Origin of the sequence: Nocardioides salarius, from assembly GCF_016907435.1 — a bacterium.
Lineage (GTDB): Bacteria > Actinomycetota > Actinomycetes > Propionibacteriales > Nocardioidaceae > Nocardioides > Nocardioides salarius.
This window is the reverse complement of record NZ_JAFBBZ010000001.1, coordinates 2,820,275-3,042,954: the sequence shown is the minus strand read 5'-3', so window position 1 is coordinate 3,042,954 and position 222,680 is coordinate 2,820,275. Positions and strand designations below refer to the sequence as shown.

The following is a 222,680-nucleotide window of genomic DNA, read 5'->3' as shown; positions in this document are numbered from 1 at the left end:
CCCGGCCGCGGGGGCGGCTGGCGCCGCCGTACGATCGCGCGCGATCTTGGTTTTCGGGCTCCGATCTGCTCCCCTGGGAGTCGTAGCACCGCACGATCTCCCACGACCTGCACGCCGATGCCGTGCCGGCCACCTTCGACGCAGCAGGAGGAAGCCATGACGGCGTCCGCGACCGAGTCCCGCTCCAGCAGCGAGCTGTTCCAGCGCAGCGAGGCCCGCACGGCCCGCAACTACAAGCCGCTGCCGGTCGTGGTCGAGCACGCCGAGGGCGCCTGGATGACCGACGTCGAGGGCAACCGCTTCCTCGACCTGCTGGCCGGCTACTCCGCGCTCAACTTCGGCCACAGCCACCCCGAGCTGCTGCGCGTCGCGCACGAGCAGCTCGACCGGCTCACGCTGACCAGCCGCGCGTTCGTGCACGACCAGTTCGCCGACTTCTGCGCCGAGCTCGGCGACCTGTGCGGCAAGGAGCTGGTGCTGCCGATGAACACCGGCGCCGAGGCCGTCGAGACGGCCATCAAGGTGATGCGCAAGTGGGGCTACGAGGTCAAGGGCGTCACCCCCGGGCAGGCCAAGATCATCGTGGCCACCGGCAACTTCCACGGCCGCACCAGCACCATCGTCGGCTTCTCCGACGACCCCGACGCCCGTGACGGCTTCGGCCCCTTCGCCCCCGGCTTCGAGATGGTGGCCTACGGCGACATCGCCGCCGTCGAGGCCGCGATCGACGAGAACACCGTCGGCGTGCTGATGGAGCCGATCCAGGGCGAGGGCGGCGTCGTGCTGCCCCCCGACGGCTTCCTGCGCGACCTGCGCGAGCTGTGCACCCGCACCGACGTGCTGATGGCCATGGACGAGATCCAGGCCGGCCTGGGCCGCACCGGCAAGACCTTCGCCTCCGACCACGAGGAGGTCGTGCCCGACCTCTACGTGCTCGGCAAGGCACTCGGCGGCGGCATCGTGCCGGTCTCGGCCGTCGTCGCCGACCGCGACGTGCTCGGCGTCCTGCAGCCCGGCCAGCACGGCTCCACCTTCGGCGGCAACCCGCTGGCCTGCGCCGTGGGCCTGGCCGTGGTGCGGATGCTGGCCACCGGCGAGCACCAGGCCCGCGCGGCCGAGCTCGGCACCATCCTGCGCGAGCGCCTCGAGGCCCTGGTGGGCCACGGCGTGCTGGCGGTGCGGGTGCGCGGGCTGTGGGCCGGCATCGACATCGACCCGACCGTCGGCACCGGGCGCGAGGTGTGCGAGGCCCTGATGGCCCGCGGCGTGCTCGCCAAGGACACCCACGGCTCGACCATCCGCCTGGCCCCGCCGCTGGTCATCTCCGCCGAGGACCTCGCCTGGGGCCTCGACCAGCTCGCCGAGGTCGTGCGCGGGGCCTGAGGGCCCGCGCCGGCCCGCTCCCGCGCCGGCCCTACTGCTGCTCGGGCAGCAGCTGGGCCAGCGCCGGCAGCGAGCCGGCGATCAGCGCCAGCAGCTCGTCGCGGGAGACCCCGTCGGGCTGCACCTTCCAGCGCAGCACCAGCTCCTCCACCATCGCCGCCCAGCCGCGCGCCAGCAGCCGGGCGGCGGGGGTGTCGGGCACCAGGTTGCCGTTCGGGTCCTCCTCGAAGATCCGGTCGGTCAGGGCCCGCCGGGCGTCCTCGTAGATCTCGCGCAGCGTCTCGTTGCCGCTGGCGGCGCCGCGCACCAGCGACAGGTAGCCCTCGTAGTTGGCGTCCACGTAGTCGACGTACGCCGTGACCGAGACCAGCAGCCGGTGCACCGGGTCACCCTCCACCGGAGGCGCGGTCTGGCTGACCAGGTCGTCGGCCGCACGGCGCACGACCGCCTCGTGGAAGGCGTGCTTGTTGCCGAAGTAGTGGTAGAGCAGGCCGCGCGAGATGCCCGCCTCCTCCGCGAGCAGGTCGATGCTCAGCTCGTCGACCGAGCGGGTGGCCAGCAGCCGCACGCCGAGGTCGAGCAGCTGGGAGCGGCGCTGCTCGGGGCTCAGCCGGGTGCGGGGTGCGGGCGTGTGGGGACTCACGAGCACCATTCTATTGACACTCATTCAATAGCCGCAATAGCGTGCACGCATGTCCACTGCTGCTCCCTCCCGCACCCGGACCGTCGACCACCTCGTCGTCGGCGCCGGCTTCGCCGGCCTGTGCGCCGCGATCAAGCTCGCCGAGGACGGCGAGCACGACCTGGTGGTCGTCGAGAAGGGCGGTGACGTGGGTGGCACCTGGCGCGACAACAGCTACCCCGGCGCCGCCTGCGACGTGCCCAGCCAGCTCTACTCCTTCTCCTTCGCGCCCAACCCCGACTGGTCGATGTCCTTCTCGCCCCAGCCGGAGATCCAGGCCTACCTGCAGCGGGTGGCGCGCGAGTCGGGGGTCCTCGACCGCGTCGAGCTGCACACCGCGTTCGTCGACGCGGCGTGGGACGACGCGACCCAGCGCTGGAGCGTCGTCACCCAGGGCCCCGAGGGCCGCACCACCTGGACCTCGCGCACCCTGCTGATGGGCGCCGGCAGCCTCTCCGAGCCGCGGCTGCCCGACATCGAGGGCATCGACGACTTCGCCGGCGAGGTCTTCCACTCCGCACGCTGGGACCACTCGGTCGACCTGCGCGGCAAGCGGGTGGCCGTCATCGGCACCGGTGCCTCGGCCATCCAGATCGTGCCCGAGCTGCAGGAGGTCGTCTCCCACCTCGACCTCTACCAGCGCACCGCGCCCTACGTGCTGCCGCGCCACGACCGGCGCTACACCGCCCTCGAGAAGGCCGCGCTGCGCCACGTGCCCGGCCTGCAGCGCGCCTACCGCTCGGCCATCTACTGGGGCCGCGAGACCTACGTGCCGGCCTTCACCGTCGACGCCAGGATCGCGCTGCCGGCCAAGAAGGCCGCGCTGGCCAACCTGCGCAAGGCCGTGGCCGACCCCGACCTGCGCGAGCGCCTCACCCCGCCCTTCGAGCTGGGCTGCAAGCGGGTGCTGATCTCCAACCGCTACTACCCCGCCGTGGCCTCCGACAACGTCGAGCTCGTCACCGACCCCATCGCCCGGGTCAGCGCCACCGGCGTCGTGAGCGCCGACGGCACCGAGCGCCCGGTCGACGTGCTGGTGGTGGCCACCGGCTTCACCGCCACCGACCTGCCCTTCGCCCACCACACCACCGGGCGCACCGGCCGCACGCTGGCGCAGCGGTGGGACGAGACCGGGATGGCCGCCTACAAGGGCACCACGGTGCCGGAGTTCCCCAACCTGTTCATGCTGGTGGGCCCCAACACCGGGCTGGGCCACTCCAGCATGGTCTTCATGATCGAGTCGCAGGTCGCCTACGTGCGCGACGCGATCGCCACCCTGCGCCGCGACCGCTACGCCAGCGTCGAGCCCACCGAGCAGGCCACCGCCGCCTTCAACGACGACCTGCAGCGCCGGATGCGCCGCACCGTGTGGTCCACCGGCGGCTGCTCGAGCTGGTACCTCGACGAGCACGGGCGCAACACCACGCTGTGGCCGCGCACCACCTTCACCTTCCGCCGGCTGCTGGCGCGCTTCGACGTGTCGGCGTACGCCGTCACCGCAGAGCCCGGCTCCCCCGGCTCGCCCACGACACCCCCGCACCCCAGCAGCACCGACCGAGAGGCAGTGACCGCATGAAGAACCTCCGCGACAAGGTCGTCGTGATCACCGGAGCCGCGTCCGGCATCGGCCGCGCGCTCGCGCTCGACCTGGCCGGCAAGGGCGCCCTCCTGGCCCTCAGCGACGTCGACGACGCCGGGCTGGCCGGCACCGTCGAGCTGGCCCGCGCCGCCGGCGCGCGCGAGGTCCGCGGCGACCGGCTCGACGTGGCCGACCGAGCCGCCTTCGAGGCCTACGCCGAGGCCGTGGTCGCGCACTTCGGGCGCGTCAACGTCGTGGTCAACAACGCCGGCGTCGCGCTGGCCGGCGACCTGCTCGACCTCGAGTACGACGACATCGACTGGATCATCGGCATCAACTTCTGGGGCGTCGTGCACGGCACCAAGGCGTTCCTGCCCCACCTGATCGCCTCGGGCGAGGGCCACGTCGTCAACATCTCCTCGCTCTTCGGGCTGATCTCGATGCCCGGCCAGAGCATGTACAACGCCGCCAAGTACGCCGTGCGCGGCATGACCGAGGCGCTGCGCGAGGAGATGCTGGTGGCCGGGCACCCCGTCGGGGTGACCTCGGTGCACCCCGGTGGCATCAAGACCGCCATCGCCCGCAACGCGCGGGTCTCCGCGCGCGAGGACAAGACCAAGACCGCCGAGCTGTTCGACAAGAAGCTGGCCCGGATGACCCCCGAGAAGGCCGCGCAGATCATCGTGCGCGGCATCACCCGCAACCAGGCGCGGGTGCTGGTCGGCATCGACGCGCACGCCCTGCACCACCTGGCCAAGCTCACCGGCTCGCGCTACCAGGACATCATCGCCAGGAGCGCCAAGAAGGTGCTGCCGCAGGACGCGACGGTCGTCTGAGCCGGCCGGTCCCACGGCTAGGGTCGGGCGGGTGAGCCTGCCCGACCCCCGCCCGGTCCGCGTCGAGATGAGCAAGTGGGGCGAGCGCCCGCACTGGTCCTTCGACGGGCTGCTGCTCGGCGAGGACGAGTGGGGCGACTGGATCGGGGTGCCCGCCGGTGTGCTGCACGAGCGACCCGGCGCGCGCTTCCACTCGGCCGTCGACACCGTGACCCTCGCCCCGCGCGAGGGCTGGTACGCCGCGACCTTCCACGCCCCGGGCATCTGGGCCTCGGTCTACGTCGACCTCGCCACGCCCCCGGTCTGGGACGGTGACGTGCTGCGCTCGGTCGACCTCGATCTCGACGTGGTGCGCACGTCGGAGGGGCGGGTCTACGTCGACGACGAGGACGAGTTCGAGGAGCACCGGGTCGCGTTCGGCTACCCGGACGAGGTCCAGGCAGCGGCCCGCGAGTGGTGCGGACGCGTGCACCGGCAGGTCGTGGCCGGCGCGACGCCGTACGACGGGCACGCCCAGCGGTGGCTGGACCACCTCGCGGCCACCACCGGTGCCGGCTGCCGGGACCGGGCCCGCTAGGAGCCGTCGGTCTCCTCGGCCTCGCGGGCGGCCTCGGCGCGCTTGCGGCGGCGTCGACGGGTGCTGCTCATGACGTGCACCGGGCCGACCAGGCGCGGGCCGGCCAGGCGGGCCTCGACGCGCTGCGCCTCGCGCTTGAGCGGCTGGGCGACGTACTCGCCGAGGATCACGCCGCTGGCCAGCGCGATCGCGACCGAGATCGCCGCGACCATGGCCAGCAGGCCCGGCGAGGTCGCGCTGCCACCCTCGCTGAGCAGGGTCAGGCCGCGGTAGATCGACAGGCCGGGCAGCATCGGCACGATCGCCGGCACCACCACGACCAGGGGCGGCACCCGCATCCGCCCCGAGACGGTGAAGCTGACCAGGCCCACGAAGAGGGCCGCGATCGCCACCGACCAGGCGCGCCCGACCTCGGCGAGCTCGATGACCCGGCTGATCGTGATGGCGGTGCCGGCGACCAGCGCGATCGGGACGAGGATGCGCCGCGGCGCGTAGGTCGAGTAGGCGAAGGCGGAGGCGGCGATGGCCGAGCCGAGCGCCAGCATGCCGGCCGACTGCAGGTTGGCCACGCCCGGCTCGAGCTGCGGGATGCGCACCCCCAGCGAGCTGGCCACGCTCAGGCCGCCCGTCACCCCGGCGATGATCCCGGCGGTGGCCAGGAACGCCTCGAGCAGGCGGGCCGAGGCGGTGACGTAGAAGCCGGTGAGGGCGTCCTGGAGCGCTCCCATGAAGCCGATGCCGGCCAGCAGCATGATGATGTTGGCGGTCACGACCAGCGAGACGTTGACCGAGAGCGGGGTGGCGCCCACGCCCAGCGCCAGCAGCGTGGCGACGCCGCCGCCCACGACCTGCTGGTAGAACGACGGCATCCGGCGCCGCTGCATCCGGTCCTGCACCTTGTCGATGAGGATCGCCGAGACCACCGCCAGCGCGATCACCAGCGGCCCGCCGCCCAGCTGGATCGCGACGCCGCCGCACATCAGGCCCCAGCCGCCGGTCACGGCCCAGCGCCGGCGGTCGTGGCCGGTGGAGACGATCTGGGCGAGCTCGCTGCGCGCCTCGTGCACGTCGACCAGGCCGTCGAGGACCCGGCGCACCAGGTGGTCCACCTGGGTCAGGTGGTCGTAGTCGATGGCGCGGCGGGTCACCTGGCGGGCCGACGCGAGCGCGGGCTCCTCCGGGTTGGCCTGGTAGGACATCGCCAGCGAGGTGAAGGTGATGTCGACGTCGGCGTTGCGCATGCCGAGCTCGCGCGCCACGCCCTGCATGGTCGCGGTGACGTCGGCCGCCCCGGCGCCCGAGGAGAGCAGCAGCTCACCGACCCGCAGGCACAGGTCGATGGTGAGGTTCGCCTCGCGCGCTTCGAGCATGCTGCGATGGTGGCAGGTCGCCGCACGCGACTCGAATCCCCCACGACGTGGAGTCGCTCACGTCGACCAGAGCCTCAGCCCGGCGGTGGCGGCAGCGTGTCGGTGGCCTCCAGCTGGCCCATCCCGGTGAGCATCAAGAGGTCGACCACGATGGAGCGCAGCTGGGCCAGCACCACGTCGCCGGTCATCTCCGGGGAGCGCTCGACGCGGCCCGAGTCGAGCCCGACGCGCACCAGGAACGAGCGCGCCGCGACCGGCACCCGGTCGGTCGCCAGCTCGGCCGCCACGACGTCGACGGCGTGCGCGAGGTCGCGGGCCAGCTCGGCGTACGACGACGGGACGGGGCGGCGGTGGTAGGCCGCCACCGCGACCTGGCGCATCAGCACCCGGGTGCTGCGGATCGCGCGGTCCATCGGCGAGACGACGTCGACCATCCGCCGGATCTCGGGCCGGTGCCGCACCCGGAACGGCGAGGACGCCACCACCGCCATGCCTTCGTCGGCCGCCGCCTTGAGCTCGCGCAGCAGCGGGTCGGTCGAGCGGGCCTCGGCGAGCAGCTCGAGGCCGCGCTCGGCGTCGCCGTCGACGATCACCTCGGCGGCGCCGCGCAGCAGGTCGGCCTGCTTGCGCAGCACCACCGCGGCCTGCTCGCGAGGTCGGCGCAGCGGGGCGGCCGGCACCACGGTCGCGGCCAGCAGGGCCACCGCGCCGCCCACCAGCGCGTCGCTCCACCGGGTCAGCGACTCGCCGGTGCCGGGCAGCAGCGCGACCACGAAGACCGACTGGATCGCGGCCTGGTTGACCAGCAGGGTGCCGCCGTCGAGGAGCACGGCCACGGTCATCGCCAGCCCGACGATCACGCCCAGCTGCCACCAGCCCGCCCCCAGCCAGGCGACCAGCAGGTCGGCCAGGCCGACGCCCACCGCCACGCCCACGGTGACCTCCGCGACGCGGCGCAGGCGCTGGCCGTAGGAGGTGCCGAGGCTGACCACCGCGGCGATCGGCGCGAAGACCGGCACGCTGTGCCCGAGCAGCTCGGAGGCCACCAGCCACGCCAGTGCGGCGGCCACCGCGCACTGGGCGATGTGCCAGCGCTTGGTCTTCCACCGGGCCACGCGGCCTCGGTAGGACGACCGCCCGCGCGCCAGACCGCGGTTCCAGAGCTCGTCGATCGGGGCCGCTGCCATGGCTCGATCCTGCCACCGCCGGGCGGCACGGGCTCAGCCGGCGCGACGGGCGTACTTGATCGCCTGCTTGAGGTCGGCGAGGTCGCGGTACCAGACCTTGACCTCCTTGCGGCAGCGCACCCGCCCGATCTTCTTGGGGTACTCCTGGCACTCGGCCATCGCCTCGCTCGTCGTGGGCGGGAACTGGGTCGAGCCGTCGTAGTGCTGGATGCCGAAGCCACCGTCGGCGTTGCCGGTCACGCGCACGATCGTGTCGGGCGCGGGAGCGCGGGTGTCGCGCGCGGACTCGGTGGCCTGCGCGGCGCCCACCACGAGGCCGGTGCAGACCGCGCCGGCGCCGAGGGCCACCACCAGTCGGCGCCCCGCGCCGGCTCGCGGGCCCGGGCGGGTCTGGTGGGCGGGACGGTGCTGGGTGGAGGTGGTCATGTCTGCTCCCGAGGGGTCCGGCACCGGCGGTTCCGGTGCTCGTCGGGAACGCTAGGAGCCGCTGCGCCCCGCCGTCGGTGGGCGACGGGCCCCTGGGGACGGCCCCGCCCCGGACCCGCCCTGTGCACGCTGACCGGCCAGTACGCCGGAGCTCAGCGCGCCAGGGTCACCGTGATGGTGGTGTCGCTGCAGCCGGAGGCCACCGACGACAGCGCCGACCGCTCGGCGGCGTCGACGCTCAGGCGCCAGCGGTGCTTGACCGCCACCCACTCGCGCACGTAGCGGCAGACCCGCTGGGCGGGCAACCAGTCCGCCGGGTCCTGGTCGCTCTTGGACTGGTTCACGTTGTCGGTCACGCCGACCAGGCTGCGGTAGTCGTCCAGGTCGTTGGCGAAGGCCTCGCGGGTGGTCGAGGACCATCCCGAGGCGCCCGAGTCCCAGGCCTCGGCGAGCGGCACCATGTGGTCGATGTCGACGTCCGAGGGGTCGGTCCACGAGACGCCGTCGTAGTAGGAGAACCAGCGCCCGCCGGTCAGCGAGCAGCCCGAGCCCACGGTGACCGGGTCGTCGGCCTCGGCGATCAGCACCTCGTTGCGGGTCGAGCAGCCGTCGCCGTCGGCGTCGGTCCAGTGCTTGAAGAGGGTCCGGCTGTAGCCGGTGCGCACCTCGGAGGCGCCCACCAGGTCGCCGATCGCCACGCTCAGCGGGGCGGAGTACTGCTTGGCGGCTGCGGCGGCAGGAGCGGCACCCACCGCGGGCAGCACCACCGCCGACCCGCTGGTGAGGAGGGTGAGGACCAGGGCGGTCACGAGTCGGCGCAGCACAAGAGCTCCCGGTGGGACGAGCACCGGCTCCCGAGCGAGCCGACGCGGTGCGCCCGATGCTGGCAGCACCGACGGGCGGCTGGGAAGGATCGCGATGAACTCGAGGCGGCGTGCCCGTGACTTCTCCGCCCGACATAGGTTCTCCTTGTGGCCCCCGTCACGTCACGGGGGCACGACGCCGTACGGCGCCCCGAGCGAAAGGCACATCGTGGTCTCAGCCATCGACCCCACCGCCACCGGCTTCCTGCTGGCGGAGAACCGCAACATGCCGATGCACGTGGGTGGGCTGCAGCTCTTCGAGAAGCCCGAGGGGGCCGGCCCGGAGTACATCCGAGAGATGTACGAGGCGATGCGCGACGTCGACGAGATCGCGCCGCTCTTCCTCAAGCACCCGCACCGCTCGGTGCGCACCGCGGGCCAGCTGGTCTGGAAGCCCGACCTGCAGTTCGACGCCCACCACCACGTGCGGCACAGCGCGCTGCCGGCCCCGGGGCGCTACCGCGAGCTCTTCGAGCTGTGCTCGCGGCTGCACTCCACCCGTCTGGCCTGGGAGCGCCCCCTGTGGGAGGCGCACGTGATCGAGGGCCTCGAGGACGGCCGCGTCGCGCTCTACACCAAGACCCACCACGCGCTGGTCGACGGCGTCTCGGCGATGCGGCTGCTGCAGAGCGTGCTCACCACCGACCCCGACCTGCGCGGCATGCCCGCGCCGTGGGCCGCCGGCCCGCCACGCAGCCGGTCGGGTCGGGGGGTCGAGGCGCCGTCGCTGCCGCAGATCCCGGTGGCCGCGCTGCGCAGCGCGCTCGCGCTGACCGCCGAGGCGGCGGCGATGCCGGCCGCGCTCGTGCGCACCCTCAGCAAGGGCGTGCGCAACGAGACCTCGGCGGTCTCCTTCCACGCCCCCCGCACCATCTTCAACCAGAGCATCACCGGGGCCCGCCGCTTCGCCGCCGAGGACTGGCCCATCGAGCGGCTGCGCGCCATCGGCAAGGCCACCGGCACCACCATCAACGACGTGGTGATGGCCATGTGCAGCGGCGCGATACGCTCCTACCTGCTCGAGCTCGACGCCCTGCCCGACACCCCGCTGGTGGCGATGGTGCCGGTGGGCCTCAACGCCAAGCAGTCGCAGATCGCCTCGGCCGAGGGTGGCAACGCGGTGGGCGCGGTGATGGTGCAGCTGGCCACCGAGCGCCCCGACCCCGCCGACCGGCTGCGCGCCATCCACGACTCGATGCAGGCCGGCAAGGAGGCCCTGTCGTCGATGACGCAGGTGCAGATCCTGGCGATGAGCGCGCTGGGCCAGGCCCCGATGATCCTGGCGCCGCTGCTGCGGATGCAGGGCATCGTGCGACCGCCGTACAACCTGATCATCAGCAACGTGCCCGGGCCGCGCACCACCCACTACTGGAACGGCGCGCGACTGGTCGGCACCTACCCGCTCTCGATCCCGATCAACGGGATGGCGCTCAACATCACCTGCACGTCGTACGACGGGCGCATCGCCTTCGGGCTGACCGGCTGCCGCCGCACGGTGCCGCACCTGCAGCGGCTGCTGGTGCACCTCGAGGACGAGGTCGCCGCGCTGGAGAAGGCGGCCGGGGTCGGTTGAGGCGGCGCCTCAGGCGGGAGGCACTTGCTGGGTGAGCTCGACCAGCCCGCCGCCGTGGCGCTCGGCGACCGCGCGCAGCCGCGCCCGGGTGATGTCGGCGACCGTGGCCAGGCCGGCCTGGGCGGCGTTGGAACCGGGCCGGGTGGGCTCGGCCCGGTTGACGCTGAGGCAGGTGCGGGTGCCGCCGTCCTCCTCGTTGAGCAGGGCGACGGCGTGGCCGGTGGTGCCGCTGCCGGCGAAGAAGTCGAGCACCGCGACGTCGTCGGGCATGGTCTGCAGGATCCGGCGCAGCAGCCCGGTCGGCTTGGGCGACTCGAAGACGTGGCCCACCAGCTCCTTCAGCTCGGCCACGGCGGTGTCGGTGGAGCCGACCTCCTCGGCGAGCCAGATGGTGGTCAGCTTCTTGCGCCGGCCCGGGTGCAGCCAGTCGCGCTGGAAGACGTCGACGCGCTCGCCGGTGCGCCCCCGCACGGTGCGGCAGACCAGGTCGTCGGCGCGCTGCTCGATGAGGGGGCGGCTCCACCGCCACACGGCGGGGCGGCCGTCGCCGAAGACGGGACTGACCTCGACGCCGCCCTCGAAGGGCAGCGTCGACACCCGACCGGTGCCCGGGTCGCCCCACACGCTGAAGTGCAGGGTGCGCGCGGTGACGGGGTTGAACTTCTTGTTGGTGTTGCGCAGCGGCAGCTCGCGGTAGCGCCGGCCGCTCTCCTCGTGCAGCAGCGCGAAGTCGCGCTCGTCGACGGTCTCCGCGCTGGTCGCGCTCAGCGCGCAGCGCGCCGGGTCGAGGGCGTAGACCAGCAGGTACTCGTGGCTGGTGGCGAAGCCGCGCCCGAGCTGGCGGCCCTTGGGGTTGAGGTTGACCACGACCTGCGCCACGAACGACGCCTCGCCGAAGACCTCGTCGAGGAGCAGCCGCAGGTGGGCGGCCTCGTGGTCGTCGATGCTCACGAAGAGCGCCGCCCTCGCCGACATCACACCGCGCGCCAGCTCCAGGCGCGGTCGCATCATCGCCACCCACGCCTGGTGCCGCGAGGCGCCGGCACCGCCGCGGATGTCGTCGCTGTAGGCGAAGTCGTTGCCGGTGTTGTAGGGCGGGTCGATGTAGACCAGGTCGAAGACCTGCTCCCGGGCGGCCAGGTCGGTGAGCACGTCGAGGTTGTCGCCCTCGACGAGGGTGTTCCAGGTGCCCACCAGCCGACCCTAGCCGCACTCCCCGCGCTCCGGCCGTCACCAGCGGTCGGGGACCATGGGCACCATGGGGTTCTGGCAACGACGGGCGCAGGCGCGGGCCCAGCGGCGGTGGGTGCGCGACATGGAGCGCCGGCTGGCCGAGCTCGACGGTCTCGACCCCTCCTTCTTCGACGACGCCCGGGGCCCCACGCACGGTGAGCTCTACCGCGCCGGCGGCCTCGGCTCGACCCCCGACCCGTCGCCGGGACGACGCGGGCGGCGCTCGCGCGGGCCGGTGCTGCCGGGCCTGCTGGTCGCCGCGGTGCTCGCCGGGCTGATCGTGGCCCGCGACCCCGGCGCCACCGGCACCCGGGTGCGCGAGCTGCTCGGCAGCAACGAGCGGCTCGGCGAGATCGTCGGCATCGGCGACGGGGACGGCGAGTACGCCTTCGTGCGCACCCAGCGCGGCAGCGACGAGCCGGTGACCTGGTCGCCCTGCGAGGAGATCCCCTACGTCGTGAACCCCGACGGCGCCCCGGTCGGCTGGGAGGAGCTGGTCGAGGAGTCGGTCGAGACCGTCGCCGGGGCTTCCGGCTTCGTCTTCGACGACGAGGGGCTCACTGACGACCGCGACTTCGACCGGCGCTCGGTGGCCGCCGGCTCGGCCAGCCCGGTGCTCATCGGCTGGGCCGACGAGGACGAGGTCCCGGGCCTGGAGGGCGAGGTCGCCGGCCTCGGCGGCAGCGCCTGGGAGACCCGTCAGATCGGGCCCGAGCGCTTCGTGACGGGCATGGTCGCCCTCGACACCGACACCTTCGACCGGCTCGCCGGCCAGCGCGGCGGCGAGCAGGCGATGCGCGCGATCCTCGTGCACGAGCTGGGCCACGTGCTGGGCCTGGCCCACGTCGACGACGACACCCAGCTCATGTACGGCGGCAACCTGGTGCGCACGGACCTCGGCGACGGCGACCTCGAGGGGCTTGCCCGCCTCGGTGCCGTCGGCTGCTGAGGCCGGCCGAGCAGTCAGTTTCGCACCACCGACCAGTCACTTTTGCACCATCGACCAGTCACTTGTGCACCGAAGAGATCATCTCGAAAAAAGTTTCGATCTGCCTGTGGAAAACGGCTTCTGACCTGGTGCTTTGTCGGTGGGCCCTGAGATACTTTACTCATGGCCACCACCGCGACGCACCCCATCGGAGGTGCTGTCGCGCGGGTGCACTCGGCCCTCGATGACGTGGCTGGTACGCCGGTGTGGTCGCTGAGCCAGGAGGCCACCGCGCAGACGTTGGTCGAGGTCTCTCGGGCCGAGGCCCGGTTGGTGGAGGTGCGCTCGCAGCTGTTGTCGCACGCTGAGACGGTGGCGGTGGCGGAGACGAACGCGTCGCCGTCGGTGGCGGTGTGGCACTCCAACGCGACACGGTCGACGAAGCGGGAGTCGTTCCGCCAGGTGCGTCTGGCGGCGGGTCTGGATCGGTACGAGCTGGTGCGGGAGGCACTGGGGCGTGGCGATGTCATCGCGGAGCAGGCGTCGGTGATCTGCACAGCGCTCGACGAGCTGCCTGACGACCTCGAGCCGTCGATCTTGGAGCAGGCGACCAAGGCGCTGGTTGCGTTCGCGGAGGTCCACGACGCGAAGGCGCTGCGGGTGCTGGGCCGTCGGATCCTCGAGGTCGTCGCGCCGGAGGTGGCTGAGGCCTGGGAGGCCGAGCAGCTGGACCGCGAGGAGCGGGAGGCGGAGAAGTCGGCGGTGTTCCGGATGCGTGAGGACGGGCACGGCCGGATCAAGGGCTCGTTCACGGTGCCGCAGCTGGTGGGTCAGATGTTGGAGCGGGCGCTGCTGGCGTTCGCCGCCCCGAAGCACCAGATCGCGAACCGCACCGCCGACGGTGCGGACGAGGAGGGCGAGCACGAGGAGCAGGCGCCGGTGCCGGTACGCCGCCCCACCGCGCAGCGGCTCGGTGCCGCGTTCGTCGAGCTCATCGAAAGGCTCGACCCCAAGGAACTACCCAAGGCAGGTGGCGTGAACGCCACCGTCGTGGTGACCATGACCCTCGACTCCCTCAAGGATGGCCTTGCGGCTGCCACCCTCGACACCGGTGACCGGATCAGCGCCGCCACCGCGAGGCGCCTGGCCTGCGAGGCCGGCGTCGTCCCTGTCGTGCTGGGCGGCAAGAGTCAGCCGCTCGACGTGGGCCGCGCGAAGCGGTACTTCACCCCGGCCCAGCGGGTCGCGATGGGTATCCGTGACGGAGGCTGCACCGCCCGGGGCTGTGATGCACCGCCGGCGATGTGTCACGCCCACCACGACGACCCGTGGTCGTGCCACGGCCACACCGACCTCGCCCGCGGGCGGCTGTTGTGTCCCTTCCACCACCGCCGGATCCATGACCCGGAGTACGAGAGCGACGTCGGGGCTGACAACCAGGTCACTTTCCACCGACGAACCTAGGAGCACTCCGCTCCCGGCGCCGTTGGTTGAGCAGCGAGGGCCGAAGGCTCGAGCGACGCCGAAACCCGGTGAGTCCATGGCGTACGGCGAACACGGTTGCGGTCTGCGAGTCACTCACGGGGTCTCGGCGTCGCTCGTCGCTAGCGCTCCTCCCTGCTCGACCAACGGTGCTGCGGTGCGCCGTTGGTTGAGCAGCGAGGGCCGAAAGCTCGAGCGACGCCGAAACCGGGTGAGCCCATTGTCGCGTGCCGGGTCTGATGGAGGCTCTCATTCCACGGAAGGATGAGAGTCATGGCAGCACCGAGGAAGTATCCCGAGGAGCTTCGGGAGCGTGCAATCAGGATGGCGGTCGATCTGCGGCGTGACCCGGCGACCAGGACCGGCGCACTGAAGCGGGTCGGCGATCAGCTGGGGATCAACGCTGAGACGTTGCGCAACTGGGTCTCCCAGGCCGAGGTCGACGAGGGCCACCGTCCCGGCGTCAGCAGCACCGAGGCGCAGCGCATCGCCGAGCTCGAGCGTGAGGTCAAGGAGCTACGGCGGGCCAACGAGATCTTGCGGACGGCCTCGGCTTTTTTCGCCGCGGCGGAGCTCGACCGCAAGCTGAAGTGACCACGGCGGTGCTGGTCGAGTACATCGACCAGCACCGGGCGAGGTTCGGGGTCGAGCCGATCTGCACCGTCCTACGCAAGGCAGGGATGCAGATCGCCCCGAGCACCTACTACGCCGCGAAGTCCCGGCCGCCCTCGGCACGCGCTGTCGCCGACGCGCAGCGCCTGGAGGTGATCCGGCAGGTCCACACCGACAACTACGGCGTCTACGGGGTCCGCAAGATGCACGCCGAGCTCAACCGGCGCGGTCACCGTATCGCCAGGTGCACCGTGCACCGGCTGATGCGCGCCGAGGGGCTGCGCGGGATCAGCAGAGCCAAAGGGCCGCGCACCACGATCCCCGGCACCGGCCCGGATGCCCGCCCGGACCTGCTGGACCGCGACTTCAGGGCACCTGCACCGAATCGTGTCTGGGTCGCGGACATCACCTACTGCCGCACCTTCGCCGGCTGGGTCTACGCCGCGTTCGTCATCGACGTCTACTCCCGCCGAGTGGTGGGCTGGCAGCTGTCGAAGAGCCTGCGCACCGACCTGGCGCTGGACGCTCTCGAGATGGGGCTGTGGACCCGCGAGCACGCCGGCCAGGACACCACCGGCGTCATAGCCCACAGCGATAAGGGCGTTCAATACCTCGCGGTTCGCTACACCCAGCGCCTGGCCGAGGCCGGCGCCGTCGCATCCGTCGGGTCGACGGGCGACTCGTATGACAACGCCCTGGCCGAGGCGTTCAACTCGCTGTTCAAGGCCGAGCTGATCCGCAACAAGGGCCCCTGGAAGAACATCGACGACCTCGAGATCGCCGTCGCCGAGTACATCGACTGGTTCAACCACCGACGCCTGCACGGCGAGATCGGACTCGTCCCACCCGTCGAGTTCGAGGAAGAGCACTACCGGCACAACCCCGCGCCGACTACCGTCGACGCGTCACTTCAGAGCCTCCACTGAACCCGGCACGCGACACATGGCGTACGGCGGGTGGTCGCGGTGGGCGGGCAGCTCATGGGGTCTCGGCGTCGCTCGTCGCTGGTGCTCCTCCCTGCTCGACCAACGGCGGCCCGCCGTTGGTTGAGGAGGTTGCGCAGCAACCGTCTCGAAACCCGGCGACCCCACGGCGTACGGCGGGTGGTTGCGGTGGGCCGGCCACTCACGGGGTCTCGGCGTCGCTCGTCGCTGGCGCTCCTTGCTGCTCGACCAACGGCGGCCCGCCGTTGGTTGAGGAGGTTGCGCAGCAACCGTCTCGAAACCCGGCGACCCCACGGCGTACGGCGGGTGGTTGCGGTGGGCCGGCCACTCACGGGGTCTCGGCGTCGCTCGTCGCTGGCGCTCCTCCCTGCTCGACCAACGGGGCAGGGCGGCGTACGCCGTGAACTGGCGCCGGGTCGCGTGACCCCGGGTCGGCGTGCTCGTTGTGTCGGTCGTCACCATCCACCCGGGAGCACACATGCGTCGAGTCACCGCCCTGGCCACCACGGCCGCCACCCTGGCCACCCTGGGACTCACCTCCCTGGGCCTCGGACCGGGCGGGACGGTCGCCCCATCGGCGTACGCCGCGCCGGCCGCGAAGCAGGTGCGGGTCAGCGACGGCTGTGTCAGCAGCGTGCCCGAGCCGGGCGAGAGCGACGCGGTCGACATCTGCTACTCGCTGTTCCGCCCGGCGGGCGCGAGCCGCAAGCGCCCGGTGCCGATGATCGTGCACAGCCACGGATGGGGCGGCTCGCGCACCACCGACCCGGCCGCGTTCGACACCTTCCTCGACGCGGGCTACGGCGTGCTCTCCTTCGACCAGCGCGGCTGGGGCGAGTCCGGCGGCCACGCGCACGTCGAGGACCCCGCCTTCGAGGGCCACGACGTACGCCGCCTGGTGCGGCTGGTCAGCCGGCTCCGGTGGGTGCAGCAGGACCGGCCCGGCGACCCGCGCCTGGGCGCGATCGGCGGGTCCTACGGCGGCGGCTACCAGCTCCTCGGCGCGTTCGAGTCGCTGCGCACCCAGGGCCGGCCCGTCTTCGACGCGCTCGCCCCGCAGATCACCTGGAACGACCTGTCCTCGAGCCTGGCTCCCGAGGGCGTGGTGCGCACCGAGTGGGCGCTGCTGCTGGCGGCCGCCTCGGTGCCTGACGACGCCCTGCCCCCGACCGTCTACAAGGCCCTCCTCGAGGGTGCCGCGCTCGGCCAGTGGCCCGACGGCTCGGTGCCCGGCACCGAGGACATGGTCGCGTTCATGGAGAAGAACGGGCCCGCCTGGCACGTCGCCAACGGCCGCCGCCTCGACATCCCGGTGCTGCTCGGCCAGGGCACCACCGACGGGCTCTTCCCCCTGCAGGAGGGCCTGGCGAACTGGCGCACGGCCCTGACGAAGCGAGCCCGCCGCGACAGCATCTTCGTCGGCTACAACGGCGGTCACGTGCTGCCGGCGGTGCTGCCGATGGGGGTCTCCATCACCTCCGACCCGTGCAGCGCCGAGCTGGCCGGCGGCGACTTCGAGCAGCTCTCGCTGCGCTTCTTCGACGAGCAGCTGCGCGGGCGCCGCACCGGCCTGCGCGGCTACGGCCGCCTGCACATCGCGACCCCGACCGACGAGTGCCTCACCACCCGCACCGAGCGCACCAACCACCGGGTCGACATCGGCACCGTGGCCACCTCGACCGCCGCGGGCGTCCCGCTCGGGACCCTCGTCGCCGAGGGCCCCATCGAGGTGGCCGGCTCGGCGTACCTCACCGCCGACGTCACCGCGGCCGGCGTCGAGAACCGCGCCTTCTACGGCCTGGCCGTGGGCACCAGCCCGCTCGACGCCCGCCTGGTGCAGAACAACGTGCTGCCGCTGCGCGAGCCGCTGCCCGTCGTCGGGGAACGCCGCCGCATCCAGCTGCCGGCCGTCGGCGTGCGCGTGCCCGCGGGCCAGAACCTCTACCTGCTGGCCAGCCCCTTCAGCGAGACGTTCGTGGGGATGAGCAGCCGCACCCCGGGCGTGATCGTGCTCGAGGACACGGTGCTGCACCTGCGCCGGACGGGCCCCGGGCGCGCTTAACCTTGGGCGGTGCTTCCCCGCTCTCGGACCACCGCCCTCGCGCTCGCCGTCGTGCTCGCGGGCCTCGGCGCGCCCGCGCTCGCCGACGGCTCCCCCACCGGCCCGACCGGCCCCACCGGTCGCGCCGGCCGCGTCGACCCGGGCCTGCCGGTGCACGCCGGCGTCGACGGCCCGCACAGCTCCGACGGGGTGCGCGGACGGGTCGCGCCGCGCGCCGCGGCGTACGACGACGAGCCGACCACGCGCGTCGTGCTCGAGCAGCGCCGCATCGCCCCCGGCGTGCGGTTCTCGTCGTGGAGCGAGACCGACGCGCGCGGGCCGGTGCGCTCCCACCTGCTCGCGGTCGACCTCGACGAGAGCAGCCTGCGCCTCGACTACGCCGCGCCGACGAAGGTGGCCGCCACCGACGACGTCATGTCGCTGGCCCGCGCCCGCCAGGCGATCGCCGCGGTCAACGGCGACTTCTTCGACATCGGCCGCACCGGCGCCCCGCTCGGCGTGGGCCGCTCGGTGACCCGGGGGCTCTTCAACGCCCGCGCGAGCGGCTGGAACGCCGCGTTCTACCTGACCCGCAAGGGCCGCCCGCAGGTCGGCGAGGTGACCCTGCGCGGCGCCATCAAGGAGCGCCCCCAGGCCAGCGTCACCAACTTCAACTCCCACTTCGTGGCCCCCGGCGGCATCGGTGTCTACACGCAGCGCTGGGGCACCTCGCCCGGCTACGCCGTCACCCAGGGCCAGGAGAAGAACGTGCGGATGGTCGAGGTCCGCGGCGGCAAGGTGGTCTCCAACCGGGCCAGGCTGCGCCCCGGCGCGAAGATCCGCGGGCTGGTGCTCGTCGGGCGCGGCGAGGGCGCACGCCAGCTGCGCAAGCTGCGCACCGGCAGCGCCACTGTGAACTGGTGGTTGGCCGGGCGGCCCTCCATGGTCGTCACCGGCAGCAAGGCGCTGATCGACGAGGGCGTGGTGCAGGTCGTCGACGACGCCGAGATGCACCCGCGCACCGCGGTCGGCATCGACCGCGACACCAACGAGGTGCTGCTGCTGGTCGTCGACGGCCGCTCCTCGACCAGCCGTGGGCAGACCCTCGTCGAGCTCGCACGCACCATGGTCGAGCTCGGCGCCGACGAGGCGCTGAACCTCGACGGCGGCGGCTCGAGCACCATGGTCGCCCGCGAGTCGGGGTCGCTGCAGGTGCAGAACTCACCCTCCGACGGGGCGCTGCGCCAGGTCGCCAACGGCCTGGTCGTCACCCAGCGCTGAGCCCGCCGGCCTCGAGCACCACGACCGCGACGGTGGTCATCGGCGCGAAGCACTGCCGCCCGGGGCTCGGCACCTGCGCGGCCTCGAGCACCACCGCACCCTCCGGCGTACGCCGCGCGCGCACGCTGGTCGGCTCGTCGCAGCCGACCGCCACCACCTGGGCCGCCAGCTCCTCGCCGCCCCCGGCCTCGAGCGCAGCGGCCGCCTCGGCCACCTCGCCCGCGAAACCGTCGCTGAGGTCGGCCGTGAACTCCGCCAGCGCCGCGTCGTCACCCACCGGCACGGCCACCTCGTCGGGCGCCTCCCCCGCGTCGGTGGCGGTCACCAGCCGCTCGCGCAGCACCACGGGCGTGCCTCCGGCGCCGCCACCCGTGCCGGCGCCGGCGTCGCCCTCGGCGCGCTCGTCGCCCGTCCCGCCGCCGCACGCCGCCAGGGTGGCGGTCAGCAACGCGGCGACAGGCAGGTGCAAGAGGGCTCCGAGAGGTCGCATGAGGGTGCGACGGTACCCACGCCGCCGCGGTTCCACGCCGAGCCGGCCGGTTCGAACGGGCCGGCTCGGCGCTGGGGCTGCGGGGCGTGGGAGGCTCGGGCCGTGGGTCGATCGTTCTCGCGCGCCGAGCTGGAGTCCTTCCGTGACGCGGAGGTGCCCGACCTGATCGGCCCCGACGTGCGGCTGCTCTTCGTGGGCATCAACCCCGGGCTGTGGACCGCCGCGACCGGCACGCACTTCGCCCACCCCGGCAACCGCTTCTACCCCGCGCTGCTGCGCGCGGGGGTGATCGAGGAGCCGATCGACCCGGCGGCCGGGATGAGCGAGGCGGAGCGCGACGTGCTGCGCCGGCGCGGCATCGCCATCACGAACCTGGCGCGCCGCGCCACCGCCAAGGCCTCCGAGCTCTCACGCGCCGAGCTGGTCGAGGGCGGCGAGCGCCTGCGCGCGCTGGTCGCCGAGGTGCGCCCGCGCGTGGTCGCGGTGGCCGGCGTGACGGCGTACCGCAGCGCGTTCGGCGTGCCCAGGGCCCAGGTCGGGCCCCAACCCGAGCCGATGGCCGGCAGCGCCCTGTGGGTGGTGCCCAACCCCTCGGGCCTCAACGCGCACGAGACCGTCGCCACCCTCGCCGAGGCGTACGCCGAGGTGGGGCGCGCCGCGGGCGTCCTGCCGCCCCTGCCGGGCTCAGGCACGATGCCTTCATGACCTCGATCGACATCGCCCGCGTCGACGAGCGCCACGCCTCCTGGGAACGGCCCGCATGGCGCTACCGCGTCTACGTCCAGGGCGGCGCCAGCGTGGGCGGCACGGAGGCGCCCGGCGGCACGACCGCGACCTACGACGTCACCGGGGCCGACGTCCTGCAGGTGCTCGACTGGGCACAGCGGCGGGCGGGGGCGTCGGCGACGTACTCGATCGCCCTGGTCGTCGACGAGCCCCACGACGGACGGGGGCTCGTGTGGCTCGTCGGGATGGACGGCAACGACTGGACCGACGAGCCGCACGACCGCCTGGTGCAGGAGCGGATGCTGGCACGGCGCACCGACCCCGTCGTTGTCCCGGAGGCCGATCGCATGCCCGTCGAGGTCCGGGTGCGTCCCTGGGCTGGCTGACGCCCGGCCCGCGGGCAGGAGACCTCAGCGCGGCAGCTGCTGGTCCTTGCCCATCACGGTCAGCCCGTCCTGCACGATCAGCCCGCGGGCCAGGTCCTCCTCGGGGTCGACGCCGATGCGCGCACCCGCGGGCACGACCACGTTCTTGTCGAGGATGGCGTCACGCACCACCGCGCCGGCCCCGATGATCACGCCGTTGAGCAGCACCGAGCCGCTCACGTCGGCGCCGCTGTCGACCCAGCAGGCCGGCGAGAGCACCGAGCGGCGTACCTGCCCGCCGGTCACCACCACCCCCGGCGAGAGCACCGCCTCGTCGGTCACGCCCGGGGTGCCGTCGGAGCCCTGCACGACCTTGACGGGCGGCTGGGGGCCGTAGGAGGTGTAGATCGGCCAGTCGAAGTTGTAGAGGTTGAAGACCGGCAGCGGTGAGACGACGTCCATGTGGGCGGCGTAGTAGGAGCCCAGGGTCCCGACGTCGCGCCAGTAGCCCTTGTCGCGGTCGGTGGCGCCGGGCACCACGTTGTCCTTGTAGTCGTAGACGCCCGCCTGCGAGCGGCGCACGAAGGCCGGCACGATGTCGCCGCCCATGTCGTGCTTGGAGCCGGTGGTCGTCGCGTCGCGGGTCACCGCGTCGACCAGGGCGTCGGCGTCGAAGACGTAGTTGCCCATCGAGGCCAGCACCTCGCCCGGGCTGTCGGGCAGGCCGACGGGGTCGGTCGGCTTCTCCAGGAAGTCGCGGATGCGCGAGGGCGCGTCGGGGTGCACGTCGATGACCCCGAACTGGTCGGCCATCTCGATCGGCTGCCGGATCGCCGCCACGGTGCAGGCCGCGCCGCTCTCGACGTGCTGGTCGACCATCTGCGCGAAGTCCATGCGGTAGACGTGGTCGGCGCCGACCACGACCACGATGTCGGGCTTCTCGTCCTTGATCAGGTTGAGCGACTGGAAGATCGCGTCGGCGCTGCCGAGGTACCAGTGCTTGCCCACCCGCTGCTGCGCCGGGACCGGGGTGACGTAGTTGCCCAGCAGCGTCGACATCCGCCAGGTCTGCGAGACGTGGCGGTCGAGGCTGTGCGACTTGTACTGCGTCAGCACGACCACCTTGAGGTAGCCGGAGTTCACGACGTTGCTCAGCGCGAAGTCGATGAGCCGGTAGATCCCGGCGAAGGGCACCGCCGGTTTGGCGCGGTCGGCGGTCAGCGGCATCAGCCGCTTGCCCTCCCCGCCGGCCAGCACGATCGCCAGGACCTTCTTGCGCGCCGAGGAGCTCATGGCGACACCGTACTGCCCGTGACGCCCGACACGCTTGGGCTGCACAGCACCGGCGCGGGACGAGTAGGTTCGTGGTGTGCGAGTCGATGTGCTGTCCAAGGAGTACCCGCCCGAGGTGTACGGCGGCGCCGGCGTTCACGTGGCCGAGCTGGTGCGCGCGCTGCGGGCGCGCGACGACCTCACCGCCCGGGTGCACGCCTTCGGCGCGCCGCGCGAGGAGCCGCTGACCTCCTCCTACGCCGATCTCCCCGATCTCGCGGACGCCAACGCCGCGCTGCGCACGATGGGCGTCGACCTGGCCATCGCGGCCGGCTGCGCCGGCACCGACCTGGTGCACTCCCACACCTGGTACGCCAACTTCGCCGGGCACCTGGCCGGCCTGCTGCACGACGTGCCGCACGTGGTCTCGGCGCACTCCCTGGAGCCGCTGCGGCCCTGGAAGGCCGAGCAGCTCGGCGGCGGCTACCGGCTCTCCTCGTGGGTCGAGCGGACGGCGTACGAGTCGGCGGCCGCGGTGATCGCGGTGTCGGCGGCGATGCGCGACGACGTGCTGCGCTCCTACCCCGCCGTCGACCCGGCCCGCGTGCACACGGTGCACAACGGCATCGACACCGCGCTGTGGACCCCCGTCGACGACCCCGAGCGCGTACGCCGCCTCGGCGTCGACCCCGACCGGCCCTCGGTGGTCTTCGTCGGACGGATCACCCGCCAGAAGGGACTGCCGCTCTTCCTGCGCGCCGTGGCCGCGCTGCCGCCCGACGTGCAGGTGGTGCTCTGCGCGGGGGCCCCGGACACCCCCGAGATCATGGCCGAGGTCGAGGCGCTGGTCGCCGAGCTGCGCTCTGGGCGCGACGGTGTCGTGTGGATCGCCGACATGCTGCCGCGCGCCGACGTGGTCGCCCTGCTCAGCGCCGCGACCGTCTTCGCCTGCCCGTCGGTCTACGAGCCGCTCGGCATCGTCAACCTCGAGGCGATGGCCTGCGAGACCGCCGTGGTGGCCACCGCCACCGGCGGCATCCCCGAGGTGGTCGTCGCACCCGGCGGCGCTGCGGAGCCCACCGGGCTGCTGGTGCCGATCGAGCAGGCCGACGACGGCAGCGGCACGCCACTCGACCCCGAGCGCTACGTCGCCGACTTCGCCGAGGCGCTGACCTCGCTGGTCACCGACCCCGACCGGGCCGCGACCATGGGCCGGGCCGGGCGGCAGCGCGCCGTGGAGTCCTTCGGGTGGCCGGCCATCGCGGAGCGGACCGTGGAGGTCTACCGCTCGGTGCTGTGAGGCCGCACTCCGGCGCCGCTGCGTCAAGCCCTGCCGTGCTCACCTGTGGACCGCCGACGGCCGCCGGCCGGCTGGCCCGGCACCCTGTGGAGAGCCGGTCGCGGGCGGCGGCGCGAAGGGGCAGCGTGCTCGCCATGGACACCACACCCGACCCCACGCCCCTCTCCCACGACCCCGCCCCCGTGCGCAGCCAGAGCGACCTGCTGCGGCTGTGGCAGGCGCTGATGGGCGAGCTCGGCTTCACCCGCACCTCCACCTGGGTGCTGCACATCGGCGACGACGACCGGCCCACCCGGCGCCTGCTCGAGATCGATGACTGCGCCGGCGAGCCGGTCCGCGACGACCTCGACTCGTTGACGACACTGCTGCTGCGCGTCGGCGGCACGCCGCCGGGCCGCTGGGTCTTCCTGCGCAGCCGGCCCGGGCGCCACGGCCCCGACGACATCGACCGGGCGTGGGCCCGCGAGCTGGGCCGGGCCTGCCGGCGCGCCGGGGTGGCCTCCGACGTGGTGCACCTGGCCACCGACCAGCGGCTGGTGCCCCTGCCGGCCGACGACCTGCCCGCGACGGGCCTGCCCGCCTCGGCCTGAGCCCGACCTGGGTACGGTCAGCACGTGCAGACATCCGACGTGCTGACCCTGCTCCGGACCGTGGGCGAGGAGGTCGTCGAGCCCCGCTTCCGCAGCCTCGGCGACGCCGAGGTCGAGGAGAAGAACCCCGGTGACCTCGTCACCGTCGCCGACCGCGAGGCCGAGGTCCGGCTCACCGAGGTGCTCCAGGACGCCTACCCGGGCGCGGTCGTCCTGGGCGAGGAGGCCGCCGAGGACGACGACTCCGTGCTCGCCCGCTTCGCCGACGCCGACCACGCGTTCACCATCGACCCGGTCGACGGCACCAAGAACTTCGTCAAGGGCTCCCCCGACCACGCGATGATGATCGCCGAGCTGCGCGGCGGCGAGGTCGAGCGCAGCTGGATCTGGCAGCCCCAGCACCGCACGGCGTACGTCGCCGAGCGCGGGCGGGGCGCCTGGCGCGACGGGCAGCGGATCACCCGGCCACCGGTCGGTGAGCGGCTGCGCGGCGTGACCTCGCGCCGCGGCTGGATCGGACGGGCGCTGGGCACGCTCGACGCACTGGAGCTGACCTGGGTCTGCTGCGGCGTCGACTACCCGCGCGTGGTCGAGGGCGGCGACGCCGGCGCAGACTACGCGCTCTACCGCAAGACCAAGCCGTGGGACCACGCGCCCGGGTCGCTGCTGCTCAGCGAGGCCGGTGGTGTGCTGGGGACCTTCGAGGGCGGGCCCTACCGTCCCCAGGACCCCGCCCCCGCGGGCCTGGTCGCGGCGGCCGACCGGGCGACGTACGACCTGGTGCGCGGGCTCGTGCACGCACTCCCCGGCGCCTGACGAGCCGCCCCTCTAGGCTCGCGGGCATGACCACCTGGCTGCCGCCCGGCACGACCAAGACCATGTTCGTGGTGCGCGCCGACCCGGCGCCGCTGGGCTCGGCCGGGCTGCGCGCGGGGCTGGCCGACGCCGGTGCGCTGCGGGTGCAGCTCAACGTCGACGACGAGCACGTCGCACCGGCGCTGCGGCTGGCCACCTCGGCCCCGGTGAGCGCGGTGCTCAGCGTCTGGGTCGACCCGGCCCGCGACCCGGCCGGCGTGAGCGCGCTCGTCACCGCCGCGGTCGGGGCGGCCTCGGGCTGGGTGGTCGACGAACGACGCCGCCTCGACCCCGCCGAGCGCTACGACGGCACCCAGGCCGAGGAGCTGGCCAACGTGGCGGTGCTGCGTCGTCCCGCCGAGCTCGACCGGGAGACCTGGCTGCACCGGTGGCTGGTGGAGCACACCGGCGTGGCGATCCGCACCCAGGCCACCTCCGGCTACGTGCAGAACATCTGCACCGCCCCGCTCGGCGCGCCGGACCCGGCCGACGAGCGCGTCGAGGCGCTGGTCGAGGAGCTGTTCCCCGCGGCCGCCGCGCACGACGTGCACGCGTTCTACGGCAGCGGCGGCGACGACGCCGAGCTCGGTCGGCGCCTCGAGCAGCTGATGACCAGCGTGGCCCGCATCGGCGCCGACCGCGACCTCGACCTGGTGCCGAGCAGCCGGCACCTGTGGGACCTCGCGGACCCCCCGGGGCTCAGCCGCGAGCGCCCAGCGACTGCCAGTAGTCGTTGATCGCGCCGTTGGTCTTGACGAACCAGATGATCGGGCCGACGAGGATGAACATGCCCGGGAAGTACCAGAGCCCGGTCGCGCCGCTCACCGTGCGCCGGCGCCCGGCCCGCTCCTGCATCGTGCCGACCTCGGCGGAGGTCAGGTAGGGCATCACGATGCCGACGAAGATCGCCAGCACCAGGGCGACCACGCCACCGATGCCCTGACCGGTGTGGCGCTTCATCTCCTCGTGCACCTTGAACCACCAGTACCACCCGTAGATGCCGAAGGTGACCACGAAGAGCAGCATCGCCACGCCGGTGCTGCGCACCTCGCCCACCGGGCCCGGCCCCTGTCCAGCGACCTGGGCCTGGCCGTAGGCCTGCGGCGCGTTGCCGTAGGCCTGCGGCGCGTTGCCGTAGGCCTGCGGCGGCTGGTGGCCCGCCACCGGCTCGCCCGAGGGCGGCGGAGGAGGCGGGAAGGGGTTCTGCTCGGACACGGGTGGCCTCCAGAGGTCGGGGTGGGATCAGGACGGGTGGGCCGACCCTACCGACCCTCGGCTGCGACCGACGTAGTCCGTTCGGGCCATGCCGCGCACCGGTCGGCCAGATCTCGGCGACGAGCGGCCGGATCGGGCCCGCAGACCTGCCGAGACGACGTCCGGCACCCCAGAGTGGACCCGCGTCGTCCCCCGGCGACGCCCCGCCGTCCCCTCACCCCCGCCGAGAAGAGGCCCGCCCGTGCCGTCGCCGTACGCACCCGGTCGCTACCGGAGCACCCCCACCCTCGGGGGCGGTGCCCGGCACCTGGCGCTGCGCTTCTCCTACGGGCTGACCCCCGAGCTCGTCAGCTCGGTCAAGCGCGCCGGTGGCGGGCTCGCCTGGTTCGACGCCCAGCTCGACCGTCCCTACGACGCCGCCGCCGACGCCCGGCTGTGCGACTGGTGGCCCGACCTGCACCTCGACGCCGCCACCATCTGGAAGCGCCAGGTCGACGGCGGGCGCGGCACCTGGGAGGTGATGGCCGACTACGCCCGGCGCCTGCTGGTGCGCCGGATGACCTCGAGCCACCAGGTGCACGAGGTGATGACCGACTTCTGGGAGTCCCACCTGCACGTCCCGGCCAACGGCGACGCCCAGGGCGTGTGGCGCTCGTCGTACGGCGACGTCGTGCGTCGCCACGCCCTCGGGCGCTTCGACGAGCTGCTCGTCGAGGCGATCACCCACCCGGCGATGCTGATCTTCCTCGACAACGCCACCTCGACGAAGGCGCACCCCAACGAGAACCTGGGCCGCGAGCTGCTCGAGCTGCACACCGTCGGCGTCGGCGCGTACACCGAGGACGACGTCAAGGCCTCGGCGCGCATCCTCACCGGCTGGCGCGTCGACCTGTGGCGCACCTGGGAGGCCTCCTACTCGCAGAAGGACCACTGGACCGGCCCGGTCGCGGTCGGCGACTTCCGCGACGCCAACGCCGACCCCGACGGTCGCGCCCTGACCCGCCGCTACCTGCGCCACCTGGCCCGGCACCCCGCCACCGCGCGACGCATCGCGCGCAAGCTGGCGGTCAAGTTCATCAGCGACACCCCCTCCGAGCAGGTCGTCGACGAGCTGGCCGAGGTCTACCTCGCGCACGACACCGCGGTGGTGCCGGTGCTGCGCGCACTCGTGCGCACCCAGGAGTTCCGCCAGGCCAAGGGCCAGAAGCTGCGCGACCCCGCCGAGGACGTCGTGGCCTCCTACCGCGCGCTCGGCGCCCGGGTGGTGGCCCCGAAGGGTGGCGACCACGCCGCCAACGCCGTGCTGTGGCAGAGCGACGCCGTCGGGATGCGCCCCGCTGCCTGGCCGCGCCCCGACGGCCCGCCCCTGCACGGCGACCCGTGGGCCTCGCCCAGCCGGGCCCTGGCCTCGATGGACGTGCACTGGTCGCTGGCCGGCGGCTGGTGGCCCAAGAAGGGCGTCACCTGGCAGTCCCCCCAGCAGTGGACCCCCGAGCTGCCCATCGAGTTCCGCGACCTCGTCGACCACCTCTCCCGCGCCGTGCACGGGCGCCGCTCCAGCCGGCAGCTGCTCCGCGCGGCCTGCGAGGCGGTCGAGGCCCGCCCCGGCGAGCGGATCACCCGCGACCACCGGCTGATCGCCTGGCAGTTCAACCGGCTGCTGGGCGTGCTGCTCGACCATCCACACCACTACCACCGCTGAGGTCCCCCGTGAGCACCCCCGAGCTCATCACCCCCGGCAGCCCCTCCCCCTGCGGCTGCCCCGAGTACGCCGCCCTGTCGCGGCGCGGCCTGCTGCGCGGTCTCGGCGCCGCCGGGCTGACCTGGAGCGTCGGCTCCGCCGTGGTCAGCGCCGCCGGCCCGGCCGCCGCGGGCGCGCCCACCGCGGCGGCGACGTCGACGGCCGGCGCCGGCTCGGTGCTGGTCGTGCTGTCCCTGCGGGGGGCGGCCGACGGGCTCTCCCTCGTCGTGCCCCACGGCGACCCGGCCTACTACGCGGCGCGCCCCCGGATCGCCGTACCGGCCGAGAAGCTGCTGGTGCCCGACGGCTTCTTCGGCCTGCACCCCTCGCTCGAGCCGCTGCTGCCGCTGTGGCGCTCGGGGCGGCTGGCCACGGTGCACGGCACCGGCCTGCCGGTGGTCAACCGGTCGCACTTCGCGGCGATGGAGGCCGTCGAGGACGCCGCGCCGGGCTCCACCGAGCGCGTCGGCTGGCTCAACCGGCTGCTCGGCGAGCTGCCCGGGTCGTCCCCGCTGCAGGGCCTTGCGGCGGGGCGGGCCGAGGTGCCCACCTCGCTCTTCGGCCCCGAGCCGGTGATGGGCTTCCGCTCCCTGGACAAGACCGGCATCGCCGGCGACGACCAGTGGGACCCCCACGGCACCCGGGTGCGCTCGCTGGAGCGGATGTGGAAGAAGTCGCCGACCCCGATGGGCCGGTCCTTCCGCTCGGCCATGCAGGCGGTGGGCGACCTCGAGCCGGCACGCGCGCAGGCCGACCGGAGCGCGGCGTACCCCGACGACGACCTGGGCCGGGCCCTGGCCTCGGTCTCACGCACGCTGCGCGGCGACGTCGGCGTCTCGCTGGTCACTGTCGACCACGGCGACTGGGACATGCACACCGACCTCGGCACCCTGGCCTGGGGCCGGATGCGCCGCGAGGGCGACTCCCTGGCCCGCGGCATCGCCGCCTTCTTCGCCGACCTGGGCCCGGTCGCCGAGCGGGTCACGCTGGTGACGGTCTCGGAGTTCGGGCGCCGGGTCGCCGAGAACGCCAACCACGGCCTCGACCACGGCTGGGGCACCGTGATGCTCCTGGCCGGCGCCGGGGTGCGCGGCGGCTACCACGGCTCCTGGACGCCGCTGGGCTCCGGCCTCGACGCCGACGTGCCCGTCACCACCGACTACCGCTCCGTGCTCGCCGAGGTCGTCGCCGCCCGCACCCCCGCCTCCCCCGCCGTCGTGTTCCCCGGCTTCCAGCGCCAGCGCGTCGGGGCGATGCTCGGCCAGTGAGCCCCACGTCGGTTGAGGAGGTTGCGCAGCAACGCCCCACGTTGGTTGAGGAGGTTGCGCAGCAACGCCCCACGTCGATTGAGGAGGTTGCGCAGCAACGCCCCACGTTGGTTGAGGAGGTTGCGCAGCAACCGTCTCGAAACCACCGTGACGTCACGTGCCCCTGCGCTGCTGCTGCGCCCACCAGCTCCGGCTCGCCAGCTCGGGCAACGCCGCGAAGTCCCCTCGGACGAGCGCCTCGCGCTTCTCGCGGCGCCACCCCTGGATGCGCTTCTCGTAGGCGAAGGCGTCGGCGATGGAGTCGAACTGCGCGTTCCAGACCAGACGGACGGGCCTGCGTCGCCTGGTGAACTCGGCGCCGGTCCCGGCGTTGTGCTCGGCGAGGCGACGATCGAGGTCCCAGGTGCTTCCGACGTAGTAGCGGCCATCGGAGCACTGGACCATGTAGGTGTAGGGCATGCCGGGGCTCCTGCCCGGGCCGGCGGCGTCGTACGCAGGACGACGCGGCGCCTGTGGACGACGGTGGTTTCGAGACGGTTGCTGCGCAACCTCCTCAACCAACGTCGACCGACGTCGAGGCGCTTGAGGGATCAGTCGACCTGACGGGGCTCCTGCGAAGAGGCCTCGGCGACCCGCTGGTGCAGGCGGGCCCGCACCTCGTCGGGGCTCAACCGCGCCCGCCGCCGCTGGTCGCGGGCGACCACCGCCCCGGTCGCGGCCACCCCGGCCAGCCCGGCCACGCCCAGCACCTTCCACACCCTGCTCGCCCTCATGCCCCAGACTCTCCCACCATGGAGCACCCACGACACCGCGGCCCGGGCCGGCACCGCGCGGGGGGACCGATCGGCCTCGACGAGGCCGTCGAGCTGACCCGCACCGGCGACCTGTGGCTCTTCCGCGGCCGTTCGGTCGCCGACCAGGCGATCCGGGTGCTGACCAACGCCCCGGTCAACCACGTCGGGATGGCCGTGGTCGTCGACGACCTGCCGCCGCTGATGTGGCACGCCGAGCTGGGCAAGGGCCTGGTCGACGTGTGGAGCGGCAAGCACCAGCGCGGGGTCCAGCTGCACGACCTGCGCGAGGCCGTGGGCCAGTGGACGGGGCGCTACGAGCAGCGGGCGTGGCTGCGCCAGCTCGAGGCCGAGGTCACGCCGGCGATGGAGGACGCGCTGCTGAGCAGCATCGCCCGCCTCGACGGCACCCCCTTCCCGAGCACGGCCGCTCTCGTGGGCCGCTGGGCCCGGGGTCGCGTACGCCGCGCGGCACCGGCCGAGCTGACCTACTGCGCCGAGGTGGTCGCCACGGCGTACGTCGCCATGGGGCTGCTGCCCGACGACCTGCCCAGCAACTACTACGACCCGGGCCGGTTCTGGTCGGGCGACGACCTCCAGCCGCGCCACGGGGCCCGCCTCGGCGAGGAGGTCGCGGTCGACGTGTGAGGCGCGGGACGGGTCTTTGGGCGCCGGCCACAACGCCGACTGGTCGGCCCGCCACGGGCTGCACGGCAGCAGCGGTGCGGGTGCACCACGCGTTGCCCGCAGGGGCCATGATGGACACGACCGCTCCTCGTCCCACGAGGCGCCACCCGATCCGAGAGAGGCCCGGATGCAGCTTGCCCTGTCCGCCGAGGACCAGAAGTTCCGCGAGGAGATGCGCACCTTCTTCACCACCGAGGTGTCCGAGGACATCCGGCGCGCGGTGATCGAGGGACGTGAGCTCACCAAGGAGCAGATCGTCGAGAGCCAGCAGACCCTCAACAAGGCCGGGCTCGCCGTGCCGCACTGGCCCACCGAGTGGGGCGGCCAGGACTGGAGCGACCTGCAGCGCCACATCTGGAACGAGGAGATGCAGCGCGCCGGTGTGCCCACGCCGCTGGCCTTCAACGCCAGCATGATCGGCCCGGTGATCGCCCAGTTCGGCAGCCAGGAGATCAAGGAGCGGTTCCTGCCCAAGACCGCCAACCTCGACATCTGGTGGAGCCAGGGCTTCTCCGAGCCCGACGCCGGCTCCGACCTCGCCAGCCTGCGCACCACCGCGGTCAAGGACGGCGACGACTGGATCGTCAACGGCCAGAAGACCTGGACCACGCTCGGCCAGCACGGCGACTGGATCTTCACGCTCGTGCGCACCGACCCCGACGTCAAGAAGCAGGCCGGCATCTCGATGCTGCTCATCGACATGACCAGCCCCGGCCTGACGGTGCGCCCCATCGAGCTGATCGACGGCGGCCACGAGGTCAACGAGGTCTGGTTCGAGGACGTGCGCGTGCCGGCCGACAACCTGGTCGGCGAGCTCAACAGCGGCTGGACGATCGCGAAGTTCCTGCTCGGCAACGAGCGGGTCGGCGTCGCGCCGGTCGGCACCACCAAGCGCATCCTGGCCCGGGCCAAGTCGCTGGCCGGCGAGCGGGCCTCCGAGCCGCTGCTCGCGGCGCGCATCGCCGAGCTCGAGAACGACCTGCTGGCCCTCGAGCTGACCGCGCTGCGCGTGGTCGCCCACTCCTCCGACGGCGAGCCGCACCCGGCCTCGTCGGTGCTCAAGCTGCGCGGCACCGAGCTGCAGCAGGCGGTCAGCGAGCTGATGGTCGACCTCGCGGGCCCCGCGAGCATCGCCTCCGGCGCGGGTGCCGACAGCGCGCTCGAGGAGTGGACGCACCACACCACGCCGACGTACCTCAACCTGCGCAAGGCCTCGATCTACGGCGGGTCCAACGAGATCCAGCGCCAGATCATCGCCCGCACGATCCTGGGACTCTGAGGAGCAGACATGGACTTCACCTACGACGACGAGCAGAACGCCCTCCGCGACGCGGTGCGCGGGCTGCTGACCAAGGCGTACGGCGACTTCGAGCAGCGTCGCCAGACCACCAAGGCCGACCCGGGCTTCTCCGAGAAGACCTGGACCCAGATGGCCGAGATGGGCCTGCTGGGCCTGCCGTTCTCGGAGGACGACGGCGGCGTGGGCGCCGGGCCGGTCGAGATCGCGATCGTGTGCCAGGAGCTGGGGCGCGTGGTCGCCCCCGAGCCCTACGTGACCGCGGTGGTGCTCGCCGGCGGCCTGGTGCAGGCCTGCGGCAGCGCCGAGCAGCGCAGCGAGCTCCTCGGCTCGCTGGCCGCCGGCGAGCGGCTGCTGGCCTTCGCCCACGACGAGCCGGGCTCGCGCTGGGCACCGACCGCCTCCGCGGTCACCGCCACCGACGACGGCGGCTCGTGGAGCCTGAGCGGCACCAAGGAACCGGTCGTCCAGGGCGCGCGGGCCGAGACCCTCGTGGTCAGCGCCCGGCTGCCCGACGGCGGCACCGGCCTCTTCGTCGTCGACGGCGAGGCGGCCACCCGCAGCGCCTACCCGACGTACGACGGGGGCCGCGCGGCCAAGGTCGTGCTCGACGCCACCCCGGCCACGCCGCTGGGCGAGCCGGGCCGCGACCTGACCGGCAGCATCGCCACCATCCTCGACCTGGGCCGGATCATGGCCGGCAATCAGGCGATCGGGGCGATGGAGGTCGCGCTCGTGCAGACCACGTCGTACCTCAAGAGCCGCAAGCAGTTCGGGGTGCCGCTCAGCACCTTCCAGGCGCTGACGTTCCGGGCCGCCGACATGTACGTCTCGCTCGAGCTGGCCACCAGCCTCGTGCAGTGGGCCACGATGGTCGTCGAGAGCGGCGACCCGGTCGCCGTGCGCGACGCGGCGGCCCGCGCCGGGCTGCAGGTCAGCCGGGCCGGGCGGCACGTGGGCCAGGAGGCCATCCAGCTGCACGGCGGCATCGGCATGACCGCGGAGTACGCCGTGGGCTCCTACATGTCGGTGCTGACGATGCTCGAGCACCTGCTCGGCGACGGCAGCCACCACCTCGGTGGGCTCGCGGAGCGCGTCACCGACCACGAGGACCTCGACCCGCTGGCGATCGCCTGACCCTGGTCCGACCTGGTCCGACCTGGTCCGACCTGGTCCGACCTGGTCCGACCCACCGACGGCCACGGCCGGGCGGCGCCTGCGGGCGCCGCCCGGCCGTTGTCGTGCCTAGGCTCCTGCCATGGCCTCGAGCCTCACCGGGACCGCGCCGGAGACGGTCGCGGCCCCGACCACCGGTCGCACCCGCCGGCTGCCCCGCGCGCTGGCGGTGGCGGCGTGGGCGACGGCGCTCGTGGCCTGGTCGAGCGCCCTGGGCATCCCCAACGACACCGTCCAGGTCTTCGTGTGGCTGTGGCTGGGCACCATCGCCTGGGACGTCGAGGCCCCGGCCCGCCACCACCTGCGCTTCCTGCGCGACTGGTCGCTGCCGATGCTCGGCCTGGTCGTCTACTTCTACAGCCGCGGCCTGACCGACGAGCTCGGCCTGCCGGTGCACTGGACGATGCCGATCCGGGTCGACGAGTGGCTCGGCGGCGGCACCACCCCGACCGAGCACCTGCAGGCCGCGTGGTGCGGGCGCCCGTGCCTGCGCGCCGCGTCGCCCTCCTGGTACGACGTCGTGCTGACCACCGTCTACGCCAGCCACTTCCTGGTGGGGCTGAGCCTGGCCGCGGTGCTGTGGGTACGCGACCGGGCGGCCTGGGCGCGGTGGATGCGGCGCTACCTGATGATCTGCTTCGGGGCCCTGGTCGTCTACGTCCTCTACCCGATGGCCCCGCCGTGGATGGCCTCGCGCGAGGGCCTGATGGGCGAGGTCACCCGGCTCACCGGCCGGGGCTGGGACGACCTGGGCATCGGCCGCCTCGACCTGGTGCTGCAGGGCGTGGGCAACCCCGTGGCCGCGATGCCCTCCCTGCACGCCGGGATCGCCTTCCTGGTCGCCGTGCACGCGGTGCAGCGGCTGGGCTCGCCCTGGCGGTGGCTGCTGCTGGGCTACCCGGCCCTGATGAGCCTGGCGCTGGTCTACTTCGCCGAGCACTACGTCGTCGACATCGTGGCCGGAGCCGTCCTCGCGCTGGCCGTGGTGGCCCTCGCCGCCATGTGGGAGCGGCGGCCAGGTGTGGGGCCCGAGCAGGTGGGTACCGTCCGGGAGTGAAGCCACGTCCGCGCACCGCACCCGCCTCCCTCGCCCTGCTCGCCGTCCTCGCTGCCGGCGGCCTGGCCGCCTGCGGGGGCGACGACGCCGGCACCGGCTCCGCCGCCGAGTCGACGTCGACCCCCTCCCAGGACAGCCCCGAGGACACCTCGGCCGACGACGGCACCCAGGAGGTCAGCACCGACCAGGTGCGCCTGCGCCTGCCGGAGGGCTGGGAGAGCCTCGAGGCCCAGGAGGCGCTGGCCGACGGCGAGGACGGCGCGCTCGCCTCGATCGCCGAGCGGCTCGGTGTGCCGCCCCCGCAGCTCGAGGCGACGCTGCAGGACGTCGACCTGGTCGCGGTCGCCGACGGCGGGGCCCAGGGCGGCGTGCTCACCAACGTCAACGTGCTGCACCAGCCCGGCGAGCTGCCCGCGGAGCAGCAGCTCGCCCAGCAGCTCGAGCAGTTCGCCGACACCACCGGCGACGTGGCCACCGTCGACTCCCCCGTCGGCGACGTGCTGCGCGCCGACTACCAGCTCGACATCAACGGCACCCCGGGCCAGTTCGAGGTGCTGCTGGCCCAGGTCGGTGCCGACGTCGTCACCATCACCGTCACCTCCGCCGACGCGGCCGACGCCGCGGAGGTGGCCGACATGGTCGTCTCCTCCCTCGAGGAGGCCTGAGCCACCCGCCTCTGTCGGTCGAGCAGTGAGGAGCGCCAGCGACGAACGACGCCGAGACCCGGTGACCGGCCCACCCGCCGTCCGCCGAGCCTCAGGCGCCGGCCATCCGCAGCGCCAGGTCGCGGTAGTGCGCGGCGACCTGCTCGGGGGTCCAGCCGGCGTCGTCGCGGTACCACCGCGCCACGTCGATGCCCAGCGACAGCAGCGCGGTCGCGGTCATCGCGGGATCGGCCGTGGCCAGCACCCCGGCCGCGACGCCGCGGTCGATGACGTCGCGGACGACGGCGTCGATGCGCCGGCGCAGGTCCATGATCTCGTCGAGGTGCTCGGGGCTCAACGCGGCCATCTCGTAGTTGATGATCCGCGCGGTGGTGTGGGTCAGGGCGTGGTGGCGCACGAACTCCTCGACCAGCCGCGTCAGCTGCCCGACCGGTCCCTCGCCCTCGGCGACGGCGGCCTCCACCAGCGCGAGCGTGCGCAGGTGCCCCTCCCGCGCGATCTGGTGCAGCAGCTCCTCCTTGGAGCGGTGGTGCACGTAGAGCGCGGCCGGGCTCATCCCCGCGCCGGCAGCGATGTCACGGGTCGTGGTGCCGTGGAAACCCCGGGCCGCGAACGAGGCCACCGCCGCCTCGAGCAGGCGCTCGCGCGCGTCGGTGGTGGAGGGTTGACGGGCGGCGGCCATGGCGTCAGAGTAAGCAAGCGCTTAGTCAGAGCGCAACGACCCACTCGAGAGGGAGCACCATGCAGGGACTCAAGGGCCGCACCGCCGTCGTCACCGGCGCCAGCCGCGGGATCGGCCTTGGCATCGCCCAGCGACTCGTCGACGAGGGCGCGCGCGTCGTGCTGACCGCCCGCAAGCCCGAGGCCCTCGAGGAGGCCGTGCGCACCCTGGGCGGTCCCGACGTGGCCCTGGCCGTCGCCGGGAAGGCCGACGACCCCGCGCACCGCGAGGAGGTCGTGACGCGTGCCGTCGAGACCTTCGGCAGCCTCGACCTGCTGGTCAACAACGCGGGCATCAACCCCGCCTACGGTCCCCTCGTCGACCTCGACCTCGACGCCGCCCGCAAGATCGTCGAGGTCAACGCGATCGGCGCACTGGCCTGGGTGCAGGCCGCGCACCGCGCCTGGATGGGCGAGCACGGCGGCTCGGTCGTCAACATCTCCTCGGTCAGCGGCGTCAAGCCCGCCCCGGGCATCTCGATGTACGGCGCCAGCAAGGCGATGATGATCTCGCTGACCGAGTCGCTGGCCGTCGAGCTCGGCCCGACCATCCGCGTCAACGCCGTCGCGCCCGCGGTGGTCAAGACCCAGTTCGCCTCGGCGCTCTACGAGGGCCGCGAGGAGGAGGTGTCCTCGCAGTACCCGCTCAAGCGCCTCGGCGTGCCCGAGGACGTCGCCGGCGCGGTCGCCTTCCTGCTCTCCGAGGACGCCGACTGGGTGACCGGCCAGACCCTGCTCATCGACGGCGGCGTCACCCTCACCGGCGGCGTGTGATGGCCGGCCACGAGGCGCTGGCCGGCCGCGGCGCGGTCGTCACCGGCGCCGCCGGCGGCATCGGCCGCGCGCTGGCCACCCGCCTGGTCGCCGAGGGCGCCCGGGTCGTGGTCAACGACCTCGACGCCGACGCCGTACGCCGCACGGCCGAGGAGATCGGCGCGGTCGCCGTGCCCGGCGACTGCTCCTCCGACGCGGGTGTGCGCGCCCTGGTCGAGGAGGCCACCGCCGAGCTCGGCCGCATCGACGTCTACCTGGCCAACGCCGGCATCGACGGTGCCGGCGGCCCCGACAGCCTGCAGACCCCCGACGACGTGTGGGAGCGGGTCGTCGACGTCAACGTGATGGCCCACGTGCGCGCCGCCCGGCTGCTGGTGCCCGAGTGGGTCGCCTCCGCCGAGGCCGGCGGCGAGGGCGGGCGGTTCGTGGTGACCGCCTCGGCCGCGGGCCTGCTGACGATGATCGGCAGCGCGCCGTACTCGGTGACCAAGCACGCCGCGGTCGGCTTCGCCGAGTGGCTCTCGGTGACCTACGGCCACCGCGGCGTCACCGTGCAGGCAATCTGCCCGCAGGGCGTGCGCACCCGGATGCTCGAGGAGGCCGGCCCGCTGCAGGACCTGCTCTCCCACGACGAGGCGCTCACCCCCGAGACCGTCGCCGGCTGCTGGGTCGACGCCCTGGCCGACGACCGCTTCCTGGTGCTGCCGCACCCCGAGGTCGCCGCCTACTACGCCGCCCGGGCCACCGACACCGACCGCTGGCTGGGCGGGATGCGCCGGCTGCAGTCCAAGCTCGACGACCACCTGGCGGGCCCCGCGTGAGCGGCGCGCTGCCCGGCCTCGACCTGGTCGCGGTCCAGCGCTGGTACGACGCGCAGCGTCCCGGCGAGATGCCCGCCGCCGACGCCCTCGAGGCGCGGCTGCTGACCGGCGGACGCTCCAACCTCACCTACGCGCTGCACGTGCGCGAGGAGCCCGCGCGCCGATGGGTGCTGCGCCGGCCCCCGCTGGGACACGTGCAGGCCACCGCCCACGACATGGGCCGCGAGTACCGGGTGATGGACGCCCTGGCCGACAGCGCGGTGCCGGTCCCGGCGATGCACGCGCACTGCGCCGACGACGCCGTGCTCGGCGCGCCGTTCTACCTGATGGAGGTCGTCGACGGGGTGGCGCTGCGCCGCGCCGAGGAGATCGAGCCGCTGGGGCCCGAACGCACCCGGGCACTGGTCGGGCGGATGGTCGAGGTGCTGGCCGACCTGCACGCCGTCGACCCCGACGCGGTCGGCCTGGGCGACCTCGGTCGCCCGGCCGGCTTCCTGGAGCGCCAGGTGCGCCGCTGGGGCCGCCAGCTCGAGGGCTCACGCAGCCGCGACCTGCCCGACGCCGACCTGCTGCTCGAGCGCCTGGCCGCCCACGTGCCGCCCGACGCCGCGCCCGCCGTGGTGCACGGCGACTACCGCCTCGACAACCTGCTCGTCGACCCCGACCACCCGCAGCCGGTGCGCGCGGTCGTCGACTGGGAGATGGCCACGCTCGGCGACCCGCTGACCGACCTGGCGCTGCTGGTCGTCTACGACCGGCTGGCGGGCCTGGTCGCCGGGTCCGGCGCCTCGGTGGCCGACGCCGGGCTGGCCGACGTCTCCACCGCCCCCGGCTACCCCTCGGCCGACGACCAGCTCGCGGCGTACGCCGCCGCCTCGGGGCGCGACCTGGGCCCGATGGACTTCCACCTGGGCCTGGCCCACCTCAAGCTCGCCGTCATTCTCGAGGGCATCCACTACCGCCACGCCCACGGCCAGACCGTGGGCGAGGGCTTCGATGCCATCGGCGAGGCGGTGCCGCCGCTGCTGGCGGCCGGGCTCGCCGCCACCTCGCACCTCTGACCCGACCCGACCCCCTGGAGGGACCCACCATGGACTTCGCCTTCGACGCCCGTACGCAGGAGCTGCGCGAGAGCCTGCTCGACTTCATGGACACCCACGTCCACCCCAACGAGAAGGTCTTCGCCGACCAGCTCGCCGGCCTCGACGACCGCTGGGCCTGGTCGACCGCGCCGGTGCTGCAGGAGCTGCGCGCCGAGGCCCGCAGCCGCGGGCTGTGGAACCTCTTCCTGCCGGTGGGCCACTACGGCGACCTGGGCGCCGGGCTGACCAACCTGCAGTACGCCCCGCTCGCCGAGATCACCGGCCGCGCCGGCCACCTGGCCCCGGCCGCCCTCAACTGCGCGGCGCCCGACACCGGCAACATGGAGGTGCTGGCGATGTTCGGCACCCCCGAGCAGCAGGAGCGCTGGCTGCGCCCGCTCATGGAGGGGCGGATCCGCTCGGCCTTCGCGATGACCGAGCCCGACGTGGCCTCCTCCGACGCCACCAACATCGAGACCTCGATCGTGCGCGACGGCGACGAGTACGTCATCAACGGGCGCAAGTGGTGGATCACCGGCGCGATGAACCCGCAGTGCGAGGTCTTCATCGTGATGGGCAAGACCGACCCGAGCGCCTCGCGGCACCGTCAGCAGAGCCAGATCCTGGTGCCGCGTGACACCCCGGGCCTGACCGTGGTGCGCCCGATGCACGTGATGGGCTACGACGACCACGAGCACGGCGGCCACGCCGAGCTGCGCTTCGAGGACGTGCGGGTGCCGGTCTCGAACCTGATCGGCGAGGAGGGCGGCGGCTTCGGCGTCGCCCAGGCCCGCCTGGGCCCCGGCCGCATCCACCACTGCATGCGCGCCATCGGCGTCGCCGAGAAGGCCATCGAGCTGATGTGCACCCGCGCCGACTCGCGGGTCGCCTTCGGCCGCGCCATCTCCGAGCAGGGCGTGGTGCGCGACTGGATCGCGGAGTCGCGGGTGCGCCTCGAGCAGCTGCGCCTGCTGGTGCTCAAGACCGCCTGGCTGATGGACGACGTGGGTGCCCGCGGCGCCCACACCGAGATCCAGGCGATCAAGATCGCCACGCCGAAGACGGTGCAGTGGATCCTCGACAAGGCCATCCAGGTGCACGGTGCCGGCGGCCTCTCCCAGGACTTCCCGCTGGCCAACGCCTACGCCTCGATCCGCACGCTGCGCTTCGCCGACGGCCCCGACGAGGTGCACAAGAACGCCCTGGCCAAGGCCGAGATCCGCAAGCAGACGCACGCGACCTCGTGAGCGAGCAGCACCGCAGCGACCTCGAGCAGCGCGTCACCGCCCTGCTCGAGGCCCACGACCCCGCCACCACCGACCGTGCCGAGTTCCTGCGCGCCCGGTGGGAGGCCGGCCTGGCCTGGGTGCACTTCCCCGCGGGCCTCGGCGGCCTCGGGCTCCCGCGCGACCTGCAGGCCCACGTCGACGACCTGCTCGCCGCGGCCGGGGCGCCCGACAACGCCCCCGAGCGCAACGGCATCGGGCTGGGCATGGCCGCGCCGACGATCCTGGCGCACGGCACCCCCGAGCAGCACGAGCGCTTCCTGCGCCCGCTGTGGCTGGGCGAGGAGATCTGGTGCCAGCTCTTCTCCGAGCCCGGCGCCGGCTCCGACCTGGCCGCCGTGGCGACCCGGGCGGTGCCCGACGAGTCCACCGGCGAGTGGGTGGTCAACGGGCAGAAGGTGTGGACCTCCTCGGCCCACCTGGCCGACTTCGCGATCCTGGTCGCGCGCACCGACCCCGACGTGCCCAAGCACGGCGGGCTGAGCTACTTCCTGCTCGGCATGCGCGAGCCGGGCGTCGAGGTGCGCCCGCTGCGGCAGCTGACCGGCGAGGCCGAGTTCAACGAGGTCTTCCTCACCGACGTGCGCGTGCCCGCGGCCCAGCTGCTGGGCGCGGTCGGCGAGGGCTGGCGCATCGCCAACACCACGCTCAACAGCGAGCGGGTCTCGATCGGCGGCCAGGCCGTCCCGCGCGAGGCCGGGATGGTCGGCAAGGTGGCGCAGACCTGGCGTGCGCACCCCGAGCGTCGTACGCACGGGGCGCACCGGCGCCTGCTCGACCTGTGGGTGCAGGCCGAGGCCGCCCGGATCACCGGCAGCCGGGTGCGCCAGCAGCTGGCCGTCGGCGCCCCCGGACCGGAGGGCTCGGCGACCAAGCTGGTCTTCGCCCGGCTCGCCCAGGAGCTCTCGGCCCTGGAGGTCGAGCTGCTCGGCGAGGACGGCCTGCGCTACGACGACTGGACCCTGAGCAGGCCCGAGAAGGTCGACTTCACCGGGCGCGACGCGGGCTACCGCTACCTGCGCGCCAAGGGGAACTCCATCGAGGGCGGCACCTCCGAGATCCTGCGCAACATCATCGCCGAGCGCGTGCTCGGCCTGCCCGGCGAGCCGCGCGTCGACAAGGACGTGGCGTGGAAGGACCTGCCCCGATGACCGCCCAGCCGATCCCCGCCGCCCCCGACCTCGACCTGCTGCCCAGCGACGTCGAGACCGACCTGCGCCGCTCGGTGCGCGCCGTGCTCGCCAAGACCTGCCCCACCGAGGCGCTGGTCGCCCTGGCCGACGGCAGCGACGACGTCTCGGGGCCCGCCTGGTCGGGGTTGGCCCACGACCTCGGCCTGGCCGCGCTGCTCGTGCCCGAGGAGCACGGCGGTGCCGGGGCCGGGCCCCGGGAGGCCGCGGTGGTCGCCGAGGAGTGCGGTCGCGCCTGCGCGCCCGTGCCCTTCCTGACCAGCGCCGTGCTGGCCACCAGCCTGCTCGTCCGCCTCGGCGCCGCCGAGTCGCTCGCCCGCCTGGCCGAGGGCGGCACCGCGGCTCTCGTCGTGCCGGCGGGCACCGCCTCGGCCGGCTCCTGGGCCCGGCGGACCGGCGTCGAGGTCTCCGGCGGCCGCCTGGCCGGCGAGGTGCGCGGTGTCGTCGGCCTCCCGGCCGACCTGCTGCTGGTGCCCGTCCACGGACCCGACGGACCGGCGCTGCACCTGGTGCCCGTCGACGCCGACGGGGTCGCGGTCTCCACGCACACCTCCCTCGACGCGACCCGCCCGGTCAGCGACGTCCGCCTCGACGTCGAGGCCGGCACGCCCCTGGCCACCGGAGACGAGGTCACCGCCGCCCTCGACCACGCGCTGGCCACCGCGGCCGGGGTGCTGGCGGCCGAGCAGGCCGGGCTGGCCGCCTGGTGCCTCGAGCAGACCGTCGCGCACCTCTCGGAGCGCCGCCAGTTCGGCCGCGTCGTCGGCGGCTTCCAGGCGCTCAAGCACCGCCTCGCCGACCTCTACGCCGAGGTCGGCCAGGCCTCCGCCGTCGCGGCGCACGCGGCCGCGGCGCTGGCCGGCGAGAGCGACGTACCGGTGTCGGTGGCCGTGGCGCAGGCCTTCTGCTCCGAGGTCGCCGTGCACGCCGCCGAGGAGGCCGTGCAGCTGCACGGGGGGCTCGGCATGACCTGGGAGAGCCCGGTGCACCTGCGGCTCAAGCGGGCCAAGGCCGACCACGTGCTCCTCGGCAGCCCCGACGCCCACCGCGACGCACTGGCGCGCCTGGTAGACCTGGCCGCCCCCACCCCCGAGGCAGGATGACCCCATGGACCTCTCCCTGAGCGACGAGCAGCAGGCCTTCCGCGCGCTGGCACGCGACTTCCTCGACCGCGAGGCGGTCCCCCACCGCGTCGAGTGGGACCGCGCCGAGTCCGTCGACCTGGCGATCGTGCCCAAGATGGCCGAGATCGGGTTCTTCGGCCTGACCATCCCCGAGGAGTACGGCGGCCTCGGCGGCGACTACGTCACCTACTCGCTGGCCATGGAGGAGCTCGGTCGCGCCGACTCGGCGCTGCGCGGCATCGTCTCGGTCTCCAGCGGCCTGGTCGGCAAGTCGATCCTCTTCCACGGCAGCGAGGAGCAGAAGCAGGAGTGGCTGCCCCAGCTGGCCGAGGCCACCAAGCTGGGCTGCTTCGGGCTCACCGAGCCCGACGTGGGCTCCGACGCGGGCAACCTGACGACCCGGGCGCGCCGTGACGGCGACGACTACGTGATCGACGGCCAGAAGCTCTACATCACCAACGGCACCTGGGCCGACGTCGCGCTGGTCTTCGCCCGCACCGGCGGCGACGGGCCGCGCGGCATCTCGGCGTTCCTGGTGCCGACCGACGCGCCCGGCTTCGAGGCCCGCGAGATCAAGGGCAAGCTCGGGCTGCGCGGCCAGGCCACCGCCGAGCTGTTCCTCGACGGGGTCCGGGTGCCGGCCTCGGCCATGCTCGGCGAGGAGGGCACCGGCTTCAAGATCGCGATGAGCACCCTCGACAAGGGCCGCCTCGCGGTGGCCTCCGGCTGCGTGGGGATCGTGCAGGGCTGCCTCGAGACGGCGGTCGAGTACGCCACCTCCCGCACCCAGTTCGGCCGTCCGCTGGCCGGCTTCCAGCTGGTGCAGGACATGATCGCCGACATCTCGCTCGACGCCGACGCCGCGCGACTGCTGGCCTGGCGCTGCGCCGACCTGATCGACCGCGGCGAGCCCTACGGCGTGGCGGCGTCGAAGGCCAAGCTCTTCGCCTCCGAGGCGGCGGTGCGCGCGGCCAACAACGCGCTGCAGGTGCACGGCGGGGCCGGGTACGTCGACGAGTACCCGCCGGCCAAGTACCTGCGCGACGCCCGCGTGATGACGCTCTACGAAGGCACCAGCCAGATCCAGAAGCTGCTCATCGGCCGCGACGAGACCGGCATCAGCGCCTTCGTCTGAGCCGAGCCCAGCGACGTACCCCCACCCCGACCGCACCACCACCAGGAGGACCACCCGTGCCGATCGACCCGCAGCTCGCCACCCTGCTCACCTTCCTCGAGCAGGCCGGCACCCCGCCGATGCACGAGGGCACGGCCGACGAGGCCCGCGCCGGGTTCCGCACCCTGGCCGTCGACCTGCGCGACCCCTCGGTGCTGCCCGAGATGGCCTCGGTCGAGGACGTCCACCTCCCCGGCGGCGCCGCGGCCCGCCCGGGCCGGGTCTACCGGCCCTCGAGCGACCTCGAGGCGCTGCCCACGGTCGTCTTCTTCCACGGTGGCGGCTTCGTGATCGGCGACCTCGACACCCACGACCTGACCTGCCGGCTGATCGCGTCGCGCTGCGAGGCCGTCGTGGTCTCGGTCGACTACCGCCTCGCCCCCGAGCACCCCTTCCCCGCCGGGCTGGAGGACGTGCTGGCCGCCACGCACTGGGTCAGCGACAACCTCGCCGACCTCGGCGGCTCCGAGGCGATGGGCGTGGCCGGCGACTCCGCCGGCGGCAACCTGGCCGCGGTCACCGCCCAGGTGCTGCGCGACGAGGGCCGCCCGCTGGCCGCCCAGCTGCTGATCTACCCCGTCACCGACTCGGCCGGCTCCTACCCCTCGCACTCCGAGAACGCCGAGGGCTACTTCCTCGACACCGCCACGATGGCCTGGTTCGGCGCCCAGTACGCCGGCGACGCGCCCGACCTCGACCCCGCCGACCCGCGGCTCTCGCCGCTGCACGGCCGCCTCGACGGCCTGGCCCCGGCCGTGGTCGTCACCGCCGAGCTGGACCCCCTGCGCGACGACGGCAACGCCTACGCCCGCGCCCTCGAGGAGGCCGGGGTCCCGGTGCAGCACCGGGTCTTCCCCGGCATGGTCCACGGCTTCGTCGACATGGGCCGCCACTCCGAGGCGGCCGACCGCGCCGTCGACGAGACCCTCGCCCTCTTCCGCCCCCTCCTGCACCCCTGAACGACCCCGTCGCTGGTTGAGCAGCGAGGGCCCGCCGTTGGTTGAGCAGCGAGGGCCGAAGGCTCGGGCGTCGCCGAAACCGGGCGACCCCATGGCGTACGGCGAGCACGGTTCTCACGCGGTCTCGACGACGCTCGTCGCTAGCGCTCCTCCCTGCTCGACCAACGACCCCGCTGGTTGAGCAGCGAGGGCCGAAGGCTCGAGCATCGCCGAAACCCAGCGACCCCATGGCGTACGGCGAGTCGTTGCGGCCCGCGTGTCCCTCACCGGGTCTCGACGACGCTCGTCGCTAGCGCTCCTCCCTGCTCGACCAACGACCCCGTTGGTCGAGCAGCGAGGGCCGAAGGCTCGAGCGTCGCCGAAACCGGGCGACCCCATGGCGTACGGCGAGCAGGCTCGGACGGCGCAGTGGTCACGAACGACACCTCCAGGGCGGCCTGGGTTGTCGGGAGTGACCACTCCGCGGTCGCCCGGCTCCACGACGTACGGCCGGCGCGGTTCTCACGGGGTCTCGGCGACGCTCGTCGCTGGCGCTCCTCCCTGCTCGACCAACGGCGAGCGGGTCAGCGGTCGCGGGCCATCAGGGCCAGCTCGAGCAGCAGCTTGTCGCGGGGGCTGGCCAGGGACCGCCCGGTGAGCTCCTCGATCTGCTTGAGCCGGTAGATCACGGTGTTGCGGTGGCAGTAGAGCTCCTCGGCGGCGTGCGTGGGCGAGCCGTCGTGGCGCAGCAGCGCGGCGAGCGTGTCGAGCAGGGTGCGCGACTGGGCCTCGGGCTGGGCCAGCAGCGGGCCGAGGGTCTCGCGCAGCAGCAGCGGCGCCACCTGCGGCGAACCGGCCAGCAGCACCTCGGGCAGGCGCTGCGAGACCGCCACGGCGCCCGTGGTGCCCCGGCCCATGGTCTCGGCCGCCCGGGTCGCCAGCTGGTACGCCGCCGCGAAGCCGGCCACCCCGTCGGGCGCCACGCAGACCCCGACCCGCGCCCGCACCTGCGGCCCGACCACGTCGACGAGGAGGTCCTCGGCGAGCGGCGACACCGTGGCACCGGTCGCGCCGGGCGACGAAGCGGCCACGAGCCCGAAGTAGGTGCCGCCGCGCACGTGCCAGCGCACGGTCAGCCCGAGCCGCTCGAGCCGGTCCTCGCTGGGCTCGAGGCCCGCGTCGACCTCGCCGTCGAGCAGCGCCACCAGGCAGCCGACCGGGGCGTCGGGGTCGATGCCGAGCGCGTCGCGCACCTCGGCGGCGTACTCGGGGTCGGCGCCGCGGCCCTCCACGAGGGCGTCGAGCACCGACTGCTGGCGCTGCAGGTCGACGCGGGTCAGGCGGGCGCTCTCGCGGCGGTAGGCGGAGATGAGCACCGCGGTCTGCACGTCGAGGTTCGACCACACGATCCGGGCCGCCAGCAGCAGCACCGGCTCGTCACCGCGGCCGTCCTTGCGCTGCGAGTGGGCCACCAGCGCCTCCCACAGCATCCGGGCGCCGACGGTGTAGGCGTTGAGCACCAGCTCAAGCGGGACGCCCTGCTGCGCGCGGCGGCGACCGGTCTCGCGCCACACCTGGGCCGCCGACGAGCCGCCGGCCGGGCGCCGGCCGGTGAGGACCTCGAGGCCGCGCCTGATGTGCACCCTGGTGCTCTCGCGGACGTCGGCGCGCAGGTCGGGCCCGACCTGGTCGTAGACGGCTGCGTCGCGCTCGAGCAGCGTCAGCGTGATGCTGTCGGCGATCTGGTCGGACTGCTCCACCAGCGGCAGCCAGGCGCGCTGGACGTCCTCCAGGGTGGCCCTCCCGGGACCGACGTCAACACGCATGAGCAGCACGTTCGCACCCAACGCACAAGGAACGCCAGCGTAAAGGAGGTGAAATAGCGCAGCAGCCAAGGAATGTTGTGCTCTCCGCCTAGTGCGCGATCTGTGCGCTGCGACCAAGGTGGTGCAGGTCACAACCGGACGAACGCGTCCGGCTGCCCGCTCCAGGAAGGACCACATGTCGTCCACACCGTCCGCAGAAGGCGGCCCCGCCCCGGCCCTGGAGCTCTCCGACGTCACCGTGCGCTTCGGCGGGATCACCGCCCTGAGCGAGGTGGGCCTGACGGTGCGCCCCGGCTCGGTGCACGGGGTCATCGGCCCCAACGGCGCCGGCAAGACCACGCTCTTCAACGTCGCCTGCGGCTTCGTCACCCCCGACACCGGCCGGATCGTGCGCGAGGGCACCGTGCTCGACAAGCTGGCCCCCCACCAGCTGGCCGGGCTCTCGATGGCCCGCACGCTGCAGGGCCTGGGCCTCTTCGACCGGATCACGGTGCTCGACAACGTCGTGGTCGGCGCCGACCGGCACGCCCGCTCGGGCTTCCTGGGCTCGCTGCTGGCGCTGCCCCGCGCCGGGCGCGAGGAGAAGGCGCTGCGCGAGCGCGCCCGGGCAGTGCTGGCCGAGCTGCACATCGAGCAGTACGCCGACCGCTACCCCACGAGTCTGCCCTACCCGGTGCGCAAGCGGGTCGCGCTGGCCCGCGCGCTGGCGGCCGAGCCGACCCTCCTGCTCCTCGACGAGCCGGCCAGCGGCCTGTCGTCGGCCGAGATGGACGAGCTCGGCGACCTCGTGACGTCGCTGGGCTCACGGATGTCGGTGATGCTCGTCGAGCACCACATGGACCTCGTGATGCGGGTCTGCGACGAGATCACCGTCCTCGACTTCGGCAGGGTGATCGCGCACGGCACGCCCGACGAGGTGCGCAACGACCCCGCCGTGCTGGCGGCCTACCTGGGCGACGAGGTGACCCACTGATGCTGACCCTCGACCGACTCACCGCCGGCTACGGCCCCATCACCGCGCTGCAGGACGTCTCGTTCTCCGCCGGCAAGGGCCAGATCACCGCCGTCCTCGGCGCCAACGGCGCCGGCAAGACCACGCTGCTGCGCACCGTCTCGGGGCTGCACCGCCCCGAGTCCGGCACCATCGCCCTCGACGGCCAGCCGCTGCGCAAGGTCAACGCCGAGCAGATGCCGGCGCTGGGCATGGTCCACGTGCCCGAGGGCCGCGGCGTGATCACCGAGCTGACCATCGAGGAGAACCTGCGCCTGGGCGGGTTGGCCAAGGGCGGCAAGCTGCGCTCCGAGGACCTCGAGCGCGTCTACGAGCTCTTCCCCGTCCTCGCCGACCGGCGTGCCGGCCTGGCGCACACGCTCTCGGGTGGCGAGCGCCAGATGCTGGTCATCGGCCGGGCCCTGATGTCGGAGCCCCGCCTGCTGCTGCTCGACGAGCCGTCGCTGGGCCTGGCGCCGCGCATCGTGGCGCAGATCTTCGACCTGCTGCGCGGCCTCGTCGACGACCAGGGCCTCAGCGTCCTGCTCGTCGAGCAGAACGCCCGCAGCGCCCTGTCGGTGGCCGACCACGGCGTCGTGCTCAACCTCGGCCGCGTCGTCGCCGACGAGAAGGCATCGGTCCTGGCCGCCGACGACCAGCTGCGCCATGCCTACCTCGGCTTCTGAGCCGCACCGCCCACCCCAAGAACGGAGATCGACGTGCAACAACTCGTGAACACCGCCCTCGGCGGGCTCACGCTCGGCGCCGTGTACGCCGCGTTCGCGCTGGCGCTGGTGCTGATCTTCCGCTCCACGCGGATCGTCAACTTCGCCCAGGCGCCGATGGCGATGGTGACCACCTTCATCGCGCTGACCCTGATCGACGCCGGCTACTCCTACTGGATCGGCTTCGCGGCCGCCCTGCTCTCGGGCCTGGTGCTCGGTGCGGTGATCGAGCGGGTCGTCATCCGCCCGGTGGAGGACAAGCCCGAGATCAACGCGGTCATCCTGACGCTGGGTCTCTTCATCACCCTGCACGCCCTGGCCGCGGTCATCTTCGGCAACCGCTTCCGCTCCTTCCCGGCGCCCTTCGGCCTGCGTGGCCTCGAGGTGGGCGGCACCACGATCCGGCTCACCACCTCGGGCATCTTCACGATCGTCGCGGTGGCCACCGTGATGGTGCTGCTCCTGCTGCTCTTCCGCTACACCGACGTGGGCCTGCGGATGCGGGCCTCGGCCTACAACCCCGAGGTGGCCCGGCTGCTGGGCGTGCGGGTCGGCCGGATGCTCACCCTCGGCTGGGCGCTGGCCGCGGTCGTCGGCTCGCTCTCGGGCCTGCTCATCGCCAGCGGCGGTCTCGTGCACCCCGGCTACATGGACTCGATCGTCGTCTACGGCTTCGTGGCCGCCGTGCTCGGCGGGCTCGAGAGCCCGGTCGGCGCGGTCGTGGGCGGCCTGACGCTCGGGCTGTCCCTCAGCTTCGTCAGCGGCTACCTCGGCTCCGAGCTGGTCGCGCTGGCAGCCCTGCTGATCCTGATGCTCGTGCTCACCCTGAAGCCCGGCGGCCTGTTCGCCGTGGCCTCGGCCAGGAGGGTCTGATGAACCGCTTCCTCGACGTGTGGCGCCACTCGGTGCTGGGCCGGCACCTGCTGACCGCGCTGGTCGGCCTGGCCGTGGTGGTCGTGGTCCTCGAGAGCGTCGGCGACTTCCGGGCCCTGCAGCTGGCCGCGATGGCCTACCTCGGCATCGCCGCCGGCGGCCTGACCGTGCTCACCGGCATCAACGGCCAGATCTCGCTGGGCCACGGCGCCCTGATGGCCTTCGGCGCCTACACGACCGCGCTGCTGCTCGACGACCCGACGTCCTCGATGCCGATCTCGCTGGTGGTGCTCGCCTCGACCGCCGTCGCGCTCGTGGTCGGCACCGCGGTGGGTGTCGCCGCGGCCCGCCTGCACGGCCCCTACCTGGCCGGCGCGACGCTCGCGCTGGCCATCGCCGTGCCCGGCATCGCGCTGTACTTCGGCAGCTTCCTGGGTGGTGAGCAGGGCCTGCGGGTCTCGCTGCCCGACGTGCCCGTGTGGGCGCTGGACCTGGAGTACCTGCTGACCGGCACCGAGATGTCACGCAGCCAGTACGTCGCCTACCTCGGCTGGATCACCCTCATCGTCACCTTCGTGCTGCTGGCCAACCTGGCCCGTGGCCGGGTCGGGCGCCGCTGGCGCGCGGTGCGCGACGACGAGGTCTCCGCCGAGCTGGCCGGCATCCGTCTGGGCCGGGCCCGGATCTCCGCCTTCATGGTCAGCGCCGCCGCGGCCGGTGCCGCCGGCTCGGTGCTGGCCATCACCGCACGACTGGCGGCACCCAGCGGCTTCACCATCGTGCTGAGCCTGACCCTGCTCACCGCGGTGGTCCTCGGGGGCCTGGGCTACCTGTCGGGCGCCCTGATCGGCGCCGGCCTGCTGACCTTCCTGCCCCCCTTCGTCACCCGCATCGGCGGCGACGCCGGTCTCTCCGACATCCGGTCCGCCGAGCTGGCGCCCCTGGTCTACGGCCTGGTCATGGTGCTGGTCATCCTCCTGGCCCCGGCCGGCCTCGTCGGGACCACGCGGATGTCGCTGGCCGGGCGACGCGCCCGGCGCCAGATGGCCGCCGCCGGCGCTGCCAGCAAGACCGGCTCACCCGCCACCACGACTCACCAGCACGACAGCTCCGACGAGCACGACCCCGGCACGCCCCAGGCGTCCGGACCCACCACCCCGAAGGGAAGTACACGATGAAGGCACGACTGCTGGCCCCTGTGGCCGGCCTGCTCACGGCCACCATGGTCCTGGCGGGCTGCGGCGCCGGAGGCGACCGCGAGAGTGACACCGGCGGCGAGGGAGGTGGCGCCTCCGACGTCGGCGTCACCGAGGACACCGTCACCGTGGGTGCCCACTTCCCCCTCACCGGCGTGGCCGCACCCGGCTACAGCGAGATCCCGACCGGCGCCCAGGCCTACTTCGACTTCGTCAACGAGGCCGGCGGCGTCAACGGTCGCCAGATCGAGTACATCGTCAAGGACGACGGCTACAACCCGACCAACACCAGCCAGGTCACCAACGAGCTGGTGCTGCAGGACGAGATCTTCGCGATGGTGGGCGGTCTGGGCACCCCCACCCACAGCGCGGTCGTCGACTTCTTGAACTCCGAGGGCGTGCCCGACCTCTTCGTCTCCTCCGGCTCGCTGCAGTGGGGCGACGACGTCGAGTCCAAGCCCTACACCTTCGGCTGGCAGCCCGACTACGAGATCGAGGGCAAGATCATCGGCCAGTACATCGCCGAGAACATGCCCAAGGCCAAGGTCGGGCTCTTCCTGCAGGACGACGACTTCGGCGAGGACGGCGAGAAGGGCGTGCGCCAGTACCTCGACAAGCAGATCGTCGGCGTCGAGCGCTACACCTCCGGCAACACCGACGTCGGTCCCCAGGTGGCGGGTCTCCAGGCCGCCGGCGCCGACCTCGTCATCTCCTTCAACACCCCCTCCTACACCGCGCTGACCCAGCTCACGTCGCTGGCCCTGGGCTACGAGCCGACCTGGTTCTACTCCAACGTCGGCTCCGACCCCCAGCTGGTCGGCTCGCTGCTCAACCGGTTCTCCGAGGGGGCCGTCGAGGGTGACAACAGCTCGCTCAACGGCGTGCTCACCACCGAGTACATCCCCGGTGTCGACGCGACCGACGACCCGTGGGTGCAGCTGTGGCAGGAGGTCTGGGACCAGGAGGGCGAGGGCGGCGACCTGACCAACTACCGCATCTACGGCATGTCGCAGGCCTACGCCTTCGTGCAGGCCCTGCAGGCGGCCGGCGAGGACCTGACCCGCGACGGGCTCGTGGAGGCCGTCGAGTCCTTCGAGGACATCGAGGGCCCGCAGCTCGCGCCGTTCCGCTTCAGCGCCGACAGCCACATGGGCATCTCCGGCATGCGCGTCGTGGAGCTCCAGGGCGGCAAGGCCGAGGAGCTCACCCCGGTGCTCGTCAGCGACATCGGTGACGCTCCGATCGAGGAGGACTCCTCCGACCAGGCGGGCGACGCCCCGCCCGAGGGCGGCGTGCCCGACGCCGGCTGATCCACGCCCAGCGTCTGCGCAGCACCACTGACGGCGGCGCCCGGTCCCTCGCGGACCGGGCGCCGTCGTCGTGCTTGGATGGCCCGGTGCCCCACGACTGGAACAGGTTCCTGCAGACCGCCACCGAGCGGATGGCCGCACTGGTCGACGAGGCCGACCCGGCCGCCCCGGTGCCGGGCTGCCCCGACTGGTGCGTCGCCGACCTGGTCGAGCACGTCGGCGGGGTCTACCAGTGGGCCGCCCACGTGGTGCGCACCGGCGATCCCGAGGCCCGTCCCGCCCCGGCGCCCACGGACCTCGGCGAGCTGCCCGGCTGGTTCCGCACGCACGCCGACGACCTGGTGCGGGTGCTGGTGGGCACCGACCCCGACCAGGAGACCTGGACCTTCGGGCGTGGCCGCGGCACCGCCGGGTGGTGGACGCGGCGCCAGACCCACGAGACCCACCTGCACACCTTCGACCTGCTCGACTCGCAGGGCCGCAGCGACGAGTGGGACGTCCCGGCGGCGCTGGCCTGGGACGCCGTCCGCGAGGTCGTCACGCTCTTCTACCCCCGTCAGCTGCGGATGGGTCGCATCGACCCGCTGCCGGGCACCCTGCTGCTCACCCCGACCGACCTCGACGCCGAGCCCGTGGCCGTCGGGGAGGGCCGCCCGGTGGTCGAGGTGAACGCCCCGGCGAGCGAGCTGGTGCTGCTGGCCTACCGCCGGCGCACCAGCGCCGACCCCGCCGCCGCCGAGCTGTTCGCCCACGGCCTCACCCCCTGACCCGGCCGTGCGCGGGCTCAGTCCTCGGCGCGCCGGGTCTCCAGCACCCGGAACCCCTTGGCGCTGGCCAGGCGCGTCGTGGGCCAGCCCTGCTCGCCGAGCCAGCGCTGCAGCGAGTCGGCCCCGAGGTTCTTGCCGACCACCAGCACCGCCCGGCCACCGGGTGCCAGCCGCGGCAGCCAGGTCAGCAGCAGCTCGTGGAGCGCCTGCTTGCCGATCCGGATCGGCGGGTTCGACCAGATCTCGTCGTACGTCGCGTCCGCCGGCACCTGGTCGGGCAGCAGCGCGCGGTAGCGCTCGGCCACTCCCAGGGCGCGGGCGTTGTCGCGAGCCAGCAGCAGCGCGCGCTCGTTGACGTCGACGGCGCACACCTGCGCCTCGGGCGCCGCCACCGCGGCCGCCAGCCCGATCACGCCGTAGCCGCAGCCCAGGTCGAGCAGCCGGCCGCCGCTCGGCGGCGGCGTCTCGCGGAACAGCACGGCGGTGCCGATGTCGAGGCGGCCCTGGGCGAAGACGCCCGAGCCGGTGACCAGGTCGAGGTCGTGGCCCCACACCGACACCGTGACCGGCACCCGCTTGAAGGGCACCGAGGGGTCGGCGGTGAAGTAGTGCTCGTCGCTCACGCGGTCTCCTCGGAGGTGTCGGACGGGGGCAGCTCGGCGCGACGGGCACGGGTCTGGTCGGCGCGCAGCGCGAGCTCGTGGTCGTCGGGGTAGGCGACCTCCTCGAGGGTCAGCCCGTGGGCGGGGGCGACCGCCGCCTGGGACGGGCGCTCGCGCGCGTGGAGCAGCTGTGCGGGCCACTCGGGCGGGCGGCGCCCCTCCCCCACCACGAGCAGGCAGCCCACCAGGGCGCGCACCATCGAGTGGCAGAACGCGTCGGCGCGCACCGTCGCCTCGACACCCCCGGCCGGGGCGCGCCGCCAGTCGAGGTCGAGCAGCGTGCGCACGGTGGTCGCGCCCTCCCGGCGCTTGCAGAAGGACGCGAAGTCGTGGTGGCCCACCAGGTGCGTGGAGGCGCTGCGCAGCAGGTCGACGTCGAGGGGTCGCGGCCAGGCCAGCACCTCGCGCCTGGTCAGCGGGTCGAGCGTCTCGGGCCGGTCGGCGACCCGGTAGACGTAGCGGCGCCAGGTCGCGGAGAACCGGGCGTCGAAGCCGTCGGGAGCCCGGACGACACGGCGTACGACGACGTCGGGCGGCAGGATGCCGTTGAGGCGCCGCACCAGCGCCTCGAGCGGCGGTGCGGGCGAGCGGCCCGCCGAGGCCAGCACCCGCTCCTCGTCGACGTCGGCGTGGACCACCTGGCCACGGGCGTGCACCCCGGCGTCGGTGCGACCGGCGCAGACCACCGGCACCCGCGCGCTGCCCGGCGGGTCGTCGTGACGCACACCGATGCGCAGCGCGACCGCCAGGGCGCTCTCCACGTGGTGCTGGACCGTGCGCAGGCCGGGCTGGGTGGCCCAGCCGCGGAAGTCGGTGCCGTCGTAGGCGAGGTCGATCCGCAGGCGCACCCGCCCATCCTCTCCTCAGCCGAGCTCGGAGCGGTACGGCGGGTCGGCACCGGGCCGCGAGACCGTGACGGAGGCCGCGTGGGCGGCGTGGGCGAGCAGCCTCTCGACCACCTCGACCGGCATCGCCGCCAGGCGGCCGCCGAGCAGGCCCTCCTCGGCCAGCCCGTCGACGAGCGCCGCGGCGAAGGTGTCGCCGGCACCGATGGTGTCGGCCACCTCGACCCGTCGGGGTGCGACGGCGACCTCGCGGTCGTGGTCGATCCAGGTGGCGCCCTCCGCGCCACGCGTCAGCACCACCGCGGCCGGACCCATCGAGAGCAGCCGGGCCGCGGCCCGCTCCACGGGCAGGGTGGGCCACAGCTCGGCGAGGTCCTCGTCGCTCACCTTGACCAGGTCGGCCAGCGCGACCACCCGCTCGACCCGCTCGACCACCTCGGAGCCGGTGCCGGTCACGGCGGCGCGCACGTTGACGTCGTAGGTGACGGTGGCCCGCTCGCGCAGCTGCTCGACCAGCTCGAGCACCGCGCTCGCGCCCGGCTCGACCACCGCTCCGAGGGAGCACACGTGCACGGCGGCCGGGGCCGGCGACAGGGGCACCTCGCCGAGGCGCCAGTCGAGGTCGAACTCGTAGCTGGCCGCGCCGTCGGCGCCGATGGTGGCTGCCGCGGTCGAGGTGCGCTCGACCACGTGGGGGTCGAGGGCCAGCTCGACGCCCGCGGCGCTCAGGTGCTCACCGATCAGCCGGCCGTGGGCGTCGTCGGCGTACGACGTCGCGAAGCGCACGCCGCGCCCGAGGCGGGCCAGCGCCACCGCGACGTTGGCCGCGCTTCCGCCGGGGTGCTCCCCCGTCTCGCCGTCGGCGGTGTGCACCACGTCGACCAGGGCCTCGCCCACCACCATCACGTCCGCGTCCATGCCCCGGGTCTACCACGTGACCAGCCGCGCGAGCACCCCGGTCCGTGCCCGCACCGGGTCGTAGGGTGCGGCCATGACAGTGCTGCCGCTCGACCCGGGCTCGCAGGAGCCGCCCTTCGAGCAGCTGCGTCGCCAGGTCGCGACCCGCGCCGCCTCGGGCGACCTGCCCTCGGGCACCCGGCTGCCGACCGTGCGTGGGCTCGCCGAGCAGCTGGGGGTCGCCACCGGCACGGTGGCGCGCGCCTACCGCGAGCTCGAGGCCGACGGCGTGGTGGTGACCGAGGGCCGGCGCGGCACCTTCGTGGCCTCCGCCGCCCCGGCCGGCGCCCCCGAGGCCGAGCGGGCCGCCGCCGCCTACGTGACCGCCGTACGTCGCCTCGGCCTGGGCGTGGCCGACGCGGTGCGCCTCGTCGAGCGCGAGTGGCCGCGGTGAGCAGGCACCGCTACGTCGTCGTCGGTGTCGGCGCCGTGGGTGGTGGCGTCGCGGCACTGCTCCACGAGGCCGGAGTCGACGTGACCGCGGTCGCCCGGGGCGAGCACCTCGCCCGCCTGCAGGCCGAGGGGCTGCGGCTCGGTGTCGGGCACGACGAGCGCCTGGTGCGGCTTTGCACGGTCGCCAGCCCGGCCGAGGTCGACTGGCACGACGACACGGTGGTGCTGCTGGCGGTCAAGTCCCAGCAGACCGCTGCCGCGCTCGCCGACCTCGCGGCCCACGCGCCGCCCGGCACCCCGGTGGTGTGCCTGCAGAACGGGGTCAGCAACGAGCGCGCCGCGCTGCGCCACTTCGCCCACGTGCATGCGGTGACCGTGATGATGCCGGCCAGCCACCTGGCTCCCGGCCGGGTCGTCGTGCACTCCCTGGGAGCACCCGGGCTGCTCGACGTCGGCAGCTACCCCAGTGGCGTCGACGCGGTCGACGAGGCGCTGAGCGCCGACCTGCGCCTCGCGGGGTTCGAGAGCGTCCCGCGCGTCGACGCGATGGCCTGGAAGCACCGCAAGCTGCTGATGAACCTCGGCAACGGTGTCGACGCCGCCTGCCAGGAGGGCCCGGCCGCCGACCGGCTCGTCGCCCTGGTGCGCGAGGAGGGTGAGCGGGTGCTGCGGGCTGCCGGGATCGCGGTCGTCTCCCGCCAGGAGGACCTGGCCCGGCGCGGCGACCTGCTGCGGCCGCTCGTGCGCCGCGACGAGGCGGGCTCGTCGACCTGGCAGAGCCTGGCGCGCCGCACCGGGGACGTCGAGGTCGACCACCTCAACGGCGAGGTGGTGCTGCTGGGCCGCCTGCACGGGGTGCCCACCCCGGCCAACGAGCTGGTCCAGGTCACGCTCAACCGGCTGGCCCGCGAGGCCGCGAGCGTACGGGGGCTGGACGCCGCCGACCTGCTCGCGGTCCTCGGCGAGCAGGTCTAGGCGCCGGGCCGGGAGCGGGTACGACGAAGGGGAGGCCCCCCGGCGAACCGGTGGACCTCCCCTCGTGGAGCGGTGCTGCTGGGGCCTCTCAGGCCTTGGCGTCGCCCTCGTCGGTGACCTCGGCCTCGGCGACGACGGACTCCTCGGGGGAGGCCTCCTCGCCCAGCTCGGTCGGGGCCTCGTCGGTGGCGGTCTCCTCCGTGGTGGTCTCCTCAGCAGGAGCCTCCTCGGCGGGGGTCTCCTCGGCAGCCGGCGCGGCCGGGGCGGGGGTGGCCGCCTTCGGCGTGGGGCTGTAGGCCTCGGTGACGAGCTCGATCACGGCCATCGGCGCGTTGTCGCCCTTGCGGGGACCGATCTTGGTGATGCGGGTGTAGCCGCCGGGGCGCTCCGAGAAGGTCGGGGCGATCTCGGTGAAGAGCACGTGCACGACGCCCTTGTCGCGGATGGTCTTGAGGACCTCGCGACGGTTGTGCAGGTCGCCCTTCTTGGCCTTGGTGATCAGCTTCTCGGCCCACGGACGCAGGGCGCGGGCCCGCGACTCGGTGGTGGTGATCCGGCCGTGCTCGAAGAGCTGGGTGGCCAGGTTCGCCAGGATGAGGCGCTGGTGGGAGGGGCTGCCGCCGAGGCGGGGACCCTTGGTGGGCTTGGGCATCGTTCTCTCTCTTCTCTCCGGCCGTGTGAGGTACCGGGGTAGACGACCGACGACTCCGTCGTCGGTCGGTTTCTAGTTGTCCTGGTCCTCACGGACCGGGGGTCTGGGGGCGGAGCCCCCAGCGGGGGTACTCGGGGGCGGAGCCCCCAGCGGGGGTACTCGGGGGCGGAGCCCCTGAGCGGGGGTACTCGGGGGCGGAGCCCCTGAGCGTCAGTACTGCTCGTCCTCGACGAACGCGTCGTCGTCGTCGTCGCCGTACGCAGCCAGGGCAGCAGCAGCGTCGAAGCCGGGCGCGCTGTCCTTGAGGGACAGGCCCATCTCGACCAGCTTGGCCTTGACCTCGTCGATCGACTTCGCACCGAAGTTGCGGATGTCGAGCAGGTCCTGCTCCGAGCGGCCGATGAGCTCACCCACGGTGTGGATGCCCTCGCGCTTGAGGCAGTTGTAGGAGCGCACGGTCAGCTGCAGGTCCTCGACCGGGAGGGCGAGGTCGGCGGCCAGCTGCTCGTCGACGGGCGAGGGACCGATGTCGATGCCCTCGGCCTCGACGTTGAGCTCACGGGCCAGGCCGAAGAGCTCGACCAGCGTCTTGCCGGCCGAGGCGATCGCGTCGCGGGGACGGATCGAGGGCTTGGTCTCGACGTCGATGACGAGCTTGTCGAAGTCGGTGCGCTGCTCGACACGGGTGGCCTCGACCTTGTAGGTCACCTTCAGCACGGGACTGTAGATCGAGTCGACGGGCATCCGGCCGATCTCGTTGTCGGCACCCTTGTTGAGCACGGCCGAGACGTAGCCGCGGCCACGCTCGACGACCAGCTCCATCTCCAGCTTGCCCTTGTCGGACAGCGTGGCGATCTTGAGGTCGGGGTTGTGCACCTCGACACCGGCCGGGGGCGCGATGTCGGCGGCGGTGACGTCGCCGGCGCCGGACTTGCGCAGGTACATGGTGACCGGCTCGTCGTGCTCGGAGGAGACGACGAGGCCCTTGAGGTTCAAGATCAGCTCGGTGACGTCCTCTCGGACGCCCTCGACGGTCGAGAACTCGTGCAGGACGTTGTCGATCTTGATGCTGGTGACCGAGGCGCCGGGGATCGAGCTGAGCAGCGTGCGGCGCAGCGAGTTGCCGAGCGTGTAGCCGAAGCCGGGCTCGAGGGGCTCGATGACGAAGCGCGAGCGGAACTCGTCGACGGTCTCTTCCGAGAGGGTGGGGCGCTGTGCGATGAGCACTGGTTCTTTCCTTTCCGGGTCCGACCGCTATTTGACGGGCCCGAACTGCGAGGTGGAAGGAAGATGGAGCGGTCCCCCACCCCCGCGACCTGGGCCGCGGGGGGTCTGGGGCGGAGCCCCAGCGGGGGCACTCGGGGGCGGAGCCCCTGAGCGTTTTACTTCTTCGAGTAGAACTCGACGATGAGCTGCTCCTGGACCGGCAGGTCGATCTGCGCGCGGGTGGGGACCTGGTGGACCAGGACCCGCATCCGCTCGGGCAGCGCCTCGAGCCAGGCCGGGACGACGCGCTCGCCGTGGGTCTCGCGCGCCACGATGAACGGGGTCATCTCCAGCGACTTCTCCCGCACGTCGATGATGTCGTGCGCGGTGACCTGGAACGACGGGATGTCGACCTTCTTGCCGTTGACCAGGAAGTGGCCGTGCGAGACCAGCTGGCGGGCGTGGCGGCGCGTGCGGGCGAACCCGGCGCGGTAGACCACGTTGTCGAGACGGCACTCGAGCATCTGGAGCAGGTTGTCACCCGTCTTGCCAGAGCGGCGCGAGGCCTCCTTGTAGTAGTTCAGGAACTGCTTCTCCATCACGCCGTAGGTGAAGCGGGCCTTCTGCTTCTCCTGCAGCTGCGAGCGGTACTCGCTCTCCTTGATGCGGGCACGACCGTGCGCGCCGGGAGGGTAGGGGCGACGCTCGAACGAAGCGTCACCGCCGACGAGGTCCACGCCGAGACGGCGGGACTTCCGGGTCATGGGGCCGGTGTAACGGGCCATCTCTCAAGTCTCCTGTTCTCGGGCGCGGGTCAGACGCGGCGGCGCTTGGGCGGGCGGCAGCCGTTGTGGGGCGTGGGCGTGACGTCCTGGATGGTGCCGACCTCGAGGCCGATCGCACCCAGGGAACGGATCGCGGTCTCACGTCCCGAGCCGGGGCCCTTGACGAAGACGTCGATCTTCTTCATGCCGTGCTCCATCGCCCGACGACCGGCGGCCTCGGCGGCCATCTGCGCGGCGAACGGGGTGGACTTGCGCGAGCCCTTGAAGCCGACGGTGCCGGCCGAGGCCCACGAGATCACCGCACCGGTGGGGTCGGTGATGGTGACGATGGTGTTGTTGAACGTGCTCTTGATGTGGGCTTCGCCCTGCGCGACGTTCTTCTTCTCCTTGCGGCGCACCTTCTTGGCGCCGGCCGCGGTGCGGCTCTTGGGAGGCATAGATGTACTCCTGGGTTAGCTGGTCGGTGAGTTCGAGATCGAAGTGCAGTGAGACGCCCGGGGGCGTGCGATCACTTGGACTTCTTCTTGCCGGCGACCGTGCGCTTGGGACCCTTGCGGGTACGCGCGTTGGTCTTGGTGCGCTGACCGCGGACCGGGAGGCCCATGCGGTGACGGCGACCCTGGTAGCTGCCGATCTCGATCTTGCGACGGATGTCGGCCTGGACCTCGCGTCGGAGGTCACCCTCGATCTTGAAGTTGGCGTCGATGGCGTCGCGGAGCTTGACCAGCTCGTCGTCGCCGAGCTCGTGCACCCGAGTGTTCGGGTCGACCCCGGTCTCGGAGAGCAGCTGCTGGGCGGAGGTACGGCCGATGCCGTAGATGTAGGTGAGTGCGATCTCGATGCGCTTGTCGCGCGGGAGGTCCACACCAACGAGGCGTGCCATGTGATGGCCTTTCGGTGGTTCGCAGAGGTGTCGGTCGTGACGCGTCCCGTCCCTCGTCGGTCGGGCCCCGGCCTTCTGCTCCGGGGGTGGTTTCACCGCGGTGTGCGGCTAAGCGTTCACGTATGGAGGTTGTTCAGTTGTGTGGTGCCGGCCGGGGCCGGCGCCTGCTCAGCCCTGGCGCTGCTTGTGGCGCGGGTTGGAGCAGATCACCATGACGCGGCCGTGGCGACGGATCACCTGGCACTTGTCGCAGATGCGCTTGACGCTGGGCTTGACCTTCATGTCGAGGTCCTTTCGTGGCTCCCGCCGGGAACCGTCGGCTTCGCTTACTTGTAGCGGTAGACGATCCGACCTCGGGTGAGGTCGTACGGCGAGAGCTCCACCACCACGCGGTCCTCGGGGAGGATCCGGATGTAGTGCTGTCGCATCTTGCCGCTGATGTGGGCGAGAACCTTGTGCCCGTTGCTCAGCTCGACGCGGAACATGGCATTCGGCAGGGCTTCCACGACGGAGCCCTCGATCTCGATCACGCCTTCTTTCTTCGGCATGTCCTCCACAATCTGTTGTCTATCGTTTGCTGCACTGCACCGGCGGGTGCCGGGGCAGGTGGCCCGGGAACCTCCGGCGACGAGGCGGACCTCGTGCCGGTGGACCTCGTGCGGTCGTCCCCTGGCCCCTCACCCGGACGTGCCTGACCTTCTCTGTCGAGGTGGTCGAGCACGACATCGGGCAGCCGCGAGGCGCCACGAAACAGACCCACGTTGGGCCGACACGCCAGCATAGACGCGGCCCGCTCGGGATCCCTAATCAGGACGCCAGCAGGCGCAGGGTCTGCTCGCGGGCGGGAGAGGCGGCCGGGTCGGTGCCGGCGTACGCCGACGCCACCGGGTGCACCATCACCTCGTCGACCCCGTGCTCGGCGGCGAGCTCGGCGAGGCGGGCGCGCGCGGTCTCGGGGTCACCGATCGCCCAGCGCCGCGACATGGCCTCCACGAGCGGCTGCTGCTGCTCGGGCACGCCCACCTCCTCGGCCTCCTCGACGAGGCGCTGGGCGCTCAGCGGCTGGCCCGTGCGCAGCGCCAGCATCATCTGCAGGTGCGGCAGCGCCAGGCGCTGCGCCTCCTCGGCCGTGGGTGCGACGGCGGCGTTGACGGTCAGGAAGGTCCGCGGCGCGTCGAGCACCTCCGAGGGGCGGAAGCCCTCGCGGTAGAGCGCCAGCGCCTCGGCGGTCCCCTGCCCCGAGAAGTGGTGCGCGAAGACGTAGGGCAGGCCGCGCTCGGCGGCCAGCCGCGCGGAGTAGTCGGAGGAGCCCAGCAGCCACATGGTCGGCACGCTCGCGGCCACCGGGGTGGCGCGCAGCGACTGGGTGCGGCCCTGCACCGAGACGCCCACGCCCTCCGGGGCCATCATCGCGGCGACGTTGTCGACGTACTCGGGGAAGCGCGAGACGGCGTCGTCGCCGACCCCGCCGGCACCGTGGCGCAGCGCGTACGACGTGACCGGGTCGGTGCCGGGCGCCCGGCCGATCCCCAGGTCGATGCGGCCCGGGAACGCGGCCTCGAGCAGGCTGAACTGCTCGGCGACCACCAGCGGCGCGTGGTTGGGCAGCATCACCCCGCCCGAGCCGACCCGGATGCGGCTGGTGGCCGCGGCCAGCAGGCCGATGAGCACGGGCGGGTTGGTGGCCGCGACCGCGGGCATGTTGTGGTGCTCGGCCACCCAGTAGCGCGCGGCCCCGACCTCGTCGGCGACGCGGGCCAGGTCGAGGCTGGCGCGCACCGCGTCCGAGGTGGTCTGGTCGGTGCGCACGGGCACCAGGTCGAGGACGGAGAGAGTCGGCGAGGTCACCCACGAGGAGCGCTCGACGACCCGTCGCTTATTCCGCTGGCGCTACTCCGACGCGCGCGGTGCCGGCGGCACGTCGCTCTTCTCGACCTCGGCCTTCTCGTCCGACTTCGTCTTGGCCAGGCTGGCCAGGGCCGTGATCGTCAGGGCCACCAGGATCACCGCCAGGCTCAGCAGCGTCGGCACCTCCCAGCCGATGACCTCGCTCTCGTAGAGGGCGTGGATCACCAGCTTGGCACCGATCCAGGCCAGGATGAACGAGAGCCCCAGCGACAGGTAGACCAGGCGCTCGAGCAGGCCGCCGATCAGGAAGTAGAGCTGGCGCAGGCCCATCAGCGCGAAGACGTTGGCGGTGAAGACCAGGTAGGGCTCCTGGGTGATGCCGAAGATCGCGGGGATCGAGTCGAGCGCGAACAGCACGTCGGTGAAGCCCAGCGCGATGATGACGATGAGCATCGGGGAGGCGAAGCGCACGCCGTTCTCGCGGTAGAAGAGCTTCAGGCCGTGCCAGGAGTCCCCGACGTTGAGGTGGTTCTGCGCGAACTTCACGATGCGCGAGTCCTCGGGGTGCTCCTCCTCGTGCTTGCGGTAGGAGCGCACCAGGTTGATCGCGGTGTAGATGAGGAAGGCACCGAAGATGTAGAAGACCCAGCTGAAGTTCTGGATCAGCGCGTAGCCGACCGCGATGAAGATGCCGCGGAAGACCAGGGCCAGGATGATGCCCACCATCAGGGCCTCCTGCTGGTACTTGCGGGGCACCTTCAGGGCCGCCATCAGCACGATGAAGACGAAGAGGTTGTCGACCGAGAGGCTCTTCTCCACCACGAAGCCGGTGAAGTAGTCGACGCCGTACTCCTGGCCGTGGAAGACCCAGGTCCAGAGCCCGAACAGCGCCGCGGCGGTCATGTACAGGATGAACGCGATCGTGCTCTCGCGCATGGTGGGCTCGTGCGGCTTGCGCGAGATGAGGATGACGTCGAAGAGCAGCACGGCACACGTGACGGTGATCGTGATGCCCCATTCGAGGGCGGAGACGTCCACAGGGTTCCTCCTGGGTCATGGGGTTGGCGAGGGCGCCGAGGTCTCTCCCGCCGCTGCTGCGACCCACGGCCCCGGACCGGTCGAGGACCGGTCGTGCTGACGAGGCGGTGACGAAGGAATACTCCCCCCTGCGGCGCCCATCATCGCACGGGCGTGGGCACAGCCCCGCCTCGACGAGGGCGTACGCCGCCCGGGCCCGCGCGATCAGCCGGTCAGCGGCCGCCGAACGCGACGCCGAGCTCGCCCAGGGCGTCCTCACCGCCGTCGAGCGCGGTCAGCACCCAGGTGCCGGTCTCGGTGAGCGTGAAGGTGTGCTCGTAGTGGGCCGACCAGCTGCCGTCGGTGGTCACCACGGTCCAGTCGTCCTCGAGCACGGCGGTGCCCTTGCCACCCAGGGTGATCATCGGCTCCACGGCGAGCGCCAGGCCCTCGACCAGCCGCGGCCCGCGGCCCGGCTTGCCGTAGTTCGGCACGTTGGGGGGCAGGTGCATCTCGGTGCCGATGCCGTGCCCGACGTAGTCCTCGAGGATGCCGTAGGAGCCCTGGGCCCGCACGTGGGTCTCGACCGCGTGGGAGATGTCGGTGACCCGGCCACCCGGACGCGCGGCGGCGATGCCACGCCACAGGGCCTCCTGGGTGGTGCGCATCAGCTCTCGCACCTCGGGGGCCACCTCCCCCACCGCGACGGTGATGGCGGCGTCGCCGTGCCAGCCGTCCACGATCGCGCCGCAGTCGATGGAGACCACGTCGCCGTCGGCGAGCACCCGCGCGTCGGGGATGCCGTGGACGACCACGTCGTTGACCGAGGTGCAGATCGAGCCCGGGAAGCCGTAGTAGCCCTTGAACGACGGGGTCGCGCCGCGCGAGCGGATGCTGTCCTCGGCGATGGCGTCGAGCTCGGCCGTGGAGACGCCGGCGCGCGCCGAGGCCCGCATCAGCTCGAGGGTCTCCCCCACGACCAGCCCGGCCTTGCGCATCAGGTCGACCTGCTCGGCGCTCTTGATCTCCAGCCCTCGGTCACGCAGTCCCACGGAGCAGCGACCTCAGCCGCGCGGCGAGGAGTCGAGCGCCTCGAGCACCCGGCGGGTCACCTCGGCGACCTCGCCCATGCCGTCGACCTCGACGAGCAGGCCTCGCTCGCGGTAGACCTCGATGAGCGGCTCGGTCTGCTCGGCGTAGACCTCCTGGCGGCGCCGGATGACCTCTTCGGTGTCGTCGGCACGACCCTCGGTCTGGGCGCGCTGGAGCAGCCGCTGCACGATCTCGTCCATCTCGACCGTCAGCACCACGACGGCGTCGATGCGCTCCTCGCGGGCGCCCACCATCGCGTCGAGCTCCTCGACCTGGGCCAGGGTGCGCGGGTAGCCGTCGAGCAGGAAGCCGTTGCTGGCGTCGTCCTCGGCGATGCGGTTGGACACCATGGAGTTGGTGACCTCGTCGGGCACGTAGTCACCGGCATCCATGTAGCGCTGGGCCTCGAGTCCCAGGGGGGTCCCCTGGGAGACGTTGGCCCGGAAGATGTCACCGGTGGAGATCGCGGGCACCGAGTAGTGCTCGGCCACGAACTTGGCCTGGGTGCCCTTGCCGGCCCCCGGGGGGCCCATCAGGATCAGCCTCAACGCAGGAATCCTTCGTAGTTGCGCTGCTGGAGCTGGCTCTCGATCTGCTTCACCGTGTCGAGCGCGACGCCCACCATGATCAGGATGGAGGTGCCGCCGAACGGGAAGTTCTGGTTGGCCTCGATGAGCACCAGTGCGATCAGCGGGATGAGTGCGATCAGACCCAGGTAGAGAGCGCCCGGCAGCGTGATGCGGGACAGGACGTAGGACAGGTAGTCCTCGGTCGGCTTGCCCGCCCGGATCCCGGGGATGAAGCCGCCGTACTTCTTCATGTTGTCGGCCACCTCGTGGGGGTTGAAGGTGATCGACACGTAGAAGTAGGTGAAGAACACGATCAGCGCGAAGTAGGTGATCATGTAGAACGGGTGGTCGCCGTTGACGAAGTAGCGGCTCACGAAGGTGATCCAGCCCGAGGAGCTGTTCTGGTTGAACTGCACCGCCATCGCCGGCAGGTAGAGCAGCGACGAGGCGAAGATGACCGGGATGATGCCGGCCTGGTTCACCTTGAGCGGGATGTAGGTGGAGGAGCCGCCGAACATCTTGCGCCCGACCATGCGCCGCGCGTACTGGACCGGGATCCGGCGCTGGGCCTGCTCGATGAAGATCACCGCGGCCACGATCACCAGGCCGATGGCCAGCACGACGCCGAAGAGCCACCAGCCCTGCGACTTCTGGACCTCCCACAGTGCTGCGGGGAAGGTCGCGACGACCTGGCAGAAGATCAGGATCGACATGCCGTTGCCGACGCCCCGCTCGGTGATCAGCTCACCGAGCCACATGATGACGGCCGTGCCGGCGGTCATCGTGATCACCATGGTCAGGAACGTCGAGGTGGACTCGTCGTGCAGCAGCGGCAGCTCGCACTGCAGCAGGTTGCCCGAGCGCGCCAGCGCCACGATGCCGGTGGCCTGCAGGACCGAGAGCCCCAGCGTCAGGTAGCGCGTGTACTGGGTGATCTTGGTCTGGCCCGCCTGGCCCTCCTTCTTCAGCGCCTCGAGCCGTGGGATCACCACGACGAGCAGCTGCAGGATGATGCTGGCGGTGATGTAGGGCATGATCCCGAGCGCGAAGATCGTCAGCTGCAGCAGCGCCCCGCCCGAGAACAGGTTCACCAGGCTGTACAGGCTCGCGTTCTCGCCCTGGGAGGCCAGGTCGATGCACTGCTGCACGTTGGCGACGTCCACCCCCGGCGCCGGGATCTGGGACCCGGCCCGGAAGATCACGATGATCATCAGGACGAAGAGCAGCTTGCGCCGCAGGTCCGGCGTCCTGAAAGCGTTGGCGAAAGCGCCTAGCACGAGATCCTCTTTCTCCACACAGAATGACGGCTCCCCGGGCACACCCAGGAAGCCTCGGGAAGCCTAACAGGCTGAGCTCGCCACGATGTCACGCTCCCCGGCGGACCGGGCAACGACCCGGGGGCACCGACGACGAAGGGCGCGGGAGGCCGCCTCACGGCGGCGCTCTCCCGCGCCCTCATCGTGGTGTCGCCCTGGGCTCAGACCGTGGTGGTCGAGCCGCCGGCGGCCTCGATCTTCGAGACGGCCGAGGCCGAGAACGCCTGGGCGCTCACGTCGACCTTGACCGAGATGTCGCCCTGGCCCAGCACCTTCACCGGGTGACCGTCGCGGACGGCCCCCTTGGCGACGAGGTCCTCGACGGTGACGGTGCCACCCTCGGGGAACAGTGCGCTGAGACGGTCCAGGTTGACGACCTGGAACTCCACCTTGAACGGGTTCTTGAAGCCCTTGAGCTTCGGGAGCCGCATGTGGATGGGCATCTGGCCACCCTCGAAGGCGACCGGGACCTGGTAGCGGGCCTTGGTGCCCTTGGTACCGCGACCCGAGGTCTTGCCCTTCGAGGCCTCACCGCGACCCACGCGGGTCTTGGCGGTCTTGGCGCCCTTGGCCGGGCGCAGGTGGTGCAGCTTGAGCGTCGTCATGTCACTCGACCTCCTCGACGGTCACCAGGTGACGAACCGTGTTGACCATGCCCCGGATCTCCGGGCGGTCCTCCTTGACGACCACGTCGCCGATCCGCTTGAGACCGAGCGTGCGCAGCGTCTCGCGCTGGTTGGCCTTGAGGCCGACCAGGCCCTTGTTCTGCTGGACCTTGAGCTGTGCCATCAGGAGGACACCTCCTGCGACACGCCCGCCGGGACCTCGGTGCGCGCCTTGAGCAGCGCCGCCGGGGCGACGTCCTCGACCGGCAGCCCACGACGGGCGGCCACGGCCTCGGGCTGCTCGAGCATGCGCAGCGCCTCGACGGTCGCGTGCACGATGTTGATCTGGTTCGACGATCCCAGGGACTTGCTCAGGATGTCGTGGATGCCGGCGCACTCGAGCACCGCACGCACCGGGCCACCGGCGATCACACCGGTACCGGGCGCGGCCGGGCGGAGCATGACGACGCCAGCCGCCTTCTCCCCCTGGACCGGGTGCGGGATGGTGCCCTGGATGCGAGGGACGCGGAAGAAGTTCTTCTTCGCCTCCTCGACGCCCTTGGCGATCGCCGCGGGCACCTCCTTGGCCTTGCCGTAGCCGACGCCGACCAGACCCTCACCGTCACCGACGACCACGAGGGCGGTGAAGCTGAAGCGACGACCACCCTTCACGACCTTGGCGACACGGTTGATCGCAACGACGCGCTCGATGTAGGCGGTCTTGTCCGCGCCCTGGTTACCGCGACGGTCGTCGCGACCACGGCGCTCGCCACCACGCTGTCCGCGCTGGGCTCCGCTCATGAGACTTTCCTCTTCTCTGTTGTTGCTGTACGTGCGATCAGAAGGTCAGGCCGCCCGAGCGGGCGCCGTCCGCCAGGGCCGCGACGCGACCGTGGTACTTGTTGCCGGCGCGGTCGAAGACGACCCCGTCGACTCCGGCAGCCTTGGCGCGCTCGGCGACGAGCTCGCCGACCTTCTTCGCCTTGGCGGTCTTGTCGCCCTCGTAGCCCCGCAGGTCGCCCTCCATGGTGGAGGCGCTGGCCAGCGTCTTGCCGACGAGGTCGTCCACGACCTGGACGGAGATGTGCTTGGAGCTGCGGGTCACGACGAGACGCGGACGCTCGGCGGTGCCGTGCACCTTCTTGCGACCGCGCATCTGACGGCGCAGACGCGAACGGGTGCGCGTCGCAGTGTGCTTGTTGTTCGACAGCGAGATACCCATGGTCACTTACCAGCCTTTCCGACCTTGCGGCGGACCTGCTCGCCGGCGTAACGCACGCCCTTGCCCTTGTAGGGCTCCGGCTTGCGCAGCTTGCGGATGTTGGCCGCGACCTCACCGACGAGCTGCTTGTCGATGCCCTGGACACCGAGCTTGGTCGGGCCCTCGACCGTGAACGAGATGCCCTCGGGGGCGTCGACGATGATCGGGTGGGAGTACCCGAGCTGGAACTCCAGCTGGGTCGGGCCCTTCGAGAGGACGCGGTAGCCCACGCCGACGATCTCGAGCTTCTTCTCGTAGCCGTCGGTGACACCGACGACCATGTTGTTGACCAACGTGCGGGTCAGCCCGTGCAACGAGCGCGACTCGCGCTCGTCGTCAGGACGCTTGACGTCGAGGACGCCGTCACCCTGCTCGACGGTGATCGGGCTCGCCACGGAGTGCGAGAGGGTGCCCTTGGGCCCCTTCACAGTCACCAGCGGGCCGTCGATCGCCACGTCGACACCGGACGGGACCGCGACGGGGAGCTTGCCAATGCGCGACATGCTTCGTTTCTCCTATCTCGGTCTCGTCGTCACCAGACGTAGGCGAGGACTTCCCCACCCACGCCCTTCTGGTTTGCCTGGCGGTCGGTCAGCAGGCCCTGGCTCGTCGAGATGATCGCGACGCCCAGTCCGCCCAGCACCTTCGGGAGACCCGTGTGCTTGGCGTAGACCCGCAGGCCCGGCTTGCTGATGCGGCGAACGCCCGCGATGGAGCGCTCCCGGTTGCGGCCGTACTTGAGGGTGATGGTCAGCGTCTTGCCGACCTCGCCCTCAGCAGGCTCGGCAACGTCGAAGGAGGTGATGTACCCCTCCTGCTTGAGGATCTCCGCGACGCCCTGCTTGAGCTTGCTGTACGGCATGGTCACAGCGTCGTGGTACGCCTGGTTGGCGTTGCGCAGACGGGTCAGCATGTCTGCGATCGGGTCAGTCATCGTCATGGCCGTGAGGCCCTTTCTCCACCGTGGTTTCGCCCCTGCATCTCAAGGGCGACCTGCAGCGATCGTGTGTAGATGGAACGGGAGGTCTGGTTCACCAGCTGGACTTGGTCACGCCGGGCAGCTCGCCGCGGTGCGCCATCTCGCGCAGGCAGATCCGGCACAGGCCGAACTTGCGGTACACGGCCTTGGGGCGGCCGCAGCGCTGGCAACGGGTGTAGCCACGCACCGCGAACTTCGGCTTGCGAGCAGCCTTGACCTTCAGGGCGGTCTTCGCCATGTCAGTTCTCCTTGAACGGGAAGCCGAGCTGCTTGAGCAGCGCGCGGCCCTGGTCGTCAGTGGTGGCCGTGGTGACCACGGTGATGTCCATGCCGCGCGAGCGGTCGATCTTGTCCTGGTCGATCTCGTGGAACATGACCTGCTCGGTCAGACCGAAGGTGTAGTTGCCGCGACCGTCGAACTGGCCGGGGTTGAGCCCCCGGAAGTCGCGGATGCGGGGCAGCGCCAGGGTCAGCAGGCGGTCCAGGAACTCCCACATGCGGTCGCCGCGCAGCGTGACGTGCGCACCGATCGGCATGCCCTCGCGCAGCTTGAACTGCGCGATGGACTTGCGGGCCTTGGTCACGGTCGGCTTCTGGCCGGTGATCGCGGTGAGGTCCTTGACCGCACCCTCGATCAGCTTCGAGTCGCGCGCAGCCTCGCCGACGCCCATGTTGACCACGATCTTAGTCAGGCCGGGCACCTGCATGACGTTGGCGATCTCGAACTCCGCCTTGAGCGCGGGGAGGATCTCCTCGCGGTAGCGGGTCTTGAACCGCGGCGGCACCTTCGCCGAGATCTCCGGCGCGTCGGTGGTCTGGGTCTCAGTCATCTCAGATCTCCTTGCCGGTCTTGCGCGAGATGCGGACGCTGCGCTCGGCCTCGTAGGTCGAGCCGTCCGGGCGACGCTTGGTGACCTGGTCACGGCGGAAGCCGATCCGGGTCGTGGCGCCGTCCTCGAGCAGCATCACGTTGGAGACGTGGATGGAGGCCTCAGCGGTGATGATGCCGCCGGTGCTGCCGTCACGCCCACCCTGGTTGACGACCTTGGTGTGGCGCTTGATGCGGTTCACACCCTCGACGATCACCCGCTGCTCCTCGCGGAGCACCTGGATGACCTTGCCCTCGGCACCCTTGTCCTTGCCGGCGATCACCTTGACGGTGTCGCCCTTCTTGATGTTCACACTCTTGCCCATGGCTCAGAGCACCTCCGGGGCGAGCGAGATGATCTTCATGAACTTCTTCTCCCGAAGCTCACGACCGACGGGGCCGAAGATGCGCGTACCGCGCGGCTCGCCATCGGTCTTGAGGATCACTGCCGCGTTCTCGTCGAAGCGGATGTAGGACCCGTCGGCCCGGCGGCGCTCCTTGACGGTGCGCACGATGACGGCCTTGACGACGTCACCCTTCTTCACGTTGCCGCCGGGGATCGCGTCCTTGACGGTGGCGACGATGGTGTCGCCGATACCGGCGTAGCGCCGACCCGAGCCGCCGAGAACACGGATGCAGAGGATCTCCTTCGCACCGGTGTTGTCGGCGACCTTGAGTCGCGACTCCTGCTGAATCATCGATTTCTCCTGGTTGTCGTGCCGGTTCTCGGCGTCTCAGGGACGGCGAGCCTGGCCGAACTGGTGGGGTTGTTCGCTCGCGCGGGGCGAGGGGTCACTTGGCGCGCTCGAGGATCTCGACCACGCGCCAGCGCTTGGTCGCCGACAGCGGGCGGGTCTCCATGATCAAGACCCGGTCGCCGGTGCCGCACTCGTTCTGCTCGTCGTGCGCCTTGAGCTTGCTGGTCTTGCGCAGCACCTTGCCGTAGAGCGCGTGCTTGACGCGGTCCTCGACGGAGACGACCACGGTCTTGTCCATCTTGTCGCTGACGACGAGACCCTCGCGGACCTTGCGGTCGTTGCGCGGGGTGCCGTTGTCGACTGCCTGCTCGCTCATGCGGCACCGTCCTCGTTCTCGTCGCTGCCCGGGGTGGTCCGGATGCCGAGCTCGCGCTCACGCACCACGGTGTAGATCCGGGCGATGTCCTTCTTGACCGTCCGCAGACGACCGTGGCTCTCCAGCTGGCCGGTGGCCGCCTGGAACCGGAGGTTGAACAGCTCCTCCTTGGCCTCGCGCAGACGTGCCTCGAGGTCGACGTCGTTCATCTCGTCGAGCTCGTGGGCCTTGACACCGTTGGCCATCAGAATTCACCCGCCTCTCGCGAGATGAACCGGCACTTCATCGGGAGCTTGTGCATCGCGCGGCGCATGGCCTCGCGGGCAACGTCCTCGGTGACGCCGGAAAGTTCGAACATGACGCGGCCGGGCTTGACGTTCGCCACCCACCACTCGGGGGAACCCTTGCCCGAACCCATGCGGGTCTCGGCGGGCTTCTTGGTCAGCGGGCGGTCGGGGTAGATGTTGATCCACACCTTGCCGCCTCGCTTGATGTGACGGGTCATCGCGATACGAGCCGACTCGATCTGCCGGTTCGTGACGTAGTGACCCTCCACCGCCTGGATGCCGAAGTCACCGAAGGCGAGCTGCGTGCCGCCCTTGGCCATACCGGTCCGCTTGGGGTGGTGCTGCTTGCGGTGCTTGACGCGACGGGGCATCAACATTTCTCAGGCCTCCGATCCGGCCGTGGACTCAGCGGGGGCAGCGGCCTGGGCCGGCGCGTCGGCAGCGGGGGCCGAGCCCTCGCGGTCCGAGCGGGCCGGACGGTCGCCGCGGGAGCCGCGGCTGGGACGCTCGCCACCACGCGCGGGGCGGTTGCTGCCGCCGCGACCGGGGACACCGGCGCGCGAGGCGGCCTGGGCCTGGCGCTCGGCACGGGAGCCGGACACCTCGCCCTTGTAGATCCAGACCTTCACGCCAATGCGGCCGAAGGTGGTCTTGGCCTCGTAGAAGCCGTAGTCGATGTCGGCACGCAGGGTGTGCAGGGGCACGCGGCCCTCGCGGTAGAACTCCGTGCGCGACATCTCGGCGCCGTTGAGGCGACCCGAGCACTGGATCCGGATGCCCTTGGCACCCGAGCGCATCGTGGTCTGCATCGCCTTGCGCATCGCGCGGCGGAACTGCACGCGACCGGCGAGCTGCTCGGCGACACCCTGGGCGACGAGCTGGGCGTCCATCTCGGGGCTCTTGACCTCGAGGATGTTCAGCTGCACCTGCTTGCCGGTGAGCTTCTCGAGCTCACCACGGATGCGGTCGGCCTCGGCGCCACGGCGGCCGATGACGATGCCGGGACGCGCGGTGTGGATGTCCACACGCACGCGGTCACGGGTGCGCTCGATCTCGACCTTGGCGATGCCGGCCCGCTCCATGCCCTTGCTGAGCAGCTTGCGGATGGCGACGTCCTCGCCGACGTAGGACTTGTACAGCTTGTCCGCGTACCAGCGCGACTTGTGGTCGGTGCTGATACCCAGGCGGAAGCCGTTGGGGTTGATCTTCTGTCCCATCAGGCACTCTTTCCGTTCTTCGGGCCGCGCTTGGTGGCCTTCGCGGCCACCACGTCGGCGGGCTGGACGGCCAGGGTGATGTGGCTCGTGCGCTTGTTGATGCGCGTGGCCCGGCCCTGGGCCCGCGGGCGCCAGCGCTTCATCGTGGGGCCCTCGTCGACCATCGCGACGGAGACGACGAGGTCGGCAGCGGCCAGGCCCTCGGTGGTCTCGGCGTTGGCGATGGCGCTCTCGAGGACCTTGTAGACGGTCTGCGCCGCGGCCTGGGGCGCGAACTGCAGCAGCGCCAGGGCCTCGTCGACGGCCATGCCGCGGACCATGTCCACGACCCGGCGCGCCTTCATCGGCGTGATCCGCGTGAAGCGGGCGGTCGCGAAGGCCCCCGGCTGGTCGCCGAGAAGCGTCTCGCGGCGGGCACTCGTGCGCATGCGCTCGGTGGTGCTCATCGGCGACGTCCCTTCCGGTCTTCCTTGACGTGTCCGCGGTACGTGCGGGTCGGGGCGAACTCGCCCAGCTTGTGACCGACCATCGAGTCGGTGACGAAGACCGGGACGTGCTTGCGACCGTCGTGCACGGCGATCGTGTGACCGATCATGTCCGGCACGATCATCGACCGGCGCGACCAGGTCTTGATGACGTTGTGGGTGCCCTTCTCGTTCTCCGCGTCCACCTTCTTCTGCAGGTGGCCATCGATGAAGGGGCCCTTCTTCAGGCTGCGAGGCATGTCGTTTACTTCCTACCCTTGCCGGACTTGCGGCGACGGATGATCTGGGAGTCGGAGGCCTTGCGCTTGCGCGTGCGGCCCTCGGGCTTGCCCCAGGGGGACACCGGGTGACGTCCACCGGACGTCTTGCCCTCGCCACCACCGTGCGGGTGGTCGACCGGGTTCATGACCACACCGCGCACGGTCGGGCGCTTGCCCTTCCAGCGCATGCGGCCGGCCTTGCCCCAGTTGATGTTCGACTGCTCGGCGTTGCCGACCTCGCCGAGCGTGGCGCGGCAGCGCACGTCGACGAAGCGCATCTCGCCGGAGGGCAGGCGCAGCGTGGCGCGCGAGCCCTCGCGGGCCACGAGCTGGGCGGAGTTGCCGGCCGAGCGGGCGATCTTGGCGCCGCCGCCGGGACGCATCTCCACGCAGTGGATCGTGGAACCCACCGGGATGTTGCGCAGCGGGAGGTTGTTGCCGGTCTTGATGTCAGCACCGGTGCCCGACTCGACCACGGTGCCCTGCGCCAGGCCGCGAGGAGCGATGATGTAGCGCTTCTCGCCGTCGGCGTAGTGCAGCAGCGCGATGCGCGCCGTGCGGTTCGGGTCGTACTCGATGTGGGCGACCTTCGCGGGGACGCCGTCCTTGTCGTAGCGACGGAAGTCGATGATCCGGTAGGCACGCTTGTGACCGCCACCCTGGTGCCGGGTGGTGATCCGGCCCTGGTTGTTGCGGCCGCCCTTCTTGGGCAGCGGCACCGTCAGCGACTTCTCCGGCGTCGTGCGAGTGATCTCGACGAAGTCGGCGACCGACGAGCCGCGTCGGCCCGGCGTTGTCGGCTTGTACTTGCGGATAGCCATGTGTGTTCAGTCCTCGTGTCGTCAGGCCCGGTCAGGAGACCGGACCTCCGAAGATGTCGATGCGGTGACCCTCGGCGAGGCTGACGATGGCGCGCTTGGTGTCCTTGCGCTTGCCCAGCCCGTTGCGCGTGCGACGGGTCTTGCCGGGGCGGTTCAGCGTGTTCACCGAGGTGACCTTGACGTTGAAGATCTTCTCGACGGCGATCTTGATCTCGGTCTTGTTGGCGTCGGGGCGCACCACGAACGTGTACTTGTTCGTGTCGAGGAGGCTGTAGCTCTTCTCGGAGACGACCGGCGCGAGCAGCACGTCGCGGTGGTCCTTGTGCAGGGTGCTCACTTGGAAACCTCCTTGGTCGACGTGGCGGTGCCGGCGACGAGCGCGTCGTAGGCGCCCTTGCTGAACACGATGTCGTCGGCCGCGAGCACGTCGTAGGTGTTGAGCTGGTCGACGGCGACGACGTGGACCTCGGGCGCGTTGCGCAGCGAGAGCCAGGTCGTGGAGTCGGCGCGCTCGAGCACGACGAGGAACTTGGTGCGGTCGGTCAGCTCGGCCAGCGAGGCCAGTGCGGCCTTGGTGGCGGGCTTCTCGCCCTGGACGAGCGACTCGACGACGTGGATGCGGTCGTGGCGGGCCCGGTCGGAGAGGGCACCGCGCAGGGCGGCGACCTTCATCTTCTTGGGCGTGCGCTGGTCGTAGCTGCGCGGCTGCGGGCCGTGCACGGTGCCACCACCGGCGAACTGGGGCGCGCGGGTCGAGCCCTGGCGGGCGCGACCGGTGCCCTTCTGCTTGTAGGGCTTGCGGCCACCGCCGCGGACCTCGCCGCGGGTCTTGGTGGCGTGCGTGCCCTGGCGGGCCGCGGCCTGCTGCGCGACGACGACCTGGTGGATCAACGGGACGTTGACCTTGGCGTCGAAGATGTCGGCGGGCAGGTCGACCTTGACGGTCTTGACAGCCATGCTCAGGCCTCCTGGGTCTTCTTGGCGGCCGAACGCAGCACCACGAGACCACCCTTGGGGCCGGGGACGGCACCCTTCAGCAGGATCAGGCCCTTGTCGGTGTCGACGGCGTGCACGGTGATGTTCTGGGTGGTGACGGTGTCGTTACCCATGCGACCGGCCATCCGCTGACCACGGAACACACGACCCGGCGTGGCGCAGGCGCCGATCGAGCCGGGCTTGCGGTGGTTGCGGTGGGCACCGTGCGAGGCGGAGACACCGGCGAAGCCGTGACGCTTCATGACGCCGGCGAAGCCCTTGCCCTTGCTGGTGCCGGTCACGTCGATCTCCTCGCCGGCGGCGAAGGTGTCGACCGCGAGCTCCTGGCCCACGGTGTACTCAGCGGCCGCGGAGGTGCGGAGCTCGACGAGGTGGCGGCGCGGGGTGAGACCCGCCTTGGCGAAGTGACCGGCGCTCGGCTTGTTCACCTTGCGGCCCTCGATCTCGCCGTACCCGATCTGCACGGCGTTGTAGCCGTCGACCTCGGGAGTGCGGACCTGGGTGACCACGTTGGTGCTCGCAGCGATCACGGTCACGGGGACGACGCGGTTGTTCTCGTCCCACAGCTGGGTCATGCCGAGCTTGGTGCCCAGCAGCCCCTTCATGTTGTGTTCGATCGTCATGTCCTCGGACCTCAGAGCTTGATCTCGATGTCGACACCGGCCGGAAGGTCGAGACGCATCAGCGAGTCGACGGTCTTCGGGGTGGGGTCGATGATGTCGATGAGGCGCTTGTGGGTGCGCATCTCGAAGTGCTCGCGGGAATCCTTGTACTTGTGGGGCGAGCGGATGACGCAGTACACGTTCTTCTCGGTCGGCAGCGGCACCGGGCCGGCGACCTTGGCACCCGTGCGGGTGACCGTGTCCACGATCTTGCGCGCCGAGGTGTCGATCACCTCGTGGTCATAGGCCTTGAGCCTGATGCGGATCTTCTGTCCCGCCATAGGTCTCTCTCGTCCTTACTTCTCATCTGCCGCGTGCGTGTCCGGGACGTCCTCGGGCTTGAGTCGGTCCCCCCTGCTGTCCTTCACCCCAGCCGACCCCCGCGGTCGGGCGTGTCGCGGTCCGGAACCGAATTCCGGGCGCAACACAGGACCGGGTCCTGCCTGCTGTGCTGTCTGGGTGACGCCCGACGGTTCGTCGGGCTGATCGGGTCTCCCCCCTGCTGTGCAGCAGGAGCGGTGCGGCTGCACGCCGAGCACCGAGCCACGATCCATCAGGTGATGGGGAGACGCGATTCAGTAGTCAAGGTGTGCCGCACCCCGGCGACCCGCCGGAGCAACCTGAACATCTTGGCAGACCAGCCGGACCTCGTCCAAATCGAGGCGGCTCAGTGCTTGGCGTAGGTCAGGTCGGTGATCTCGCGACCGGCCTCGCGGCCCTTGCGCTCGAACTTCGTGACCGGCCGGTCCTGCCACCGCGGCACCCGCCCGCCCGAGAGAGCCGGCTCGGCGTCGAGCACCTCGAGCATCTGGTCGGCGTAGTCGGCCCAGTCGGTGGCCAGGCGCCACAGGCCGCCGACCTGCAGCCGTGAGGCCACCACGGCGGCGAAGCCCGGCGAGACCAGGCGCCGCTTGTGGTGGCGCGTCTTGGGCCAGGGGTCGGGGAAGAACGTCCACAGCTCCGCGAGGCCGCCCTCGGGCACCAGGTGCTCCAGGCACCAGGCGGCGTCGACGGAGCAGAAGCGCACGTTGTCGGCGCCCGCCGCCGCGACCTCGGCCAGCGAGGCCGCCACGCCGGGGCGCCACACCTCCAGCGCCAGGACGTTGACGTCGGGGCGCGCCGCGGCCAGCACGCCGGTGGCCTCCCCCACCCCGCAGCCGATCTCCACGACCAGCGGGGCCTCGCGCCCGAACCACGAGGCGACGTCGACGTCCGCGCGGTCGACCTCCTCGTCGGGCACCACCCACGCCTGCGCGTGGGCGTCCCAGGCCTCCTGCTGGCTCGGAGTGAACCTGCTGCCGCGTCGCGAGTAGCTGAGCACCTCGCGCATCCGGCGGCCGTCGTCGGTCAGCTTCTGGTGCGGACGCGCGGGGGCGGTGCGCAGGTGGTGCTCGGACATGGCTCCATCATCGCGGGTGCTTCGTCGGGACGCGGAATCCGCGTCGCGCCCCGGCCGGCGGGAGTCCGGACACGCAGAACGGCCCCGGACCTGGAGGTCCGGGGCCGTGCTGGTGGTGCTGGGGTGCCGGTCAGCGACCGGCGGGGATCACTTGGTGATCTTGGTGACCCGGCCGGCGCCGACGGTGCGGCCACCCTCCCGGATCGCGAAGCGCAGGCCCTCGTCCATGGCGATCGGCTGGATCAGCTCGACCGACATCTCCGTGTTGTCACCCGGCATGACCATCTCGGTGCCCTCGGGGAGGGTCACGACGCCGGTCACGTCCGTGGTGCGGAAGTAGAACTGCGGGCGGTAGTTGTTGAAGAACGGCGTGTGGCGGCCGCCCTCCTCCTTCGACAGGATGTAGACCGACGCGTCGAAGTTGGTGTGCGGGGTCGTGGTGCCCGGCTTGATGACGACCATGCCGCGCTCGACGTCCTCGCGCTTGGTACCGCGCAGGAGCAGACCGACGTTCTCACCGGCCTGGCCCTCGTCGAGCAGCTTGCGGAACATCTCGACGCCGGTGACCGTGGACTTCTGCGAGGTCTCGCGGATGCCGACGATCTCGACCTCCTCGTTCACCTTGACGATGCCGCGCTCGATGCGACCGGTGATGACGGTGCCACGACCGGTGATCGTGAAGACGTCCTCGACGGGCATCAGGAACGGCTTGTCGGTGTCGCGCTCGGGCTGCGGGATGTAGGAGTCCACCGCGTCCATGAGCTCGGCGATGGAGTCGACCCACTTCTGCTCGCCCTGCAGCGCCGGGAAGGCCGCCACCTGGACGACCGGCAGGTCGTCACCCGGGAAGTCGTACTCCGAGAGGAGCTCGCGCACCTCCATCTCGACGAGCTCGATGAGCTCCTCGTCGTCGACCATGTCGCACTTGTTGAGCGCCACGACCAGGGCCGGCACGCCGACCTGGCGGGCGAGCAGCACGTGCTCACGCGTCTGCGGCATCGGGCCGTCGGTGGCGGCGACCACGAGGATCGCGCCGTCCATCTGCGCCGCGCCCGTGATCATGTTCTTCACGTAGTCGGCGTGACCGGGGCAGTCGACGTGCGCGTAGTGGCGCGCCTCGGTCTGGTACTCGATGTGCGCGATCGAGATGGTGATGCCGCGCTGACGCTCCTCGGGTGCCTTGTCGATGGAGTCGAACGGCGACTCCTCGTTGAGGTCCGGGTGCTTGTCGTGAAGCACCTTCGAGATGGCCGCGGTCAGCGTCGTCTTGCCGTGGTCGATGTGACCGATGGTGCCGATGTTGACGTGCGGCTTGGTCCGCTCGAACTTCGCCTTAGCCACTGGGGGCTCCTCCTGGTGTGGGTTGGTACTTGACTCGTACTTGCTGGGATGGTGCCGAGGAACTCGGAGAGACTACTCGCCGCGAACCTTCTTGATGATCTCGTCGGCGATGTTCGAAGGAACCTCGGCGTACGAGTCGAACTCCATCGAGTACGACGCCTGGCCGGAGGTCTTGGACCTCAGGTCTCCGACGTACCCGAACATCTCGGACAGCGGGACGAGCGCGTCGATGACCATGTCACCGTGACGCTCCTCCTGGGCCTGGATCTGGCCGCGACGGCTGTTGATGTCGCCGATGACCGTACCGAGGAAGCTCTCGGGGGTGGTCACCTCGACGGCGAACATCGGCTCGAGGAGAACCGGCTTCGCCATGCGGACGGCCTCCTTGAAGGCCTGGTTGCCGGCGATCTTGAAGGCCAGCTCCGAGGAGTCGACGTCGTGGTAGGCGCCGTCCTCGAGAGACATCTTGACGTCGACCATCGGGAAGCCGGCGAGGACGCCGAACTCCATGCCCTCCTGGGCACCCTGGTCCACCGAGGGGATGTACTCCTTGGGGACGCGGCCGCCGGTGACGTTGTTGACGAACTGGTAGCCCGCTCCGGCGCCGGTCTCCTCGTCGATGCTGGGACCGACGGAGATGACGACCTTCGCGAACTGGCCCGAACCACCGGTCTGCTTCTTGTGGGTGTAGCTGTGGTTCTTGACCTCCTTGCGGATGGTCTCGCGGTAGGCCACCTGCGGCTTGCCGACGGTGGCCTCGACGCGGAACTCGCGCTTCATCCGGTCGACCAGGATCTCCAGGTGCAGCTCGCCCATGCCGGCGATGATCGTCTGGCCGGTCTCCTCGTCGGACTTGACCGTGAAGGTCGGGTCCTCGTCGGAGAGGCGCTGGATCGCGGTGGAGAGCTTCTCCTGGTCGGACTTGGTCTTGGGCTCGATCGCGACCTCGATCACCGGGGCCGGGAAGGTCATCGACTCCAGGACCACCTGGTTCTGCGGGTCGCAGAGGGTGTGCCCGGTCTTGGTGTCCTTCAGGCCCATGACGGCCACGATCTGGCCGGCGCCGACCGACGCGATCTCCTCACGCTTGTTGGCGTGCATCTGGTAGACCTTGCCGATCCGCTCCTTGCGGCCGTTGACCGAGTTGGTCACGGTCGCGCCGGCCTCGAGCTTGCCGGAGTAGACGCGCACGTAGGTCAGCTTGCCCAGGTGCGGGTCGGCGGCGATCTTGTAGGCCAGGCCGGAGAACGGCTCGTCGTCGCTGGGCTTGCGCACGACCGGCTTGTCCTCGTCGTTGACCGCGTGGCCGGTGATGCCCTCGACGTCGATCGGGGAGGGCAGGTACTTCACGACGGCGTCGAGCAGGGGCTGGACGCCCTTGTTCTTGAACGCGGTGCCGCACAGGACCGGGTTGACCTTGTCGGCCAGGGTCGCGCGACGGATCGCGTCCTCGAGCTCCTCGACGGTGAAGTCCTCGCCCTCGAGGTACTTCATCATGATCTCGTCGTCGGCCTCGGAGAGGGTCTCGAGGAACTTCTCGCGGTACTCGGCGGCCTGCTCGGCCATCTCCGCGGGGATCTCCTCGATCTCGTAGTCCTCACCCATGGTCGTCTCGCCGCGCCAGGTCAGGGCACGCATGCCGACCAGGTCGACGACGCCGAGGAAGTCGGACTCCGCGCCGATCGGCAGCTGGAGCACGAGCGGGGTGGAGTTGAGGCGCTCGACCATCATCTCGACGCAGCGGAAGAAGTCCGCACCGGTGCGGTCGAGCTTGTTGACGAAGCACATCCGGGGCACGGAGTACTTGTTGGCCTGGCGCCACACCGTCATGGTCTGGGGCTCGACACCGGCCACGCCGTCGAAGACGGCCACGGCACCGTCGAGCACCCGCAGGGAGCGCTCGACCTCGGCCGTGAAGTCCACGTGGCCGGGGGTGTCGATGATGTTGATCTGGTGGTCCTTCCACCAGCAGGTGGTCGCAGCAGAGGTGATCGTGATGCCACGCTCCTGCTCCTGCTCCATCCAGTCCATCGTGGCGCCGCCGTCGTGGACCTCACCGATCTTGTAGGTGATGCCGGTGTAGAAGAGGATGCGCTCGGTGGTGGTCGTCTTGCCGGCATCGATGTGCGCCATGATGCCGATGTTGCGGACGACTCGGAGGTCAGTGGTGATGTTGACAGCCACGTGTGGTCGCGTTCCTTAGGTCGAAGTGTGCGGGTGGGGGGCGGGGCGGCCGGGTCGCGGCCGCCCCGCGCAGATCACCAGCGGTAGTGGGCGAAGGCCTTGTTGGACTCGGCCATCTTGTGCGTGTCCTCGCGCTTCTTCACAGCGGCACCCAGGCCGTTGGAGGCGTCGAGGATCTCGTTCATCAGGCGCTCGGACATCGTCTTCTCGCGACGGTCCGAGGCGTAGCCGACGAGCCAGCGCAGCGCGAGCGTGGTGCCGCGCGTGCCCTTGACCTCGATCGGGACCTGGTAGGTGGCGCCACCGACGCGGCGCGACTTGACCTCGATGGCCGGCTTCACGTTGTCCATGGCGCGCTTGAGCGTCACCACGGGGTCGGTGCCGGTCTTCTCGCGGCACCCCTCGAGCGCGCCGTAGACGATGCGCTGGGCGACCTGCTTCTTGCCGTCCTGGAGGACCTTGGAGACGAGCTGGGTGACCAGCTGCGACCCGTAGACCGGGTCGACGTCGAGCGGCCGCTTCGGTGCGGGACCCTTGCGCGGCATGTCAGCTCTTCTCCTTCTTCGCGCCGTACCGGCTGCGAGCCTGCTTGCGGTTCTTCACGCCCTGCGTGTCGAGCGAGCCGCGGATGATCTTGTAGCGGACACCGGGGAGGTCCTTCACCCGGCCACCGCGCACGAGCACGATGGAGTGCTCCTGGAGGTTGTGGCCGACGCCCGGGATGTAGGCCGTGACCTCGACGCCGCTGGACAGGCGCACGCGGGCGACCTTGCGCAGGGCGGAGTTCGGCTTCTTCGGGGTGGTCGTGTAGACGCGGGTGCAGACACCGCGTCGCTGGGGCGAACCCTTGAGGGCAGGCGTCTTGTTCTTGGACACCTTGTCCTGGCGGCCCTTGCGGACCAGCTGGTTGATCGTGGGCACCGAGTGGTTCCCCTTCTGTTCTCTCTCAGTACGCCGCACTCTGCAGCGCACGATGTTCAAGCGGAGTCTCGACGGAGGTGCTCCGCCGTGTCCGGGTGGTGCTTGCCTTCCGGCGTTGCTCGCCCCCGAGGTCGGGCGTGTCGCCCTGGTCAGGAGCCGCCTGCGTGCGGCGGCCTGTGGCTTGTCGGCCCGGAGCAGCGACGGTCCTGATCCGCCGACCTACTTCCGAGCACGCGCAACGGCCTGGTTGTCCCAGACACGAGGAACGAGGCTACCGGGCGCCCGGAGGCCGGTCAAAACGCGCCGACCCCCCAGGAACGCGACGCTGGCGAGCAGGGTGCCGAGCACCGTCAGCACGCCTCCCACGACCAGGGTCCAGCGGGCACCGAACGTCTCGCCCACCCAGCCGATGAAGGGCGCGCCCAGCGGGGTGCCACCGATGAAGATCATCATGTAGAGCGCCATCACCCGGCCCCGCATCTCGGGGGCCGTGGACAGCTGCAGGTGCGTGTTGGCGCTGGTGATCATGGTCAGCGCCGAGAGGCCCAGCAACGGGCACAGCAGCGCGAAGACGACGTACGACGGCGCGAGCCCGGCCACCACCTCGATCGCACCGAAGGCCAGCGCCGCCCCGACCACGAGCCGGTGGCGCACCCGGACCCGCCGGGCGGCCACCAGTGACCCGGTCAGCGAGCCGACCGCCAGGAAGGTGCCGAGCAGGCCGTACTCGGTGGGGCCCTTGTCGAAGACCTCGGTGGCCATCAGGGCGCTGGTCATCTGGAAGTTCAGGCCGAAGGTCCCCGCGGAGAAGACGATGCCCAGCAGCAGGAGCAGGTCGGGGCGGCCGCGGACGTAGGCGACGCCCTCGCGCACCTGGCCGGGGCGGCGCACCGAGGGCTCGGGGGTGCGCAGCAACGAGGCGTCGAGCGCCCGCAGGGTCAGCACCGGGGCGGCGTAGCTCAGCCCGTTGAGCAGGATCACCCAGCCGGTGCCGCCCACTCCCCCGCCGAAGCCGGCGATCAGCAGCCCGGCCAGCGCCGGGCCGACCAGCCGGGCGGTGTTGAAGCTGGCGGAGTTCAGGCCGACCGCGTTGGCCAGGTCGTCGGGGCCCACGATCTCGGAGACGAACGACTGGCGGGCCGGGGCGTCGAAGGCCGAGGCCACCCCCAGCACCAGGGCCAGCACGTAGACGTGCCAGATCTGGGCGGTGCCGGTGACGGCGAGCAGGCCCAGCACCAGGGCCGGGACGGCCATCCCGATGTTGGTCAGCTGCAGCAGGCGTCGCTTGGGGATGCGGTCGGCCACCAGCCCGGCCCACGGCGAGAGCAGCAGGAAGGGCAGGAACTGCAGGCCCGTGGTGATGCCGATGGCGGCCCCCGAGCCGGTCAGCAGCAGCACCAGCCAGTCCTGGGCCACCCGCTGCATCCAGGTGCCGGTGTTGGACACCAGGGAGCCGGCGGCGTAGCGCCGGTAGTTCGGGTGGGACAGGGAACGGAAGGTGGGGCTCAACCAGGCTCTCTCACGGGGTCAGCGGCCGTCGGGTCACGGCGCCGGGTCAACACCACGGCACCCGCGGATGTTCCGCGGGCGAGACGTGGGAGGAGAGCGTCGTCAGGTGAGCAGGTCGGTGATCGGACCGATCGCGAAGTAGACCAGGAACAGCGCCGAGACCAGCCACAGCAGCGGGTGCACCTGACGGGCCTTGCCCACGACCAGCTTGATCAGCACGTAGGCCAGGAACCCGGCCCCGATGCCGACCGAGATGGAGTAGGTGAAGGGCATCAGCACGATGGTCAGGAAGGCCGGCAGCGCGATCTCGACGTCGGACCAGGTGATCTCGGTGACCTGCTGCATCATCAGGAAGCCCACGAGCACGAGCGCCGGCACGGCCGCCTCGGACGGGATCGCCGAGACGACCGGGGTGAAGAACATCGTGAGTAGGAAGAGCAGGCCGGTCACCACGGAGGCGAGCCCGGTGCGCGCCCCCTCGCCGACGCCCGAGGCGGACTCGATGTAGGAGGTGTTGGACGAGACGCCACCCGCACCACCGGCGATGGCGGCCACCGAGTCGACGACCAGGATCCGCTGCATCCGCGGCGGGGTGCCCTCCTCGTCGTTGAGTCCCGCCTCGGCGCCGATGGCGGTCATCGTGCCCATGGTGTCGAAGAAGTCGGCCAGCATCAGCGAGAAGACCAGCAGCAGCGCGGCCACGACACCGATCGAGGTGAACGCGCCGAACAGCGAGAACTGCCCCAGGGTGCCGAAGTCGGGCAGGTCGACGAAGCCGTCGAAGCGCGGCACGGTCAGCGACCAGCCGCCCGGGTTGTCGTTGCGCGCACCCAGCTCGAGCACCGCCTCGAGGACGAGCGCCACGACGGTGGTGGCCAGGATCGCGATCAGGATCGCGCCGCGCACCCGGCGTACCCACAGGGCCACCAGCAGCACCAGGCCGCCCGCGAAGACCAGGACCGGCCAGCCCGAGAGGGTGCCGGTGGTGCCCAGCTGCACGGGCACCGAGGTGCCCGCGGCGTCGGGGATGCGGCTGACGAAGCCGGCGTCGACGAAGCCGATGAGGGCGATGAACAGCCCGATGCCGACCGAGATCGCGACCTTGAGCTGGGTGGGCACGGCGTGGAAGACCGCGGTGCGGAAGCCGGTGAGCACCAGCACCAGGATCGCGATGCCCTCGAGCACCACCAGGCCCATCGCGTCGGCCCAGGTCGACTGGGTGGCCACCGAGAAGGCGACGAAGGCGTTGAGGCCCAGCCCGGCCGCCAGGGCCAGCGGGAAGTTGGCCAGCGAGCCCATCAGGATCGTCAGCACGCCCGCGACCAGCGCGGTGCCGGCCGCGATCGCCGGCAGGTTCGACCCGTCGCCGGGCCCGCCGCCCAGGTAGTTGCCCTCCGAGTCGGCGACGAACCCGAGGATCAGCGGGTTCAGCACGACGATGTAGGCCATCGTCAGGAAGGTCACGACACCGCCGCGCACCTCCCGTCCGAGGGTCGAGCCGCGCTCGGAGATCTTGAAGAAGCCGTCGATACCGGACCTGGCCGGCGCCGTGGGGGTGCTCACGGGCGCCAAGCATCCCAGCAGCCGCCCTGCCGCCGCCACGCGGGTCGGGACCGGGTGGTCGTGGCCACTAGAGTCGCGGCGTGGACCTGCGCGACGACCAGCCCGGCAAGCACGAGATCGGCAACCGGACCTTCCTCGTGGCCGACGTCGAGCCCCTCGACGTCGACGGGGTGCGCACGGTCGAGGTCGGCACCGCGCTGTGGCTGGTCGGGTTCGTGGCGCTGCTGCCATTCTACGGCGAGCTGCAGGCGCAGGACCGCACCTGGTGGGTGTGGACCTGCCTGACCGGCTTCGGGCTGGGGCTGCTCGGGCTGGAGTACTGCCGGCGCCGGCGCGCCACCCGCCGCGAGCTCGACGAGCCGTCGGCATGAGCACCCACGCGGACCCGCCGCCCAGCCGCTGGGCCCGCTCGGGACCCCAGGCCACCGAGGGCTTCGGCCGACGCTTCGCCGAGCTCGTGGCCACCGGCCAGGACGTCGACGGGGAGGCCCGGCTCGCCGACGCGCTGCTGCCGCGCGGGGCCCGGGTGCTCGACGTGGGGGCCGGGATGGGCCGCGTCAGCGCCGCCCTGCAGGCGCGTGGGCACCGGGTCACGGCCGTCGAGCCCGACGGCGGGCTGGTCGCCCAGTGCCGAGCGACGTACCCGACGGTCGACGTGGTGCAGGCCGACCTGCTCGAGCTCGACGACGCCCGGGTGGGCGGCGTCCTCGGCGACCGGGCGCACCAGGTCGACCTGGTGGTCTGCGTCGGCAACGTGGTCGTCTTCCTCGCCGAGGGCACCGAACGGCAGGCGCTGGCCACGATGCGGGCCCGGCTGGCGCCCGGTGGGCGGCTCCTGGTCGGCTACCACCTCGTCGGCGGGCCCGAGCACGCCCGCAGCTACCCGCCCGAGGAGTTCGTGCAGGACGCCGCCGCGGCCGGGCTGCGCGTGCAGCACCGCTTCGGCTCCTACGAGCTGGCAGCGCCCTCGGACGAGTACGCCGTGTGGGTGTTCACCGCCGACGCCTGAGCGTCGGCGCCGGGGCTGGCTAGCGCCGCCGCCCCTCGAGCGGGTCCAGCGCGAGGGTGTCGAAGACGTGCTCGGGCAGCGGCTGCGGCTCGTGCTTCTTGGCCAGGCGCACCTCGGAGTGGGCTCCGCAGCCGTGGCCGAAGGCCACCACGCGACCGTCGTCGTTGGCGTTGCCGTTGGCGCAGACCCCGAAGGCCTCGGAGAGCGGCCCGGCCAGGCGCACCAGGAACCCGCAGGACCAGCAGCTGTCGGGGGCCTGCTTGGCCAGGGTGGACTCGGGGCCCTGCTCGCCGTCGTACCACCGCTGGGCGGCGAGGTCGCGGCCCTCCGGCGACAGCGTGCGCACGCGCCCCAGGCCGAGGTCCTGGGCGACCTGGCGGACCTGGGCCTTGTCGTCGGTGTCGAGCGGGTCGTCGCCGAAGAAGTAGGTCGGCACCAGGCGCGGGTCGTCCTCGTCGACCGGGAGCAGGTCGCCGGGGCCCATGTCGCCGGGCTGCATCCGCTCGCGGTAGGGCACCCACGGGGGCGCGACGATCGCCTCGTCGCCGGGGATCAGCACGACCTCGTCGATGGTGACGTGCTTCTGGCGCGGGGCGCGGGCCACGGTCACCGACCAGCGCCACCCGACGTACCCGGCTCGGGTGCAGGCGAACTGGTGGGTGACGACGCGCTCGGCCTCGACGACGTGGCCGAGGTGCTCGCCGACGTCGGCAGCACCCACGTCGGAGACGAGGGCCTCGCGCGCCACCTCGACGGCAGCGACGGCGACGGCATCGGGCTTGACCCGGGCGATGGTGCTCACGGCCCGACATCATGCCTGCTGGCCCCACCTCCCGGCGAGGGCGCCCCCTCCCCCGCGGCTCGCGGCGTGCTGGCGCACGCGCCATCGGGGCCACCAGGCAGGATGTGCCCATGCCGTCGCAGCGCCCCGACCACGACGCCGCCGGGGCCCCGTCGGGGTCCTCCGGCGAGCGCGCCCGCGCGGTCGGCCGGGGCCTGGGCTCCGGCGCCAGGGTGACGGCTCGCGGCGCCGCGAGCGCGGCACGCGGCGCCACCCGGGCCACCACGCGGGCCAGCCGGTACGTCGGGCGCCAGGCCCAGCGGGCCGCCAACGCCGAGGGCGCCGAGCAGTCGGGCCTCAACCGGCTCTTCTACCTGCACTTCTTCAACACCGCCGGCGACGCGGCGGTCGCGATCTCGTTGGCCGGCAGCCTGTTCTTCACCGTCCCCTCGGGCGAGGCCCGCGGCCAGGTGGCGCTCTTCCTGGGCCTGACCATGCTGCCCTTCGCCATCGTGGCCCCGCTGATCGGGCCGTTCCTCGACCGGTTCAGCCACGGGCGCAGGTGGGCCATCGGCTCGACCATGGCGATCCGCGCCTTCCTGTGCTGGGGCCTGGCGGGCGCGGTCACCGGCGACTCGCCGTGGCTCTTCGCCGCCGCACTGGGCGTGCTGGTCTCCTCCAAGGCCTACGGCGTGACCAGGGCCGCCGCGGTGCCCCGCCTGCTGCCGCGGGGGGTGTCGCTGGTCAAGGCCAACGGCCGGGTCTCGCTCTCGGGCATCCTCGGCGCCACCATCTCGGCGCCGCTGGCGGGGCTGGCCTCGCTCGTCGGCCCGGAGTGGTCGCTGCGCTACGCGTTCGTGCTCTTCGTGGTGGCCACCGTCTTCGCCATCAAGCTGCCCGAGCGCGTGGACTCCTCGGTCGGCGAGGAGGTGCTGGTGCTGATGGCGCCCGGCGACTCGGTGCGCGTCGACGCACCGGCGCCGGGGCGCCGGGGGTCCGCCCCGGCCGGCGCCCGTCCCCGCACCCGCATCCCGACCTCGGTCGCCTTCGCGCTGCGCGCCAACTGCGGGCCCCGGTGGCTCAGCGGGTTCCTGCTGATGTTCATGGCCTTCCTGCTGCGCGAGAACCCTCCCGAGAGCGGCCTGCGCGCCGAGGTGCTCATCGGGCTCGTGGTCGCCGCGGCCGGGCTCGGCAACGCCGGTGGCGTGGCGGTGGCCTCGCTGCTGCGCAACCTGCACCCCGGCACCACCGTCGTGCTGGTGCTGGCCCTCGACGCCGCCGCGGCGCTTCTGGCCACGGTGTTCTACGGCGTGCTGCCCCTGGTCGCGCTCGGCCTGTGCGCCGGGCTGGCCCAGTCGCTGGCCAAGTTCTGCCTTGACGCGACCATCCAGAGCGACGTGCCCACCAAGGTCCAGGCCAGCGCCTTCGCCCGCAGCGACACCACGCTGCAGCTCGCGTGGGTGGTGGGCGGCTTCGTCGGCATCGCCCTGCCCCTCGACCCCCCGCGCCTCGGGCTGGGCGTGGCCTTCGCCGTGCTCGCGGCCTGGATGTTCTTCGTGCTCGCCGGTCGCAGTCGCCGCTACCCCGGCGAGGTGCCCGTCACCGGCTGAGCGCCGACGCCGTACCGGCTCGGGGGGTCCCCCGGCCGGCGGGAGATTCATCGGGCACCCGACGGAACTGGCGCTACCTCCATGAAGGTTCAGTCGGGCAGCGCGAGGTTCATCGGGTACCCGATGAATCTCGCGGCCGGCTAGCGCTCGAGCTCGTCGGCGAGGGCCCGCAGCAGCTTGGCGACGGGGGCGGCGGTGCGCGCGTCGGGGTGCCGGCCGTGGCGGTAGGTCTCGCTGACGCCGTCGAGCAGGCGGATCAGGTCCTCGACGATGGGGGCCATGTCGTCGGGACGCTTGCGGCGCGCGGCCTGCTGGTTGCGGCTGACCGAGGCGGGCTGGTCGAGCACCCGCACCTGCAGCGCCTGGTCACCGCGCCGGCCCTGGGCGATGCCGAACTCGACGCGGGTGCCGGCCTTGAGGGTCGTGGTGCCCTCGGGCAGCGCCTCGGCGCGCACGTGCACGTCGGGGCCGTCCTCCTGCGACAGGAAGCCGAAGCCCTTGTCGGCGTCGTACCACTTCACCTTGCCTCTGGGCACAGCAGCGTCCTCGGTCTCTGGTCGTCGTCGGGTCTGCAGCCCGGCGAGAGCGCCGGACGGCAAAGGATAGGCAGGCGCGGGCGCGGCACACCAACCGGTTCAGCGCTGCAGCAGGTCGGGGGCCAGGGTCGCGACGCCGACGACGAGCCCGGCGAGGTTGGCCAGCAGCATCAGCGCCACCCACAGCACCGAGGGCAGCCGGGTCAGCCGGGCCAGCTGGTCCGGGTCGGAGCCCCGTCGCCCCCGCGCGCCGCGCCCCCACAGCTCCAGCAGCGGCCGGGGCGCGGCGAGCAGCAGCAGCCAGGCCACCAGCAGGGCCAGCACCGACTGCGCCAGCGGCGGCGCCCACCAGGTCACCGCGACCACGCCGGCGCCCGCGACGACGAGCACCACCACGCCGTACACGTTGCGCACCCACACCAGCAGCGCGACCAGCAGCGCCACCAGCAGCCACAGCAGCGCGAGGCCGCGCCCGTCGGCGAGCAGCAGGGCCGCGCCGAGCCCGACGGCGGCGGGCGCGAGGTAGCCGGCGGCCAGCATCGCCACCATCCCCGGCCCGCGCGGCCGCCCGCGCGACAGGGTGACCCCCGAGGTGTCGGAGTGCAGCCGGATGCCCTGCAGGCGCCGCCCGACCAGCACCGCGACCACGGCGTGGCCCGCCTCGTGGACCACCGTGACGCCCAGGCGCACCAGCGGCCAGGTGGTGGGCCACCAGACCAGCGCGAGCGCCACGGCTCCCGACAGCAGCACCAGCGAGGCGTCGGGCAGCGGCTGGCGCGAGGTCACCTCGTCCCAGAGGCGCTCGGCCACCTCGCCCGGGCTCACCGCCACCGCTCGGGCTCGGCGAGCAGCTCGTTCATCGACCCGGAGCGGAAGCCGCGGCGCGAGAGCTCGGCGCTCGCGAAGCCGGTACGCCGCACGGCGGCGCACAGCTCCTCGACCAGGCCGCGCCCCTCGGCCAGCGGCCCGCCGAGCAGCGCGGCGTCGACCTCGATGCTGGCGCGTGCGGCGTCGGACGCCCCACCCAGGTCGCGCACCCGCAGGTCGCGCACCCCCACGCCGGCGCCGGCCAGCACCTCGCGCACCGCGCTCTCGGCGCGCTCGACGCGGGCCAGCCGGTGCGGGGTGACCTCGATGCCGTAGGCGACGCGGGAGGACAGGCAGGCCGCGGCCGGCTTGTCCCAGGTCGGCAGGGCCCAGCGCCGGGAGACCTCACGCACCTGTGCCTTGGTCAGGCCCGCGTCGGCGAGCGGCGTCAGCGCCCCCCGCTCGGCGGCCGCGCGGATGCCGGGCCGGAAGCCGGCGACCACGTCGTCGGCGTTGGTGCCCGTGGCCACGTGCGCCAGCCCGTGCTCGGCCGCCAGCGGCACCAGGGTGTCGAGGAGCTCGGCCTTGCAGAAGAAGCAGCGGTCGCCCTGGTTGGCGCGGTAGCCGGGGCGCTCCATCTCGTGGGTCCGCGGGGTCAGCACCCGCACCCCCAGCGACCGGGCGAGCTCGCGGGCGGGGTCGCGCTCGGCCTGCGGCAACGAGTCGGAGTAGCCGGTGGCGGCCGCGACCCGGTCGGCGCCGAGCACCCGCACGGCCGCAGCGAGCAGCAGGGCCGAGTCGGCGCCGCCGCTGTAGGCGACGAGCAGCGAGCCGCGGACGCGCAGGTCGGCCTCGAGGGCGGCGGTGCGCCGGTCGAGCAGGTGCTCGTCGAGCCAGGGCGCGAACTGCGCGAGGTCGTCGAGCACGACGTGGGTGCCGGCGGCCCGCAGCTCCTCACGGGTCGCCCCGCCGCTGAGCACCGACACGCTCGTCGCGCCGGCGGCCAGGGCCCCCTCGACGTCGTGCACGTGGTCGCCGACGTAGACCGAGACGCCCTCGCGGCGCAGCACCTCGGCCTTGCCGACGCCCCACACCCGGCCCTCGACGAGGTCGACGTCGAGGCCCAGGTGCTCCACGTGCAGCCGGGCGTTGGGGGTGTGCTTGCCGGTGACCACCACGACGCGGCCCGCGTGGGCGCGCACGGCGGCCAGCGCCTCGGCGGCGCCGGGCAAGGCGAGGGTTCCGGCGACGGCCCGCTCGGGGTAGAGCTCCCGGAACCGGTCGACCGCGGGCCCGACCGCCTCACGGGCCAGGTGCGGCTCGAGCATCAGGTCGAGCGGCGGCCCCAGCCGTCGGGTCATCTCCTCGACCGGCAGCGTGACGCCCAGCTCGACGGCCAGCGTCTCCAGCACCGCGGCGATGCCGGGCCGCGAGTCGATGAGCGTCATGTCCAGGTCGAAGCCCACCGCCAGGCCGGGGGCCGACGGGGCCGTGGAGGGGCTCGGGGCAGGCACGGCCCCGAGGGTAGACGAAGCGCCTGGGAGCCCTCGTCGTCCACAACCCCCGCGTTCGGCTGTCGTCGGACCGCCTCGTCGGTCACAATGGGCAGCTCGGCCCGAGCACCGGTCCCCGGACCGGCCGCCGACCCAGCCCGCACCCAGCCCGCACCCAGCCATGAACCAGCCAGGAGCACCCGTGCCCGAGCCCCGCACCCGCCCCGCGCACCACGGCGTACGCCGCGTGCTCGCGGCCGGCTGCGCGCTGGCGGCCGGCGCGGCGGGGCTCCTCGCGGCGGCCTCCCCCGGCCAGGCCGTGCCCGGGGCCGACGGCCCCGGCGGGCGCGGCGCCGAGCTCTACCTGGTGACCCTCGAGGGTCCCGGCACGGCGGGCACGTCCTCCGAGCTCGACCGCGGGCTGCAGAAGCTGCGGATGCGCACCCGCCAGGAGCGGGTGCTGGAGTCGGTGGAGGCGCCCGAGCCGGTCTACCGCTGGACCACCGCCCTTAACGGGGTCGCCGTCGAGCTCAGCACCGACCAGGCCACCCGGCTCTCGGCCACGCCGGGCGTCGCGATGGTCGAGCCCAGCAGCGTCCGGCCGCTGGCGGCCTCCGCCGCCGACCCGGGTGCCGACACCGCGGGGCTGAGCCCGTCGGCCCGGACCCGCGGCGGCCAGGGCGTGGTGATCGGCTTCGTCGACACCGGCCTCGACCCCGACGGCCCGGTCTTCTCCTCGGCGCCCGGGCTCGGCCCGGCGCCCACCGGCTTCGGGGGCGTCTGCGCCGACGCCGACGACTGGGGCCCGGCCACCTGCAACGGCAAGGTCGTGGCCGGAGACTGGTTCGTCGAGGGCTTCGGCGCCGACCGGGTCAAGGCCTCCTCGTCGCTCTCCCCGCGCGACGACGACGGGCACGGCACCGCCATGGCCTCGATCGCCGCCGGCAACGCCGAGGTGGCCGTGCGCGTCGGGGACGAGGACCTCGGCCGCTACGCAGGTGTCGCCCCGCAGTCACGCATCGCCGTCTACAAGGCCTGCTGGAGCGCCCCCGACCCCTCCGACGACGGCTGTGCCACCGCCGACCTGGTCTCCGCCATCGACCGTGCCACCGACGACGGCGTCGACGTGCTCAACCTGTCGGTCGGCGGACCGCCCCGGCTCGACACCGTCGAGGTCGCGCTGCTGGGGGCCGCCGAGGCCGGCACGGTCGTGGTCGCCGCGGCCGGAGACCGCTCCGACGGCACCGCCGCGCACCCCTCCCCCTGGGTCACCACGGTGGGCGCCAGCACCGGCACCACCCACGAGGGGCGGGTGCGCCTGGGCTCCGACGGTCCCCGCGTCGACGGCGCGATGCTCGCCGACGAGGGGGTCGGCCCGGCCCGGCTCGTGCGTGGCGCCGACGTGGCCGCCCCCGCCGCCACCCGGGAGCAGGCCTCCCTGTGCACGCCCGGCAGCCTGGACGCCGCCGAGGTGGGCGGGCGCATCGTGCTGTGCGAGCGCGGCGGGGTGGGCCGCACCGACAAGTCCGCTGCCGTGCAGCGCGCCGACGGGGTCGGCATGATCCTGCTCAACAGCGGTCCCGACTCCGTGGACGCCGACTTCCACAGCGTGGCCACCGTGCACCTGGGCGCCACCGACGCCGGCGTCGTACGCCGCTGGGCGCGCGAGCACCCGGGCGCCAAGGTGCGGCTGGTGCCGCGCGGCGCCCGCGCACGCGATCTCGAGGTGCTGGGCTTCTCGGCCACCGGCGACCCGGCCGGGCCGGTGCTCAAGCCCGACCTCGTCGCCCCCGGCTCCGGGCTGGTGGGCGCGGCCCCGACGCGCGCGGTCGGACGGCGCTGGGACACCCAGACCGGCACCTCACCGGCCACGGCGTGGACCAGCGGCACCGCCGCCCGGCTCCTGGCGCGCCGAGGGTGGAGCGCGGCGTGGGTGCGCTCCGCACTGGTCGGCACCGCCGACGCCGTCCCGGGCACCCCGGCCCTGGCGGCCGGGTCGGGCCGGGTGCGTGGAGTCCGGGCGCTGCGCCCCGGGCTGGTCCACGACCTGGCGGTCGAGGACTACCGCACCTGGCTGGAGGGTGCGCTGCCCTCCGACCGCCCCCTGAACCTGCCCTCCGTGCTGCTGAGCAGCGCTCGGTCGACGACCACGCGCACCGTGACCAACACCAGCAGCAGGGCGCGCTACTTCTCCTCCTCCACGGCCGGCTTCGAGGCGCACGACGTCAGCGTGAGCCCCGCTGCGCTGCGCCTGGCCCCGGGCGAGTCGGCGACCTACACGGTGCGGGTCGCCGGAGGCACCCGCACCAGCGACGACGGCGTGGTGCTGTGGCGCGGCGGCGACGGCACCCGCACCCGCGTGCCGGTGCAGCTCAGCCGCTGACGCGCTGGGCGGCCGCGGCGCGCGCCTGGGCCAGCTCGACCAGCGTCCGCAGCGCCTGCGGGGCGTGGGCCACGACCATCGGACCGACGTCGTCGGCCCCCGGGCCCTCGACGGTGGTCTCGACGGTGATCTCCGCGCCCTGGCCGGTCGCCTCGACCCGGTGGTCGATGCGGATGCACAGCTCGCCGACGACCAGCTCGTCGCAGTAGCGCGCGTCGGGACTCACCTCGACGAGGGTGAAGGGCGCGCGCACCCCGCCGGACAGGCTCATGGTGCCGGTGGTGCCGAGGCGGAACGGCCCGTCGAGCACCACCCGCTCGACGCTCGGGTCCCACTGGGGCCAGGTCGAGGTGTCGGACCACAGCGCCCAGACGTGCTCCGGCGAGGCGGAGGTCGAGGCGGTCTCGGTGTGCGCGAAGGCCATGACGGTGGAACCTAGGCCAGATTTTGCAATCCCGCCAGGTAGTCGTGCGCGACCGGCTCCTCCCAGCCGTGCGCCTCGCCCAGTCCGCGGGCCATCGTGGCGAGGTAGGCCGCGGAGGGACGCGAGCGCTCGGCGGTCGCCGCGGTGTGCGGCGCGGTGAAGGTCAGCATCGGCGCACCGTCGTGGCGGCCCACGTCGACGACGGTCTCGTAGCCACCGGGGCCGACCTCGTGGCGGCCGTCGGGCAACGGGGTGAGCACCAGCTGCTCGAGCGGGTCGTCGGCGCGCGGGTCGCGGTGCATCTCCTGGGCGGCGATGTCGGCGAACTGGCCCGCGCTGACCAGGTAGCCGCGGGCGGCGGTGCGCCCGGGGGTCGCGTGGTCGTAGAACGCCACCGCCCCACCCCACTGCGCGGAGCGTCCCGCGAAGTAGGTGGTGCCGGGCAGGTCGACGGGGATGCTGCGCAGCGGCGGGGTGCGGTCGCGGGCCCCGGGGTGGGCGCGGGTGCCGCCGGGCGGACAGCCGCCCTCGACGTAGCAGGTGAGGCGGTCGAGACTGAGGTTGGAGCCGTAGGCGACGTACCAGACGTGGGTCATCAGGCCCTCCACCGTAGCGAGGACGCCGCGCTCAGCGGGCGCGGCCCACGCGCAGCGAGCGGTCGCCCAGGCGCACCACGTCGCCGTCGAGGAGGGTCACCGGCTTGCCCGCGGCCAGCTCGCGGGCCACCCCCGAGCGCACCACCACCGAGCCGTTGGTGGAGCCGCGGTCCATCACCACCAGGGCCCCGTCGGGTGCGACCTGGAGCTGGGCGTGGGTCTTGGAGACCGACATGTCCTGCGAGCGCAGCGGCACCAGGCGGCGCACCTGCTCGCCGGCGCGGGCCACGGGGCCGCGACCCAGCAGGACCAGGCCCTCGACCGCGACCTGCTCCCCGGAGTCCAGCTCAACGACCCATCCGCCCGCCGGGGCCGGTGCCGGACCGGGTGCCGGACCGGGTGCCGGACCGGGTGCCGGGCCAGCCGTCGGGCCGGCCGTCGGGCTGTCGGTGGGCACGGCCCGGCGACGCGCTCCGGGCGGGCGGGGCGCGCTCGTTGCTGCCGCGGGCCACGCCGGGGCGGGCGAGACGGTGCCGGTGCCGGTGCCGGTGCCCGGAGTGGTGGGGGCCGGCTGCGGCGTCGGCATCAGGCGCATCGCGGTGAGGTTGACGATGGACCGGGGCCGGACCTCCTCGACCTCCTCGCTGACGGGCACCGGACGCAGGTCGACCACGACGCTGCCGGCGAGGTGGTCGTGCCAACCGCGGCGCCGACGGTCCCGGTCGGCGGCGCTGGTCCAGGCGAGGGTCGCGGCGCCGAGGAGCAGCGTCGGCACTCCGGCCAGGCCCACGACCAGGCCGCGCAGCAGTGCCGGCGCGACCCCGACCGGACCGCCGGTGCGCTCGGAGACGACCCGCAGGCCCAGCAGCGCCTTGCCGGGGCTCAGGCCGCGCAGGCCCAGCAGCACCGCGAGAGCGACCTGGAGCGCCAGCACCCAGCCCAGCACCAGGGCCACCGCCACCAGCGGGTCGTCGAGCAGCCACCCGGCCAGCCCGGCGACGGCGGCGTACGACGACCAGGCCAGGCCGCGGTCGACCGCGTGGGCGTAGTAGCGGCGCTCGAGGTCGGCGACCGGCAACCGAGGCGGCGCCGGCAGCGGGGGCGCGGGCGGCGGGGGCGGCGGGGGCGGGGGCGGCGGGGGCCCCGGCGGCACGGTGGAGGCTGGCACGGCGCTCAGGGCCGGACGACCTGGATGCTGACCCCGTCACCGAGGTCCAGGATCGCGCCCGGGATCAGCTGCACCGCGATGCCGGGCTGCAGTGGCTCGGGCGGCAGCCCGGGCTGCACCAGCACGGTGCCGTTGGTCGAGCCGAGGTCGGTGACCACGGCGCTGCCGTGGTCGGCGCCCGAGCCCGGTCGGACCTCGAGGTGGGTGGAGGAGATCTCCTGCTGGGGGCTGGGCACCGTGACGAGGCGAGGCTGCTCGGTCGAGGTGAAGCGGCGGGCCTCGGGGGCGCGGCCGACCAGCACCACGCGGTCGACCTCGACCTCCTCGCCGTGGGAGACCACCAGCCGGGCCACGGGGCTGGCGGTGACGCTGGGCGGCTGCGGCTGGCCCGGGATGCCCGGCCGGTGCCGCCAGAGGTCCTCGCCCCACTCACCGCCCTTGGTCATCCCGTCGTGGTCGGACTCCCCGGGACCCCAGGCCCCGGGGGCCGCCGGAGCCTCGCCGGCGGGGCCCGCCTCGACGGGAGCCGCCGGCGGGGTCGGGGTCGTCTGCTCCGGCTCCGGCTCTGGGTCGGGCTCGGGGTCGGGGTGCGGCTCCGGCTGCAGCTGCGGCTCCGGCTCCGGATCGGGGTCCGCATCGGGCTCCCCGTGGAGCACGCAGGAGGCCCGCACGAGGCCGTCGGCGACGCGCAGCCCCGGCTCGTCGGAGGCGCCGGCGTGGGCACCGGGGCCGCCGGGGCCGCCGGGGAGGTCGAGCCGCCAGGACCCGACGTCGCGCACCAGCAGCTCGCTCCAGGTCGAGGCGCCCTCGCCGCTGCCCCGGGCCTCGCCGTCCTGCGCCTGGGCCGACCACCGTGCGGCGCCGCGCAGCAGCACCCGGGTGGTGGCGTCGTCGTGCTCGCTGACCAGGGCGAGCCCGGCCAGGGTGCTCAGCCCGCTCCCGAGCAGGGCGTCGAGCAGCTCGTCGGCGCCGGCGCCGGCGTCGAGCAGCGACCACGCCCGCGCAGCGCGCTCCGGCTCCGAGGCCGGCAGGGCCACGACCACGCGCGGGCCCAGGACGACGTACCAGTCACCGGGCAGGTAGGCCCGGGGCGGGACCGCGGCGGCGTCGGGGGAGGTCACGGCAGGGCTCCCAGCTTCTGCTCCAGGCTCAGTCGCTGCTGCTCGGAGTCGTAGGGATGGTCGTGGGCCAACTCAACCACATCGACGACCACGACGGTGGCGTTGTCGCGGCCCCCGGCGGCCAGGGCCGCGGCGACCACGGCATCGGCGGCGTCGCGCGGGTCGGCGGTCGCGGCGAGGATGCCGGCCAGCTCGTCGTCCTCGATCATCCCGCTCACGCCGTCGCTGCAGAGCACGAGCCGCTCGACCGCCGGCAGCGGGAGCAGGAAGTAGTCGGCCTCGGAGCTCTCGGTGCTGCCGAGCGCCCGGGTGATCACGTGGCGCTCGGGGTGGTGGGCGGCCGCGTCGGCGGTGATGGCACCGGCGTCGACGAGCTCCTGCACCACGGAGTGGTCGACACTGACCTGGTCGAGGCGCCCACCATCGAAGCGGTAGGCACGCGAGTCGCCGAGGTTGGCCAGCAGCCACTGGGGCTGGCCGTCGTCCTCGACGAGCAGCCCGACCACAGCGGTGGTGCCCGCCGAGAAGGCGCTCTGCCCGGCGGCGCGCTGCTCGGCGCCGTACGCCTCGATGCGGCGTCGGCACTCCTCGAGGGTCGCGGCCACCACCTCGGCGCCGCGCCGCGGGTCGTAGCCGGCGTCGGCGAGGCGGGCGAACTCCTCGACGACGATCGCGCTGGCCACGTCCCCGCCGTCGTGGCCGCCCATCCCGTCGGCGACGACGAAGACCGGCGGGGCGACCAGGAAGGCGTCCTCGTTGACCTCGCGCACCAGCCCGACGTCGGTGGCGGCCCCGTGGTGCAGCTCGACGCGCATCAGCCGGCCACCGTCTCGACCACGGCGTCGCGTGCCGTCTCCTGGGCCGGTGCCGCTAGCGTGGGAGGGATGTCTGCCGAGGGGTTCCGCACGCTCGCCGACCAGCTGCGCAGCTGGCCGGACGCGCGCCTGTCCCGCTTGCTGCTGGCCCGTCCCGATCTCGCCACTCCGGCCCCTCACGACTCCGGCCAGCTGGCGTCTCGTGCCGCCACCCGGTCCTCGCTGCTGCGTGCGCTCGACCAGCTGACCCGGCTCGAGCTCTGCGTCCTAGATGCCCTCGTCGTCGCGGGCCAAACCACCCGCGCCGAACTCGTCTCGATCGTGCACGCCGACCCCGCCGCCACCACGGCCGCGCTCGAGCACCTCACCGACCTCGCGCTCGTGTGGGACTCCCCCACCGGGCCACGCGCGCTCAGCGGGGTCGCCGAGGGCCTGGCCGGCGGACCGGGCGCGGGGGTCAGCGGCCTGCGCACCCGCTCGCCCGAGCCGATGGCGGCCGAGGTGGTGGCCCAGCGGCTCGACGAGCTCTCGGCCCCGGCGCGCACCCTGCTCGAGCACGTCCTCGACCACGGCGGCGAGGCCACGACCGGCACCTCGCGCCACACCGTCACCCCCGCCGAGGCCGCCACGCCCGCCGAGGAGCTGCTGGCCCGGCGGCTGCTGGTGCCCCGCGGCGGCGGGTCGGTGGTGCTGCCCGGCGAGGTCGGGCTGGTGCTGCGCGGCGGGCGCACCACCACCGACCGCGTCGACGACGTGCCCGCCCTGCCCACGGTCGAGCGGTCCGCGGCCATGGTCGACAAGGTCGCCGCCGGCGCCGCCTTCGAGGCCGTACGCCGCGTGGAGCTGCTGCTCGACCACTGGGGCACCCACCCGCCGGCCGCGCTGCGCAGCGGCGGGCTGGCCGTGCGCGACCTGCGCGCCGCGTCGGTGCTGCTGCACGTCGACGAGACCACGACGGCCCTGCTGGTCGAGACCGCGTCGGCCGCCGGCCTGCTGGCCACCGGCCACGCAGCCGAGGGCGAGGCCGCGTGGCTGCCGACCGACGAGCTCGACCGGTGGAGCACCCGCTCGCCCGCCGAGCGCTGGTGGGTGCTGGCCCGTGCCTGGTGGGACAGCAACCGGCTGCCCGGGCTGGTGGGCACCCGCGACCCCGCCGGCAAGACGTGGAACGCCCTGGCGCCCGAGCTCTCCGGCGTCCACCAGGTCGAGACCCGGCAGCTGACCCTGCGCGAGCTGGCCGCCCTGCCTCCGGGGCAGGTGCTGGCCTCCGGCACCGGCCTGCCCGCGCTCGTGGCCCGGGTCGCCTGGCTGCGCCCGCGCCGGCCCCGCACCCGCGCCGACCAGGTCGCGTGGGCCGTCGGCGAGGCCGAGGCGCTCGGGGTCGGCGGCCTGGGCGGGCTGGCGTCGTACGCCCGGGCGCTGGCGGGCGGCGACGAGACCGCCGCCGGTGTCGCGGCCCTCGACGCGCTGGTGCCGGCGCCGGTCGACCACGTGCTGCTGCAGGCCGACCTCACCGCCGTGGCGCCGGGGCCGTTGGAGTCGACGCTCGCCAAGCGGCTGCAGCTGCTGGCCGACGTCGAGTCGCGCGGCGGCGCGACGGTCTACCGCTTCACCTCCTCGTCGGTGCGCCGCGCGCTCGACACCGGGTGGTCGGCCGTCGAGGTGCACGACTTCATCTCCTCGGTCTCGCGCACCCCGGTGCCCCAGCCGCTCACCTACCTCGTCGACGACACCGCCCGCACCTTCGGCTCGATCCGCGTCGGGCACGCCGAGGCGTTCCTGCGCGCCGACGACGAGGCCGCGCTCAGCGAGGTGCTGCACCACCCCAGGGCCGCCTCCCTCGGCCTGCGCCGCATCGCGCCCACCGTGCTGGTCTCCACCACCCCGCTCGACGTGCTGCTGCCGCGGCTGCGCGAGCTCGGCGCCGCGCCCGTGGTCGAGGGGCCCGACGGCACCGTGCGCGTCGCCCGCCCCGACCAGCTGCGCGCGCGCACGCCCCGCGACCGCCGCCCCGAGGGGCTGCGGGCCGCCCGCGGCAGCGCGACCGTCTCGGCCGTGGTCACCGCCGTGCGCGCCGGCGACCGGGCCGCCTCGAGCCGACCGGCCGGAGCCGGCCAGGCGCTGAGCCCCTCCGGCTCGCTGGCGGCGCTGCGCGAGGCCGTCGAGACCGGCGCCAGCGTGCTGATCGGCTACGTCGACAACCACGGCACCCGCTCCGAGCGGGTCGTCGACCCGCGCAGCGTCGAGGGCGGCACCCTCACCGCGCACGACCACCGCGCCGACGACCTGCGCTCCTTCGCGGTGCACCGGATCACCTCGGTCGCCCCCGTCGCGCCCTGAGCGACCCTCGGCGGGCTCGGCCCGCACGCCCCGCCCGGGGCGCCCGTAGGCTTGCCCGGTGACAGACGGCCCTCTCATCGTCCAGTCGGACAAGACCCTCCTGCTCGAGATCGACCACGAGCGCGCACAGGACTGCCGCAAGGCGATCGCGCCGTTCGCCGAGCTGGAGCGCTCCCCCGAGCACATCCACACCTACCGCCTGACCCCGCTGGGGCTGTGGAACGCGCGCGCCGCGGGCCACGACGCCGAGCAGGTCGTCGACACGCTCCTGGAGTTCAGCCGCTACGCCGTGCCGCACTCGCTGCTGGTCGACGTCGCCGAGACGATGGCGCGCTACGGCCGCCTGCGCCTCGAGAAGCACCCGACCCACGGGCTCACCCTGGCCACCACCGACCGACCGGTGCTCGAGGAGGTGCTGCGCGCCAAGAAGGTGCAGGGCATGCTCGGCGAGCGCGTCGACCCCGACACCGTCGTGGTGCACGCCTCCGAGCGCGGCAACCTCAAGCAGGCGCTGCTCAAGATCGGCTGGCCCGCCGAGGACTACGCGGGCTACGTCGACGGCGAGGCGCACCCCATCGACCTCGACGAGAGCGACTGGACGCTGCGCGACTACCAGCGCGAGGCCGCCGAGTCGTTCTGGCACGGCGGCTCGGGTGTCGTGGTGCTGCCCTGCGGCGCCGGCAAGACCCTCGTGGGGGCCTCGGCCATGGCGCACGCCAAGGCCACCACGCTGATCCTGGTCACCAACACCGTCTCGGCGCGGCAGTGGAAGGACGAGCTGGTGCGGCGCACCTCGCTGACCGCCGACGAGATCGGGGAGTACAGCGGCGCGGTCAAGGAGGTGCGTCCGGTGACCATCGCGACGTACCAGGTGCTGACGATGAAGCGGAAGGGCGTCTACCCCCACCTCGAGCTGCTCGACGCCCGCGACTGGGGCCTGATCGTCTACGACGAGGTGCACCTGCTGCCCGCGCCGATCTTCCGGATGACCGCCGACCTCCAGGCCCGGCGCCGGATCGGGCTGACCGCCACCCTGGTGCGCGAGGACGGCCGCGAGGGCGACGTGTTCTCGCTGATCGGGCCCAAGCGCTACGACGCGCCCTGGAAGGACATCGAGTCGCAGGGCTGGATCGCCCCGGCCGACTGCGTCGAGGTGCGGGTCACGCTGCCCGACGACGAGCGCCTCGTCTACGCCACCTCCGAGCCGGAGGAGCGCTACCGCATCGCCTCCTGCACCCACCGCAAGACCGAGGTGGTGCGCGACCTCGTCGAACGCCACTCCGACCAGCCGACCCTGGTCATCGGGCAGTACCTCGAGCAGCTCGACGAGCTCGCCGCCGCCCTCGACGCCCCCGTCATCAAGGGCGAGACCAGCGTCAAGGAGCGCCAGCGGCTCTTCGACGCCTTCCGGTCCGGCGAGGAGCGGCTGCTGGTCGTCTCGAAGGTCGCCAACTTCTCCATCGACCTGCCCGACGCCGAGGTGGCCATCCAGGTCTCCGGGTCGTTCGGCTCGCGCCAGGAGGAGGCCCAGCGGCTCGGGCGCCTGCTGCGCCCGGGCCACGACGGCAAGGTGGCCCGGTTCTACACGGTCGTCTCGCGCGACACCGTCGACGCCGAGTTCGCCCAGAACCGCCAGCGCTTCCTGGCCGAGCAGGGCTACGCCTACCGCATCGTCGACGCCGAGGACATCCCCGACCTGGCGACCTGACCGCCACCCGACGCTCGCCCGGACGGCCGGTGGGCCCGCCTGCTGTCCACGCCAGCACCGCGAGTCGGTCGTACGCCGCCGAGGTCTCTAGGGTGGAGGCCGTGAAGGCGCTGCTGCTGGAGAACATCCACCCCCTGGCCGTCGAGATCCTCGAGGGCCGCGGATTCGAGGTCGAGCTGCTCACGCGCTCGCTGAGCGAGGACGAGCTGGTCGAGGCCCTGCCCGGCGTGAGCCTGCTCGGCATCCGCTCCAACACCAACGTGACCGCCCGCGTGCTCGACTCCGCGCCCGACCTGCTCGCGGTGGGGTGCTTCTGCATCGGCACCAACCAGGTCGACCTGGCCGGCGCCGCCGAACGCGGGGTCGCGGTCTTCAACGCACCGTTCTCCAACACCCGCAGCGTCGTCGAGCTGGTCATCGGCGAGATCATCGTGCTGGCGCGCCGGCTGGCGGAGAAGACCGAGAAGATGCACGCCGGCGTCTGGGACAAGTCGGCGCAGGGCAGCCACGAGATCCGCGGGCGCACCCTGGGCATCGTCGGCTACGGCAACATCGGCACCCAGCTGTCGAACCTCGCCGAGGCGATGGGCCTGCGGGTCATCTTCTTCGACACCGCCGACCGGCTCGCCCACGGCAACGCCCAGCGGATGAAGACCCTCGACGAGCTCCTCGAGCGCGCCGACGTGGTCTCGCTGCACGTCGACGGCCGCCCCGGCAACGCCGGGCTCTTCGGCGCCGAGCAGTTCGCGAAGATGAAGCCGCGCTCGCTGTTCATCAACGCCGCCCGCGGCATGGTGGTCGACACCGAGTCGCTGCGCGAGCACATCCTCTCGGGCCACATCGCCGGCGCCGCCATGGACGTCTTCCCGATCGAGCCCAAGGCCCAGGGCGACGTCTTCGAGTCGCCGCTGCGGGGGCTCGACAACGTGATCCTCACCCCGCACGTGGGCGGCTCCACCCAGGAGGCGCAGGAGGAGATCGGCTACTTCGTGGCCAACAAGCTCGCCGGCTTCGCGCTCGAGGGCCGCACCGAGCTCTCGGTGGACCTCCCGACCGTGAGCGCCCCGGCGCTGCAGACCGGTCACCGGCTGGGCTACCTGCACGACAACGTGCCCGGGGTGCTGGCGGCGGTCAACCAGCTCATCGCCGAGGCCGGCGCCAACGTCGTGGGCCAGTACCTGGCCACCACCGGCGAGCTCGGCTACGTGGTCACCGACTCGACCGAGGCGATCCCGGCGCAGGTGGTCGAGGCGCTGGCCGCCAACGAGCACTGCCGCTGGGTCCGCACCTGGGACGTCTGAGCGGCTCGGCGGTCGATCCGGGCCGGGTCGGGGCGAAGTTCGGGCCGGGTCGGGGCGAAGTCCGGGCCGGGTCGGCGGGCCCTGGAGGGTGAGGGGCCGTCCGTAGGCTCGTGGCATGACCAGCAGCCAGGGCGCCCCGGCGCTTCGAGGGGTGCTGCGCGTGCCCGTGGGCGCGGTGGGGGCACCGCTCGACGAGGTGCGTGAGCGCCTGGGCTCCGTGCTCTTCGCCCGGGTGGCCGGCCCCGACGGGCCCCGTCAGCGCGACCGCATCCACGGCCGCCCCGGGCCCCGCTGGTTCGCGCCCGACAGCGCGATCGCGCAGGTGCACGGCGACGCATCGATGTTCGTCGGCGGCATCCGCGCGCTGCTGCTGCAGACCCTGCATCCCGCCGCCATGCGCGGGGTCGCCGAGCACAGCGACTACCGCACCGACATGTGGGGCCGCCTGGCCAGCACCAGCACCTACCTGGCGATGACGACCTTCGGCCACGCCGACGACGCCCAGGCGGCCGTCGACGCCGTGCGCCGCATCCACGAGCGGATCCGCGGCACCATGCCCGACGGGTCGGCGTACGCCGCCTCCGACCCGCACCTGCTCGGCTGGGTGCACGCCGCCCAGGTCGACTCGTTCCTGCTGGCGCACCAGACCTACGGCGCGCGTCCGCTCGACCAGGCCCGGCGCGACGAGTACGTCGAGCAGGCCGGCGAGGTCGCGCGGCGGCTGGGCGCCGTCGACCCGCCGCGCACCGAGGCCGAGCTGCGCGAGGTCCTGGCCGCCTACCGCCCCGAGCTGCGCGGCAGCCCCGAGGCCCGCGAGGCCGTGCGGTTCCTGCTGCTCAAGCCGCCGCTGCCGGCCCTGGCCCGCGCGCCCTACCTGGTGCTGGTCGCGGCCGCCGTGGGGCTGATGCCCCGCTGGACGCGCGGTCCGCTGCGGCTGCCGTGGATGCCGGTCTCGGAGCGCACCATCGTGCGGGCGCTCGGCTCGCTGGCGACCGGGACGATCCGGTGGGCGATGAGCGCCCAGGGACCGGCGAGCTCAGCGGCGCTCGAGGCCTGAGGCGAGGCCCGCCAGCCACCGCTCGACGTCGCGGTCGCCGCCCAGCCGCACGACCGGCAGCCCGGGGCGCTCGCGCCGCAGTCGGGGCACCAGGTCGTCGCGGTACTTGCGGCGGTGCGTCCACTGGTAGCGCACCACGTGCTCGGGGTCGGTGAGCACCTCGCGCAGCGGCCCCTCGACGTTGCCGTTCCACAGCACCTCGCGGCGTACGCGCCGGCGCACCGTGCGTCGCACCAGCCGCGCCAGCGCCACCGGGTAGGGGTGGTCGAGCCAGACCAGCAGGTCGGCCCGGGCGGCGAGCACGGGCCGGGCCGCGGAGTACTGCCACTCGGTGACCCAGGCGGGCGAGTCGGCCAGGGCGCGCACGTCGTCGAGGAACTGCGGTCGCGGCACCCAGGAGGCCCCGTGGTGCAGCGCGTCGAGCTCGGTGTGCGGCAGGTCGAGGAGGGTCGCGAGGCGCCTGGCGAGGGTGGTCTTGCCGGCGCCGCTCAGCCCCGCCACCAGCACCCGGCGGGGACGGGCGACCGGGACGCGGAGGTCGTCGCTGGCGGGCACCCGCGGAGGATACGGGGATTCTTGAGCGAAGCCTTGCACGATCTTGAGCCTGTCCCGAGGTGGGACTGCCACAGTGGTGCAACCACCACCCCCCGAGCCCGAGGACACGTCATGGGGCACCACCTCCCGCGCCGCCCGCAGCGCCCGCTGGTCGCCGCGCTCGTCGCCGCCGTGACCGCCGCCCTGCTGCTGGCACCGGCCGCGTCGGCAGCGGCAGAGCCGACGCCGACCCTGCAGCCGGGCCAGGCCACCGCCGAGCGCGAGGCCCGTGCAGCGGCTCGCCAGGCGCCCGCGACCGCCGAGCGCACGACCAAGGTCCGGGGCAGCATCAAGGCCGCCGACAAGGGCGTGAAGTACCGCGTGCGGTGGTTCACCAAGGACTGGACCTACCTCGACGAGCGCAAGGTCACCGGCGGCATCTACTCGCTGAGCCTGCAGCCGGGCACCTACTACCTGCAGTTCGTCGACCTGCGCCCGGCGTACAACGTGCGCAAGTACGCACCGACCGACATCAGGGTGAAGGTCGCGAACAAGCCGGTGCAGAAGAACGTGCGGATGAAGCGCGGAGCCGCGATCACCGGCACGGTGCGCGCCGGAGGCAAGGTCGCCGGTGGCGCCGAGGTGGTGGCCGCCAACGCCTCCGAGCAGTCCTACCGGGTCAAGGCGGACAAGCGCGGGCGCTTCGCGCTCGGGGGCCTGCCCGCCGGGAGCTACTCCCTGTTCACCTACGACCGCAAGAAGCAGTACGTCGGCCGCTCGACCTACCTGTCCCAGATGGGGCTCGGCCAGGTGCGCAACACCGCGATCACCCTGGGCACCCGGGCCGGCCGGCTGCTGGTCGACCTCAGCACCCTCGACGGCCGGGTCAAGCAGAAGGTGTTCGTGACCGCCGTCAGCAAGGCGACCGGGCAGTTCTGGACCGTCAGGGCCCGCGGTGGCGAGGCCATCTTCTCCGGTCTCTTCCCCGGCGGCTACCGGATGGTGGCACCGGGCGTGGGCCGCTACCTCCCGCAGAGCGGCGTGATCAAGGGCGCCAAGGTGAAGTCCGGCAAGGACGACCTGGCCAGCAGCTTCACCTGGACCAAGCGTGGCGCGACGATCACCGGCGCCGTGGTCGACCAGGAGCACCCCGACGCCGGCATGGAGGACGTGCTGGTGCAGGCCTTCAGCGCCGCGGGGGCGCTCCTCGGCTCGGCGACGACCGACGACGAGGGGATCTTCACCGTCACCGGCCCGATCACCTCCCAGGAGGGGATCACCGTCAAGATCCAGCCGGGAGGGGCCAACCCGCCCTACCTGCAGGGCACCTTCTACTGCAAGTACGCCGCCGCCGAGACGGACGGGGTCCGGGTGCGGACCGGTGAGGACACCGTCGTCGGGATCCTCGAGCTGCCCCAGCTGCCCACCTCGCAGCAGGACAACAAGTCCAACTGCGGCCCCGACGCCACCGCTCCTCGCGCGCCACGACCTGGACGATGACCCCAGGTACCGGCATCGACCTGCGCCTGGTGCGGGCGCGGCCCTGCGTCGCCCGGGTGCGCTGGTGGTCCGCCGACGGGCGCCTCGCGGGCGACAAGCGGGTGCACGACACGACCACGCTGCTGCGGGTCCCGCCCGGCTCCTGGCGCGTCGAGGTCGAGGACGCCCGCTCCTCGCACGACCCGGCCCGGCTCGCCCCCGGACGGGCGCAGGTGGAGGTCCGTGCCGGCTGGCGCACCGCCGCGGAGGTCCGCCTGGCGCCCGGCGCCACCGTGACCGGCAGCGTGCGCACCGCAGCCGACGGCCGCGCCAGTCAGGCGCTCGTGGAGGCGACGACCACCGACGGCACCCGGGTGCACACCCGCTCCGACGCCCTCGGGGTCTTCACCCTGGCGGGGCTCCCGAGGGGCGTCGACCTGCTCGTCGGCGCCCGCAGCCGCTGGCACCAGGCCACTCCCCTGCTGGTGCGCATCGGCCCCGCCCCGGCTCCGCGGCTGGTGCTGCGCCTGGCCCAGCCCCTGCTCGGCGCCTCGCGTCCCGGCGGGGTCGACCCCGTCGTCGGCGGTGCGCTGCGCGGCCTCGTGCTCGACGCCGACGGCGAGCGGGCGTCGTACGCCGCGGTGGTGGAGCTGCGCGACGCGCGCGGCACCCTGCTGGCCCGCACCCGCTCCGACCGCGAGGGACGCTTCGTGGTCGGCGGCGACCTGCCCGACCGCGCCGGCCTGACCGTGGTGGTCAAGTCGGGGCCCGGCGACGTCGTGGTCGACCGCGTGCACCTGCGCGGCCTCGCCGTCGGGGCCGGCCAGCTGGTCGACCTCGGCACGGTGCGCCTGACCCGCTCGCCACGACGGCCCCGGCCGGCGCGCGCCAGCCTCCCGCGCGCGAGCGCGGCGTCGCTGCGGCTGCCGAGCACCCGCGTCTGAACCGCCGGCTCGGAGATGGCTCAGCGCCGGCTCAGGAGACGGTCATGTCGGCGTCGGACCAGAAGGCGCGCATGCTGGTGATCCGCCCCTCGTCGTCGAAGGTCATCACGTCGAAGGGCGCCAGGGTGAAGGTCGCACCGTCGGTGGTGGTGCGGACCTCGAAGTGGAAGGCCGCCTCGCCCCCGGCGATGCGGCACTCGACGAGCCTCGTCTCCTGCTGCAGCCCCTCGAGGGTGCCGTAGAAGGCGGCGATCTCCTCGCGGGTGGTGCGCACCGCGGAGCCGACCGGGTCCTCGACGGTGGCTCCCGGCGCGAAGAGGTCCACGATCTCGGCAGCGGTGCCGCTCGCCACCAGGGCCACGTAGGACTCCACGACCTCACGGATCCGCTCGTTGCTCGCTGCCACGTCCACTCCTTCTACGTCGTCGTCGACACCGACCAGAACACGTTCCAGTTCGGTGGGGTGCGGCGAGAGTAGCGTGCGCGGGCCGGGCGCGTTTGAATGGCTCCTCCGGCACTGCCGGCACCACCGTCCGTCGATCGAGGAACGCCCGCACATGCTGCACGACCCCCGGCCCTGGTGGCCCCTGACCGACGCCGACGACCTGCGCGAGGAGCTGGTGGCGGCCTATGCCTCCCCCCAGCGCGGCTACCACGACGTCCAGCACCTGGTCGAGGTGCTGACCCGCCTCGACGAGATCGGCGAGCACGGCGCGGTCGTGCGGCACCTGCCCGTGGTGCTGGCGGCGTGGTTCCACGACGCGGTCTACGACGGCGAGCGCGACGCCGAGGAGCGGTCCGCGGCGTGGGCGGAGGACTCGCTGGCGGGTCGGGTCGAGGACGACCTGGTCGAGGAGGTGGCGCGGCTCGTGCGCCTGACCGAGACGCACACGCCCGAGGACGACGACACCTCCGGCTGCCTGCTCTCCGACGCCGACCTGGCGATCCTGGCCGCCCCGCGCGAGCGCTACGACGAGTACGTCGCCGCGGTGCGCGCGGAGTTCGCCCACCTCGACGACGCGACCTTCGCCCAGGGCCGCGCGCAGGTGCTGGTGGGGCTGGCGCGGAAGCCGGCGCTCTTCCACACCGCCTACGCACGCGAGCGCTGGGAGGCGCCGGCGCGCGCCAACCTGGAGGCCGAGCTGGCGCGCCTGGGCGTCCATGAGGTCCCCGACCGCGAGGTGTCCTGAGGCGGTTCGGGCCGGGTCGGGGCGAAGTTCGGGCCGGGTCGGGGCGAAGTTCGGGCCGGGTCAGCGGGGGCGCTTGCGCCGGCGCAGGCCGGCGGCGACCAGGCGGGCCACCAGCTCGCGGCTGCTGACCGGCGCGGCGCCCGCGGCGACCACGTCGTCGTACCACTCGGAGGGCACGTCGTAGTGGTCGCGGTCGAAGCCGCGCTCGGGGATCCCGAGCAGGCGGGCGAAGGCGTGCAGCTCGTCGAAGGAGGTGTCGCTGGCCACGTGCGACCACAGGCGACCGTGCCCGGCCGCGTTGGGCGGGTCGATGAGGATGCCCACGCCCGCCACCCTACGAGCCGCCGGGCAGTGCCGCGCCGGTGCGACTTGCCCCGGGGGGACAATGGGCACGTGGACGACACCCTGATCTTCGATGCCCGGGCCCGGGTGCTGGCCGACCTCCAGGCCCGCGGCCACGCGACCCCGGGGGCCGTCTCGCTCCTCGAGGACGCCGTCTCCTCCCGCACCTGGTGGGCCGAGCAGTGGCCCGAGGGGGTGGTCTACGTCGCCGGGCTGGTGGCCCAGGACGTGCAGGACGCGCTGCTCGAGCAGGTGGGCCGCTGGCCGCTGTGCCTGGGCTGCGGCGACGCCCCGGAGCACGCGCTCTACATCCACCCCGACCTCGGCGGGCCGGACCCGACGTGGGTGTGCGAGGAGTCCGGGACCGCGGTGGCGGAGCTGGGAACCCTCAGCAGTCCTGGCCCAGCTGGACCCACAGCGTGAACCGGTCGGCGCGGTAGACCGTCCGTGACACCTCGACGACCTTGTCGTCGCACAGCGCGCGCCGGGAGTGGCGCAGCACCACGCTGAAGGGCTCGACCTCGAGCAGCCCCGCCTCCTCGGCGGTCGCCTTGTCGGCGGTGATGGAGTCCTCGGCCCAGGTCGGGCGCAGGCCGCGGGCGTCGAGGGAGTCGTAGAGGCTGGTGGGCATCCCCTGCTGCAGGAACCCCGGCAGCAGCACCTCGTTGAGGTAGGCGTCCTCGAGGCACATCGGCACCCCGTCGGCCCGGCGCAGCCGGCGCCAGTGGATGACCGCGTCGCCCTCGGTCAGCGAGAGGGCCCGGGCCACGCCCGGCCCGGCCTGCTCGCGGCGGGCCAGCAGGGTCTGCGACTCGGCCAGCAGGCCGCGACGCGTCATCTCCTCGGTGTAGCCGGTGATCTTGCTGGCGGTGCGCCGGGGGCGCGCCACGAAGGTGCCCCGCCCGGGGATCCGCTCCAGGAGCCCCTCCACGACCAGCGCGTCCATCGCCTGGCGCACCGTCATCCGGGCCACGCCGAAGCGCTGGACCAGCTCGCGCTCGGAGGGGGCGGGCGAGCCGGGCGAGCTGCTGCCCACCAGGGTCCGCACGTACTCCCGCACCTGCACGTGCTTGAGGGCACGTCCCGGGGGAGCCATCACGTCGTCCACGCCTGGCAGACTAGACAGGTCCGGCGCCCTGCGTCCGGGCTTTCCCGGGATTGGGCCAACGACCGGGCCCGCGACCGGACGCGGTACCGGGCCGACGACACGCCGCGGACCATCTCGAACACGCGTTCGAGATGCGTCGTACGATGGGGCCATGGACTTCCAGACCACGCTCTTCGCGGCGCCGTCCGGCGGGGTGCCCGCCCTGGTCGAGGGCCTCGCCGGTCTCGAGCGCCACCACCTGGGCCAGGGCGCCTGGGTCGACGTGCTCCGCTCCTGGCTGCCCGAGCCCGACGACGTGATGAGCAGCCTCGTCGAGCAGGTGCCCTGGCGCGCCGAGCGACGCCAGATGTACGACCGACTCGTCGACGTGCCGCGCCTGCTGCACACCTACATGATCGGTGAGGAGCTGCCCCACCCGGTCCTGACGCAGGCCAGGCAGGCGCTGAGCGAGCACTACCTGCCCGAGCTGGGCGAGCCGTTCCGCACCGCGGGCTGCTGCTACTACCGCGACGGGCGCGACTCGGTGGCCTGGCACGGCGACACCATCGGGCGGGGCAGCACCCAGGACACGATGGTGGCCATCGTCTCGGTGGGCGACCCGCGCAAGCTGCACCTGCGGCCGCGCGGCGGTGGCGAGAGCCGGGTCTTCGAGACCGGCCACGGCGACCTGCTGGTCATGGGCGGCAGCTGCCAGCGCACCTGGGAGCACGCGGTGCCGAAGGTCGCGCACGCCGGCCCGCGGCTCTCGGTGCAGTTCCGTCCGCTCAACGTCTTCTAGTTGTGATGCCCAGCCAGGTTGTCCAACCTGGTGATGGGGGCTGCCTTGCCGATTGCTGAGTGGGGCCGGTGGTGGTTGTACTCGTGGATCCATCCTGGCAGAGCCGCGAGGCGGGCTGACTCGGAGTTGTAGAACTTCTTGAACGCCCATCCCTCGGCCAGGGTTCGGTGGAAGCGTTCGATCTTCCCGTTCGTCTGCGGCCGGTAGGGCCGGGTCTTCTTCGGTGTGATGCCGAGGTCGGCGCAGGTGTCGCGCCACAGGTGCGACTTGTAGCAGCTGCCGTTGTCGGACAGCACCCGCTGGACGGTGACGCCGCGGTCGGCAAACCAGGCCACGGCGTTCTTGAGAACCTCGGTCGCGGTTTCCTTGGTTTCGTCGTTGTGGGCCTCGACGTAGGCGACGCGGGAGTGGTCGTCGATGACGGTGTGCAGGTAGCAGGTCCCGATGAGTGGTTGGTGGTACTTGTTCTTGGCCCCGCCCGTTCGCAGCGTGGTTGCTGATCGGTTCTTCAGTCCCTGCTGACGACCGACGTAGCGCCAGCCCCCGCCGTCGGGGACCCGCCCGAGCTTCTTCACGTCCACGTGGAGCAGATCGCCAGGTTTCTCGTGCTCGTAGCGACGGATCGGTTCACCGGTGGCCCGGTCGAGGTGGGTGAGGCGGTTGATCCGGCACCGCACGAGGACCGCGTGCACCGTCGAGGAAGCCATACCGAGCCGATCGGCGATCTCGACCGGGCCGAGTCGCTGTTTCCAGCGCAGGTGCACGATCTTGCGCACCACCGGTGCCGGGGTCCGGTTCGGCTGGTGGCGCGGGGCCGAGGAGCGGTCGAGCATCCCGGCCGGGCCTTCGGCCCGGTACCGATCAGCCCACTTCTTCGCGGTGCGCCAGGACACGTCGTAGCGCTCGGCCGCTCGAGCTGGCGGCCAACCGTGCTCAACGACCAGGCGTGCGAGTCGGAGGCGGGCGCGAGGGGTCAGGGCTGCATTGGAGTGGGTAGCGTGGGACACGAAGGCCTCCTTGGTGGCGGAGCGGTTTCTAGACAGCTCCACTCCACACCGGGGAGGCCTTCGTCCATCTACATGTCAGACCGTGTCGTCACACGATCTCGACCAACGTGCCTGGGCATCACATCTAGTCCTCGCTGGGTATGGCGCCGCGGGCGGCACAGGCGTTCAATGGAGGGTTCCAGGGCGTCGCTCGGGACGCCTTCGAGACGGAGGTACCCCCATGAGCAACCAGGACCCGCACGCCGGCGGGACCGGTCGGCACCGCCAGCACCACGAGCGCCCGCCGGCGGGCCACGTGCGCGGCGACCACCCCGTCGGGGCCAGCACCGACCCCTCGATGGGCTTCGGCACCTCGCCCGAGGACCGGCTGCACCTGCCGGAGACGCCGCTGGACTCCGGCAGGCGCACCGGCAGCACGATCTGGCTGCTGGTCGCCCTCGCCGTGGTGGCGGTGCTGGTGGCCGCCCTGGTCGTCGCGCTGCTCTGAGCCGCTGAAGGGGCGTGGCGCTCAGCCGCGGCGGTGTCGCGTCACGCACCACACGAGGAGCAGCGCCAGCAGCCCGGCACCCACCTGGGGGCCGTAGCTGCGCAGCAGCACCGGCAGCACGGTCGAGCCCAGGTCGAGCGCCTCGTCGCCGGTGCCCGCCGACGAGGGGGCCGACGACACGGGCCGGGGCGGCTCCGGGCTGGAGGCCGGTTCAGGCTCAGGCACGCCCGGGTCCTGACCCATGTGCTTGCCCGGAGGGGCGGGCGCCGCAGGGGGCGGCGTGTCGGCCTGCTCCGGCTCCTGGGGCGCCGCGAGACGCTGCTCGAGGCAGCTGACGAACTGGCCCAGCAGCTTGTCGGAGACGTCCTGCATCACCCCGCGCCCGAACTGGGCCGGCTTGCCGGTGATCGCCAGGTCGGTGACCACCTCGACCTCGGTCCGACCGGGCGCCGACTCGCTCATCGACAGGGTCACCTTCGCCCCGGCCGTGCCGTTGCCGCGCTTGTCCTTGCCCTTGGCGTCGACGACGTAGCGGTGCGCGGCGTCGTCCTTGTCCACGAAGGTGCCCGAACCGGTGTAGAGCAGCGCGATCGGGCCGAGCTTGACCTTGACCGTGCCCTTGAACGTGTCGTCCTCGACGCCGGTCACCGTGGCGCCGGGGAAGCACTCGGCCAGGGCGCCGATGTCCTGGAAGTGCTCCCAGGTCTCCTCGACGCCGAGAGGGACGCTGAACTGGTGACGGAGATCCACTACGCCCCCGCAGCCGCGAGCACCGCTCGCCGGGTCAGCACCGTCGCCAGGTGGCGCCGGTAGTCGGCGTCGCCGTTGAGGTCGGAGGGCGGCGTGCAGCCCTCGGCGGCGCGTGAGGCAGCCTCGCGCACGGCCTCCTCGGTGGCCGGCTGCCCACGCAGGGCCTCCTCGACCGCTCGGGCCCGCAGCGGCGTGGAGCCCATGTTGGTCAGGCCCACGCGCGCCTCGGTGATGGTGCCGCCCTCGGCCCTGACCGCCGCGGCGACCGCGACGATGGGCCACTGGTGGGCCACCCGCACGAACTTCTCGTAGTGCGCGCCCCAGCCGGTGTGCTTGGGCAGGCGGACCTCGGTGAGCAGCTCGTCCTCGCCGATCGCGGTCTCGAAGAGGTCGACGAAGAAGTCGTCGGCCTCGACCGTGCGGGTGGTGCCGCCCTGCCCGGCGATCACGAACTGCGCACCGAGCGCCAGTGCGGGTGCGCCCAGGTCGCCGGCCGGGTCGGCGTGGGCCAGCGCCCCGCCGAACGTGCCGCGGTGGCGGATCTGGGCGTCGGCGAGGTGCTCGACGGCTCGCGAGACCAGCCCGGCGTGCTCGGCGACCAACGGGTCGGAGGCCACGACGCTGTGCTGGGTCATCGCGCCGACGACGATGGCGTCGCCGTCGTCGCGCACCCCGCGCAGCGACTCGATGCGCCCGAGGTCGATGACCACCTCGGGGGCGTTGAGGCGCATCCGCAGCACCGGCAGCAGGCTCTGCCCGCCGGCCAGCACCTTCGCGTCGTCGCCGTGCTCGGCGAGCGCGGCCAGCGCCTCCTCCACCGAGGTCGGGGCCAGGTAGTCGAACGGTGCGGGGATCACAGCGCGCCTCCGGTCGTGCGGTCGACGGTGCCGTCCATGCCCGTCGAGGAGTCGAAGTGCGGGGCCGCCGCACCGGTGGTGGGGTCGCCGCCGCCCGCGTCGCGGTCGTGCACGGCCTTCCAGACGCGCTCGGGCGTGCACGGCATCTGGATGTCGGTGACGCCGAGGTGGCGCACCGCGTCGACGACCGCGTTGACCACGGCCGGGGTCGAGGCGATGGTGCCGGCCTCGCCGACCCCCTTGGTGCCCAGCGTGTTGGTGGTCGAGGGCGAGGAGGTGTGGTCGATGTCGAAGGAGATCGTGTCGGCCGCCGTGGGCAGCAGGTAGTCGGTGAAGGAGCCCGAGACGAGCGTGCCGGCGTCGTCGTAGACCGCCTCCTCCCACAGCGCCTGGGCGATGCCCTGCACCAGGCCGCCGTGCACCTGGCCCGAGACGATGAGCGGGTTGATGATCGTGCCGATGTCGTCGACGCAGACGTACTTGCGCATCGTGACCTGGCCGGTCTCGGTGTCGACCTCCATCGCGCACAGGTGGGTGCCGTGCGGGTAGTTGAAGTTCACCGGGTCGTAGGTGGCGTCGGAGTCGAGCTGCGGCTCGATGCCCTCGGGGTAGTCGTGGGCGGTGAAGACCGCGGTCGAGACCTCGGCGATGCCGATCCCCTGGTCGGTGCCCCTGACCGAGAACCGGCCGCCGGAGAACTCCAGGTCGTCGACCGAGGCCTCGAGCAGGTGCGCCGCGATAGGCCTGGCCTTCTCGATCACCTTGTCGGCGGCCCGCACCAGCGCCTCGCCGCCCACGACCAGCGAGCGCGAGCCGTAGGTGTCGAGACCGCGCTGGGCGACCTGGGTGTCACCGTGCAGGACCTCGACGTCCTCGAAGGGGACCCCGAGCCGGTCGGCGATGATCTGGCTGAAGGCGGTCTCGTGGCCCTGGCCGTGGGCCGAGGCCCCGGTGGTCACCTCGACCTTGCCGGTGGCCAGCATCCGCACGCTGGCGTGCTCCCAGCCGCCGGCGCCGTAGTTGAGCTGGCCCAGCACCCGCGAGGGGGCCAGCCCGCACATCTCGGTGAAGGTCGAGACGCCGATGCCGAGCTGGACGCTGTCGCCGGCCTCGCGGCGTCGGCGCTGCTCCTCGCGCAGCTCGTCGTAGCCGAACATCTCCTTGGCCTTCGCCGTCGCGGCCTCGTAGTTGCCGGTGTCGTACTCGAGCCCGGCGACGGTGGTGAAGGGGAACTCCTCGTGGCGGATCCAGTTCTTCTCGCGCAGGTCGAGGGGGTCCATGTCGAGCTCGGCGGCGAGCTCGGTCATCAGCCGCTCGATGGCGAACGTCGCCTCGGGTCGTCCGGCGCCGCGGTAGGCGTCGGTCCAGGTCTTGTTGGTCAGCACGGTCTGGCAGTTGAACTGGTAGGCCGGGAACTTGTAGATCGCGTTGAACATGAACGCGCCGAGCACCGGCACCCCGCCGCCGACGAGCGAGACGTAGGAGCCCAGGTCGGCGAGCAGCTCGACCTTGAGGCCGGTCACCGTGCCGTCCTTCTCGGCGGCCAGGGTCAGCTTCTGCCACTGGTCGCGGCCGTGGTGGCCGACCATCAGCGACTCGCTGCGGGTCTCGGTGTACTTGACCGGCTTGCCCAGCCGGCGCGCGATCGCGAAGACCAGCCACTCCTCCGGGGTGGTCTGCAGCTTGCCTCCGAACCCGCCGCCGACGTCGGGGGCGATGACGCGGATCTTCGACTCCGGCACGCCGGTCGTGGCGGCCAGCGCGAAGCGCAGGATGTGCGGGATCTGGGTCGCCGACCACATGGTGATCTGCTCGCCGGTCGGGTCGACGACCACCGAACGCGGCTCCATGAAGGCGGGGATCAGCCGCTGCTGGCGGTACTCGCGCTCGATGACCACGCCGCCGTCACGGGCCTTCGCGATGGCCTCGTCGACGTCGCCGCCGGTGCCGGCCTCGGCGGAGTCGAACTTCCAGAACGCCGACTTGTTGGTGCCCAGGTCGGGGTGGGCCAGCACCTCGTCGCGCGCGGCCGCCTTGAGGTCCACGGCGGCCGGCAGCTCGTCGTACTCGACGTCGACGAGCTCGGCGGCGTCGCGGGCCTCGGCGGCGCTGCGGGCCACCACCACGGCCACGACCTCGCCGGCGAAGCTCACCCGGTCGGCGGGCATCGGCGGGTGGGCCGGGGCGACCTGGTCGGTCGTGATGGCCCAGGCGTTGATCAGCGTGCCCTGGGTCTCGCCGAAGTCGGCGCCGGTGAGCACCGCGACCACGTTGGGCGCGGCCTCGGCCTCGCTCTTGTCGATCGAGGTGATGGTGGCGTGGGCGAAGGGGCTGCGCACCATGGCCAGGTGCAGCATGCCGGGCATCGTGATGTTGTCGGTCCAGCGGGTGCGGCCGGTGATCAGGCGCTGGTCCTCCTTGCGGCGGCGGTCGCGGCCGATCTCGTGGGCCACCTCGGCGCGCTCCTGGGTCGCGGTCATGACGAGGCCCCCTGCCCGGCCGCGTGCTGCACGGCCTTGACGATGTTGTGGTAGCCGGTGCACCGGCACAGGTTGCCCTCGAGGCCGAGCCGGATCTCCTCCTCGCTGGGCTGCGGGTTCTCCTCCAGCAGCGCCACGCTCTGCATGATCATCCCCGGGGTGCAGAAGCCGCACTGCAGCCCGTGGCACTCGCGGAAGGCCTCCTGCACCGGGTGCAGGTCCTCCCCCGTGGCCAGGCCCTCGATCGTGGTGACCTCGGCGCCGTCGGCCTGCACGGCCAGCACGTTGCACGACTTCACGCTGGTGCCGTCGAGGTGCACGGTGCAGGCGCCGCAGTTGCTGGTGTCGCAGCCGACGACGGTGCCGGTCTTGCCGAGACGCTCGCGCAGGTACTGCACGAGCAGCATCCGCGGCTCGACGTCGTCGGCGACCTTCGAGCCGTCGACGGTGAGACTGATCCGGGTCATGGACTCTCCCTCTGCAGGTGCGCGGAGCGCAGGTGCTGGTGTGATGCGGCTCACGCTAGGTCGACCGGGTTGGTCGCCGGTTGGCGAGGCGCCCGGGAGGGGGTGAGCCCGGGTACGGCCCACGCACGGGTCGGGACGCCGTAAGGTGGGATGGCTGTCCGACCCCAGAAAGGCACGCGTGGAAGCACTCGGCAACTGGTTCACCTATGTCCAAGACAACCTCGAGTTCATCCTCGAGGAGCTCGTCAACCACCTCCAGATCGTCGCCATCTCGGTCGGTGTCGCCACCGTCGTGGCGGTGCTGCTGGGCGCCTGGGCCCAGAGCCGGCCGATCGTGCGGGCGCTCGCCCTGTCGATCACCGGCATCTTCTTGACCATCCCCTCGCTGGCGCTCTTCGCGCTGTTCATCCCGCTCTTCGGCATCGGCAACCGCCCGGCGATCGTGGCGCTGGTGCTCTACGGGCTGCTGCCCATCCTGCGCAACACCGTGACCGGCCTGGACTCGGTGAGCCCGGCCGTCGTGGAGTCGGCCCGGGGCATGGGGATGAACACGCGCCAGCAGCTGCTCAAGGTGCGGCTGCCACTGGCCTTCCCGGTCGTGATGGCCGGCATCCGGGTCTCCACCCTGCTCATCGTGGGTCTGACGGCCATCGCGGTGCTCGTCGGGGGTGACGGCCTCGGCTCCTTCATCCAGGACGGCCTGACCCGCAACGGCTTCCCCAACGCCGGCAACTCGGTCGTCGTCGGCGTCGTCTTCACCGTCGCGCTCGGGCTGGTGCTCGACGCCGTGCTCGCGACCGTGCAGCGGGTGTTCACGCCCCGCGGACTGCTCGTCTGAGCGCCACCCACCACAGCTCCATCGAGAGGAACCCATGAGCCCCGAGCCCAAGATCCACCTCGACCGGGTGGGCAAGACCTACCCCGGCACCAAGGTCCCGGCGGTCGAGGACCTGACCCTCGACGTCCACGAGGGCGAGATCCTCGTCCTCGTCGGTCCGTCCGGATGCGGCAAGAGCACGACGCTGCGCCTGATCAACCGGATGATCGAGCCCAGCAACGGGCGCATCCTGCTCGACGGCGAGGACGTCACCAAGGCCAACCCCGACAAGCTGCGCCGCCGCATCGGCTACGTCATCCAGCAGATCGGCCTCTTCCCGCACCAGACGATCGCGCAGAACATCGCGACCGTGCCCAAGATGCTGGGCTGGGACAAAGAGCGCATCACCGAGCAGGTCGAGTCCCTGCTGTCGACGGTCGGGCTGGACCCCGAGCAGTACCGGGACCGCTTCCCCAAGGAGCTCTCGGGCGGCCAGGCGCAGCGCGTCGGGGTGGCCCGGGCCCTCGGTGCCGACCCCGACATCATGCTGATGGACGAGCCGTTCGGTGCGATCGACCCGATCACCCGCGACCGGCTGCAGAACGAGTTCCTGCGCCTGCAGGAGGAGCTGCACAAGACGATCGTCTTCGTCACCCACGACATCGACGAGGCCATCAAGATGGGCGACCGCATCGCGATCCTGGGCGAGCGCAGCACGATCCGCCAGATCGACACGCCCGAGCGCATCCTGGCCTACCCGGTCGACGACTTCGTCGACGACTTCATCGGCACCGGCTCGACCATCAAGGGCCTGAACTTCCTCAAGGTCAGCTCGCTGAAGAAGACCGACTACCCCTCGATCTCCGACGCCGACCCCTGTGCCACCGGCGTGGCCAAGCTCGACGAGGCCGGGCTGGAGTGGCTGGTGCTCGTCGACGCTCAGCGTCGCCCGCTGCGCTGGCTGCACCGCGACGAGCTGGCCACGTCGCCGGCGTCGTACGACGGTCTCGGCGAGGACGTCGGCGACATGCTCAACAGCGACGACAGCCTCTTCCACGCCCTCGAGCTGATGGTCCAGAGCGCGGCCGGGCAGAGCATCGTGGTCGACGAGCGCGGCGCCTTCGCCGGCGTCGTGGAGATGTCGCACCTCAACAAGGCGATCCGCCGCGCGCAGTACGAGGCGCGGCTGCACTACGAGGAGATGGAGGCCAACGCATGAGCGGCGTGATCCCCGACCTGTCGCTGCCGAACAGGGCCGGCGCCACGCCCCCCGCAGATCCCGACGACACCGCCCCGCAGCCCGCTCCGCGGCGCAGTGCGGCGACCCTCATCGACCAGTGGGGCCTGTGGGTGGCCCCGCTGCTGATCGCCGGGCTCGCCGGGCTGCTCGCGCTCTACCACCGCAGCCTCGACCTCGAGAACGCCGTGCGCCAGCAGCGCTCGGCGCTGAGCTGGTCGGACAAGCTCTGGCCGCAGACGCTGCAGCACCTCGAGATCGCGGCGTACTCGACGCTGCTGGTGGTCGTGATCGCGATCCCCCTCGGGATCCTGCTGACCCGGCCGGCCTTCCGCCGGGTCGCGCCGACGCTGATGACGGTGGCCAACTCCGGCCAGGCGTTCCCGGCGTACGGGCTGCTGGTCGGTGGACTGTTCCTGCTCGGCAACGGGACGGCGACCGTCGTCTACTGCCTGGCGCTCTTCGCGCTGCTGCCGGTGCTGCGCAACACGATGGTCGGCCTCGACGGGGTCGACCGCAACGTGATCGAGGCCGGTCGAGGCATGGGCATGACCCGCCGGCTGGTGCTGACCCGCATCGAGCTGCCGCTCGCGGTGCCGGTGATCCTGGCCGGGGTGCGCACCGCGATGGTGCTCAACATCGGCATGGCCACGCTGGCCTTCCTGATCGGCGGCGGCGCGCTGGGCATCACCATCAGCTCGGGGCTGAAGCTCAACCAGGACCCGGTGCTGATCGTCGGTGCGGTGATGGTCGCGATCGTGGCGCTGACCTTCGACTGGCTGGGCGCGGTGGCCGAGCGCTACCTGCGCCCGCGCGGGTTGTAGGCCACCACCACCACGCACGACGACGCCGCCCGGTCCGAGAGGACCGGGCGGCGTCGCTGCGTGCGGGTGCTGCTGGCGCAGCGTGGGGCAGGGCTCAGAGGACGCCGGCGTCCTCGAGGTACTGCTCGGCGACGCGCTCGGCGGGAGTGCCCTCGACGTCGACCTGGGCGTTGAGCTCGGCCATCTTCTCGTTGTCGAGGTCGGCGAAGATCGCGTCGGCGATCTCGTCGTAGGTCTCGGCGTTCTCCTCGTAGATCTCGTTGCTCATCGTGAAGGAGCTGTTGTAGATGATCATGACGCCCGGGTCCTCGACGAGCTCGAGGTTCAGCGCGGTGATCCGGCCGTCGGTGGTGAAGACCTCGCCGAAGTCGCAGTTGCCGTCGGAGGTCTCGGAGTAGATCAGACCGGTGTCGAGGATCTGCGACTGGCTGCCGGGCAGCTCGTAGCCGGTGGCGTCCTCCCACAGCACCAGGCCGTCGGGCCGGTCGGGGAACTCGGTCTCCATGCAGACCGTGGCGTCGGGGTTGGCCTCGAGGTAGTCGGCCATGCCCTGGAAGTCGAAGCCGCCCTCGGCCTCGGCCAGGTCACCGTTGGCCGCGAAGCCGTAGGTGTCGTTGAAGGGCGAGAGCCCGACCCACTTGATGTCGTTCTCCTCCAGGTCGGCCTCGGCCGTGACGTCGTAGAGCTCCTGGGGGTCCTGGCTGGGCTCCTCGTTGCCGAGGTGGACCGTCCAGCCGGTGCCGTTGTACTCGGGGTAGACGTCGATGTTGTCGCTGAGCAGCGCGTCGCGGTTGACCGACGTGCCACCCAGGTTGACCTTGTTGTCGACGCTGGCGCCACGGGCCTCGAGGGCCTGGGCGAACATCTCGCCGAGCAGGATGTTCTCGGTGAAGTCCTTGGACCCCACGGTCAGGGAGACCCCGTCGAGCTCGTCGCTCGAGCCGCTCGCACTGCTGCTGTCGTCGCCGCACGCGGTGACGGTGAGGCTCAGGGCCACTCCGGCCGACACGGCCATCAACTTCTTGCCTAGGCGCATCTGTTCAACTTTCCGATCGCTTGCAGGATGGAGCGCACGTCCCCCTCACACGACGACCGTCAGCCGCCCGCCGGTGCACAGCGTGCGCCCGAGCGCGCTGCAGGGGACCGTGGGCACCTTCGACCATAGTCCGCCCGGGCGGCCGCTGCGGGCCAGTTGTGACGCACGAGGGTAACGACTCGGTCTCGTTCGGCGCCCGTCCGCTCAGCGCCGGGCGGCCGCCAGGCGCCCCTTGAGCAGCGGGACCAGCGGGTGGGACCGGCCACCCAGGCGGGCCAGCGCGGCCTCCACGACCTCGGTGTCGTACGGCGCCCGGTCGCTGTAGCGGGCCACGGCCCCGGGCTCGGGGTCGGCCAGCAGCGCCTCGCGGACCGCGACGGCGACGTACTCCCCCAGCTCCTGCAGGGCCGGTGAGTCGGTGCCGGGCAGCAGGTCGCCTCCGTAGGCCTCGACGGCCTGCGCGACCCGGCCCCGGCGCAGCAGGCCGAGCACGTGGTCGACGTCGGTGGCCACCGGCATGGTCAGCCGGTAGGGACGCGACGAGAGCTGGCCGCCCAGGGCGTGGCGCAGGTGCGAGACCTCCGCCTTGAGCGTGGAGAAGGTGACCGCGTGGTCGCCGTAGACGCACGCGTGCAGCCGGTCGAGGGAGAGCCCCTCGGGGTGCAGCGCGAGCAGCGCGAGGATCTCGCTCTGGCGCCGGTTGAGCAGCAGCCGCTGGCCGTCGAGCAGCGCCTCGGCGGTGCCGAGCAGCGAGAGCACCAGGCCCGGCTCGCCCGCGTCGGCCTGGGCGGCGTGGCCCAGCGGGGTGGCGCTGGCGGGCAGCGCCTGCTCGATCAGGCGGGCCATCACCTGCGCGGTCGCCAGGCCGATCGGGTGGGTGCGCTCCCAGGTCGTGGACAGGTCGAGGACGCCGAGCTGGACGCCGGTCACGGGGTCGTGGACCGGGGCGGCCCAGCAGACCCAGTTGTGCACCATCGAGGCGTAGTGCTCGGCGCTGAAGACCATCGCCGCCCGGTCGTGGCGGTTGGCCAGGTCGAGGGCGTTGGTGCCGGCGGAGCGGTCGTCCCAGCGCCCTCCGGGCACGAAGTTGACCGACTCGGCCTTGCGGCGCATCGTGCGCCCGCCGTAGGTCCACAGGATCCGGGTCTGGGGGTCGGTGACCGCGACCACGAGGTCACCGTCCTCGGCGGTGCGCCGCAGGTCCTCCTCGACGCGCTCGACCGCGGTCTGCAGCGGGGAGTCGCGCCAGTAGGCGGCCGTCTCGGTCTCGTCGTCGAGCGGTGCGTGCGGCACCTCGGGCCCGATCGTCTGCTCCGAGCGCGACCAGCTCGACCAGATCTCGGGGCGGACCAGCTGCTCGGCACCGTCACCGTGCTCGACGAAGGAGGTCCAGGCGCGCACGGCGTCGACCCGGCGAGCCCGCAGGTCGGCTTCCATGGCCAGAACCTAGCACCCGACCCGTGAGGCAGGTCACACGTCGAGCCGGCTGCGCAGGAAGCGCACGGTGCGCCGCATCGAGTCGGCGAAGCGCGGCCCGAAGGCGTGCCCCTCCCCCTGCCACTCGACCAGGGTGGAGTCGGCGCCGGCCCGCCGCAGCAGCGTCTGGGTGCGCCGCGACCAGGCGGGCGGGCAGGTGTCGTCGGCGGTGCCGTGGTGGATCAGCACCGGCGTCCGCACGCGGTCGAAGAAGGTGCGCGACGAGAGAGCGCGGTAGAAGCCCGGCGACTCCCGCGGGGTGCCGAACCGGTCGTAGAACGCCCGGGCCCCCTCGGGGCGGTTGGGCTCGGTGAACTGGCGCAGGTTGTCGACGAACGACGAGCTGACCGGCGCGAAGACCACCGCGGCGTCGACCAGGTCGGGCACCGCGACCAGCGCGTTGTAGGTGACCCCGCCGCCCATCGAGCGACCCACCATCCCCAGCCGCTCGGTGTCGACGTAGGGCTCCTGCTCGAGCGCGCGCACCGCCCCGATCGCGTCGCGGGTGTAGACCAGCCGGGTCTCGCGGCCCACCTCGCCGACCGGGTCGGAGCCGGCGTGGCCGCGGTAGTCGGTGTGCAGCACCACGAAGCCGTTGCTGACGAACCACTCCTGCTCGCGCGACATGCCTCGGCCCAGGGTGTAGACCGCCGGGTCGATGTAGCCGTGGTTGAGCACCAGCGCCGGGAACGGCCCCTCCCCCGTCGGCACCAGCAGCTCGCCCGAGACCGTGGCGCCGTCGACGGTGTAGGTCACCGCGTGGCCGGTCCACCTCTCGGTGCCGCCGAGGCGCCCGGTGCGCTCGATGGGCCCCGCCCGCACCTCCTCGCGCATCAGCGCCGGCAGCGAGACCGGGTGGTCGACGCGTGGCAGCTCCTCGGGGGCGAGCGTGGCTCCCGGCGCGGTGGTCGTGGGCGCGGTCTCGGTGGGCTCGGTCTTCTGGTCGGGCTCGGGCGGCTGGGCTGTGGGGAGCGACGAGGGGCCGGAGGAGGATGAGGACGGCGCGGTCGGCTCGGGGCTGCCGGTGCAGGCGCCCAGCAGCAGCGTCAGCGCCATGACGCCGGCGACGGCGTACGCGAGTGGCCGGTGGGGATGGTGGGGCCGCATGGGTTGCTCCTCTGCTGGGAGTTTCATCGGCCGGCCGATGGACCTGGCGGGTGGACGATGAAGTTTCATCGGCCACCCAGGAGTTTCATCGGCCGGCCGATGAAACTCCTCGAGCTGCCGTACGTCGCTCAGTCGAGGTCGTGGGGCAGGTCGCGGTGGATGCGGCCCTCGGTGGCCGCGAGCGGCTCGCCCGTGCCGCCCCAGCGCCCGGCGATGATCTCGGCGGCGATCGAGATCGCGGTCTCCTCCGGGGTGCGGGCGCCGAGGTCGAGGCCGATCGGGCTGGAGAGCCGATCGAGCTCGGCGTCGGTGAGGCCGGCGGCGCGCAGCCGCTCGAGCCGGTCGTCGTGGGTGCGGCGCGAGCCCATCGCCCCGACGTAGGCGACCTCGGGCAGGCGCAGGGCGACCTCGAGGAGCGGCACGTCGAACTTCGGGTCGTGGGTGAGCACCGCGAGCACGGTGCGCTGGTCGATGCGCCCGGCCTCCTGCTCGGCGGCCAGGTAGCGGTGCGGCCAGTCGACCACGACCTCGTCGGCGTCGGGGAAGCGGCTGGTGGTGGCGAAGACTGGCCGGGCGTCGCAGACCGTGACGTGGTAGCCCAGGAAGCTGCCGACGCGGGCGACGGCGGCGGCGAAGTCGATCGCGCCGAAGACCAGCATCCGCGGCTTGGGGGCGAAGGCCCACACGAAGACCCGCATCCCCTCGCCACGCCGCTCGCCGTCGGGGCCGTAGGACAGCGTCGCGCTGGTGCCGCTGGCCAGCAGCCCGAGCGCGTCGTCGTGCACCGCGGCGTCGGCGCGCGGCGAGCCGATCGACCCCGCGGCCGGCTCCTCCTCGGGGCGTACGACGATGCGTCGCCCGCGCCAGGCGGGGTCGGGGTGGTCGATGACGGTCGCGAGGGCCACGGGGAGCCCGGCCTCGACGTCGGCCGCGAGCGCCCCCAGCTCGGGGAAGGTCTCGCGCGAGACCCGCTCGACCCACACGTCGAGGATGCCTCCGCAGGTCAGCCCGACGGCGAAGGCGTCGTCGTCGGAGACGCCGTAGCGCTCGAGCACGGGGGTGCCGCCCGCGACGACCTCCTGGGCCTGCTCGTAGACGGCGCCCTCGACGCAGCCGCCGGAGACCGAGCCGACCGCGGTCTCGTCGGGGCCCACCAGCATCGATGCGCCCGGCGGGCGGGGCGCGGAGCGGAAGGTCGCCACGACGGTGGCCACGCCGACCGTCTCGCCGGCCTCCCACCACCTCATCAGCTCGGGCAGCACGTCACGCACGGGCGATCACCTCGCAGAGCTCGGCGTAGGTGGCCAGCGAGTGCCCGGCCACGAAGTCGTCGACGTGCGGCAGGACCGCCAGCACGCCCTGCTGCACCGGCTCGTAGCCGGCCTTGCCGCGGTGCGGGTTGACCCACACCACGCGGTGGGCCACCCGCTGCAGACGGGCGACCTGCTCGGCCAGCAGCGCGGGGTCGCCGCGCTCCCAGCCGTCGCTGAAGACCACCACGACGGCGCCGCGGGCCGCCCCGCGGCGGCCCCACCGGTCGAGGAAGGCGCCGAGCGACTCGCCCAGCCGGGTGCCGCCCGACCAGTCGGGCACCGCCTCGCCGGCCGCGACGAGCGCCCGGTCGGCGTCGCGCAGGCGCAGCGGCCGGGTCAGGTGGGTCAGACGGGTGCCGAGGGTGAAGGTCTCCACGCGGGAGCCCGGCAGCGCGTGGGTGAGCCGGTGCGCGAGGCGCAGCAGCGCGTCGGCGTACCCGCTCATCGAGCCCGACACGTCGACCAGCAGCACCACCCGGCGCGGGCGCACGCTGCGCCGGCGCCAGGCGATCTCGGCGGGCTCGCCCATCCGGCGCAGGCTGGCGCGCACGGTGCGCGCCGCGTCGACGTCGCCGCGGCGCCACCGCTCGTGGCGCGAGGTGCGCCGCAGCGGCGCGCGCACGGCCAGCGAGGCGAACATGTCGGCGAGCCGTGCCTTCTCGCCCGGGCTCAGCGCGGCCACGTCACGGTGGCGCAGCACCTCGACGTCGGAGGCCATGGCGCGCACCACCTCCTCGTCGTCGCCGCCCTCGCCGCCGGCGCCCGCGTCGCTCTCGGGCAGCAGCGCCGGGGCGGGTGCACCGGCAGGCGCGGGGCGACTGCGGGGCAGCTCGCCGCGGGGGTCGAACCAGGCCGCGAAGACCTGGTCGAAGCGCGCGAGGTCGTCGGGCCCCGCGCACAGCGTCGAGCGGCCCGCGGCGCGCACCGCGGCCACGTCGCCCAGGCCCACCAGGGCGGTCGCGGCCAGGAAGGAGGCACCGCGGTCGTGGGTGACCCCGACGCCGGCCGCGCGCAGCGCGTGGGTGAAGCCGAGCAGCAGCTCGTCGGGGGCGTGGGCCGCGGTGCTCACGGTGCTCATGGGGTGAGCATCCGGTCGAGCGCCTGGCGCACCCTGTCGGCGTCCTCGCGGTACTTCACCAGCGCGCCCACCGTGCGCGCGGCCGTGGCCAGGTCGACCTCGGTGGCGCCGAGGTGGTGCAGGGCGCGGGCCCAGTCGAGGGTCTCCGCGACCCCCGGCGGCTTCTGCAGAGGGCCGGCGGCGGTGCCGGTGCGCAGCTGCTGGACGACGGCGACGACCTGGCGGGCCAGCGTCTCGGAGACCTCGGGTGCGCGGGTGCGCACCACCTCGACCTCGCGCTCGAGGCCCGGGTGGTCGATCCAGTGGTAGAGGCAGCGACGCTTGAGCGCGTCGTGCAGCTCGCGGGTGCGGTTCGAGGTCAGCACCACCACCGGCGGGGTGGTCGCCCGCACCGTGCCCAGCTCGGGGATCGAGACCTGGTAGGTCGAGAGCACCTCGAGCAGGAACGCCTCGAACTCGTCGTCGGCGCGGTCGACCTCGTCGACCAGCAGCACCGCCGGGGCCTGCTGCAGCGCGGCCAGGACCGGGCGGGCGAGCAGGAACCGCTCGTCGTACAGGCTCTTCTCGGCGCCCTCGGCGTCGACATCGCCGCCGGCGGCCTCGAGGGCGCGCAGGTGGAGCACCTGGCGCGGGAAGTCCCAGTCGTAGAGCGCCTGGGTCGCGTCGATCCCCTCGTAGCACTGCAGCCGCACCAGCGGCAGGTCGAGGGTGGCCGCCAGCGCCTCGGCGAGCGCGGTCTTGCCGGTGCCGGGCTCGCCCTCGAGCAGCAGCGGCCGCTGCATCCGCAGCGCGAGGAAGACCACCGTGGCCAGGTCGGCGTCGCAGAGGTAGCCGGTCTCGCGCAGGCGCGCCGCGACGTCGGCGGCATCGGGCACCTCGGGGAGCTCCATGCGGCCAGGCTAGCCAGCAGGTCGTTGGCCGCCGGTTGGACGCCCCGCACAGACTGGACCGGTGAGCCGTGCCAGCACCCCCGAGCCGAGGACCTGCGTCTCGTGCGGGCGCACGATCGAGTGGCGCAAGAAGTGGGAGCGCGACTGGGAGCAGGTGCGCTACTGCTCCACGCCCTGCCGGCGCCACTGCGTCACCGACACCGACCGGGCGCTCGAGGCCAGCATCCTCGACCTGCTCGCGGCCCGCTCCCGCGCCAGCACCATCTGCCCCTCCGAGGCCGCGCGCGCCGTCGGCGGCGGGGGCGGCGACGGGGACGCAGGGGACGACGGGGAGGCGTGGCGCGAGCTGATGGAGCCGGCCCGCCGGGCCGCCCGCCGCCTGGTGGCCGCGGGCGAGGTCGAGGTCACCCAGGGCGGGCGCGTGGTCGACCCGTCGACGGCCAAGGGGCCGATCCGGATCCGTCGCGCCTGAGGTCCTGGCTCAGCGCGGGGCGTCGACGTCGTGGCCGGTGGCCAGGTCGCCGCACTCGACGAGCCGCACCGGCCTGGCAGCCAGGTAGTCGCGCGCGCCCTGGTCGCCCACCGCGCTGGCGCGCACCCCCGCCCAGTGCTCGCGCCCGAGGAGCACCGGGTGCCCCGGCACGCCGTCGTACGCCGCCCGCGCGAGCGCCGCGGGCCCCTCGCCGCCGGCGCGGACCCGGCGCACCACCTCGGGCACCAGGTCGGGCAGGTCGACGAGCGTGACCAGGGCGGCGTCGGCCGCCGACTCCTCGAGCGCGGCCAGACCGGCCCCGAGGGAGGCGCCCATGCCCTGGGCCCAGTCGGCGGCGACCACGACGCCGACGCCGACGTGCTGGTCGGCCGGTGCGGCGTCGAGGAGGCGCCGGGCGTCGTCGGCCGCGGCGCCGAGCACCACGGTGACGCTGTCGCAGCCGCCGTCGCGCAGCAGCGCGACGGCCCGGGTCAGCCAGGCTCCGCGCTCGTCGGCGACCAGGGCCTTGGGGGTGCCCATCCGGCGCCCGGCGCCGGCGGCGAGGAGGAGTCCGGTGGTCTGCACGCCCCCACTGTGCCGCACCCGCGGTGGCGCGTCAGCGGTTGAACGCCTCGGCGTACATCTCGGCGAGCCCGGGCTCGGCGGGCCCGCTCAGGCCGCACCCCAGCAGTCGCCCGTCGGCCGCGGCGAGCAGGTAGCGAGCCCCCTCCTCGAGGGCGACCCCCTCGATGAGCGCCTGCTCGCTCTCGCTCGGGGCCACCACCTCCACGCGGTCGGTGGCCCGGCCGGCGTAGAACTCGACGGGCTCGAGCACCGCCAGGCCGTCGTCGATGCCGACCACGGTGCCCTCGAGGGCCAGCGGCTGCTCGGCCAGCGCCTCGGCGGTGGGGCGCATGCAGCGCCCGGTCTCCTGGCCCTGGTCGAGGCGGGTCACCGTGGGCTCGGCCTCGTCGGCCTCCTGGGCCTCGTCGCCGGCCCCGGCGCCACTGCCCGTGGTGGTGTCCTCGGCCAGCGGCACCTCGGCGTCGTCGCCGCCGAGCAGCGCGACCGCGCCGACCACCGCGATCACCACGACCGCGAGCCCCGCGACCAACCAGGTCAGGGGGCCGCGGCCCGAGCTGGTGACGGTCGCGGGGCTGTCGGCGGAGCGGGAGGTCTCGGGCACGGCCCCAGCCTGCCGCATGCGTGCCCGCCCCAAACGTCGTCCCACGGAGGTCATGCGGTCGGGACGTCCGTCGCTGCGCGACGCATGACGTCCGCGCCCCGGCCCCGCACGCAGACAGGGCCCCCGCCCGGAGGCGGGGGCCCTGCTGTGGTCGTGCTGTGGTCGTGCTGGGTGCTACGGGTGGGACTGGATCAGAAGTCCATGCCGCCCATGCCACCCATGCCGCCGTCGCCGCCCGGCATCGCGGGCGCCTTCTCCGGCTTGTCGGCCACGACGGCCTCGGTGGTGAGGAAGAGCGCCGCGATGGAGGCGGCGTTCTGCAGCGCGCTGCGGGTCACCTTGGCGGGGTCGATGATGCCCGAGGCGATCATGTCGACGTACTCGCCGGTGGCCGCGTTGAGCCCGTGACCGGGGGTCAGGTTGCGCACCTTCTCCGCCACGACGCCGCCCTCGAGGCCGGCGTTGATGGCGATCTGCTTGAGCGGGGCCTCGGTCGCGACGCGCACGATGTTGGCACCGGTCGCCTCGTCGCCCTCGAGCTCGAGCTTGTCGAACGCGGTGGCCGAGGCCTGCACGAGCGCCACGCCGCCTCCGGCGACGATGCCCTCCTCGACGGCCGCCTTCGCGTTGCGAACGGCGTCCTCGATGCGGTGCTTGCGCTCCTTGAGCTCGACCTCGGTGGCCGCGCCGACCTTGATGACGGCCACGCCGCCGGCCAGCTTGGCGAGGCGCTCCTGGAGCTTCTCGCGGTCGTAGTCGGAGTCGGAGTTCTCGATCTCGGCGCGGATCTGGTTGACCCGGCCCTCGATCTGAGCCGCGTCGCCGGCGCCCTCGACGATCGTGGTCTCGTCCTTGGTGATGACGACCTTGCGGGCCTGGCCGAGCAGCTCGAGACCGGTGGTCTCCAGCTTGAGGCCGACCTCCTCGGAGATGACCTGGCCACCGGTCAGGATCGCGATGTCCTGCAGCATGGCCTTGCGGCGGTCACCGAAGCCGGGGGCCTTGACGGCCACGGACTTGAAGGTGCCACGGATCTTGTTGACGACCAGGGTCGACAGGGCCTCGCCGTCGGTGTCCTCGGCGATGATCAGCAGGGGCTTGCCCGACTGCATGACCTTCTCGAGGATCGGCAGCAGGTCCTTGACGTTCGAGACCTTCTGGTTGGCGATCAGCACGTAGGCGTCCTCGAGGACGGCCTCCATGCGCTCCATGTCGGTGGCGAAGTACGCCGAGATGTAGCCCTTGTCGAAGCGCATGCCCTCGGTGAGCTCGAGGTCGAGCCCGAAGGTGTTCGACTCCTCGACGGTGATGACGCCTTCCTTGCCGACCTTGTCCATCGCCTCGGCGATGATCTCGCCGACGGTCGAGTCCGCGGCCGAGATCGACGCCGTGGCGGCGATCTGGTCCTTGGTCTCGATGTCGATGGCCATGCTCGACAGCGACTCCGACACCGAGGCGACAGCGGCCTCGATGCCGCGCTTGAGGCTCATCGGGTTGGCACCGGCGGCCACGTTGCGCAGGCCCTCGCGGACCATCGCCTGGGCCAGCACGGTGGCGGTGGTGGTGCCGTCGCCCGCGACGTCGTCGGTCTTCTTGGCGACCTCCTTGACGAGCTCGGCACCGATCTTCTCGTACGGGTCCTCGAGCTCGATCTCCTTGGCGATGCTCACACCGTCGTTGGTGATCGTGGGGGCGCCCCACTTCTTCTCGAGCACGACGTTGCGGCCCTTGGGACCGAGGGTGACCTTCACGGCGTCGGCGAGCGTGTTCATGCCACGCTCGAGGCCGCGCCGGGCCTCCTCGTCGAATGCAATCAGCTTCGGCATATCTGCTGCGATCCTTCGCAATCAAGAGCTGGACGGACCGGTTCGTTGCCCGCGACGGACGGCCAGGCCGAACCGGCGGACCCTTCCCGCCGACGCTGCTGACCTCAACTCCCCGGACCGGGGATGTCTGGCACTCTCATGAGGAGACTGCCAGCCTCATGTTTAGCACTCGCCCGGGTCGAGTGCAAACGTGGCAGCCGGTGCCCGTGGGGCACCCGGTCGTGCTCGCCGACGGCGGTCAGCAGCGAGGGCAGCAGCGCCTCGGCGGTGCGCCGGTAGCCCAGCGCGCTGGGGTGGAAGCGGTCGAGGCTGAACATCGCGTCGGGGTCGGTGACGAAGAACGGCCCGACCACCTCGGCGAGCGACACGGCGTGCGCACCGGCCTGCACCGCCGCCTCCTCCTGGGCCCGCGCGAGCTGGCGCGAGGCGAGCGACCCGAGGCGGCGCAGCGGCTGCGGCACCGGGCGCAGCGCGCCCAGGTCGGGACAGGTGCCCACGACCACCTCGGTGCCCTGGGCTCGCAGGCGGGCGACGGCCTCGGCCAGGTGGCCCGCGGCCTCGGCGACCGGCACCCGGTGGGTCACGTCGTTGCCGCCCACCACGACCACGGCGACGTCGGCGCGGTAGCCGCGCGGCAGCGTGTCGAGCTGGGCACCCAGCGTCGAGCTCTCGGCGCCGACCACCGCGGCGGTGCGCAGCCGCACCCCGCGCTGCAGGTGCTTGGCCAGCCCCTTGCTGAGCCGGCCGCCGAGGGTGTCCTTGCGCCGCTCGGCGCCCAGCCCCGCCGCGATCGAGTCGCCGAGCAGGAGCAGGTCGAGGGGGTCGCCGTAGGCGCGCTTCCAGACCCGGTCGGCGTGCGGCGCCTGCTCGCCCAGCGGCTTGCCGATCAGGCGGCGGGCGACCGCGGCCTGGCGGGCCAGCAGCCCGCGCACGGCGTACGACGCGACGCCGGCGCTGGCGCCCAGGACGACGGCGGGGACGATCAGGCGGCGGCTCACCGGCCCACCACAGCGCAGGCACGTGAACCCCGGGTGAGTCCCAGGCCGACGCCGCGTGACGACCTGCCGGCCGTGCCGCTCAGGCGAAGCGGCCCTCGGTGTAGCGGCGCAGCTTCTTGAGGAAGGAGGAGAAGGTGATGTCGAGGACCGGCGCGAGGAGCTTGAGGAGCCAGCGCTGGGCACCGGTCGGCCACATCGACAGCGTCCAGGTCAGCCGGCAGCCCTCGGGCGTGGGCACGACCAGGTAGTGCTCGCCGAAGGCGGCCATGCCCGGGGCGTTGGTGCGGGTGAAGCAGAAGGCCATCGTGCGCGGCGGGTCCCAGTCGAGGAAGACCTCCTCGCCCACGATCCCGCCCTGCATCTCGACGGTGCGGGTCGCGCCCACGGCGATGTCGCCCTCGGCCGCACCCGGGCTGGTCCAGGTCACCTTCGTGATCGCGGTGGCCCAGTGCGGCCAGGCCTCGGCGTCGGCCAGCACCTCGAAGAGCTGCTCGGGGGTGATCGCCAGGTCGACGCCGTTGGTGAAGCGCGCCGGCGCCGCCGGGATCTCGGCGACCCCCACCAGGCGGGTCTCGCGCATGGCGCGGGCCACTCAGCAGCCGCCCGCCACGGCCGGGATGACCGAGACCTGCACCCCGTCGGGGGTGGGGGTGGCCAGGTCCTCGAGGAAGCGCACGTCGTCGTTGCCGACGTACACGTTGACGAAGCGGCGCAGCGCGCCGTTGTCGTCGAGGATGCGCGAGCGGATGCCGGGGTGGCGCGACTCGAGGTCGTCGAGGACCTCGCCCAGGGTCGCGCCGGAGGCCGGCACCTCGCTCTCGCCGCCGGTGTAGGTGCGCAGGATGGTGGGGATCCGGACGGACACGCTCATCTGTGCTGCTCCTGCCTCAGGCGATGCCGGTCGCCGCGAAGGCGGCGTACGACGGGGCGATGGTCGCCGCGGGGCCCACGGAGTCGGCCACGGCGTCGAGGGTCTTCAGGCCCATGCCGGTGTTGATGACCACCGTCTCGAGCGAGGTGTCGAGCTGGCCGGTCTCGACGAGCTTCTTCAGCACGCCCACGGTCGTGCCGCCGGCGGTCTCGGTGAAGATGCCCTCGGTGCGGGCCAGCAGGAGGATGCCCTCGCGCACGGCGTCGTCGTCGATGTCCTCGACCGCGCCGCCGGTCTCGCGGCAGATGTCGAGCACGTAGATGCCGTCGGCGGGGTTGCCGATCGCCAGGCTCTTGGCGATCGTGTCGGGCTTGACCGGTCGGATGGCGTCGACCCCGCCCTTGTAGGCGGTCGAGACCGGGGAGCAGCCGGAGGCCTGGGCACCGAAGATGCGCACCGGCTTGTCCTCGACCAGGCCCAGGCTCACCAGCTCGCGGAAGGCCTTGTGCACCTTCGTCAGCTGCGAGCCGGAGGCGACGGGGATGACGACCTGGTCGGGCAGGCGCCAGCCGAGCTGCTCGGCGATCTCGTAGCCCAGCGTCTTGGAGCCCTCGGCGTAGAAGGGACGCACGTTGACGTTGACGAACGCCCAGCCCTCCTCCTCGCCGGCGATCTCGGAGGCGAGCTTGTTGACGTCGTCGTAGTTGCCGTCGACGGCGACCAGCGAGTCGGTGTAGACCGCCGAGTTCACCTGCTTGGGCTTCTCGAGGTTGCTGGGGATGAAGACCACCGTCTTGATCCCGGCCCGGGCGCCGGCGGCGGCGACCGCGTTGGCCAGGTTGCCGGTGCTCGGACACGCGAACACCTTGGCCTTGAGCTCGACGGCGGCGCTCAGCGCGCAGGCCACCACCCGGTCCTTGAAGGAGTTGGTGGGGTTGGTCGAGTCGTCCTTGACCCACAGCTTCGTCAGGCCCAGCTCGGCGGCCAGGTTGCGGGCCTCCAGGAGGCGGGTGAAGCCGGGCTCGGTGTTGGGGCTCTGCTCGATGTCGTCGGGCACCGGCAGCAGCGCCTTGTAGCGCCAGATGTTGCTGGGGCCGGCCTCGATCTCCTCGCGGGTCACCGCGGGGAAGTCGTAGGCGACCTCCAGCGGGCCGAAGCACTCGGTGCAGGCGTAGTGCGGGCCGAGCTCGACCTGGTGACCGCACTCGCGGCAGACCAGCCCGGTGGCGTGGCCGAACGCACCCTCGCGCAGGGTGGGCTTCTCGGTGATGACAGCGCTCATGAAGTCCTCCTCCTCATCTTCCCCGGGCGTCTCTCGCACCGGGCCGGATGTAGCACCGTTTCCACGAACCGCTGGCGCAGGTGGTCCGCAGGGGGCGGACGCCCTGGTGGGCGGAGGATCGTGGCGGTTGCCGGGACGTCGACGGGCCGTTCCCTCAGTCCCTCTTGATGAGCGAGCGCCACTGTACGCCGTCGCCGTCTCGACATGCGAGCCGGGCATCCAGGATGCGGACGCCGAGGTGGGTGGGCGCCCCGGGGCGGCTCAGGCGCGCAGGGCCTCGGCGTCGGCGGCGAAGGTGCGCAGCAGCTCGAGCACCTCGTCGGGCCCGGAGACGAGCACGTCGGCGCGCGCGGCGAGGGCCTGCTGCTCCTCGGAGGCGACGGCGACCAGCAGGGTGGCCGCCCCGCGCCGGCCGTGGGCGCTCACCGCCTCGAAGGCCTCGACATCACCGAGGTCGTCACCGGCGAAGAGGAAGCCGGCCGCTCCGGTCAGCTCGACCAGGGTGTCGACCGCCTGGCCCTTGTGCATCCCCGGGGAGCGCACCTCGAGCACGTGACGGCCGGGCTCGACCACCAGGTCGTGGGCCCTCGCGAGCTCCCCGACCGGGCCCTCGAGCCGCTCGAACGCCGCGGTGGGCTCGGGCAGCCGGCGGGTGTGCACCGCCACCGCCAGGCCCTTGTCCTCGATCCACGCCTCGGCGGCACCGGCCTCGCGCAGCACCCGGGGCAGCTCGCGCTCGAAGCTGGCCAGGCCCGCGGGCGGGCGCGGCGAGACGATGCGCCGCTGGTCGGAGGACCACCGCTCGTTGCCGTACTGGCCGAAGACGTAGAGGTCCTTGCCGCTGGCGTGCACCGCGTCGGCGACCTCCTCGAGGCCGCCCAGGTCGAGCGCCTGGCGGGCCGGGCGTCCGGTGACGACGGCGACCGCCCGCACCTGCGCGGCCAGGGCGACCAGCACGTCGGCCGCGTCGGGGTGGATGTGCGCCTGCTCGGGGTCGTCGACGATCGGCGACAGGGTGCCGTCGAAGTCGAGGCCCACGACGCTCTCGGCGGCGGCGCGCACCAGGGCGGCGTACCGGCCCTCGGCCGCGGCGGAGACGAACTCCATCGCGAGGCTCAGTCGAGCTCGCCGGTCAGGATCAGCGTCAGCCGGTCGAGCTTCATCGCACCGGTGGCCTGCAGGGTGCGGTCGATGCCCAGGTCGAGGGCCAGGAGCTTGGCGGCGCGCTCGAGCTTGGGCGGGTGGTAGACGGTGGTCGCGGGCACGGTGCCGTACCAGTTGTCCTCGCCGACCACCTGCCACCCGGCACCGGTGGCGCGCTGGGCGACCCGGCCGGCCAGGCCGGTCACCGAGGAGTTGTTGTAGACCTCGACGTAGACCTCGCCGCGCTTGATGGCCGGGGCGGGCTTCTTGGTCGGCTTCGGCTTCGCCGGCTCGCTCTCCTCGACCTCCGGCTCCTGGTCGGGCACCGCCTCCCGGGCCGCGGGGGTGATCTCGCGCTCGGTGGGCTCGGAGCCCTGGGTGGCCACGAAGGCGAAGGCGGCCATCGCCACGGCGATGACCGAGAGGATCACCACGGGCGAGGGCAGCACGGTGCCGCGCTCGGTGCGGGGACGCTGGTGGGGGGCCACGGCGCTCAGACCTCGAAGCCCAGGCGGCGGGCGGAGCGCTGGCGCTGGCGGGCGGCGCGCAGGCGGCGCAGCCGGCGCACCAGCAGCGGGTCGGCCTCGAGGGCCTCCGGCTTGTCGATGAGGGCGTTGAGGACCTGGTAGTAGCGCGTGGAGCTCATGTCGAACTTCTCCCGCACCGCGCTCTCCTTGGCGCCCGCGTACTTCCACCACTGGCGCTCGAAGGCCAGGATCTCGCTGTCGCGCTCGCTGAGCAGCGGACCCTCGGTGACGGGCTGGGCGTGGGCGGCGTCCCGCTGGGGCTCCATGCGGCATCTCCGGACTGGGCTGACGAGGTGGGTGGGCTGCTGCTCATCGTAGACCACCGAACTACACCCGTGTCATTACCGCGAGGCGTGTCCGGCGCGCGCCCGCGGGCACCCGAGGGGTCCCTAGGGTGGGGCGCATGACGAGTGAGCAGCAGACGGTGCGGTGGGGCTTCCTCACCACGGGCAAGATCGCGCGCAAGGTCGCCGCCGACCTGGCGCTGGTGCCGGGCTCGGAGCTGGTCGCCGTCGGGGCGCGCCGGCTCGAGTCGGCGCAGGCGTTCGTCGCCGAGCACGCCCCCGGGGCGCGGGCCCACGCGTCGTACGCCGACCTGGTCGCCGACGAGGGCGTCGACGTCGTCTACGTCGCCTCCCCGCACGCGCTGCACCTCGAGCACGTCCGGATGGCGCTCGAGGCCGGCAAGCACGTCATGGTCGAGAAGCCCGTGACCCTCACCGCCGCCCAGGCCGAGGAGATGGTGGCACTGGCCCGCCACCACGACCGCTTCCTGATGGAGGCGATGTGGACCGCCTGCCACCCGGTCGTGCGCGAGCTGCGCGACCGGCTGGCCTCCGGCGAGCTGGGCAGGCCGCGCACCCTGCGCGCCGAGCTGGGCTTCCGCGTCGACGCCCTGCCCGACGACCGCCTCCTCGACCCCGCCCTGGGCGCCGGGGCGCTGCTGGACATGGGGATCTACCCGCTCACCTTCGCCCACCTGCTGCTGGGCGAGGCCGAGCGCCTGCAGGCCGACGCGGTGCTCTCGCCCACCGGCATCGACCTCGACGTGGCGGTGCTGGGCCGCTACCCCGACGGCGTCCTCGCCACGCTGAGCGCCTCGATGACCTCCTGGTCGGACCGCTCGGCCGCCATCGCCACCGACCGCGGGCGCATCGAGCTGCGCGGGCAGTTCCACCACCCCGACGAGGCGGTCTTCACGCCGTTCGCCGACGGCTCCACCAACGACGAGAGCGGCAGCGAGGAGCCGCTGCACATCCGCGGTGCCGAGCCGGTGGTCGGCTCCGGCTACGCACACGAGGTCGCCGAGGTCAGCCGCTGCGTGCGCGAGGGGCTGCGCGAGAGCCCGCTGGTGCCGCACTCCCAGACGCTCACCCTGATGCGCCAGCTCGACGACGTACGCCGCCAGGTCGGGGTGCGCTACCCCGCCGACGACTGAGCTGCTTGCGGGCGGCTTGCGGGCGGCTTGCGGGCGGCCCGCTCAGCCGGCCTGCAGGTAGCGCACGACCGCCTGCACCCGCCGGTGGGCGGCCTCGTCGGCGTGCAGGCCGAGCTTGGCGAAGATCCGCTGCGTGTGCTTCTCGACCGCGCCCAGGCTGACCACGAGCGCGGCCGCCACCGAGGCGTTGGACCGGCCCTCGGCCATGAGCGCCAGCACCTCGCGCTCGCGGACGGTGAGCCCGGCCAGCGGGTCGCGCCGCCGGCCCATCAGCTGGCGCACGACCATCGGGTCGAGCACGGTGCCGCCGGTGGCCACCGTGGCCAGCGCGGCCAGGAAGTCGTCGAGGTCGCTGACCCGGTCCTTGAGCAGGTAGCCCACCCCCTCCTCGCCCGGGCCGAGCAGCTCGTCGGCGTAGGAGACCTCGACGTACTGGGAGAGCACCAGCACCCGCGCCCCGGGCCAGGAGCGACGTGCCTGCACCGCGGCACGCAGGCCCTCGTCGGTGTGGGTCGGCGGCATCCGCACGTCGACCACCCCGAGGTCGGGCCGGTGCTCGAGCAGCGCCGCGACGAACGCGGGACCGTCGCCCACCGCGGCGACGACCTCGTGGCCCTCCTCGGCCAGCAGCAGCTGCATGCCCTGGCGCAGCAGCAGCGAGTCGTCGGCCAGCACGATCCTCACGGGCCGGCCTCCCCCGCCGCGGGCCGCCCCCGGGGCACGCGGGCGCGCACCTCGGTCGGGCCGCCCACCGGCGAGCGCACCGCCAGCTCGCCGTCGACCCCGGCCAGCCGCTGCTGCAGGCCGGCCAGGCCCAGGCCCTTGGACACGTGGGCCCCGCCGGTCCCGTCGTCGTGCACCAGCACCTCCACCGCCTCGTCGTCGGCGTGCACCAGCAGCCGCGCCCGGGCGGCGCCGCTGTGCTTGTTGACGTTGGTCAGCGCCTCGGCGCACACGAAGTAGACCGCGGTCTCGACGTGCGGGGCCAGGGCCAGGTCGCCGGGCAGCCGCACGTCGGCCGCGACCGGCACGCCGCTGAGCTCGACCAGCTCGGCCAGCGCGGCCGCCAGCCCGCGGTCGACCAGCAGCGGCGGGGCGATGCCGCGCGAGAGCGAGCGCAGCTCCCCCACGGCCTCGCGGGCCTGCACCAGCGCGCCGTCGAGGATCTCGGGCACCCGGTCGGGATCGCGCTCCAGCTGGCGACGGGCCCGCGCCAGGTCCATGCCGAGCCGCACCAGGCGCTGCTGCGGGCCGTCGTGGATGTCGCGCTCGAGCCGGCGCAGCGCCTGGGCCTCGGCCTTCCGAGCGGCGTCGCGACCACCCTCGACCCGGCGCACCTGCGACTGCAGCTCGGCGCGGCCGCAGAGCAGCAGCGCGGCCGTGCCGCCGTGCACCAGCGCTACCAGCCGCACCACCAGCGGCAGGGTGAGCAGCGCCACCACGCCCAGCACCAGCTGGAGCAGGCTCTCGGCGAGCCTGCCCTCGCCCAGCCCCAGGAGCTCGGCCAGCCCCTGGTCGTCGTCGGAGTCGGGGAGGAACCCCTGCCAGGCCCAGTAGGTCAGCCCGCCCAGGGCGACCCCCCACCAGGCGATCGTCACGGCGAAGGCGAGCGTGCCGGTGACCAGCCCGACCAGCGACCAGGCCACGTCGAGCCACGACTGCGGGTCGCGCAGCGGCGTGAGCATCCGCCGCCAGAAGCCGGCCGACGGGGGCGGCGCCAGGTGCACCGGCGCGGGGGCCGGGCGCCGCTGCAGGGTGCGCAGCCGGTGGCGCTCCAGGTGCGCCACGCCGCGCGCGACCTGGGTCGCCAGGCTCAGCAGCAGCACTCCGCCGACGACGAGCACGAGGCCCAGGCCGGCGGAGAGCAGCACGACTGCGAGCACGAAGGCCGGCAGCGCCACGAAGAAGCCGCTCAGCGCGTACGCCGAGTCCAGGAGCAGCCGCCGCCCGGGTCCGGGCCGGGCCGGCGGTGCGGGGGCGTCGTACGACATGGGTGGCGGGCTCGGGATCTCGCTGGTGGTCTGGGTGGTCATGGTCTCCAGGCAACCCTGCTCGGGCGCCGGTCACGATCCTGCCAGCCCGACAACCCGGGTGGGGCCGGCCCGACACCTCACCACCACCCCACCGGACGACGCGCGGGGCTGGCACGGGTGACTAGGGTCGGGCCGTGCCCTCCCCCGCGTCCTACGACCTCGTGATCGTCGCCAACCGCCTGCCCGTGGACCGCGTGGCGCTGCCCGACGGCTCCAAGGGGTGGCGCACCTCCCCCGGCGGCCTGGTGACGGCCATCGAGCCGGTGATGCGCGCCAACCACGGCGTGTGGATCGGCTGGCCCGGCGGCACCGACCAGGACCTCGAGCCGTTCGAGCACGACGGGCTCGAGCTGGTGCCGATGACGATGAGCCAGGCCGACATCGAGGGGTTCTACGAAGGCTTCTCCAACGGCACCCTGTGGCCGCTCTACCACGACCTGGTCGCCAAGCCGGAGTTCCACCGGGAGTGGTGGGACTCCTACGTCTCGGTCAACCAGCGCTTCGCGGAGAAGGCCGCGTCGCTGGCCAACGAGGGCGCGACGGTGTGGGTGCACGACTACCAGCTGCAGCTGGTGCCGCAGATGCTGCGCGACCTGCGCCCCGACCTGCGCATCGGCTTCTACCTGCACATCCCCTTCCCGCCCGGCGAGCTCTTCCAGCAGCTGCCCTGGCGCCGGCAGATCCTCGAGGGCCTGCTCGGCGCCGACCTGGTCGGCTTCCAGATGCCCGGTGGCGCGCAGAACTTCGTGCGGCTGGTGCGCCAGCGGGTCGGCCACAAGACCCACCGCGACCTGGTCTACCTGCCCGACGGGCGCACCGTGCGGGCGCGGCCGTTCCCGATCTCGATCGACGCCGCCGGCTTCGAGGAGATGGCGCGCTCGGAGCCGGTCGCCGAGCGCTCGAGGGAGATCCGAGAGGCGCTGGGCAACCCGCGCAAGATCTTCCTGGGCATCGACCGCCTCGACTACACCAAGGGCATCTTCGCGCGGCTGCGCGCCTTCAGCGAGCTCATCGACGACGGCCACTTCGACGTCGAGGACGCCGTCTTCGTGCAGGTCGCGGTGCCCAGCCGCGAGCAGGTCGAGCAGTACCGCATCCTGCGCGACGAGATCGACCGGCTCGTGGGGCGCATCAACGGCGACCTGGGCCGCATCGGCCGCCCGGCCATCTCCTACCTGCACTCCTCCTACCCGCGCGAGGAGATGGCGGCGCTCTACCGCGCCGCCGACGTCATGGTCGTCACGCCCTACCGCGACGGCATGAACCTGGTCGCCAAGGAGTACGTCGCCTGCCGATTCAACGACGACGGCGCGCTGGTGCTCTCGGAGTTCGCCGGCGCCGCCGACGAGCTGCGCCAGGCCTGGCTGGTCAACCCCTACGACATCAACGGCATGAAGAGCGCGCTGCTCGAGGCCTACCGGGCGGAGTCGAAGGAGACCACGCGCCGGATGAGGGCGATGCGGCGCACCGTGACCCAGCACGACGTGGCCGCGTGGGCCGACTCGTTCATGACCGAGCTCTCCGACGTCGGCACCCACGGCAAGGCGGTCCGCCCGGCCCGCCGCTCCTGACCCGTCCTCCGGCCCCCGCCGACGATGGTGGACAGGGGTGGCGCGGCCCACCCGTAACTCACGGGTGCCGGGGTAGTTTGCGGGGCAGGAGGTGGATCGTGGACCTGATCCCCAAGCCCGACCAGGTGGTGTCGGCGGCCAGCAACGTGGCGCACAAGGTGCTGTACGGCGGCATCGCCGACCTGCGCCCGATGCCGCGCACGCTGATCGACGACGGCGAGCTGCGCGAGGTCTACCACTACCGGCCGGCGGCCACGACCAAGCAGGTCGGCGACCCGGTGCTGCTGGTGACCCCGCTGGCGGCCCCCTCGACCTGCTACGACCTGCGCCGCGGGTGCTCGCTGGTGCAGCACTTCGTGACCGGGGGCCGGCCCACCTACCTCGTGGAGTACGGCGAGGTGTCCTTCCGCAACCGCAACCTCGGGCTCGAGCACTGGGTCGACGAGGTGGTCCCCTCCGCCATCCGTGAGACCTCGGCCCACGCCGGCGGGCGGCCGGTGCACGTCGTCGGCTGGAGCCTGGGCGGCATCTTCACGATGCTCACCGCCGCAGACTCCCCCGACCTGCCGATCGCCTCGGTCACGGTGCTGGGCTCCCCGGTCGACACCTCGCTGGTGCCGATCGTGGCGCCGCTGCGCCCGCTGCTCCAGCTCAACCCCACGGCCGGTCGCGGCGCCGTCACCCGGGCCTACCAGGCGATGGGCGGAGCGCCGAAGCCGCTGGTGAAGTGGGCCTTCCAGCTCTCCTCGTTCCAGAAGCTCGTCACCAAGCCGCTCGCCCTGGCCACCCACCTCGACGACGCCGACTTCCTGGCCCAGATCGAGGCCGTCGACCGGTTCACCGCCGGCATGATCGCCTACCCCGGCCGCACCTTCGGGCAGCTCTACCACCGCTTCCTCAAGGGCAACGTGCTGCGCACGGGCACCTTCGAGCTCGACGACCGCACCATCGACCTGGGTCGCATCGACGTGCCGGTGCTGGTCTTCGGCGGCTCGACCGACGGCATCGCCCCGGTGCCCGCGGTCAAGGCGCTGGTGCCGCTGCTCGCCGGCTCGCCCGACGTCCGCTTCGAGATCGTGCCCGGCGGCCACCTCGGCATGCTCACCGGTCGCGCGGCCCGCGAGACCACCTGGCGGGTGCTCGACGCGTGGGTGGCCGAGTGGTCCACCCCGGACGCGGAGCCGACGGTGACGCCGGCGAAGAAGGCCCCGGCGAAGAAGGCCCCGGCGAAGAAGACAGCTGCCAGGAAGGCACCGGCCAGGCGGACGGCCGCCACCAGGGAGTCGATCGGCGCCAACCCGCAGCGCCGCTACGGGTCGGGGGGCTCGCGCTCGCTGTCGCGCTGAACGACCTCCGCGAGGGCCCGCGGGCCGCTAGCGTGCGGCGCATGTCGACGGCCACCAGCCCCACGCGCCTGCCCACCCGGGTCCGCCTCGGCTACGGCGCGGGCTCGGTGGCCACCGGCGCCTTCGGCACCGTGCCGGGGCTGATGCTGCTGCCCTACCTGACCGACGAGCTGGGCGTCGCCGCCCTGGTCGCCGGCTTCGTGGTCTTCGCGCCCAAGGCCTGGGACGTCGTGCTGAACCCGGTCGCGGGCCGCATCAGCGACCGCACCCGCGACCCCCGCGGCCCGCGCCGGCCGTGGCTGCTGCGGGCCGGGCTGGCCCTGGCGGCCACCTTCGCGCTGGTCTTCGCCGGCCCCGACGTCGACTCGCGCGTGGTCGAGACCGGCTGGGTGCTGGTCTGCTTCCTGGCCGCGGCGACGGCGTACGCGTTCTTCCAGGTGCCCTACGTCGCGATGCCCGCCGAGCTGACGTCGTCGTACGACGAGCGGACCCGGCTGATGACCTGGCGGGTGGCGATCCTGGCGCTGACCATCATGGTCGCCGGCGCGAGCGCGCCCCTGATCCGCGACCTGGTCGGCGGGCGCGACGGCTACCGGGTGATGGGCGTGGTGATGGCGGTGATCATCGCCACCGGCGCGCTGGCGGCCTACCGGGGCACCCGGGGCGCACCGACCGCGGTGCTCGAGCCGAGCCCGGGAGGGCTGCGCGAGCAGCTGCGCGTGGTGGCGGCGGCTCGTGACTTCCGGCTGCTGCTGACCACCTTCGTGCTGCAGGCGCTGGCCACCGGCTGCATGCTCGCCGGGGTCGACTACCTGGCCGGCGAGGTGCTCGGCCGCGACGGCGCGGCCACGGTCCTCTTCGTCTGCTTCGTGGGCCCGGCGCTGGTGCTGACCCCCGCCTGGTCGTGGCTGGGCGCGCGGGTCGGCAAGAAGCACGGCTACCTGGCCGCCTCCGTGGTGCTGGCCTGCGGCGCCCTGCTCGCCTCGACCGCGCGGGTCGCGCCGCCGGGGCTGGTCTTCGCCGCGGTCGCGCTCGTCGGGGTGGGCTACGCCGGCTGCCAGGTCTTCCCGCTGGCCATGCTGCCCGACGCGGCGGCGGTCGACGCGCGGCGCACGGGCAGCAACCGCGCCGGCGTCTACACCGGCGTCTGGACGGCCGGCGAGACCCTCGGGCTGGCGCTGGGCCCGGCCGCCTTCGCGGTGGTGCTGGCCCTGGGCGGCTACGTCTCCAGCCAGGGCGGTGGCGTGGTGCAGCCCGACTCGGCCCTCTCGGCCATCACCTGGGGCTTCTCGCTGCTCCCGGCCGCACTGACCCTGGCCAGCCTGGTCTGGCTGGTCCGGTACCGCATCGAGGCGAAGGACGTGGACGCGTGACCCGCACGACGACGAGCACTCCCCCCAGCACCCCCGCGGAGGTCCGCGAGCGGCTGGCGCACCTGCAGTCCCAGGACCTCCCGGTGCACAGCGGACGCACCCTCGCCTACGTCTACGACTCCGGCCTCGACGAGGTCGACCGGGTGGCGCGCGAGGCGGTGGCCGCCTTCGCCGGGTCCAACGGGCTCGACCCGACCGCGTTCCCCAGCCTGCTGCAGATGGAGAACGACCTGGTCGCCGCCGGGCTGCGGCTGCTCGACGCGCCCGACGGCGCGGTGGGCACGGTCACCTCCGGCGGCACCGAGTCGTGCCTGCTGGCCGTGCAGTCCGCCCGCGACTCCCGCCCCGACGTGGCCGGGCCCCGGATGGTGCTGCCCGACACCGCCCACCCGGCCTTCCACAAGGCCGCGCACTACTTCGGCGTCGAGATGGTCGTGGTGCCCACCGGCGACGACCACCGCGCCGACCCCGCGGCGATGGCCGCGGCCATCGACGAGCGCACGGTGCTCGTGGTGACCAGCGCGCCGTCGTACGCGCACGGCGTCGTCGACCCGGTGCCGGCCGTGGCGGCCGCCGCCGCGGCCCGCGGGGTGCGCTGCCACGTCGACGCCTGCATCGGCGGCTGGGTCCTGGGGTACGCCGCGCGGCTGGGGCGCGAGGTGCCGCCCTGGTCGTTCGCGGTCGAGGGCGTCACCTCGGTCTCGGTCGACCTGCACAAGTACGGCTACGCCCCCAAGGGCACCTCCCTGCTGCTGCACCGCACCAGCGCGCACCGGCGCCCCCAGCTGTTCTCCTCGGCCCGCTGGCCGGGCTACACGATGCTGAACTCGACGCTGCAGTCGACGAAGTCGGGCGGGCCGCTGGCGGGTGCGTGGAGCGTGGTGCAGCTGCTCGGAGACGCGGGCTACGAGCAGCTGACCGCGCAGGCCCTGGAGGCGACCGACCGGGTCGTGGCCGCGGTGGCCGGGCTGGCCGGGCTGCGGGTGGTCGCGCCGCCCGACGCGACGCTGCTGGTGCTCGGCACCGACGACGACCTCGACCCCTTCACCGTCTGCGACGAGATGGCCGCCCGCGGCTGGCACGTGCAGCCGCAGCTGTCCTACGCCGGGGCGCCCGCGACGATCCACCTGTCGTTCTCGGCCGCGACCCTGGCCCACGTCGACGAGCTCGTCGCGGCCCTGGCCGCCTCGGTGGCGGCCGCGCGCGCCTTCGGGCCGGTGCGCGTGGACCCCGAGGTGGCCGCGGTGATCGCCGCCCTGGACCCGGCCGGTCTGGGCGACGCCGACCTCGACGCGCTGCTGGTCGCCGCCGGGCTCGCCGGTGACGGTGGCGACGGCGGGGCCGGCGGCGCGATCGCGCTGCCCGAGCGGATGGCCGAGGTCAACGCGATGCTCGACCTGGCCACCCCCGAGATGCGCGAGGCGCTGATGATCGCCTTCCTCGACCGGCTCAGCCGACCGTCGTCCTGACCCCCTCGAGCCCGGCGGTCGTGGCGTAGCGCTCGAGGTAGGCGGTCATCATCAGCACGCCCTCCTCGACCAGCAGCGCGTCGCCGTCGGCGTCGTGCTCGTGGGCGAGCTGGAAGACCCGGTCGCCGACCTCGACGGCCAGCTCGGCGGCCGCGGGGCTGAGGTCGTCACGGCACAGCCCGTGCTCGAGCGCGAAGCCGCGCAGCGTCGCGGCGATCCGGATGTTGTGGGCGCGCCCGAAGCGGGCGACGGCGGCGTTGCCGCGACCGCGCAGGTAGATCTCGACGAAGGCGGCCCGGCGCCGGTAGACGGTCACGAAGGCCGCCATGGCCGTGCGCACCACCGTGGCCACGCTGAGCTCCTCGAGCGCGGCCAGGTCGGCGGCGACCTGCTCGTCCATCTCCGCCATGTCGCGCCCGGCCAGCGCGAGCAGCACGGCCTCCTTGTCACCGAAGTACTGGTAGAGCGAGGCGACGGGCACGCCCGCGCGCTGGGCGATCGCCCGCGTCGTCAGTGCCTCGACCCCGTGCTCGAGCACCAGCGCCTCGGCAGCGTCGAGGATCGCCCCGACCCGCTGGCGGCTGCGCGCCTGCGTGGGCACGCGGCGTACCGCCCCCAGGGCCGGATCGGTCCCCTCCGCGGGCTCCGCGCGCTGCTCCCGTGCTCGTCCCGCTGCCATGCGGCGCAGTGTAGGCCGCGGTCCCACGACGTAGCGTCGGCGTCATGAGTGCGTTGACGAGGCTGGTGGACCAGGGCCGGATGGCTCCCGACTGGGCGCAGGCCCTGGAGCCGGTGGCCCGGCAGGTCGAGCAGGTGCAGGAGGTCCTGCGCGCCGAGAGCGCCGCCGGACGGGCCTGGCTGCCCGACGAGGACCGGCTCTTCCGGGCCTTCGAGCGCCCGCTGGGCCAGGTGCGGGTGCTGCTGGTGGGCCAGGACCCCTACCCGACGCCCGGGCACCCCGTGGGTCTGTCCTTCTCGGTCGACGCGGCGGTCCGTCCGGTGCCGCGCAGCCTGGCGAACATCTATCGCGAGCTCGAGGACGACCTCGGCGACCGGGCCCCGGTCCACGGCGACCTGACCGCCTGGGCCGACGCCGGGGTGATGCTGCTCAACCGGGTGCTCAGCGTCGGCGCGGGCGTCTCCGACTCGCACCGCGGCCTGGGCTGGGAGCAGGTCACCGACCAGGCGGTGCGGGCGCTGGCGGCGCGCGGTGGTCCGCTCGTCGCGCTGCTGTGGGGGGCCAAGGCGGGCGGGCTGCGCCGCCACCTCGGGTCGGTGCCGGTCGTCTCGTCGGCGCACCCCTCGCCCCTGTCGGCGCACCAGGGCTTCCTCGGCTCGCGGCCCTTCTCCCAGGTCGACCGGCTGCTGGTCGAGCAGGGCGGCGCTCCGGTCGACTGGACCCTCCCGGCCGACCCGGCCCAGATCTCACCCTGACCCGGCCCAGACTTCGCGCCGACCCGGCCTGGATCTCGCGTCGACCCGGCCCGGACCGGCAGCCGCTCAGCGCAGTCGCGTGCGCCGCATCATCCGCAGCCCGCTCAGCATCTGCTTGACGTAGGCGTCGTAGTCCTGGCCCGGCCGCGGGCCGAGGACCTGCTTCTTGAGCACCGCCAGGTTCTGCACGTCGGTGTACTTCAGCAGCCCCTGGTCGCCGTGGCGCGCCCCGACCCCCGACTGCTTGACCCCGCCCGACGGCGTCGACTTCGAGGCGTACGCCGTGGCCAGCGCGTCGTTGACGTTGACGTTGCCCGACTCGATGCGCGCCGCGACGGCCTGGGCGCGCTCCAGGTCGCTGCCCCAGACCGAGGCGTTGAGGCCGTAGTCGGTGTCGTTGGCCAGCGCCACCGCCTCGTCGACGCTGCGGTAGCGGTGCAGGGCGACCACGGGCCCGAAGGTCTCGGTGACCCCGCAGAGCATGTCGGTGGTCACGCCCTCCAGCACGGTCGGCTCGAAGAACGCCGGGCCCAGGTCGGGGCGTGGGCGCCCGCCGGTCAGCACCGTCGCGCCCTTGGCCACCGCGTCCTCGACGTGCGAGAGCACCCGGTGCATCTGGTCGACCGAGACCAGGGAGCCGACCTCGGGCCCGAAGTCGTAGGCCGCGCGCACGTCGAGCGCCGCCGCGGCCCGCACGAACTTCTGCTTCAGCTCGTCGTAGCGGCTGTCGGGCAGGTAGATGCGCTCGATGTGCATGCAGATCTGCCCGGTGTTGCCGAAGACGCCGAACAGCGTGCTGGTCACCCACTCCTCGGCGTCGACGTCGTCGAGCACGATCTGCGGGTTCTTGCCGCCCAGCTCCAGGCAGGCGCCGATCAGGTTGCGACCGGCCCGCTCGCCGATGGTGCGCCCGGTCGCGGTGCTCCCGGTGAACATGACGTACGACGCGTTGTCGATGAGGGTGGGCCCGACGTCGGGTCCCTCCCCGCAGACCACCTGGAAGAGCCCCTCGGGCAGCCCGGCCTGCTCGAGCATCGCGATGCCGTGCAGCGGGGAGAGCGCGGTCTTGTTGTCGGGCTTGAGCACGACGGCGTTGCCGGCCATCAGTGCCGGGATCGCGTCGGAGATGCCGGTGGCGAAGGGGAAGTTCCAGGGCGCGATGATGCCGACGACACCCTTGGGCTGGCGGATCTCGGTGGAGTGCGAGACCACCGGCACCGGGCCGCCGTGCCGCTTGGGGGCGAGCAGCCGCGGCGCCCGCTTGAGGTAGTGGCTCATCACCATCGGCGGGTCGCAGGACTCCTCGACGGCCATCCGGCGGTTCTTGCCGCTCTCGGCCTGGATGAGGTCGGCGGTGGTCAGCGCGTTGACCACGAAGATCTCGTGGGCCCGCTTGAAGACCGCCAGCCGGCGGCGCAGCGGGGTGGCCGCCCAGGCGCGCTGGGCCTCGCGCGCGGTGGCGAAGGCGCGCTCGATGTCGGCGGGGGTCGACTGCGGCAGGTCGACGAGGTGCTCGCCGGTGTAGACCTCGGTCAGCTTCCAGGTGCCGCCCGAGGTCGAGGGCACCCGGGCCACCAGGCCACGCATGAAGTCGTCGGTCAGGACGGCGGGTCGCTGCAGGCTCATCGCTCAGCCCCGGCCCAGCACGAGGTCGGCACCGCGCTCGCCGATCATGATGGCCGGCGCGTTGGTGTTGCCGCCGGTGATCGACGGCATGATCGAGGCGTCGCAGACCCGCAGGCCCTCGACCCCGCGCACCCGCAGCTCGGGGTCGACGACGGCGAGCTCGTCGACGCCCATCCGGCAGGTGCCCACGCCGTGGTAGACCGACGTGGCGCGGTTGAGGATCTCCTGGCGCAGCTCGCTGCCGCGCAGGTGCGAGCCGGGGTGGATCTCGCTCTTCACCGCGCCGCGGAAGGCCTTGTTGGCCAAGATCTCGCGGGTGATCTCGGAGCCCTCGACGAGCAGGTCGAGGTCGGCGGGCTCGGCGAGGTACTGCGGGTCGATCAGCGGCGCCGCGGTGGGGTCGGCCGAGGCCAGGCGCAGCGTCCCGCGGCTGCGGGGGTAGATCAGGGTGCTCAGCACCGTGAGCGCCGGGCGCTGGTCGACGTCGTGGCGCACCGGGGCGTCCTGGTTGGGCGAGACGTAGGCCCAGGGCAGCAGGTGCAGCTGCAGGTCGGGGATGCCGCCGGTGGCCTGCGAGGTCTGCAGGAAGGCCAGCACCTCGAAGACGGAGTTCGCCAGGAACGTCGACCCCGGTCGCAGGACCTCCTTGGCCACGCCCTTGCCGAAGAAGGTGGCGCTGCCGCGCAGCGCCGACGACGTGGCGTGGAAGGTCAGGGCGTGGAAGAGGTGGTCGTGCAGGTTGTCGCCCACCGGGAGGTCGGCGACCACCTCGATGCCCTGGTCGCGCAGGTGCTGGGCGTGGCCCACGCCCGAGAGCATCAGCAGCTGGGCCGAGCCCACGAAGCCGGCGGAGAGGATGACCTCCTTGGCGGCCCGGACGGTGCGGCTGGTGCCGTCCTTGTCGCGCACCACCACGCCGGTGGCACGACCGTTGTCGATGACGACCCTGGTGGCCAGCACCCGCGACTGGACCTCGAGCGTCGGCGGCGCGAGGTGGTGGATGTAGCCGCGGGAGGCGGAGTAGCGCAGGCCGTCGGCGGCGTTCTGCTGCATCCGCGCCACCCCCTCCTGCGAGGCGCCGTTGTAGTCGTCGAGGACCGGGGCGCCGACGGTGTCGGCGGTGGCCTCGAGGAACTGCAGCGACCCCTCCTGCGGCGCCTTGTTGTAGGTGACCCGGATGGGGCCGCCCTCGCCACGGAACTCGTCGGCGCCGCCCTCGTAGTCCTCCATGCGCCGGTAGGCGCGGTTGACCGAGTCGGCGTCCCAGCCGGTGCAGCCCTCGGCCGCCCACGAGTCGTAGTTGGCCCGGTTGCCGCGCACGTAGACCATGCCGTTGATCGAGCTGGAGCCGCCGAGCACCTTGCCCCGCGGCACCGGCATCGTGCGGTCGAGGATGTGCTTCTGCGGGGTCGTGTAGTAGCCCCAGTCGACGGTGCGCTTGATCTGCGGCACCGCGTGCATCGGCCCGATCATGCCGGGCTTCCTCGTCAGGAACTGCTCGTCGCTCTTGCCGGCCTCGAGCACGATGACGCTCGCACCCGACTGCGCGAGCCGACCCGCGATCGTCGCGCCGGAGCTCCCGGAGCCGACCACGACGTAGTCGGCCTCGTTGCTGGGTGCCTTCTTGGCCATCGGAGCCTCCATGCGCTCGGGCGGTGCGAGTCGACGAACGGCCTCACATACCCACGGAATGTGTCGGCGCCCACACTAGGGCACGAATGGAACTTGTTCTAGTTTTCTGCTCCGGTTCACCGCCGGACTGGACACCTCGCCACAATGGCCGGGTGCGCATCCTGTCGATCCAGTCCTCGGTCGCCTACGGCCACGTCGGCAACTCCGCCGCCGTCTTCCCCCTCCAGCGACTGGGCCACGAGGTGTGGCCGGTGCTGACCGTGCACTTCTCCAACCACACCGGGTACGGCGCCTGGCGCGGGCCGCTGCTCGACCCCGCCGACGTGCGCGAGGTGATCGCGGGCATCGACGACCGCGGGGTGCTCGGCAGCGCCGACGCCGTGCTCTCCGGCTACCAGGGCGACCCGGCCGTGGGGGCCGTCGTCCTCGACACCGTGGCGCGCGTCAAGGAGCTCAACCCCGACGCCGTCTACTGCTGCGACCCGGTGATGGGCGACGTGGGGCGGGGCATGTTCGTGCGCCCGGGCATCCCCGAGTTCATGCGCGACACCGTCGTGCCGGCCGCCGACGTGATCACCCCCAACCACTTCGAGCTCGACTTCCTGGCCGGCACCACGACCCGCACGCTCGACGAGGTGCTGGCCGCGGTCGACGTCGTGCGCGAGCGCGGCCCCCGCGACGTGCTGGTCACCAGCGTGCTGCACGACGAGGTGCCTGCCGAGCACCTCGAGGTCGTCGCGGTCTCCGACGCGGGCGCCTGGGCGGTCACCACTCCCCTGCTGCCGATCAGCCCGAACGGCTGCGGCGACGTCACCGCCGCGCTCTACCTGGCGCACCTGCGCAGCACCGGCTCGCCCGGCACCGCGCTCGAGCGCACCACCGCCTCGGTCTTCGGCATCCTCGAGGCCACCATCGCCGCCGGCACCCGCGAGATCCAGCTGGTCGCCGCGCAGGACGCGATCGCGACCCCGCCCGCCACCTTCACCGCCCGCCGCCTGCGCTGACCCGGCGCAAATGTCTCGCTGACCCGGCCCAAACCTCCCGCCGAGTCGGCCCGAACCTCCCCCGGAGATCCGGGCCGGGTCGGCGCGAGATCTGGGACGGGTCGGCGGGTGATTCGGGCCGGGTCGACGGGGCGACCGTAGAGTTCGGCGTCGTGAGCACCGACGCCCCCGAGCAGGCCCTGACCGACGGGGACGAGCGGGTGCAGCTCTCGCGCACCGCCGACGGGCGGGCCGTCCCCTCGGCCCAGGCGCGAGCCGGCGCGCGCGGCCGGCTGCGGGTCGAGGACCCGTTCGTGGGCTGGAGCGCCGCCGTCGGGCTCGGCCTGGTCGCGCTGTTCCTGCGGCTGTGGCGCCTGGGCACGCCCTCGGAGTTCCAGTTCGACGAGACCTACTACGCCAAGGACGCGTGGTCGCTGGTCAACAACGGCTACGTGCGCGGCTACGTGGAGGGCGCCGACCAGCAGATCCTCGACGGCACCGTGCGCGGGCTGTGGCAGGACGACCCGTCGATGATCGTGCACCCCGAGGTCGGCAAGTGGCTGATCGGACTCGGCGAGCGGCTCGTCGGGATGGACCCCACCGGCTGGCGGGTCTCCTCGGCCGTCGTCGGGGCGCTGATGGTCGTGGTGATGGCGCGCCTGGGCCGCCGCCTGACCGGCTCGACCGGCCTCGGCCTGGTCGCCGGCCTGCTGCTGATGCTCGACGGGCTGCACTTCGTGCTCTCGCGCCTCGCCCTGCTCGACATCTTCCTGGCCTTCTTCGTGCTCTGCGCGGTGGCCTGCCTGGTCGCCGACCGCGACTGGTACCGCGCCCGGATGGCGCGGCTGCAGACCACCGCCGTGACCGACCCCGCCTCCTGGGGGCCGGTGCGCGGCCTGCTGTGGCGTCCCTGGCTGCTGACCAGCGGCGTGTGCTGGGGCCTGGCCATCGGCACCAAGTGGACCGCGCTCTACCCGCTGGCGGCCTTCGGCGTGCTGGTCTGGCTCTGGAGCGCCGGCGCGCGCCGCTCCTTCGGCGTACGACGCCCGGTGCTGCGCTCGGTGCTGGCCGACGGGCTGCCGGCCTTCGGCCACCTGGTGCTCGTGGCGTTCGCCGTCTACGTGGCGACGTGGACCGGCTGGATGGTGCACGCCGGCGACTACGAGCGCTCGCTCTCCTCGACGCAGTACACCCAGTTCGCCGGCGAGGGCGAGTGCCAGGACGAGTCGTTCGTGGCCAGCGACCCCGACACCGGCGCGCGCTGGCCGACCGCCGACGAGGCCGACGCGTCGGGCCCCGGCGAGGTGGTGCAGTCGCTGCGCTCGCTGTGGGCCTACCACCAGGACGTCTACGTCTTCCACACCCACTTCCTCAGCTGCTCGACGCACACCTACCAGTCGAACCCGCTCGGCTGGCCGCTGCTCTCGCGACCGGTCGGGGTCGCCGCCGACACCGGCATCCAGCCCGGCACCCGCGGCTGCGAGGCGCCCGAGGGCAGCGACTGCCTGCGCCAGGTGCTGCTGCTGGGCACCCCCGTGCTGTGGTGGGGCTCGAGCCTGGCGCTGCTCGCGGCCGTCGCGCTGTGGATCGGGGCGCGCGACTGGCGCTACGGCGTGCCGGTCGTCGGCGCGCTGTCGACCTGGCTGCCCTGGCTGCTCTATGCCGACCGGCCGATCTTCCTCTTCTACGCCGCGGCGATGCTGCCGTTCATGGTGCTGGCCACGACCCTGCTGATCGGCAGGATCGTCGGCCCCTCCCGCGAGCCCAGCACCCGCCGCACGGTCGGCGTGGTGGCGGCGGGCTCGTTCGTGGTGCTGGTGCTGCTCAACTTCGCGTGGTTCTGGCCGATCTGGACCAACGAGCTGCTCACCCACTCGCAGTGGCTCGACCGGATCTGGTTCAGCCGCTGGATCTAGCCCTTCGCCCCCTGCGCCGCGGCGCACTCGTTGGCGAAGCGCACCACGTCGTAGGCGCTGTAGTGCGACGGGTCGTCGTGGGGGCCCTGCACGGTGCGCACCGAGACGTCGGCGCCGAAACCCTGCAGCGCCGCCGAGAGCCGACCGGTGTTGGCGTCGTAGGGCACGTAGGGGTCGTAGGGGCTGGCCACGAAGCGGAAGGTGGTGCCCGTCTGCGCCAGCCTGTACGCCGTGTCGACGGGGTTGCGCTCGCGCGGGTAGGGCCCGCCGCCGTAGGCCTTGCGGATGAACCCGTCGGCGCCGGGCACGTTGCCCATCGTGGACATGTCGACGGCCGCCTTCACGCCGTACCAGCACGGCGGCGCCTCGGCGCCGTGCAGCAGCGCGTTGAGCGAGGTGGTGCCGCCCATCGACGTGCCGAGGTACATCGTCACCTCGGCGCCGCCCTGGCGCTCGGCCCACTCCCAGACCCGGTCGGCGTCGTCGGTGGAGGCGGGGTTGCCCCAGGCCTCGCGGTGGAACATCGAGGAGGCCACCACCCAGCCGTCGCGGCGCAGCGCGTCGAGCCAGGGGCCCTCCATCTTGTCGTTGACGTTGCCGCCCTGGCCGTGGAAGAAGACGACGACGCCCTTGGGGTCGTTGGTGGGCGGCAGGTTGACCCGCACCTTCTGGCCGGCGAGGTTGTCCTCGACCTTCTCGGCCGGGTGCTCGCCGCTCGCACCGGTGGTGCCCAGCACCAGGCCCACCGCGAGCAGCGCCGCGAGCACGACCTGGGTCAGCCTCTTGACCACGGCTCCCCCTCCTGCGGCCCCCTCCGGACCGTTCCCACCAGACAACGAGCACGCCCGCCGGGGGTGACGCCCCGGTGATCGTGTCGCAATCGTGACCGCTGGTCGACCTCGCTGCCACACCGGCCCACTAGACAGGGTGCCGTGCCCCGTCCCCCCCGCCGCGCGCTCGTCGGCGTCGCCCTCGTCGTGCTCCTGGGGCTGGGCGGGCTGGGGGCCTGCCGCGACGACGCGAGCGAGCCCGACGACGAGTCGGGGGCACCCTTCATGCTGCCGGTGGGCTCGCCGCGCTACGACCACCGGGCACCGGCCTGGGCGGTCGGGACGACCCTGCACGTGGGCGAGGTGACGATGGAGCTCGACCCGGCCCCCACCGCGTTCGTGGTGACCCGCTGGGGCGTGCACTACCTGGCCGAGGGGTCGTTGTGGTGGAGCGACGGCGGCGCTGCCGAGCGGGTGGCGAGGGTGGGCACGGACGAGCTGAGCCTCTCGGCCGACGGGCGCCACCTCGGGCTGCTGGACGCCGCGCGCGGACGCCAGGACCAGTTCGGCGCCCACCTGGCCGTGCCGGTGGTCCTCGACGCCCGCACCGGCGAGCAGGTGCTGCGCGAGCCGGCGCCGGTGGAGGAGCTCGGCGACCTCGCGGACCTCTACGAGGACGCCGAGACGGGCTTCCTCGGCTTCGCCGACGACGCGGCGTACGCCGCCGATCCGGTCGCCGGCGGCACCCTGCGGCTGCCGCTCGACGGCTCCGAGCCGGAGCTGGTGCGCCCCGAGCGGGCCCTGGCCCTGGCCGGCGAGCGCGGCACCCCGGTGCGGCTGCGCGAGACCGCCGACGGCCGGCTGCGGGTGGCCCGGCCGCGCGAGCAGTCCACCGCGCAGGGCTGGCTCTCACCCGGCAGCGACGCGGTCGTCGCGGCGGAGCGCACCACCGGTGTCTGGTACGACGCCGTCGACGGCACCGCGCACGAGGTCGAGACCGGCGACCGGTTCTTCTACATGGGCGGCTGGGTCGACGACCGCACGTTCTACGGCGCGGCCAGCGCGAGGGGCAGCGCGCTGGGGCCCTCGGGACGCACCGTCGTGGTCGCCTGCACCCTGGGCGAGCGCCGCTGCGAGTCGGTGGGCACCGAGTTCGCGCTGCCGGAGCGTCCCCAGCTGCTCTTCGGCACGGGGCGCCCGGCCGGGCAGTGACGGCCCGCCCCCCATACCTCCGGGGCGGCTCAGGCGCTCTCGCCCAGCCCTGCGCGAGCCGGCGAGCGTGGCGGCTGCGGCACCTGGTGGCCCAGCTCGCCGCCGACGCGCCCGCCGTGCGGCCGGCCGTGGTCGGCGAACTCCTCACGGGAGTAGACGAGGTGGTGCTCGCCGAGGTCGAGGCGGCTCCCGGTGCGCAGCAGCACCGGCTCGGTGACCGGGGCGCCGTGCACGCGGCTGAGGCCGGCGACCGCGTGGACGCAGAACTCGTCGCGCTCGTCGCGCACGACGCGGGCGTGCACCGGCTCGAGGCCGGGGAGCACGATGTCGCACGACTCGTCGGAGCCGATCGTCTGCGTCTCCTCGAGCCAGAACACCGGCTGGCGCTCGCCGGCCCAGACCTGCTCGCGCACCAGCACCAGGCGGGGGCTGCCGCCGCCGGCGGGGTCGTGGGTGGTGCTGACGCGGCGCCGGGCCTGCGGGTGCATCGTGGGGAACGGGGGCCACAAGGTGGCGGGCGGGCTCAGCTCGAGGCCGGGCAGCACGGGGCCGCGACCGGCCGCGCGCGAGCGGGCCGAGGTCCAGGCGCCCTTGAGGCTGCCCAGCCGGATGTGGCGCGAGCGGGTCACCCGGCGCTGCCACCAGGGGGCCCGCACCGCACCGAGGGTGACCAGGTGCGTCTCGCCCCGCACGACCCGCAGCACGATGTCGCGCGCGGCCAGCTCGCCGGCGACGCGACGGATGAGCGGGGCGTCGCCGGCCCCGGCGAACGCGCCGGGGTCGTCGACGTCGAGGGTGAGCCGGCTGCCGGCGCCGGTGAGGTGGCCGTGCAGGTCGTCCCTGCCCTCACGACCCAGGCTGAAGTGCAGGTCGGCGGAGACCTGGGTGGCCACGGGCCCTACCGTCCTTCGGCGGGCGCCGTGGGCTCGCCCCGGTCGGTGGTGGTGATGGTCAGGCGCCCGTCGACCTTCCAGGTGGCGCGGGGGGCGCGGGCCCCGGTGTCGCGGGGGACCTCGACGGTGATGTCCTCGAACGCGTAGTGGATGGCCGCCTCGCGACCGGTCAGGAACGTCCACATCCGGCGGCCGAGGTCGGTCCAGTCGACCACCTCGTCGTTGCGCGAGCCGTCCACGGCCTGGGTGCTGGTGTCTGCTGTCGTCGCCATGTCTCCTCCTTCATAGTGAAACAACTTGTTGAGGTTTTCTCTCTAGAGTTGAACACAGCCTGTACGCCGACACAAGGGGTCGGCGGGCAGGAACCCGTCGCAGACGCGACGGACCCGCCGCCCCCCCACCTCGACGGCGGGGTGCGGCGGGTCCGTGGACGGCCGGGGCGTGCAGCCCGAGGTCAGCGGGCCTGCTCGGCCTCCAGCGCCTCGGTCAGCAGCGCGACCAGCGCCTCGAGCTGGACGTCGGCCGACGAGCCGACCTCCTCGTCGGAGCCGTCGAGCGCCGTGGCGGCCAGGCCGGCCTTGGAGTCGATGAGCTCGGCGATCTTGGTGTCGAGGGTCTGCGCCGCGATCACGCGCCACGCGGTGACCGGCAGCTCCTGGCCGATGCGGTGGATGCGGTCGATCGCCTGGGTCTGCTCGGCGTCGGTCCACGACAGCTCGGCCAGCACCAGGTTGGAGGCCACCTGCAGGTTGAGCCCCACGCCCGCTGCCGAGAGCGAGCAGACCACCACGGCGACGTCGGGGTCCTCCTGGAAGGCCTTGATGGCGGCCTCCCGAGCCTTGGGGGTCTGGTCGCCGCGGATCGAGGTGTAGCGCAGCTCGCGGCGCGCGAAGGTCTCCTCGGCCACGTCCATCACGTCGACGTGCTTGGCGAAGAAGACGACCTTGCCGACGCTGCGCGCCAGCTGGGCGGCGTAGTCGGCGGCCAGGCCCGCCTTGGCCTGGCCGATCCGGCGCATCATCGAGAAGACGTTCTCGCCGTTCTTGGCGCCGGCGGTGTCCTCGCGCTCCCACGTCGCGACGCGGCGTACGAGCTCGTGGTCGATGCCGTCGACGGTCACGCCGGAGGTGCGGGTCTCGAGCGCGGAGTGGTAGCGCGCGACCAGGCGGCGGGCCAGCTCGCGCTCGGCGTCGCGGATCGAGCGGCCCAGGGCGTCGTCGAGCTCGACGGGCAGGTCGGCGACCCGGCGGGCCGGGATGTCGGCGGCCACGTCGACCTTGCGGCGGCGCACGATGCCCATGTCGATGACCTTGGCGCGGGCGGCGCCGTAGAAGGCCGGCTCGGCCGGGGTCAGCCCGGTCTCCTCGAGCGCGTCCATCAGCGTGCCGAGCGGCTTGCGGTCGTCGATCCAGCCCAGGAACTGCCAGATCGCGCGGAAGTCCTCGAGGTCGTTGATCAGCGGCGTGCCGGTCAGCGCCATCAGCAGCGGGTGGGCGGTGCGCGAGCGGATCCGCTCGGAGAGCTGCAGCACGTGCTGGCTGCGCTGCGAGGTCTTGTTCTTGATGAAGTGCGCCTCGTCGACGACCATCCCCTTGAAGCCGAGGTCGCCGAGCCAGCCGACGTGGCGGTCGAGCACCTCGTAGTTGACCACCACGATGTCGGCGAAGCCGTCGATGTCGCTGCCGTCGCCGTGGATCACGGTGACCGGGCGGTGGGGGGTCCACAGGCCGGCCTCGCGCGCCCAGTTGGTCTTGACGACGTTGGGCACCACGCACAGCAGCGGGTAGGCGTCGGCGGCCTGCGCGGCCAGCAGCGCCTGCGCCGTCTTGCCCAGGCCCGGCTCGTCGGCGAGCAGGAAGCTGCGGTGCCCGGCGGCGGCCGAGGCGACCAGCTGAGCCTGGTGGGGCATCAGCTGCATGCCGTCGGGGGCCCGGAAGGCCGACGGGTCGGGCAGCGGCATGCACGCCGGGGCACCGCCGCCGGCGTACTCGAAGGAGCGGAAGAGCGGGCCGAGGAGCTCCCAGCCGGCCAGGCGACCGGTGCGCGGCCGGGTGGCGTCGGCGACCCCGAAGTCGGGCACCAGGAAGGGGTTGGCCAGCTGGCGCGAGACCACCGACGGCGGCACGACGCGCCGGTCGGCCGGGGCGTCGGCACCCGGCTCGGGGGTCGGGGCGGGCTTCTCGACCTCGACCTCGAGGCCGGCCGCGCGCTGCATCTCCGCCTTCAGCTCCCGCGCGGAGTGCGAGAAGTCGGCGTCCTCGGCGAGCAGCGCGAGCATGCTGGTCTCGCGCGTGGAGGTCTTGGCCAGGATCGTCGCGACCCCGTCGAGGCGCTTGAGCTGGGCGGCCTTCTGGCCCTCCGAGGTCTCCTCGTCGGCCTTGATCCGCGCCCGCTCCTCGCGCACGAGATGGGCCACCACCTGGAACTTGGTGCGCACCGAGGGTCGTACGGCGCCGCGCTGGACCGCGCCCTCGACCTCGCGCACGGCCTTGGCCAGCACGGGGATGATGCCCTCGTTGTCGAGATCGCGGGTACGCCGCTGCGCGCGGGGCGCCGTGCGGGCGCCGCCGGACCGGCGCTGGCCTCGTTGAGCCACAAGCTCCTCCTCTGGAGTGACACCGGTGCACTCGCGCGGCGGGGCTGCTCACCACCGTCCGCGGACCCGTGCACCCGGGCGTGCACCGCCTCGTGGAGCCTGCTGGCGCACACGAGGACGACGCGTCCAGCACGTCCCGACGGCGACGGCGGACCGATCGGCGGGACCGAGGAACCTCGGGTCCGGGGCCCGCGACGACGGGATCGGTGCTGGTCGTGCCCGGACACGCGTCCAGGCACGCATCCACCGTACCGCGCCGCCGCGCCTCGGGGCGCATCGCCGTGCGGTGCGTCACCTGTACAGGTGAAGCCGCCCCCTCAACCGGGGAAGTGGGCGGTGACGCTGCCGAACCCGCTGATCTCGGCGACCACGGTAGAACCGGGGGCCACCGGCCGCATCGGCCCCAGGGCTCCGGAGAGCACCACCTGCCCGGCGCGCAGCGGCTCGCCGAAGAGACGCGCCTGGTGGGCCAGCCACGCCACCGCCCGCAGCGGGTCGCCCAGGCAGGCCGCGCCGGTGCCGGTGGAGACCTCGACGTCGTCGATGCGCATCGACATCGTCACGTCCACGGGCTCGACCTCGGCCAGGGTGCACCGGCGCGAGCCCAGCACGTAGAGGCCCGAGGAGGCGTTGTCGGCGACGGTGTCGGCGAAGGAGATGTCCCAGTCGCGGATGCGCGAGTCGACGATCTCGATCGCGGCCACGGCGTGGTCGACCGCGGCCCGGACCTGCGCGAGGTCGAGGGGGCCGTCGTCGAGGTCCTCCGCGAGCACGAACGCCACCTCGGCCTCGACCCTGGGCTGCAGGAGACGGCCGGCCGGCACGCGGGCGCCGTCCTCGAGGCCCATGTCGTCGAAGAGCACGCCGAAGTCGGGCTGGTCGACCCCCAGCTGGGTCTGCACCGCCTCGGAGGTGGCCCCGATCTTGCGGCCCACCACGCGGGCACCCGCCGCGGCCCGGCTGGCGTTGAGGTGCCCCTGCACGAGGTAGGCCGCCGCCACGTCGGTGCGGCCGATCAGGTCACGCACCGGCTCGCAGGGCGTGTTCGTGGCCAGCGCCCGCACCAGCCGCTCGCCGGCCGCGGCCACGGTCGCCGCGTCGGCCTGCGAGCGCGGGCGCTCGACCCGGCCCGCGGGCACGTCGTACGCGTCGGGGCTCATGCGCCGTAGACCTTCTCGGGCGCGGGCGCCTGGGCGAGCAGCGCGCGCAGCCGCTCCCCCACCTCGTCGGTCCGCCACCGTCGACCCAGGTCGTCGGCCGGGCCGTGGGTCCAGCCGTTCTCGACGGTGACCTTGCCACCCTCGATCTCGATGACACGACCGGTGACGTCGCCGGCCTCCTCGGAGGCCAGCCACGCGACCACCGGCGAGTTGTCGCCCGGCTCGGGCATCGCGGAGGTGTCGAAGGCACCCTCGGTCATCCGGGTCCGGGCGACCGGCGCGATGGCGTTGACGGTGACGCCGTACCTGCCCATCTCGGCGGCCGCGACCAGGGTCATCCCGGCGATGCCGGCCTTGGCGGCGGAGTAGGTCGTCTGGCCGATCGAGCCCTGCAGGCCGGCGCCCGACGAGGTGTTGACGACCCGCGCGGCGCGCTGGCGGCCCTCCTTGGCCTCGGCACGCCAGTAGGCCCCCGCGTGGCGCAGCGGCGCGAAGTGGCCCTTGAGGTGCACCCGCACGACCGCGTCCCACTCCTCCTCGGAGGTGTTGACCAGCATCCGGTCGCGCACGAAGCCGGCGTTGTTGACCAGGACGTCGAGGCCGCCGAAGGTGTCGACGGCCTGGCGCACCATCGCCTCGGCCTGCGCGAAGTCGGCGACGTCGGCGCCGTTGGCGACCGCCCGGCCGCCGGCGGCCTCGATCTCGGCGACCACCTGGTCGGCCGGGCTCGCACCCTCGCCCTCGCCCGCCAGCGAGACCCCGAAGTCGTTGACGACCACCGCGGCGCCCTGGGCGGCGAGCTCGAGGGCGTGCGCGCGGCCGATGCCGCGGCCCGCTCCGGTCACGATGGCGACGCGGCCGTCGAGGATCTTGGTCACGGGTGCTCCTGGGGTCTGGGGGATCGGGCTGTTCGAGCGTGGGTCAGGTGTCGTGGGCGGCGCTGAGGAACACCGGCGGCTCGCCGCCGCCGTGGCAGGCCACGCTGGCGCCGCTGACGTAGGAGGCCAGGTCGGAGCCGAGGAACAGCGCGACCGAGGCGACCTCGTCAGGCCGGGCCATCCGGCCCAGCGGGATGGTGGCCTCGATGGCCGCCACCTGGGCGTCGCCGCCGTAGTGGTCGCCGGTCAGCTCGGTGCGGCACAGCCCGACGTTGATGCTGTTGAGCCGCACCCTGGGCGCCCACTCGATGGCCAGCGACGCGGTGAGCGAGTCGAGGGCGGCCTTCGCGGCGCCGTAGACGGCCGAGCCGGGCGAGGGCCGCAGCGCGCTGATCGAGGAGATGTTGACGATCGCGCCGCCGTGGTCCTGGCCCTGCATCACCGCGTTGGCGGCCTGCGCGACGAGCAGCGGCCCCGAGAAGTTGAGGTCCAGCACCTTGGCGTGGAAGCGCGGAGAGGCGTCGGCGGCCAGGGCGTACGGCGCCCCGCCGGCGTTGTTGACCGCCACGTCGAGGCGGCCCTCGGTGGCCGCGACGTCGTCGACCATCGCGGCGACCGCGTCGGGGTCGCGCACGTCGCAGGTGACGTGGCGGGTGCCGGTCAGCGGCTCGGCCCCGGAGCGGGCGCAGGTGACCACCCGGGCGCCGGCGGCGACGTACGCCGCGGCGATGGCGCGACCGATGCCGCGGCTGCCGCCGGTGACCAGGACGACCCGGTCGCTCAGGTCGACGGTGACGCTCATGGGCAGTCCTTCGGTCAGGGGCGGGCGGACCAAGCAAGTGTTAGGGTACCAAGCAAATGCTAGGTCGTCTGCAGGAGAGGCACTCCATGGGCACCACCTCCGAGCTCCGTGACGACGGCGTCCGCGTCGTCACGATGGAGCACCCTCCGGTCAACGCACTGACGGTGCAGGGCTGGTACGACGTCGCCGCGGCCCTCGACGAGGCGAGCCGCGACATGGACACGCACGTGGTGGTGCTGCGCGCCGAGGGCCGCGGCTTCAACGCCGGCGTCGACATCAAGGAGATGCAGCACACCACCGGCTTCGACGCGCTCATCGGCGCCAACAAGGGCTGCTACGCGGCCTTCAAGGCCGTCTACGAGTGCGCGGTGCCGGTCGTGGCGGCCGTGCACGGCCACTGCCTCGGTGGCGGGGTCGGCCTGGTCGGCAACGCCGACTGCATCGTGGCCAGCGAGGATGCCTACTTCGGGGTCCCCGAGGTCGACCAGGGCGCGCTCGGCGCCGCGACCCACATGGCGCGGCTGGTGCCGCAGCACCTGATGCGCACCCTCTACTTCACCGCCCGCACCATCAAGGCCGCCGACCTCGTGCAGTTCGGCTCGGTCCTCGAGGTCGTGCCGCGCGACGAGCTCGACGAGGCCGCTCTCGCCGTGGCCGGTGAGATCGCGGCGAAGGACACCCGGGTCGTCCGGGCTGCCAAGGAGGCCCTCAACGGCATCGACCCCGTCGACGTCAACAAGAGCTACCGGTTCGAGCAGGGCTTCACGATGGAGCTCAACCTCGCCGGGGTGGCCGACGAGCTCCGCGACGGGTTCGCGGGCACCGACAAGGCAGGGAGGGCGCGCCGGTGAGCCCGCACCGCAGAGAGCCCCGCGACAAGCGGATGAGCATCGACGAGGTGGTCGCCCAGCTGCGCGACGGCATGACCATCGGCATCGGCGGCTGGGGGCCGCGGCGCAAGCCGATGGCCCTGGTCCGCGCGATCCTGCGCTCGGACCTCACAGACCTCACGATCGTCAGCTACGGCGGCGCCGACGTCGGCCTGCTGCTGCGCGCCGGCAAGGTGCGCAGGCTGGTCTACGCGTTCGTCTCCCTCGACACCGTGCCGCTCGAGCCCAGCTTCCAGCGCGCCCGCCAGGGCAAGGAGATCGCGGAGGTCGTCGAGCTCGACGAGGGCATGTTCCAGACCGGGCTGCGCGCCGCCGCGCAACGGCTGCCGTTCCTGCCGATGCGCGCCGGGCTCGGCTCCGACGTGCTGGTCAACAACCCCGACATCCGCACCGTCACCAGCCCGTACGGCGACGCCGACGGCGTGCGCGAGGACCTGGTGGCCGTCCCTGCGCTGCACCTCGACGTCGCCCTGGTCCACCTCAACCGGGCCGACAAGCACGGCAACGCGACGTACCTGGGGCCCGACCCGTACTTCGACGACCTGTTCTGCCTGGCCGCCGACCGGGCGTACGTGTCGGTCGAGCAGGTCATCGACACCGCCGGCCTGACCGTCGACACCCCTGTCCAGCGGCTGCTGCTGAGCCGGATGATGGTCAGCGGCGTCGTCGAGACGCCGAACGGCGCGCACTTCACCACGTGCACCCCCGACTACGAGCGGGACGAGAGGTTCCAGAAGGCCTACGTCGCCGCGGCGTCGGGCTCCGACGAGGAGTGGGCCGCCTTCGAGCGGCGCTTCCTCGCCGGTGACGAGGACGCCTACCAGGCCGCCGTGCGGGCCTTCGCCCAGGAGGAGCAGAAGTGAGCGAGTCTTCCCGCGCCGAGGTCTGCGCCGCAGCCATCGCCGACGCGTTCCGTGACGACGGCGAGATCTTCGCCAGCCCCATGGGCATGCTGCCGATGCTCGGGGTCCGGCTGGCCAAGCTGACCTCGAACCCCGACCTGGTCATCTCCGACGGCGAGTCGCTGTTCCTGGCCGGCGTGCCCCCGCTGTTCGCGAAGGGCGACGTCGTCGAGGGCTGGATCCCCTTCCCGAAGGTCTTCGACGTGGTCGCCCACGGCACGCGGCACGTGATGATGGGCGCCACCCAGGTCGACCGGCACGGCAACCAGAACATCTCAGCCATCGGCGACTTCGCCCAGCCGACGCGCCAGCTCCTCGGCGTGCGCGGCGCGCCGGGCAACACGGTGAACAACCGGACGTCGTACTGGGTGCCCAAGCACTCGCCGCGGGTCTTCGTCGAGCAGGTCGACATCGTCTCCGGCGTGGGGCCCAGGAACGCCAAGGCGGCCGGTGCCGGGGCGTCGAAGTACAACGACGTCCACCGCATCGTCACCAACCTGGCGGTCCTCGACGTCAAGGGCGCCGGCGACACGGTGCGGCTGCTGTCGGTGCACCCGGGCGTCACCGTCGACGAGGTGCGCGAGGCCACGGGCTTCGCGCTCGAGCTCGACGCCGATGCCGACGCCGCCGTGCCCGAGACCCGCTCCCCCACGCCCGAGGAGCTCACCCTGATCCGCGAGGTGCTCGACCCCAGGACGCTGCGCGACCGCGAGGTCAAGCCGGTCTCCCCGGTGGAGGCGTCGTGATCGAGCAGCAGCTGCGCACCGCGCTCACCGACCTGGTCGGCGTACGCCACCCCGTCGTGCAGACCGGCATGGGCTGGGTCGCGGGTCCGCGGCTGGTCAGCGGCACCGCCAACGCCGGCGGCCTGGGCATCCTGGCCAGCGCGACGATGACCTACGAGGAGCTCGAGAAGGCGGTCGTCGAGGTCAAGGGCCGCACCGACCAGCCCTTCGGAGTCAACCTGCGCGCCGACGCGGGCGACGCCGCCGACCGCTGCGACCTGCTGATCCAGCACGGCGTCAAGGTGGCCTCCTTCGCGCTGGCGCCCAAGCAGGACCTGATCAAGAAGCTCAAGGACCACGGCATCGTGGTGATGCCGTCGGTCGGGCTGCCCCGCCACGCCGAGAAGGTGGCCTCGTGGGGCGCCGACGCGGTGATGATCCAGGGCGGCGAGGGCGGCGGGCACACCGGCTCGGTCCCGACCACCCTGCTGCTGCCCACCGTGCTCGACGCGGTCGACATCCCCGTCGTCGCGGCCGGCGGCTTCTTCGACGGCCGCGGTCTCGCGGCCGCACTGTCGTACGGCGCGGCCGGCATCGGGATGGGCACCCGCTTCCTGCTCACCGCCGACAGCGCGGTGCCGCAGGCGGTCAAGGAGCTCTACCTCTCCCACGACGTCAACGGCACCGTGGTGACCGCCAAGGTCGACGGGATGCCGCACCGGATGCTGCGCACCCCGCTGGTGGAGGAGATCGAGGAGACCAGCGCCGTCAAGCGCCTGGCCCCCACGGTGCGCCGCACGCTGGAGTTCAAGCGCAGCAGCGGCATGTCGTGGCTCGACCTGGCCAAGGACGGGCGGGCCATGAAGAGGACGCAGGGCCGCACGCTGGCCCAGATGACCCTGGCCGCCAACACCCCGACGATGCTCAAGGCCGGCCTCGTCGACGGCGACACGACGGCGGGCGTGCTCGCCTCCGGCCAGGTCGTCGGCGTCCTCGACGACCTGCCGACCTGCGAGGAGCTGATCGACCGCGTCGTCACCGAGGCCGCGGCCTGCCTGCGCCGCACCGCCGCCCACCTCACTTGACCCGGCCCAGATCTCACCCTGACCCGGCCTGGATCTCGCGCTGACCCGGCCCGAACTTCGCCTCGAGCCGGCCCGGATCGTCGGGTGGCTCGGTGTCCCTCGACCCACGGCGGCTCGGCGTGGTCCGGGTCCGTGTGCGCGATCTCTTGCACGGCCCGCGGAGGCAGGCGCACCCTGTGGAGGGAGTCTCCGACCGGCGCAGGAGGCAGCCGTGGACCGCACCCGATCCCGCCAGGAGCTGGACCCCGACGAGCGCTGGGCGGAGATCGCCGCCGCCCGCCACGCCCTGGCCGCGATGCTGGCCGACCTCACTCGCGACGAGTGGGAGCACGCGTCACTGTGCAGCGAGTGGCGGGTCAAGGACGTGGCCGCGCACGTAGCCATGACGCCGGCCGGCGAGCCGACCACCTGGGAGATGGTGACCGGGCTGATCCGGGCGCGCGGCGACCTGTGGGGCTTCGGGAGAGACGTCGCCATCGCCTGGGCGCAACGCCCCACCGCCGAGATCGTCCGGACGCTGCGCGCGGGCGCGACGTCACGGTCCGTTCCGCTCGGGACGAACGCGGCGAACCTGCTGCTCGACGTGCTGGTGCACACGCAGGACATCGCGGTACCCCTGGGGCGGGTCCACCCGGTGCCTCCCCGGGCCGGGCTCGCCTCCCTGCGCCGGGCGTGGCGGATGGGATGGCCCTTCCATGCCCGCAAGCGGCTGACCGGGATCTCGCTGGTCGCCAGCGACGCAGACGTGGTGCTCGGCTCGGGTCCCCCGGTCGAGGCCCCATTGGGCTCGCTGCTGCTGCTCACGACCGCGCGCGACCCGGCCTCGGTGCCCTCTCTCACCGGCCCCGGCGTGGCCCTGCTGCACCGCTGACTCAGCGGGGGATTCGGGCCGGCTCGGCGGGGGATTCGGGACGGGTCAGCGGGGGATCTGGGACGGGTCAGAGGCGCTCGATGATGGTGACGTTGGCCTGGCCGCCGCCCTCGCACATCGTCTGCAGGGCGTAGCGGCCGCCGGTGCGCTCGAGCTCGCCGAGCATGGTGGTCATCAGGCGGGCGCCGGTGGCGCCGATGGGGTGGCCCAGGGCGATGCCGCCGCCGTTGACGTTGACCTTGTCGTGCGGGGCGCCGGTCTCCTTCATCCAGGCCAGCACCACCGAGGCGAAGGCCTCGTTGCACTCGAAGAGGTCGATGTCGTCGATCGAGAGGCCGGTCTTGGCCAGCGCGTCCTCGGTGGCCCGGATCGGGCCGGTGAGCATCCACACCGGGTCGTCGCCGCGCACCGACAGGTGGTGCACCCGCGCGCGGGGCGCCAGCGAGTGCTCGGCCACGGCGGCCTCGGAGGCCAGCAGCAGCGCCGCCGAGCCGTCGCAGATCTGCGAGGCCACCGCCGCGGTGATCCGCCCGCCCGGGGCCAGCGGCTCGAGGCCGGCCATCTTCTCCAGCGAGGTCTCGCGGGGGCACTGGTCGGTGTCGACGACGGTGCCGTCGGGCAGCGTCACGGGCTCGATCTCGTCGGTGAACCGGCCCTCCGCGATGGCGGTGCGCGCCCGCTCGTGGGAGGCCAGCGCGAAGCGCTCCATCTCCTCGCGGCTGATGTCCCACCTCTCCGCGATCATCTCGGCCGAGCGGAACTGGCTGACCTCCTGGTCGCCGTACCGCGCCTGCCAGCCGGGGCTCTCGGCGAAGGGGGTGGAGAAGCCGTGGGGCTGGCCGGCCAGCATCGCCGCCGAGATCGGGATCGCCGACATGTTCTGCACACCGCCGGCGACCACCAGGTCCTGGGTGCCCGACATGACGCCCTGCGCGGCGAAGTGCACCGCCTGCTGCGAGGAGCCGCACTGGCGGTCGATCGTCACGCCCGGCACGTGGTCGGGCAGGCCCGCCACCAGCCAGGCGGTGCGGGCCACGTCGCCGGCCTGCGAGCCGATGGTGTCGCAGCAGCCGAGGACCACGTCGTCGACGGCACCCGCGTCGATGCCCGTACGCCGCACCAGCGCGGCCAGCGAGTGGGCGGCCAGGTCGGCGGAGTGCACGCCGGCCAGGGCTCCCCCGCGCTTGCCGACCGGGGTGCGGACGGCGTCGATGATGTAGGACTCGGGCACGTCAGGGCCTTTCGGTGGAGATCCCGTCGAGCAGGATCGTGAGGTACTGGTCGGCGATCTCGACGTGGCTGTGCTTCCCGCCGGGGCGGTACCACTTCACCGCCACCCAGACCGTGTCGCGGATGAACCGGTAGGTGAGCTCGATGTCGAGGTCGTCGCGCAGCGCCCCGCTCTCGACGCCCTCGGTGAGCAGCGCGACCCACACTCCGCGCGACTGGGCGTTGCGCTCGGCGAGGTAGCCGAAGCGCTCGAAGCCGCCGAGGTAGCCGGCGTCGTTCTGGAAGATCGCCACCTCGTGCGGGTGCTGGTCGATCGCCTCGAACGACAGCCGCACGGCCCGGTCGATCTTGGTGCGCGCGTCGACGTCGCTGCCCAGCACGGCGTCGTACGCCGCGAAGAGCTCCTCCTGGAAGGTCGAGAGGATCTCGTCGACCATCGACTCCTTGGAGTCGAAGTGGTGGTAGAGGCTGCCCGAGAGGATGCCGGAGGCCTCGGCGATGTCGCGGACCGTGGTGTTCTTGAAGCCCTTCTCGGCGAACAGGCCCGCGGCGATGCCCAGCAGCTCGGTACGACGGGTGGGCGCGGTGGGTGCGGTGCTCACGGGCGGCTCGGTGCTCATGGACCCAGTCTCCTAGGCCTGCTGGCTGCTGACGGCGACGACCTCGCCGGTCATGTAGGAGGCGTAGTCGCTGGCCAGGAAGACCATCACGTTGGCGACCTCCCACGGCTCGGCGGCGCGACCGAAGGCCTCGCGCTGCTTGAGCTCGTGGAGCAGCTCGTCGGAGGTGACCTTGGCCAGGAACGGGTGCATCGCCAGGCTCGGCGAGACGGCGTTGACGCGGATGCCGTGCGGGGCCAGGTCGATCGCGGAGCAGCGGGTCAGCGCCATCACCCCGGCCTTGGCGGCGGCGTAGTGGGCCTGGCCCTCCTGGGCGCGCCAGCCGATCACCGAGGCGTTGTTGACGATGACGCCCCTCGTGCCGGCGGCGGCCATCCGCTGCCCCGCGGCCCGCACGCAGCGGAAGGTGCCGGTCAGGGTGATGTCGAGGACCCGGCTCCACTGCTCGTCGGTCATCTCGAGCACCGACGCGGTGCCGCCGAGCCCGGCGTTGTTGATCATCACGTCGACCCCGCCGAGCTCGTCGGCGACGTCGAGCAGCGCGGCGACCTGGGCCTCGTCGGTGACGTCGCAGACCTGCTGGCGCACCCGGTCGGCGCCGAACTCGGCGGCCAGCGCCGCTTCGGCCTCGGCCAGCCGCCGCGCGTGGGTGTCGCTGAAGACGACGGCCCGCGCGCCCTCCTCGAGGACGCGACGCACGACCGCGGCGCCGATGCCGGCGCCCGCCGCGGCGGTGACCACGACGACCTTGCCGGCCAGCAGGTCGTGGCCGGGCACGTAGTCGGGGACGGGCTGCTCGGGGCGTTCGGCGGTCATCGGGCTCCCTGGCTCGTGGGTCGGGGTTCGCGGGGCAGGCCGAGCACGCGCTCGGCGAGGATGGTGCGCTGCACCTCGTCGCTGCCGCCGTAGATCGTGTCGGCGCGGCTGAAGAGGAAGAGCCGCTGGTGCGGGTCGAGGTCGTACGCCGCTCCGCGCGCGGTCAGCCCGTCGGCGCCCGCGACCTGCATCGCGAGCTCGCCGAGCCGGCGGTGCCAGCCGCCCCAGACCAGCTTGGCGATCGAGGCGGCGCCGCCGCCGGCGGCGGAGTCGGAGCCGGCGGTGACCGCGGAGAGACCGCGCAGCGCGTTGACCCGCATCACCTCGAGCTCGACGGTGGCGCGGGCGATCCGGTCGCGCAGCACCGGGTCGTCGTAGGAGCCGTTGGCGCGGGCCCGCTCGACGACGGTCTCGAGCTCGCGGGCGAAGCCGACCTGCTGGCCGAGCGTGGAGACGCCCCGCTCGAAGCCGAGCAGGCCCATCGCCACGCCCCAGCCCTGGCCTGGCTCGCCGACCACCATGCTCGCGTCGGTGCGGGCCCCGGTGAAGAAGACCTCGTTGAACTCCGACCCGCCGGTGATCTGCTCGATCGGACGCACCTCGACGCCCTCCTGGTCGAGCGGCACCATCAGGAAGGAGAGCCCCTGGTGGCGCTGCGAGCCCGGCTCGGTGCGCGCGATGACGAAGCACCACTGCGACAGGTGTGCCAGCGACGTCCAGACCTTCTGCCCGTCGACGACCCACTCGTCGCCCTCGAGGCGGGCCCTGGTCTGCACGGCCGCGAGGTCGGAGCCGGCGCCGGGCTCGGAGTAGCCCTGGCACCACAGCTCGGTGGCTGCGACGATCGGCGGCAGGAAGCGCTGCTGCTGCTCGGGGGTGCCGAAGGCGATCAGGGTGGGGCCGAGCAGCTCCTCGCCGAGGTGGTTGACGCGGGCGGGGGCGTCGGCGCGGGCGTACTCCTCGTGGAAGATCACCTGCTCCATCAGGCTCAGGCCCCGGCCACCGTGCTCGACCGGCCAGCCCAGCCCGGTCCAGCCGTGGGCGGCGAGGTGCTGGTTCCACGCCAGGCGCTCGTCGTGCGCCTCGTGGTCGCGGCCGGGTCCACCGAGGCCGCGCAGCGCGGCGAAGTCGCCGGTGAGGTGGTCGCCGAGCCACGCCCGCACCTCGGCGCGGAAGGACTGCTCCGCGGCGGAGTAGGTCAGGTCCATGGTGTTCCTCTCGATGACCAGGCGCTACGGTAGCCTACCAAGCACTTGTTTGGTCGAGAGGAGCACGTGGTGACGACACCAGGGACGGTGCCGGCGGCGCTGCGCGCGGCGGCCACGACGTACGCCGACCGGGTCGCGCTGGTCGACGGGTCGACCACGCTGCGCTTCACCCAGCTCCACGACGCCGTGCGCGCCACCGCACGTGGCTACCTCGCCCTGGGCCTCGAGCCCGGCGACACGGTCTGCGTGTGGGCGCCCAACTCCTGGGAGTGGGTCGTGGCCGGGCTCGCCGTCTCGTACGCCGGCGGCGTGCTGGTGCCGGTCAACACCCGCTACAAGGGCGAGGAGGTCGCCGACGTCGTCGAGCGCTCCCGCGCCCGGCTGTGCGTGGTGGCCGACGGGTTCCTGGGCCGCAGCCAGGTCGACGAGCTGCGCGCGGCCGCGGCGGCCCGGGGCACCGGGGGCGACGCCCTGCCCGGGCTCGACCGGGTCGCCGCCGTCGTGAGCATCGGGGCCACCACGGCGGAGGGCACGACCGCGCTCGCCTCGCTGGGCGACCTCGGCGCGGCGGTCGAGGACATCGACGCGGTCGCCGCCGCCGTGCGCCCCGACGACATCGCCGACATCCTCTTCACCTCCGGCACCACAGGTCGCTCCAAGGGCGTGCTGACCACCCACGAGCAGACGCTGGCCGCGGCACGCGTGTGGACGCGGACCTGCCGGGTGACCGAGGCCGACCGCTACCTGGTCATCAGCCCGTTCTTCCACTCCTACGGCTACAAGGTCGGCATCGTGGCGAGCCTGGTCAGCGGTTGCGCGCTGCACCCGATGGCCGCCTTCGACGCCGAGGAGGCGCTGGCGATGATCGAGCGCGACCGGCTCACGATCGTGCCCGGCGCCCCCACGATCTTCCACTCGCTGCTGGAGTCGCCGGCCTTCGCGACCACCGACACCTCGTCGCTGCGCCTGGCCAACACGGGCTCGGCCAGCATCCCGCCGCGCCTGGTCGAGCGGATGCTCGGCGAGCTCTCCTTCGAGCTGGTGATCACCGCCTTCGGCATGACCGAGTGCGTGGTCGCCACGATGGCCCGCCCCGGCGACCCCGACGAGGTCGTCACCACCACCAACGGCCGCGCCGTCGAGGGCCTCGAGATGCGGGTGGTCGACCCGGCCACCGGCGAGGTCCGCGAGGCGGGCACCGCCGGCGAGATCCAGCTGCGGGGGCCGATGGTGATGCAGGGCTACCTCGACGACCCGGTGGCCACGGCCGAGGCGATCGAGCCCGACGGCTGGCTGCACACCGGCGACCTCGGCACCGTCGACGCCGACGGCAACATGCGCATCACCGACCGGCTCAAGGACATGTACGTCTGCGGCGGCTTCAACGTCTACCCCGCCGAGGTCGAGGCCGCCCTGGCCCGCCTCGACGGCGTGGTCGAGGCCGCCGTGGTCGGGGTCCCCGACGAGCGGATGGGCGAGGTCGGCGCCGCCTTCGTCGTACGCCGCGCCGACAGCGACCTCACCGGCGAGCAGGTGGTCGCGTTCCTGCGCGAGCGGATCGCCAACTTCAAGGTGCCGCGCCACGTCGAGCTGGTCCCCGAGCTGCCCCGCAACGCCGCCCACAAGGTGCTCAAGCCCGAGCTGCGGGCGCGCGCGACCACGAAGGACGCCTGATGGACCTCACCCTCGGCCCCGACGAGCTGGCCTTCCAGGCCGAGGCGCGGGCGTGGTTGGCCGCCAACGTGCCCACCACCCCGCTGCCCTCGATGGACACCGAGGCCGGCTTCCGCGCCCACCAGGAGTGGGAGGCCCGCCTCGCCGAGGCCCGCTGGTCGGTCGTCTCGTGGCCCGAGGAGCTCGGTGGCCGTGGTGCCTCGCTGGTCGAGTGGGTGGTCTTCGAGGAGGAGTACTACCGCGCCGGCGCGCCCGGCCGGGTCTCCCAGAACGGGATCTTCCTGCTCGCGCCCATCATCTTCGACCACGGCACCGCCGAGCAGCAGCAGCGCTTCCTGCCCTCGATGGCCAGCGGCGAGAAGGTCTGGGCCCAGGCGTGGTCGGAGCCCGAGGCCGGCTCCGACCTGGCGTCGCTGACGTCGACCGCGCGCCGCGACGAGAGCCGGGGCGGGTGGGTCCTCAACGGCCAGAAGACCTGGTCCTCGCGCGCGGCGTACGCCGACTGGGGCTTCGGGCTCTTCCGCTCCGACCCGCAGGCGCAGCGGCACGCGGGGCTGACCTACTTCCTCTTCCCGCTCGACGCCGAGGGCGTCACGGTGCGCCCGATCGCCCAGCTCGACGGCGAGCCGGGCTTCGCGGAGATCTTCTTCTCCGACGTCTTCGTCCCCGACGCCGACGTGCTGGGCGCGCCGGGCGACGGGTGGCGGGTCGCGATGAGCACCGCCGGCAACGAGCGCGGCCTCTCGCTGCGCTCCCCCGGCCGCTTCTGCGCCGCGGCCGACCGGCTGGTCGACCTGTGGCGCGAGCACGGCGGGGCCGTGCCCTCGGCCGGGCGCGGCGTGGTCGACGCCTGGGTCCGGGCCCAGGCCTACCGGCTCTACACCTGGGGCACCGTCACCCGCCTCGCCGGCGGCGAGATCGGCGCCGCCGGGTCGGTGAACAAGGTCTTCTGGTCCGAGCTCGACATCGCCCTGCACGAGACGGCGCTCGACCTGCTCGGCCCCGGCTCCGAGGTCGACTCCCGGTGGCTGGACGGCTACCTCTTCTCGCTGTCCGGGCCGATCTACGCCGGCACCAACGAGATCCAGCGCAACATCGTCGCCGAGCGCATCCTCGGCCTGCCGCGCGAGCCGAAGGGAGCAGGTCGATGAGGTTCGTCCCCACCTCCGAGCAGGAGGACTTCACCGCCTCGCTCGACCGGCTGCTGGCCGGGGCCGACAGCGTCGGCGCCGCTCGCTCGTGGGCCGCGGGCGACCACGTCCCCGGGCTGGCACTGTGGCGCCGCCTGGCCGAGCAGGGCGTGCACGCGCTGCTGGTGCCCGAGGAGCACGGCGGCATGGGCGCGACGCCCGTCGAGCTGGTGCTGGCCCTCGAGCTGGTCGGCCGCCACGCCGTCCCCGGCCCCTGGGTCGAGTCGGTCGCCTTCCTGCCCGTGGCGCTGGGCTCCGGCCCCGTCGTCGAGGCCCTCGCCGAGGGTGGCGTCGGCACCGTCGCCCTCGCCCCGCACGTGCCCTACGCGCTCGACGCCGACCTCGCCGAGCACCGGTACGTCGTGGTCGACGGCGCGCTGCACGGCGCGGAGGTCGGCGAGGAGCACACCTCGGTCGACGCGACCCGCCGGCTCTTCTCGGTCACGCCCACCGGCGCCGGGCAGAGCAGCGCGCAGGGCACCGGCGACCTGGACCGGGCCTTCGACACCGCCGTGCTCGCCTGCGCCGCGCAGCTGCTCGGCGCCGGCGAGCGGCTGCTCGACGACGCCGTGGCCTACGTCAAGCAGCGTCGTCAGTTCGGCCGGGAGATCGGGTCCTACCAGGCGATCAAGCACCAGCTGGCCGACGTGCGGATCGCGCTCGACTTCGCCCGCCCGCTCGTCCACGGGGCGGCCCTGGCCGACCCGGCGACCATCTGCCGCGACGTCTCGGCCGCCAAGCTCGCCGCCGCCGACGCGGCGTACCTCGCGGCGCGGGTGGCGCTGCAGGTGCACGGCGCGGTCGGCTACACCCTCGAGCTCGAACTGAGCCTGTGGATCACCAAGGTCCGCGCGCTGGTCGCCGCGTGGGGCACCACGGCGTACCACCGCGACCGGGTGCTCGCCGCCCTGGTGGCCGAGCGGGAGCAGCGGACGGAGGTGGCGGGCTGATGGAGCTGGCGCTGAGCGAGGAGCAGGTCGAGCTGGCCTCCACCCTGCGCGCGCTGCTGGCCAAGCGGGCCGGCAGCGCGGCCGTCCGGGCCGCCGCCGACTCCGACGAGGGCTTCGACCGGGCGCTGTGGGAGCTGCTGTGCGAGCAGGTCGGGGTCGCCGCGCTGGCGGTGCCCGAGGAGCACGACGGCGCGGGCTTCTCGGCGTTCGAGACGTGCGTGGTGCTCGAGGAGCTGGGCCGCTCGCTGGCCCCGTCGCCGCTGCTGGCCACGCTGGTGGCCTCCGAGACGCTGCTGGCGAGCGGGTCCGCCGACGCCCGCGCCCGGCTGCTGCCGCGCGTCGCCGCGGGCGAGGTCGCCACCCTGGCCTGGGCGGGGCTGACCGGGCCGGGCCGCACCGAGCCGGTGCGCGTCGACGGCTCCCGGCTCAGCGGCACGGTCGGGCCGGTGCTCCTCGGCGACGTCGCCGAGGTGCTCCTGGTCGCGGCCCGCACCGCCGACGGGCCGGACTCGATCGGGCTCTTCGAGGTCGACCCCGACGCGCCCGGCCTGACCCGCACCCGCACACCCGCCATGGACACCACCCTGCGCCTGGCCACCCTCGAGCTCGACGGCGTCGAGGCCGTGCCGGTGGTCGCCGACGCCCGCGCCGCGCTCGTCCGGGCCCACCTGGTCGGCACCGCCTCGGTCGCCGCGCTGCAGGTCGGCGGCGCCCAGCGCGGGCTCGACATGACCGTGGCCTATGCCAAGGAGCGCGTGCAGTTCGGCCGCCCGATCGGCTCCTTCCAGGCCCTCAAGCACCGGATGGCCGACATGCTGGTGCTCGTCGAGACCGCCCGCTCGATCGCCTGGGCGGCGGCGTACGCCGTCTCCGTCGGCAGCGACGACGCCGCACGGCTGGCGGCGAGCGCGGGGTCGTGGTGCTCCGACGCGCTGGAGCAGGTGGCGGCCGAGACCGTGCAGATGCACGGCGGCATCGCGATCACCTGGGAGCACGACGCCCAGCTGGTCTTCAAGCGCGCCCACGCGCTGGGCCAGCTCTTCGGCCAGGCCCACGAGCACCGGCGCGCCCTCCTGGCCTGAGCGCGCCGCGCCGGGAGTTTCATCGGGCGCCCGATGAAACTCGCGCCGGGACGATGAAACTTCATCGTCCCGGCAGGAGTTCTGTCGGCCGGCCGATGAAGCTCTCAGCCCCGCATCGGGACAGCCACCCCCCGCTCGTCGGCCACCTCGGCGGCACGCTCGTAGCCGGCGTCGACGTGGCGGATGACGCCCATCGCGGGGTCGTTGGTCAGCACCCGCTCGATCTTCTGCGCGGCCAGGTCGGTGCCGTCGGCGACGCAGACCTGCCCGGCGTGGATGGAGCGGCCCATCCCGACGCCGCCGCCGTGGTGGATGGAGACCCAGGTGGCGCCGGAGGCGGTGTTGACCAGCGCGTTGAGCAGCGCCCAGTCGGCGATCGCGTCGGAGCCGTCGAGCATCGCCTCGGTCTCGCGGTAGGGCGAGGCGACCGAGCCGCAGTCGAGGTGGTCGCGCCCGATCACCACGGGCGCCGAGAGCTCGCCGGAGGCCACCATCTCGTTGAACTTCAGCCCGGCGCGGTGCCGCTCGCCGTAGCCCAGCCAGCAGATCCGCGCCGGCAGGCCCTGGAAGGAGACCCGCTCGCCGGCCATCGTGATCCACTTGTGCAGCCGCTCGTACTCCGGCCTCTCGTGGGCCGGGAAGAGCTCGAGGATGGCGCGGTCGGTGGCGGCGATGTCGGCGGGGTCGCCCGACAGCGCGGCCCAGCGGAACGGCCCCTTGCCCTCGCAGAAGAGCGGGCGGATGTAGGCGGGCACGAAGCCGGGGAACTCGAAGGCCCGGTCGTAGCCGCCCTTGCGGGCCTCGTCGCGGATCGAGTTGCCGTAGTCGAAGACCTCGGCACCGGCGTCCTGGAAGCCCACCATCGCCCGCACGTGCGCGGCCATCGAGGCCTGCGCTGCTTTCGTGAACCCCGCCGGGTCGGCGGTGCGCTCGCGCTCCCAGTCCTCGAAGGCCACCCCGGCGGGCAGGTAGTAGAGCGGGTCGTGCGCGGAGGTCTGGTCGGTGACCACGTCGATCGGGGCGCCCCGCTCGAGCAGCTCGGGCAGCACCTCGGCGGCGTTGCCGAGCACCCCGATCGAGAGCGGGCGGCGCTCGTCGCGCGCGGCGACGGCGAGCTCGAGGGCGTGGTCGAGGGAGTCGGCGCGCACGTCGAGGTAGCGGTGCTCGATGCGCCGCTCGATGCGGGCCGGGTCGCACTCGACGCAGATCGCGACCCCGTCGTTCATGGTGACCGCGAGCGGCTGCGCGCCACCCATCCCGCCGAGCCCGGCGGTGAGGGTGATCGTGCCGGCCAGGGTCCCCCCGAACCGCTTGTCGGCGACCGCGGCGAACGTCTCGAAGGTGCCCTGCAGGATGCCCTGGGTGCCGATGTAGATCCACGAGCCGGCGGTCATCTGCCCGTACATCGTCAGCCCGAGGTCCTCCAGGCGGCGGAACTCCTCCCAGTTGGCCCAGTCGCCGACCAGGTTGGAGTTGGCGATCAGCACCCGCGGCGCCCACTCGTGGGTGCGCATCACGCCGACGGGCTTGCCCGACTGCACCAGCAGCGTCTCGTCGTCAGCGAGGTCGCGCAGGCTGCGCACGAGGGCGTCGTACGCCGCCCAGCTGCGCGCCGCCTTGCCGGTGCCGCCGTAGACGACGAGGTCCTCGGGTCGCTCGGCGTTGGCGGGGTCGAGGTTGTTCATCAGCATCCGCAGCGGCGCCTCGGTCTGCCACGAGCGGGCCGAGAGCTCGGTGCCGGTGGCGGCGTGGATGGGCAGGCGGGGGTTGGCGGCGCTCATGCGAGGGCTCCGATCTGGTGCTCGACGGCGGACAGGACGGCCCCGGAGGCGACCAGGCCGACGGTGGTCTCGATCTCCGGGGACAGGTGGCGGTCGGGGCCGGGCCCCTCCACGCCGGCCTCGCGCAGCAGCGCCACGACGGCGGCGGTGGCCGGCGCGGGCGCCAGCGGGGCGCGCAGGTCGAGGGCGCGGGCGGCGGTGAGCACCTCGATGGCCACCACGCGGGTCAGCCCGTCGACGGCGCGGCGCAGCTTGCGCGCGGCCGCCCAGCCCATCGAGACGTGGTCCTCCTGCATGGCGCTGCTGGGGATGGAGTCGACCGAGGCCGGCGCGGCCAGGCGCTTCATCTCCGAGACGATCGCCGCCTGGGTGTACTGCGCGATCATCAGCCCGGAGTCGACGCCGGGGTCGTGGGCCAGGAAGGGCGGCAGCCCGTGGTTGCGGGCCTTGTCGAGGAAGCGGTCGGTGCGCCGCTCGCTGATGGAGGCGACGTCGGCGGCGACGATGGCCAGGAAGTCGAGGACGTAGGCGACCGGCGCCCCGTGGAAGTTGCCGTTGGACTCCACCCGACCGTCCTGCCCGTCGTCGGCGGCCAGCACCACCGGGTTGTCGACGGCGCTGGCCAGCTCGCGCGAGGCGACCAGGTCGCAGTGCGCGAGGGTGTCGCGAGCCGCGCCGTGCACCTGCGGCGAGCAGCGCAGCGAGTAGGCGTCCTGCACCCGGTGGCACTCGGGCCCGCGGTGCGAGGCCACGACCGCCGACCCCTCGAGCAGGCGCACCAGGTTGGCGGCCGAGGCGGCCTGCCCCGGGTGCGGGCGCAGCGCCTGCAGCTCGGCGGCGAAGACTCGGTCGGTGCCGAGCTGGCCCTCGACCGACATCGCCGCTGCCACGTCGGCGGTGCGCAGCAGCACCCGCAGGTCGGCGATGGCCATCAGCAGCATCGCCAGCATCCCGTCGGTGCCGTTGATCAGCGCCAGCCCCTCCTTGGCGGCCAGCTCGACCGGGTGCAGCCCCGCGGCGGCCAGCGCGTCGGCGGCCGGCACCAGCGCGCCGGCGGCGTCGCGCACCGGCCCCTCCCCCATCAGCGCCAGCGCGCAGTGCGAGAGCGGCGCGAGGTCGCCGGAGCAGCCGAGCGAGCCGTGCTCGTGCACGACCGGGGTGATCCCGTGGGTGAGCAGGTCGGCGAGCAGCTGGGCGGTCTCGAGGCGGATGCCGGTGTGGCCGGTGGCCAGCGTCGAGAGCCGCAGCAGCATCAGCCCGCGGGTCACCTCGGTCTCAACCTCGGGGCCCGAGCCGGCCGCGTGCGATCGCACGAGCGAGCGCTGCAGCTGGGCGCGCAGCTCGGTGGGGATGTGCCGGGTAGCCAGCGCCCCGAAGCCGGTCGAGATGCCGTACGCCGGCGTGGGGGCCGCGGCGAGCTCCTCGACGACGGCGCGGCCCCGCTCGATCGCGGCGACGGCGTCGTCGCCGAGCCGGACCCCGCCACCGTGGCGGGCCACCGCCAGCAGCTCCTCGGGACTGACCGGGGCGACCCCGACGACGGTGGCGGCCGGTGCGGTGCGCGCGTTGCTCTGGTGCTGGTGCATGGCTCCATGCTCCGACCGCCGCACCACGGGGCGCCATGGCCGCGCCCGCCCGCTCGTCTCGGATCTGAGACTTGTCGACCGGACGGGTGGCTGCCGTTTCGGTTCCCGGCGCCACGGGTACCTGTGCCGCACCGACCCGAAGGGAGTACCGCATGCCCTCCAGCACGCCCCCCACCCCCGCCGCCGGCCGGGCTGACGCACGAGACCACGCGCGAGGTCGCGCGGGGGCGCCGAGCCTCACTGCTCCCGGACTGCTCCTGGGCGCCGGCCTCGGCGGCTTCGTCGACGGCATCCTGATCCACCAGGTCCTGCAGTGGCACCACATGCTGACCTCGACCGACACCGACAACATCGGGGTGCCCTACTACCCCGACACCACCGTGCACGGCCTCGAGATCAACACGCTGTGGGACGGCTTCTTCCACACCGCCACCTGGCTGCTCGTCCTGGGCGGGCTGGCCCTGCTGTACTCCCGGGTGCAGCACTCGCGCGGGCGCGTGTGGACCTCGCGCGCCCTGTGGGGCTGGGTGCTGGCCGGGTGGGGCGTCTTCAACCTCGTCGAGGGCGTCGTCGACCACCACCTGCTCAGCATCCACCACGTGCGCAGCGGGCCGCACCAGACCTGGTGGGACCTGGGCTTCCTGGCGCTCGGCCTCCTGCTGCTCGTCGGCGGCTGGCTGCTGCAGCGAGGCGCCCGGGTCCACGACGACCCGTGAGCGGCCGGTGATCGACCGGTGATCGACCTGGCCGCGCGACTGCTGGGCTGGGCGCCGCTGCTGCTGGCCGGCCTGGCCGGGGCGGGCTACGCCTGGGCGGCGGCGCTCGAGCGGGGGCGGCGCGGCTGGCCGTCGCGGCGTACGGCCTCGTTCCTGGCGGGCACCACCATGGTGGTCCTCGCCCTGTCGCCGGACGTCGATGCCTGGGCCGACCGCGACTTCGCCGGCCACGCCGCCCAGCACCTCCTGCTGGCGATGCTGGCGCCGCTCCTGCTCGTGCTGGGGGCGCCCACGACGCTGCTGCTGCGCCGACTGCCGCACCACACCGCCCGCCGCCTGGGTCGGCTGCTGCACGGGCCGGTGGGACGGGTGCTGGCCCACCCGGTGCCGGCCCTGGTGCTCAGCAGCGGGGGGCTGGTGGCGCTCTACCTGACCCCGCTCTACGAGCTGAGCACCCGCCACGAGCTGGTGCACGCCCTGGTGCACGTGCACCTGCTCGTGGCCGGGCTGCTGTTCACCTGGGCGATCGCGGGGCCCGACCCCGCGGCGGGGCGGGCCTCGGTGCGGGCCCGGCTGGTCGCGCTCGGCGTCGCGGTGGCCGTGCACGCCACGCTCTCCCAGCTGCTGCACGCCGGCGTGCTGGTGCGGGTCGACGAGCCAGTGCGCGAGATGCGGGCGGCCGGCTCGTTGATGTACTTCGGCGGCGACCTCATCGAGCTGCTGCTCGCGCTCGCCCTGCTGGCCACGTGGCGCCCGGCCCCTCGGCGGGCGGACGCCCAGGTTCCTCACAGGTCGGCCGGAGCCGGGTGACAGGTCGGGCCCGCAGGCTGGCCCCGACCCACCCACAGCACCGAGGAGGCGCGACATGCGTCGCACAGCAACGTTCACCGCCGGGGTCGTCCTGGCCGCCACCGCCGGCACCGGTCTGGCCGCCTGGGGCGTGCCGGCCCTGGCCCAGGACACCGAGGACCAGGGCTCCCAGGTCGCAGGACAGGGAGCCGACGACGACGACGAGGCCGCCGAGGACCGCCGCGACGAGGTGCAGGCCGCGCTGGCCGAGGCCCTGGCCGCCGAGCTCGGCCTCGACGCCGACGAGGTCGCGGCCGCGCTGGAGAAGGTGCAGACCGACCTGCGTGACGAGATGCGGACCGAGCACCTCGAGCGCCTGGAGGAGCGTCTCGCCGAGGCCGTCGAGGCGGGCGAGCTGACGCAGGAGGAGGCCGACGAGGTGCTCGAGCGCGCCGGGTCCGGCGAGCTGCGGGGCCCCGGGCGCCGCGGCGGGCACGGCGGCCCCCTCGGTCGGGGCAGCGGGGCGGAGGACAGCACCACCAGCCTCTGACCGGCTCCCGACGCCACGAGGCCCGCCCCGGCACTGCCGGGGCGGGCTTCCTGCGCGGGCGGGCGGCTCAGACGGCGACCGGTGCGCCGTCCCAGGCGAACTTCTGGAAGGGCTCGTCGACCGGGGTGCGGGCCAGGTGGTTGGTGTAGTTCGACATCACCTTCTGCGAGACGCCGAGCACCACCTCGAGGACCTGGCGCCGGGTGAACCCGGCGCCGAGGAACGCCTGCACGCCGGCCTCGTCGACGTCACCGCGGTCGCGCACGATGGCCAGGGTGAAGGTCCGCAGCGCCTCGAGGCGCTCACTGGGCAGCGGTGTGCCGTCGCGCAGCGCGTCGGTGATCGCCGCGTCGACCTTCATCGCGTGCGCGATGGCGGTGTGGGCGGGCACGCAGTAGTGGCAGGCGTGCTCGACGTTGACCGACTGCCACACCACGGTGGTCTCGTCCTTGTCGAAGCTGGAGTCGAGGAAGAGCTGGTGCACCTGCTGGTAGGCCTCGAGCAGGCCGGGCGCCTCGGCCATCGTGGCGTGCAGCCCCGGGATCATCCCGTTCTGCTTGCGCGAGCGCGCCAACAGCTCCGCGCTGCCCTCGGGGGCGGTGGTCTCGTCGTGCAGCGTGAACTCGGTCATCGGGTGCTCCGTCTCGTCGTCCGGCCGATGGGCGGGCTGGTCCGTCCATCGCTTCAGTACCGAACGGTACACAACGCCTGATTGCTTTGCTACCGATCGGTGTCAATCCAGCCTCGGACGGCGTAGGGTGCGACCATGAGCTCGACGACGAAGGCCCCCGTCGGCCGCCCTCGGCGCTACGACGAGGAGAGCGTGTTGGAGGCGCTGACCGCGCTCTTCTGGCGGCAGGGCTACACCCAGACGTCGATGGCCGACATCGTGGAGGCCAGCGGGGTGCACAAGCCGAGCCTCTACCGCACCTTCGGCTCCAAGGAGGAGCTCTTCACCAAGGTGCTGCACCGCTACCTCGACCAGCGGATGAGCATGTTCACCGACCTGATCGAGGGCGTCGGCGAGGGCGCCGGGGCCGTGCACCGCTTCCTCGAGGCCTTCGAGGCCGACTCGCTCTCCGAGCGCGGTCGTGACGGCTGCCTGATGGTGATGGCCTCCAACGAGCTGCGCGGCCGCCTGCCCGGCTACGACTTCGCCACCGACTACCGCGGCCGGATGCGCGAGGTGCTCGGACTGCTCGTCGCCCGCGCCACGCCGGATGCCGACGCCGCACTGGCCGCGACCCGCACCGACCTGCTGACCACCTGCCTGCTCGGCCTGCACGTCATCCTGCGCTCCGGCGCGGGCGCCGAGGAGGTGCACCGCTACCTGGCGGCGCTGCACGCCACGGTCGACACCTGGTGATCCCGGGCAGGTGATCCAGGGCCTGACGACCAAGGACCACCGCCCCTGCCGGGGCGGTGGTCCAGGGAGAGGCGGTGCGCCCCGTGGAGGGCGCGCCCGGATCAGGGAGTGACGGAGCCCGGCGCGGAGGCGCCGGCGACCCGGTTCTCGGCGTCGACCATCCACGCCAGCTGCTCGATGCGCTCGAGGATCGCGTGCAGCAGGTCGGCCGAGGTCGGGTCCTCCTGGTCGACCTCGTCGTGCACGCGGCGCGCGGTGCCGGCGACGGCGTACAGCGCGGCGGCGATGCGGTCGACGGTCTCGGCGGTGTCGACCTCGGTGGCCGGGAACTCCGGCAGCGAGGACTGCGCCGCGACCGTCTTGGCGCGGGCGTCGGGCAGCGCGTAGACCGCGCGCATCCGCTCGGCGACGTCGTCGGAGAAGCCGCGCGCGGCGTCGACGATCTCGTCGAGCTGCAGGTGCATGTCGCGGAAGTTCTTGCCCACGACGTTCCAGTGCGCCTGCTTGCCCTGCACGTGCAGGTCGGTCAGGTCCACGAGCACGGCCTGCAGGTGGGTGGCGAGCCGCTCCGAGGCGCGGAACGCGGCCGGGGCGGTGTGGGTCGCGGTGGGGGTGGCGGTGTCGAGGGTCTCGGTCATGAGAGCACTCCTTCGTGGTCGCTGTCGGGGATGCTCCCCATCCTGGCAGGCTTTCTTGAACGTTTCCAGAAAGGAGAGGCTGCCCTCACCGGATCGGCAGCCCGTGCGCCGCAGCGGCGTCGGCGAGCCGGGCCACGGGGCCGCCGGGGTGGGGCAGCCGGTGGCTGCGAACGCCCTCGGCGTCGAGCACCTGCACGGTCAGGGCGTCGCGGTCGACCGCGCTCGCGACGAGCACCGATCCCGCGGCCGGCCCGACCGGCAGCGCGGCGGCCAGCTCGGGCCGGTGCCGCGCACCCCAGTGCCGCAGCAGGCGCGGCGCGGCGGCGAAGGGGTCGAGCTCGGCCGCCGTGAAGTCCTCGACGGGCACCGCCCGGCGCTCGCGACCGACCACGCAGACGAAGAGCAGGGTGGGGCGGAAGACGCGAGCGCCGGGACGCTCGCAGGGCACCGGCCGGTACGACGCCACGACGTGCAGCGCCGGTCCGCCGTCGTGGCCGGGCACGACGAGGGTGGCCACCGGGGAGCGCTGCAGGCGCGCGACGACCGGTGAGCCGGCGTCGGCGACGACGAGCGGGCGGCCACCGTCCTGCTCCTCGAGCCGGACCCGGGCGGGGAGCGCCGGAGCCCGGTGGCACTCGCGGGTCAGCAGGGTGGCGCTGCTCGCCGCGGCCAGGAGCGCTCGGGCCTCCCGCGCGTGGGTCGCCTGCGTGTCCGCACCCTCGGCCGGTCGCACGACCTGTGCCTCTCGACCTGGCTGCACCTGCACTCCTCCGCACCGACGACGTCCCGCTTCTCCGCGGATCGTTAGGTTAGCCTAACCTGCCGTGCAAGGCCCGACGTCGGCGCGGAGCCGCTAGTCGTCGTGCTCGACCCCGTCGAGCTCCTCGAACGGCTCGAGGGCGTTGCCCACGGTGCGGGGGTCCAGCTCGGTCTGGCTGCGGTAGGCCGCCCGCCCTAGCAGGTTGCTCGCCACCGACGACACGACCAGCGCGGCCCCGACGGCCAGGGCCGCCTTGACCCCGTCGAGGACGGTGAGGTCGCCGGCGGACAGGTCGTGCACCGCCGCGCCGATGATCACGAGCGGCAGCCCGGCGCCGGTGGCGGGACTGAGGTTGTTGACCCGGCTGATGGCGTCGCGCGAGCGCAGCATGCCCAGCGCCGTGACGAGGAAGAACAGCGAGCCGAGCAGCATCAGCAGCCCCGCCACCACCGATCCGACGTCGCCGGCGCTCATCGCTCGCCCCTGGTGAGCATCCGGGCGAAGGCCGCCGTGGCCAGGATGCCGCAGAGCGCCGCGAGCAGCGCCACGTCGTAGAGGACCGGGATCGAGCCGAGCACGCCGACCAGCACGAACACCGCTGTCGCGCAGAAGAAGAGCAGGTCGCCCGCGACCGCGCGGCTCGCGTCGTCGGGACCCCGCAGGACCTGCACGGTGCCGAGGGCGGAGGCGACGACCACCACGACGATCGCGGCGACCACGAGCACGCTCATCGCGCCCTCCTCCCCCGGGTGGCGGCCAGCACGCGGGCACGCATCGCGACCAGGTCGGCGTGCACGTCCTCCTCGTCCTCGCCGAAGAGCGCCTGCACGAACGCCGCGGGCGGCTGCTCGCCGGCCGCCGGGGACACCCCGAGCACCAGCGTCCCGGGGGTGATGGTGATCGAGCTGGTCAGCAAGGTGACCTCCAGGTCGGTGAGGTCGTCGAGCGGGAGCTTGACGATCCTGGGTCGCTGGGCGGAGCCGGGGGTACCCACGTCGGCGGCCAGCCGCAGGACGGAGACGGTCAGCTGCCAGACCAGCCAGGGTGCGTAGACCAGGGCGAGGCGCAGGAGCGTCATGGCGCGGTCACCGCCTCGACGTACGCCGTGACGTCGAGCAGGCCGTCGGCGGCCTGCAGGCACAGCTCCCACAACGGCCCCGGCACCACGAAGATCGCGAGCGAGACCAGCAGCAGCGCGCCGGCGGGCGCCAGGCTCCACGTCTGCATCCGGGTCTCGGCGTCGACGGGCGGCAGGTCGGTGTGGCCCTTGCCCCGGGACGGGGACTCCTCCAGCGGGGGCCCCCAGAAGACGTCGGCCCACAGCCTGGTCATCGCCAGCAGGGTGCCGATGCTGGCCACGACCAGGACGCCGAGCACCACCCAGATCCAGGCACCGTCGAGGTCGGCGGCGGCGCGGGCGATGCCGACCTTGCCGAAGAACCCGGACGAGGGCGGGAAGCCGACGAGCGACATCATCGCGAGCGCCACGACCACCGCGAGCAGCGGCTCGCGGCGCATCAGGCCGGAGAGCCCGACGAACTGGTGGGTCAGGTACGCGCGCTCGACGGCCCCCGAGCTGAGCAGCAGCGAGCCCATCACCAGGATGTGGTGGACCATGTAGAACAGCCCGGCGGCGAGCCCGAGCTGGGTCCCGATCGCGAGCCCGAGGAGGATGTAGCCCACGCCGGCGATCATCTGCCAGGCCAGGCTGCGTCGGATCATGCGTTCGCCGAGGGAGCCGTAGGCACCGACGAGCATGGTCACGCCGAAGAGCACCAGGAGCGGCACCATCCACGAGGTGGCACCGTCGAGCACGGTCTGGTGGATCCGGAAGATCGCGTAGATGGCGACCTTGGTGTGCAGGGCCGAGAAGAGCGCCATCACGGTGGCCGAGGTGGCCGGGTAGGCCCGGGGCAGCCAGCCGTGCAGGGGGGCGACGCCGGCCTTGACGGCCAGGGCGAGCAGGACCACGCCCACCGCCAGCCGGAACCGCGGGTCGTCGGCGTCGACGCCGGAGAGGACCGCCATGTTCACCGAGCCGGCGACGCCGTACACCAGGCCGATGCCGACCAGCAGGATCGTCGACGTCACCAGGTTGACCACCACGAAGAGGCGGCCGATGCCCAGCCGCCGCCAGGTGCCGGTCATCGCGACCAGCGCGTACGACGGCAGCAGCATCACCTCGATGAAGACGAAGAGGTTGAAGACGTCGCCGGTGAGCAGCGCCCCGTTGACGCCGGCGGACAGCATCATCACCAGGGTGGGGAAGAACCGGAGCCGGGCCTCCCCCGTGACCAGTGCGAAGGCGATGCACGCGGTGGTGGTGAGTCCGGTGACGGTGATCATCACGGCGGTGAGCGTGTCGGAGACCAGGGGGATGGCGATCCCCGGGACGAAGCCACCGACGCCGTGGGCCAGCACGGGGGTCTGTGCGTGCTCGACCAGCAGGGCGACACCGCCGGCGGTGGTCGCCACCGGGGCGAGCACGAGCAGGACCCGCGCGAGGCGCCCCGGGACGAGCGCACCGAGCGCGGCGCCCAGCAGGGGCACCACGACGAGCAGCGGGAGGAGGGAGCCGGTCATGCGTGGTGGTCCTCTCCGGTGTCGGGGACGTGGCGGGTGTCGTCGTCGTGGCCGAGGCGGGCGAGCGCGAGCATGAAGACGGTGACGGCCAGGGTGATGACGATGGCGGTGAGCACGAAGGCCATCGGCAGCGGGTCGCCGGCGTCGGCCGGGTCCCCCGCGCCGGTCAGGGGCTCGCCCCGCCAGGCGGAGACACCGGAGGCGAGCAGGACCAGGTTGGCCCCGTGCGAGAGCAGCGTGATCCCGAAGACGATGCGCACCAGGCCCGGCTGGCAGAGCAGGTAGACACCGCCGGCGACCAGGATCCCGATGGTGATCGGCAGGACGGTCATCCGGTCCCCTCCTCGCCCTGCGAGGTGCCCGGCGACTCGGCGGCACCCTCCAGGATCGCGGGCCCCTCGGTGGGCCCCTCGGTGGACTCCTCCGCGGCGGAGCGGTCCGGTGGCGCGGCCCCGAGCCGGTCGAAGGCCACCATCACCAGGCCGAGCACCGCGGCGTAGACCCCGACGTCGAAGATCAAGGAGGTGCTGAGCTTGGTGCCGGCGACGGTGCCGTAGAGCGGCTGCAGGAACGAGGAGTCGGCGTAGCCCAGCAGTCCGCTGACCAGGGCCGTCAGCACACCTCCGCCGATCAGTGCGAGGTGCAGCCGCGAGGGGCCCACGGCCCGGTCCTCGGGGCGGGACAGGTAGACCTGGGCCACGACCACCGAGGCGACGAGGGCCGCGATGAACCCTCCGCCCGGGGCGTTGTGGCCGCGCCAGAAGATGACGGCCGACAGCACGACGAGCACGGGGGCGACCACCCGGAGCAGCAGCTGCAGCGCGCGCAGGTTGCTCTGCGCGTCGAGCAGCGCCGCCCGGGCCTGCGGGTCCCGCAGGGTCGCGACGGGGCGCAGGGGGATCCGCTCGGCGCGGTCGGTCCAGCCGGGAGGGTCGAGGGTCCGCGGGGGGACGGTGGCGAGGACGGCGAGGATCGCGACCCCGGCCAGGCCCAGCACGGCGAGCTCGCCCAGGGTGTCCAGGGCCCGGAACTCGACGAGGATGACGTTGACCAGGTTGTCGCCGCCGGTCTCCTCGGTGCCCTCGGCGAGGTAGTACTCGGCCGGCCCGGACCGCTCCCGCCGGCCGGTCAGCACCCAGGTCGCCAGGCCGGCGGCGACGCCGAGGCCCGTGGCCAGGACGAGGGGGCCGGCCCCGCGGCGGCGCGGCGAGCGCCCGAAGCGGCGCGGGAGCTGGCGCAGCACCAGCATGATCACCACCACGGTCAGCACCTCGACCATCAGCTGGGTCAGGCCCACGTCGGGCGCGCCCAGCGCGAAGAGCTGGACGGTGACGGCGATCCCCACGCCGCCGAGGGCGACCGTGGCGGCGATCCGGGAGTCGGCCAGGCAGGTGGCGACGACACCGAGGACGATGAGGGCGAGCAGCCCGACGTCGATCGGCCGCCACAGGTCGGGCTGGGTCGCGGGCAGGTCACCGACACCGAGGACCGTGAGGCTGCCGGCCCCGAGGACGAGGGTCAGCACGACGAGCGGCGGGACGACGTGGCGGCGCGGGTGGTCGGCGGCGACCGTCCAGGCGATCCGGCGGCCCACGCGTGCGGCGCCGGCGAAGATCCGCTCGAGCGCGTCAGCGCCGGTGCCGGGCAGCAGGTCCGCCTCGAGCCGGCGGTAGAGCGCCCTGCGCCGCGTCATCAGCGCGGCGCCGGCAGCGATCGCGGCGGCGCTGACGAGGAGCTCGGGAGCCAGCCCGTGCCACAGCTTCAGCTCGTACGCCGACTCCGCGCCCATCGCCTGGACGGCGCGCTCGACCGGGACGTCGAGGGCCCAGACGGCGAGCCCGATCGGCAGGCCGGCCCAGATCGGGGCCGCGGCGGGCAGGAACAGCCCGGCGCTGGGACCGTGGCAGGTCTTGGCCCGCTCCCCGTCGACGAACCCCCCGAGCACGATCTTGGCGCTGTAGGCGACGGTGAGGACCGACCCGAGCCCGGCGGCGGTCAGGGCGAGGAACCCCACCCAGTCGGGGCCGGGGGCCTCCAGCATCGAGCCGAGGATCGTCTCCTTGCTCACGAAGCCGAGCATCGGCGGGATCCCGGCCATGCTCGCGGTGCCGAGGACGACGGTCGCGAAGCTCCACGGCATCACCCGTCGCAGCTCGGGGAGACGTCGGATGTCGCGGGTGCCGGCGGCGTGGTCGATGACGCCGACCATCATGAAGAGCCCGGACTTGAACAGCGCGTGGGCGATCGTGTGGATCACGGCTGCGGTCAGCGCCTTCTCGGTGCCGACGCCGATCGCCGCGGTGATCAGCCCCAGCTGGCTCACCGTCGAGTAGGCCATCAGCCGCTTGAGGTCGTGCTGCTGGAGGGCGAAGAGCGCCGCCATCGCGGCGGTGAAGAGGCCCACGCTGATCAGCAGCGCGTTCCAGACCGGCACCTCGGAGAACGCCTCGGAGAAGCGCAGCATCAGGTAGATGCCGGCCTTGACCACCGCGGCGGCGTGCAGGTAGGCGCTCACCGGGGTGGCGGCGGCCATCGCGTCGGGGAGCCAGGGGTGGAAGGGGAACTGAGCGGCCTTGGTGAAGCCCGCGACCGCCACCAGGACGGCGACCACGGCGGTGAGGCCGGGGCGCTCGGCCCACACCTCGGAGGACAGCGCCTGCGAGAGCGACGTCGTGCCGGTGGCGACGACCATCAGCACGACCGCCAGCAGCAGGGTGAGCCCGCCGAAGAAGGTCATGAACAGCGTGCGCGCCGACGCCGACTCGGCTCCCGAGCCGGACCGGGCGATCAGCAGGAAGGAGGCCAGGGACGTGATCTCCCAGCACATGAAGAGCAGGACGAGGTCGTCGGCCAGGACGAGGCCGACCATGCCGACGGCGAAGACGGTCATCCACAGGTAGAAGCCGAGCTGGCGGCCCTCGTCGAGGTACTCCACGGAGTAGACGAGCACCGCCGCGCCGATGACCAGGGCGATCATCACGAAGACCAGGCCGAGCCCGTCCAGGCGCAGTGCCAGGTCGACGTCGAGGGCGGGCAGCCAGGCGGCCGTCCAGGTGGTCTCGCCACCGTCGAGGACCTCTCGCGCGGCGGGGACCATCGCGACGGCGAGGGCGAGGAAGGCGATCGCGATCGGCCACCCGGCCCGACGCCCCAGGGCGCCGGTCAGCGGAACCGCCAGGACGGGCACCGCCGCGAGGGCGGCCAGCAGCCACATCAACGTCATCGCGGACCCTTCCTCGACCGGGCACAGCACCCCGCACGAGTCGAGCCGGCGCAGCACTGAGCAGGAGCGATGCCCGCGGGACGGCCGAGCCTAGCAATCGCCGGTGAGCCCGTGCGGAGGTGGCGAAGGCCCCTTGCGGGGGCCGGCGGGCGGCTGGTGACGACCGGCGCCCGCGAGCGATGCAGGCATTCGCACCGGCGTGCTCTGCCGTCGTGCGGACCCGCGTGTGGTGGAGCTGAGGGGATTCGAACCCCTGACCTTCTCATTGCGAACGAGACGCGCTACCAACTGCGCCACAGCCCCATCGCGCCCGAAGACGCTCGAGAAACGCTAGCACCCGGCCCGGTCGGTGCCGAATCGGGACCCCCGGGTGGTGGACCCGGGCGGAGGGCTCAGGTGCCGACCGCGCGACCCTCGTCGCCCTGGTCGCGCCGGGCCCGGCGCTCCCGCTCGGCCTGGTCGCCCTCCCGGGCGAGCGCGGCGTCGACCTCGGTGCGGCCCGACGTCCACACCCCGGTGGAGTCGAGGTCGATGGTGCGCACCGTGCGGCGCTCGGCCGCCGGCTTCGTGACGTACGTCGGCAGGGTCACCGGCACGGGGTCCCAGCCGGCCGCGGGTGCCTCGGCAGCCACCTCGGGCTGCACGACCGGCACCTCCTCGGTCTGCGGCCCCTCCGCGGCGTCATCGGTCACGTCGGTCATGTCGGCCTCGTCGGCCTCGTCCGCGGCGGGGACCTCGGTCTGCGCGCCGTCGTCGTCGAGCGGCACGGCGGGGATCCGCGCCAGCGGGCCGGCGAGGCCGGTCTCGCGGCGCACCATCAGCCGGCAGGCCACCAGCCAGGCCACCAGGAGCCCAACCGGGACGCCCAGGTAGGCGGGGCCGAGCAGGCCTGCGATGCTCAGCACGCCGACGGCCGCCAGGGCGCCCAGCAGGGCGACGAGCACGCGGCGGCGACGGCGCGCGGCGCGGTTGGCCGCGGCCCGGCGCTGGGCCGGGGTCCGCACCGGCGGCAGCGCGGAGGCGTCGAGGCTGGTCTCGACCGCCGGAACCGGGGCCGGGGTCGAGGCCGGGGCCGGCTCGCTGCCGACCGAGGCGCTGCTGGCCTTGGTGACCACCACGGGCGGCGCGGACGCCCGCCCGGGGGTGACCACCAGCCGCGCGGAGCGGCGGCTGACCGGCTCGCGGCGGGCCAGCACCCGCATCGTCTGGGAGAAGCGGTCGACCGAACGGCTGCGCACCACGTCGTCGTGGTGCTTGAGCGCCTTCGGGACCAGGTAGACGGCCCACGCCACAGCGAGGGCGACGAAGATCAGTGCGCTCAGGTCCACGGGCTCGACCCTAGGTTCGCTAGCGCAGGATGGGGTGGATGTCCACCAGTGTGTCGCAAATTGCTGGTGTGACTCGTGGGGTTCAGCTGTCCGTGACCAGCCCGACCAGCCCGCCCGGAGGCACGTCCTCGGCGGTGATCGCGTAGAGCCGGTGGTCGCGCCAGGCGCCGTCGATGTGCAGGTAGCGGGGGGCGTAGCCCACCTCGTGGGCGCCGAGCTTCTCGACGACGCGCAGCGAGTTCGAGTTCTCGGGACGGATCGCGATCTCGACGCGGTGCAGGCCGAGCTCGGCGAAGGCGTGGTCGACGACCATCGCGACCGCCAGCGGGATGATCCCCCGCCCGGCGAAGCGCCGGTCGATCCAGTAGCCGACCGATCCGAACTGGGCGGAGCCGCCGACGACGTTGTTGAGCGTCACCTGCCCGGCGAACTGGCCGCCGACCTCGACGACGAACGGGTAGGTCGTGCCCTGCCGGGCCTGGCGGCGCATCCGCCACACCAGCGCCCGGAAGGTCGTGGGCCGGGGGTCTCCCCCGGGCGGCACGGTCGCGTCCCACGGCACCAGCCACGCGGCGTTCTGCTGGCGCGCCCGGCGCCAGGCCTCGGCGTCGGAGACCCGCATGGGGCGCAGCAGCACCTCACCGTGGCGCAGCCGCACCGGCCAGCCGCGTCGCACAGCCGGGCGCGGACGGCTCAATGGTCGCTCCCGACGACCTGCTCCACGGCGTGCACCAGCACCGGCGCGAGCACCTCGAGGCCGTCCTTGACCCCGCCCCGCGACCCCGGCAGGTTCACCACCAGGCAGGAGCCGACGACCCCGGCGAGGCCCCGCGAGAGCATCGCCGTCGCCACGCCCTTGGCCAGCCCGTGGGCTCGGATCGCCTCGGCGATGCCGGGCACCTCCCGCTCCAGCAGCGCCCGGGTGGCCTCGGGGGTGCGGTCGGTGGGGGTCAGCCCGGTGCCGCCCGTGGTGAGCACCAGCCGGGCGCCGGCCGCGACCGCGGCGGCGATCGCCTCGCGCACCGGGTCGCCGTCGGGCACCACGACCGGCTCGTCGACGACGAAGCCCAGGTCGCGCAGGGCGGCGACGATCAGCGGGCCGGTGGTGTCGTCGTACACCCCGGCCGCCGCGCGGTTGGAGGCGACGACGACGCCGGCGGGCAGGCTCACGGCCGGGCCCAGTCGCCCGAGCGGCCGCCGCTCTTGGTCTCGACGCGCACGTCGGTGATCACGGCGGCCTTGTCGACGGCCTTGACCATGTCGACGACGGTCAGCGCCGCCACCGAGACGGCGGTCAGCGCCTCCATCTCGACGCCGGTGCGGTCGGTGGTGCGCACCGTCGCGGCGATCTCGACCGCGTCATCGGCCACGGCGAGGTCGACCTCGACGCCCGAGAGCGCCAGCGGGTGGCACAACGGCACCAGCGACGGCGTCTGCTTGGCGCCCATGATCCCAGCCAGCCGGGCCACCGCGAGCGCGTCACCCTTGGGCACCCCCTCGCCGCGCAGCAGCCCCACCACCTGCGCCGAGACCAGCACCCGGCCGGAGGCCCGGGCGGTGCGGGCGGTGACGGCCTTGTCGGAGACGTCGACCATGCGGGCCGCGCCGTGCTCGTCGACGTGGGTCAGCCGGTCAGCCATCAGTGACCGCCCTCCAGCCCCGAGTCGAGGTGGATCACGTCCACCTCGGCCCCGGCGGGCAGCCGGGTGACGTCCTCGGGCACCACGACCAGTGCGTCGGCCTCGGCCAGGTCGCCGACCAGGTGCGAGCCGGGCCCGCCGACCGGGCTGACGCGGCCGTGGCCGGGCTCGGTGGTGGCGCGCAGGAACTGGCGCCGTCCCGGGGGCGAGGTGATCGCGTGGGTCAGCCGCATCGGCACCAGCGGCCGCGAGACCGGGCTGAGCCCCATCATCGCGCGCAGTGCCGGCAGCACGAACAGCTCGAAGGACAGGTACGACGAGACCGGGTTGCCGGGCAGCGTGAAGATCAGGGTGTCGTCCTCGCCGACCGTGCCGAAGCCCTGCGGCTTGCCGGGCTGCATCGCCACCGGCCCGAACCACACGGTGCCCAGGGGCGACAGCGCCTCCTTGACCACGTCGTAGTCGCCCATCGAGATGCCGCCCGAGGTGACCACGACGTCGGCGCGCACCAGCTGGTCCTCGAGGGCGTCGAGGAACGCGCGTGGCTGGTCGGGGACGATCCCGACCCGGTAGGCCAGCGCGCCGGCGCGGCGTGCCGCGGCCGCGAGAAGGTAGGAGTTGCCGTCGTAGATCGAGTCGTGGCCCAGCTGGGTGCCCGGCTCGCGCAGCTCGGTGCCGGTGGAGAGGATCACCACCCGCGGGCGCGGGCGAACTGCGATGGTGGCGCGCCCCACCGAGGCCAGCAGGCCCAGGTGGCGCGGGCCGAGCACGGTGCCCTCGTCGATGAGGAGGTCGCCGACGGAGACGTCCTCGCCCGAGCAGCGCACGTGCTGTCCCTCGGTGGGCGCCCGCTCGATGCGCACCCGGGCCACGCCGCGGTCGGTCCACTCGTAGGGCACCACCGCGTCGGCACCGGCCGGCATCGGGGCACCGGTCATGATCTTGGCCGCGGTGCCCGGCGAGAGCGCCAGCAGCCGCGCGTTGCCGGCCCCGATCTCGCCGACCACGGGCAGCTCGACCGGCTCGTCGGGCCCGGCGCCGACGACGTCGGCCCGGTGCACGGCATAGCCGTCCATCGCGGAGTTGTCGAAGGGCGGCAGGGCGATGGGCGAGACCACCGACTCGGCGGCCGAGAGACCCAGCGACTCCATCAGCGGCTGCTGGTAGGCCGGCAGCGGGCGGACCGCGGCGAGGACGTGCTCGAGGTGCTCCTCGACGCTGATCGGCTCGGGCGCGTCAGGCATCCGGGTCGCCGCTCAGCACGGCGCCGGGATCGACGCGCTGGGCCGAGCGGCCGCCGACGGTGACGTCGCCGACCACCGAGACCCCGTGCCCGAAGGTGACGTCGCCCTCGATGGTCAGTCGCTCGGCGCGCTTGAGCGAGGGGGCACCCTCGGGGAAGCGCTTGTCGAACTCGCCGACCAGCTTGTAGTAGGCCTCGTCGAGCTCGACGTAGGGCACCTGCTCGGCCTCCTGGTCGAGCACGAAGTCGGAGCCGATCGCGTAGACGTCGGAGCGCAGCACCAGCAGGTCGTTGGTGGTCTTGACCGGCACGAACCGGTCGCGGCCGACCTCGATCAGCCGGGCCCCCTCGAAGACCTCGATGGCGGCACCCATCGCGGTCTCGACCTGCACCACCTTCGGCGACGAGGCGTCGCCGGGGTCGACGTTCTTGACGTTCTTGATCAGGGGCAGGCCCAGGATGCCCTCGCGCTGGTCGAGGGCGTCCTTCATCGCCTGCAGGTCGAACCACAGGTTGTTGGTGGAGCAGTAGCGGTGCCGGTCGAGGTCGCCGAGGGCGGCCTTGTCCTCGTCGAGGGTCTGCGCGGTCTCACGCAGCACCAGGCGCCCGTCGCTCTTGCGGCGCGCGAAGTGCCCGCCCTTGCGGTCCGAGGCGGTACGGCGCACGGCCTCGATCGCGAACGGCGCGCCCGAGGAGGCGAACCAGCCGGCGACGCGGGGGTCGGGCACCGCACCCAGGTTGTCGGAGTTGGAGACGAAGACGTAGCGGTAGCCCGCCTCGATCATCTGGTCGAGCAGCCCGGTGCCGCGCAGCGCGGTGTAGAGGTCGCCGTGGCCCGGCGGGCACCACTCGAGGTCGGGGTCCTTGGGCCAGCTGACCGGCGAGAGGTCCTTGGCCAGGAGCTTGGGCTCCTTGTTCTGCAGGAACTCCAGCGGCAGGCCCTCGACGGCGAGGTCCTCGTAGCGTGCGACGGCGGCCATGGTGTCGCCGGAGGTGCGGAAGGAGTTCATGAAGATCAGCGGCAGCGTGGCGCGGTGCTGCTGGCGCAGGTGCAGCACCTGGCGGGCGATGATGTCGAGGAAGGACAGCCCGCGGCGCACGCACAGCAGCGACTTGGCGCGGTCCATGCCCATCGAGGTGCCCAGACCGCCGTTGAGCTTGATGACGACCGTCTTGGCGATCGCCTCGGCGGCGGTCTCGTCTGCCACCTCGACGTCGGCCAGCGACTCCATGTCGACCGGCTCGATGCTCGACTCGGGGATCATCCCGGTCTCGCCGTGCTCGAGCAGGCGGTAGTAGTGCGCGAACGTCTCGATGGCGACCTCGTCGACACCTTCGGCCTTCATCTTCTCGCGGGCAGCGCGCAAGCCAGGGGAACCCATACCACCGATCGTAGGCTCGACCCGTGCGGTGCGAGCAAACCCCCTCCACAGGGCAGGACGATCCAGGGCGGCGCGAGCCGTGAGCGCGGCCAAGACCGCCCTGCGAGACCGGGTGCTCACCGCCCGTCGCCGCCGCCCGCTCCTGGAGCGCCAGGAGGTCGCCCGGGCGGTCGCCGAGCACCTGCTGGCCAGCCCCGAGGTACGCCGCGCGGCCACCGTGGCGGCGTACGTCTCGGTGGGCGGCGAGCCCGGCACCGCCCTCCTCCTCGAGGCGCTGCGCGCCTCGGGCCGCCGGGTGCTGCTGCCGGTGCTGCTGCCCGACGGCGACCTGGACTGGTCGCGCCACGAGGGCGACGGGCACCTGCGCCCGGCCACGCGTGGCCTGCTCGAGCCCGACGGTGAGCGCCTGGGCCCCGACGCGGTGGCGGGCGCCGACGTGCTGCTGGTGCCGGGCCTCGCGGTGGCCGCCGACGGGATGCGGCTCGGCCGGGGCGGCGGCTCCTACGACCGGGCGCTGGCGCGGGTGCCCGTCGACACCTTCACCTGCGTGCTGCTGCACGACGACGAGGTGGGCCTCGACGTGCCCCGCGAGCCGCACGACCGTCCGGTCACGGCGGTGGTCTCCCCCGCCGGCCTGCGGCGGCTTCGCCCGACCGGGCGACCCTGCCCGGGAGGGTGAACCGGGTCCGTCGGAGCCCCGGGTAGTCGTCGGGGTGGTCCCCTCGTCGACCCGAGGACGCGGGGGCCGCGACGAGAGGAGCCCCCATGACCACGACCGCGCCCCCGACCACGGCGCCGCCGTTGACGTGTCGGTTGCTGGACCACCGCCACCGCTTCCGCAGCGAGGGGGCGGTGATGACCTGGGCCTGCGAGCGCGGCTGCGGGGCGGGCGGCTCCAAGGAGTACGCCTCCGCCCGGGCCGCCGCCCACTACGCCGCGGCCTTCGACCGCCCGGCCTCCGGCGACCTGGGCCGCAAGGCGCCGCTGCTGGGGATGTTCCCGCTGCGGGTGTGGCGCTGGCTGCGCCAGCGCCGTGAGGGCGTCGCGGCGACGGGGGTGGCCCGATGAGCAGCACGGCGGAGCTCGGGCGCATCGAGACCAAGGTGCCGGCCCGGATGGACCGGCTTCCGTGGTCGAGGTTCCACTGGCGCGTCGTCTTCGGCCTGGGCCTGGTGTGGATCCTCGACGGGCTCGAGGTGACCATGGTCGGCAACGTGGCCGCCCGGCTCACCGAGGACGGCTCGGGCATCGACATCGGCGCGGGCCAGATCGGCCTCGCTGCGGCCATCTACATCGTGGGCGCCACCCTGGGAGCGCTCTTCTTCGGCCAGCTCACCGACCGGTGGGGCCGCAAGAAGCTCTTCCTGATCACGCTGGCGGTCTACATCGTCGCGACGGTCGCCACGGCGTTCGCGACCACGCCGCTGTTCTTCTACGTCACCCGGTTCTTCACCGGTGCCGGGATCGGTGGTGAGTACGCCGCCATCAACTCGGCCATCGACGAGCTGATCCCGGCCCGGGTGCGCGGGCGCGTCGACCTGACCATCAACGGCTCCTACTGGCTCGGCTCCGCGGCCGGCTCGGCGCTGGCGCTGGTGCTGCTCAACACCTCCATCTTCGCCGCCGACCTCGGGTGGCGCCTGGCCTTCGGGCTGGGGGCGGTGCTCGGGCTGACCATCCTCGTGGTGCGCCGCCACGTCCCCGAGAGCCCTCGCTGGCTGTTCATCCACGGGCAGGAGGACGAGGCCGAGCGCATCGTCGGCGACATCGAGGACGACGTGCGCGAGGAGACCGGGCAGGAGCTCGAGGAGCCCGAGGACACCCTGGTCGTCCGCCAGCGCAAGGCGATCCCGTTCCGTGAGATCGCCAAGGTGGCCTTCACCAGGTACCCGAAGCGGGCGGTGCTGGGCCTGGCGCTCTTCGTGGGCCAGGCGTTCATCTACAACGGCGTCACGTTCAACCTCGGCACCCTGCTCAACGGCTTCTACGACGTCTCCTCGGGCATGGTGCCGCTCTTCGTCATCGTCTGGGCGCTGGCGAACTTCGCCGGACCAGTGACCCTGGGCCGCCTCTTCGACACCGTCGGCCGCAAGCCGATGATCGCCGGCACCTACCTGGGCTCGGCGGTTGTCGCGGTGGTGCTGGGTCTCTACCTCACCGGCACCGAGGGCAACCGCTGGGTCTTCCTGGCCATCCTGGCCGCGGCCTTCTTCCTGGCCTCCTCCGGCGCGAGCGCGGCGTACCTGACGGTCAGCGAGATCTTCCCGATGGAGACGCGGGCCCTGGCGATCGCGTTCTTCTACGCCGTCGGCACCGCCGTGGGCGGCATCACCGGCCCGCTGCTCTTCGGGCGCCTCATCGAGTCCGGCGACCGCAGCCTGGTGGCGCTGGCCTTCTACATCGGTGCCGGCGTGATGGCGATCGGCGGGCTCGTCGAGCTCGCCTTCGGCGTCAAGGCCGAGAAGAGCGACCTCGAGAGCCTCGCCGCGCCGCTGACCAGCGACGAGGAGACGGACTTCGGCGAGGAGTCCGCGGACGACGGGTCCGAGGACGACGGGGACCGCGAGGACCCCGGGGCCGTCGAGCGCCGCGAGCGCGACGCGCGCATCCGGGATCGTCGGGCCCGACAGCTGGCGGGCAGCACCGGCAGCCGGCGCTACCGCCCGGGCCCCGGCCGAGGGGTCGGCTCGCCCTGGCTCCCACCCGCCCCCGACGAGCCGTCCGAGCGGGCGCTGGACTCCGAGATCGAACTGATCAGCGCGGCGATGGCCGAGCACGAGGAGATGGCGGTCGCCGATCTCGCCGACGCCGTCAACGCCCGCTTCTGGGGTCCGGGCCGCTTCCCCCGCGCGCTGCGGGTGGCCGCCGACGAGGGTCGCGTCGTGCGCGTCTCCCGTGGTCGGGTGCGGGCGCCGGACCGGGTGGCCGCCCGCTGAGGGCCCGCCGTTGGTCGAGCAGCGAGGGCCGAAGGCTCGAGCGACGCCGAGACCCCGCAAGCCCCCGGCGTACGGCGACCACGCCAGTCACCGGGTCTCGGCGACCCTCCTCGCTGGCGCTCGTCACTGCTCGACCAACGGCAATCGTTGGTCGAGCAGCGAGGGCCGAAGGCTCGAGCGACGCCGAGACCCCGCGAGCACACGGGGTACGGCGACCACGCCAGTCACCGGGTCTCGGCGACGCTCCTCGCTGGCGCTCGTCACTGCTCGACCAACGGCAATCGTTGGTCGAGCAGCGAGGGCCGAAGGCTCGAGCGACGCCGAGACCCCGCAAGCCCACGGCGTACGGCGCGTGGGCACGTCACCGGGTCTCGGCGACGCTCCTCGCTGGCGCTCGCCACTGCTCGACCAACGCCCACGACCGCAGTGGTCACAAACGACAAGCACTGAGCCCCTGGCAGCGTCGTCTGTGACCACTCCACACGCCGCAAGCACCCGTTGGTCGAGCAGCGAGGGCCGAAGGCTCGAGCGACGCCGAGACCCAGCGAGCACACGGCGTACGGCGACCACGACGGTCACCGGGTCTCGGCGACGCTCCTCGCTGGCGCTCGTCGCTGCTCGACCGACGGGGGTCAGTCGGGGGGCTGCAGGACCAGCCGGTCCTCGGTGGCCGCCTCGACGGCGTCGTCGCTGAAGCGCCAGGGCAGCGTCTCGCCGGCGGCCCACAGGTCGGTCTGGTCGGTGTAGTGGGAGCTGGCGGGGTGCCCGGAGACGCCGGTGAGGTTGATCCAGCGCGAGGCGTCCCAGTCGCCGGGGCTGGTGACCAGGCGCATCGAGGGGGCCGCGGTGACGGCGTAGCCCTCGGCGGCGTCCCACGAGGTGGCGTCGACGATCGCGGAACCGCCGCCCACGCCCCAGTCGTCGCGGTTGAGCAGCGCCTCGACCGGGCCGATGCCCGACTCCCCCAGCGTGGCCGAGCGCAGGTCGAGGCGGTGCAGGTGGCCCCAGGTCCAGCTCTCGGCGTCGCGGGCCTGCCGGCGCACCAGCTCGTCGCGGGCCTCGGTCATGGCCCGGGCGAGGGTGTCGTCGCGGGTCTCGACCTCCTCGGTCACCACGTCGTCCCACCAGGGGTCGTCGGGCTCGTCGAGCAGGTCGGTCACCACGGCCATCCAGCGCTGCCCGCCGTCGGCGGCCAGGTCGGCGGGCAGCTCGTCGTCGAAGACGAGGTCGAGCAGGTTGGCCCACACCACGTTGTAGTACGCCGCCGCGGCGGAGTGCTCGCCCTCGGCGGGCTGGCTGAAGTCCCAGTCGCCGAGCAGCTCCTGCCCGTCGTCGGCGTACCCGCCGTCCAGCGGCACGTCGAGCAGGTGCGGCACGAGCACCGGGGCCATCGGGTTGCGCGTGTCGAGCTGCACCTCGAGCATGTCGTCGGCGTCGACCGGGCCGGCCGCGAGGCGCTCGGTCAGCAGGTCGCGGATGCGCTCTGAGCGCGCACCGCGGTCCCAGTCGTCGGTGAGGAAGTAGGGGTAGCCCGGCCCCACGACCGCCTGGTTGGCGGTGACCACGAACCCCTCGTCGGGGTCGAGCACGCTGGGCAGCGCGTCGTACGGCACGACGCTGCCGGTCCAGTCGTTCTCGGGCAGCCAGCCGGCCGAGGGCACCGTGCCGTCGTTGCCCGACTTGCGGATCGGGATGCGCCCGGGCGCCTGGTAGCCGATGTGGCCCTCGGTGTCGGCGTAGACGAGGTTCTGGGCGGGCGCCTCGAAGTCGGCGGCCGCGGCACGGAAGGAGTCCCAGTCGGTGGCCAGGTTGAGCGCCAGGATCGCGTCGGCGGTGGTGCCGGGCTGCAGCGCGGTCCACTGCAGCGCCACGGCGGCCTCGCCACCCTCGGGCACGATCGTGCCGAGCCTGCCGGAGGCGACGTCGGCGACCTCGGCCAGCTGCTCGGCGACGTCGGAGACCAGCGGGCCGTGGCTGCCGGTGCGCACCGTGATGCGCACGTCCTCGCCGCCCTGCACGCGGATCACCTCCTCGCGGATGCGCAGCGGGCGCAGCTCGCCGTCACGGAGCACGTCCTCGCCGCTGACCCGCTCGACGAAGAGGTCGGCGACGTCGGGGCCCAGGTTGGTGAAGCCCCAGGCGACGTCGGCGTTGTGGCCGATGATGACGCCGGGCACGCCGGAGAAGGTGAAGCCGCTGACGTCGAGCGGGCACTGCGGCCCGACGTCGCGGCAGTGCAGCCCCATCTGGGTCCACACCCCCGGCAGGCTGGTGCCCAGGTGCGGGTCGTTGGCCAGCAGCGGGTCGCCCGACTCGGTCAGCTCGCCGGAGACGACCCACGAGTTCGAGCCGATGCCCTCGCCGCGGCCCAGCCAGGCCGGCATCCGCTCCATCCCGTCGCGCAGGTCGCGCAGGGCAGCGCGCTGGTCGGCCTCGAAGCCCGGACGCAGCGGCAGCCGGGTCTGGCCGCGCTCGGCGTCCTGCTCGTAGACCTGGTCGACCACGGCGCCCTGGGTGACGATCGGGGTCACCTCGTCGTAGGGGTAGGCGGGGAACAGCTCGGCCGCCCGCTCGGTGCCCACGGCGTCGGCGCTGAGCACCCGGTCGATCTCGTCGCCCATGTTGCCGCGCAGGTCCCAGGCCATCGCCTTGAGCCACGCCAGGGAGTCCACGGGCGTCCAGTCCTCGGGCTGGTAGTCCAGGCCGCCCAGGCGCAGCACCGTGTACTCGACCGAGATGCTGGAGGTGCCACGGTCGTCGAGGTAGGCGTTGACGCCGTCGGCGTAGGCCTCGAGGAAGGCGCGGGTGTCGGGGGTCAGCAGCGCGACCTCCTTCTCGGCCACGCGGCGCCAGCCCATCGTGCGCACGTAGGCGTCGCTCTCGACGGCCTCCTCGCCGAAGAGCTCGGCCAGCCGGCCGGCCGTCGCGTGGCGGCGCACGTCCATCTCGAAGAAGCGGTCCTGGGCGTGCACGTAGCCCTGCCCTCGGGCCAGGTCGCCCATCGTGTCGGCGTAGACCTGCGCGATGCCGTGCTCGTCGCGCAGCACCTCCACCTCGCCGTCGAGCCCCGCGATCTCGACGCTGCCGGCGGTCTGGGGCAGCGGACGGCGTACCAGCACGGTCGTGGTGGCCGTCGCCAGCACCAGCAGCAGCACCAGCCCGAGGGCGACGTACGCCGTCAGGCGCATCGGCAGCGGGAGGGAGCGGAACCCTCGCCAGGTGCCGACCACGAACGCCGCCACCGCCCCGGCCGGGCCGCCGGGCGCCGCGGGGCTGGGACCGGTGGCCGGGTCGGGCTGCTGGGCGCTGGCGCTCGAGGTGGTGTCGGTCATGGTGGCGGCCATTCTGCCCTGACGTAGGATTAGCAGTCGGCGCAGCCGAGTGCCAGCGCCGCGTCACGATCGACCGTCACAGTTCCACGCGCCCACGGGCGCCACCCCTGCGGAGACACGATGCCGACCTACCAGTACGCCTGCACCGAGTGCGGCCACGCCTTCGAGCAGTTCCAGAGCTTCTCCGACGACGCGCTGACCACGTGTCCCGAGTGCGAGGGCCGGCTGCGCAAGCTCTTCAACGCCGTCGGCGTCGTCTTCAAGGGCTCCGGCTTCTACCGCACCGACAGCCGCAGCGAGTCGGGCTCGGGCAGCAGCGGCTCCAGCAGCAACGGCTCGTCGGCCCCGTCGACGTCCCCGAGCAAGGAGTCGACCTCGAGCAGCGGCTCGTCCGGCTCGACCTCGTCGACCTCGTCGGGGTCGTCGAGCAGCACCTCGAGCAGCACCCCCGCCGCCTCCTCCTGAGCCGCGGCTCCCGGGGCTGTGGAGGAGCGGAGCGGCAGCGGCCCCGCACGGCCTAGCGTCGCCGGGTGCTCTCCGCCGACCCGCGCCACCCCGACCCGCCGCTGACCCGCCTGCGTCGCGCCGCCCTCGGCGTACGCCGCTCGCTGCTGGCCCGGCGCCGCCCGCTCGCCGCCCTGCTCGGCGCGGTCGCCGTGCTGGCCGGGCTGCAGGCGGCCACCCAGCCTCCCCCGCCCGGCGTGGCGGTGCGGGTCGCCGCCCACGACCTGCCCGGCGGCGCGGTCATCGCGGACGACGACCTGACGACGGTCGACTTCGCGCTCGACAGCGTGCCCGCCGACCTCGTGGCGGAGCCCGTCGGCGAGGTGCTGGCCTCGCCGCTGACCCGGGGCGAGCCGGTGAGCCGCGCGCGGCTGGTCGGGCCCGGGTTGGGCGAGCACGCCGGCGCGGGCGTGGTCGCGCTGCCGGTGCGCCTGCCCGACCCCGAGGCGGCCGCACTGCTGGCGGTGGGCGACCGCATCGACCTGGTGGCCACCGACCCCGCCGAGGGCGGCTCGGGCGTGGTCGCGCCCGGGGTCACGGTGCTCGCGCTGCCGGAGCCGTCGGTGACCGCGGGCAGCGCCGCGACCGGGCTGGGCGGGCGGGTGGTGGTGCTCGGCGTCGACCCGGCGGGCGTCCCCACGATCAGCGAGGCCGCGGCGAGGTCCTTCCTGTCCTACGCCTGGTCGCACTAGGGTCGAGGTGGCCCAGACGGGCTGCACGCACACAGAAAGGCTTCGTCAATGGGTGGGTTCAAGAGCTTCGTCCTGCGCGGCAACCTGGTCGACCTCGCGGTCGCCGTCATCATCGCCACATCGTTCGGTCTCGTGGTCACCACGTTCACCAACTGGCTCACCGCACAGCTCCCCGACAGCGCCAGCGACATCTTCACCAACGACGAGAACTCGTTCGGCGCCTTCATGAACGCGGTGATCTCGTTCCTGATGCTGGCCGCGATCGTCTACTTCCTCGTCGTGCTGCCCTACACCAAGGCCAAGGAGAAGTACTTCCCCAGCCCCGCGCCGGGCACGCCGGAGGACACCGTGCTGCTGCGCGAGATCCGCGACGCGCTCCTCGCCGGTCGGGACACCCCGACCGCCTGAGGCTCGCGCCGCTAGTCGCCGTGGTGCGGCGGCACCTGGGCCCGCAGCCAGGCGTCGCCGTCCCGGCGCTCGCGCTCGTCGTCGGAGCGCTCGTCGCTGGTCGTCTCGGGCAGCGCGTCGCCGAAGACCTCGGCCAGCCGCTTGCGGCGCTCCCAGGCGCTCTCGCGCTCCGGCGCGCTCACGTGCACAGCCCCGCGGCCTCGAGCGCCTCGTCGCTCGCCAGCCCGTTCCCGCCGCCGTTCCCGCCGCCGGAGCCACCCGAGTCGCCCGAGTCACCCGAGGAGGAGCCGGGCACCTTGCCGGCACTGATGACGTCGCTGCGCAGCTTCTTGGTCAGCGGCTCGTCCTCGGCCAGGGCGTTCCAGACCCCGGCGGCGTCCTCGGTCCACACCAGCTTGTTGGGGTCCTGGGGGTCGACGGTGTTGGGGATGGTCATGAACTGGACCTTGTCGGCCCCGATGCCGCGGAACTCGTAGCCGAGCCGGGCGATCCTCACCAGGTTGCCGAGCCCCTCGTCGAGGGTCAGCGACTCGGTGGCGGCCTCGAGGAAGGCCAGCAGCCGGTCGGGACGGGCCAGGGTGTCGGAGGAGAGCACGGTGCTGGCCATCGAGGCGATGAACGCCTGCTGGCGCTTCATCCGGCCGATGTCGGAGCCGCCCGAGAGCGCGTAGCGCTCGCGCACGTAGTTCAGCGCCTGGATGCCCTCGAGCTTGCGGGTGCCGGCCTCGAGGTAGATGCCGTGCGCACGGTCGTCGATGGTCTCGGGGATGCACACCTCGACGCCGCCGACGGCGTCGACCATCCCCTGGAAGCCCTCGAAGTCGACGACGACGAAGTGGTCGAGGCGGATGCCGCTGAGCTCCTCGAACTGCTGGATGGTGCAGGCGGGCCCGGCGAGCTGGAAGGCCTCGTTCCACATCGTGTAGGACTCGGCCGGGATCTCGGTGCCGTCCTCGGTGCGGCAGGCGGGCCGGTCGACCATCGAGTCGCGCGGGATGCTGACGCCGTACGCGCGCTCCCGGTCGGCCGAGAGGTGCAGCAGCAGCGTGGTGTCGGAGCGCTCGCCCCCGCCGGTGAGCCCGTCGATGTTGTTGCCCTCGCCGTCGCGGCTGTCGGAGCCCATCACGAGCACGTTGAGCGGCTCCTGCGGCCCGGCGACCTCGACCTTGTCGGGGCGCTCGCCGACCAGCTGGTCCTCGATGTCGAGGACGGTGAGGTTGTCGCTGTAGTGCCGGTAGAGGTAGGTCACCGAGAGCCCGGAGACCATGCCCAGGACGACCAGGGTGGCGACCAGCACCCGGCCCACGGTGTGCGAGCGGCGGGGCTTGGCCCGCCGGCGACCGGCGCGGGCGCCGGCGGCGACCGGGGTCGCCACCTCGGCGTGCGGCGTCGGGTCGGGGTCGGTCACGCCTCGATTGTGCGGCGCGCCCCATCGCTGGTCCAACTCCGCTCAGCGCCCTCTCAGGTGCTCGCGCGAGACGTCAGCGGTAGAGGCGCACCGTGGCCTGCAGCGGCCGGTGGTCGGAGCGGAAGCCGCCGAGGCTGCGGTGGGCTGCCAGCTGGGCGCGGCCCTCGTCGACGGTGCGCTGGGCCAGGAACACGTAGTCGACCCACCGGCCGGCCAGGGTGGGCTTCACACCGGCCAGGCCGAGCGCCTCGTACGACGACACCGCGCGGCCCTCGAACTCGCGGGTGATCCCGCCCCGGGGCCGGGCGTCCCGGTCGTCGGCGTGGTCGAAGTTGTAGTCGCCGGTGCCGACCACCACGTCGCCGGACCAGGTGTCCCACCGCTCGGCCAGCCAGGCGAGGTGGGTCTTGGCGTAGCGGGCGTTGATGTTGCGGCGGAAGCGCTGGCCGGTCTCGATGAAGTGGTTGACGTGGGTGTTGACCACGCGCACGGTGAGACCGCTCTCGCGGTGGCGCAGCAGCACCGTGGTCACCCAGCGCGCCGCGAAGGGTCGCTGGGTGGCGCGCGGACCGGCCCCCGGGTGCATCGGCCAGGCGTCGCGCGAGACGAGCGCGAACCGGTCGCTGCGCCACGAGATCGCGTCGCCCTGGCTGCCCTTGGCCTGGTCGAAGTACGCCGTGCGCCACCCCTGGGCGCGGTAGCGCGGGTGCAGCGCCACGAAGTGCCCGGTGTGCGCCTCCTGCCAGGCCACGACGTCGACGCCGCCCCGGGCGAAGATGCGGCTCATGTCGTGCTCGGTGTCAGCCCGGTCGAGGTCGTGGAAGACGTTCTGCGAGACGACCCGGATGGTCGCGGCGAGCTCGCGCCCCTCCAGCCGCGCCACCCGCTGGCGCCCCTCGGACTCCGGCTCCGCCTTGCCCGCCGGCACCAGTCCCGCCACGGACACGCCGACGACCGCACCCACCAGCACCACCGCAGCGACCACGGCAGCCAGCACGGCCCACGGCCGCCCCGAGGCCGCTGGGGCTCCTCCTCGCTCGCTCACCTGACCATCATCGCCCATCTCTTTACCTGCGGCACGGCCGCCCGGTGCCCGCCCTGCTTTCGTGCCAGGCACGCGGTGCTGCCAAAATAGCGGCGCAGCCCCAGTAGCTCAGCGGATAGAGCAGCCGCCTCCTAAGCGAAAGGTCGCAGGTTCGACTCCTGCCTGGGGCACCCACTTCTTCGTGACGCGTGGCCTCACAGGTCGAGGTGCAGCTGCGCGTCGGGCACCTCGGCGCGGGCCGCCAGCGCCTCCCCGGGCACGCTGACCCCCGGACCGTCGGGCAGGGGGCCCTCCAGCAGCCCGTGGCGCACGGCGGCGGCGTGCAGGTCGGCGCGGAAGGCGTCGAGGTCGGCCAGGGCGTAGAGCCCGTCGATGCGGTGCTGCTCGAGCAGGGCATGCATCCGCCGGAAGTCGCCCTGGCGGCTGAGCCAGCCGATCCCGTCGACGACGGCCAGCACGTACTGGTGGGCGAAGGACACGCTCGCCATGTCCATCACCTCGGTCACGGCCGCGGTGAGCTTGGAGCCGGTGGAGTCGAAGCCCTTGCAGGCCACCGCGATCAGTGCGCCGTCGAAGCCCGGCACCGCCAGGTCGGCCGGCCCCGTCTCGCCGTTGCGGCCCACGAAGCGCCCGCGCATCTCGTAGGGCAGGCCCAGGTCGCGCACCACCTGCTCGACGGCGTCCTCGATCATCTTCCCCGCGACCCCGGCCCTGCTGGCGGTCTGGCGGCTGGTGCCGCGCGCGGCCAGCACGTCGCCGAAGGTGTAGGTGCGGTGCCGCTGGGCCTCGAGGGCCTCCAGCAGGCCGAGCTCCTCGTCGAGCCACACCACGACCCCGCGGGCGTCGGCGGCGACCGCCTTGACCCACGAGGTGGTGCCGAACGCGACCCGCAGCAGGTTCTTCAGCTTCTCCTGCGACAGCCCCACGGCCAGGCCCAGGGCGTAGACGTCGGCCGGGCGGGCGCGCACCCAGCGGGTCAGCGACTCGACCGAGACCTCGTCGAGCTCGCCCAGGCTCGCGCCGGCGGCCACGATCGCGTCGGCCTGCTCGGAGGCCTCGTCGACCGCGACGTGGGTGGTCAGGCGCCGCAGCCGGGTCAGGTAGGCCTGCATCGCCTCCGTGTCGGCGGCGCTCATCGGGCGAGGAAGAGGTACTCGTCGACCGAGCGGCGTACGGCGGAGCGGTGGGTGCCGTAGTGGTAGGTGTGCGGCACCCGGCGCACCTCCACCTCGTCCTTGACCTCGCGCAGCAGCCGCACCAGCGTCTCGAGGTCGGGCAGCGCGTTGGAGGAGTAGGAGAGCACCAACGGCGAGTCGTGGAACTGCTTGAACACCTCGCGGAAGGCCTCCTCGATGGTGCGCCGCGAGGAGTACTTGGTGACCCGCTTGGGCAGCTTGCGGCTCTTGGTGTCCCACATGATCGTGTCGCCCACCCAGTAGCGCGAGAGCCCCTCGAGGAAGTGGAAGCGCTTGGTGTAGTCGTTGTCGTCGGCCGGCGGCGCGTACGGCGGGTCGAGGTAGACCAGGTCGTGGCGGCGCTGCGGCAGCTCGCCGATCTCCAGCGAGGAGACCGTGCACTCGCGCGGCCCGGCGAAGACGGCCGCGTTGTAGTCGGCGACCCGCTCGACGAAGTGCTCGCGCAGGCTCAGCCGCAGGTCGCGGCGCCCGTCGTCGTAGCGGCTCAGGTCACCGGTGAGCGTGAAGACCCCGCGGGGCTGCTTGCGCGCCGCGGCCAGGCACAGCGCGGCGATCGCCACCGCGCGGCCCCCGCCGCTCATCGTGTCGATGTGGCTCCACGCCGAGTCGAGGAAGGCCAGGTCGTCGGGGGTGAAGTAGACGCCGGTGAAGGTGCGGCGCACGAAGTCGCGCTCGTCGGCGGCCGGGCCCAGGATGCGCTCGACGTCGTCGTCCGAGAGCACCGTGTCGTGGTTGACCACGCCGGCGCTGGCCACCACGCCGGGGAAGCCCAGGTAGTCGTTGCTGTGCACCGACCAGCCCTGGTGCTTGAGCAGGTAGGACACCACGCCCGAGCCGCTGAAGGCGTCGAGCGCCGAGCCGGGCCCCGCCGCGGGCGCGACGTCGGCGAAGGCCTGGGCCAGGTGCGGCAGCAGCTTGTGCTTCGAGCCCATCCAGCGCACCCGCGGGAAGATCGCCGCCCGGGCCGCCGCGTCGGAGGCCGCCGGCGTGGTGAGCGGGGCGGTGGGCAGGCGGGGAGGCACGAGGACCATCTTGCCGCAGCGCACCGACAGTCCCCGCCAGCCGCGCCCCGCGCGGCCGCTCAGCCCTCGCGCTGGCCCTCGACCGTCTCGAAGCGGATGCCGGCGGCCATCAGCCGGGCGGTGAGGTTCTCCCCCATCGCCTGGGCCGTGGTCACGCAGCCGGCGGTGGTCGGGTTGTCGTCGTGGAGCAGGCACAGCGCCGACTCCGCGAGCATCTTGGAGGTCTCGCCGTAGCCGGGGTCGCCGCCGGAGACGCGCGTGTGGATGGTGCGACCGTCGCCCTCGCCGATGAAGTCGACGGTGAACCAGCTCTTCTCCCGGCGCGCCGGCGAGGGACCCTCGCCCTGCTTGATGCGGCTCTTGAGCAGGTTGCGCACGGGCGGGACCTGCGCGGCCACGCCGATCCCGACCAGGCCGGCCATCCCGCCCACCGCGTAGCGCAGCGTCCTGGTGCCGATGTAGTGGGAGTAGCGGAAGTCGGGGCCGTAGGAGTCGAGCGCTGCGCCGCTGCGCGCGACCACCATCGGGTCGAGGGTGGGCAGCGGCAGCAGGTAGTAGCCCAGCTCGCCGTCGCGGTGCGGCTTGCCGGCGACCGCGCGGCTGCGCCGGCCCTCGGGGCGCTTCTCGACCTCGCGGCGCTGCTTGGCGGCCTCACGGGTCTGCTTCATCCGCGAGGTCGCCCCCATCGCGGAGTGGAAGGTGCCGCCGGAGAAGGTGCCCGAGGCGCGCACCACGCCACGCACCGTGACCGGGCCGGTGGCCTGCAGCTGCTGGACGGTGTACCAGGCCCCCAGGTCGTGGGGGATCGAGTCGAAGCCGCAGGCGTGCACGATGCGCGCGCCGGTGCGCTCGGCGGTCTCGTGGTGGGCCAGGTACATCCGGTCGACGAACTCGGGCTCGCCGGTGAGGTCGACGTAGTCGGTGCCCGCGGCGGCGCAGGCGGCCACCAGCGGCTCGCCGTGCTCGAGGTAGGGCCCGACGGTGGTGATCACGACGCGGGTGCTGCCGGCCAGCGCGGCCAGCGACGCGGCGTCGCCGGAGTCGGCGGTCACCAGCGGCAGCTCGCCCAGCGCCGGGTCGATGGCGGCCAGGTCGGCGCGCACCCCCGCCAGCTTCTCCGGGTTGCGTCCGGCCAGCGCCCAGCGCAGGCCGGCGGGGGCGTTGCGCGCCAGGTACTCCGCGGTCAGCCGACCGGTGAAGCCGGTGGCGCCGAGCAGCACCAGGTCGTGCTCGCGCTCGGAGCGGGAGGCGGGATCAGGGGTGGCAGCCATGGCCCCATCGAACCAGCACGGCCCTTCTCACGGCAGCACCGGTCCACGTGGCGGCGACGTACTCTCGTGGGCATGTGCCGCAACATCCGCCAGCTCCACAACTTCGAGCCGCCGGCGAGCACCGACGAGGTCGAGGCCGCGGCGCTGCAGTACGTGCGCAAGGTCAGCGGGTCCACCAAGCCGTCCCAGGCCAACCAGGCCGCCTTCGACCGGGCCGTGGCCGAGGTCGCCGAGGCCACCCGGCACCTGCTCGACGCCCTGGTCACCACCGCACCGCCCAAGGACCGCGAGGTCGAGGCGGCCAAGGCACGGGCCCGGGCCGCGGAGCGGTACGCCCGGTGAACGACGCGCTCGGGCTGCTGGCCGGCCGGCCGCTGGTGGTGCTCACCGGCGCCGGGCTGTCGACCGACTCGGGCATCCCCGACTACCGCGGCCCGGGCGCCCCCCGGCGCACCCCGATGACCTACCAGGAGTTCGTCTCCGGGCCCGGCCCGCGGCGTCGCTACTGGGCCCGCAGCCACCTGGGCTGGGGCCGGATGCGCCACGCCGAGCCCAACCCCGGCCATCTCGCGGTCGCCCGGCTGGGCGCCGACCTGGTGATCACCCAGAACGTCGACGGCCTCCACGAGCGCGTCGGCACCCCCGGCCTGGTCGCCCTGCACGGCCGGATCGCCGACGTCGTGTGCCTCTCGTGCCGCGCGACCAGCGCCCGCGCCGACCTGCACCGGCGCCTGACCGCGCTCAACCCCGGCTTCGCCGAGCAGCATGCCGACGTGGCCAGCAACCCCGACGGCGACGTGGCCCTCGAGGAGACCGACGGCTTCGTCGTGCCCGACTGCGAGTGCGGTGGGCTGCTCAAGCCCGACGTGGTCTTCTTCGGCGAGAACGTGCCGCCGGCGCGGGTGGCGCGCTGCTACGAGGCCGTCGAGGCGCTCGGGCCGAGCGGCGGCGCGCTCCTGGTCGCCGGCTCCAGCCTGACGGTGATGAGCGGGCTGCGCTTCGTCAAGCGGGCCGCCAAGGCCGGCACCCCCGTGGTCGTCCTCAACCGGGGCGCGACCAGGGGCGACGACCTGGCCACCCGCACGGTGCACGCCGGCTGCAGCGAGTTCCTCACCGCCCTGGCCGACCTGCGTGCCGAGGCGGTCCCGGCCTAGAGCCTGCGCACGAAGATGTGGTCGGCGGCCTCGGGCACGATCTCGGCGCTCTCGCCGGCCGCGCCGACCAGCACCCCGGCCTCGGTGGCCACGATCGTCACGGTCTTGTCGGGCAGCGCGCCGACGCGGCGCAGCGCGCTCATCAGCTGCTCGTCCTTCTGCATCTCCTCCGAGATGCGGCGCACCAGCACCCGACCCTCCTCGGGGCTGGCGGCGCTGGTCAGCGACTCGACGCCGCTCATGAAGGTCTCAGCAGTGCTGGTCTGGCCGAGCTCGTCGAGGCCCGGGATCGGGTTGCCGTACGGCGACTCGGTGGGGTGGTCGAGCAGCTCGAGCAGGCGGCGCTCGACGGTCTCGGACATGACGTGCTCCCAGCGGCACGCCTCCTCGTGCACCAGCTCCCACTCCAGGCCGATGACGTCGATCAGCAGGCGCTCGGCCAGGCGGTGCTTGCGCATCACCCGGGTCGCCAGCCGCAGCCCGTCCTCGGTCAGCTCGAGGTGGCGGTCGCCCTCGACGGTGAGCAGCCCGTCGCGCTCCATGCGCGCCACCGTCTGCGACACCGTCGGCCCGCTCTGGTGCAGCCGCTCGGCGATCCGGGCGCGCAGGGGCACGATCCCCTCCTCCACGAGCTCGTAGATCGTGCGGAGGTACATCTCGGTGGTGTCGATCAGGTCGCTCACCCGACCATTGTCCACCACAGGGTCCACACCCCCGCCCCGCGGGCCGCGACCGCTCGGGTGTGCTGGCCCCACCGCCGCGCTGGCAGGCTCGTGGCGTGGTCAGCGTGATGTGGTTCCGCCGCGACCTGCGGCTCTCCGACAACCCAGCGCTCGTCGAGGCAGGCGCCGACGGGGAGGTGCTGCCGCTCTTCGTGCTCGACCCCCGCCTGTGGGGTCCGGCCGGTCCGAGCCGGCAGGCCTACCTGGCGGGCTCGCTGCGCTCGCTCGACGCCTCGCTGCGCCGGCGCCGGGGGACGCTGTCGGTGGTGCGCGGCGACCCGGTGCGCCGCGTGGTGCTGGCCGCCGGGGCGGTCGGCGCCGAGCGGGTGCACGTCAGCGCCGACTTCGGCCCCTACGGGCGCGAGCGCGACGAGGCGGTCGAGCAGGCCCTCGCCGACGCCGGCATCGAGCTGGTGCGCACCGGGTCGCCGTACGCCGTCGACCCCGGGCGGGTGCGCAACGGCTCGGGCGCGCCCTACAAGGTCTTCACCCCGTTCTCGCGGGCCTGGAACGACATGGGCTGGGACGCGCCCGCCGACGCCCCGACCGGGGTCTCGTGGCTGCGGCTGGACGAGGGCACCACCGAGATCCCCGAGCCGCGCGTCCCCGCGGGCCTCGACCTGCCCGAGCCCGGGGAGGCCTCGGCCCAGCGGCAGTGGGCGGAGTTCCTCGACCGCGTCGACGACTACGACACCGACCGCGACCGGCCCGACCGCGACGGCACCAGCCGGATGTCGGTGCACCTGAAGTACGGCGAGGTGCACCCGCGCACGCTGCTGGCCGACCTGGGCGCGAAGCGGAGCAGGGGCGCGCAGACCTACCGCACCGAGCTGGCGTGGCGCGAGTTCTACGCCGACGTGCTCTACCGGCGACCCGACTCGGCCCGCGACTACTACAAGCCCGAGTTCTCGCGCATGGACTACGACCGCCCCGGCGACCAGCTCACCGCCTGGCAGGAGGGGCGCACCGGCTTCCCGGTCGTCGACGCCGGCATGCGCCAGCTGCGCGCGACCGGCTGGATGCACAACCGGCTGCGGATGATCGTGGCCAGCTTCCTGGTCAAGGACCTGCACGTGGAGTGGCAGCACGGCGCCCGGCACTTCCTGCACTGGCTCGTCGACGGCGACCTGGCCAGCAACAACCACGGCTGGCAGTGGACGGCCGGCAGCGGCACCGACGCCTCGCCGTTCTTCCGGGTCTTCAACCCCACCACGCAGGGCCGGCGCTTCGACCCCGACGGCGCCTACGTGCGCCGCTGGGTCAGCGAGCTCGCCGACCCCGACCAGGTGCCCGACCCGCACGAGCCAGACGCCGACACCCGCGACCTGGTCGGCTACCCGGCGCCGATGCTCGACCACAAGGAGGAGCGCCAGGAGGCCCTCGACAGGTACGAGAGGATCAAGGGATGAACCCCTCCTCCTCGACCCTCGAGGCCCTCGTGGTCCCCGCCCGCTTCAACGGCCCCGCCGGCTCCGGCAACGGCGGCTGGTCGGCGGGTGCCCTGGCGGCGTACGTCGACGCCGACGGCGGGGCGGTCGAGGTGACGCTGCGCCAGCCGCCGCCGCTCGACACCCCCATGGAGGTCGTCGAGGACGACGGCGTCGTGACCGCGCTGCACGAGGGCGCGCCGGCCCTGGTGGCCCGCCGGGCCACGCTCGCGCCCGAGGGTGTGGCCGCGGTGTCGACGGCGCTCGCCCGCGAGGCCGCGACCCGCTACCCGGGGCTCGAGCAGCACCCCTTCCCGACCTGCTTCAGCTGCGGCACCGCCCGCGAGCCGGGCGACGGCCTGCGGATCTTCCCGGGGCGCGTCGACGACCTCGACGGGCGCCCGCGGGTGGCCGCGCCCTGGGTGGCCGGGGAGGCCGACCTGCGCGTGGTCTGGGCGGCGCTCGACTGCGCCGGCGCCTGGGCGGCCGACATGGAGGACCGGATGATGGTGCTGGGCCGGATGACCGCCGAGGTGCTGCGCACCCCGGTGGCCGGCGAGGAGCACGTGGTGGTCGGCCTGGCGCGCGGCAGCGAGGGCCGCAAGCACCGCACCGCGACGACCGTCGTGGACCCGCGCGGAGCGGTGGTCGGGCGCGCCGAGCAGGTGTGGATCGAGGTCTCCCCCGACGCGTTCGCCTGAGCGTGCCCGGGCCGGGAGCGTGTGGAACACTGGAGGACATGGCTTTGAACGATCCAAACCAGGGCGCCGGCGCCGAGTGGTGGCGCCACGCCGTCATCTACCAGGTCTACCCGCGCTCCTTCGCCGACGCCGACGGTGACGGCGTGGGCGACCTGCCCGGCATCACCGCCCGGCTGCCCTACCTGCGCGACCTGGGCGTCGACGCGGTGTGGATCTCGCCGTTCTACCGCTCCCCGCAGAAGGACCACGGGTACGACGTCAGCGACTACTGCGACATCGACCCGCTCTTCGGCACCCTCGAGGACGCCGACACGCTCGTGGCGACCGCCCACGAGCTGGGCCTCAAGATCATCGCCGACCTGGTGCCCAACCACTCCTCCGACCAGCACGTGTGGTTCCAGGCCGCGCTGGCCGCCGAGCCCGGCAGCCCCGAGCGCGCGCGCTACCTCTTCCGCGACGGCCGCGGCCCGCAGGGCCAGGAGCCGCCCAACAACTGGCAGTCGGTCTTCGGCGGCGCCGCGTGGACCCGGGTGGCCGAGCACCCGGACGGGCGCGACGACGACCCGCAGTGGTACCTGCACCTCTTCGACTCCACCCAGCCCGACTTCGACTGGCGCAACCCCGAGGTCGGCGACATGTTCGTCGACGTGCTGCGCTTCTGGCTCGACCGCGGGGTCGACGGCTTCCGCGTCGACGTGGCGCACGGCCTGCTCAAGGAGGAGTCGCTGCGCGACCAGGTGGTCGCCGAGGGCGAGCAGCCCGACAGCGCGGCGCCGATCAACGAGGAGCGCTCGATGGTCGAGCGCACCCTGCGCGACGAGCCGATGTGGGACCAGCCCGAGGTGCACGACGTCTACCGGCGCTGGCACGACGTGCTCGCCGAGTACGACGGCGACCGGATGCTGGTGGCCGAGGCCTGGACCCAGACCCCCGAGTCGATGGCGCAGTTCGTGCGCGACGACGAGATGAGCCAGGCCTTCAACTTCTCCTGGCTGCTGGCCCCGTGGTCGGCCGAGGCGTTCGAGGGCGTCATCACCGGCACCTTCACCGCGCTCGCCGACGTGCAGGCCAGCCCGACGTGGGTGCTGAGCAACCACGACGTCGTACGCCACGTGACCCGCTACGGCGGGGGCGCGAAGGGCCTGGCCCGGGCGCGCGCCGCGACGCTGGCGATGCTGGCGCTGCCCGGCTCGTCGTACGTCTACCAGGGCGAGGAGCTGGGGCTCGAGCAGGTCGACGTGGCCCCCGAGCACCGGCAGGACCCGTCCTACCTGCGCACCGGCGAGGTCGGCCGCGACGGCTGCCGGGTGCCGATGCCGTGGTCGGGCGAGAAGCCGCCGTTCGGCTTCGGGCCCGGCGAGGGCCAGCCGTGGATTCCCCAGCCCGAGGGCTGGGCCGACGTGACCGTCGACGCCCAGCGGGTCGACCCCGACTCGACGCTGGCGTTCTACCAGCGCGCGCTCGCGGCGCGCCGGGCGCTGAGCAGCGCCACCGGCGAGGTCGAGATGCTCGACCTGGGCCGCGACGTGCTGGCCTTCCGGCGCGGGCCGGTGACCGTGGTGCTCAACTGCGGCTCCACCCCGGTCAGCCGCCCCCAGGGCGAGGTCGTGGCCAGCAGCGGGCCGGTCTCCGACCTGCTGCCCGGCGACACCGCGGTCTGGGTGCGCTCCTGACGCTGCCCGGCGGGGCCCTCAGCTGCGGTTGAGGGCCTCGTTGTAGCGGCCCAGCACGCGCGCAAAGTCCTCGAGCTCCTCGGCGTCCCAGTCGTCGAGCCGCTCGTCGAGCCAGCGCCGCCGGTGCTCGGCGACCGCGGTCAGCCGCTCGACGGCCGACGCGGTGGCCGAGATGAGCGAGGCGCGGCCGTCGTCGGGATCCTGGGTGCGCTCGACGAGGCCGAGGTCGACGAGGTGCGCGACCTGGCGGCTGATGGCGCCCTTGTCGATGTTGAACATCTCGGCCGCGACCGAGGCCCGCATCGGGCCGTGCTGGCCCAGGTAGGCCAGCATCAGGTACGACGCCGGCTGCAGGTCGGGGTGCACGGCGTGGGCACGCTCCCCGATCACCCGCTTCACGCGGCGGATCATCACGCCCACCTCCTGCTCCAGGCGCATGAGGGACTCTGCTCGTGAGGCGGTCATCGTGGCGGCAGCGTAGCCGCCGCCCGGCTGTCGACGCCCTCGGCGTCCTCGACCAGGTCGGCGGTGGCCTCGGGCGCGGAGTCGGCGGGCGCGACCGGGACCATGTCGTGGGTGGTGCGCAGCGGCACCTCGCGGATGGCCACGACGCAGACCAGGGCCAGCAGCGCCAGCGGGGTGGCGACCAGGAAGATGTGGCCGAAGGACTCGCCGAAGGCCTGCTCGAAGACCCCGCGCACCGGGGCCGGCAGGGTGGCGAGGTCGGGGATCTCGTGGCTGCTGTGCCCGGTCTCCTCGATGCCGAGGTCGCGAAGCCCGGCGGTGACCTTGGTGGCGACCTGGGTGCTCAGCAGCGCCCCGAGCACGGAGACGCCCACCGAGCCACCGAGGGAGCGGAAGAACGCGACGACCGAGCTGGCCGCGCCGAGCTGGCTCAGCGGCACGCTGTTCTGCACCGCCAGCACCAGGTTCTGCATGGTGGCGCCCAGGCCGACGCCCAGGACCGCCATGAAGACGCCGACCACGCGCAGGTCGGTGGTCTCGTCGATGGTGCCGAGCAGGGCCAGGCCGACCACGGTCAGGACCATGCCCGAGACCAGCCAGCGCTTCCACCGCCCGGTGGTGGTGATCCGCCGGCCCGAGACGATGCTCGAGACCAGCAGCCCGCCGACCATGCAGATCGACATCAGGCCCGCGTGGGTCGGGCTCATGCCGCGGGCGGTCTGGAAGTACTGCGACAGGTAGACGGTGGAGCCGAACATGGCCACGCCGATCAGCACCGAGGCCGTGGTGGCCAGGGCGATGGTGCGGTCGCGGAAGAGGCCCAGCGGCACCACCGGCTCGACGGCCACGCGGGCCTCGACGTACACCGCGGCGGCCACGACCACGAGGCCGGCGACGACGAGCAGTGCCGAGACGGGCGAGACCCAGTCGAACTGGTTGCCGGCCAGGCTGACCCACACCAGCAGCAGGCTGACGCCGGCGACGATGAGCGTGGCGCCGGTGTAGTCGATGTGCACCTCGCGCTTGACGACCGGCAGGCGCAGGGTCTTCTGCAGCAGCACGAAGGCCACCACGGCGAAGGGCAGGCCGACGAAGAAGGTGCCCCGCCAGCCGAGCGGGGAGTCGACGATCAGGCCGCCGATGAGCGGGCCTGAGACCGTGGCGAGGGCGAAGGTGGCGCCGATGTAGCCGGAGTAGCGCCCGCGCTCGCGCGGCGTGATCATGCTGGCGATCACGACCTGCACCAGGGCGGTCAGCCCGCCGACACCGAGGCCCTGCACGACGCGCGCGCCGATGAGCACCTCCATGCTGGGCGCGAGCGCCGCGATGAGCGAGCCGATCGCGAAGATCACCAGCGCCAGCTGCACGAGCATCTTCTTGCTGAAGAGGTCGGAGAGCTTGCCCCACACCGGCGTGGTGGCAGTCATGGCCAACAGGGTGGCCACCACGACCCAGGTGTAGCCGGTCTGGGTGCCGTCGAGGTCGGCCACGATGCGCGGCAGCGCGTTGGTGACCACGGTGCTCGAGAGCATGGCCACGAACATCGCCAGCAGCAGTCCGCTCAGCGCCTCGAGCACCTGGCGGTGCGTCATGGCCACCTCGGACTCCGCCGGGGCGGCTGCGGTGTCGCCGGGGCTGCCGGTCGGGTGGGGGGCCTGGGTCACGGACTCTCGATTCACGCTGGGATTAACGGTTGACTTGCGCAACCTTATTCCCGGAGCCCTCCCCGAGCAACCCGCGAACGGGTCCGGACATGCAGCGACCCGCAGGCGTGACCCTCGAGACGAGGGCCGTGCCCGGCGGACGGAGCCGGGCCACCTGCGGGTCGGGCAGCTGCTTGGGATTCGCCAGCAGCGTCAGGGGCACTCCTGCCCCGTCGTCCTGCTGGGGCTGCTAGCGGGCAGCCACCTCACGCGTCCTGGAAGAACTCATTCTCCGGACCACCTCCTTTCCCGTGTGCGAAAGACCGTACGCCGGGCCTCGGGGCGGGACAAGAGGTTTTGTCGACGGGAGGTGAGCGTTCACCGCAGCTCGCCGAGCGGGTCGCGCCAGGCGCGCGAGTCGGCCCGACCAGTCCCGTGCGGGACGCCCTGGAGGATCGGCGGACGACGCCTGGACGGCCACCTCCTCCGCCCGGGGCCGGACTGGTGGACCCGCTTGAACGCGTCGTCGTCGCTGTTCTGGATGACTACCATGCCGTCGATCGGACAACGTCAAGTGCACTTGAGGTCAACATGGATCGGCGGGACCTGCTCACCATCGGCGAGGTGGCTCGACGCTCGGGCCTCGCCCCGTCCGCCCTGCGCTACTACGAGGCCCGAGGTCTCATCACGAGCACGCGTACCGCCGGCGACCGACGGCGCTACGCGCGGGCAGTCCTGCGTCGCGTCGCCGTGATCAGGGCCGCGCAGCGGGTGGGCCTGACCCTCGACGACGTCGGCGCAGCCTTCGCCGACGTACCGGCCGAGGCCGCCCCGACCCGGGTCCAGTGGGCCCGGATGTCGGCCCGCTGGCGTCCGGTCATCGACCAGCGCATCGCCGACCTGGAGAAGGTCCGCGCCGAGCTGGACGGGTGCATCGGGTGCGGATGCCTGTCCCTGCAGCGCTGCCGGCTCTACAACCCTGACGACGTGCTCGCCGACGAGGGTTCCGGCTCACGCCGCCTCTTCCCCGACGTCCCCGACGTCCCCGACGTCTCCGACGAGCAGCCCTGATCAGGCGGCGGGGTCGAGGACGAGCTGGATGTCGGGTCGGTAGATCTCGAAGGTGCTGGTGGGTCGTCGCGGTGGCGGCGGCGGGGCCCCGGCTTGTTGGCCGAGGGGTCGGGTGCCGGTGTGGTCGACGAGGTAGGTGGCGCCGTGGGGGTCCCGCCACAGGTGGATGCCGGGGAAGGGTTGTCGGACCTGCCACTGCCCGTGGGTCTTGAGGCGGTGGTGGCTGGTGGTCAGCGGACCGTAGTTCCCGATCTTGCTGGGACCGCCCCGGCCGTGGGGGTCGGTGTGGTCGACCTGCAGGTGCTCGCTGGTGCAGGAGCCGTAGGGGAAGGTGTCGGCCGGGGAGAGCAGGCGCACGGCTCGGCGGTGGCGGGCGGGGATCTCGTAGGCGTCGACGGGGGCCTGGTGGGCCAGGTCGAGGACGGGGCGGATGGTGAAGCGTGCGTGGGGGCCGAGGGTGTCGCGGACCCAGGCGCGGGTGACGGGGCCGTGACCCTCGAGGCGGGCGACCGCCTCGAGGGGGCGGCCGTGCTCGTCGAGCTCGACCTGGTCGCGGCCGTCGAGGTGGACCACCAGGTCGACCCGCGGCCCCACGTCCGCAGCGCCGGGCTCGGTGGTGCCAGTGGTGAGCTGGAGGGCGGCCAGGACGCGGCGGTCGTCGATGGTGACGCTGCGTTCGTCGGTGCGGGCCTCGTCGTCCTCGCGCAGGGCGCCGGGCTCGTCGGGCAGTGCCGCCTGGAGCGTCGTGGCGTGCGCGCTGACGGCGCGGTCGATGCGGGTGATGGTGGCGACGTCGGCGCGGATGAGGAAGGAGGCCATGCCGTGCTCGGGTCGCCCGATGATCTTGGCGAAGCGGGCCTTCTTGGCGCGCTCTTCCTTCTCGCGGGCGATCGCGGGGGCGGCGGAGGCGACCTTGCCGGCCACGAGCGCCTCGAAGCGGGTCCAGGGGATGCGCCCGTCGGCCGACTCGGCGACCTCGGCGTCGACGTGGGCGGCCTCGGCGCGGGAGAGCTCGCGGGTCTTGGTGACCACGTGGCGGGCGTAGGAGGCCCGGACCTCGAGGGCCTGCACGCGCGCCCACAGCGCGGGGTGGCGGTGGTGGAGGTCCTGGGCGTCGCCGATCAGACGGGCCGCGGCCCAGGTGGTGAGCCCGATGCGGGCGCCGAGCTCGGCGGCGGCGAACTCGGTGACCTCCGCGACCCCCTCACCGCCGTAGCGGCGGGCCTGCTCGCGCCCGGGCAGGCGCCGCTGCTGGGGGTCGAGCCGCTCCGCGGAGTGCATCACCGCCCAGTGCTGGGCGAGGACCAGCAGCTCCACCTCGGCCTCGCGGACGGAGCGCGCGCAGGCTGAGGCCCGGTCGAGGACCTCGGCCTCGCTCAGGTCGTCCAGCGGCGTCTGCATACCCCGATTTTACTCGAACTGGTGTTCTAGTCAAGGGGTGATCGGTCCCTGTGGATGGCCACCAGGAGCCACCGACGGCCCACTGCGGACCGACGACGGACGCCGGGACCTCCTCCCCCTCAAGGCAGGTCGCGCCGCACCACGAGGCGCGGCATCCGGCTGGCCACGGCGGCCGTCGTGCCGACGACCTCGAAGCCCACCTTCTCGAACATCGCCCGGGTGCCGACGAAGGCCATCGTCAGGTCCATCCGCTCCCCCACCGGGTCGACCGGGTAGGCCTCGACGGCCGGCGCCCCCTCGGACGCCGCCCAGGCCACCGCGCCCTCGAGCAGCGTTGTCGTCACCCCCTGCCGGCGGTGACCACCTCGTACGACGACGCAGATGATGCTCCACACGGGCAGGTCGTCCACGGGCCTGATCAGCCTCGACGCGGCCAGCTTGGGGTTGTCGGCGCGGGGACCGATGCTGCACCAACCCACGGGCACGCCGTCGCGGTAGGTGACCACGCCCGGCGGGTGCTCGCGCTCGCACAGCGACCGCATCGCCCGCTCACGGCTGCCCCGGCCCAGCTCCTCGACCTGGGAGGCAGGGAGCCGGTGCGACAGGCACCAGCAGTGCGAGGCGCGCCGGTTCGGGTTGACGACGTCGGCGAAGTCCTCGAACCGGTCGGGGGTGACCGGGTGTGTCTCCCAGGTCCCCACGTCACCGCGCCGGACGACCGCTCTCGTGCTGCCACCGGCGCAGCCCCACGAGCACACCCTGGGCGACGACGCCGATGCCGAGGAGGACCAAGCCCAGCACCACGACCACGAGGCTGACCAGGGCTCGACCGCTCGGCGGCTCCGTCGAGTCGATCCCGGTGATGAGCCCTGCGGTGGTGACCACGAGCCCGACCACGATCCACGCCCAGCCGCCGGACGGCTCGTCGGGGCCGGGCGAGGCGTCCCCTACCGAGCCCCCGTCGCCACAGGTGGGGCAGATGGAGGCAGCCGGGGGCACCTCGTGACCGTTCCGGCAGCGACGCAGATCCGAGACCATGGGCCCAGGGTGCCAGCCGGGTACGGCCCCGGGCCAGCACCGCGGCGGGGGCTCGCTCCGGTCGGCTGCGGCTACTCGGCGACCCGGTCGTGTGCCTGGGGACGCGCCATGCCGCGGCCAGGGGCCACGACCCAGACCACGACCCGTCAGGGCGCCAGCCGCTCCACCGACCACCCGGCGTCCGAGCGGCGGTAGACCAGCCGGTCGTGCAGGCGGCTGGGCCGGCCCTGCCAGAACTCCACGGCCTCGGGCAGCACGACGTAGCCGCCCCAGCCGCCGGGCACCGGCACGGGGGCACCGGCGAAGCGCTGCTCGGCCGCGGCGTACGCCGCCTCGAGCTCCTCGCGGCCGGCGACCGGCGAGGACTGGGCCGAGGCCCAGGCGCCGAGCTGCGAGCCGCGCGGGCGCTCGGCGAAGTAGGCGGCGACCACCTCGCGCGAGAGCCGCTCGACGACGCCGTCGACGCGCACCTGCCGCTCGAGCGGGTGCCACGGGAAGAGCAGCGCGGCGCGGGGGTTGGCCTCGAGGTCGGCGCCCTTGCGCGAGCCGTGGTTGGTGTAGAAGACGAAGCCCTGCCGCCCGGCCCCGTCGTCGAGCCCCTTGAGCAGCACCGTGCGCGCGGAGGGCGCGCCGTCGGCGGAGGCGGTGGCCACCACGACCGCGTTGGGCTCGTGCAGCCCGGCCGCCCGCGCCTCGTCGAACCAGCGCCCGAACATGGTCCACGGGTCGGGGGCGAGCCCGGCCTCGGTGAGGCCGGCGGCGGCGTACTCCTGGCGCAGGGCGCGCAGCTGCGGGGACGTCACGTCGGAGGGCTCGGGCATGGTCCTCACGGTAGCCAGCGGGCGACCACCCCGCGGGGTCCTGGACCGCCGCGTGCCGCGCGGGCAGCATCACTGACACAATGCGACGGTTTGGACGCAGCCGCACACGACACAGGAGTCATGCGATGACCGAGGTACACCACGGGCTGGAGGGCGTCGTCGCCTTCGAGACGGAGATCGCCGAGCCCGACAAGGAGGGGTCCGCGCTCCGCTACCGCGGCGTCGACATCGAGGACATCGTCGGCCGGGTCCCCTTCGAGAACGTCTGGGGTCTGCTGATCGACGGTGCCTACACCCCCGGCCTGGCCCCGGCCGAGCCCTTCAACCTGCCGGTGCACACCGGTGACGTCCGCGTCGACGTGCAGGCCGCGGTCGCGATGCTCGCGCCGGCCTTCGGCTTCGGCCAGACCTACGACATCTCCGACGAGCAGGCCCGCGAGGACATCGGCCGCCTGGCCGTCATGGTCCTGTCGTACGCCGCCCAGTCGGCGCGCGGTCTCAACAAGGCCGTCGTGCCCCAGAAGGAGGTCGACGAGGGCGCGACCCTCGCCGAGAAGTTCCTGATCCGCTGGAAGGGCGAGGCCGACCCCAAGCACGTCAAGGCCATCGACGCCTACTGGAGCAGCGCGGCCGAGCACGGCATGAACGCCTCCACCTTCACCGCCCGCGTCATCACCTCCACCGGTGCCGACGTGGCCGCCGCCTTCTCCGGCGCCATCGGCGCGATGTCGGGCCCGCTGCACGGCGGCGCCCCGAGCCGCGTGCTCGGGATGATCTCCGACGTCGAGGAGTCCGGCGACGCCGAGGCCTACGTCAAGGGCCTGCTCGACCGCGGCGAGCGGCTGATGGGCTTCGGCCACCGCGTCTACCGCGCCGAGGACCCCCGTGCCCGGGTGCTGCGCCGCACCGCCAAGGAGCTCGACGCGCCGCGCTACGCCGTCGCCGAGGCCCTCGAGCAGGCGGCCCTCAAGGAGCTGCGCGAGCGCCGCCCCGACCGCGTGCTCGAGACCAACGTGGAGTTCTGGGCCGCGATCGTCCTCGACTTCGCCGAGGTGCCGGCCAACATGTTCACCTCGATGTTCACCTGCGCCCGCACCGGCGGCTGGTCGGCGCACATCCTGGAGCAGAAGCGCACCGGTCGCCTGATCCGCCCCTCCGCGGTCTACACCGGCCCGGGCTCGCGCCCGGCCTCGGAGATCGAGGGCTGGCAGGAGGCCTGGGGCGCCTGAGCCCCCGCTCCGGCCGGCCCGCCCTCGCGGGCCGGCCCGGAGCACCCCTCAGCGGAAGACGCGGTCGACCATCGCGAAGGCCCCCAGCTCCTGGTCGGAGCGGAAGTGCCGGTGGTCGGCCCGCACCCGGTCGGCCGCCTCGGCGGCGTACTCCACGATGTCCTGCACGAAGAGCTCCTCGGGGCCGATCGCCTCCAGCACGTCGGGCTCGATGTCGTGGTCGACCAGGCCCGCCTCGTCGGAGAGCGCGTGCGACTGCGCGAGCGAGGCGCCGCAGATGGCGGCGTACCTGCGCCACTGCTTGTCGGAGAGCTCGTCGAGGTCGATGTCGTCGCGGTACGGCGAGCGCTCGCGCACCATGAAGCTCAGCCCGTCCATCTCGACGGCCCCGTAGAACCGGTCGCCGCGCACCAGGTGCACGCCCTGGGCATGCGAGATCCGGTCGGCGTTGCCGTCGACGACGTACTCCGAGGGCGGCACCAGCCCGGCCAGCGCCGAGCGCCGTGCCTGCTTGAGCTCGAGCAGCAGGTCGTCGGTGCCGTCGGCGTTGGGGCCCTCGACCATCAGGTAGTAGCGCGGCAGGCCCAGCGAGGCGGTGCCCTGCCCGAGTCGCTGGCACACGTCCTTGACCCGCATCGAGCCGGCCCGCGCCGGCACCTCGATGTCGTTCTCCCGCACGAAGCGCTCGAGCGCCTCCTGGAACTCCGGCACCCGCGAGGTCACCGGCACGTGCTCGTCGTCGGCGCGGAAGCCGCGGCGGTACTCGTCGTGGTACTTGCGCGCCAGCCAGCCGTCGCGCTCCTCCTTGGCCGACTCGAAGAGCCGGCGGATGATCTTCGGCGCGTTGTCCTCGCGCATCTGGCCCTGCTGCTCGGTGGCGTCGGTGGCGTAGCCGCGCATCGCCTCGACGTAGCCCCGCACGAACGCGGCGGCGATCCGGCGCTGCTGCTTGCGCCCGTGGCCGCCCTCCTCCTGCGCGGCGATGACGAAGCCCGTGGCGCCGCGCTTGAGGTCCCAGGTGAACGGCGCGTAGTAGGCCTCGTCGAAGTCGTTGACGCCGAAGATCGGCACGTCGTCGGCGCTGGGCATCACCCCGAAGTTCTCCGGGTGCACGTCGCCCAGGGTCAGCACCGTCGGCATCCAGGCGTCCTCGCCGGCCAGGTCGCGGTAGAACAGCAGGCAGGTGCCGCGGAAGAACGAGAACAGCGAGTCGTGCAGCTTCTCGAACTTCTCCTCCGCGTCCTGGCTACGGCTGGAGATCCGGGTCTCGTGGTCCTCGCGGATCGTCTGGCGCACGTGGCGGCGGCGCTCCAGCCCGCTGAGGTGGCGGGGCAGGAAGACCATCTCGCCGCGCGCCCGCTGCAGCGCCAGGGAGCGGAAGGCCTCGACCCGTGAGCCGGTCTGCGTGCCGGCCCCCACCGCCTGCGCCAGCTGCTCCTTGGTCATCGTGGACCGGCCGGCCACGTCGGCGTCGCGGGCGCGCTGCATCAGCTCGGCACGGGTCAGGGCATCGGCGTCATCGCTCATCGTCCCTGTCTACCCGTCCGCACCGGCCGGACCCACTCCCCGGCACCGCTCGCCCGAAGGGGTGGCGATGGCCTAGGGTCGTCGGCCATGACCAGCCGCGATGCTGTCCGACTATGGGACGCCGAGGCCCCCGGCTTCGACCTCGCCGCCGACCACGGCCTGCTCGACCCTGCGGTGCGCGCTGCCTGGTCGCGGCTGATGCACGACCTGCTCCCCCCGCCCGCGAGCCGGGTCGCCGACCTCGGCTGCGGCACCGGCACGCTGGCGCTGCTGCTCGCCGAGCACGGCCACGCCGTCGACGGGATCGACTTCTCCCCCGAGATGGTGGAGCGGGCGCTGACCAAGACCGCCCACGAGCCCGACGTCAACGTCACCGAGGCCGACGCCTACGACCCGCCCCTGGCCCCCGGCGACTACGACGTGGTGCTGTCGCGCCACGTGCTGTGGGCCATGCCCGACCCCGTCGAGGCGCTGCGGCGCTGGTCGGCGCTGCTCGCCCCCGAGGGGCGCCTGGTGCTGGTCGAGGGCTACTGGTCGCAGGGCGACGGCACCCGCGGCGGGCTGACCGCTCAGGAGGTCGTGGCGGCGCTGGGCGCCGTCGGGCGCACCGGCTCGGTGCACCCGCTGCCCGACCCGCAGCTGTGGGGCAAGCGCATCGACGACGAGCGGTACGCCGTCGTCAGCCTCGCCCCCTGATCGACCGGCCCTGATCAGCCGGCCCTGACCAGCAGCTCGCGGCTGGGCGAGACCGGCTGGGCGCCGTTGAACAGCTCGAAGCGCCAGCGGCCGTCGGTGGCGCTGAGGATGCCGGAGAGCTGGAAGCGCACCCGCTCGCGCAGCCCGTCGGGGTAGTCGAGGACGGCCTCGGCCTCGGAGACGAACCACAGCACGTCGCCGCGGCGCCGCGACCAGGTCCCGCCCGTCTCCCCCGTCGCCCCGGTCTCCCAGGTGATCGTGAAGGCCTCCTCGAAGAGCTCGGCCAGGAAGGGCCGCAGCTCCTCGGCGCCGTGCGCGTGCTCCCCGAGGTCGTCGCCGTAGACGGCACCGTCGGGCGAGAAGCAGTCGACCGCGGCCTCCACGTCGCGGGCACCGAACGCCTCGGACAGGCGCTCGAGCGCACCCGCCACGATCTGGTGGGGCTGCTGGGGGAGGTCGGTGGTGCTGCTCATGCTCCCTCAACGACCCGCCCGCCGCCGGGGTACGCCCCCGACGGGTGAGGTCCGGCCGGGCGCGTCAGAGCAGCTTGCCGAAGCACCGCGAGAGCGGTGCGTCCTTGTAGAACCCGAAGCCCGGCACCGGCTCGTAGCCCGAGGACGTGTAGAGCGCGATCGCCTCCGGCTGCATGGTGCCGGTCTCGAGCACCACGGCCCGGGCTCCACTCTCGGCGGCGCTGCGCTCGAGGTGGGCGAGGATGCGCCGCGCGAGGCCGCGCCGCTGGGCCCGCGGGGCGACGTACATGCGCTTGACCTCGACCGTGACCAGGCCGGGGAAGGTGACCACGTCGCTGCGCCGCCACGCCCCGGTCGCGACCGGCTCGCCGTCGAGCCGGCCGACGTAGAAGCTGCCGGTGGGCGGCTCGAACATCGCGGGGTCGAGCGGCGTCTCGTCGGGTCCGCCGTAGCGCTCGGTGTAGAACGCCTGGACCTCGGTGACCAACCGCGTCACGTCGGGGTGCGCGAAGCCGACCCGCTCCAGCTCGAAGGTGCCCTCAGGCGAGGGACGCGCCACACCCGTCACAGAACCTCGCGTCCTCGTCGTTGCGCACCCCGCACGAGCGGCAGTACGGGCCGCCGGCGGCAGCGGTGCCGCGCTCCCGGTCGTCGACCGTGCGTCCGACGCCCATGATGCCCTCCCCGTCGGAGAGGTAGGCCGCCGACTGCTTGAGCGTGGGCATCGTCTCGCCCGCGACGTAGCGCGACTGCGCACCGATGGTGCTCGCGTTGAGCATGCCCAGGCCGACGACCGCGACCGGCATGCCACCGAGGAAGGCGGCGATGGCCAGGCCCGGCGGCGAGTCGTAGCCGTCGTAGCCGAAGACGGTGGTGATGCCCCAGGCGAAGACCGCACCGCCGACCAGCAGCAGCACGCCCCCCAGGACGCGCAGCCCGATGCGGGTGCGCGCGGTGTCGGGCAGGTCGTTCCTCGTCATCACGGCTCCTCGCCTCGGGCCGCCGCTGCCACCACCCGTTGCGGGCAGCCTGCGGTCAGCAGGGACAATAGGTCCTGTGAGCGACCCCGTGGTGGACCTGCGCATCCCCGACGACCTGCTGCCCGGCGACGGCCGCTTCGGCTCCGGGCCGTCGAAGGTGCCCACCGCCCACCTCGACGCGCTCGCCGCGACCGGGGCGACGCTGATGGGCACCTCGCACCGGCAGGCACCGGTGCGCTCGCTGGTGGGCCGGGTGGTCGAGGGCGTGCGCGCCCTGCTCGACGTGCCCGAGGACCACGAGGTGGTGCTGGGCAACGGCGGCTCGACCGCCTTCTGGGACGTCGCCACCCACGGGCTGGTCGAGCGGCGCAGCCAGCACCTGACCTACGGCGAGTTCACCTCCAAGTTCGCCACCGCGGTCGCCGGCGCGCCCTGGCTGGAGGAGCCGTCGGTGCGCAGCGCCCCCGCGGGCTCCCTCGCCGAGCCGCTCGCGGAGGCCGGCGTCGACGCCTACGCCTGGGCCCACAACGAGACCTCCACCGGTGTGATGGCGCCCGTCGTGCGGCCCGAGGGGACCGACCCGGGCGCCCTGGTGCTGGTCGACGCGACCTCGGGGGCCGGCGGGCTGCCCGTCGACCTCCGCCACACCGACGTCTACTACTTCGCCCCCCAGAAGGGCCTGGCCTCCGACGGCGGGCTGTGGGTCGCCGTCATGTCGCCCGCGGCGCTCGAGCGGGCCGGGCGGATCGCGGCCTCGGAGCGCTACGTACCGGCCTTCCTCGACCTGCCGACCGCCATCGACAACTCGCGCAAGCAGCAGACCTACAACACCCCGGCCGTGGCCACCCTGTTCCTGCTCGCCGAGCAGCTCGACCGGCTCAACGGCCTGGGCGGGCTGCCGGCGGCCGTCGAGCGCACCACCCGCTCGTCGCAGCACCTCTACGCCTGGGCCGAGCAGCGGGCCTGGGCCAGCCCCTTCGTCACCGACCCCGCCCACCGCTCGCTGGTGGTCGGCACCGTCGACCTCGACGACGCGGTGCCCGGCGCCACCGTCAGGTCGGTGCTGCGCGCCAACGGCGTCGTCGACGTCGAGCCCTACCGCAGCCTGGGCCGCAACCAGCTGCGGGTGGGCATGTTCCCCGCGGTCGACCCCGACGACGTCGTCGCGCTCACCCGCTGCGTCGACTGGGTCGTCGAGCGACTCTGAGGTCGGGCGGGCTCAGCCGAGCAGCAGCGCGGCGAGCTCGGTGAGCGCCACCAGCACGACGGTGCCGGTCAGCAGCAGCGTCGCCCGGCCGCCCCGGCCGGG

General features: G+C 73.2%; 235 protein-coding genes, 2 tRNA genes, 1 pseudogene, 1 riboswitch and 1 other annotated feature (1 of these 240 cut by a window edge). Of the genes and pseudogenes, 95 read left to right on the top strand and 143 right to left on the bottom strand.

Annotated features, from left to right (window positions below):
* Positions 1-156: 156 nt before the first annotated feature.
* Entirely contained in the window at positions 157-1,383 is a 1,227-nt protein-coding gene (rocD, locus tag JOE61_RS14735) for an ornithine--oxo-acid transaminase (RefSeq protein WP_193666923.1), read from the top strand.
* Between the two features lie 31 nt (positions 1,384-1,414).
* Here the strand turns inward: rocD and JOE61_RS14730 are convergent, their stop codons facing one another.
* The gene (locus JOE61_RS14730) at positions 1,415-2,026 is read right to left on the bottom strand and encodes a TetR/AcrR family transcriptional regulator (protein WP_307823032.1); all 612 of its coding nucleotides are present in this window, start codon (positions 2,024-2,026) and stop codon (positions 1,415-1,417) included.
* Positions 2,027-2,075: 49 nt separating this feature from the next.
* Here JOE61_RS14730 and JOE61_RS14725 point away from each other — a divergent pair, with 49 nt between their 5' ends.
* Genes JOE61_RS14725 through JOE61_RS14715 form a run of 3 tightly spaced genes read left to right on the top strand, consistent with a single transcriptional unit; the run spans position 2,076 to position 5,057 of the window.
* On the top strand, positions 2,076-3,641 hold the full coding sequence (locus JOE61_RS14725) for a flavin-containing monooxygenase (RefSeq protein ID WP_193666921.1): 1,566 nt from the start codon (positions 2,076-2,078) through the stop codon (positions 3,639-3,641).
* Complete coding sequence (locus JOE61_RS14720) at positions 3,638-4,480, top strand: SDR family NAD(P)-dependent oxidoreductase (RefSeq protein WP_193666920.1); 843 nt, start codon at positions 3,638-3,640, stop codon at positions 4,478-4,480. The genes JOE61_RS14725 and JOE61_RS14720 overlap by 4 nt, the downstream gene beginning before the upstream one ends.
* 31 nt (positions 4,481-4,511) lie before the next feature.
* The gene (locus JOE61_RS14715) at positions 4,512-5,057 is read left to right on the top strand and encodes a ribonuclease FAU-1 family protein (RefSeq protein WP_193666919.1); all 546 of its coding nucleotides are present in this window, start codon (positions 4,512-4,514) and stop codon (positions 5,055-5,057) included.
* Here JOE61_RS14715 and JOE61_RS14710 read toward each other — a convergent pair.
* The 4 genes from JOE61_RS14710 to JOE61_RS14695 form a co-directional block, all read right to left on the bottom strand.
* The gene (locus JOE61_RS14710) at positions 5,054-6,427 is read right to left on the bottom strand and encodes a threonine/serine exporter family protein (protein WP_193666918.1); all 1,374 of its coding nucleotides are present in this window, start codon (positions 6,425-6,427) and stop codon (positions 5,054-5,056) included. The genes JOE61_RS14715 and JOE61_RS14710 overlap by 4 nt on opposite strands.
* 74 nt (positions 6,428-6,501) lie before the next feature.
* Positions 6,502-7,614, bottom strand: coding sequence for an FUSC family protein (locus tag JOE61_RS14705; RefSeq protein WP_193666917.1), 1,113 nt, complete (start codon positions 7,612-7,614; stop codon positions 6,502-6,504).
* A 33-nt stretch (positions 7,615-7,647) separates the two neighbouring features.
* On the bottom strand, positions 7,648-8,040 hold the full coding sequence (locus tag JOE61_RS14700) for a hypothetical protein (RefSeq protein WP_193666916.1): 393 nt from the start codon (positions 8,038-8,040) through the stop codon (positions 7,648-7,650).
* A gap of 152 nt (positions 8,041-8,192) precedes the next feature.
* Positions 8,193-8,849: an HNH endonuclease family protein gene (locus tag JOE61_RS14695; protein WP_307823031.1), complete on the bottom strand. Its 657-nt coding sequence runs from the start codon at positions 8,847-8,849 to the stop codon at positions 8,193-8,195.
* A gap of 223 nt (positions 8,850-9,072) precedes the next feature.
* Between JOE61_RS14695 and JOE61_RS14690 the strand changes: the two genes are divergently transcribed.
* Positions 9,073-10,476 carry a WS/DGAT/MGAT family O-acyltransferase gene (locus tag JOE61_RS14690; RefSeq protein WP_193666915.1) on the top strand — a complete coding sequence of 468 codons (1,404 nt, stop codon included), beginning with the start codon at positions 9,073-9,075 and terminating at the stop codon, positions 10,474-10,476.
* 9 nt (positions 10,477-10,485) lie between these two features.
* Here JOE61_RS14690 and JOE61_RS14685 read toward each other — a convergent pair whose 3' ends face one another.
* Positions 10,486-11,670 (bottom strand): site-specific DNA-methyltransferase, encoded by a 1,185-nt coding sequence (locus tag JOE61_RS14685; RefSeq protein WP_307823030.1) that lies wholly within the window; start codon positions 11,668-11,670, stop codon positions 10,486-10,488.
* A 64-nt stretch (positions 11,671-11,734) separates the two neighbouring features.
* Between JOE61_RS14685 and JOE61_RS14680 the strand changes: the two genes are divergently transcribed.
* The 5 genes from JOE61_RS14680 to JOE61_RS22560 all read left to right on the top strand — a co-directional run bounded on the left by JOE61_RS14680 (position 11,735) and on the right by JOE61_RS22560 (position 18,997).
* Positions 11,735-12,658, top strand: a complete 924-nt coding sequence (locus JOE61_RS14680; protein WP_193666914.1) for a matrixin family metalloprotease — start codon at positions 11,735-11,737, stop codon at positions 12,656-12,658.
* A gap of 162 nt (positions 12,659-12,820) precedes the next feature.
* A complete protein-coding gene (locus tag JOE61_RS14675; RefSeq protein ID WP_193666913.1) occupies positions 12,821-14,101 on the top strand; it encodes an HNH endonuclease signature motif containing protein in 1,281 nt (426 codons plus the stop codon).
* A 291-nt stretch (positions 14,102-14,392) separates the two neighbouring features.
* Positions 14,393-15,657, top strand: a protein-coding gene (locus tag JOE61_RS14670; protein ID WP_204797151.1) for an IS3 family transposase whose coding sequence is annotated in 2 segments (ribosomal slippage) — positions 14,393-14,672 and positions 14,672-15,657 — 1,266 coding nt in all. Because the reading frame shifts where the segments join, the coding sequence is not laid out codon by codon here.
* Positions 14,671-14,814, top strand: a sequence feature (AL1L pseudoknot). It overlaps the preceding gene by 144 nt.
* Positions 15,658-16,153: 496 nt before the next feature.
* A complete protein-coding gene (locus tag JOE61_RS14665; RefSeq protein ID WP_193668443.1) occupies positions 16,154-17,737 on the top strand; it encodes an alpha/beta fold hydrolase in 1,584 nt (527 codons plus the stop codon).
* Between the two features lie 9 nt (positions 17,738-17,746).
* Positions 17,747-18,997 carry a phosphodiester glycosidase family protein gene (locus tag JOE61_RS22560; RefSeq protein ID WP_193668444.1) on the top strand — a complete coding sequence of 417 codons (1,251 nt, stop codon included), beginning with the start codon at positions 17,747-17,749 and terminating at the stop codon, positions 18,995-18,997.
* Here the strand turns inward: JOE61_RS22560 and JOE61_RS14655 are convergent.
* A complete protein-coding gene (locus JOE61_RS14655; protein ID WP_193668445.1) occupies positions 18,984-19,466 on the bottom strand; it encodes a hypothetical protein in 483 nt (160 codons plus the stop codon). The two genes, JOE61_RS22560 and JOE61_RS14655, sit on opposite strands and share 14 nt — an antisense overlap.
* Before the next feature lie 123 nt (positions 19,467-19,589).
* On the opposite strand from JOE61_RS14655, the gene JOE61_RS14650 reads away from it, so the two are divergent.
* Together JOE61_RS14650 and JOE61_RS14645 are read left to right on the top strand one after the other, a co-directional pair.
* Complete coding sequence (locus tag JOE61_RS14650; protein ID WP_193668446.1) at positions 19,590-20,192, top strand: mismatch-specific DNA-glycosylase; 603 nt, start codon at positions 19,590-19,592, stop codon at positions 20,190-20,192.
* A complete protein-coding gene (locus JOE61_RS14645) occupies positions 20,189-20,599 on the top strand; it encodes a hypothetical protein (RefSeq protein WP_193668447.1) in 411 nt (136 codons plus the stop codon). The genes JOE61_RS14650 and JOE61_RS14645 overlap by 4 nt, the downstream gene beginning before the upstream one ends.
* Positions 20,600-20,623: 24 nt before the next feature.
* On the opposite strand, the gene JOE61_RS14640 is transcribed toward JOE61_RS14645, so the two are convergent.
* Positions 20,624-21,871 (bottom strand): glucose-1-phosphate adenylyltransferase, encoded by a 1,248-nt coding sequence (locus tag JOE61_RS14640; protein ID WP_193668448.1) that lies wholly within the window; start codon positions 21,869-21,871, stop codon positions 20,624-20,626.
* Positions 21,872-21,947: 76 nt separating this feature from the next.
* Between JOE61_RS14640 and glgA the strand changes: the two genes are divergently transcribed.
* The 4 genes from glgA to JOE61_RS14620 all read left to right on the top strand — a co-directional run bounded on the left by glgA (position 21,948) and on the right by JOE61_RS14620 (position 25,332).
* Positions 21,948-23,150, top strand: a complete 1,203-nt coding sequence (gene glgA, locus JOE61_RS14635) for a glycogen synthase (RefSeq protein WP_193668449.1) — start codon at positions 21,948-21,950, stop codon at positions 23,148-23,150.
* Positions 23,151-23,284: 134 nt separating this feature from the next.
* Positions 23,285-23,740, top strand: a complete 456-nt coding sequence (locus JOE61_RS14630; protein ID WP_193668450.1) for a hypothetical protein — start codon at positions 23,285-23,287, stop codon at positions 23,738-23,740.
* A gap of 24 nt (positions 23,741-23,764) precedes the next feature.
* The gene (locus JOE61_RS14625) at positions 23,765-24,556 is read left to right on the top strand and encodes an inositol monophosphatase family protein (protein WP_193668451.1); all 792 of its coding nucleotides are present in this window, start codon (positions 23,765-23,767) and stop codon (positions 24,554-24,556) included.
* Positions 24,557-24,582: 26 nt separating this feature from the next.
* On the top strand, positions 24,583-25,332 hold the full coding sequence (locus JOE61_RS14620; RefSeq protein ID WP_227491578.1) for a hypothetical protein: 750 nt from the start codon (positions 24,583-24,585) through the stop codon (positions 25,330-25,332).
* Here the strand turns inward: JOE61_RS14620 and JOE61_RS22555 are convergent.
* Complete coding sequence (locus JOE61_RS22555) at positions 25,295-25,810, bottom strand: DUF4234 domain-containing protein (RefSeq protein WP_204797249.1); 516 nt, start codon at positions 25,808-25,810, stop codon at positions 25,295-25,297. The genes JOE61_RS14620 and JOE61_RS22555 overlap by 38 nt on opposite strands.
* Before the next feature lie 241 nt (positions 25,811-26,051).
* On the opposite strand from JOE61_RS22555, the gene JOE61_RS14610 reads away from it, so the two are divergent.
* The gene (locus tag JOE61_RS14610; protein WP_193668452.1) at positions 26,052-27,512 is read left to right on the top strand and encodes a DUF1800 domain-containing protein; all 1,461 of its coding nucleotides are present in this window, start codon (positions 26,052-26,054) and stop codon (positions 27,510-27,512) included.
* Between the two features lie 8 nt (positions 27,513-27,520).
* Positions 27,521-28,819 carry a DUF1501 domain-containing protein gene (locus tag JOE61_RS14605; protein ID WP_193668453.1) on the top strand — a complete coding sequence of 433 codons (1,299 nt, stop codon included), beginning with the start codon at positions 27,521-27,523 and terminating at the stop codon, positions 28,817-28,819.
* Positions 28,820-28,972: 153 nt separating this feature from the next.
* On the opposite strand, the gene JOE61_RS14600 is transcribed toward JOE61_RS14605, so the two are convergent.
* Positions 28,973-29,278: a GIY-YIG nuclease family protein gene (locus JOE61_RS14600; protein WP_193668454.1), complete on the bottom strand. Its 306-nt coding sequence runs from the start codon at positions 29,276-29,278 to the stop codon at positions 28,973-28,975.
* Positions 29,279-29,409: 131 nt separating this feature from the next.
* Positions 29,410-29,592 carry a hypothetical protein gene (locus tag JOE61_RS14595; RefSeq protein ID WP_193668455.1) on the bottom strand — a complete coding sequence of 61 codons (183 nt, stop codon included), beginning with the start codon at positions 29,590-29,592 and terminating at the stop codon, positions 29,410-29,412.
* An 18-nt stretch (positions 29,593-29,610) separates the two neighbouring features.
* Here JOE61_RS14595 and JOE61_RS14590 point away from each other — a divergent pair, with 18 nt between their 5' ends.
* The 5 genes from JOE61_RS14590 to JOE61_RS14570 all read left to right on the top strand — a co-directional run bounded on the left by JOE61_RS14590 (position 29,611) and on the right by JOE61_RS14570 (position 34,492).
* On the top strand, positions 29,611-30,258 hold the full coding sequence (locus JOE61_RS14590; protein WP_193668456.1) for a hypothetical protein: 648 nt from the start codon (positions 29,611-29,613) through the stop codon (positions 30,256-30,258).
* 166 nt (positions 30,259-30,424) lie between these two features.
* Positions 30,425-31,576: an acyl-CoA dehydrogenase family protein gene (locus JOE61_RS14585; RefSeq protein ID WP_193668457.1), complete on the top strand. Its 1,152-nt coding sequence runs from the start codon at positions 30,425-30,427 to the stop codon at positions 31,574-31,576.
* Between the two features lie 9 nt (positions 31,577-31,585).
* A complete protein-coding gene (locus JOE61_RS14580; RefSeq protein ID WP_193668458.1) occupies positions 31,586-32,731 on the top strand; it encodes an acyl-CoA dehydrogenase family protein in 1,146 nt (381 codons plus the stop codon).
* 121 nt (positions 32,732-32,852) lie between these two features.
* Positions 32,853-33,827, top strand: coding sequence for a phosphatase PAP2 family protein (locus tag JOE61_RS14575; RefSeq protein ID WP_204797248.1), 975 nt, complete (start codon positions 32,853-32,855; stop codon positions 33,825-33,827).
* The gene (locus JOE61_RS14570; RefSeq protein ID WP_193668460.1) at positions 33,824-34,492 is read left to right on the top strand and encodes a hypothetical protein; all 669 of its coding nucleotides are present in this window, start codon (positions 33,824-33,826) and stop codon (positions 34,490-34,492) included. The genes JOE61_RS14575 and JOE61_RS14570 overlap by 4 nt, the downstream gene beginning before the upstream one ends.
* A gap of 91 nt (positions 34,493-34,583) precedes the next feature.
* Here the strand turns inward: JOE61_RS14570 and JOE61_RS14565 are convergent, their stop codons facing one another.
* On the bottom strand, positions 34,584-35,174 hold the full coding sequence (locus JOE61_RS14565) for a TetR/AcrR family transcriptional regulator (protein WP_193668461.1): 591 nt from the start codon (positions 35,172-35,174) through the stop codon (positions 34,584-34,586).
* A gap of 59 nt (positions 35,175-35,233) precedes the next feature.
* On the opposite strand from JOE61_RS14565, the gene JOE61_RS14560 reads away from it, so the two are divergent.
* The 8 genes from JOE61_RS14560 to JOE61_RS14525 are packed head-to-tail and all read left to right on the top strand — an operon-like array spanning position 35,234 to position 43,622.
* On the top strand, positions 35,234-35,986 hold the full coding sequence (locus JOE61_RS14560; protein WP_193668462.1) for an SDR family oxidoreductase: 753 nt from the start codon (positions 35,234-35,236) through the stop codon (positions 35,984-35,986).
* Complete coding sequence (locus JOE61_RS14555; protein WP_193668463.1) at positions 35,986-36,807, top strand: SDR family NAD(P)-dependent oxidoreductase; 822 nt, start codon at positions 35,986-35,988, stop codon at positions 36,805-36,807. Before JOE61_RS14560 ends, JOE61_RS14555 begins: the two co-directional genes overlap by 1 nt.
* Entirely contained in the window at positions 36,804-37,868 is a 1,065-nt protein-coding gene (locus tag JOE61_RS14550; RefSeq protein ID WP_307823029.1) for a phosphotransferase family protein, read from the top strand. Before JOE61_RS14555 ends, JOE61_RS14550 begins: the two co-directional genes overlap by 4 nt.
* A gap of 29 nt (positions 37,869-37,897) precedes the next feature.
* Complete coding sequence (locus tag JOE61_RS14545) at positions 37,898-39,136, top strand: acyl-CoA dehydrogenase family protein (protein ID WP_193668464.1); 1,239 nt, start codon at positions 37,898-37,900, stop codon at positions 39,134-39,136.
* Complete coding sequence (locus tag JOE61_RS14540; RefSeq protein WP_193668465.1) at positions 39,133-40,326, top strand: acyl-CoA dehydrogenase family protein; 1,194 nt, start codon at positions 39,133-39,135, stop codon at positions 40,324-40,326. The genes JOE61_RS14545 and JOE61_RS14540 overlap by 4 nt, the downstream gene beginning before the upstream one ends.
* Positions 40,323-41,468: an acyl-CoA dehydrogenase family protein gene (locus tag JOE61_RS14535; protein WP_193668466.1), complete on the top strand. Its 1,146-nt coding sequence runs from the start codon at positions 40,323-40,325 to the stop codon at positions 41,466-41,468. Before JOE61_RS14540 ends, JOE61_RS14535 begins: the two co-directional genes overlap by 4 nt.
* 4 nt (positions 41,469-41,472) lie before the next feature.
* On the top strand, positions 41,473-42,624 hold the full coding sequence (locus JOE61_RS14530) for an acyl-CoA dehydrogenase family protein (protein WP_193668467.1): 1,152 nt from the start codon (positions 41,473-41,475) through the stop codon (positions 42,622-42,624).
* Positions 42,625-42,680: 56 nt separating this feature from the next.
* Positions 42,681-43,622, top strand: coding sequence for an alpha/beta hydrolase (locus JOE61_RS14525; RefSeq protein WP_193668468.1), 942 nt, complete (start codon positions 42,681-42,683; stop codon positions 43,620-43,622).
* 563 nt (positions 43,623-44,185) lie between these two features.
* Here the strand turns inward: JOE61_RS14525 and JOE61_RS14520 are convergent.
* Positions 44,186-45,427, bottom strand: a complete 1,242-nt coding sequence (locus JOE61_RS14520; protein ID WP_193668469.1) for a PucR family transcriptional regulator — start codon at positions 45,425-45,427, stop codon at positions 44,186-44,188.
* A gap of 175 nt (positions 45,428-45,602) precedes the next feature.
* Here JOE61_RS14520 and JOE61_RS14515 point away from each other — a divergent pair, with 175 nt between their 5' ends.
* The 6 genes from JOE61_RS14515 (at position 45,603) to JOE61_RS14490 (ending at position 51,289) form a co-directional block, all read left to right on the top strand.
* On the top strand, positions 45,603-46,400 hold the full coding sequence (locus tag JOE61_RS14515) for an ABC transporter ATP-binding protein (protein WP_193668470.1): 798 nt from the start codon (positions 45,603-45,605) through the stop codon (positions 46,398-46,400).
* Positions 46,400-47,104: an ABC transporter ATP-binding protein gene (locus tag JOE61_RS14510; protein ID WP_193668471.1), complete on the top strand. Its 705-nt coding sequence runs from the start codon at positions 46,400-46,402 to the stop codon at positions 47,102-47,104. The genes JOE61_RS14515 and JOE61_RS14510 overlap by 1 nt, the downstream gene beginning before the upstream one ends.
* 45 nt (positions 47,105-47,149) lie before the next feature.
* The gene (locus JOE61_RS14505) at positions 47,150-48,016 is read left to right on the top strand and encodes a branched-chain amino acid ABC transporter permease (RefSeq protein ID WP_307823028.1); all 867 of its coding nucleotides are present in this window, start codon (positions 47,150-47,152) and stop codon (positions 48,014-48,016) included.
* Positions 48,016-49,194, top strand: coding sequence for a branched-chain amino acid ABC transporter permease (locus tag JOE61_RS14500; protein WP_193668473.1), 1,179 nt, complete (start codon positions 48,016-48,018; stop codon positions 49,192-49,194). Before JOE61_RS14505 ends, JOE61_RS14500 begins: the two co-directional genes overlap by 1 nt.
* On the top strand, positions 49,191-50,522 hold the full coding sequence (locus tag JOE61_RS14495) for an ABC transporter substrate-binding protein (protein WP_193668474.1): 1,332 nt from the start codon (positions 49,191-49,193) through the stop codon (positions 50,520-50,522). Before JOE61_RS14500 ends, JOE61_RS14495 begins: the two co-directional genes overlap by 4 nt.
* An 86-nt stretch (positions 50,523-50,608) precedes the next feature.
* Complete coding sequence (locus JOE61_RS14490; RefSeq protein ID WP_193668475.1) at positions 50,609-51,289, top strand: maleylpyruvate isomerase family mycothiol-dependent enzyme; 681 nt, start codon at positions 50,609-50,611, stop codon at positions 51,287-51,289.
* Between the two features lie 17 nt (positions 51,290-51,306).
* Here the strand turns inward: JOE61_RS14490 and JOE61_RS14485 are convergent, their stop codons facing one another.
* Genes JOE61_RS14485 through JOE61_RS14475 form a run of 3 tightly spaced genes read right to left on the bottom strand, consistent with a single transcriptional unit; the run spans position 51,307 to position 53,714 of the window.
* On the bottom strand, positions 51,307-51,912 hold the full coding sequence (locus tag JOE61_RS14485) for a class I SAM-dependent methyltransferase (protein ID WP_193668476.1): 606 nt from the start codon (positions 51,910-51,912) through the stop codon (positions 51,307-51,309).
* Positions 51,909-52,799, bottom strand: a complete 891-nt coding sequence (gene truA, locus JOE61_RS14480; protein WP_193668477.1) for a tRNA pseudouridine(38-40) synthase TruA — start codon at positions 52,797-52,799, stop codon at positions 51,909-51,911. Before truA ends, JOE61_RS14485 begins: the two co-directional genes overlap by 4 nt.
* A gap of 15 nt (positions 52,800-52,814) precedes the next feature.
* Positions 52,815-53,714, bottom strand: a complete 900-nt coding sequence (locus tag JOE61_RS14475) for a PfkB family carbohydrate kinase (RefSeq protein ID WP_193668478.1) — start codon at positions 53,712-53,714, stop codon at positions 52,815-52,817.
* Positions 53,715-53,787: 73 nt separating this feature from the next.
* On the opposite strand from JOE61_RS14475, the gene JOE61_RS14470 reads away from it, so the two are divergent.
* Positions 53,788-54,147: a GntR family transcriptional regulator gene (locus JOE61_RS14470; RefSeq protein ID WP_193668479.1), complete on the top strand. Its 360-nt coding sequence runs from the start codon at positions 53,788-53,790 to the stop codon at positions 54,145-54,147.
* Positions 54,144-55,121 (top strand): ketopantoate reductase family protein, encoded by a 978-nt coding sequence (locus tag JOE61_RS14465; RefSeq protein WP_193668480.1) that lies wholly within the window; start codon positions 54,144-54,146, stop codon positions 55,119-55,121. Before JOE61_RS14470 ends, JOE61_RS14465 begins: the two co-directional genes overlap by 4 nt.
* A gap of 88 nt (positions 55,122-55,209) precedes the next feature.
* On the opposite strand, the gene rplQ is transcribed toward JOE61_RS14465, so the two are convergent.
* The 40 genes and pseudogenes from rplQ to JOE61_RS14265 all read right to left on the bottom strand — a co-directional run bounded on the left by rplQ (position 55,210) and on the right by JOE61_RS14265 (position 82,921).
* On the bottom strand, positions 55,210-55,773 hold the full coding sequence (gene rplQ, locus JOE61_RS14460; protein ID WP_193668481.1) for a 50S ribosomal protein L17: 564 nt from the start codon (positions 55,771-55,773) through the stop codon (positions 55,210-55,212).
* Positions 55,774-55,983: 210 nt separating this feature from the next.
* Positions 55,984-57,000, bottom strand: a complete 1,017-nt coding sequence (locus tag JOE61_RS14455) for a DNA-directed RNA polymerase subunit alpha (RefSeq protein ID WP_193668482.1) — start codon at positions 56,998-57,000, stop codon at positions 55,984-55,986.
* Positions 57,001-57,155: 155 nt separating this feature from the next.
* Positions 57,156-57,764 carry a 30S ribosomal protein S4 gene (gene rpsD, locus JOE61_RS14450; RefSeq protein ID WP_193668483.1) on the bottom strand — a complete coding sequence of 203 codons (609 nt, stop codon included), beginning with the start codon at positions 57,762-57,764 and terminating at the stop codon, positions 57,156-57,158.
* A 29-nt stretch (positions 57,765-57,793) separates the two neighbouring features.
* Positions 57,794-58,201 carry a 30S ribosomal protein S11 gene (gene rpsK, locus JOE61_RS14445; protein ID WP_090849777.1) on the bottom strand — a complete coding sequence of 136 codons (408 nt, stop codon included), beginning with the start codon at positions 58,199-58,201 and terminating at the stop codon, positions 57,794-57,796.
* A gap of 71 nt (positions 58,202-58,272) precedes the next feature.
* Entirely contained in the window at positions 58,273-58,647 is a 375-nt protein-coding gene (gene rpsM, locus JOE61_RS14440) for a 30S ribosomal protein S13 (protein ID WP_193668484.1), read from the bottom strand.
* Positions 58,648-58,815: 168 nt separating this feature from the next.
* A complete protein-coding gene (gene rpmJ / locus JOE61_RS14435) occupies positions 58,816-58,929 on the bottom strand; it encodes a 50S ribosomal protein L36 (RefSeq protein ID WP_179614223.1) in 114 nt (37 codons plus the stop codon).
* Between the two features lie 44 nt (positions 58,930-58,973).
* Positions 58,974-59,195, bottom strand: a complete 222-nt coding sequence (gene infA / locus JOE61_RS14430; RefSeq protein WP_068114187.1) for a translation initiation factor IF-1 — start codon at positions 59,193-59,195, stop codon at positions 58,974-58,976.
* A 259-nt stretch (positions 59,196-59,454) separates the two neighbouring features.
* Positions 59,455-60,495: an LLM class flavin-dependent oxidoreductase gene (locus JOE61_RS14425; protein WP_193668485.1), complete on the bottom strand. Its 1,041-nt coding sequence runs from the start codon at positions 60,493-60,495 to the stop codon at positions 59,455-59,457.
* A 42-nt stretch (positions 60,496-60,537) separates the two neighbouring features.
* Positions 60,538-61,533, bottom strand: coding sequence for a TerC family protein (locus tag JOE61_RS14420; protein ID WP_193668486.1), 996 nt, complete (start codon positions 61,531-61,533; stop codon positions 60,538-60,540).
* 212 nt (positions 61,534-61,745) lie between these two features.
* Positions 61,746-62,564: a type I methionyl aminopeptidase gene (gene map, locus JOE61_RS14415; RefSeq protein WP_193668487.1), complete on the bottom strand. Its 819-nt coding sequence runs from the start codon at positions 62,562-62,564 to the stop codon at positions 61,746-61,748.
* A 12-nt stretch (positions 62,565-62,576) separates the two neighbouring features.
* Positions 62,577-63,152 (bottom strand): adenylate kinase, encoded by a 576-nt coding sequence (locus tag JOE61_RS14410; protein ID WP_193668488.1) that lies wholly within the window; start codon positions 63,150-63,152, stop codon positions 62,577-62,579.
* A complete protein-coding gene (secY, locus tag JOE61_RS14405; protein ID WP_193668489.1) occupies positions 63,149-64,450 on the bottom strand; it encodes a preprotein translocase subunit SecY in 1,302 nt (433 codons plus the stop codon). Before secY ends, JOE61_RS14410 begins: the two co-directional genes overlap by 4 nt.
* 200 nt (positions 64,451-64,650) lie before the next feature.
* Positions 64,651-65,094: a 50S ribosomal protein L15 gene (rplO, locus tag JOE61_RS14400; RefSeq protein WP_193668490.1), complete on the bottom strand. Its 444-nt coding sequence runs from the start codon at positions 65,092-65,094 to the stop codon at positions 64,651-64,653.
* Between the two features lies 1 nt (position 65,095).
* A complete protein-coding gene (rpmD, locus tag JOE61_RS14395; protein ID WP_193668491.1) occupies positions 65,096-65,278 on the bottom strand; it encodes a 50S ribosomal protein L30 in 183 nt (60 codons plus the stop codon).
* Positions 65,278-65,895 carry a 30S ribosomal protein S5 gene (gene rpsE / locus JOE61_RS14390; protein ID WP_179614231.1) on the bottom strand — a complete coding sequence of 206 codons (618 nt, stop codon included), beginning with the start codon at positions 65,893-65,895 and terminating at the stop codon, positions 65,278-65,280. Before rpsE ends, rpmD begins: the two co-directional genes overlap by 1 nt.
* A 37-nt stretch (positions 65,896-65,932) precedes the next feature.
* Positions 65,933-66,316, bottom strand: a complete 384-nt coding sequence (gene rplR / locus JOE61_RS14385) for a 50S ribosomal protein L18 (RefSeq protein ID WP_193668673.1) — start codon at positions 66,314-66,316, stop codon at positions 65,933-65,935.
* A 2-nt stretch (positions 66,317-66,318) separates the two neighbouring features.
* The gene (gene rplF, locus JOE61_RS14380; protein ID WP_193668492.1) at positions 66,319-66,858 is read right to left on the bottom strand and encodes a 50S ribosomal protein L6; all 540 of its coding nucleotides are present in this window, start codon (positions 66,856-66,858) and stop codon (positions 66,319-66,321) included.
* Between the two features lie 29 nt (positions 66,859-66,887).
* The gene (gene rpsH, locus JOE61_RS14375) at positions 66,888-67,295 is read right to left on the bottom strand and encodes a 30S ribosomal protein S8 (protein WP_179614234.1); all 408 of its coding nucleotides are present in this window, start codon (positions 67,293-67,295) and stop codon (positions 66,888-66,890) included.
* Between the two features lie 91 nt (positions 67,296-67,386).
* Positions 67,387-67,572, bottom strand: a complete 186-nt coding sequence (locus JOE61_RS14370; protein WP_011757321.1) for a type Z 30S ribosomal protein S14 — start codon at positions 67,570-67,572, stop codon at positions 67,387-67,389.
* Position 67,573: 1 nt separating this feature from the next.
* Positions 67,574-68,164, bottom strand: coding sequence for a 50S ribosomal protein L5 (rplE, locus tag JOE61_RS14365; RefSeq protein WP_204797247.1), 591 nt, complete (start codon positions 68,162-68,164; stop codon positions 67,574-67,576).
* Between the two features lies 1 nt (position 68,165).
* A complete protein-coding gene (gene rplX, locus JOE61_RS14360) occupies positions 68,166-68,528 on the bottom strand; it encodes a 50S ribosomal protein L24 (RefSeq protein WP_227491581.1) in 363 nt (120 codons plus the stop codon).
* Positions 68,529-68,531: 3 nt separating this feature from the next.
* Positions 68,532-68,900, bottom strand: coding sequence for a 50S ribosomal protein L14 (rplN, locus tag JOE61_RS14355; protein WP_068105909.1), 369 nt, complete (start codon positions 68,898-68,900; stop codon positions 68,532-68,534).
* A gap of 94 nt (positions 68,901-68,994) precedes the next feature.
* Positions 68,995-69,276: a 30S ribosomal protein S17 gene (gene rpsQ / locus JOE61_RS14350; protein WP_179614235.1), complete on the bottom strand. Its 282-nt coding sequence runs from the start codon at positions 69,274-69,276 to the stop codon at positions 68,995-68,997.
* Complete coding sequence (rpmC, locus tag JOE61_RS14345) at positions 69,273-69,521, bottom strand: 50S ribosomal protein L29 (protein WP_193668493.1); 249 nt, start codon at positions 69,519-69,521, stop codon at positions 69,273-69,275. The genes rpsQ and rpmC overlap by 4 nt, the downstream gene beginning before the upstream one ends.
* Positions 69,521-69,940, bottom strand: coding sequence for a 50S ribosomal protein L16 (gene rplP / locus JOE61_RS14340; protein ID WP_193668494.1), 420 nt, complete (start codon positions 69,938-69,940; stop codon positions 69,521-69,523). Before rplP ends, rpmC begins: the two co-directional genes overlap by 1 nt.
* A 3-nt stretch (positions 69,941-69,943) precedes the next feature.
* Positions 69,944-70,780, bottom strand: a complete 837-nt coding sequence (gene rpsC, locus JOE61_RS14335) for a 30S ribosomal protein S3 (RefSeq protein ID WP_193668495.1) — start codon at positions 70,778-70,780, stop codon at positions 69,944-69,946.
* Positions 70,780-71,226: a 50S ribosomal protein L22 gene (gene rplV, locus JOE61_RS14330; RefSeq protein WP_193668496.1), complete on the bottom strand. Its 447-nt coding sequence runs from the start codon at positions 71,224-71,226 to the stop codon at positions 70,780-70,782. The genes rpsC and rplV overlap by 1 nt, the downstream gene beginning before the upstream one ends.
* Positions 71,223-71,504: a 30S ribosomal protein S19 gene (gene rpsS / locus JOE61_RS14325; protein WP_179614239.1), complete on the bottom strand. Its 282-nt coding sequence runs from the start codon at positions 71,502-71,504 to the stop codon at positions 71,223-71,225. The genes rplV and rpsS overlap by 4 nt, the downstream gene beginning before the upstream one ends.
* Before the next feature lie 5 nt (positions 71,505-71,509).
* A complete protein-coding gene (gene rplB, locus JOE61_RS14320) occupies positions 71,510-72,346 on the bottom strand; it encodes a 50S ribosomal protein L2 (RefSeq protein ID WP_193668497.1) in 837 nt (278 codons plus the stop codon).
* 31 nt (positions 72,347-72,377) lie between these two features.
* Positions 72,378-72,683, bottom strand: a complete 306-nt coding sequence (gene rplW, locus JOE61_RS14315) for a 50S ribosomal protein L23 (RefSeq protein ID WP_179614241.1) — start codon at positions 72,681-72,683, stop codon at positions 72,378-72,380.
* Between the two features lie 2 nt (positions 72,684-72,685).
* Positions 72,686-73,303: pseudogene (rplD, locus tag JOE61_RS14310) on the bottom strand (50S ribosomal protein L4); the annotation flags it as partial.
* 2 nt (positions 73,304-73,305) lie between these two features.
* Positions 73,306-73,965, bottom strand: a complete 660-nt coding sequence (rplC, locus tag JOE61_RS14305; protein ID WP_193668499.1) for a 50S ribosomal protein L3 — start codon at positions 73,963-73,965, stop codon at positions 73,306-73,308.
* Between the two features lie 11 nt (positions 73,966-73,976).
* A complete protein-coding gene (gene rpsJ / locus JOE61_RS14300) occupies positions 73,977-74,285 on the bottom strand; it encodes a 30S ribosomal protein S10 (protein WP_008360994.1) in 309 nt (102 codons plus the stop codon).
* A 386-nt stretch (positions 74,286-74,671) separates the two neighbouring features.
* Complete coding sequence (trmB, locus tag JOE61_RS14295) at positions 74,672-75,403, bottom strand: tRNA (guanosine(46)-N7)-methyltransferase TrmB (RefSeq protein ID WP_193668500.1); 732 nt, start codon at positions 75,401-75,403, stop codon at positions 74,672-74,674.
* Positions 75,404-75,550: 147 nt separating this feature from the next.
* A complete protein-coding gene (gene tuf, locus JOE61_RS14290; protein WP_193668501.1) occupies positions 75,551-76,744 on the bottom strand; it encodes an elongation factor Tu in 1,194 nt (397 codons plus the stop codon).
* A gap of 72 nt (positions 76,745-76,816) precedes the next feature.
* Positions 76,817-78,928, bottom strand: a complete 2,112-nt coding sequence (gene fusA / locus JOE61_RS14285; protein WP_193668502.1) for an elongation factor G — start codon at positions 78,926-78,928, stop codon at positions 76,817-76,819.
* Positions 78,929-79,002: 74 nt separating this feature from the next.
* Positions 79,003-79,473, bottom strand: coding sequence for a 30S ribosomal protein S7 (rpsG, locus tag JOE61_RS14280; protein WP_193668503.1), 471 nt, complete (start codon positions 79,471-79,473; stop codon positions 79,003-79,005).
* 1 nt (position 79,474) lies between these two features.
* On the bottom strand, positions 79,475-79,849 hold the full coding sequence (gene rpsL / locus JOE61_RS14275) for a 30S ribosomal protein S12 (RefSeq protein WP_179517431.1): 375 nt from the start codon (positions 79,847-79,849) through the stop codon (positions 79,475-79,477).
* Positions 79,850-80,068: 219 nt separating this feature from the next.
* Positions 80,069-81,358, bottom strand: coding sequence for an MFS transporter (locus tag JOE61_RS14270; RefSeq protein WP_193668504.1), 1,290 nt, complete (start codon positions 81,356-81,358; stop codon positions 80,069-80,071).
* A gap of 102 nt (positions 81,359-81,460) precedes the next feature.
* Positions 81,461-82,921 (bottom strand): NCS2 family permease, encoded by a 1,461-nt coding sequence (locus JOE61_RS14265; protein ID WP_307823027.1) that lies wholly within the window; start codon positions 82,919-82,921, stop codon positions 81,461-81,463.
* Positions 82,922-83,001: 80 nt separating this feature from the next.
* Between JOE61_RS14265 and JOE61_RS14260 the strand changes: the two genes are divergently transcribed.
* Entirely contained in the window at positions 83,002-83,292 is a 291-nt protein-coding gene (locus JOE61_RS14260; RefSeq protein WP_307823026.1) for a DUF2530 domain-containing protein, read from the top strand.
* Positions 83,289-83,930: a class I SAM-dependent methyltransferase gene (locus JOE61_RS14255; RefSeq protein WP_193668506.1), complete on the top strand. Its 642-nt coding sequence runs from the start codon at positions 83,289-83,291 to the stop codon at positions 83,928-83,930. Before JOE61_RS14260 ends, JOE61_RS14255 begins: the two co-directional genes overlap by 4 nt.
* A 19-nt stretch (positions 83,931-83,949) precedes the next feature.
* On the opposite strand, the gene JOE61_RS14250 is transcribed toward JOE61_RS14255, so the two are convergent.
* On the bottom strand, positions 83,950-84,732 hold the full coding sequence (locus JOE61_RS14250; RefSeq protein ID WP_193668507.1) for a DUF3027 domain-containing protein: 783 nt from the start codon (positions 84,730-84,732) through the stop codon (positions 83,950-83,952).
* Positions 84,733-84,842: 110 nt separating this feature from the next.
* Here JOE61_RS14250 and JOE61_RS14245 point away from each other — a divergent pair, with 110 nt between their 5' ends.
* Positions 84,843-86,321, top strand: a complete 1,479-nt coding sequence (locus JOE61_RS14245) for an MFS transporter (RefSeq protein WP_193668508.1) — start codon at positions 84,843-84,845, stop codon at positions 86,319-86,321.
* Positions 86,322-86,461: 140 nt separating this feature from the next.
* Here JOE61_RS14245 and JOE61_RS14240 read toward each other — a convergent pair whose 3' ends face one another.
* The 3 genes from JOE61_RS14240 to larE form a co-directional block, all read right to left on the bottom strand.
* Positions 86,462-86,857, bottom strand: coding sequence for a cold-shock protein (locus JOE61_RS14240; protein WP_193668509.1), 396 nt, complete (start codon positions 86,855-86,857; stop codon positions 86,462-86,464).
* A gap of 99 nt (positions 86,858-86,956) precedes the next feature.
* On the bottom strand, positions 86,957-87,682 hold the full coding sequence (locus tag JOE61_RS14235) for a M50 family metallopeptidase (RefSeq protein WP_307823025.1): 726 nt from the start codon (positions 87,680-87,682) through the stop codon (positions 86,957-86,959).
* The gene (gene larE / locus JOE61_RS14230) at positions 87,679-89,178 is read right to left on the bottom strand and encodes an ATP-dependent sacrificial sulfur transferase LarE (protein WP_307823024.1); all 1,500 of its coding nucleotides are present in this window, start codon (positions 89,176-89,178) and stop codon (positions 87,679-87,681) included. The genes JOE61_RS14235 and larE overlap by 4 nt, the downstream gene beginning before the upstream one ends.
* A 181-nt stretch (positions 89,179-89,359) precedes the next feature.
* Between larE and JOE61_RS14225 the strand changes: the two genes are divergently transcribed.
* Positions 89,360-91,540, top strand: coding sequence for a S8 family serine peptidase (locus JOE61_RS14225; protein WP_193668510.1), 2,181 nt, complete (start codon positions 89,360-89,362; stop codon positions 91,538-91,540).
* Here the strand turns inward: JOE61_RS14225 and JOE61_RS14220 are convergent.
* From JOE61_RS14220 to JOE61_RS14200, 5 genes are read right to left on the bottom strand one after another with little or no spacing between them, the layout of a single operon-like run.
* Positions 91,530-91,964, bottom strand: a complete 435-nt coding sequence (locus tag JOE61_RS14220) for an SRPBCC family protein (protein WP_193668511.1) — start codon at positions 91,962-91,964, stop codon at positions 91,530-91,532. The two genes, JOE61_RS14225 and JOE61_RS14220, sit on opposite strands and share 11 nt — an antisense overlap.
* An 11-nt stretch (positions 91,965-91,975) precedes the next feature.
* Positions 91,976-92,560 carry a histone deacetylase gene (locus JOE61_RS14215; RefSeq protein ID WP_227491585.1) on the bottom strand — a complete coding sequence of 195 codons (585 nt, stop codon included), beginning with the start codon at positions 92,558-92,560 and terminating at the stop codon, positions 91,976-91,978.
* A gap of 31 nt (positions 92,561-92,591) precedes the next feature.
* The gene (locus JOE61_RS14210) at positions 92,592-93,728 is read right to left on the bottom strand and encodes an RDD family protein (RefSeq protein ID WP_193668512.1); all 1,137 of its coding nucleotides are present in this window, start codon (positions 93,726-93,728) and stop codon (positions 92,592-92,594) included.
* 5 nt (positions 93,729-93,733) lie between these two features.
* Positions 93,734-94,849 carry an FHA domain-containing protein gene (locus JOE61_RS14205; protein ID WP_193668513.1) on the bottom strand — a complete coding sequence of 372 codons (1,116 nt, stop codon included), beginning with the start codon at positions 94,847-94,849 and terminating at the stop codon, positions 93,734-93,736.
* A complete protein-coding gene (locus JOE61_RS14200; RefSeq protein WP_193668514.1) occupies positions 94,846-95,664 on the bottom strand; it encodes a PP2C family protein-serine/threonine phosphatase in 819 nt (272 codons plus the stop codon). The genes JOE61_RS14205 and JOE61_RS14200 overlap by 4 nt, the downstream gene beginning before the upstream one ends.
* A gap of 69 nt (positions 95,665-95,733) precedes the next feature.
* On the opposite strand from JOE61_RS14200, the gene JOE61_RS14195 reads away from it, so the two are divergent.
* The 4 genes from JOE61_RS14195 (at position 95,734) to JOE61_RS14180 (ending at position 102,070) form a co-directional block, all read left to right on the top strand.
* A complete protein-coding gene (locus tag JOE61_RS14195; protein ID WP_193668515.1) occupies positions 95,734-98,004 on the top strand; it encodes a helicase-associated domain-containing protein in 2,271 nt (756 codons plus the stop codon).
* Between the two features lie 58 nt (positions 98,005-98,062).
* Positions 98,063-99,712 (top strand): DNA repair helicase XPB, encoded by a 1,650-nt coding sequence (locus JOE61_RS14190; protein WP_193668516.1) that lies wholly within the window; start codon positions 98,063-98,065, stop codon positions 99,710-99,712.
* Between the two features lie 101 nt (positions 99,713-99,813).
* Complete coding sequence (gene serA / locus JOE61_RS14185; RefSeq protein ID WP_193668517.1) at positions 99,814-101,013, top strand: phosphoglycerate dehydrogenase; 1,200 nt, start codon at positions 99,814-99,816, stop codon at positions 101,011-101,013.
* Positions 101,014-101,128: 115 nt separating this feature from the next.
* Positions 101,129-102,070, top strand: a complete 942-nt coding sequence (locus JOE61_RS14180) for an oxygenase MpaB family protein (protein ID WP_193668518.1) — start codon at positions 101,129-101,131, stop codon at positions 102,068-102,070.
* Here JOE61_RS14180 and JOE61_RS14175 read toward each other — a convergent pair.
* The gene (locus JOE61_RS14175) at positions 102,050-102,625 is read right to left on the bottom strand and encodes a P-loop NTPase family protein (protein ID WP_193668519.1); all 576 of its coding nucleotides are present in this window, start codon (positions 102,623-102,625) and stop codon (positions 102,050-102,052) included. The two genes, JOE61_RS14180 and JOE61_RS14175, sit on opposite strands and share 21 nt — an antisense overlap.
* A 111-nt stretch (positions 102,626-102,736) precedes the next feature.
* On the opposite strand from JOE61_RS14175, the gene JOE61_RS14170 reads away from it, so the two are divergent.
* Positions 102,737-104,104: a carboxypeptidase-like regulatory domain-containing protein gene (locus tag JOE61_RS14170; RefSeq protein ID WP_193668520.1), complete on the top strand. Its 1,368-nt coding sequence runs from the start codon at positions 102,737-102,739 to the stop codon at positions 104,102-104,104.
* Positions 104,101-105,027 carry a hypothetical protein gene (locus JOE61_RS14165; RefSeq protein WP_193668521.1) on the top strand — a complete coding sequence of 309 codons (927 nt, stop codon included), beginning with the start codon at positions 104,101-104,103 and terminating at the stop codon, positions 105,025-105,027. Before JOE61_RS14170 ends, JOE61_RS14165 begins: the two co-directional genes overlap by 4 nt.
* Positions 105,028-105,058: 31 nt before the next feature.
* Here the strand turns inward: JOE61_RS14165 and JOE61_RS22250 are convergent, their stop codons facing one another.
* On the bottom strand, positions 105,059-105,433 hold the full coding sequence (locus tag JOE61_RS22250) for a nuclear transport factor 2 family protein (protein WP_193668522.1): 375 nt from the start codon (positions 105,431-105,433) through the stop codon (positions 105,059-105,061).
* A 151-nt stretch (positions 105,434-105,584) separates the two neighbouring features.
* On the opposite strand from JOE61_RS22250, the gene JOE61_RS14155 reads away from it, so the two are divergent.
* Positions 105,585-106,217 (top strand): HD domain-containing protein, encoded by a 633-nt coding sequence (locus tag JOE61_RS14155; protein WP_193668523.1) that lies wholly within the window; start codon positions 105,585-105,587, stop codon positions 106,215-106,217.
* A gap of 60 nt (positions 106,218-106,277) precedes the next feature.
* Here JOE61_RS14155 and JOE61_RS22245 read toward each other — a convergent pair whose 3' ends face one another.
* Positions 106,278-106,541 (bottom strand): DUF4031 domain-containing protein, encoded by a 264-nt coding sequence (locus JOE61_RS22245; protein WP_193668524.1) that lies wholly within the window; start codon positions 106,539-106,541, stop codon positions 106,278-106,280.
* Between the two features lie 69 nt (positions 106,542-106,610).
* On the opposite strand from JOE61_RS22245, the gene JOE61_RS14145 reads away from it, so the two are divergent.
* On the top strand, positions 106,611-106,982 hold the full coding sequence (locus JOE61_RS14145) for a DUF8819 family protein (RefSeq protein ID WP_193668525.1): 372 nt from the start codon (positions 106,611-106,613) through the stop codon (positions 106,980-106,982).
* On the opposite strand, the gene JOE61_RS14140 is transcribed toward JOE61_RS14145, so the two are convergent.
* Positions 106,948-107,667, bottom strand: a complete 720-nt coding sequence (locus tag JOE61_RS14140) for a GntR family transcriptional regulator (protein ID WP_307823023.1) — start codon at positions 107,665-107,667, stop codon at positions 106,948-106,950. The two genes, JOE61_RS14145 and JOE61_RS14140, sit on opposite strands and share 35 nt — an antisense overlap.
* A 151-nt stretch (positions 107,668-107,818) precedes the next feature.
* On the opposite strand from JOE61_RS14140, the gene JOE61_RS14135 reads away from it, so the two are divergent.
* Positions 107,819-108,445: an alpha-ketoglutarate-dependent dioxygenase AlkB gene (locus JOE61_RS14135; protein WP_193668526.1), complete on the top strand. Its 627-nt coding sequence runs from the start codon at positions 107,819-107,821 to the stop codon at positions 108,443-108,445.
* On the opposite strand, the gene JOE61_RS14130 is transcribed toward JOE61_RS14135, so the two are convergent.
* A complete protein-coding gene (locus JOE61_RS14130; protein WP_193668527.1) occupies positions 108,442-109,452 on the bottom strand; it encodes an IS481 family transposase in 1,011 nt (336 codons plus the stop codon). The genes JOE61_RS14135 and JOE61_RS14130 overlap by 4 nt on opposite strands.
* Positions 109,453-109,672: 220 nt before the next feature.
* On the opposite strand from JOE61_RS14130, the gene JOE61_RS14125 reads away from it, so the two are divergent.
* Positions 109,673-109,939 (top strand): hypothetical protein, encoded by a 267-nt coding sequence (locus JOE61_RS14125; RefSeq protein WP_193668528.1) that lies wholly within the window; start codon positions 109,673-109,675, stop codon positions 109,937-109,939.
* A gap of 21 nt (positions 109,940-109,960) precedes the next feature.
* Here JOE61_RS14125 and JOE61_RS14120 read toward each other — a convergent pair whose 3' ends face one another.
* From JOE61_RS14120 to JOE61_RS14105, 4 genes are read right to left on the bottom strand one after another with little or no spacing between them, the layout of a single operon-like run.
* Positions 109,961-110,689, bottom strand: a complete 729-nt coding sequence (locus tag JOE61_RS14120) for an SRPBCC family protein (RefSeq protein ID WP_193668529.1) — start codon at positions 110,687-110,689, stop codon at positions 109,961-109,963.
* Positions 110,689-111,546, bottom strand: coding sequence for an FAD binding domain-containing protein (locus JOE61_RS14115; protein ID WP_193668530.1), 858 nt, complete (start codon positions 111,544-111,546; stop codon positions 110,689-110,691). Before JOE61_RS14115 ends, JOE61_RS14120 begins: the two co-directional genes overlap by 1 nt.
* Positions 111,543-114,026 carry a xanthine dehydrogenase family protein molybdopterin-binding subunit gene (locus JOE61_RS14110; protein WP_193668531.1) on the bottom strand — a complete coding sequence of 828 codons (2,484 nt, stop codon included), beginning with the start codon at positions 114,024-114,026 and terminating at the stop codon, positions 111,543-111,545. The genes JOE61_RS14115 and JOE61_RS14110 overlap by 4 nt, the downstream gene beginning before the upstream one ends.
* Positions 114,023-114,493, bottom strand: coding sequence for a (2Fe-2S)-binding protein (locus JOE61_RS14105; RefSeq protein ID WP_193668532.1), 471 nt, complete (start codon positions 114,491-114,493; stop codon positions 114,023-114,025). The genes JOE61_RS14110 and JOE61_RS14105 overlap by 4 nt, the downstream gene beginning before the upstream one ends.
* A 178-nt stretch (positions 114,494-114,671) precedes the next feature.
* Here JOE61_RS14105 and JOE61_RS14100 point away from each other — a divergent pair, with 178 nt between their 5' ends.
* Genes JOE61_RS14100 through JOE61_RS14090 form a run of 3 tightly spaced genes read left to right on the top strand, consistent with a single transcriptional unit; the run spans position 114,672 to position 117,371 of the window.
* Positions 114,672-115,331, top strand: a complete 660-nt coding sequence (locus JOE61_RS14100; protein WP_193668533.1) for an ABC transporter permease — start codon at positions 114,672-114,674, stop codon at positions 115,329-115,331.
* Between the two features lie 34 nt (positions 115,332-115,365).
* A complete protein-coding gene (locus JOE61_RS14095; RefSeq protein ID WP_193668534.1) occupies positions 115,366-116,529 on the top strand; it encodes a betaine/proline/choline family ABC transporter ATP-binding protein in 1,164 nt (387 codons plus the stop codon).
* Entirely contained in the window at positions 116,526-117,371 is an 846-nt protein-coding gene (locus JOE61_RS14090; RefSeq protein ID WP_193668535.1) for an ABC transporter permease, read from the top strand. Before JOE61_RS14095 ends, JOE61_RS14090 begins: the two co-directional genes overlap by 4 nt.
* Before the next feature lie 94 nt (positions 117,372-117,465).
* On the opposite strand, the gene JOE61_RS14085 is transcribed toward JOE61_RS14090, so the two are convergent.
* The 6 genes from JOE61_RS14085 to JOE61_RS14060 all read right to left on the bottom strand — a co-directional run bounded on the left by JOE61_RS14085 (position 117,466) and on the right by JOE61_RS14060 (position 124,271).
* Positions 117,466-118,407, bottom strand: coding sequence for a glycine betaine ABC transporter substrate-binding protein (locus JOE61_RS14085; protein ID WP_204797245.1), 942 nt, complete (start codon positions 118,405-118,407; stop codon positions 117,466-117,468).
* Positions 118,408-118,611: 204 nt separating this feature from the next.
* Positions 118,612-119,844 carry a sigma-54-dependent transcriptional regulator family protein gene (locus JOE61_RS14080; RefSeq protein WP_227491587.1) on the bottom strand — a complete coding sequence of 411 codons (1,233 nt, stop codon included), beginning with the start codon at positions 119,842-119,844 and terminating at the stop codon, positions 118,612-118,614.
* 33 nt (positions 119,845-119,877) lie between these two features.
* A complete protein-coding gene (locus JOE61_RS14075; protein WP_193668536.1) occupies positions 119,878-120,990 on the bottom strand; it encodes an alpha/beta hydrolase family protein in 1,113 nt (370 codons plus the stop codon).
* A 128-nt stretch (positions 120,991-121,118) separates the two neighbouring features.
* Positions 121,119-122,261: an XdhC family protein gene (locus JOE61_RS14070; protein WP_193668537.1), complete on the bottom strand. Its 1,143-nt coding sequence runs from the start codon at positions 122,259-122,261 to the stop codon at positions 121,119-121,121.
* Positions 122,254-123,381 (bottom strand): vWA domain-containing protein, encoded by a 1,128-nt coding sequence (locus JOE61_RS14065; protein WP_193668538.1) that lies wholly within the window; start codon positions 123,379-123,381, stop codon positions 122,254-122,256. Before JOE61_RS14065 ends, JOE61_RS14070 begins: the two co-directional genes overlap by 8 nt.
* Positions 123,378-124,271, bottom strand: a complete 894-nt coding sequence (locus JOE61_RS14060; protein ID WP_193668539.1) for an AAA family ATPase — start codon at positions 124,269-124,271, stop codon at positions 123,378-123,380. The genes JOE61_RS14065 and JOE61_RS14060 overlap by 4 nt, the downstream gene beginning before the upstream one ends.
* Positions 124,272-124,332: 61 nt before the next feature.
* On the opposite strand from JOE61_RS14060, the gene JOE61_RS22240 reads away from it, so the two are divergent.
* Positions 124,333-124,743 carry a DUF2256 and DUF3253 domain-containing protein gene (locus JOE61_RS22240; protein WP_193668540.1) on the top strand — a complete coding sequence of 137 codons (411 nt, stop codon included), beginning with the start codon at positions 124,333-124,335 and terminating at the stop codon, positions 124,741-124,743.
* 9 nt (positions 124,744-124,752) lie between these two features.
* Here the strand turns inward: JOE61_RS22240 and JOE61_RS14050 are convergent, their stop codons facing one another.
* The 10 genes from JOE61_RS14050 to JOE61_RS14005 form a co-directional block, all read right to left on the bottom strand.
* Positions 124,753-125,328, bottom strand: coding sequence for a nucleotidyltransferase family protein (locus tag JOE61_RS14050; RefSeq protein WP_193668541.1), 576 nt, complete (start codon positions 125,326-125,328; stop codon positions 124,753-124,755).
* A gap of 31 nt (positions 125,329-125,359) precedes the next feature.
* Positions 125,360-125,929 carry a hypothetical protein gene (locus JOE61_RS14045; RefSeq protein WP_193668542.1) on the bottom strand — a complete coding sequence of 190 codons (570 nt, stop codon included), beginning with the start codon at positions 125,927-125,929 and terminating at the stop codon, positions 125,360-125,362.
* A 191-nt stretch (positions 125,930-126,120) separates the two neighbouring features.
* A complete protein-coding gene (groL, locus tag JOE61_RS14040; protein WP_179614286.1) occupies positions 126,121-127,755 on the bottom strand; it encodes a chaperonin GroEL in 1,635 nt (544 codons plus the stop codon).
* 104 nt (positions 127,756-127,859) lie between these two features.
* Positions 127,860-128,753, bottom strand: a complete 894-nt coding sequence (locus JOE61_RS14035) for an SGNH/GDSL hydrolase family protein (RefSeq protein WP_193668543.1) — start codon at positions 128,751-128,753, stop codon at positions 127,860-127,862.
* A gap of 79 nt (positions 128,754-128,832) precedes the next feature.
* The gene (locus JOE61_RS14030; protein ID WP_193668544.1) at positions 128,833-129,333 is read right to left on the bottom strand and encodes an SRPBCC family protein; all 501 of its coding nucleotides are present in this window, start codon (positions 129,331-129,333) and stop codon (positions 128,833-128,835) included.
* Positions 129,334-129,345: 12 nt separating this feature from the next.
* On the bottom strand, positions 129,346-129,624 hold the full coding sequence (locus JOE61_RS14025; RefSeq protein WP_193668545.1) for a MoaD/ThiS family protein: 279 nt from the start codon (positions 129,622-129,624) through the stop codon (positions 129,346-129,348).
* 16 nt (positions 129,625-129,640) lie between these two features.
* Complete coding sequence (thrC, locus tag JOE61_RS14020) at positions 129,641-130,906, bottom strand: threonine synthase (RefSeq protein ID WP_193668546.1); 1,266 nt, start codon at positions 130,904-130,906, stop codon at positions 129,641-129,643.
* 10 nt (positions 130,907-130,916) lie between these two features.
* Positions 130,917-131,080, bottom strand: a riboswitch (SAM riboswitch).
* A gap of 87 nt (positions 131,081-131,167) precedes the next feature.
* Positions 131,168-132,013: a trehalose-phosphatase gene (gene otsB / locus JOE61_RS14015; RefSeq protein ID WP_193668547.1), complete on the bottom strand. Its 846-nt coding sequence runs from the start codon at positions 132,011-132,013 to the stop codon at positions 131,168-131,170.
* A gap of 8 nt (positions 132,014-132,021) precedes the next feature.
* Entirely contained in the window at positions 132,022-132,537 is a 516-nt protein-coding gene (locus tag JOE61_RS14010; RefSeq protein WP_307823022.1) for a LytR C-terminal domain-containing protein, read from the bottom strand.
* Positions 132,538-132,542: 5 nt separating this feature from the next.
* Positions 132,543-132,842 carry a DUF3263 domain-containing protein gene (locus tag JOE61_RS14005; RefSeq protein WP_193668548.1) on the bottom strand — a complete coding sequence of 100 codons (300 nt, stop codon included), beginning with the start codon at positions 132,840-132,842 and terminating at the stop codon, positions 132,543-132,545.
* 137 nt (positions 132,843-132,979) lie between these two features.
* On the opposite strand from JOE61_RS14005, the gene JOE61_RS14000 reads away from it, so the two are divergent.
* Complete coding sequence (locus JOE61_RS14000) at positions 132,980-134,014, top strand: Gfo/Idh/MocA family protein (protein WP_193668549.1); 1,035 nt, start codon at positions 132,980-132,982, stop codon at positions 134,012-134,014.
* 42 nt (positions 134,015-134,056) lie between these two features.
* Here the strand turns inward: JOE61_RS14000 and JOE61_RS13995 are convergent, their stop codons facing one another.
* Positions 134,057-134,698, bottom strand: coding sequence for a response regulator (locus JOE61_RS13995; RefSeq protein ID WP_193668550.1), 642 nt, complete (start codon positions 134,696-134,698; stop codon positions 134,057-134,059).
* Entirely contained in the window at positions 134,695-136,047 is a 1,353-nt protein-coding gene (locus JOE61_RS13990) for a sensor histidine kinase (RefSeq protein ID WP_193668551.1), read from the bottom strand. Before JOE61_RS13990 ends, JOE61_RS13995 begins: the two co-directional genes overlap by 4 nt.
* A 134-nt stretch (positions 136,048-136,181) precedes the next feature.
* On the opposite strand from JOE61_RS13990, the gene JOE61_RS13985 reads away from it, so the two are divergent.
* From JOE61_RS13985 to JOE61_RS13970, 4 genes are all read left to right on the top strand, one after another.
* The gene (locus JOE61_RS13985) at positions 136,182-137,618 is read left to right on the top strand and encodes an alpha,alpha-trehalose-phosphate synthase (UDP-forming) (RefSeq protein WP_193668552.1); all 1,437 of its coding nucleotides are present in this window, start codon (positions 136,182-136,184) and stop codon (positions 137,616-137,618) included.
* 98 nt (positions 137,619-137,716) lie between these two features.
* A complete protein-coding gene (locus JOE61_RS13980) occupies positions 137,717-138,964 on the top strand; it encodes an alpha/beta fold hydrolase (protein WP_307823020.1) in 1,248 nt (415 codons plus the stop codon).
* A 41-nt stretch (positions 138,965-139,005) separates the two neighbouring features.
* A complete protein-coding gene (locus JOE61_RS13975; protein ID WP_193668553.1) occupies positions 139,006-140,337 on the top strand; it encodes an MFS transporter in 1,332 nt (443 codons plus the stop codon).
* Positions 140,334-141,806: a pyridoxal phosphate-dependent decarboxylase family protein gene (locus tag JOE61_RS13970; RefSeq protein WP_193668554.1), complete on the top strand. Its 1,473-nt coding sequence runs from the start codon at positions 140,334-140,336 to the stop codon at positions 141,804-141,806. The genes JOE61_RS13975 and JOE61_RS13970 overlap by 4 nt, the downstream gene beginning before the upstream one ends.
* On the opposite strand, the gene JOE61_RS13965 is transcribed toward JOE61_RS13970, so the two are convergent.
* Positions 141,787-142,485, bottom strand: a complete 699-nt coding sequence (locus tag JOE61_RS13965; protein WP_193668555.1) for a TetR/AcrR family transcriptional regulator — start codon at positions 142,483-142,485, stop codon at positions 141,787-141,789. The two genes, JOE61_RS13970 and JOE61_RS13965, sit on opposite strands and share 20 nt — an antisense overlap.
* A gap of 44 nt (positions 142,486-142,529) precedes the next feature.
* Here JOE61_RS13965 and JOE61_RS13960 point away from each other — a divergent pair, with 44 nt between their 5' ends.
* The gene (locus JOE61_RS13960) at positions 142,530-143,240 is read left to right on the top strand and encodes a uracil-DNA glycosylase (RefSeq protein WP_193668556.1); all 711 of its coding nucleotides are present in this window, start codon (positions 142,530-142,532) and stop codon (positions 143,238-143,240) included.
* Positions 143,241-143,306: 66 nt separating this feature from the next.
* Here JOE61_RS13960 and JOE61_RS13955 read toward each other — a convergent pair whose 3' ends face one another.
* Complete coding sequence (locus tag JOE61_RS13955; protein ID WP_193668557.1) at positions 143,307-144,866, bottom strand: succinic semialdehyde dehydrogenase; 1,560 nt, start codon at positions 144,864-144,866, stop codon at positions 143,307-143,309.
* Positions 144,867-144,869: 3 nt separating this feature from the next.
* Complete coding sequence (locus JOE61_RS13950) at positions 144,870-146,498, bottom strand: GMC family oxidoreductase (protein ID WP_193668558.1); 1,629 nt, start codon at positions 146,496-146,498, stop codon at positions 144,870-144,872.
* 152 nt (positions 146,499-146,650) lie between these two features.
* Here JOE61_RS13950 and pdxY point away from each other — a divergent pair, with 152 nt between their 5' ends.
* The gene (gene pdxY / locus JOE61_RS13945; protein WP_193668559.1) at positions 146,651-147,502 is read left to right on the top strand and encodes a pyridoxal kinase PdxY; all 852 of its coding nucleotides are present in this window, start codon (positions 146,651-146,653) and stop codon (positions 147,500-147,502) included.
* A gap of 152 nt (positions 147,503-147,654) precedes the next feature.
* On the top strand, positions 147,655-149,397 hold the full coding sequence (locus JOE61_RS13940; protein WP_307823019.1) for a dolichyl-phosphate-mannose--protein mannosyltransferase: 1,743 nt from the start codon (positions 147,655-147,657) through the stop codon (positions 149,395-149,397).
* Here JOE61_RS13940 and JOE61_RS13935 read toward each other — a convergent pair.
* Positions 149,394-150,188: an alpha/beta hydrolase gene (locus JOE61_RS13935; RefSeq protein ID WP_193668560.1), complete on the bottom strand. Its 795-nt coding sequence runs from the start codon at positions 150,186-150,188 to the stop codon at positions 149,394-149,396. The two genes, JOE61_RS13940 and JOE61_RS13935, sit on opposite strands and share 4 nt — an antisense overlap.
* Before the next feature lie 141 nt (positions 150,189-150,329).
* Here JOE61_RS13935 and JOE61_RS13930 point away from each other — a divergent pair, with 141 nt between their 5' ends.
* Complete coding sequence (locus tag JOE61_RS13930; RefSeq protein ID WP_193668561.1) at positions 150,330-151,379, top strand: hypothetical protein; 1,050 nt, start codon at positions 150,330-150,332, stop codon at positions 151,377-151,379.
* A gap of 29 nt (positions 151,380-151,408) precedes the next feature.
* On the opposite strand, the gene JOE61_RS13925 is transcribed toward JOE61_RS13930, so the two are convergent.
* The 6 genes from JOE61_RS13925 to JOE61_RS13900 all read right to left on the bottom strand — a co-directional run bounded on the left by JOE61_RS13925 (position 151,409) and on the right by JOE61_RS13900 (position 157,708).
* Complete coding sequence (locus tag JOE61_RS13925) at positions 151,409-152,272, bottom strand: FHA domain-containing protein (protein ID WP_193668562.1); 864 nt, start codon at positions 152,270-152,272, stop codon at positions 151,409-151,411.
* Between the two features lie 5 nt (positions 152,273-152,277).
* Entirely contained in the window at positions 152,278-152,544 is a 267-nt protein-coding gene (locus JOE61_RS13920) for a hypothetical protein (protein WP_193668563.1), read from the bottom strand.
* A gap of 182 nt (positions 152,545-152,726) precedes the next feature.
* The gene (locus JOE61_RS13915; RefSeq protein ID WP_193668564.1) at positions 152,727-154,868 is read right to left on the bottom strand and encodes a DEAD/DEAH box helicase; all 2,142 of its coding nucleotides are present in this window, start codon (positions 154,866-154,868) and stop codon (positions 152,727-152,729) included.
* A gap of 317 nt (positions 154,869-155,185) precedes the next feature.
* A complete protein-coding gene (locus tag JOE61_RS13910; RefSeq protein WP_193668565.1) occupies positions 155,186-156,028 on the bottom strand; it encodes a 2-keto-4-pentenoate hydratase in 843 nt (280 codons plus the stop codon).
* Entirely contained in the window at positions 156,025-156,906 is an 882-nt protein-coding gene (locus JOE61_RS13905) for an SDR family oxidoreductase (RefSeq protein ID WP_193668566.1), read from the bottom strand. Before JOE61_RS13905 ends, JOE61_RS13910 begins: the two co-directional genes overlap by 4 nt.
* A 43-nt stretch (positions 156,907-156,949) precedes the next feature.
* Positions 156,950-157,708, bottom strand: a complete 759-nt coding sequence (locus JOE61_RS13900; RefSeq protein ID WP_193668567.1) for an SDR family oxidoreductase — start codon at positions 157,706-157,708, stop codon at positions 156,950-156,952.
* An 86-nt stretch (positions 157,709-157,794) separates the two neighbouring features.
* On the opposite strand from JOE61_RS13900, the gene JOE61_RS13895 reads away from it, so the two are divergent.
* From JOE61_RS13895 to JOE61_RS13875, 5 genes are all read left to right on the top strand, one after another.
* The gene (locus tag JOE61_RS13895; RefSeq protein WP_193668568.1) at positions 157,795-158,559 is read left to right on the top strand and encodes an enoyl-CoA hydratase family protein; all 765 of its coding nucleotides are present in this window, start codon (positions 157,795-157,797) and stop codon (positions 158,557-158,559) included.
* Entirely contained in the window at positions 158,556-159,461 is a 906-nt protein-coding gene (locus JOE61_RS13890) for a CoA transferase subunit A (RefSeq protein ID WP_307823017.1), read from the top strand. The genes JOE61_RS13895 and JOE61_RS13890 overlap by 4 nt, the downstream gene beginning before the upstream one ends.
* Entirely contained in the window at positions 159,458-160,246 is a 789-nt protein-coding gene (locus JOE61_RS13885) for a CoA-transferase subunit beta (protein ID WP_193668569.1), read from the top strand. The genes JOE61_RS13890 and JOE61_RS13885 overlap by 4 nt, the downstream gene beginning before the upstream one ends.
* Positions 160,243-161,310 carry an NAD(P)H-dependent flavin oxidoreductase gene (locus JOE61_RS13880; protein WP_193668570.1) on the top strand — a complete coding sequence of 356 codons (1,068 nt, stop codon included), beginning with the start codon at positions 160,243-160,245 and terminating at the stop codon, positions 161,308-161,310. Before JOE61_RS13885 ends, JOE61_RS13880 begins: the two co-directional genes overlap by 4 nt.
* A 211-nt stretch (positions 161,311-161,521) precedes the next feature.
* On the top strand, positions 161,522-162,181 hold the full coding sequence (locus JOE61_RS13875; protein ID WP_204797244.1) for a maleylpyruvate isomerase family mycothiol-dependent enzyme: 660 nt from the start codon (positions 161,522-161,524) through the stop codon (positions 162,179-162,181).
* Between the two features lie 67 nt (positions 162,182-162,248).
* Here JOE61_RS13875 and JOE61_RS13870 read toward each other — a convergent pair whose 3' ends face one another.
* From JOE61_RS13870 to JOE61_RS13855, 4 genes are read right to left on the bottom strand one after another with little or no spacing between them, the layout of a single operon-like run.
* A complete protein-coding gene (locus JOE61_RS13870; RefSeq protein WP_193668571.1) occupies positions 162,249-163,412 on the bottom strand; it encodes an acetyl-CoA C-acetyltransferase in 1,164 nt (387 codons plus the stop codon).
* A 1-nt stretch (position 163,413) separates the two neighbouring features.
* The gene (locus tag JOE61_RS13865) at positions 163,414-164,031 is read right to left on the bottom strand and encodes a TetR/AcrR family transcriptional regulator (RefSeq protein ID WP_193668572.1); all 618 of its coding nucleotides are present in this window, start codon (positions 164,029-164,031) and stop codon (positions 163,414-163,416) included.
* 12 nt (positions 164,032-164,043) lie between these two features.
* On the bottom strand, positions 164,044-164,847 hold the full coding sequence (locus JOE61_RS13860; protein WP_193668573.1) for an SDR family oxidoreductase: 804 nt from the start codon (positions 164,845-164,847) through the stop codon (positions 164,044-164,046).
* Entirely contained in the window at positions 164,844-166,055 is a 1,212-nt protein-coding gene (locus JOE61_RS13855) for an acyl-CoA dehydrogenase family protein (protein WP_193668574.1), read from the bottom strand. Before JOE61_RS13855 ends, JOE61_RS13860 begins: the two co-directional genes overlap by 4 nt.
* 69 nt (positions 166,056-166,124) lie before the next feature.
* Here JOE61_RS13855 and JOE61_RS13850 point away from each other — a divergent pair, with 69 nt between their 5' ends.
* The 4 genes from JOE61_RS13850 to JOE61_RS13835 are packed head-to-tail and all read left to right on the top strand — an operon-like array spanning position 166,125 to position 170,951.
* Positions 166,125-167,729 carry an AMP-binding protein gene (locus tag JOE61_RS13850; RefSeq protein WP_307823016.1) on the top strand — a complete coding sequence of 535 codons (1,605 nt, stop codon included), beginning with the start codon at positions 166,125-166,127 and terminating at the stop codon, positions 167,727-167,729.
* Positions 167,729-168,880: an acyl-CoA dehydrogenase family protein gene (locus JOE61_RS13845; protein WP_193668576.1), complete on the top strand. Its 1,152-nt coding sequence runs from the start codon at positions 167,729-167,731 to the stop codon at positions 168,878-168,880. Before JOE61_RS13850 ends, JOE61_RS13845 begins: the two co-directional genes overlap by 1 nt.
* Positions 168,877-169,869 (top strand): acyl-CoA dehydrogenase family protein, encoded by a 993-nt coding sequence (locus JOE61_RS13840; RefSeq protein WP_193668577.1) that lies wholly within the window; start codon positions 168,877-168,879, stop codon positions 169,867-169,869. The genes JOE61_RS13845 and JOE61_RS13840 overlap by 4 nt, the downstream gene beginning before the upstream one ends.
* A complete protein-coding gene (locus tag JOE61_RS13835) occupies positions 169,869-170,951 on the top strand; it encodes an acyl-CoA dehydrogenase family protein (protein WP_193668578.1) in 1,083 nt (360 codons plus the stop codon). Before JOE61_RS13840 ends, JOE61_RS13835 begins: the two co-directional genes overlap by 1 nt.
* Before the next feature lie 104 nt (positions 170,952-171,055).
* Here the strand turns inward: JOE61_RS13835 and hutU are convergent, their stop codons facing one another.
* The gene (gene hutU, locus JOE61_RS13830) at positions 171,056-172,732 is read right to left on the bottom strand and encodes a urocanate hydratase (RefSeq protein ID WP_193668579.1); all 1,677 of its coding nucleotides are present in this window, start codon (positions 172,730-172,732) and stop codon (positions 171,056-171,058) included.
* Entirely contained in the window at positions 172,729-174,318 is a 1,590-nt protein-coding gene (gene hutH, locus JOE61_RS13825; RefSeq protein ID WP_193668580.1) for a histidine ammonia-lyase, read from the bottom strand. Before hutH ends, hutU begins: the two co-directional genes overlap by 4 nt.
* A 152-nt stretch (positions 174,319-174,470) precedes the next feature.
* On the opposite strand from hutH, the gene JOE61_RS13820 reads away from it, so the two are divergent.
* Genes JOE61_RS13820 through JOE61_RS13810 form a run of 3 tightly spaced genes read left to right on the top strand, consistent with a single transcriptional unit; the run spans position 174,471 to position 176,373 of the window.
* Positions 174,471-175,034, top strand: a complete 564-nt coding sequence (locus JOE61_RS13820; protein ID WP_193668581.1) for a DUF2243 domain-containing protein — start codon at positions 174,471-174,473, stop codon at positions 175,032-175,034.
* 18 nt (positions 175,035-175,052) lie between these two features.
* A complete protein-coding gene (locus tag JOE61_RS13815; protein WP_193668582.1) occupies positions 175,053-175,844 on the top strand; it encodes a cytochrome c oxidase assembly protein in 792 nt (263 codons plus the stop codon).
* A 55-nt stretch (positions 175,845-175,899) separates the two neighbouring features.
* On the top strand, positions 175,900-176,373 hold the full coding sequence (locus JOE61_RS13810; RefSeq protein WP_193668583.1) for a hypothetical protein: 474 nt from the start codon (positions 175,900-175,902) through the stop codon (positions 176,371-176,373).
* A 67-nt stretch (positions 176,374-176,440) separates the two neighbouring features.
* Here JOE61_RS13810 and JOE61_RS13805 read toward each other — a convergent pair whose 3' ends face one another.
* Entirely contained in the window at positions 176,441-177,004 is a 564-nt protein-coding gene (locus JOE61_RS13805; RefSeq protein WP_193668584.1) for a carboxymuconolactone decarboxylase family protein, read from the bottom strand.
* Positions 177,005-177,139: 135 nt separating this feature from the next.
* On the opposite strand from JOE61_RS13805, the gene JOE61_RS13800 reads away from it, so the two are divergent.
* Positions 177,140-177,739 (top strand): TetR/AcrR family transcriptional regulator, encoded by a 600-nt coding sequence (locus JOE61_RS13800; RefSeq protein WP_193668585.1) that lies wholly within the window; start codon positions 177,140-177,142, stop codon positions 177,737-177,739.
* Positions 177,740-177,840: 101 nt separating this feature from the next.
* Here JOE61_RS13800 and JOE61_RS13795 read toward each other — a convergent pair whose 3' ends face one another.
* The 15 genes from JOE61_RS13795 to JOE61_RS13725 all read right to left on the bottom strand — a co-directional run bounded on the left by JOE61_RS13795 (position 177,841) and on the right by JOE61_RS13725 (position 190,536).
* The gene (locus JOE61_RS13795; protein ID WP_193668586.1) at positions 177,841-178,377 is read right to left on the bottom strand and encodes a Dps family protein; all 537 of its coding nucleotides are present in this window, start codon (positions 178,375-178,377) and stop codon (positions 177,841-177,843) included.
* Positions 178,378-178,462: 85 nt separating this feature from the next.
* On the bottom strand, positions 178,463-179,137 hold the full coding sequence (locus JOE61_RS13790; RefSeq protein ID WP_193668587.1) for a hypothetical protein: 675 nt from the start codon (positions 179,135-179,137) through the stop codon (positions 178,463-178,465).
* 93 nt (positions 179,138-179,230) lie between these two features.
* Entirely contained in the window at positions 179,231-179,611 is a 381-nt protein-coding gene (locus JOE61_RS13785; protein WP_193668588.1) for a monovalent cation/H(+) antiporter subunit G, read from the bottom strand.
* Positions 179,608-179,868 carry an MrpF/PhaF family protein gene (locus JOE61_RS13780; RefSeq protein WP_193668589.1) on the bottom strand — a complete coding sequence of 87 codons (261 nt, stop codon included), beginning with the start codon at positions 179,866-179,868 and terminating at the stop codon, positions 179,608-179,610. The genes JOE61_RS13785 and JOE61_RS13780 overlap by 4 nt, the downstream gene beginning before the upstream one ends.
* Positions 179,865-180,215, bottom strand: coding sequence for a Na+/H+ antiporter subunit E (locus JOE61_RS13775; protein WP_193668590.1), 351 nt, complete (start codon positions 180,213-180,215; stop codon positions 179,865-179,867). The genes JOE61_RS13780 and JOE61_RS13775 overlap by 4 nt, the downstream gene beginning before the upstream one ends.
* Positions 180,212-181,720 (bottom strand): monovalent cation/H+ antiporter subunit D family protein, encoded by a 1,509-nt coding sequence (locus JOE61_RS13770; RefSeq protein WP_193668591.1) that lies wholly within the window; start codon positions 181,718-181,720, stop codon positions 180,212-180,214. Before JOE61_RS13770 ends, JOE61_RS13775 begins: the two co-directional genes overlap by 4 nt.
* On the bottom strand, positions 181,717-182,052 hold the full coding sequence (locus JOE61_RS13765; protein ID WP_193668592.1) for a sodium:proton antiporter: 336 nt from the start codon (positions 182,050-182,052) through the stop codon (positions 181,717-181,719). Before JOE61_RS13765 ends, JOE61_RS13770 begins: the two co-directional genes overlap by 4 nt.
* Positions 182,049-184,943 carry a DUF4040 family protein gene (locus tag JOE61_RS13760; RefSeq protein WP_193668593.1) on the bottom strand — a complete coding sequence of 965 codons (2,895 nt, stop codon included), beginning with the start codon at positions 184,941-184,943 and terminating at the stop codon, positions 182,049-182,051. The genes JOE61_RS13765 and JOE61_RS13760 overlap by 4 nt, the downstream gene beginning before the upstream one ends.
* 227 nt (positions 184,944-185,170) lie before the next feature.
* Positions 185,171-185,246 (bottom strand) — tRNA-Ala (locus JOE61_RS13755).
* A gap of 89 nt (positions 185,247-185,335) precedes the next feature.
* Complete coding sequence (gene sepX, locus JOE61_RS13750; protein WP_193668594.1) at positions 185,336-186,271, bottom strand: divisome protein SepX/GlpR; 936 nt, start codon at positions 186,269-186,271, stop codon at positions 185,336-185,338.
* Between the two features lie 82 nt (positions 186,272-186,353).
* Positions 186,354-186,968 (bottom strand): GNAT family N-acetyltransferase, encoded by a 615-nt coding sequence (locus JOE61_RS13745; protein ID WP_227491589.1) that lies wholly within the window; start codon positions 186,966-186,968, stop codon positions 186,354-186,356.
* Positions 186,965-187,441 carry a MogA/MoaB family molybdenum cofactor biosynthesis protein gene (locus tag JOE61_RS13740; RefSeq protein ID WP_193668595.1) on the bottom strand — a complete coding sequence of 159 codons (477 nt, stop codon included), beginning with the start codon at positions 187,439-187,441 and terminating at the stop codon, positions 186,965-186,967. Before JOE61_RS13740 ends, JOE61_RS13745 begins: the two co-directional genes overlap by 4 nt.
* Positions 187,438-187,911 (bottom strand): cyclic pyranopterin monophosphate synthase MoaC, encoded by a 474-nt coding sequence (moaC, locus tag JOE61_RS13735; RefSeq protein WP_193668596.1) that lies wholly within the window; start codon positions 187,909-187,911, stop codon positions 187,438-187,440. Before moaC ends, JOE61_RS13740 begins: the two co-directional genes overlap by 4 nt.
* A complete protein-coding gene (gene glp / locus JOE61_RS13730) occupies positions 187,911-189,155 on the bottom strand; it encodes a molybdotransferase-like divisome protein Glp (RefSeq protein WP_193668597.1) in 1,245 nt (414 codons plus the stop codon). The genes moaC and glp overlap by 1 nt, the downstream gene beginning before the upstream one ends.
* Positions 189,148-190,536: a UTP--glucose-1-phosphate uridylyltransferase gene (locus JOE61_RS13725; RefSeq protein WP_193668598.1), complete on the bottom strand. Its 1,389-nt coding sequence runs from the start codon at positions 190,534-190,536 to the stop codon at positions 189,148-189,150. The genes glp and JOE61_RS13725 overlap by 8 nt, the downstream gene beginning before the upstream one ends.
* Before the next feature lie 79 nt (positions 190,537-190,615).
* Here JOE61_RS13725 and JOE61_RS13720 point away from each other — a divergent pair, with 79 nt between their 5' ends.
* The 3 genes from JOE61_RS13720 (at position 190,616) to JOE61_RS13710 (ending at position 193,472) form a co-directional block, all read left to right on the top strand.
* Positions 190,616-191,215 carry a 5-formyltetrahydrofolate cyclo-ligase gene (locus JOE61_RS13720; RefSeq protein ID WP_307823014.1) on the top strand — a complete coding sequence of 200 codons (600 nt, stop codon included), beginning with the start codon at positions 190,616-190,618 and terminating at the stop codon, positions 191,213-191,215.
* Between the two features lie 86 nt (positions 191,216-191,301).
* Positions 191,302-191,604: a hypothetical protein gene (locus tag JOE61_RS13715; protein WP_193668600.1), complete on the top strand. Its 303-nt coding sequence runs from the start codon at positions 191,302-191,304 to the stop codon at positions 191,602-191,604.
* Positions 191,601-193,472: an MFS transporter gene (locus JOE61_RS13710; RefSeq protein WP_193668601.1), complete on the top strand. Its 1,872-nt coding sequence runs from the start codon at positions 191,601-191,603 to the stop codon at positions 193,470-193,472. Before JOE61_RS13715 ends, JOE61_RS13710 begins: the two co-directional genes overlap by 4 nt.
* Before the next feature lie 632 nt (positions 193,473-194,104).
* On the opposite strand, the gene JOE61_RS13705 is transcribed toward JOE61_RS13710, so the two are convergent.
* Positions 194,105-196,804, bottom strand: coding sequence for a penicillin acylase family protein (locus tag JOE61_RS13705; RefSeq protein WP_227491590.1), 2,700 nt, complete (start codon positions 196,802-196,804; stop codon positions 194,105-194,107).
* A gap of 120 nt (positions 196,805-196,924) precedes the next feature.
* On the opposite strand from JOE61_RS13705, the gene JOE61_RS13700 reads away from it, so the two are divergent.
* The 3 genes from JOE61_RS13700 (at position 196,925) to JOE61_RS13690 (ending at position 198,408) form a co-directional block, all read left to right on the top strand.
* Positions 196,925-197,269, top strand: a complete 345-nt coding sequence (locus tag JOE61_RS13700) for an FmdB family zinc ribbon protein (RefSeq protein WP_193668602.1) — start codon at positions 196,925-196,927, stop codon at positions 197,267-197,269.
* A gap of 65 nt (positions 197,270-197,334) precedes the next feature.
* The gene (locus tag JOE61_RS13695; protein ID WP_307823013.1) at positions 197,335-198,000 is read left to right on the top strand and encodes an SAF domain-containing protein; all 666 of its coding nucleotides are present in this window, start codon (positions 197,335-197,337) and stop codon (positions 197,998-198,000) included.
* A 48-nt stretch (positions 198,001-198,048) separates the two neighbouring features.
* Positions 198,049-198,408: a large conductance mechanosensitive channel protein MscL gene (locus JOE61_RS13690; protein WP_193668603.1), complete on the top strand. Its 360-nt coding sequence runs from the start codon at positions 198,049-198,051 to the stop codon at positions 198,406-198,408.
* An 11-nt stretch (positions 198,409-198,419) separates the two neighbouring features.
* Here JOE61_RS13690 and JOE61_RS13685 read toward each other — a convergent pair whose 3' ends face one another.
* The 3 genes from JOE61_RS13685 to JOE61_RS13675 all read right to left on the bottom strand — a co-directional run bounded on the left by JOE61_RS13685 (position 198,420) and on the right by JOE61_RS13675 (position 200,861).
* Positions 198,420-198,590 (bottom strand): hypothetical protein, encoded by a 171-nt coding sequence (locus JOE61_RS13685; protein ID WP_193668604.1) that lies wholly within the window; start codon positions 198,588-198,590, stop codon positions 198,420-198,422.
* Positions 198,587-199,816, bottom strand: a complete 1,230-nt coding sequence (locus JOE61_RS13680; RefSeq protein ID WP_307823012.1) for an LCP family protein — start codon at positions 199,814-199,816, stop codon at positions 198,587-198,589. Before JOE61_RS13680 ends, JOE61_RS13685 begins: the two co-directional genes overlap by 4 nt.
* A gap of 73 nt (positions 199,817-199,889) precedes the next feature.
* Positions 199,890-200,861 (bottom strand): exonuclease/endonuclease/phosphatase family protein, encoded by a 972-nt coding sequence (locus JOE61_RS13675; protein WP_193668605.1) that lies wholly within the window; start codon positions 200,859-200,861, stop codon positions 199,890-199,892.
* A 97-nt stretch (positions 200,862-200,958) separates the two neighbouring features.
* Between JOE61_RS13675 and JOE61_RS13670 the strand changes: the two genes are divergently transcribed.
* Positions 200,959-201,031, top strand: a tRNA-Arg gene (locus tag JOE61_RS13670).
* Positions 201,032-201,055: 24 nt separating this feature from the next.
* On the opposite strand, the gene JOE61_RS13665 is transcribed toward JOE61_RS13670, so the two are convergent.
* From JOE61_RS13665 to JOE61_RS13655, 3 genes are read right to left on the bottom strand one after another with little or no spacing between them, the layout of a single operon-like run.
* A complete protein-coding gene (locus JOE61_RS13665) occupies positions 201,056-201,997 on the bottom strand; it encodes a hypothetical protein (RefSeq protein WP_204797243.1) in 942 nt (313 codons plus the stop codon).
* Entirely contained in the window at positions 201,994-203,079 is a 1,086-nt protein-coding gene (locus JOE61_RS13660) for a DNA adenine methylase (RefSeq protein WP_204797242.1), read from the bottom strand. The genes JOE61_RS13665 and JOE61_RS13660 overlap by 4 nt, the downstream gene beginning before the upstream one ends.
* 59 nt (positions 203,080-203,138) lie before the next feature.
* Positions 203,139-204,350: a saccharopine dehydrogenase family protein gene (locus JOE61_RS13655; protein ID WP_193668606.1), complete on the bottom strand. Its 1,212-nt coding sequence runs from the start codon at positions 204,348-204,350 to the stop codon at positions 203,139-203,141.
* 72 nt (positions 204,351-204,422) lie between these two features.
* Here JOE61_RS13655 and JOE61_RS13650 point away from each other — a divergent pair, with 72 nt between their 5' ends.
* A complete protein-coding gene (locus tag JOE61_RS13650; RefSeq protein WP_193668607.1) occupies positions 204,423-204,692 on the top strand; it encodes a DUF2277 domain-containing protein in 270 nt (89 codons plus the stop codon).
* Positions 204,689-205,504, top strand: coding sequence for a Sir2 family NAD-dependent protein deacetylase (locus tag JOE61_RS13645; RefSeq protein WP_193668608.1), 816 nt, complete (start codon positions 204,689-204,691; stop codon positions 205,502-205,504). The genes JOE61_RS13650 and JOE61_RS13645 overlap by 4 nt, the downstream gene beginning before the upstream one ends.
* Here JOE61_RS13645 and JOE61_RS13640 read toward each other — a convergent pair.
* Positions 205,501-206,187: an iron-dependent transcriptional repressor DtxR gene (locus tag JOE61_RS13640; RefSeq protein WP_193668609.1), complete on the bottom strand. Its 687-nt coding sequence runs from the start codon at positions 206,185-206,187 to the stop codon at positions 205,501-205,503. The genes JOE61_RS13645 and JOE61_RS13640 overlap by 4 nt on opposite strands.
* 95 nt (positions 206,188-206,282) lie before the next feature.
* Between JOE61_RS13640 and JOE61_RS13635 the strand changes: the two genes are divergently transcribed.
* The 3 genes from JOE61_RS13635 to JOE61_RS13625 are packed head-to-tail and all read left to right on the top strand — an operon-like array spanning position 206,283 to position 210,027.
* Positions 206,283-207,635 carry a cryptochrome/photolyase family protein gene (locus tag JOE61_RS13635; protein ID WP_307823011.1) on the top strand — a complete coding sequence of 451 codons (1,353 nt, stop codon included), beginning with the start codon at positions 206,283-206,285 and terminating at the stop codon, positions 207,633-207,635.
* Positions 207,632-208,354, top strand: a complete 723-nt coding sequence (locus tag JOE61_RS13630) for a hypothetical protein (RefSeq protein ID WP_193668610.1) — start codon at positions 207,632-207,634, stop codon at positions 208,352-208,354. Before JOE61_RS13635 ends, JOE61_RS13630 begins: the two co-directional genes overlap by 4 nt.
* A gap of 38 nt (positions 208,355-208,392) precedes the next feature.
* Positions 208,393-210,027: a glycoside hydrolase family 13 protein gene (locus tag JOE61_RS13625; protein WP_193668611.1), complete on the top strand. Its 1,635-nt coding sequence runs from the start codon at positions 208,393-208,395 to the stop codon at positions 210,025-210,027.
* A gap of 18 nt (positions 210,028-210,045) precedes the next feature.
* Here the strand turns inward: JOE61_RS13625 and JOE61_RS13620 are convergent, their stop codons facing one another.
* Both JOE61_RS13620 and JOE61_RS13615 read right to left on the bottom strand, forming a co-directional pair.
* Positions 210,046-210,465: a MarR family winged helix-turn-helix transcriptional regulator gene (locus tag JOE61_RS13620; RefSeq protein WP_227491592.1), complete on the bottom strand. Its 420-nt coding sequence runs from the start codon at positions 210,463-210,465 to the stop codon at positions 210,046-210,048.
* A 23-nt stretch (positions 210,466-210,488) separates the two neighbouring features.
* Positions 210,489-212,156 (bottom strand): MDR family MFS transporter, encoded by a 1,668-nt coding sequence (locus tag JOE61_RS13615; protein WP_307823010.1) that lies wholly within the window; start codon positions 212,154-212,156, stop codon positions 210,489-210,491.
* A gap of 570 nt (positions 212,157-212,726) precedes the next feature.
* On the opposite strand from JOE61_RS13615, the gene soxR reads away from it, so the two are divergent.
* Positions 212,727-213,206: a redox-sensitive transcriptional activator SoxR gene (gene soxR, locus JOE61_RS13610; protein WP_193668613.1), complete on the top strand. Its 480-nt coding sequence runs from the start codon at positions 212,727-212,729 to the stop codon at positions 213,204-213,206.
* On the opposite strand, the gene JOE61_RS13605 is transcribed toward soxR, so the two are convergent.
* The 4 genes from JOE61_RS13605 to pdxH all read right to left on the bottom strand — a co-directional run bounded on the left by JOE61_RS13605 (position 213,207) and on the right by pdxH (position 216,466).
* Positions 213,207-214,607 (bottom strand): HNH endonuclease signature motif containing protein, encoded by a 1,401-nt coding sequence (locus JOE61_RS13605; protein WP_193668614.1) that lies wholly within the window; start codon positions 214,605-214,607, stop codon positions 213,207-213,209.
* 119 nt (positions 214,608-214,726) lie between these two features.
* Positions 214,727-215,308, bottom strand: a complete 582-nt coding sequence (locus JOE61_RS13600) for a GNAT family N-acetyltransferase (protein WP_193668615.1) — start codon at positions 215,306-215,308, stop codon at positions 214,727-214,729.
* Position 215,309: 1 nt separating this feature from the next.
* Positions 215,310-215,606: a hypothetical protein gene (locus tag JOE61_RS13595; protein ID WP_193668616.1), complete on the bottom strand. Its 297-nt coding sequence runs from the start codon at positions 215,604-215,606 to the stop codon at positions 215,310-215,312.
* 185 nt (positions 215,607-215,791) lie between these two features.
* A complete protein-coding gene (pdxH, locus tag JOE61_RS13590; RefSeq protein ID WP_193668617.1) occupies positions 215,792-216,466 on the bottom strand; it encodes a pyridoxamine 5'-phosphate oxidase in 675 nt (224 codons plus the stop codon).
* A gap of 125 nt (positions 216,467-216,591) precedes the next feature.
* Between pdxH and JOE61_RS13585 the strand changes: the two genes are divergently transcribed.
* Positions 216,592-217,695 carry a citrate synthase 2 gene (locus JOE61_RS13585; RefSeq protein WP_193668618.1) on the top strand — a complete coding sequence of 368 codons (1,104 nt, stop codon included), beginning with the start codon at positions 216,592-216,594 and terminating at the stop codon, positions 217,693-217,695.
* 48 nt (positions 217,696-217,743) lie between these two features.
* Here the strand turns inward: JOE61_RS13585 and JOE61_RS13580 are convergent, their stop codons facing one another.
* Positions 217,744-219,222, bottom strand: coding sequence for a DUF2252 domain-containing protein (locus tag JOE61_RS13580; RefSeq protein ID WP_193668619.1), 1,479 nt, complete (start codon positions 219,220-219,222; stop codon positions 217,744-217,746).
* Positions 219,223-219,309: 87 nt separating this feature from the next.
* Here JOE61_RS13580 and JOE61_RS13575 point away from each other — a divergent pair, with 87 nt between their 5' ends.
* Positions 219,310-219,918, top strand: coding sequence for a class I SAM-dependent methyltransferase (locus JOE61_RS13575; RefSeq protein ID WP_193668620.1), 609 nt, complete (start codon positions 219,310-219,312; stop codon positions 219,916-219,918).
* Positions 219,919-219,932: 14 nt separating this feature from the next.
* On the opposite strand, the gene JOE61_RS13570 is transcribed toward JOE61_RS13575, so the two are convergent.
* The 3 genes from JOE61_RS13570 to JOE61_RS13560 form a co-directional block, all read right to left on the bottom strand.
* Positions 219,933-220,391 (bottom strand): YybH family protein, encoded by a 459-nt coding sequence (locus JOE61_RS13570; RefSeq protein ID WP_193668621.1) that lies wholly within the window; start codon positions 220,389-220,391, stop codon positions 219,933-219,935.
* Positions 220,392-220,455: 64 nt separating this feature from the next.
* A complete protein-coding gene (locus tag JOE61_RS13565; protein WP_193668622.1) occupies positions 220,456-220,950 on the bottom strand; it encodes a GNAT family N-acetyltransferase in 495 nt (164 codons plus the stop codon).
* On the bottom strand, positions 220,931-221,371 hold the full coding sequence (locus JOE61_RS13560) for a zinc ribbon domain-containing protein (RefSeq protein WP_193668623.1): 441 nt from the start codon (positions 221,369-221,371) through the stop codon (positions 220,931-220,933). Before JOE61_RS13560 ends, JOE61_RS13565 begins: the two co-directional genes overlap by 20 nt.
* Before the next feature lie 67 nt (positions 221,372-221,438).
* Here JOE61_RS13560 and serC point away from each other — a divergent pair, with 67 nt between their 5' ends.
* A complete protein-coding gene (gene serC, locus JOE61_RS13555) occupies positions 221,439-222,578 on the top strand; it encodes a phosphoserine transaminase (RefSeq protein WP_372440101.1) in 1,140 nt (379 codons plus the stop codon).
* Between the two features lie 12 nt (positions 222,579-222,590).
* Here the strand turns inward: serC and JOE61_RS13550 are convergent, their stop codons facing one another.
* Positions 222,591-222,680, bottom strand: the 3' end of a protein-coding gene (locus JOE61_RS13550; RefSeq protein WP_193668624.1) for a DUF202 domain-containing protein. Its footprint extends 240 nt past the window's final position; only the last 90 of its 330 coding nucleotides appear in the window; the start codon falls outside the window, past its right edge; the stop codon is at positions 222,591-222,593.

Coding starts and splice junctions, on each gene's coding strand:
- rocD (WP_193666923.1), top strand. CDS start 157: ATGACGGCGTCCGCGACCGAGTCCCGCTCCAGCAGCGAGCTGTTCCAG.
- JOE61_RS14725 (WP_193666921.1), top strand. CDS start 2,076: ATGTCCACTGCTGCTCCCTCCCGCACCCGGACCGTCGACCACCTCGTC.
- JOE61_RS14720 (WP_193666920.1), top strand. CDS start 3,638: ATGAAGAACCTCCGCGACAAGGTCGTCGTGATCACCGGAGCCGCGTCC.
- JOE61_RS14710 (WP_193666918.1), bottom strand. CDS start 6,427: ATGCTCGAAGCGCGCGAGGCGAACCTCACCATCGACCTGTGCCTGCGG.
- JOE61_RS14705 (WP_193666917.1), bottom strand. CDS start 7,614: ATGGCAGCGGCCCCGATCGACGAGCTCTGGAACCGCGGTCTGGCGCGC.
- JOE61_RS14700 (WP_193666916.1), bottom strand. CDS start 8,040: ATGACCACCTCCACCCAGCACCGTCCCGCCCACCAGACCCGCCCGGGC.
- JOE61_RS14680 (WP_193666914.1), top strand. CDS start 11,735: ATGGGGTTCTGGCAACGACGGGCGCAGGCGCGGGCCCAGCGGCGGTGG.
- JOE61_RS14675 (WP_193666913.1), top strand. CDS start 12,821: ATGGCCACCACCGCGACGCACCCCATCGGAGGTGCTGTCGCGCGGGTG.
- JOE61_RS14665 (WP_193668443.1), top strand. CDS start 16,154: ATGCGTCGAGTCACCGCCCTGGCCACCACGGCCGCCACCCTGGCCACC.
- JOE61_RS14645 (WP_193668447.1), top strand. CDS start 20,189: ATGACCTCGATCGACATCGCCCGCGTCGACGAGCGCCACGCCTCCTGG.
- JOE61_RS14640 (WP_193668448.1), bottom strand. CDS start 21,871: ATGAGCTCCTCGGCGCGCAAGAAGGTCCTGGCGATCGTGCTGGCCGGC.
- JOE61_RS14630 (WP_193668450.1), top strand. CDS start 23,285: ATGGACACCACACCCGACCCCACGCCCCTCTCCCACGACCCCGCCCCC.
- JOE61_RS14620 (WP_227491578.1), top strand. CDS start 24,583: ATGACCACCTGGCTGCCGCCCGGCACGACCAAGACCATGTTCGTGGTG.
- JOE61_RS14600 (WP_193668454.1), bottom strand. CDS start 29,278: ATGCCCTACACCTACATGGTCCAGTGCTCCGATGGCCGCTACTACGTC.
- JOE61_RS14595 (WP_193668455.1), bottom strand. CDS start 29,592: ATGAGGGCGAGCAGGGTGTGGAAGGTGCTGGGCGTGGCCGGGCTGGCC.
- JOE61_RS14590 (WP_193668456.1), top strand. CDS start 29,611: ATGGAGCACCCACGACACCGCGGCCCGGGCCGGCACCGCGCGGGGGGA.
- JOE61_RS14585 (WP_193668457.1), top strand. CDS start 30,425: ATGCAGCTTGCCCTGTCCGCCGAGGACCAGAAGTTCCGCGAGGAGATG.
- JOE61_RS14580 (WP_193668458.1), top strand. CDS start 31,586: ATGGACTTCACCTACGACGACGAGCAGAACGCCCTCCGCGACGCGGTG.
- JOE61_RS14575 (WP_204797248.1), top strand. CDS start 32,853: ATGGCCTCGAGCCTCACCGGGACCGCGCCGGAGACGGTCGCGGCCCCG.
- JOE61_RS14565 (WP_193668461.1), bottom strand. CDS start 35,174: ATGGCCGCCGCCCGTCAACCCTCCACCACCGACGCGCGCGAGCGCCTG.
- JOE61_RS14560 (WP_193668462.1), top strand. CDS start 35,234: ATGCAGGGACTCAAGGGCCGCACCGCCGTCGTCACCGGCGCCAGCCGC.
- JOE61_RS14555 (WP_193668463.1), top strand. CDS start 35,986: ATGGCCGGCCACGAGGCGCTGGCCGGCCGCGGCGCGGTCGTCACCGGC.
- JOE61_RS14545 (WP_193668464.1), top strand. CDS start 37,898: ATGGACTTCGCCTTCGACGCCCGTACGCAGGAGCTGCGCGAGAGCCTG.
- JOE61_RS14535 (WP_193668466.1), top strand. CDS start 40,323: ATGACCGCCCAGCCGATCCCCGCCGCCCCCGACCTCGACCTGCTGCCC.
- JOE61_RS14530 (WP_193668467.1), top strand. CDS start 41,473: ATGGACCTCTCCCTGAGCGACGAGCAGCAGGCCTTCCGCGCGCTGGCA.
- JOE61_RS14520 (WP_193668469.1), bottom strand. CDS start 45,427: ATGCGTGTTGACGTCGGTCCCGGGAGGGCCACCCTGGAGGACGTCCAG.
- JOE61_RS14515 (WP_193668470.1), top strand. CDS start 45,603: ATGTCGTCCACACCGTCCGCAGAAGGCGGCCCCGCCCCGGCCCTGGAG.
- JOE61_RS14510 (WP_193668471.1), top strand. CDS start 46,400: ATGCTGACCCTCGACCGACTCACCGCCGGCTACGGCCCCATCACCGCG.
- JOE61_RS14500 (WP_193668473.1), top strand. CDS start 48,016: ATGAACCGCTTCCTCGACGTGTGGCGCCACTCGGTGCTGGGCCGGCAC.
- JOE61_RS14495 (WP_193668474.1), top strand. CDS start 49,191: ATGAAGGCACGACTGCTGGCCCCTGTGGCCGGCCTGCTCACGGCCACC.
- JOE61_RS14475 (WP_193668478.1), bottom strand. CDS start 53,714: ATGGACGCGGACGTGATGGTGGTGGGCGAGGCCCTGGTCGACGTGGTG.
- JOE61_RS14470 (WP_193668479.1), top strand. CDS start 53,788: ATGACAGTGCTGCCGCTCGACCCGGGCTCGCAGGAGCCGCCCTTCGAG.
- rplQ (WP_193668481.1), bottom strand. CDS start 55,773: ATGCCCAAGCCCACCAAGGGTCCCCGCCTCGGCGGCAGCCCCTCCCAC.
- rpsD (WP_193668483.1), bottom strand. CDS start 57,764: ATGGCCCGTTACACCGGCCCCATGACCCGGAAGTCCCGCCGTCTCGGC.
- rpsK (WP_090849777.1), bottom strand. CDS start 58,201: ATGCCTCCCAAGAGCCGCACCGCGGCCGGCGCCAAGAAGGTGCGCCGC.
- rpsM (WP_193668484.1), bottom strand. CDS start 58,647: ATGGCACGCCTCGTTGGTGTGGACCTCCCGCGCGACAAGCGCATCGAG.
- rpmJ (WP_179614223.1), bottom strand. CDS start 58,929: ATGAAGGTCAAGCCCAGCGTCAAGCGCATCTGCGACAAGTGCCAGGTG.
- infA (WP_068114187.1), bottom strand. CDS start 59,195: ATGCCGAAGAAAGAAGGCGTGATCGAGATCGAGGGCTCCGTCGTGGAA.
- rplO (WP_193668490.1), bottom strand. CDS start 65,094: ATGACGACGCTCAAGCTGCACCACCTGCGCCCGGCCAAGGGCGCCAAG.
- rpmD (WP_193668491.1), bottom strand. CDS start 65,278: ATGGCACAGCTCAAGGTCCAGCAGAACAAGGGCCTGGTCGGCCTCAAG.
- rpsE (WP_179614231.1), bottom strand. CDS start 65,895: ATGAGCGGAGCCCAGCGCGGACAGCGTGGTGGCGAGCGCCGTGGTCGC.
- rplR (WP_193668673.1), bottom strand. CDS start 66,316: ATGGGTATCTCGCTGTCGAACAACAAGCACACTGCGACGCGCACCCGT.
- rplF (WP_193668492.1), bottom strand. CDS start 66,858: ATGTCGCGCATTGGCAAGCTCCCCGTCGCGGTCCCGTCCGGTGTCGAC.
- rpsH (WP_179614234.1), bottom strand. CDS start 67,295: ATGACGATGACTGACCCGATCGCAGACATGCTGACCCGTCTGCGCAAC.
- JOE61_RS14370 (WP_011757321.1), bottom strand. CDS start 67,572: ATGGCGAAGACCGCCCTGAAGGTCAAGGCTGCTCGCAAGCCGAAGTTC.
- rplE (WP_204797247.1), bottom strand. CDS start 68,164: ATGACTGAGACCCAGACCACCGACGCGCCGGAGATCTCGGCGAAGGTG.
- rplX (WP_227491581.1), bottom strand. CDS start 68,528: ATGGGCAAGAGTGTGAACATCAAGAAGGGCGACACCGTCAAGGTGATC.
- rplN (WP_068105909.1), bottom strand. CDS start 68,900: ATGATTCAGCAGGAGTCGCGACTCAAGGTCGCCGACAACACCGGTGCG.
- rpsQ (WP_179614235.1), bottom strand. CDS start 69,276: ATGAGCGAGCAGGCAGTCGACAACGGCACCCCGCGCAACGACCGCAAG.
- rpmC (WP_193668493.1), bottom strand. CDS start 69,521: ATGGCCAACGGTGTCAAGGCCCACGAGCTCGACGAGATGAACGACGTC.
- rplP (WP_193668494.1), bottom strand. CDS start 69,940: ATGTTGATGCCCCGTCGCGTCAAGCACCGCAAGCAGCACCACCCCAAG.
- rpsC (WP_193668495.1), bottom strand. CDS start 70,780: ATGGGACAGAAGATCAACCCCAACGGCTTCCGCCTGGGTATCAGCACC.
- rplV (WP_193668496.1), bottom strand. CDS start 71,226: ATGAGCACCACCGAGCGCATGCGCACGAGTGCCCGCCGCGAGACGCTT.
- rpsS (WP_179614239.1), bottom strand. CDS start 71,504: ATGCCTCGCAGCCTGAAGAAGGGCCCCTTCATCGATGGCCACCTGCAG.
- rplB (WP_193668497.1), bottom strand. CDS start 72,346: ATGGCTATCCGCAAGTACAAGCCGACAACGCCGGGCCGACGCGGCTCG.
- rplC (WP_193668499.1), bottom strand. CDS start 73,965: ATGACGATCGAACACAACATGAAGGGGCTGCTGGGCACCAAGCTCGGC.
- rpsJ (WP_008360994.1), bottom strand. CDS start 74,285: ATGGCGGGACAGAAGATCCGCATCAGGCTCAAGGCCTATGACCACGAG.
- trmB (WP_193668500.1), bottom strand. CDS start 75,403: ATGTCCGAGCACCACCTGCGCACCGCCCCCGCGCGTCCGCACCAGAAG.
- rpsG (WP_193668503.1), bottom strand. CDS start 79,473: ATGCCGCGCAAGGGTCCCGCACCGAAGCGGCCGCTCGACGTCGACCCG.
- JOE61_RS14255 (WP_193668506.1), top strand. CDS start 83,289: ATGAGCACCCACGCGGACCCGCCGCCCAGCCGCTGGGCCCGCTCGGGA.
- JOE61_RS14245 (WP_193668508.1), top strand. CDS start 84,843: ATGCCGTCGCAGCGCCCCGACCACGACGCCGCCGGGGCCCCGTCGGGG.
- JOE61_RS14220 (WP_193668511.1), bottom strand. CDS start 91,964: ATGGCCTTCGCGCACACCGAGACCGCCTCGACCTCCGCCTCGCCGGAG.
- JOE61_RS14215 (WP_227491585.1), bottom strand. CDS start 92,560: ATGACCCACGTCTGGTACGTCGCCTACGGCTCCAACCTCAGTCTCGAC.
- JOE61_RS14200 (WP_193668514.1), bottom strand. CDS start 95,664: ATGCGCGTCGAGCTGCACCACGGGGCCGCCACCGACGTCGGGCTGGTG.
- JOE61_RS14195 (WP_193668515.1), top strand. CDS start 95,734: ATGTCTGCCGAGGGGTTCCGCACGCTCGCCGACCAGCTGCGCAGCTGG.
- JOE61_RS14180 (WP_193668518.1), top strand. CDS start 101,129: ATGACCAGCAGCCAGGGCGCCCCGGCGCTTCGAGGGGTGCTGCGCGTG.
- JOE61_RS14170 (WP_193668520.1), top strand. CDS start 102,737: ATGGGGCACCACCTCCCGCGCCGCCCGCAGCGCCCGCTGGTCGCCGCG.
- JOE61_RS14165 (WP_193668521.1), top strand. CDS start 104,101: ATGACCCCAGGTACCGGCATCGACCTGCGCCTGGTGCGGGCGCGGCCC.
- JOE61_RS14155 (WP_193668523.1), top strand. CDS start 105,585: ATGCTGCACGACCCCCGGCCCTGGTGGCCCCTGACCGACGCCGACGAC.
- JOE61_RS14135 (WP_193668526.1), top strand. CDS start 107,819: ATGGACTTCCAGACCACGCTCTTCGCGGCGCCGTCCGGCGGGGTGCCC.
- JOE61_RS14125 (WP_193668528.1), top strand. CDS start 109,673: ATGAGCAACCAGGACCCGCACGCCGGCGGGACCGGTCGGCACCGCCAG.
- JOE61_RS14110 (WP_193668531.1), bottom strand. CDS start 114,026: ATGACCGCGACCCAGGAGCGCGCCGAGGTGGCCCACGAGATCGGCCGC.
- JOE61_RS14105 (WP_193668532.1), bottom strand. CDS start 114,493: ATGACCCGGATCAGTCTCACCGTCGACGGCTCGAAGGTCGCCGACGAC.
- JOE61_RS14095 (WP_193668534.1), top strand. CDS start 115,366: ATGAGCCCCGAGCCCAAGATCCACCTCGACCGGGTGGGCAAGACCTAC.
- JOE61_RS14090 (WP_193668535.1), top strand. CDS start 116,526: ATGAGCGGCGTGATCCCCGACCTGTCGCTGCCGAACAGGGCCGGCGCC.
- JOE61_RS14085 (WP_204797245.1), bottom strand. CDS start 118,407: ATGCGCCTAGGCAAGAAGTTGATGGCCGTGTCGGCCGGAGTGGCCCTG.
- JOE61_RS14080 (WP_227491587.1), bottom strand. CDS start 119,844: ATGGAAGCCGACCTGCGGGCTCGCCGGGTCGACGCCGTGCGCGCCTGG.
- JOE61_RS14075 (WP_193668536.1), bottom strand. CDS start 120,990: ATGCGGCCCCACCATCCCCACCGGCCACTCGCGTACGCCGTCGCCGGC.
- JOE61_RS14065 (WP_193668538.1), bottom strand. CDS start 123,381: ATGAGCACCGTGAGCACCGCGGCCCACGCCCCCGACGAGCTGCTGCTC.
- JOE61_RS14060 (WP_193668539.1), bottom strand. CDS start 124,271: ATGGAGCTCCCCGAGGTGCCCGATGCCGCCGACGTCGCGGCGCGCCTG.
- groL (WP_179614286.1), bottom strand. CDS start 127,755: ATGCCGAAGCTGATTGCATTCGACGAGGAGGCCCGGCGCGGCCTCGAG.
- JOE61_RS14030 (WP_193668544.1), bottom strand. CDS start 129,333: ATGCGCGAGACCCGCCTGGTGGGGGTCGCCGAGATCCCGGCGGCGCCG.
- JOE61_RS14025 (WP_193668545.1), bottom strand. CDS start 129,624: ATGAGCGTGTCCGTCCGGATCCCCACCATCCTGCGCACCTACACCGGC.
- thrC (WP_193668546.1), bottom strand. CDS start 130,906: ATGAGCGCTGTCATCACCGAGAAGCCCACCCTGCGCGAGGGTGCGTTC.
- otsB (WP_193668547.1), bottom strand. CDS start 132,013: ATGGAGTTCGTCTCCGCCGCGGCCGAGGGCCGGTACGCCGCCCTGGTG.
- JOE61_RS14005 (WP_193668548.1), bottom strand. CDS start 132,842: ATGGAGCCCCAGCGGGACGCCGCCCACGCCCAGCCCGTCACCGAGGGT.
- JOE61_RS14000 (WP_193668549.1), top strand. CDS start 132,980: ATGACGAGTGAGCAGCAGACGGTGCGGTGGGGCTTCCTCACCACGGGC.
- JOE61_RS13990 (WP_193668551.1), bottom strand. CDS start 136,047: ATGACCACCCAGACCACCAGCGAGATCCCGAGCCCGCCACCCATGTCG.
- JOE61_RS13975 (WP_193668553.1), top strand. CDS start 139,006: ATGTCGACGGCCACCAGCCCCACGCGCCTGCCCACCCGGGTCCGCCTC.
- JOE61_RS13965 (WP_193668555.1), bottom strand. CDS start 142,485: ATGGCAGCGGGACGAGCACGGGAGCAGCGCGCGGAGCCCGCGGAGGGG.
- JOE61_RS13960 (WP_193668556.1), top strand. CDS start 142,530: ATGAGTGCGTTGACGAGGCTGGTGGACCAGGGCCGGATGGCTCCCGAC.
- JOE61_RS13955 (WP_193668557.1), bottom strand. CDS start 144,866: ATGAGCCTGCAGCGACCCGCCGTCCTGACCGACGACTTCATGCGTGGC.
- JOE61_RS13950 (WP_193668558.1), bottom strand. CDS start 146,498: ATGGCCAAGAAGGCACCCAGCAACGAGGCCGACTACGTCGTGGTCGGC.
- JOE61_RS13920 (WP_193668563.1), bottom strand. CDS start 152,544: ATGGCGACGACAGCAGACACCAGCACCCAGGCCGTGGACGGCTCGCGC.
- JOE61_RS13910 (WP_193668565.1), bottom strand. CDS start 156,028: ATGAGCCCCGACGCGTACGACGTGCCCGCGGGCCGGGTCGAGCGCCCG.
- JOE61_RS13900 (WP_193668567.1), bottom strand. CDS start 157,708: ATGAGCGTCACCGTCGACCTGAGCGACCGGGTCGTCCTGGTCACCGGC.
- JOE61_RS13895 (WP_193668568.1), top strand. CDS start 157,795: ATGGGCACCACCTCCGAGCTCCGTGACGACGGCGTCCGCGTCGTCACG.
- JOE61_RS13865 (WP_193668572.1), bottom strand. CDS start 164,031: ATGAGCACCGAGCCGCCCGTGAGCACCGCACCCACCGCGCCCACCCGT.
- JOE61_RS13860 (WP_193668573.1), bottom strand. CDS start 164,847: ATGACCGCCGAACGCCCCGAGCAGCCCGTCCCCGACTACGTGCCCGGC.
- JOE61_RS13855 (WP_193668574.1), bottom strand. CDS start 166,055: ATGGACCTGACCTACTCCGCCGCGGAGCAGTCCTTCCGCGCCGAGGTG.
- JOE61_RS13845 (WP_193668576.1), top strand. CDS start 167,729: ATGGACCTCACCCTCGGCCCCGACGAGCTGGCCTTCCAGGCCGAGGCG.
- JOE61_RS13840 (WP_193668577.1), top strand. CDS start 168,877: ATGAGGTTCGTCCCCACCTCCGAGCAGGAGGACTTCACCGCCTCGCTC.
- JOE61_RS13835 (WP_193668578.1), top strand. CDS start 169,869: ATGGAGCTGGCGCTGAGCGAGGAGCAGGTCGAGCTGGCCTCCACCCTG.
- hutU (WP_193668579.1), bottom strand. CDS start 172,732: ATGAGCGCCGCCAACCCCCGCCTGCCCATCCACGCCGCCACCGGCACC.
- hutH (WP_193668580.1), bottom strand. CDS start 174,318: ATGCACCAGCACCAGAGCAACGCGCGCACCGCACCGGCCGCCACCGTC.
- JOE61_RS13820 (WP_193668581.1), top strand. CDS start 174,471: ATGCCCTCCAGCACGCCCCCCACCCCCGCCGCCGGCCGGGCTGACGCA.
- JOE61_RS13810 (WP_193668583.1), top strand. CDS start 175,900: ATGCGTCGCACAGCAACGTTCACCGCCGGGGTCGTCCTGGCCGCCACC.
- JOE61_RS13805 (WP_193668584.1), bottom strand. CDS start 177,004: ATGACCGAGTTCACGCTGCACGACGAGACCACCGCCCCCGAGGGCAGC.
- JOE61_RS13800 (WP_193668585.1), top strand. CDS start 177,140: ATGAGCTCGACGACGAAGGCCCCCGTCGGCCGCCCTCGGCGCTACGAC.
- JOE61_RS13795 (WP_193668586.1), bottom strand. CDS start 178,377: ATGACCGAGACCCTCGACACCGCCACCCCCACCGCGACCCACACCGCC.
- JOE61_RS13785 (WP_193668588.1), bottom strand. CDS start 179,611: ATGAGCGCCGGCGACGTCGGATCGGTGGTGGCGGGGCTGCTGATGCTG.
- JOE61_RS13780 (WP_193668589.1), bottom strand. CDS start 179,868: ATGAGCGTGCTCGTGGTCGCCGCGATCGTCGTGGTGGTCGTCGCCTCC.
- JOE61_RS13775 (WP_193668590.1), bottom strand. CDS start 180,215: ATGACGCTCCTGCGCCTCGCCCTGGTCTACGCACCCTGGCTGGTCTGG.
- JOE61_RS13770 (WP_193668591.1), bottom strand. CDS start 181,720: ATGACCGGCTCCCTCCTCCCGCTGCTCGTCGTGGTGCCCCTGCTGGGC.
- JOE61_RS13765 (WP_193668592.1), bottom strand. CDS start 182,052: ATGACCGTCCTGCCGATCACCATCGGGATCCTGGTCGCCGGCGGTGTC.
- JOE61_RS13760 (WP_193668593.1), bottom strand. CDS start 184,943: ATGACGTTGATGTGGCTGCTGGCCGCCCTCGCGGCGGTGCCCGTCCTG.
- moaC (WP_193668596.1), bottom strand. CDS start 187,911: ATGGCTGACCGGCTGACCCACGTCGACGAGCACGGCGCGGCCCGCATG.
- glp (WP_193668597.1), bottom strand. CDS start 189,155: ATGCCTGACGCGCCCGAGCCGATCAGCGTCGAGGAGCACCTCGAGCAC.
- JOE61_RS13725 (WP_193668598.1), bottom strand. CDS start 190,536: ATGGGTTCCCCTGGCTTGCGCGCTGCCCGCGAGAAGATGAAGGCCGAA.
- JOE61_RS13715 (WP_193668600.1), top strand. CDS start 191,302: ATGACCACGACCGCGCCCCCGACCACGGCGCCGCCGTTGACGTGTCGG.
- JOE61_RS13710 (WP_193668601.1), top strand. CDS start 191,601: ATGAGCAGCACGGCGGAGCTCGGGCGCATCGAGACCAAGGTGCCGGCC.
- JOE61_RS13705 (WP_227491590.1), bottom strand. CDS start 196,804: ATGACCGACACCACCTCGAGCGCCAGCGCCCAGCAGCCCGACCCGGCC.
- JOE61_RS13700 (WP_193668602.1), top strand. CDS start 196,925: ATGCCGACCTACCAGTACGCCTGCACCGAGTGCGGCCACGCCTTCGAG.
- JOE61_RS13690 (WP_193668603.1), top strand. CDS start 198,049: ATGGGTGGGTTCAAGAGCTTCGTCCTGCGCGGCAACCTGGTCGACCTC.
- JOE61_RS13665 (WP_204797243.1), bottom strand. CDS start 201,997: ATGAGCGCCGCCGACACGGAGGCGATGCAGGCCTACCTGACCCGGCTG.
- JOE61_RS13655 (WP_193668606.1), bottom strand. CDS start 204,350: ATGGCTGCCACCCCTGATCCCGCCTCCCGCTCCGAGCGCGAGCACGAC.
- JOE61_RS13650 (WP_193668607.1), top strand. CDS start 204,423: ATGTGCCGCAACATCCGCCAGCTCCACAACTTCGAGCCGCCGGCGAGC.
- JOE61_RS13630 (WP_193668610.1), top strand. CDS start 207,632: ATGAACCCCTCCTCCTCGACCCTCGAGGCCCTCGTGGTCCCCGCCCGC.
- JOE61_RS13625 (WP_193668611.1), top strand. CDS start 208,393: ATGGCTTTGAACGATCCAAACCAGGGCGCCGGCGCCGAGTGGTGGCGC.
- JOE61_RS13620 (WP_227491592.1), bottom strand. CDS start 210,465: ATGCGCCTGGAGCAGGAGGTGGGCGTGATGATCCGCCGCGTGAAGCGG.
- soxR (WP_193668613.1), top strand. CDS start 212,727: ATGGATCGGCGGGACCTGCTCACCATCGGCGAGGTGGCTCGACGCTCG.
- JOE61_RS13605 (WP_193668614.1), bottom strand. CDS start 214,607: ATGCAGACGCCGCTGGACGACCTGAGCGAGGCCGAGGTCCTCGACCGG.
- pdxH (WP_193668617.1), bottom strand. CDS start 216,466: ATGCCCGAGCCCTCCGACGTGACGTCCCCGCAGCTGCGCGCCCTGCGC.
- JOE61_RS13585 (WP_193668618.1), top strand. CDS start 216,592: ATGACCGAGGTACACCACGGGCTGGAGGGCGTCGTCGCCTTCGAGACG.
- JOE61_RS13580 (WP_193668619.1), bottom strand. CDS start 219,222: ATGAGCGATGACGCCGATGCCCTGACCCGTGCCGAGCTGATGCAGCGC.
- JOE61_RS13575 (WP_193668620.1), top strand. CDS start 219,310: ATGACCAGCCGCGATGCTGTCCGACTATGGGACGCCGAGGCCCCCGGC.
- JOE61_RS13570 (WP_193668621.1), bottom strand. CDS start 220,391: ATGAGCAGCACCACCGACCTCCCCCAGCAGCCCCACCAGATCGTGGCG.
- JOE61_RS13560 (WP_193668623.1), bottom strand. CDS start 221,371: ATGACGAGGAACGACCTGCCCGACACCGCGCGCACCCGCATCGGGCTG.